The organism is Mycobacterium bourgelatii, assembly GCF_010723575.1.
GTDB classification, from domain to species: domain Bacteria; phylum Actinomycetota; class Actinomycetes; order Mycobacteriales; family Mycobacteriaceae; genus Mycobacterium; species Mycobacterium bourgelatii.
In genome coordinates this window covers 575407-806092 of record NZ_BLKZ01000002.1, presented here as the reverse complement: position 1 = coordinate 806092, position 230686 = coordinate 575407, and the positions used below count along the sequence as shown (strand labels likewise).

Here is a 230686-nt window from a genome sequence, read left to right as displayed (position 1 = left end):
CCGACGACCAGCAGCACCACCAGCTGCGGCCGGTCCCCGACGACGGCGGTCCGGAACACTTCCAACTTCGCGATGAATCCGCCGGCCGGAGGCACGCCGGCGACGCTGAATGCCCCGATCGCAAATGCCGCCGCCACCAAGGGCCCCCGCAGCCCCGCAGCCAGGAACAGCAGCCCCTTGTTCACGGCGTTGATAATGCTGTAGACGACGGCCGCCGCCAGTCCGATCGAGCCGCCGATGCCTAACGCGATGAGCATGTAGCCGACCTGGCCGATGGCCGAGTAGGCAAGTGTCTCGCCGATGTCACCGCGTGACACCGCCACGACGCCGCCGTAGAGCATCGATACGACGCCCAGCGCGATGATCGCCGTCGCGGCAAATCGCAGCTCGTCGGGGAACAGGCCGGCGCCAAAGCGCAGCAGGCCGTAGCTGCCGATGTTGGACACGGCGCCGCTGAGGATGGCGGCGACGGCCGGGCGTGTGCCGGTGTAGACCGTCGGCAGCCAGAAGTGGAAAGGGAAGAGGCCGAGCTTGACGCTGAAGGCAACGAAGAATCCGACCGCCACGAGCAGCGTGGCATTCGGGCCGGCGTCGTGGATCCGCTGCGCGACGTCGGCCATGGCCAGCGCGCCCGTGATGTGGTACGTCCCCGCGACCGAGATCAAGAAGACGAACGAACCGAGCAGGTTCACTGCGGCAAAGATCAGCGCCGCGCGCAACTGACGGGCCAGCCCGCCATAGGTGGTCAGCGCGTACGACGCGATCATCGATATCTCGAAGAAGACGTAGAAATTGAACACGTCAGCGGTAAGGAACAGACCGGTCAAGCCCGCGGCGAGCAGCACCACCAGCCCGGGAAACGTCCGGGCGTGCACGCCGACGATCGCCTCGTTGGCAACCGCAAAGATCAGCACCAAAACCGAGACCAGCGCGAACAGCATCCCCAGCGCATCGGCATTCAGCACGATGCCCACACCGGCCTGCCAGCCACCCGTCGTCACCTGATCGGGTCCGGGTGAGAGCACGTCGAAGGTGAGAAAGACGATGGCAATGAACGTGGCGACCAACGCTGCGACGGCGGCCCAGGCGACATAGCGGCGACGGCCGTCCAGCGCGATGAGTACCGTGCCCGCCGTCCAGGGCACAAGCAGAACCAACGACAGCGCCATCAGGGCATCACGTCATCTCACTGGTATCCCGCTGCCGGTCACGCTGCAGCCGCTCTTCGTGCCTGCTCTCCTGAGCAGCGAGTTCGTCGCTCTGCGCGGTCCGGAACACCACCACGGCGCGGTGCACCAGCGCGAGCAGCAACGCCAGGGTGGCGAGCCCGATGACGAGCGCGGTCAGCATCAGCGCCTGCGGCAAAGGGTCACTCACCGGGTCCCCGGCTTCAGGGGAAATGGGCGCCTGTCCACGGGTCAGGCTGGCACCGATCAGCGCCACCACGGCGGCCTGCGACACGAGGGCGACGCCCACGACCATGCGCACCAGGTCACGTTGCAGCAGCAGGTAGGCCCCACCGCCGAAAAGCACGGCGGCCGTCATCGCGAACGCGAACATCATCGGATGCCGCCCTCCCCGTCTTCGCCGTCTGCGTCGTCGATGGTTTCCGTGACAAGGCGTTCGGGGCCAGAGAACTGGTGCAGCAGCATCGCCATCACCCCGAAGACGAGCAGGAAGACCCCGATGTCGAAGAGCAGCGGGGTGAACAATTCCAGCGAGCCGATCGTCACAACCCGCTGACCGCGTGCGGGGAAATGGCTGAACAAGGGCTTGTCAAAAAGCAACGGAAGGAAACCCACGAGCAACGAGAGCAGCAGACCCGCGACGGCCACTTGCGGCGCGAAGCGCAGCAGCGGCAACATCCTCTCCGCCGTCGGCGCCCCGAGCGCTACGTAACACAACGCCACAGCCAGGGCGACGACCATGCCGGCGGCGAACCCGTCCCCCACATCGACGTACCCCTTGACGATGAGGGCCGCCGCCACCATGAGACTCGGGCCCAACAGCACTTGCGCCACGACCCGCAGCACCACGTCCTTGCGCCTCACCAGAGCTTGCCCTCTTTGAGCAGCGTTGCCACACCGACGACGGCGACGAGCAGCACCGTGATCTCGGCCAGGGTGTCCAGGCCGCGGAAGTCGGTGATGATGACGGTGACGACGTCCTTCCCGTGGGCGCTCGGCGTGCTACGGATGTACTCGTCGGCCACACTCGGTGCGCTGGTCGGCGACGAGAGGAAGCCCCACACGGTGGCGAAGGCGGTTACCCCCGCGAGGATCCCGGCCGACACGCTGCGCCAGCGCCGACGGGGGCGCCCGCTGCGCGGCAGCACCAACGTCCCAGCGAGTCCACCGTGTTCGCGGGTGGGTTCGTCCTTCGGTAGGTGCGCGAACGCGGCGATGAAGATGAGGGTGATCATCGTCTCGACGAGAACCGCCACCAATGCGATGTCGGGGGCCGCCAGCAGCGCGTACACGGCTGCCAGAGCGAAGCCGACCACCGCCAGCGCCAACACCATTCCCACCCGGGCGCGGGCCCACGCGGTGGCCAGGGTCGCGATGATGACCAGGCCCAGCAATGGCAAGACCACCCAGTCGACACCGCGCACGCGCCCCACCACGTACTCGCCGGCCGTCGGCGTGACGGCAAAGGCCAATGTGGTCAACACACCGGCGGGAACCAGCACCGCGGCGACACTGCTACGCAGGTCGCGCACCTCGAAGTCGTGAATCGCCGCGGAGAGCCGCGCCAGCGCCCGCAGACTTCGGGTGTAAATCCGCAGCGGCCCGACCCGTTCGCCCACCCGCGCCAGGGCGAGCGAGATCGCGTCCCGGAGGCGCGGCACGGCCAGCAGCGAAAACCCCAACGCCCACGCACTCAGCGCCATCAGGTTCGCCGGACGCGCGTCCAGGTGGTAGGCGGGCGACAACTGGATGGGCGCGCCGTTGGTGACGGCTCCGGCATCCGTGGCCAAACCGCTGAGCAATTGCGGCACCAATCCGCCGAGCACCCCGACCGCCGCCAAGACGACGACGGGGGCCGTCAGCAGGCGTGGTGTCGGCTCGGGTTCGGTGCGCGTCGGGCCCAGGAACAGCAACACCCAGAACCGTCCTATGTAGGCCAACGTCAGACCCGCGGCGAGAACGGCGAGGCCGGCCAGCACCGGCCCGGCGCCGGCCTCCGCCTCGAAGAACAACTCGTCCTTGAAGAACCCCGCGGTCAGGGGCAACCCAGCCAGGTTGGCCGCCGCGATGAGGGCCGCTGCCGCCAGCAGCGGTCTGTGGCGTGCCATGCCGCCGAGGCGAGACAGGCGTTGTTCCCCGGTCGACATCGTCACCGCACCCGCCGTCATGAACAGGGCGCTCTTGGCCAGGCCGTGGGCAAGCACGTAGAAGGCCGCCGCACCGGCCGCAGTGTCGCCGTCGATGCCGTACAGCATCACCACGTAGCCGTACTGCGAGATCGTCGAGTAAGCCAGCACTTGCTTGAGCACATCCTGGCCGAGCGCGAGGACGCCGCCGACCACGATGGATGCCACGCCGACCACCAATAGGCCGGTCAGCACGACCTTGCTGTGCGCGAGCAACGGATGCACCCGGCCCAGAACGAGCACCCCCGCGGCGACCATGGCCGCCGAGTGCAGGTAGGCCGAGACCGGTGTCGGCGCTGCCATCGCCTTGGGCAGCCAGAAATGCAGAGGCACCTGCGCACTCTTGGCCAGCGCCGCCACCGCGAGCAGCGCCCCGGCGACGGTGGCCGTCGTCCCGGGCTCGATGCGGTCGAGCAGGTCAGGTATCGAAAAGGTCCCGTAATGCGCGTACAGCAGCACGGCGGCGATCAGCATGGCGACGGCGCTGGCCACGGTCACCAGCAGCGCCATCAGGGCCGCCCGGCGGGCGTGTGGCTCGTCCCGGTCGAAGCCGATCAGAAAGTACGAGCAGATCGCGGTCACATCGAAGAACAAGAACAGCAGCACCAGGTCCTGCGCCGTCGCCAAGCCCACCATCGCCACCGCGAACAGGGCCATCCACGGCCAGAATTGCCACCGGTCCCGCGCCGGGCGCTCTTTGTGCTTCAGGTGCAGAGACAGATAGGCCGTGCCGTAGCAGAAAACCAGGGCACCGATGCCGCAGGCCAACATCGAATACAGTGCCGCCAGTCCGTCGAACGCGAAGCTCAGGTGCAGGCCCAGCGACGGCACCCATGGCAACGTGACCGTTCCACCACCGGTGCGCCAGGCCCACAGACACACGACGAACCCGATGAGCGCGAGCGCGGCGGAAGTCCAACCTTGCCAGTCTGTCGGCATCCGCTGACGGTCGTCCGTCTCGCGCGTTTCCGCTGTGCTGGAAGCAGTGGTCACAAAGCTCCTCGTCGACAGACGGACACACTCTCGAGCGGGTGATTGCACTGCACAGCCGCGTCCCAGCAGTACCCGCGCAAGGAAAAAGTAAGCCTAGTCGCTTCCGTGGCGTCGCTCACCATGGCCAATGTGCGGGTGAAGCGGCGCCGAAGGCTTAACGTTGTGCCTTGTGGAGTTTGCGGGCGTCACCGACATCGGCCGTCATCGACGCAACAATCAGGACCGGTGGGCCGCGGATGCCGATCAGTCGCTGTTCATCGTCGCCGATGGAGTGGCGGGCAGCACCGACGGTGAACTGGCCGCTGCCCTGGTAACCGAACTGCTGCCGACGTACGTCGCCCGCCATCTCAAACCCGACGTCGAGGGCGAAGTCGTCGAAATCGAGCCAGAAGCGCTCGGCCGCGCGATTGAGGATTTCTGTGCCGACTTCCGCGGATATGCAAGCACCGATCCCCGGGCCGCCGGTGCCACCAGCACCGTGGTGGCGGCGGTGGTCACGGGGTCTCGACTTCTGGTGGCCCATCTGGGCGACAGCCGCGCATACCTGCTCCGCGACCAGGAGCTGCAGTGCCTGACCCGCGATCACAATCTGCTGCGGGAGCTCATAGACGCGGGCAAGGTCGATGTCGCAGACGCCGACCGGCACCCGGCACGCAACACGCTGACCCGGCATGTGGCGATGCTGCCGCGGGCGCTTCCCGATAGCTCTGCGGTGGGTCTGGAGCCCGGCGATCGGATCCTGCTGTGCAGCGACGGCCTCTACAGCGTGGTCGACAAACCGTCCCTGGAGCGAATACTGGCGTCGCATCCCGTACCCGAGGATGCTTGCACCGCTCTGGTCGCGGCCGCCAACGAGGCCGGCGGACCGGACAACATCACCGCCATCGTCATCAACGTCTAGCGCGCGGCCTGACTTTTCGGTGTGACGGGCGCCTCACGACCGCATCCGTGACATGGCGCCTGTACATAACCTATATTCGTATCCGATACACAAGTGAATCTGACGCCGTTGACGCGCCGTGGGAGAACCTCTTCACCGAGGTGCCGTAGGAGCAAGATCCTCCCCGGGAATCTCTCAGGCCCAAGTACCGCAGCGCCGAGGCGACTCTGGAGACAAGGCCGGCTTTGGCCGGGCTTACCGAAGGTGTACGGCTGTGCCGCCAAGCACGGCCCCAGACTCTCAGGTTTCAGGACAGAGCGGGGAGGGCGCACCCAGCCCGGTCATCGGGCCCACTGAAACCGGAGTTGCCCCCGTGTCCGACATGCATGCCCACGTTCCCAACGGCCTTGCCGGGACCGCCGAACTGACCTGCAAAGCAAGTTCCACCCAAACCTATTTCACCGCAAACGTTTCCAGAGACAAGGCGCTGACATGACCGTGACAATGAGTCCATGTATGGGGGCATCATCGCCCCTCCTCGACGTGCACCGCGTACTCGGGGCCCGCTTCACCGACTTCGCCGGTTGGCAGATGCCGGTGCGGTACGGCAGCGAGCTCACCGAGCATCACGCCGTCCGCTCGGCCGCCGGGTTGTTCGACCTGTCCCACATGGGCGAGATCGAGATCGTCGGACCCGACGCGGCGGCCGTGCTCGACTACGCGCTCGTCGGCGCGTTCGGACCCGTCAAGGTCGGCAAAGCCAAGTACTCGCTGCTGTGCGCTGAGAACGGCGGCGTGCTCGACGATCTGGTGGCCTACCGACTCGCCGCAGACCGCTTCCTGGTGGTCGCCAACGCGGCCAACACGGCGGTCGTGCACGCCGCACTCACCCGGCGAGCGGCCGGGTTCGACGCCACGATCACCGACCGCTCCGCGGAGATGGCGCTCATCGCGCTGCAAGGACCCGTCGCGGAGCGGGTGCTCTGCAAGACCGTCGACCCGACTGACGTGGGGACGGTGACCGGACTCAAGTACTACGCGGCAACCGAGTTGCGCATCGGCACCATGCCGATCCTGTTGGCCCGCACCGGATACACCGGAGAAGACGGCTTCGAGCTGTACGTTGCCAACGACCGCGCCATCGATCTGTGGTGGCTGCTGCTGGACGCCGGTGCTGACCATGGGGTGGCCCCGGCGGGCCTGGCTTGCCGCGACACTTTGCGGCTGGAGGCGGGCATGCCGCTCTACGGTAACGAATTGTCCCCGGAGACAACCCCTTACGACGCCGGCCTGGGCAAGGCCGTGCGACTCGACAAAGACTTCGTGGGTCGGGACGCGCTCGCGCAGTATGCCAAATGGGGACCGCTGCGCAATCTCGTCGGGTTGCAGGGCATCGGGCGGCGGGCCGCGCGCCAGGGATACGGCGTGTACACGAAGGACGGTGCGCACCGAATCGGAACTGTCACCTCTGGCGCGCTGTCGCCCACGCTGGGCCACCCGGTCGCGCTGTGTTACGTCGCCACCGGCTCGGTTGGACTCGGTTCCGTTGTCTCCGTGGATATTCGGGGCGGCGACGAGCGCTTTCGTGTCGTCGAGACCCCCTTCTACTCACGGAGCCGATCCTGATGAACACGCTGAATCAACCGCTCGCCACGTTCGACCCCGACATCGCCGCCCTGATCGACAGCGAGCTCGGCCGTCAGGAAGACGGTCTCGAGATGATCGCTTCGGAGAACTACGCTCCGCTGGCGGTGCTGCAGGCCCAGGGGTCGGTGCTGACCAACAAGTACGCCGAAGGCTACCCCGGCCGCCGCTATTACGGCGGCTGCCAGTTCATCGACGGCATCGAGCAGCTGGCCATCGACCGCGTCAAGGACCTCTTCGGCGCCGAATACGCCAATGTGCAACCACATTCGGGTGCCACCGCCAATGCCGCCACCATGCACGCGCTGCTCAGCCCTGGCGACACCATCCTCGGATTGTCACTGGCGCACGGCGGCCATCTCACCCACGGGATGCGCATCAACTTCTCCGGCAAGTTGTACAACGTCGCCGCTTACGAAGTGTCCGAAGAGGACTACCTCATCGACATGGATGCGGTCGCGGAGGCCGCCCGTACGCAACGGCCCAAGCTGATCATCGCGGGCTGGTCGGCCTACCCCCGCCGGCTGGACTTTGCCCGGTTCCGCGCAATCGCCGACGAGGTTGATGCGCTGTTGATGGTCGATATGGCGCACTTCGCCGGTCTGGTGGCAGCCGGACTGCATCCCAGCCCAGTACCGCACGCCCACGTCGTCACCTCGACCACCCACAAAACGCTGGGCGGGCCTCGCGGCGGCATCATCTTGTCCAACGACCCCGCCATCGCCAAGAAAATCAATTCCGCGGTGTTCCCCGGACAGCAGGGTGGACCACTCGAGCACGTCATCGCCGCCAAGGCCACCGCATTCAAGATGGCAGCACAACCCGAATTCGTTGAACGCCAACGACGTTGCTTGGAAGGTGCGCGCATCCTCGCGGACCGACTGACCCAGCCCGATGTGGCCGAGCAGGGCATCACCGTGTTGACCGGCGGAACCGACGTACACCTGGTTCTGGTCGACCTCCGGCACGCCCAACTTGACGGGCAGCAAGCCGAGGACCGGCTGGCCGCGGTCGACATCACGGTCAACCGCAATGCCGTGCCATTCGACCCCCGGCCGCCGATGGTGACCTCGGGGTTGCGAATCGGCACCCCGGCGTTGGCCGCACGAGGCTTCTCGGCCGACGACTTCCGCGCCGTGGCTGATGTCATCGCTTCGGCACTGACAGCCACCAGTGACGACGAATTGGGTCCGCTCCGCACCCGAGTCCAAGAGTTGGCCGCGCGCCACCCGCTCTACCCTGCCCTGAAACAGCCGTGACAATCAGCGTTTTCGATCTATTCACCGTAGGCATCGGACCGTCCAGTTCCCACACGGTCGGTCCGATGCGCGCTGCGAACGAGTTCGTCACCACCCTGCGCAACCTCGGGCTGGTTCATTCCGTCACCACGCTACGGGTGGATCTGTTCGGATCACTGGCGGCCACCGGCGCGGGCCACGGCACCATGCCGGCCATCCTGCTCGGCTTGGAAGGCGCTCGGCCAGAAACGATTACCACCGAGGAAAAGGAACGCCGACTTGCCGAGATCGCCGCTTCCGGAAAGACATGGATTTACGGGGTCATGCCGATTCCGTTGACCGAGCAGGATATCGGCCGTCATCCCGATGTGGTGTTGCCCACCCACCCCAACGGTATGACGTTCACCGCCAGCGATTCTCACGGCGGCGTCCTGCACACCGAGACGTACTACTCGGTCGGCGGCGGCTTCATCGTCACCGGCGAGGCCGGCTATTGCGGGGACGAATCGTCGCCCTTCGTGTTGCCCTATTCGTCCGGCAAGGAGCTGCTCGACATCTGCGAGCGGCTCGACATGTCGATCAGCGAGGTCGCTCTCCGCAATGAATCATGTTGCCGGACCGAGGAAGATGTCCGCCGCGGCCTCCTTCACCTGCGTGACGTCATGGTCGAGTGCGAACGCCAAAGCATCTCGCGCGACGGTCTGCTTCCCGGCCGCCTGCAGGTACGCCGTCGGGCCAAGAGTTGGTACGAGCGCCTGAGTGCCGAAGACCCCGATCGTAAGCCCGAATTCGCCCTCGACTGGGTCAATTTGGTGGCGCTGGCGGTCAACGAGGAGAACGCCTCGGGCGGGCGCATCGTCACGGCCCCGACCAACGGTGCCGCCGGAATCATTCCGGCCGTGCTGCGTTACGCCACGCACTACACACCCGCCGGAGCCGCGGACCCCGACGACGTGGCGGCACGATTCCTGCTCACCGCCGGTGCCATCGGATCCCTGTTCAAGGAGAGGGCCTCGATTTCGGGAGCCGAGGTCGGCTGCCAAGGCGAGGTTGGTTCCGCCGCGGCCATGGCAGCGGCCGGATTGGCGGAGATCCTTGGCGGTACACCGCGGCAGGTGGAGAACGCCGCCGAGATCGCCATGGAACACAGCCTGGGGCTTACGTGTGACCCCATCGCCGGCTTGGTGCAGATCCCCTGCATCGAGCGCAATGCGATCTCGGCCGGCAAGGCCATCAATGCCGCCCGAATGGCATTGCGTGGGGACGGATTTCATCGCGTCACCCTAGACGAGGTCATCGACACGATGCGCGCCACCGGTGCGGACATGCACACCAAGTACAAGGAAACATCTGCCGGCGGGCTGGCGATCAACGTGGCGGTCAACATCGTCGAGTGTTGACCTCGGTCAGGCTCGACCTCGCCGCTTATGCCGGTGTCAGCTGCGGGTACACCACCCCGGTCAGTTCTTCGGACACCGCCCACAGGCGCCGCTGCAGAGCGACGTCGTGCGATTGCGCACTCGACGCCACGAGCGTCGGGTAGCCGCGCATCTCGGCAAACCCGTCCGGCCCGTAGTACTGACCGCCTAAGACGCCCGGGTCGGTCGCGGCGCGCAACACCGGCAGCGCGCCCATGTCGGCATCCTGGAACAACGGCGCGAACAGTGCGGTGGCTGCGGCCATCGGTCGCGGCATGTTCCGAGGTCGAGTTGCTGCAGTTCCACCTCGGCGCCCGGGGTGGCCGCGATGATGCGGGACTGCGCTTCCTTCCCTTTCTCGAGATTGCGCACCGCCAGCACCACCCGCGCGCCGTGGGCAGCCAGCGCGGCGGCGGTCTCAAAGCCCAGGCCGGTGTTCGCGCCCGTGATGACGGCGGTGCGCCCGGTCTGGGCGGGAATGTCGGTGGTGGTCCACTTGGTCATTGGGATTTCCTCGCTATGATCGCCAAAACGGGGCGAGCGCTCCGCTTGGTTGGAACTATACGGAACGCACGCCCCGTTTTGTCAATGCTCGATTTGCGTGGAGGTGTGACTTGGCTCAGCGGCCAGTGCGCGCTGACGCGGCCCGCAACCGCGCCCGCGTCCTGGAGGTTGCCTACGAGACCTTCGCCTCTGACGGGTTGTCGGTGCCGATCGATGAAATCGCCAAACGGGCCGGAGTCGGCGCGGGCACGGTGTACCGGCACTTCCCGACCAAAGAGGCCCTGTTCCAGGCGGTGATCGCGGACCGGATGCGGCACATCATCGATGACGGGTACGCCTTGGCGCAGGCCGAGCAGCCCGGTGAGGCGCTCTTCGCGTTCATCCGGTCGATGGTGTTGCAGTGGGGCGCTGCCGACCGTGGCTTGGTGGAGGCGCTGGCCGGCGTTGGGATCGACGTCAACAGCGCCGTCCCCGGGGTCGAGGAGGAGTTCCTGGGTTTGCTCGGGGACCTGTTGACGGCGGCTCAGCGGAGCGGCACCGCGCGCCAGGACATCACCGTTCCCGAGGTCAAGACCCTGTTGGTCGGTTGCCAGGCCATGCAGGGTTACAACGCCGAGTTGGCTGAGCGCGTCACCGAGGTGGCACTCGACGGGCTGCGAACCAGGTGAACACCACACCCCGACCATCACCTGCGGTTGTCCAGCCGCGATACTGGTAGCCGCGGTTACCACGCAGGGCCCTTCAAGAAATCTGACCGACAATGCCGCCGGGAGAAAATCACATGAGCGCCGAGCAGCCGACCATCATCTACACGCTGACCGACGAGGCGCCAATGCTGGCGACCTACGCCTTCTTGCCAGTGGTGCGCGCCTTTGCCGAACCTGCAGGGATCAAGATCAAGCCGAGTGACATCTCGCTGGCGGCCCGCATTCTCGCCGAGTTTCCGGACGAACTGACCGAAGAGCAGCGCGTGCCGGACAACCTTGCCGAACTTGGCAAGCTCACGCAGGAGCCGGACACCAACATCATCAAGCTGCCCAACATCAGCGCCTCGGTGCCGCAGTTGGTGTCCGCCATCAAGGAGCTGCAGAAAAAGGGCTACAAGATCCCGGACTTCCCGGAGGACCCGAAGTCCGACAAGGAGCGGGAACTCCGCAAGCGTTACGCCAATTGCTTGGGTAGCGCGGTCAATCCCGTGCTGCGCCAGGGCAATTCGGATCGTCGGGCGCCCAAGGCGGTCAAGGAGTATGCGCGCAAGCACCCGCACAGCATGGGCAAGTGGTCGATGGCATCGCGGACACACGTCGCGACGATGAAGCACGGCGACTTCTATCACGGCGAGAAGTCGATGACCCTGGACCAGGCACGCAACGTGAAGATGGTGTTGAAGACCAAGAGCGGCGAGGAGCTGGTGCTCAAGCCGAAGGTGGAGCTCCTGGAGGGCGACATCATCGACAGCATGTTCATGAGCAAGAAGGCCCTGATCGACTTCTACGAAGAGCAGATGCAGGACGCCTACGAGACCGGCGTGATGTTCTCGCTGCACGTCAAGGCGACGATGATGAAGGTTTCGCACCCCATCGTCTTCGGTCACGCGGTACGCACCTTCTACAAGGACGCGTTCGCAAAGCACCAGAAGCTGTTCGACGAACTGGGCGTCAACGTCAACAACGGCTTGGTCGATCTCTACAACAAGATCGAGTCGCTGCCCGCGTCGCTACACGACGAGATCATCCGCGACCTGCACGCCTGCCATGAGCACCGCCCCGAGTTGGCGATGGTCGACTCGGCCAAGGGCATCTCCAACTTCCACTCACCCAGTGACGTGATCGTGGACGCTTCGATGCCGGCGATGATCCGGGCGGGCGGCAAGATGTACGGCGCCGACGGGCGGCAGAAGGACACCAAGGCCGTCAACCCCGAATCCACGTTCTCCCGCATCTACCAGGAGATCATCAACTTCTGTAAGACCAACGGGCAGTTCGACCCGACGACGATGGGCACCGTCCCCAACGTGGGCCTCATGGCGCAGCAGGCCGAGGAGTACGGCTCGCACGACAAGACCTTCGAGATCCCCGAGGACGGCGTCGCCGACATCGTCGACATCGACACCGGTGAAGTGCTGCTCACCCAGAACGTCGAAGAGGGCGACATCTGGCGCATGCCCATCGTCAGGGACGAACCCATCCGCGACTGGGTGAAACTGGCCGTCACGCGGGCCCGCGCCTCCGGAATGCCGGTGCTGTTCTGGCTGGACCCCTACCGTCCGCACGAGAACGAGCTCATCAAGAAGGTTCAGACTTACCTGCAGGACCACGACACCGAGGGTCTGGACATTCAGATCATGTCGCAGGTGCGTTCCATGCGGTACACCCTGGAACGCCTGGTCCGCGGGCTCGACACCATCGCCGCCACGGGAAACATCCTGCGCGACTACCTCACCGACCTCTTCCCGATCTTGGAACTGGGCACCAGCGCCAAGATGCTGTCCATCGTGCCGTTGATGGCCGGCGGCGGCATGTACGAGACCGGGGCCGGCGGTTCGGCGCCCAAGCATGTGCACCAGCTGTTGGAGGAGAACCACCTGCGCTGGGATTCGCTCGGCGAATATTTGGCCCTGGGCGCCTGTTTCGAGGACATCGGCATGAAGACCGGCAACAAGAAGGCCGAGATCCTCGGCAAGACACTGGATTCCGCGATCGGCAAGTTGCTGGACAACGACAAGAGCCCGTCTCGCAAGACCGGCGAGCTGGACAACCGCGGCAGCCAGTTCTACCTCGCCATGTATTGGGCGCAGGAGCTGGCAGCGCAGACCGACGACAAGGAACTGAGCGAACACTTCGCCAAGCTCGCCGACACGTTGGCCAAGAACGAAGAGAAGATCGTCGCCGAGCTCAACGAGGTCCAAGGCAAAGAGGTCAACATCGGCGGCTACTACTACCCGGACGAGGACAAGGCCGCGGCGGTGATGCGCCCGAGCGAGACTTTCAACGAGGCCCTGGCGAAGTCGCGTGAATGAGCCCGTACCGTCGGCGGGGTTGATGGGGTGATATGGCGGCTGACGTCGACATCGAGGCGTCGGGCCTGCTTGACGGCCTCGAGGGCGACGCACGCCGCGACCGGGCTGAACTGATCGCCTGGTTGCTGGACCGGGGGTTCAGCCTCGAGCACATCCGCTCGTCGACCGCACCGGTGATGCTGCCCGCCTATCGGGTTCTTGGGGATGACGGGACCCTCGTCTCGGCGCGGGAGATCTGCGCGTCCACCGGGATCGACCTGGCCTTGCTGCAGCGCATGCATCGTGCGATCGGCCTGCCCAGGACCGACGATCCGGACGCGGCCGTGTTGCCGCGCGCCGACGCCGAGGCGGTCAAACACGCGAAAGCCATTCTCGACCTTGGCTACGACCCCGAAGATGCGGTGGCCGTCATGCGGGTGCTGGTGCAGAGCCTCGGTCAGGCCGCAGCGATGATGCGCGAGGCGGCGCTCAAAAACCTGCTGCGGCCGGGATATTCGGAGATCGACCTGGCCAGAGCGTCCGAGCAACTCGCCGAAGTGGCGGCGCCGCTGCTGGCGCCGATGATGGACGACCTGGTGCGAATGGAGCTGCGGCGCACCGTCGAGCTGGAGGCCGTCAATGCGGCCGAACGGGCGGCCGGAATCTTGCCGGGAGCGCGGCCGGTCAGCGTGGCGTTCGCCGATATGGCCGGATTCACCGGGCTGGGCGAGGCGCTCCCGGCGGAAGATCTCGAACGCGTGGCCAGCCGGCTCGCTGAGTTGGCCCACGACGCGGCAGCCCCACCGGTGAAGTTCGTGAAGTCGATTGGCGACGCGGTGATGTTCGTGTCTTCGGACGCCACGCCGCTGGTGCAAACCGTCCTGGACTTGGCGGATGCGGCGGCAGACGACCTGCCGGCCTTGCGGATTGGCGTCGCATCGGGTTTGGCCGTGACGCGCGCGGGCGACTGGTACGGCAGCGCGGTCAACCTGGCCAGTCGGGTCACCGCGAGCGCCCGTCCGGGAACGGTACTGCTCACCGCGACCACACGCGAGGAGGTGGGCAGCGCCGGGGACTTCGAATGGTTCCCCATGGGAGCACGTCGGCTCAGGGGGATGAGCACCGAGGTCAAACTCTATCGGGTCGAACGGGCGACTCGGAAAGACAGCCAGGCCAATATCAATGAACGATGACGCCTCGAATGATCTTGCCGTCCCGCAGATCCTGGTAGCCCTGGTTGATGTCTTCGAGGCGGTACCTCGTCGTGACGAGTTCGTCGAGCTTTAACTGTCCCGAGTCGTAGAGCCGCAACAGTCTCACGATGTCGTATTGCGGGTTGGCGGAGCCGAATAGCGAACCCCGAATTGTCTTTTCGGTGAGGGCCAGCATGGCACCGGAAATGTGGACCGTCGCCTTCTCCGGATTGGCGAGACCGACGACCACAACCGAACCGCCCTTTCCGACGATGTCGAACGCCGCCGAGATCACCTCTTCGGTGACGGTGCCGACGGTGACGATGGCCTGATCCGCCATCTGGCCCCAGGACAGTTCGACCACCTTCTCCGCAGCCGCGGCTGCGTCCGCAAAGGCATGTGTGGCACCGAATTTGAGCGCGGCGTCACGCTTGAATGCGACGGGGTCTACCACGATGACGTACTTGGCGCCCGCATGTACCGCGCCTTGCACGGCATTGATCCCGACGCCGCCGATGCCATAGATGACGGTGATGTCCCCGGCGCGGACGTTCCCGGCATAGATCGCACTGCCCCACCCGGTCGGCACTCCACAACCGACCAGGACCGCGGTGTCCAACGGCAGCCACTCGTCGACTTTGACTACCGAGTGCTGAGAGATCGTCGCCTTCTGGGCGAACGTGCCGAGCATGCACATGGCGCCGTAATCGATTCCGTCGCGGTGGAACTTGAACGAGCCGTCCGGCATGCAGCCCTCCAGGATCGTCGCGCCCATGTCGCAAAGGCTCTGCCTGCCGGTCGAGCAGTAGCGACAATGTCCACAGCTGGGAATGAAGGCGCAAACGACGTGGTCTCCCGGCTTCACCTTCGTCACCCCGGGGCCCACGTCCTCGATGACGCCGGCACCCTCGTGGCCGCCGACGATCGGAAACCGGCAGGGCAGATCGCCGTCGGTGAGATGCAGGTCCGAGTGGCACAGTCCAGCCGCCGTGTAGTTGATCAGGACTTCCCCCGGGCCGGGCCCCTCGAGCTCGAGTTCGGTGATCTCGAATGGTTGGCCGACCTCGAACAGGACCGCGGCTGTCGTCTTCATGCTTCTTTTCTTACGCCGACTGGATGTGGTTCGGAAGCCGCAAACGGGTCGGTGTAGGAAAGGAGCTAGGCCGACTCAACGTCGTCGGCCGTCCTCACGAGATTCAGAGGTTCTGATGTCCTTGTTCGATGTGTCCGAGCGCGCCGCGCAATACCAGTCAGATCTCCTGGCGTTCATGGATTCGCACGTCTACCCGGCCGAGACCGTCTACGACGAGCAGATGCGGGCGGCCGGTGACCCGCACTTCCATCCGCCGATCTTGGAGGAGCTCAAGGCGGAAGCGCGAAAGCGGGGGCTGTGGAACCTCTTTCACCCGCATCCCGAATGGGGCCCGGGACTGACGAACCTCGAATATGCGCCATTGGCCGAGATCATGGGTCGCAGCCATCTGGCGTCCGAAGCGTGCAATTGCAGCGCCCCGGATACCGGGAACATGGAGGTGCTCACCCTCTTCGGTACCGACGAGCACAAAGAGAAATACCTCAAGCCGTTGCTCAACGGCGAGATCAGGTCGGCGTTCGCGATGACCGAACCCCGAGTGGCCAGCTCCGACGCGACCAACGTCGAGATGTCGATGGTCCGGGACGGTGACGACTACATTCTGAACGGCCGAAAGTGGTTCGCCTCCAACGCAATGCACCGCAACTGCAAGGTGTTGATCGTGATGGGCAAGACGGATCCGACGGCCGCCCCGCATCGCCAGCAATCGATGATGGTGGTGCCCATCGACGCACCCGGCATCACCGTCATGCGCAACTTGTCGGTCTTCGGCTATCAGGACCGCGAAGGCCATGCCGAAATCGACTTCCACGATGTGCGGGTGCCGGCCAAGGATGTGCTCAAGGGCGAGGGCGAGGGATTCGCGATAAGCCAGGCCCGACTGGGGCCCGGCCGCATCCATCACTGCATGCGCGCTATCGGCATGGCCGAGCGGGCCCTGGAACTCATGTGCAGACGGGCCCAGTCGCGGGTCACCTTCGGCAAGCCGATCAGCGAAAACGCCAACGTGCGGGACTGGATCGCCGAAGCCCGCATCGAAATCGAGATGATCCGACTGCTGACCCTCAAGACCGCCCATCTGATGGACACGGTCGGCAACAAGGAAGCCCGAACGGAGATCGCGGCGATCAAGGTCGCGGCCCCCAACATCGCCCTCAAGATCGTCGACCGGGCCATCCAGGTGCACGGCGGCGGCGGGGTGACCGATGACTTCCCCCTGGCGACGGCGTGGGCCCACCTGCGCACGTTACGACTGGCCGACGGGCCCGACGAAGTACACAAACGAACGATTGCCAGCCAAGAGCTACGCAAGTACCGGGACGGCGCGGCCCATGGCTCCCATGCCTGACGCGAAGCACATCCCGGGCGTTGACGTCGATGCGGTCTCGCGCTGGCTGGCCGCGCTGGAAATCGACGTCACGCCACCGCTGCAGTTCCTGCGTGTGGGGCTCGGCCAGTCCAACCTGACCTATCGTGTGAGCGACACCGCCGGGCGCGCTTGGGTGCTGCGGCGACCACCGTTGGGTCACCTGCTGGCGTCGGCCCATGACGTGGTGCGTGAAGCGAGGATCATCGCCGCCTTGGCCGACACCGACGTGCCGGTCCCGCAAATCCTCGGTGTCACAACGGATCCAGAGTTCTCCGAGGTTCCCATGGTGCTGATGGAGTTCGTCGATGGCCTGGTGATCGACACCATGGAGGTCGCCGAATCGTTGACCCCGGAACGGCGTCGCCAGACCGCTGTGTCAATGCCGCACACCCTGGCCAAAATTCACGCCGTCGACCTCGCGGAGGTCGGCCTGCAAGATCTGTCCAGCCACAAGCCCTACGTGCAGCGCCAGCTCAAACGTTGGGCGGGCCAGTGGGAGCTGTCCAAGACGCGCGAGCTGCCGGAACTTGACGACCTGACGCGTCGGCTCGTCGCCGCCGCTCCCGAGCAACGCGAACTCGCCTTGGTGCATGGGGATTTTCATCTCCGCAACCTGATCACCTCACGGGAGAACGGTGAAATTGTCGCGACCTTGGACTGGGAGTTGTCCACCCTCGGCGATCCACTGGCGGATATGGGCACCCTGCTCACCTTCTGGGTGGAACCGGGTGAGACGACCGGCGGTGACTTTGCGCCGTCGACGTTGGAGGGCTTTCCGAATCGCGCCGAGATGACGCGGCTCTACTTGGAGGAGACCGGCCGAGATCCGGCCGCCCTGCAGTACTACCACGTGCTCGGGCTATGGCGGCTGGCGATCATCGCCGAGGGCGTCATGCGCCGCGCGATGGACGAGCCGCTCAACAAGGCGGCGTCCGGAACGCCCACCACCGAACGGATCGATGCCCTCGTCCACAAGGGCATCGAAATAGCCGACGCCGCAGGGATTTAGCGATAGCTAGTCGATCAGCCCGCGGAGTTCCTCGATCAGCTTCACCCGTTCGGCCGTCGTGCCCGCGATGGGTGCGACGGTCAACGTGGTGACCCCGGCCTCGCGGAACGCCGCCACCCGTTCCTTGACGAATCCGGGCGAGCCGATCAAGTTGACGTCGCGCACGAGTTCGTCGGGCACCACCTTCGCGGCACCTTCCTTGTCTCCCGAGAGGTACAGCTCCTGGATCCGGTCGGCCTGCGGTCCGTATCCGTACTTGGTGGCCAAGGCGTGGTAGAAGTTCTTGCCTTTGGCGCCCATGCCGCCGATGTACAGCGCCAGGTGTGGTTTGACGAATTCGCGTAGCGGCTCGACGTTTTCACCGATGGCCAGTACCGGCCCGGCATACACTTCGAGGTCGCCGAGCGCGGGGTCGCGCTTGGCCCGCCCGGCCGCCAGCGCCTCACCCCACACGTCCCCGGCCTTCTCCGGCAGGTAGAAGATCGGCTGCCAGCCCTCGGCGATCTCGGCGGCCAACTCCACATTTTTCGGCCCGAGCGCCGCGATCAGCACCGGAATCCGTTCCCGCACCGGCTTGTTGATGAGCTTCAGCGGCTTGCCCAAGCCGGTTCCCTGCTCGGGCGGCAGCGGGACGGTGTAGTACTTGCCCTGGTACTGCACCCGCTCCCGGCGCCACACCTGACGGCAGATTTCGATGGCCTCGCGGGTGCGGCCGATCGGCGCGTCGTAGGGCACCCCGTGGAAGCCCTCGATGACCTGCGGACCCGAAGCGCCCAGGCCCAGGATGAACCGGCCGTCGGAGACGTAGTCCAGACCGGCCGCCGTCATCGCGGTCAGCGTCGGCGTCCGCGTGTACAGCTGCAGGATGCCCGACGCCAGTTCGACGCGTTCGGTGCTTGCCGCCAGGTAGCCGAGCGCGCTCACCGCGTCGAACGAATACGCCTCCGGGACGAACACCACATCCAGGCCGGCGCGCTCCAGGTCGGCCACTTCGGCGGCGACGTCCTTGAAGCCCCCGGCGTAGTTGATGGCAAGGCCGATTCGCATGGTCAGGCCCCCTGCGCGCTGGCGAACTCGACAGCCTCCTGCTGGATCCGGTCGAACTGCGCGCCCATCAATTCGGCCAGCGCCTTCGCGCCGGACAGCGGGCGCACCATGACCATGAACTGGTCGATCAAGCCGTCATCATTGAAGTGCAGGAAGTCGCAGCCGGTGATCTTCATTCCCGGCACGCCCGCGAGTCCGGTCTCGAACACCAGCGCGTGGTCGCGGCCCTTGTCGTCGCCAATTTCCCGGATGTAGCGGAAGTCCTCGAAGATTCGCAGCACGCCGCGCAGAATCGCGGCGGTGATCGGCTTGCCGACGTAGGGCTTGAACGCAACCGGGCTGGTGAACACCACGTCGTCGGCCAGCAGAGCAAGCATGGCGGACTCGTCGCGCTCCTCGACCGCCTTACGGAACGGATTTTGAGAGCTCACGAAACCTCGCATAGTCAACTTGTTGAGTAGGTCTGCTTGACGTTAGAGCCTGTCGCCGCAGGTGTCCATGCGTTATTAGTCACTTTGTTGATTATTGCTTGTTGTACGATCGCCCGATGTCGCTCCGCGATGCAGTGATGGCCGCACTCCTCGAGGGCGAGGCGTCCGGATACGACCTGGCCAAGCGGTTCAATGCCTCCGTTGCCGACTTCTGGACGGCCACCCCGCAGCAGTTGTACCGCGAGCTGGAACAACTCGCCCAGCGCGGCTTGATCCAGGCGCGTGTTGTTCATCAGGAGCGTCGACCCAACAAGCGGATGTACTCACTCACCGAGGCTGGCCGCCAAGCCATTCACGACTTCACCGCCAGGGCACCGAAACCTTCGGTGTTCCGCGATGAGCTGCTGGTCAAGGTCGCGGCCGTCGACGCCGGTAATGCCGAGGCCGTCCGAGACTTCATCCTCGAGCGATTGCAGTGGGACAGAGCGAAATTGGAACGTTACGAACGATTCCGCGCCCGATTGTTGGACGGCCGCACCGAGCAGGAGTACTTCGCGCAGGCGGAACGAGTCGGCCCCTACCTCACGCTGTTGCGTGGAATAGCGTTCGAACAAGAGAACATTCGGTGGGCTGAGCAGGCGTTGGCCGTTATCGAAAGCCGGCTGCACGTGCAAGCATGATCTCCAGGGTCGATCAAAGGAGATATCCGTGGCGCGAACCTCAGACCACAATCGGGACCGGAATTGGGACCCGAATTGGGATAAGGCCTTCACGGTGGTGCAGGAAGTCCAACCGCCTTTTATCTCCCAGGACGCCCACGCCATGACGGTCGTCGTTGAATACGGGCCCGGCAGCCGGGGCGCTCCCCCGCATCGGCACCCGAGCGGTCCGGCCTTCGGTTACGTGCTCGAGGGCGAAATGCTGTTCGAGCTCGAGGGTGAGCCGCCGCGGGCGATCCGCGCTGGAGAGGCGTTTTGGGAACCGGGTGGTGACGTCATCCACTACCAGGACGGCAACAACCGAGACGACGTCAGAGTGCGTTTCGTCGTCACGATGCTGTGCGTACCGGGCCAACCCATGCTTGTTCTCGTCGACGATGACGAACTCGCGGCACGCCAGCACCTGCGGGCGTCTAATCCCTGACGCATGAGTCCGCGGATCGTCGTCATCGGCGCGGGACTCGCCGGCATCACCGCGCTTTACGTTTTCACCCAGCGGGGTTTCAGGGACGTGACCGTGCTGGAGAAGGGCTCGGACGTGGGCGGGGTCTGGCACTGGAATCGCTATCCGGGACTGACCTGTGACGTGCCCTCTCAGCTCTATCAATTCGGGTTTGCACCCAAGGCCGATTGGTCGCACCTCTTCGCCGAGGGTGCCGACATCCAGCGTTACCACCGCGATGTCGTGGCTTCCCTGGGGCTGCGCGAACACATCCGGTTGAACACCGAAGTCGTTGCGGCACAATGGTTCGAAGACACGGCGAGTTGGAGGCTGTGCACCGCCACGGGCGAGGAGCTAGAGGCCGATGTCGTCGTGTGCGCAACGGGAGTGCTCCATCATCCGGCCATTCCCGATATCCCCGGCCTGGAAGAATTCGATGGACCGGTTGTGCACACCGCACGCTGGGACGACGAAATCGACCTGACCGCAAAGGATGTCGCCGTCATCGGCACCGGATCCACGGGCGTGCAGGTCGTGTCCGCGTTGCAACCGCAAGCCGCTTCGATTGCGCACTATGTCCGTTCACCCCAATGGATCTTGTGGGCGCCAATGTCGTTGCGCCAGAGTGCGCGTGTCAGCTCGCTACTCACGCGCTTTCCGGCCGCGCACGGGCAGTTGTATCGAACCCTGCTTCGAGTGTCCGGGATCCTGGCCGACGTGGCCACCCACCCCTCGTGGCGACGTCGCGCGGTCCAAAACTATGCCCGGCTGTGCCTGCGTCTGCAGGTGCGCGATGACGCACTACGAAAGCAATTGACACCCGACTACCAACCTCTGTGCAAACGGCAGGTCGTCTCCGACAACTATTACCGGGCAATTCAATCCGCCAACGCCGAGTTGGTCACCAATCCGATCGAGGAGGTTACACCCGCCGGGATACGGACGGCGGACGGTCGCATCCGGTCGACGGACGTCATCGTCTTGGCCACCGGGTTCCAGGCGCACAATTACATGCGGCCCATGGAGATCACCGGGCGTGACGGACTCAGCCTCGACAAGGCCTGGTCCGGCGGGCCGCGTGCCTATCGAATGACCGCGATTCCCGGTTTTCCCAACCTGTTTACCGTGTTGGGGCCCAACTCCCCGACCGGATCCATCTCGCTGCAGTACTCGGCCGAACGAACGGCCAACTACATCGTCCACTTCCTGAACATGCTCCGCGACGGCAAGGCCACCTCCATCGAGGTGACCGAGGAAGCGACCGACGAATTCAACGCGGAGGTGGCCGAGGCCATGGGACCCACGGTGTGGAACACCGGATGCAATTCCTGGTACCTCACCGAGAACAACACCGTCGATCTGTGGCCCTATGACCGCGCGAGGTTGACCGCGATGCTGGCCGCTCCAGAGCTGGGCCACTTCGACATTCGCTAGGCGGGTTGGGGCGCGGGTCCTACCAGGTAGCGAGCGAGCACCGGTCGCAGCCATTCGATGAGCTCGGCGTCATCCATCTGCACCAGTGCCGGGATACACAGGATGTAGCGCGCCGTCGCGAGACCGAGCACCTGGGATCCCACCAGGGCCGCGCGCTCGGCGGCGCGATCGGGGACCACCGCGGACAGGGCGGGGGCGACCCGTTCGACGAACACCCCAAGCAGCGCATCCGTGGCCGCAGGGTTGGTAGCGGCCGCACGCAACAACGGCAGAAACGGCCCGTCGGGACCCCAGACCGCCACGAACAACGGCAACAACACGTCCGCGATCCGGTCGGGCGGCACGCCGGACAGATCGGGGAAGGTGATATCGAACCGGGAGGCCGCGGCAAACAGTTCCGCCTTGCTGCCGAAGTAGTGCATCACGAGCGCCGGATCGACGCCGGCCGCCGATGCGACCGATCGGATGGTCGTCCGTTCGAAGCCTTGGTTGCCGAATTGCGACCGTGCGGTCGCCAGAATCGTCGCGCGGGTGGCCTCGCCGTCACGCACTCTTGGGGGCATACCCAGCAGTGTATTCAACAACTGTTGACACAACCAGAGGCGGGGTCTAGCGTTGATTTCAACAGTTGTTGAACTCAACTTCTGGGGAGGCCGAAACCATGACCATCACCGCCATCCAAATCGGACTCGACCCCGACGTGATCGACTACTCCTCGCCCGACTTCGCCCAGTTCCCGGGCCTGACCAGGGAGAGACTTCGCGCCGCCAACGACGACAACGTCGCGGCGTTGCGGACGGCCGGCTATCTCGTCGACAACTGCCTCATCGACTTCGGCCAAGCGGGCGCCGACAAGGCCCGACAGTGGCTTGAGGCCAAGCGCTACGACGCGGTACTCATCGGCGCGGGGGTACGCCTGGTCGCGAACAACACGCTGCTGTTCGAGTCGATCGTCAACGCCGCGCACGCCACTCAGCCCGGGTGTCGCTTCGTCTTCAACCGTGCGGCCGTCGCAACGCCCGACGACATCCGTCGTTGGTACCCACAACCGGAGGAGGTGGCACGATGACCACTCACACCGTCGACGTCCTCGTCGTTGGCGCCGGGCCCACCGGACTGAGCGCCGCGGGAGACCTTGCGCGCGCCGGCCGATCGGTCACCGTCCTGGAGCGCCGCCCGACCCCCCACCCGGCAAGCCGTGCCTTTGCCACCATGGCCCGCACGCTCGAGGTGCTCGATGCCCGCGGGGTCGCGGAGGGCTTGTTGGCGCACTCGCACACGGCGCCGGGGGTCACCGTATTCGCCGGTGGCCGTGTCGATCTCAGCCACCTCGACTCGCCGTACCGATTCGTGATGGTCACCCCGCAATCCAATGTGGACCGGGCGCTGGCCGGCTACGCCGTCGAGCAAGGGGCCGACATCCGGCGCGGCGTCGAGGTCATCGGACTCAGCCAGGATGCGGGCGGGGTGACCGTGACGACGGAGCACGACAGCTGGCGGGCGAAGTACGTTATCGGCGCCGACGGCGCGCACAGCACCGTGCGCAAGTTGGTCGGTGCTGACTTTCCCGGTAAGACGATCCTGTCGTCCATCGTGCTTGCCGACGTGAAGCTCGCCCATGGGCCCGCGGACGGCGGCCTGCGGGTCGGCAGCACCCGTGACGTGTTCGCGTTGCTGGCCCCGTATCACCGCCACGATGCGGACGGCTCGTGGTACCGGACGATGGTCTGGGACCGCCACCACCAAGTACCGGACAGCGAGCCGGTAGATCGGGACGAGGTCGTCGGAATCCTGGCCCGGGCCATGGGAGCCGACCTGGGCGTGCTCGAGGTGGAGTGGAAGTCCCGATTCCATTGCGATGAAAGACAAGTCACGCGGTACCGGCATGGCCGGGTGTTCCTGGCCGGCGACGCTGCACACGTCCATTCCCCGATGGGCGGGCAGGGCATGAACACCGGTATCCAGGACGCGGCCAACCTCGCCTGGAAGATCGACGCGGTGCTCAGCGGCGCCGACGACGCCGTGCTGGACACCTACCACGACGAGCGTCATCCGATCGGTAAGCGGGTGCTGCTGCAATCCGGCATGTTGGCGCGCGGCATCACCCTTCACCCGCGGTTGGCGCGCGGCCTTCGAAACCTGCTGGTGCCTCGGCTACTTCGGATAGCCCGGGTTCGCGACACGATCGCGGGCAGCCTGGCCGGCACGACCTTGCGGTATGCCCGCAACCGCGGCGATCATCCGTTGGTCGGCACCCGTGGAACGCAGATTCCACTGACCCACAACCGGATCGGCGTGCTGCTGCGGGTTGCGCCTGGCTTCCTGTTCGTCCGTGAGCACGGCACCGACGAGATCGATGTCGCCGGGCTGATGCAGGCGGAACGCGCGGATGATGGTCCGGCAGTGCTGATTCGACCAGACGGGTACCTCGCCTGGGCGGGCCGTTCCGCCGACCGATGCGGATGGATGGCGGCCCTTGCCCGGTGGACGGGTCCGGAAGTGCAGCACCCGCATGCACAGTTCATGACGGCACCCGGTGGACATCCGCGTCGGCCTGTCGGGGCGCGCCGCTGACGCGCCGGTACACAACGGCACGGCCACCTTTGGCGGGAGCGGTCGCGACACCGCGCAAGTGGGTGCGCTCGCCGGGAGCGTCAGTAGGGGCGAATTCGAACTCGCGCAACAAAGTTCGCAATGTCACGTTCATCTCCATGTTGGCGAACGCGGCACCGATGCAGCGCCGGACTCCACCGCCGAACGGGATCCACGTGTAGTTGTCAGGTGGGTGGTCCAGGAAGCGATCGGGGTCAAACCTCGTAGCGTCGGCGAAGTTCGCCTCCGCGTCATGCACCAGCGTTGCGCTGGCGACAATCGCGTACCCCGGCGGAATCACCCACGGGCCCAGGCGTATCCGGGATTTCGTCACCCGGGTGGTGCCTTCGATCACCGGACGGGTGCGCTGGACCTCCCAGATCGTGGCCTGACGTAGCCGCGAACCACCGGCGCCGGCCTCTTCAGCCAACCGGGCCAGCAACCGTGGGTGACGCCGGATCCGCTCCACCGTCCACGCCAGGGTCGTCGCCGTCGTCTCGTGGCCGGCGGCCAGCAAGGTCAACAGCTCGTCGGCCACATGCTCGTCGGAGATGGGCGAGCCGTTCTCATAGCGAGCGGCAAGAAGCAGCGACAGCACATCACCGCGTTCCTCGGCGTCGGTTCGTGCTTGATGGATCAGCAACGCGATGATGTCGTCGTACCGTTGCCGGTATCGCACCGCGCGGCCCCAGGGACTTCGCGGCCCAAGGTCGCGCCGTAGCGCGCGAGGCAGCGCCGCCATCCGTGAGGTCAAGGTCACCCACCGCGGCAGGATTTCCCGAAGTTGGTCAAACTCTGCTCCCTGCGCCCCAAAAACGGTGCGCAAGATGGTATTTAGCGTGATACGCATCATCGGCTGCAGAGTCTCGAACTCCCGACCTTCGGGCCAGTTGGCCGTCTCCCGCAACACTTCTTCTTCGACGATGGACTCGTAACCGGTCATCCTGCGGCCATGAAAAGGCGGGACCAGAAGTTTGCGCCGCCGCAGGTGTTCCGCGCCGTCGAGACTGAAGGTCGACCCCGGCCCCAGGATGTCGCCAAGGTTGCCGGGCCGGCCGAGTAGCTCACTGCCGCCGGTGAACAGGTCCTTGATCAACGCCGGATCGCTGATGACCACCGCCGGCCCGATGGTCGGCAGGTTCAGGGTGAAGGCGTCGCCCCACCGCCGCTGCAGGGTCGCGAGCCCTCGCTGCCGCGACACCAGGAAGCCGACGGCCTGCACGAATTTCGGCAGGGCCGGACCGGGCGGCAGCCGGACCGGGTCCGTCGTCGCTTCGGGCACCGTCACCTCCGTCCTGACGTGCCAAGGCGTGCCAATCCCGGATTACTGGGGTGCCGGGGCGGGCCTACCCATCAGATCGCGTTCCAGGAACTCCCGGAAGACCCGCGCAAGGCTTCTCGCGACGGCGTCGTGGCAATCACCGAGCCGGTTGCCGAGTTGGAAGGCCTCATTGATGACGGCCCGCCGCGGCACTTCGGCACGGACCTCGTCGCCGAACTCCCGGTACACCTGCTCCCGGATCGACTGCTCGATGCCGATCCGAGAGTCGAAAGCGGACAGCACAACCCCACACCACTTGAGCGGATGGGTTTGTTGGATGCGTTCCACCCTGTTGCGTGCCTCGATGGCTTTGCGGACCGCGTCGCGAGTGGGGGTGATCGGCGCGTACGCCACGTCACCCAGATGCATTGCCAGGGCTTCCAGCGAACCGGTGCGGCCGCCGGTGTCGATCAGGACAAGTTCATAGCGATCGTAAATACCGCCGACGGTGAAGATCGCGCGCAGCAGCCCGGTGTCCGACACCCCAATGTTGGCGACGCGGCCTAGCGAAGCGCCGGCGGGCAGCAACTCGACGTTGGGCCACTTGGTGTCGATGATTTCCTCGTCGATTCGCTTTGCACCCTGTTCGGGTTTCCCCCAGAAGCTGATGCCGGCCTCTTCCAGCACCGAACCCAGGCCGGTCGAGTGCTGTGACACCCCGAAATGGTTGGACAGATTGCGCTCCGGATCTGCGTCGACCAGCAGGGTGGAGATGCCGGCCCGCGAGGCCTCCCCTGCCAGCATCATCTGCCAGAGCGTTTTCGCTGTCCCGCCTTTACCCGAGAGCACCAGCACCGACACGGCTACCACTGCGTGCCTCCACCAAATGCCGGTCTCACTTGGGCAGCGTCCCTCCATCACGTTCGCGGCATGTCAGACACCGCAGCGGTGACAGCCTATAAGTTGCTCGGCAACGCGGTAAGAACCTGGGGAAGGCTCCGTCGGGAATGAAGCCGGTCAGCCCGGGGTTCGTCTAGTTCGACACCCCGATTAGGCACCAGATGAAGTTTCTGCTGATAACACTGATCACCCACCTTCCGGACCCGGTCACGGGTGCGAAGAAGAGTGCCGCCGACCGGCTGCGCGACGTCCTCGAAAAGGCCGTCCTCGCCGAGGAATTGGGTTTCGACGGCTTCGCCGTCGGCGAGCGTCACGAAGATCCTTTCATCTCGTCCTCCCCGCCGGTGGTGCTGAGCAACATCGCGGCGCGCACCTCGCGGATTGGACTGTTCACCGCGGTAACCACGCTGAGCCTGCTCGACCCGGTCCGCGCCTTCGAGGACTACTCGACGCTGGACAACCTGTCCGGCGGGCGGCTGGAGCTGATCATCGGCAAAGGCAACGGGACGGCGCAGGCCGAGTTGTTCCACGTGACCACGGCGGACCAGTGGGACCGCAACCGCGAAGGCTACGAGCTGTTTCGCTTGCTCTGGGAAAACGAGGACGTGACCTGGTCCGGCCGATTTCGCCCGCCACTGGTCCACGCCAAGACACTTCCCCGGCCTTTTCAGGACCGAATTCGCATCTGGCACGGCAGTGCGACCAGCAGGGATTCCGTCGACCTTGCCGCGCGCCACGGTGACCCGATCTTCTCCGCCAACGTCAGCCACCCCGTCGAGCCCTACGCCGAACTGGTTCGTCACTACCGGGAGAGGTGGGAGTTCTACGGCCGACGGCCCGAGGACGCACTGGTCGGCGCCGGGACGGCCGGCTTCTACGTCACCAAGAAGTCTCAGGACGCCGTGGCCGCCTACCGGCCCGCGTTCGAGGCCCGCTTGGCGGCGCAGCGCCGCGGCGGGCTCCCCGCGGTCTTCGAGTCGATCGAGGACTTCATCGAACGCAGCTCTGCTTTGGTGGGCAGTCCCGAGCAGGTGATCGACAAGGTCGGCCGCTATCACGAGCAACTAGGCCACGAGGTGATGCACCTCAGCGCTGACAACGACGGCGTGACGCCCAACCAACAGCGTCGTAGCCTCGAACTGTTCCAATCCGACGTGGCACCCGTTCTGCGTCAGCGCATCAAAAGCCGCCCTCTCGTCGCACAGGAAGGTGTCGTAAGCAATGACAACCACAGCAGACACGGCAACGGAGACATTCGAAACAGCTTGGCACCGCTGGCACGCGGATCGTGAGCGCTACTTCGCCGACCCCCTCGGCTGGGTGAGCCTGACCGGGTTGTATTGGCTCACCGAGGAATTCGAGGTCGTCGCGGACCTTCCCGGGCAGTGGCGCGCGGATGCCGACGCTGTCTACGTGCAGGGGCTCGACGGAACCGAAAAGCTCGAACCCGTCGAGGGTGCGCCAGGATTGCTCGTCGACATCGGGGAACGCAGGATCGAGGTGATCCGGCGAACCGGATCGGCCGCCTTGCGGGTGCATGACCCGAACTCTCCCCATCTCCGGACGTACCAGGGCATTCCCACCTACCAACCGAATGAAAAGTGGCGTGTCGCAGGACGATTCACCCGGTACGACGAACCGAGAACGGTCACGACGGGTGCCGTCGTAGAAGGACTCGAACATCACCTCAATGCGGTTGGGGTCATCGATTTCGAACTGGCCGGTGAGCGCCAGCAGCTCATCGCGTTCGGTGGAGCCGACGGGGCGCTGCAGGTACTGTTCACCGACGCAACCAGTGGCGTGACGACCTATCCCGGTGCCCGCTCACTGTCGATCGGCGAGCGCGGCGACGACGGGTCCGTGATCCTTGATTTCAACCGTGCGTCGAACTTGCCGTGCTCGTTTACCGACTATGCGACGTGTCCGGTGGCGCCGGCCGAGAACAGGCTGTCCGTGGCGGTGGAAGCGGGTGAAAAGAACCCCCGTTGAATGATGGTCCTATGACCACGCAGATCCTGGTTCTGGATAAGGCGGATGACCTCGTCACCGCGCTCAAGGTGTTTCGCGCCGCGATGGTTGGGTTGCCACCGCTGTCGAACACCTCGCCTGATGTCGTCACTTCGCTGCTCGAACCGGGCCGCACCATCGGGGCTTTCGTGGACGGGCAACTCGTGGGCACCGCCGACGCCCAGACCAGCCGACTGACACTTCCCGGCGGGGCGCTGGTTAACCACGCGGCCGTGACCCACATCGGGGTGCTGCCGTCGTTCACCCGACGCGGTATCGCCACCGACCTGGTGCGCCATCAGCTGCGCGACATGAGCGCGCGGGGTGAGGTCGTGGCGACGCTGCGGGCGTCGGAGGCGACGATCTATGGCCGGTACGGCTACGGGGTGGCCAGCTCGGCGCAGACCGTCGAGGTTCGGACGGCGCGCGCGGCGCTGCGTCCGGGCGTGGGGACCGGCGGGCCGGTGCGGCTCATCGAGCCCGACGAAGCATGGGACCTGCTGCCACGGATCTGTGCCGAGCATCGGTCATCGCGGCCGGGAACCATTGACCGCCCGCAGGTTTGGTGGCAGAGCCTGCGGTTGCGCACCGAATCTTCGCCCGGCCCTTCGTATATCGCGGTACACGGCGAGCCGGGAGCCGAGTCGGGCTTCGCCCGTTACCGGCCCATCGACACCGAGACCTGGTTCGTCAGCGATCAGCGCACGATCGCCGTCGAGGATTTCTACGCACCCAACACCGAGGCCTACCTCGGCCTGCTGCGCTTCCTGCTCGGCCTCGACCTCATCGATCGTGTGACGTTCTGGATGCTGCCGGTCGACGATCCGCTGCCCTATCTGCTGGCCGACCGCCGAGCCGCGAAACTTGTCGCGGTGCATGACGAAACGTGGCTGCGAGTCATCGACGCCCGTGCGGCACTGGCCGCCCGCAGCTACGCCGACGGTGGGTCTGTCACGATCGCGGTGAATGACCCTCTCCTGCCTGCTAATTCGGCCACCTTCGCGGTCAGCGGCGACGGCGCCACGCCGGCGGACGGGCCAGCCCAGATCGACGTCGACATCGAAGGGCTTGGCGCCGTGCTGCTCGGCGGCGCGTCCTGGCGGAGTTTGATCCTTTCCGGATTGGCCCGCTCTGACGACCCGGGGTCGGTCGTCGTGGCCGAGCGGTTGTTCGCCGTCCCCGACGCCCCGTTCGCCGGCTTCTTCTTCTAGGGGGCTGTGCGGGGTCGGCGCTGGGGCGTCCCGGCTCCGGGGCTGGCCGCGAGCCTGAAATTTGGCAGGTCACCACTCGAACCTTTCCTGCACCGTTACAGGCTCGATGAAGCGAGCGGCGAGGGCGGCGTCGCTGGGGCGGCGATGCGGCGTCGCTGCGGCGTGGCCTGGCCCCGGGGCTGGCCGCGAGCCTGAAATTTGGCAGGTCACCACTCGAACTTTTCCTGCACCGTTACAGGCTCGATGAAGCGGGCGGCGGCGCGGGGTCGCTGCGGCGTGGCCTGGCCCCGGGGCTGGCCGCGAGCCTGAAATTTGGCAGGTCACCACTCGAACTTTTCCTGCACCGTTACAGGCTCGGTGAAGTGGGCGGCGAGGGCGGCGTCGCTGGGGCGTGGCCTGGCCCCGGGGCTGGCCGCGAGCCTGAAATTTGGCAGGTCACCACTCGAACTTTTCCTGCACCGTTACAGGCTCGGTGAAGCGTGCGGCGATGCGGCGTCGCTGCCGCGTGGCCTGGCCCCTGGGCTGGCCGCGAGCCTGAAATTTGGCAGGTCATCACTCGAACTTTTCCTGCACCGTTACAGGCTCGGTGAACAAGGTGGCGGTGAAGCGGGCGTCGCTGCGGCGGCGTTGCGCGCTCGCGGTGGCTGGTCCGAGCTGCAATCTGCAACAGCCCGACACGCCGATCCAGCGTCAGATAGTTCACACTCGGCAGCCCGTGGCCCAGGTCCCCGCGGCCCGGCCCCCCGCGGCCCGGCCAACCCTGCGGATTTGGTCGCCACCGTGGTGAGTGAGTACTCTCTCACCATGCAGGTGTCGGGGCGTGACCGGCTGCTCGCCGAGGCGTTGAAGCTGTTTGCCGCCAAGGGGTACGCAGCGACATCGGTCGCTGATATCCAGCGGGCTTCCGGCCTGGCACCAGGTTCCGGCGCGCTGTACAAGCACTTCGCCTCGAAGCGGGAGCTGCTGGAAGCGGCGGTTGCCTACCGGATCGACAGCATCGTGTCCGCACGCGAGCAATTCGACGCCGGCCGACCCGGCAACGTGGAACAGGCGGTGCGCACCGCGGGTCAGCTGATCTGGAGCAATCTCAAGCAGGGCGAGGACCTGCTCAAGGTCATGCTGCGCGAACCCGACGAACTCGGCGACCTCGACCAAAAGACCTGGCAAGTCATCACGGACAACGCCTATCAACGGTTCGCCGACGAGTTGAAAGCGTCGAACGAGCGGGGCCGCACCAACATCCCGGATCCCGAAGCCGCCGCGGCAGTCGCGATCGGGGCACTGTCCTACGCCGCCACGCTCAAAGCGCTGACCGGCCGGCTGCCGGGAAACATCGACGAAGACCGCTATCTCGAAGCATGGGTGCACCAGACGGTCAGCCTGCTGACCAACCGATCAGATTCAGGAGAAGAGCAATGACGTTCTCGTTGCAGCTGAGCGACGACGTAATCGAAGTCCGGGACTGGGTACACAAGTTCGCGGCCGAGGTGATCCGCCCGGCGGCGGCCGAATGGGATGAACGCGAAGAAACCCCCTGGCCGATCATCCAAGAGGCGGCGAAGGTGGGTCTGTATTCGCCCGACTTCTTCGCGCAGCAGGCGGCCGAGGAGTCGGGGCTGGGCATGCTCACGGCGTTCGAGGAGATGTTCTGGGGCGACGCCGGCATTGCGCTGTCCATCATGGGCACCGGTCTGGCCGCCGCAGCCCTGGCCGGCAACGGAACACCCGAACAGCTCGGACGCTGGCTGCCTGAGATGTTCGGTACCCCGGACGATCCCAAGCTCGGTGCCTTCTGCTCCTCGGAGCCCGACGCGGGTTCCGACGTCGGCGCCATCCGCACTCGTGCCCGCTACGACGAGGCCACGAAAGAGTGGGTGCTCAACGGCACCAAGACGTGGGCGACCAACGGGGGTATCGCCAACGTGCACATCGTGGTGGCGTCGGTCTATCCCGAGCTCGGCACCCGCGGTCAGGCCACATTCGTCATTCCGTCAGACATCGAAGGCCTGTCGCAAGGGCAGAAGTTCAAGAAGCACGGCATTCGCGCTTCGCACACCGCCGAGGTGGTGCTCGACAACGTGCGGCTGTCCGAGGACATGATTCTGGGCGGGCGCGAGAAGTTCGAGGCCCGCATCGCCCGGGTCAAATCCGGCGCTTCGGCCCGTGGGCAGGCGGCGCTCAAGACCTTCGAACGTACCCGGCCCACCGTCGGCGCGATGGCCGTCGGGGTGGCGCGAGCCGCCTACGAGTACGCCCTCGAATATGCTTGCCAGCGTGAGCAATTCGGCCGCAAGATCGGCGAATTCCAGGCAGTGGCGTTCAAGCTTGCCGACATGAAGTGTCGTATCGACGCGGCCCGGCTGCTGGTGTGGCGGGCCGGCTGGATGGCGCGCAACAACCAGAGCTTCGACGCGGCCGAAGGTTCGATGGCCAAGCTGGTGGCGAGTGAGACCGCGGTGTATGTCACCGACGAAGCCATCCAGATCTTGGGCGGCAACGGGTACACCCGCGACTACCCAGTGGAGCGGATGCACCGCGACGCGAAGATCTTCACGATCTTCGAGGGAACCAGCGAAATCCAACGCCTGGTGATTTCGCGAGCGCTGACCGGGCTGCCAATTCGCTAGCGGCCATGCCACGATGAGGCATGGCCGGTCCGGAGGGTGACGCCTCAAGCGTGAACAAGCTCACGCGACCGACCAATGCCGATGTGGCCCGCCTCGTGGGCGTATCGACGGCCACGGTCAGTTACGTCCTGAACGAGGCGGAGGGCAAGAAGATCTCGCCGCGCACCCGGGAGGCGGTCTACCGGGCCGCCGAACAACTCGGCTACCGGCCCAATCTCGCTGCCCGCAACCTGGCTCGGGGCAAGAGCGGAGTGGTGCTGTACATCGTTCCGCGGGTGGCGGTCGGCGAAATGCCGATGCAGGCCGGAAGCCGGATGACCACGGAATTGGCGGGCCGTGGGTTGCTGCAGGTGCAGATCTTCGAGACCGAAGACGATCAGCACGTCATCGACGCGATCAAGAACATTGACCCCGTCGCGATCGCCAGCCTGTTTCCGCTCAGCGCCAAGGTCCTCGACATGGTGCGGTCGGCTGCCATCCCGCATATCGAGATCGGGACGTTGCAGGCACTCGGCGATCCGCATCTGTCAGTCGGCGAACTGCGGGTCGAGCACCTAGTGTCTCGGGGCCACCAGCGAATTGGGTTCGCCTACACCGGAATTAAGCGGTGGCGGCCCCTGGGGGACTACTGGTTGCAGGGTGTCACCGGAGCGGCCCAGGCGCGTGGCCTCCCGCCCGTCCAGGTAGCCGATGTCACCCAGGACAACGCCGCGCGGGTGGTCACCGACTGGGTGCGCGACGGTGTCACCGCGGTGTGCGCGCAGAGCGACGAGATCGCTTGCCTGGTGCTGTACGGGATCCGCGAAGCGGGTTTGCGTTGTCCCGACGACCTTGCCGTGATGGGCGTCGACGCCACCCCGATGGCAGCCCTGAGCTCACCTCCGTTGACGACGGTGGAGTTCAATCCCATCGCCGTGGCGGACGCTGCGATCGCCGCGCTGCTCAGCGAGCTGGGCTATCCCGCGCCACCACCGCCGGAACCGGCCGATATCGCCCGGTTGATCGTCCGGGCCTCGACCTGACGACCAGCGTGTCGCAGTACTGAGCGTTGGACACGACGAGGTTAAGCGCGTAACTTCCTCGGAAAGTCGCAACGCCGCGAGGAGGGGATCAGTCATGTCGGTGCAGGCTGTGCTGGAGGAAATTCGTGAACGGCCCGGCACGGGTGAGGTCATTCCCATCATCGACCCGTCCACCGAGGAGCAGATCACCGAGTTCACCGACTGCGGACCCGAGGCGATCGACGCCGCGGTCGCGCGCGCAAAGGCGTCCGCCGAGGCCGGGGTCTGGTCCGGCCTGCCCGACTACGAGCGCGCCAAGGTGCTGTGGCGGGTCGCCGACCTGATCGACGAGAACGCGAACATTCTCGCCGAGCTCGAATCGCTCAACGCCGGAATTCCGCCCGCCCAAGCGCAGATCATCACCAAGGTCGGTTCCGAATGGTTTCGCTACTACGCCGGATGGTGCACCAAGATCGACGGGATAGCGCGTGACGTCAACACCGGCGGACTCACCGGCGTCGACTCACACATGCACACCTACACGCTGCGCGAGCCGTACGGCGTGGTGGGGCTGATCTTCCCGTGGAACGGCCCGGTCTTCAACTTCTGCGCCAAGCTCGCGCCCGCACTGGCCGCGGGTTGCAGCAGCGTGGTGAAACCCGCTGAGGAGACTCCCCTTTCGGCCCTGGTTCTCGATCGGATCCTCGCCGAAGCCGGGGTGCCGGAAGGTGTGGTCAATCTGGTCAACGGCTACGGCCACACCGCTGGGGCGGCGATCACCGCGCACCCCGACGTGGAGAAAGTTGCCTTCACCGGTTCGACCGAGGTCGGCCGCGCGATCGTGCACGCCTCGGCGGACAGCAACCTCAACAAGATCACCCTCGAGCTCGGCGGCAAGTCGCCGGTGGTGATGTTCGACGACGCCAACCTCGACCTCGCCATCCCGATGGCGTCGTTCGGTACGTTCATCCACTCCGGCCAGGCGTGTGTCTGCGGATCGCGCATCTTCGCCCAGCGCGGCATCTACGAACAGGTGGTGGAGGGCATCGCCAACATGGCGAATCTCATGCAGTTGGGTGGCCCCCAGGACGAGGGCGCCATGGTCGGGCCGCTGATCAGCCAGAAGCAGCTCAATCGCGTCCTGGGTTACATCGATCAGGGCAAATCCGACGGAGTCGAAATCGTCACCGGCGGAAGTCGATTGGACCGCAAGGGCTACTTCGTGCACCCGACCGTCGTCACCAACGTCGATCCCGACAACAGCAGGTTGTTCCAGGAGGAGATCTTCGGTCCGGTCGTGACCATCCTGCCGTTCGATGACGAGGACGAGGCGGTCGCCTTGGCCAACAACAGCACCTACGGCCTGGCCGCCACCACCTGGACGAATGACCTCGGCCGCGCCCACCGGATCGCCAAGCGACTCAAGGCCGGCACCGTCGGGCTGAACTGCCAGATGCAGTTCGACCACTCCATGCCGTTCGGCGGGTACAAGCAATCCGGCTGGGGCTACGAATCCGGCAAGGCCGGCATCGAGACCTACCTGCAGACCAAGATCGTCTGGGCGCAGATGTAGCCGGTTGCGTTAAGCCGCAACACCTTTGCGCTTCGGATCGCCGACGACGCTCAAACCGGCGAGACGACGCCACGATCGGATGGCATTGCGGGTGACACCCACGATCTGGGCGGCGCCGCCATCCAAGTGGGCCAGTCGGTGCGCGCGCAGCGCATTGCCGGTGACGGCGTCCAGGGTGCCCCAATCATCGGTGTGAATGAGCGAGGTCGACTGGTAGGCCGCCCGGACCGCATACCGCTGGGCGCACGGCTCCATCGCGGCGCTGATCTCACGTGCGGCGCGAGCTGCACTGTCCCATAAGGCAATCGGCGGCGTGGCACCGGGGACAAACCTGCGATGCAGCTCGGCGATGTCAGAAACCACTTGCGCGGCGGCGCTTTCCGCGTAGCGAACGACACCCCATGGCGGACTGACGAGCAGCTTCGACACCCAGGCGTGAATCACGGTGTCGCCAACGCTGTCCGTCGGTGAGGCGGTACCTACCGTCAGCCAAGCCAGGTCCAGGACGAGCAGGCTGTCCTCGGGCGACAGGTAGCCGTCCGGTCCGGCCAGCTGGTCGTTGCACAGCTGCACGAAGGATGCCAACGGCCGCGCCGTCGTCGCCGGGAAGTCGGTGATCTGCTCGTCGCCGTTGATGTAGGAGATGACGTTCATCGCGCACCCTTTGCCCGACCCTGGCTGGTGGGATCCGCGGGCCAGTCGCAGCGGGTGGGTGATGCGGTCAAGGTCCATTGTCGTGGACACTACGCCGTGTGACGGTGGGATGCTGAGAAGGTCATTCCGTGTTGCCACATCCAGCCTATAACGGCGACCGGGGCTTGCGGCAAGGCCGGGGTCATGCCGCACAATCGCTGGCCTAGGCCAAAAGCAGGCCGCGAGGGGGACCAAGAGGGAGACGTGTCAACTCATAACTACGAGGACGAATTACGTTCCGAACAAAGCTACGTGGCCAACCTTTACGCGCGGCTCGACGCCGAGCGCGCACGGCTGAAGAACAGCTACCAAGAGGCGCTGCGGAGCCCCATCGACCAAATGGATGGCGGGACCTTGGTGCAGCGCGACAGCGAGGTGCGCGCCCTGGCCAGGTCCGTGCGACGGCTTGATGTGGCAGACAACGGATTGTGCTTCGGCCGGCTCGACGCCCGGACGGGCGAACGGCTGTACATCGGCCGCATCGGCCTTCTCGACGAAGACAACGACTACCAGCCCCTTTTGCTGGATTGGCGGGCGCCGGCGGCGCAAGCGTTCTACATCGCCACGGCGGCCAGCCCGGAAAACATGCGGCGGCGTCGCCAGTTCCACACCCGGGGGCGGCGCGTGCTCGAATTCACCGACGAGGTGTTCGGCCGTCCCGGGGACGGTGAGCGCGGCGACGCGGCACTCCTCGCCGCGGTCAACGCGCCGCGCGGCGACGGCATGCGCGACATCGTGGCGACGATTCAGGCCGAACAGGACCGGATCATCCGACTCGATCACGCAGGGGTGCTGGTCATCGAGGGTGGGCCGGGCACCGGCAAGACGGTGGTTGCGCTGCACCGCGTCGCGTACCTGCTGTACACGCAGCGGGACCGGTTCGAACGGCAAGGGGTGCTGGTGGTTGGCCCCAACCAGGCGTTCCTGAAGTACATCGACCGGGTGCTGCCGTCATTGGGCGAGTCCGAGGTGGTGTTCATGACCATTGGTGACCTCGTGCCCGGACTGCACATCACCGCCGAGGACACCCCGCAAGTGGCGCGCCTCAAAGGCTCGCTACAGATGTTGGACGTCCTCAAGGCGGCGATCACCGACCGACAGCGGCTACCCGAGGACCCGCTGCCGATCGAGTTATCGGACGTCACGGTGCAGATCGATGCCGAGACCGCGGAGTGGGCCAGGCAGGAGGCGCGGGACAGCGGCCTGCCGCACAACGATGCGCGCTCGGTGTTTCGGGAGATCGTCACGTACGTGCTCACCGAACGGGCCATCGCCCGGATCGGACGTGGTTGGCTGAGCCGCAAGGACACCCAGGCGTGGGAACAGTTGCGGGAGGACCTGACTGAGGAGCTCGCCGGCAACCGCCAATTCAAGGCCGCGCTCGCCGAACTCTGGCCGATACTGACGCCGGAGAACCTGCTTTCGACGTTGTACGAATCACCCGAGCGGCTGCGGGCGGCCGGAGCCGACCCCGCGCTCGAACGTGCCGATGGCCTGGCCTGGACGGTGTCCGACGTACCGCTACTCGACGAACTCGTCGATCTATTGGGCGGCGACAGGGCGGCAGACGAAGCGGCCGAACAGGAACGGCAAGCCCAAGCCGAATACGCCGCCGGCGTGCTGGACCTCATGCTCAGCCGCGAGGACCTGATGGACGACGAAGACCGCCTGCTCGCCACCGACCTGATCTACGGCGAGGACCTGGCGGAACGATTCGCCGAGCGGGATACCCGTGATCTCGTCGAACGTGCTGCGGCGGACCGGAATTGGACGTATGGGCACGTGGTGGTCGACGAGGCACAGGAGTTGTCGGAGATGGACTGGCGGGTGCTGATGCGACGCTGCCCGGCTCGATCCTTCACTGTGGTAGGCGATCTCGCGCAGCGCCGGTCGGAGGCCGGGGCGAGGTCGTGGGAAGCGATGCTGCAACCGTATGCGGCGGATCGGTGGGTTTACCGGTCGCTGTCGGTCAACTACCGCACCCCTACAGAAATCATGGCCGTCGCCACCGCGCTGCTCGCCGAGTTCGCGCCGGGAGTTCGGCCACCCGAATCCGTTCGTGCATGTGGCGTCGCGCCGTGGTCCAAGCGGGTCACTGAGCACGAACTACCCGCTGCCATCGAGGAATTCGTCCGCGACGAAGCCGGCCGGGAAGGCACCAGCGTTGTGATAGGTCCGGCCGGGGTGCCCGGTGCGATCCTCCCGTCGGAAACAAAGGGGCTGGAGTTCGACGCGGTCCTGGTGGTGGAGCCGGAACGGATCCTGTCCGAAGGCCCGCGGGGTGCCGCCGAGTTGTATGTCGCGTTGACGCGTGCGACGCAGCGCCTCGGCGTGCTGCATGTTGGGCCATTGCCGACAGCGCTGTCCGGACTCGTCGACGTCACGCCTGCCGTGAGTCGCTAGGCAGTCGGCGCCGAGGAAGCGAACGCCTCGACGGTGGCGAGGTCGTAGCGTCCGGCGCCCGTGCCGATGCCCTGCGCGACGTGCGCCGCCACCGCACAGCCGAGTTGCGCCGCGGCGCGAAAGTCACGGCCGAGGGATCGTCCCACCAGGAACCCGGCGGAGAAGGCGTCGCCACACCCGGTGGTGTCCACAACGTTGATGGCGTACGCGGGGACCTCGACGACCTCGTCGGCGGTGACGACGATTGCCCCGTCGCCGCCGCAGGTGAGGGCGACGCAGCCGACACCCCGGTCGATGAGGGCGCGTGCGCCGTCGACGAGTGACTCGGACCCGGTGAACCCGCGCACCTGTTCGTCGTTGGGCAGCAGATAGTCGGTGTGGGGCAACGCATCTGCGATCCACTCGAGGGTGCCGGGATCGCCGGCGGCCAGGATGTCGACAGACGTGGTGAGGCCCTTTGAGCGCGCCGGCGCCAGAAGCTCACCGGCGGCCACACCGCCCAGGAACTCGGGCCCGCCGAGATGGAGGTGCGTGAATTGGCCCAGTGCGTCCGGCTTGAAATCGTCCACGCTGTATTGGCCATTCGCGCCGACGCAGTGCCACGCGGGTCGGTCACCGTTCGGCCGCACGGGTATCACCGATGACGACGTTTGGCTGCCGGGCTTGACGACCAGACCGCTGGTATCGACCCCCTCGGCGGCAAGCAGGTTGACCAGGCTCTGGCCGATGGCGTCGCCGCCGATGGCACCGAAGGTATGCACCTCGGCGCCGAGTCGGCTGAGGACGACGGCGGTGCCACCGGCGGTGCCGGCCGCCGAGAAGGCGATGGTTTCTACCAGGGCACCCGTGGATCCGTCCGGAATGGACTCGATGCCGATGACGTGAACGTCGAGAATGTGGACGCCGACGGTCGCGATTCTCACCGCCAGATTGTCGCACTGCGGCCCAACGCTGCGGCGGACCCTACTTCCAGGCGAAGGTTGGTTGCTCCAGGTGATCGACCGGGTCATGACGGCCTTCCAGACCCAGCCACCGCATCTGCAGCAGCACGGCTCCCGTCGGCGCGTGAATCAGGTCATTACCCAGCGGGATCTGTACCACCGGACGAGGGCTTTCCGGAATGCTGATGTACCTCGGTGAATCGTCGCGTTGCAGCTGATGCAATCCGACGCGGTACACCGCAACGACCTCGTCGGGCGCGGGCCGCAGATCGAGCCGGCCACCACCCCAAATCACCACCGGGGTGATCACGTATCCGGAGCGGGTCGGGTAGTCGTCGAGGACGCCGAGCACGGTCGAGTCGGGGAGCCTGACGCCGACCTCTTCGTCGAGTTCACGCAACGCGGCGTCGATCACCGTTTCCCCGGGGTCGAGGCGGCCACCGGGCAGCGCCCACTGTGCCGGATGCGAGTTGAGGCGAGAGGTTCTGCGACACAGGAGGAATGCGGCACCGCCTGACACGTCGACCATCCGGCCGTCCAGACCCCATGCCGGCATGGGCCATCCGTCATTCCAGTCGTCAACGTTCGCCGGGTCCACTCTGTCCTCGCCGAGTTCGGAGTCGACGAGCACCACCGCGACCGCGGCATGCCGCTTGGTCGGGTCGCTCACTGCGCGCCGTTCGTGGCCCGTCAAATGGACCCGGATCCGTTCGCGCAGTGCCTCGTCATAGGCGATCGTCACCATTCGACTGTAAGTGCCCCCAATAGGTGTGCGCGCAAGGTGTGACGAGGCTGACATAGTTAGCGCACTAACTAATTGGATACGATGTAAGCATGGCAGCGGATCGTCCCAACCTGTGGCAATACATCACTTACTCGTATGGAAAGTGCTTGCCTCCCTCGATGCGTGAGTGGGTGGCCAATGACCTCGCGGGTCACGGAGCCGTACGCCGTCACATGATCCGGTGGGCGATACCGCCAATCTTCATCCTCGCGCCGTTCTGGTTGTTGCCCGCGTCGCTTTATGTGCACACGGAGATGACCGCGCCCCTCTACATCTGGGCGTTGTTGATGGCGATGGCGTTGAACAAGGTGTGGCGGCGTCACCGCCTCCTGCAGCACGGTCTGGACCCGAACCTCGTCGATGTGATCAAGCGGCAGAAGGAAGCTCACATTCACGAGGACTACGCGCGCCGCTATGGGCCGCGCCCTGAATCGGCCGAGTGGCAAGCGAACAGCAGCCCGTTCTGACGCCGGTACACGACATGTCGAATTCCTCGACTAGTACCGACCTTGACCCGCTGTCACTGGAGCTTCAGGTTTGCTTCGCGTTGGCGGTCACGAATCGCGCGGTGCTCGCGGTCTACCGGCCATTGTTGGAACCATTGGGGTTGACCCATGCGCAGTACCTGGTGATGCTGGCGCTTTGGGACAACGCGAAGTCGGGTGGAGATCCGTTGTCGGTCAAGGATATTGCGAAGGCCTTGCAGCTGGATTCGGCGACCTTGTCGCCTATGCTCAAGCGCTTGCAGGCGCAAGGCTTGATCAAGCGCACGCGTAGCGCGGCCGACGAACGCACCACACACGTGGAGCTTACGAATAAGGGTCGCGCGTTGCGTCGGCAGGCGATCAAGGTTCCACCCGCGGTGGTCGAACGGCTCGGGGTGGACCTTGCCGAGTTGGACCACCTGCGCGAGGTGCTGACCAAGATCAACGCGGCCGCGCTGGCGGCCGGGGCGCTCGACTGACCGGCTCTCTTTCGGTTTCGCGTTTCGTCGGCGTCCGGCCCGGGTAGCTGACGGGCACGCTCTAACGAACGGGGAGATCGTGACTACGTCGGAACAACCGTCGCCGAGCGGCGACGAACAACCGCCTCAAGACCCGGGCGAAAAGCTCGATGACAGCGCCGAAGCGCAGAATCCCGACGCCGGTCTAGAAGGCAAGGGCAAGTAGGCCGGCGTCGATCCGCGAGCCTGAAGATTTGCAGGAAAAGACCGAGAAGGCACCTGCACAGTTACAGGCTCGCCAGCGCCGCCGCAGCCCAATTCGGGCCGAAACCGACGGAGACGCCAAGCTCACCCAGCTGCTCGCGAACCAGCGCCTCAAGTTCGTCGCGCTCCGCGCTGGCCACCTCGAACAGCAACTCGTTTCCCGCCTGCAGGACCAGGCGTGACGTCAATCCCGCGGCTGTGAGCGACTGGTCGAGGTCGATGATCGCCGTCTTGACGGCATCGGCCGCATAATCGCGATAGCGGGCCGCCATCAGGTCGGTGAAGCCGTCACCCGCCACGAACGCCTCTCGGATCGGCCCGCTCGACAAATCGAATTGCGATGTGGCGTGGATCCGCCCGTCCGCGGCAATGGCATCGAGCAATTCGTCGACGGCGGCCCGTCCGCGTGCTGCAATCAGCGCGGCGCGATTTACCGCAACGCCCGTGATCTCCAACTCGGTCTGTAGACGTTGCAGCGGCAGCTCGACTCGGCTCAGCAGCACGAAGGCGTTACTGCGCGCCAATTCCTCGTCCAACACGTCGGCCAAGTCGAGCACGGCACATGCCCGCAAAATAAGCGCCTGCACCGGGCTGTCCTGCGACACCGGCAGCGCGCAACGCATGTGACGTATCAGCAGGTCATTCAAACCCACGCCCGGTTTCGTCGGCTGCAGCAGGTGAGCCGCCAACGCGGTATCAGAGGTGACGCCACGCAGGATCCAGCCGCGGCCGGCCAGCGCGTGCATCGCCGACTTTGCCTCGTGAATGGCTTTGGGCGGGCCCGGGTCGGCGAGCCACGACGCCAACGCTGCCTCGTCGTCGGGTGTCAGGCGGTCGACGTCGATGTAGCGGCCCTCTCCGTCGGCGGCGACGATCGCCAGGGCGGTGGCTTTGGCGCCTTGGGTTGCGCCGGTTCCGACGACGGCCAGGCCGAATCGGTTACCCAAGCTGTGTTCGGCCAGCCAGGCCGCTAGCTCCCCGTCATGTATGGCTCGTCCGCGTACGTCGAGACCGTTCGTCATATCCATAGGCGATGGCGAGTCAGAACGTCCAGTTGCCGCCGGGCTGCAGGACGAATCCATGTACGCCGTAACGGCTGTTCTGCGGATTGCTCGTATCGATGCCCCGATTGGGCCCGGTGCGACATGCCACCGAATCGGGAGCGGTTACCGCGCAGGCGATTCCGTTGCCGTTGTCGAGCTTGGTGCCGACCGGCAACACCGTCGCGTCGGGGTTCCAGTTGGGGTCACGCGGACTGTATCGGCCCGCATGCATCGAGGTGGCGTTGACCTCGGACTGCGTGGGCGGACCGACCGCGTCACCCCAGCACGTGGCACCGATGTCATCGAGCAAACTGACGGCGCACGTCACACCGTTGGGCGTCTTGAAGAGCCAACCCGAGCCACTGGGATGACTGCCGAAGTGGGCGTAGTCATTGAGGTTGACGGCCGGATAGGCGTCGATATCCGGGAACTGAGGCGGCGGTTGCAGCGGGTCCGCGCCCGCCGTTGGCCACGGCACGAGGACGGCCCAGGCCACCGCCGCCATAGCCGGCCAGACTCGCGAGACACCCCCAAGACTCATACTTCGCAGTATTGCACTGTCGATCAGGGCTGCCCGCCAGCACGTTTGGCCGCATTGTGTCGCACCTGGTTAAACGGCACACCGCGGTCCGCGGCGTACTCCCGCGGCAATCCGAGGACACGTTCGCCGATCACGTTGCGCGCCATCTCGTCGCTGCCGCCCCCCAGCGCGACCGTCTGCCGGGAAAGGTACCGCTGGCCTGCTTTCCGCAACTGTTCGACGCCGTCGACGACGCCGAGCGGACCGGCGATCTCCATCGCGGTATCGACCTGCAGGAACGTCACATCGGAGTGGAACAGCCGGATGAGCGAACCCGCGGCCGGCGGCAGGCTGCCCGTACGCATGGCCTCGGAGACATGATCGACCAGGCAGTCGCGCACCATCCGGCGGGCCAAGACCCGGCCGACCTTGTCCTGCGTCAACGGATCGTCGGCCAGGCCGGCCGCGTCCGCCAGGGCGAAGAAGTCGGCGTAGGAATCCTCGGCGCGTTCGCGCCCCCGGCCGCTGGCGAACTCCGAGCCCTGCCCTACGGCGCGCCGCTCATGGAACAACAGTCGCCCGGCGACGTCCCAACCCTTGTTGACCTCGCCCACCACCGCAGAGTCGTCGACGCGCAGACCGTCGAAGAACTCTTCACAGAATTCGTTGGAGCCGTCGACCTGCTCGATGCGCCGCAACGTCACTCCGGGCGCATGCACGGGCACCAAAAACATCGTCAGCCCATCGTGTTTCGGCACGGTGGGGTCAGTGCGAGCCAGTAGCAGTCCGTAGTCGGCGGCGAAGGCGCTGGTGCTCCACGTCTTGGCGCCGTTGATAACCCAATGCTGTCCGTCACGCTCGGCACGGGTGATCAGCCCGGCGAGATCCGATCCGCCACCGGGTTCGGAGAGCAACTGCACGAGCACTTCCTCGCCGCGCAGGGCCGCCGAAATGTGTTGCCGCTTCTGCGCTTCGGTGCCGGCGTCGAGCAGGGTCGCACAGCAGATGGTGAAGGTGGGGACGTTGAGGATCAGGGGCATCTCGTAGTCGACGGCTTCGGCGTCGAACGCCTTCTGGTAGGCGACATCGAGGCCCAGGCCCCCGTACTCGCGCGGAAAGCAGATTCCGGCGAATCCGCCGGCGTACAGGCGCTGCTGCAGTTCGCGGGCGCGCTGCCAGGCGCCTTCGTCGTCGCGGCCGGCTCTGGGCACAACATTTGGATCGAGGCGAGGCATGTTGTCGGCCAGCCATACCCGCGCCCGGGCGGCGAATTCCGCTACCGATTCGCTCATGCGGCCGGACCGCCCGGTCTGGCCTGCCGATAGATGGCTTGATGGTGCTCGGATGGGGTGCCGAACATGTTGCGGTACAGGGTGATCCTTCTCAAGAACAGGTGCAGGTCATGTTCCCAGGTAACGCCGATGCCGCCGTGCAGCTGCACACAGTCCTGAACCAGCGGCCCGGCATGCTCGCCGAGGTAGGACTTCGTTGCGCTGACCCACAGTCCGGCGTCCGCGGCTCGTGCGGCCACCCGGTCGACCGCGCCGGCGGTTACGGCCCTGCACGCGTGCAACCACATGGTCTTATCGGCCAGCCGGTGTTTGATCGCCTGGTAGGACGCCAGGGGGCGGCCGAAGCTGTAGCGGTCGCGTGCCCAGTCAAGGGTCATCGAGATCACGGTGTCGAGGATGCCGACGGTCTCGGCGCACTGCAGCAGCATCGCGACATGGCTTTGCCGTTCGATCAGCGCGGGCGTCTGTGCGGCGGAGCCTACGGCCGCGTTGTTGTCGACCGTGACGGCGTCGAATTCGACTCGGGCGTAACGCTTTACCAGGTCAATGTTGCCTTGCGGGTGCCGGGACAGGCCGGAAGCGTCGGCGGGGACCAGGAATTGGCGCAGACCGTCATCGGCTTGCGCCGTGACCAGCAGTAGGTCGGCCTGTTCGCCGGCCTCCACTCGATCTTTGACACCGTCGAGGCGATATCCGTTCGCGGTCGCGGTCGCGGTCAAGCTGGGCCGCTGCGGACTGAATTGCCGACCGGGTTCGTAGACCGCCCACGCCGCCACTGCCTGACCGGAAGTGAGCGCGTGGATAGTGTCCGCGTGCTCGCTGCGGTTGTCCGCGTCGACGAGCCCCGCCAGCACCGTGCTCACCGGGTACAAAGGTCCGGGCGCCACCGTGTGACCGAGCTGTTCGGCGACTGCTGCCAAATCATGCAGGCCGCTGCCCGAGACGTTGCCGCCGCCGAGTTCCTCGGGCACCAGCAGTCCCGCCCAGCCGAGCTCAGCGGCTTGCCGCCACCACTGCGCGTCGACGCCGCGGCCTTCGGCGTGCAACGCCCGTTGGTGTCCTACCGTCGCGTGACGGTCGAGAAAGGCACGCGTTGTCGAGATGAACAGCGCTACTTCGTCAGTGGACTTCACGTCGGACTATTGGATCGGTTCATCACCGAGCACGGTAGTGCGCAGCATTTCCCGGGGCGAGTCGGGGTCGTACGGTGCCGCTCGATGCAGCACCCCGCGGTTGTCCCAGATCACCGTGTCCCCGACCGACCAGGAATGGCTGTACACCTTGTCGCGCTCCGTGGCTCGCTTCAGCAGCTCGTCGAGCAGGGCTCGACCTTCGTCGAGGTCCATGCCAACGATGTAGTCGGCGGAGGCACCCAACACCAGGGACTTGCGGCCGCTGCGATGGGTCCACACCAACGGGTGTGCGTGGGTACGGCGAGAGCGCCAGCGCGCCAACAGTTCCGGGGTGGGGTTCGGCGTGACTCGCCGTTGGGACGCTTCCAGGGAGTGGACGACGCGCAGCGTGGCGAATCGTTCCTTCTCTTCGTCGGTCAGTGCATCGTAGGCGGCGTAGGAGTTGGCGAATTCGGTTTCGCCGCCCTTTTCGGCGACGTGAACCGCCGAAAGGACGGTGGCCTTCTGCGGATAGTCGTCCCCAATGGGCGTGCACCCGTCGATGTGCCAGTCGAACGTCGCCTTCAGGTAGTCCGCCGAGGCGTTCTTCGACTTGTCCAGCGTGATCGGATAGATGCCGGCGACGGGGTGGTGGCCATCGGAGCTGTGATCGATCTCGCCGAGCCGACGGCAGAACACGACCTGGTCTTCGGGCGAGAGATTGAGCCCGCGGAAGACCAGGACTCCGTTGTCTTCCAACGCTTCCAGGATTGCGTCCCCGATCGCGTCGTTGTCCGCCAGGTGGGTGGGGTCCAGGCCGGTGACCTCAGCGCCGACGGACTCGCTGAGCTTGGTGATGGTCAGCAGACTCATCGTCTGTCCTTTCTGAGCGAATATCAGGGCACCGGCTCGTCGGTGCGGATCATGACCGCGTCCGCGGCATCGGTGGGGAGCGGCTGGTGCATGATCTCCACCGCCATGGCGACCATGATCAGCGAATAGATCAGGTGCAGCAGGTTGAGCGCGTCGTCGGGCAGGTCGTCGAGGGGGAATTTGTCGCAGTACTCGATGGCTTCCTCGAGCCGGGGGAAGAACGCGTCGTAGAACTCGCGCATGTCGACCATGCTGCTGTTCACCCGCTTGTTCCAGCGCTCGGTCTCGGTGGCCAGACACCAGACCCGGGCGTACTCTTCCAGTTCAGCAAAGGCGCTGGGCAACAGGGATTCTGACATTTTCAGACTCCTGCCGGGGCCGCGGTGGTTGCGCGTTGGGTTTCGTGTTGGTACGCCTCGACCCAGTCGACGACGACCTTGTGCAGGTGCCGCACCAGGATCTCCTGGTCGTTGAGGGGGAAGTCCTCGACGATGCCGTACTCCAGGGCGGCTTGCGTGCCGCCCAGCATGCCGGCGTCCTGCAGTGCGAACTCCTTGAGCACCACCGACGCCACTTCGTGTTCGATTCGCTCGCGCACCGTGCGAGCCGGGTGGAAGTAGGTGTAGGCCTCGAACCGATGGGTGTTGTACGAGGTTGGCCAGTACCGGTAGAGCAGGTACCAACCGCCATAGATGAGGATTTCGGTGTTGGGGAAGATTTGAAAGTTGCTGATACCCCACGGTTCTATGCCGCCGGGATTGAGCCCCGCCGGTAGCTCACCGATGTCGGGGGTGCGCCACGGCCCGACCAAGCCACTGCGAGTGGCCCGTTCGATGGGGTACATGTATTCGGGCGGTAGCAACCAGCGTCGTCGCCCGGCAGTCGACACCAGCCGGTGCGGACCGTCGAGTTGGAAATGGCCGCAGGTGAATCCGGCGTTCGGGACACGCACCTCGGGCGGCACCTGCTGTGGGTGCAGCGAGGGCACGTGGTAGTACTCCTGGAACGCGTCGGCGAAGATCTTCCAGTTGCTGTTGTTATGAGCGACCCAGCCGTAACGCTCGGTCAACTTGTCGAATGGGTAGTCGTCCAAGCCGGTGATCATCGGACCGAGGAACTCGCGTAGGGTTTGTCGCGGTTCGGGGTCAAAGTTGATGAAAACAAACCCCTTCCACACATCGCAGTGCACCGGACTCAGGCCGTAGTCGGCGGGGTCGAGGTCGAAGAACTCCGACTGCTGTTGCACAAAGGTGAGCGCACCGTCCAGGCTGTAGCGCCACCCGTGGTACTTGCAGGTGAACTGGCGGCACGTCCCGCGCGTTTCGCGATCGGGAAAGTCGTTCCACACCAGTTTGTTTCCGCGGTGGCGGCAGACGTTGTAGAACGCGCGGATCTTCTCGTCGCGGCCCTTGACGAGCAGGACCGAGGCGCGCGCGACTTCGATTTCCTTGGTCACATAGCTTCCGACGCGCGGAAGTTCCTCCACCCGGGCCACATTGAGCCAAGCTCGTTTGAACACGGCCTCGCGTTCCAGTTCGAAGAACTCCGGTGAGGTGGAGTCCTTGAATGAGACTGGACCGGTTCCGAGTTCGGGGTAATGCTCGGTCCAAGATCCTTCGGCGGGTCTACCCTCTCTGGCCACGCTGCACCTCCTGCCTCACATCACCGCGCCGCCGTTAACGCCGAGCACCTGACCGGTGATGAAGCCGGCCTCCTCCGAGCACAGAAACCCGACCGCGGCGGCGATGTCGGCGCCGGTGCCCAGGTGTCGCATCGGGATGTTGGCGGCGATCTCTTCATTGGATTTCAGGTATCCCGCCGCTTGCGCCGCGTGCTGCATGGGTGTCTCGATGCCCGAGGGCGGGATGTTGTTGACCGTGATGCCATGCGGTGCGTATTCGCGGGCCAGCGACTTGGTCAGGGTGATGACGGCCCCTTTGGACGCCGCGTAGTGGGCGGCGAACGGTGAGCCGCGCTGCGCGCTCGACGACGAGATCATGACGATCCGACCCCATTTCGCGGCCACCATGTCCGGCAATGCCACCTGGCAGCAATGGAACGTCCCCGTCAGGTTGACATCGATGATTCTGGCCCAGGATTCGGCGGTGATATCGGCAAACGGGGAAAAACCGAACACTCCCGCACTGGTCACCAGGATCGACACCGGGCCGAATTCGCTGCGCACCTTGTCGAAGGCCTGCTCGACGCCGGGGCGATCGGTGACGTCGACGCCGACGCCGACGGCTTGGACGCCATCTGCCCGCAGGTCTTCGGCAACACGTTGCGCGGCTTGCTCATTGATGTCGAGCACCGCGACCTTGTGCCCGCGCCGGCCGAGCTCGTGGCAGGTGTCCTCACCCATGCCAGAGGCACCCCCGGTCACGACCGCCACCCGGCTCACAGTCTGCTTACTCATAGATCACCCGAATCGTGCGGCTGGTCGGCAACGACTGGCAGGTCAGGATCCAGCCCTCCGCAACCTCGTCGGCCTCAAGCGCGTCGTTGTTCAGCATCTGGACGCAGCCCTCGGTCAAGCGGGCCATACATGTTCCGCAGGAACCGATTTCGCACGATGACGGGGGTTGCAGGCCGGCCATGCGGGCTGTCTGCAGCACGGTTTCGCCGTCGTTGTAAGCGACCGTGATCGAGCGACGATTCAACTCGATGGTTACCGCTTCTGTGACGACACTGTCGGCAACGGCCGGCGCGGGATCATGCATCGCAGTCCACAGTATCAAGTACTTGTGATTGGTATCAAGCTGCAGCATTTGTCCCGTCCGCGCCGGGCTGGAGGTCTCGATTTGAGGGGCGGGACTAGGACGAGTCGTGCTGTGCCAGCTCAGCCTCGAGTTGGTCTTCGTACGCACCCTCATCGCGGGCGAGCGCGATCGTCGCCGCGGCCATCGCAACGACCACGATCGGCAGGACCACCGCCCGGACGCCGGACAGCGTCAAATGTTCCCCGAAGACCAGCGAACTCAGCAGCACAGCAACCACGGGTTCCAGCACGAGCATGGTCGGGACCGACACCTTCAGCGCGCCAGCGTGGAAGGCGGACTGCTGTAGCAACGTCGCCAGCAGACCTACCGCGACGAGCACGTAGAACCCCGGTAGGCCTACGAGCGCGGCCGGCCCGTTGGAGGCCGCCACGTGCATGACCACCTTGGTCAACGTCGCCACCACCCCGAACAACACTCCGACTGCGACCGAGAGCAACACTGCGCGCCGCTGGCCGGCTGATCGGGCTCCTACGAGCACGCATCCGATGATGAGTGGCGTCAGCACGGCCGCCACCACCGCCCACGCCACCCAGTTGCCGACGTAATCGCCGTGCTTCGGCCGCGCCAGCGCCACAAAAGCCGCCAACGCTGCCGTGAGCAGCAGCGCCCACAACCATTCGGTCCGCGTTACCCGCCGACCTGCCAGCCGGGCGCTCAACGGCAACGCGAACAGCAACGACGACACCATCAACGGCTGCACCAGCAAGATGGAACCCTTGGTCAAGGCGAGAGCTTGAAAGCCGTAACCCGCCACCGCCACCCCGCTGCCCAGCCACCAGAGTCGCTTGCGCAGCAGGGTCGTCAGCATATGAGCGCTGACACCGTACTCGTGCGGAACGTCGATGGTGGCGCGCTGGCGGACCACGATCCCGATCGCCATGCACACCGCGGCGAGCAACGCCAGCAACACCACCAGACCCTGGGTCATCGATTCCTCTCACTCGTCGCGTGCGCGCAATCGCGTAACCGAGTAGCCGGGTTCCTACAGCAGGCAAACATTAACCCAATTCGGCTGTCGGCCGTCGAGTCTGCGGTGATGATTTCCTCCACCGGCGCCAGCGTGTATCCGTTGCAATGGAAGAACTCCTAGTCGGCCCAGACGGCGTGGTGCGACCAATGGCTAGTGGTTGCGTTGCCCCAGGCCTTATTTGCGGGGCGTGGGCCTCCAATGCGCCCAGAGATAACGCCAAATAGCGGAATTGACGTGATCGTAAGATTTCGAACTCTTCCGACTTTGGCACTTTGTAATGTGACTTCGGCATATTCGTCAACGTTCAACGGTCGTACACTTTGACCGGCTGGGCAACGCAATCAGCTGGGTTTGGCGGGTATCACTACAGAGGCGGTCAGATGGGCTGGTGGATCCTCGGATTGGTGGCGGTTGCACTGACCGCCGGAATCATCTACGCCATCTGGGTTGCACGTACTAATGGGAAGATACCTGAGGACACAAGGGTTGCTATCAGGGAGGCTAAGCGGTTGCGGTCGGAGTGGCGACGTGCCCGCAAGCAACACGCCAGAGATGTCGAGCAGGCGCGCTTGCACCTGCAGAATCTGCAGGATGTGAAGGGGCGGAGGCTAGGTGCTGCAGGTGGAATAACGCTTTACGAACGCTGGATCTCCACACCGCAAAGCTCTGGATCCCTGATCGGCGTAAAGGCGACTGCAGCGGATGAATCCTCGGTTACGGTGTCCCAACGACTCACTGCCACGCGCATGGTGACCTTGGGGGTCTTCTCGCTTGCTGCGCCAAAGAAGACGGAAAAGGTTCACGGCAGCGCCTACATTGTGATTGAAGGACCCGAGGTTTCCGGCGTCGGCGTTATCGAAGCTACCTCCTACAACAGCACCCCTGGTCCAGCCGCGTTCTCGTTTGCGGCACAAGTTAACAATGCCGCCCGCGCCGCTGCTGCCAATGCCCCTCTGTTGCCCCGGTTGATAGCCAAGGCCAAGCAAGATTTTGCCGCCGCCGAAAATGACCCGAAAGTCATCGACGCCGAGATTGCGTATACCAAAGCCGTCGCAGCATTGCCGCGGGAGTATCGCCAGAAATTCGGCGACGTTCGTCTAGACGCTGCAGCTAGCGCTCCACCTCGGCAGCAGGTCAGTGATAAACAACGGCGCATCGTTACCCTCGGCAAAGAAAATGCCGCACGCATGGAATCCGTGCTGAGTGCCGTTAAAGCCGTGACGCAATCCGAAGCGGCGCGCGAAGGTTGGCTGGGCGATGTCGACTTCAGTGCTGACATCCAACAGATCGCCGACTCGTTCGAGAAGGCGCATTCACTACACGAGTTGGCCAAAACGCTGTCCTCACTTGAAAAACCCAGTGCCGAAGACCACAGAATCCTCGCCGAGGCCACCACCACCGCCGCTGACTTAGAGCGCGCCGCTATAGAGCGGGTTGACCTCATCAAGAAATGCGCCATTGAAGCACAACAGATTGATAAATCATTTCAGACTGACCGCGAGGACGCTCGGGTCGCCGAACAGCGCGCCGAGTTGCATGCGAAGTTGGCCGCCATGCTCTACGGGATCGAGGCCACACCAGACCCCACGCCCACCTCCTCGGCGGTAGACGCGGTGATGGCCCGTGTGCAGGCATACCGGGAAATCAAGAGCCAAATCCAACAAGCCCGCGAGAAAACGACGAAAGTCAGGTGCGCCAAGTGCAAACACACTCAGCAGGTGCCCATAAGCGCAAATACCTTCCAATGCACGAACTGCAACGCTAAGCTCAAACGCGCGAAAAGCTCTTGACGACTGCATAATTCAACTAATTCAGGCCCGCTTCGCTGTGACCGCGGCGACTAGTGTTTCCCTACCCGGCGAGCGGCATCCTGCTGGGTTCCGGCGATACCCCTGAACTAGGTGGCATTCGGCTGCAATGCAAGCGGAAGCCAGCCCCTCAGAATCCTAGTGTTGATTCGGCACCGCCGGACAATGTGTTGGATGCGGTCGCCTGGTACATACCAATTTACTATTTCGCCCCTCGGTTCGGCCATACATTCAGGGATCCACCGTATTCGACTCGTCGCTCTCTCCCCGCTAACACATCGTCAAGCGACGACCATGAGATAAACGCCCGCCCCGCGCCCTACACGTGGTCCTTGAAAAGCTCATGACCAGTACCCTTTTCGACCACCCTCCCCAGCAGGTCACGCAGCGTCTGCTGTTCCTCGGCGCTCAGCACGCCGAACACCTTCTCGTGGGCGGCCACGGCGTCGCTGATCACCGTCGTGACCACGCTTCGGCCTTCGTCGGTGAGATAGGTCCGCAGAATCCGCTTGTGCTGCGGGTCCTGCCTGCGTTCCACCAGGCCGCGCCGCTCCAGCGCCGTTACGGCCAGCTGTACGCCTTGCGGCGAGATCAACAATCGACGGGCAAGTTCGGCGCCGGACAGCCCGGGGTAATTCAAAAGCTGCCGCAGCACACCGATTTGGGCGGTGCTGACACCGTGCCCACTGACCGCGTCGTTAACGGTGGTCAGCGAGAAATAGAACGCCTGCTTGAGCAACCACAGAAGGTTCTCGGTGAGTTCCATTGCCGGATCCAACTCTTGATCACTCATGCCGGCGCCTTAGAGATCTGTCCGTCCTTCATGACGAACGTGACGTTCTGGGTTGCGGTGATGTCCTGGGATGGATCACCGGGAACGGCAATGATATCGGCGAGGTACCCGGGTGCGAGGCGGCCCAATTCGTGGTCGGCTTCGACGAGTTCGGCGGCCACCACCGTGGCGGCCCGGATCGCTTGCATCGGCGTCATGCCGCGAGATACCAAGGCCTCGAGTTCCTTGGCGTTCTGGCCATGCGGAATTGCCGGCGCGTCGGAGCCACATGCGATACGCACGCCAGCGGCAATAGCCTTGGGCAGCATCGCCTTTGCCTTTGGGAAGACGTCCTCGGCCTTCTTGCGGAGTTCGGGCGCGATGCGGTCGATGGCCATCGCATCGGTCAGATAGGTGGTGGAGACCAGGAAGGTGCCGTGGTCGACCATCATCTGGATCGTCTCGTCGCTGGCCAGGAAACCGTGTTCGATGCAGTCGATTCCAGCCCTGATGCACGCCTGGATGGCGGCGTCGCCGACGGCGTGGGCGGCGACGCGCACCCCCGCCCGATGCGCCTCGTCGGCGATCGCGGCGAATTCGGCGTCGGAGTACTGCTGAGCACCCGGCGACGTGCTGTGCGACATCACCCCGCCCGACGCCGACACCTTGATCAGTTTGGCGCCGTGACGGATTTGGTAACGGACACAGGCGATTACATCCGGCACCCCGTTGGCGATGCCCTCGGCAATCGATAGCGGCATGATCCCCGGCGCCAACCGCTGGAAGACCGTCGGATCCAGGTGCCCTCCGTAGGGGGTGACGGCGTGGCCCGCGGGGTAGATGCGGGGTCCGACGTGCCAGCCTTGGTCGATGGCGCGCTGCAACGCGACGTCGAGCAGGTAGCCGCCCGTCTTCACCATCAGTCCGAGGTTGCGCACGGTGGTGAACCCGGCTTCCAGCGTGGTGCGCGCGTTGACCGCACCGCGCAGGGTGCGATATGCCGGATCGTCCTGAACGCCGTGCATCGGCGCCGGCAGACCTTCGGGACCGCCAGGGCCACCGATGAGCAGGTTGATTTCCATGTCCATCAAGCCCGGCAACAATGTGGCATCGCCGAGATCGATGACTGGCGCCGAATCCGGCAGGGGCTCTTCCGGATTGATTGCCGCGATGCGCTGTCCTTCGACGAGGACGACTCCCGGGGACCGAACCTGGCCGGTGTCGACGTCAGCCCAGCGGGCGGCCCGCAGGACGGTCGCATCCGTCATGGATAAGGCTCTACGACACAGTCGAGCGTCGAAGCGCCGGAATCGGGGATGCGCGGCTGCTTCCAGCACTCGACGGGAAAAGACACCATGATCATCGAGTACAACAGATGCATGAGGTTGAGGACGTCCTCTGGAAGGTCGTCCAGCGGAAACTTGTCGCAGTAGGCCAGTGCTTCCTCGGCGCGCGGCGTGATCGCGTCGTAGAACGCCTTCATCTCCGTCATCGAACTCGCCAGCCGCTTCGCGTAGCGCTGCGGTTCGGTCGGCAGACACCAGGCGGTGAACGGCTCTAGGTCAGCGAATTCGGTTGGCAACATGGGCGATTTCTGCGTCATCGTGGTCCTCACACCCCAGCCGCCGTCTTCCGCTGGTACTCGTCGATCCATGCGGCGGTCTCCTTATGCAGGTGGCGCAACAGGATCTCCTGATCGTTGAGGAGGAACTTGTCGACCACCCGCGACTCAACCATGCTCTGAGTCGCCTCCAGGGTGTTGGCGTCCTGCAAGCCGTATTCCTTGAAGGTCACCGCGGCCAGTTCCTGGGCGACGCGCTCGCGCGGAGTGCGCGGCTGCGGGAAGTACAGATTGCCCTCGAAAATGTGCGAGTTATACGAGATCGGCCAGTAGTGGTAGGTCAGATACCACCCCTGCCCCCAGAAGAGCATGACGAAGTTAGGGAACAGCTGGAACGAATCCAGGCCCCACGGATCGCATTTCGCCGGATTCAGGCCCTTGGGCATCTCGCCCAGGTCGGGCTTATCCCAGGGGCCGAACAGCCCGCTACGGCAGATGTCATCCACCGGCTTGCGCATCTCGTCCGGCATCTCCCACGCGCGCACGCCCGACGTGCTGACCAGACGGTGGGGGCCGTCCAGCCGGTAGTGCGGAGCCTCGAAACCGGCCTCCGCCGCGGCTTTCGAATAGCTCGTCGGCGATTGGTTCGCGTGCAGTACCGGTGCGTGGTAGAACTCCTGGAAGGCGTCCATGTACAGCTTCCAGTTCGCCTTCACCTCGGAGCGGTAGTACCAGCGAGATGTCAACTTGCCGAACGGATAACCTTCCAGGTCCGTAACCATCGGTCCCAGGAATTCGCGCAACGACTGTTCGGGCTTCTTGGCGAAGTTGACGAAAATGAAGCCCTCCCACACGTCGCAGTGGACGGGCACCAATCCGTAGCGACTCTTGTCGAGGTCGAAGAATTCCTCTTCCTGCTGCACGAACGTGAGGTTGCCGTCCAGGTCGTAACGCCACGCGTGGTACTTGCAGGTGAACTGGCGGCAGACACCGCTGGTCTCTTCCAGCGGCATGTCGTTCCATACCAGCTTGTTGCCGCGGTGGCGGCAGATGTTGTGGTACGCCTTGATCTCGCCAGATGTGGTTCGCACCAAGATGATCGAGGTGTTGACGACCTTGAGCTCTTTGGTGAAGTAGCTGCCCTTGCGGGGAAGTTGTTCGGTGCGACCGACGTTGAGCCAGGCGCGTTTGAAGATTGCGGCGCGTTCCAGTTCGTAGATCTCGGGGCTGATCGAGTCCTCGTACGAGACCGGGCCGGTGCCCAGTTCGGGATAGTGCTGGGTCCAGCTGCCCTCCGCCGGCTTGGGGAACCGAGCCATCGACGCTCCTGTCCGTTTCGTTGCTCATACGGAGCTGATGCGGACCCGTCCAGCCGTCCGCAGGACTCCCTGCGGCCGACCGTATCGGTTCAAAAGTCCAATCGCAAGTAGTTGATACTTCCGTCGACCAAGGGCGTTATGCAGTGGAAACGGAAACGCCTCCCGATTTATGCGAGAGACGTAACAGAACCGTAATGACGAACGAACGGACCCCGACGCGCTGCGGCCTCGGCCCGCGGTCAGCTGATGCCGCGACGCTTGCGGTTCTCGAAGTATTCCGACCAGGAGGCCACGTCGGGGTGCTGCTTGTGCAATGCGCGGCGCTGACGTTCGGTCAAGCCGCCCCACACGCCGTACTCGACCTTGTTGTCCAGTGCGTCGGCCGCGCACTCCTGCAGGACGGGGCATTGCCGGCAGATCGCCGTGGCCTTGCGCTGCGCCGCTCCGCGCACGAAAAGCAGGTCAGGATCGACATCCTTGCAAAGACCCTGCTGGACCCAGGCACGATCCTCCGCCGTCGCGGCACTGGGCGCGGTGGTCAGCGAGACAAGCCGCACTCGCCGTCCGGCCGGTCGTGATTCTGACACGAACTGTTTCCCTTCATCCCGGCCGCGTATGCGACCGCCCTCCCGGTTATGAAGACGAACCGTGCCAAACCATGCCCACCGGTGTGACTCAGATCTCCCCTCCGAACAAAGTAGCGGTTCGGTCACGATCGCGCAATGGTTTTCTGGCACGCGCGTACCTTTTATTTTTCGCGGCTCACCGCCACGAGGCGGACCGGGCAACTGTGAGCTGCTGAAATCAGCCGATGACCGGGTCCAGAGGGCGTGTGCTCGTTGGCGTCTCCTGGGTCGGCCCCGCAAACGAGTTGTTCAGTCTGACGGTCCTTTCGGCCTTCGGGTACCAGCCCTGTGCGGCGTACTGGCTGGTATGCAGATAGCACTGGATGCGCACGTCGGGACTGCCCGGAGTGAACGTCAGCAGTCTGCTGACCGGCAGCGTCGTGATCGGCATGTGGTAGCGACTCAGCGACGCGGCATTGAGAAACCACGTTCCCCAGCGTTGCTCGATATGCGTCTTCCCGCCGTAGTTGTCGTCGGGGTGGGTGTGGGTGTGGCCGGCGATCCATAACGCCACGCGGCCGGGATGTTCGGACAGGAACCGTTCGAATGCGCCCGAATCGGGTTGACTGTCGACCCAGTAGAGATACGACGCCCCTTGCGGTGTGCCGAGCTCGAACGGACGGTGATAGTGCTCCTGCCATCGCCCGTCCGGACCCTTGCGCACCCCTTCCCACTCACCGGAGGCCACAGTCGTGTTCTTGAGGACGTAGTGGTGGACGGTGACGATGATGGCCTCGGGATTGCTCAAGACCATGTGTTTCCACCAGCGGAAGGTCTCGCCGGTGACGACGCCGCCCGGGTTGCCGCCGAGGGTGCCACGTCCGACGGTTTGAGTTGGTTCGTTGCGGTCGCTGAGCATGAGGAACAGCAGGTTTCCCACCCTGAACGAATAGTGCTGCCAAGCTCCGCTAACCGGGTAGCGCCGTGCCGCGCTATCGACACCGGAGAAGGCGGTGTGCTGCCCGAGCGGATCCACCCACTTCTGCCACCACCAGGCCTCGGGTTCGTCGAGGCCACTGCGGTCGTGATTGCCGCACACGCTGTAGATGTCCTCGCGGCGGTGGTCGCGCAGGCTGTCGAACTGACGACGCAATTCTCTGCCCTCGTCGTCGTCGGGCAAGCCATGGTGCGCCCCGGACATGTCGCCGACGTCGATCGCGATGTCCCATTCGAACGGCGGTCCGCCTTCGCTGCCGCCACGTTCCGACTGCGAGATCGCTTCGGCGAGGCTTTCTCTGCCGTGCGCCTTATCCGTTCCGACGTGCGCGTCTCCGAACGCCCAGAGGCGGAACGGGTCACTCACCGTCGGACTCCAACAGGCCCCAGCGTCGGCGGACCTGCCGGTCGGCGGCGGCGAAGGCGGCGTCCATGGCGATGCCGATCAACAAGATGACGATCATGATCGAGATTGCCGCGGGCATGTCGCTCATGTTCTGCGCGTTTTCGAGCAGGACCCCGATCGACGCGGTGTTGCTGACGAGCACCACCAGTTCGCCGGCCATGAGGCTGCGCCACGCGAACGCCCAGCCTTGTCGCAGTCCGCTGACGAACATCGGCAGCGACGCGGGCAGAATCACGTGCCGGTACAACGCGACGCCTTGCAGGTTCATGGTTTTGGCCGCCCGCAACAGCAGGGGTGGTATGTGGTCGGCCCCCGCAATGACCCCGATCGCTACAGACGGCGCGGCACCGATGACGACGACGAACAGGATCGCTGAGGTGTGCAAGCCGAAGAAGATGATGGCAAACGGGAACCACGCGATGGCGGGCATGGTCTGCAGACCGGTGATGATCGGCCCGAACGCCTTGCGCAGCAGGGCGTTTCGCGAGATCAGTGCGCCAGCAACAGTTCCGAGGAGCAAAGCGAGCCCGAAGCCGACTAGGGCCCGGTTCATCGTTGTCCAGACGGCGTCCCAGAGCAAAGGTTCCCGCGCCTGCTGCCAGAGGGTCGCCGCCACGGTGCCGGGGCTGGGCAGCACGTAGGACGGCTTCCAACCACTGGCGTACACGACCTGCCACACGGCGAGGATCACGGCGACGGCCACGATTTTCGCCTGCAGCGAGGCCAGCCCATCCCGAATCCAGTTGCCGCGCCGGGACGCTGCGGTCACTCGGTAGTTCTGCGTAGCGATCCCACCCCTATCCCCCATCACCGTTCCCCTCGTCGTGCAAGCGCGCGGTGATGCGGGCGGCCAGCTCGGCCACCTCGGCGGTGTTGGCGTCGCGCGGCCGCGGCATCGGGACGTCGAACTCCTCGACGACACGGGCGGGACGCGGGCTGAGCACTAGGACCCGGTCGGCCAGTCGCGCCGCCTCGCGCACGTTATGAGTCACAAACACGACCGTCAAACCCTGCTCCGCAACAATGCGTTCGAGTTCGGCATGCAGGCGATCGCGGGTCAACGCGTCCAGCGCGCCGAATGGTTCGTCCATCAGCAGCACATCGGCGTCCTGAGCGAGCGCGCGCGCCAGCGCCACCCGTTGCCGCATGCCGCCGGACAGTTGGTGTGGGCGTTTCGCGGCGAAGTCGCCTAGCCCCACGGTCGACAGCAACCGGGCGACCCGCTCCTTACGTTGCGGACGCGGCACACCGCGTGCCCGCAGTGCCAGGTCGACGTTGGCGGCAGCCGTGAGCCACGGGAACAGTGCCGGCTCCTGGAACATCAGCGCCACGCGCCGTCCCCGGGTATCGATCGTGCCGTTCGACGGCTTTTCCAAACCGGCGATCAGCGACAGCAGGGTGCTCTTGCCGCAGCCGGATACGCCTACGACACAAACGAACTCACCGGTTGCGACGCGCAGGGAGACATTGTCGACGGCCTTGATCGCCGATGGGCCGTCCCCGAAGTCTTTGGAGACACGGTCCAGTTGCACAGCCGACGGCACTTGAGCCTCAGGCAAGACGTCGGGGCAGACGAAGCGGGTCACGTTGCGACCTGAGGTTTGCCCGACGCCGCGAGCACGGCGTTGAGCGGACCATTGTCGACCAAGCCGTTAATGTCGAGGGGCTTGAGCAGCCCGATTGCCACCGCCTTGTTCACCTCGTCACGCAGCGAGTCCATCCCAGGGTCGTTGGTGAACGTCGTCTCTTCGAATGACGCGGTCAGCACGTCGGGATCCAGACCTTTACCGAGGGTCTTGGCCAATGCGGCGTTGGCGGACTGCGCGGCATGGGCCCGGTCGTGCGCGATCATGTCGTTCGCTTCGACCTGAGCGCGCAGCAACCCCGCAACCACGTCCGGGTGAGCGGCAAGAAAGTCCTGCCGCACCACCAGCACTGTGATCGTGTTGGGATCCGACCACAACCGCACGCCGCCGGCCTTGATCATCTGCACATCGAAGGGCACCGAATTGACGGCACCCGCGATCTGGTTGGAGACAAACTGCTGCACGATGGCCGATTCGGGAGTGGTCGGCTTGATCGAAACATCGCCTCCGCCTTGGGTATTGGTGTGCAAGCCGTTCCTGGCCAACCAGTCGCGGAGGCTGACGTCGTGAGTGCCGCCCAGGGCTGGGTCGGCCACCGTCTTGCCGCGCAGGTCCTGAGCGGAGGTGATGCCGGGCTTGACCACCAACGATGTTCCGCCACTGGCCGCCCCGGAGATGATCCTGATGGCCGTTCCGTTCGACTTCTGCCACGCATTGAAGGCCGGGTTGGGGCCAACGTAGGCGGCGTCGAGTTGACCGGAAAGCAGTGCGGTCACTTCTTCGGTGCCCTGGCTGAACGGCTGAGTCGTGAGATTGACGTTGGGCCCAAGCTGTTTGGTGAACAGACCGTCTGTGATTCCGACAAGGGCGGATGCGTGGGTGATGCGCGTCAGGTAGCCCAACCGCAGTGACACGGGCGCGGACGCTGTGGGGTTGTTCGAGTGGGAGCAGCCCACCAGGGCTGCCGCAGCCACGGCGGCCAGCGCCGCGGCGATGAATCGGTGACGCGACATGCGTTTCCTTAACGGGTGAGTCGAACAGGGATTCAGGCGGAAATGATCGACGCCGTACACGACGTGCGCGTGACGCGGTGCAGGTCGATGTGCAGCCGCCGAGTCAGGCGGCTGCGACGGCCGCCCATCACCGCTCCCCGGTGTCGCGGCAAACGAACAACGGGCTGGTCCACACCTGGTGACCATCGAATTGCCTGGCGCGCAAATACATTGCGCTTTCAGACAGCGGCAGGTGCAATCTCAGGTCTCCCTTGACGGTGCTGGGTAGCGCCGCGGGTTCAGCGATGCGTTCCAGGCGAATCCTCAAATTCAGGCCGCCGACGTCGACGTCGCGGTGGCCGTCGGCGATCAGGTCCGCCCCGGTCAGCCTGACGCCGGTGGTCAAGTCGTCCTCCAGCACCCTAGCTTCGATTTCAAATCGCGCTCGGCTAAGGTCGGCGAGCCTAACCACCAAACCGATGTCGGAACCATAGGTGGTCGTTCGCCATTCGGCCTCAGCACCGTGCAGCTCCAGGCACTGTTCGGGATGCGCTGCCGCCCAAGGCGTCATATCTTCCACCCCGGTGCCGGCTATGCTCAGCCGCCCCACCCAGGTAGCCCAGCGGTAACGGTCCCGGTGTCGTGCGCCGCCCCAGCGAATCCGGACCAGCTGCCGCGAGAGCCCCGCCTCGGCGTGCAGGTCGCGTCGCCACACCGGTCCCGTTGTGTCGTAGGCCGTAACCTCTTCCCAACCCGCAGTGCCGTACAGAGCGTAGCTTGCCGTCAAATCCTCTGCGTTGCTGAGAATCTCGTCGCCCATCCAGTGGTCACCACTGCGCAACAGGGCAACCGCCCGCGCCCCCGTGGTGGCCCAGGTGTGGCGCGCCCGTAACCCGCGGCCAACCTCAGCGGACGTGAGCGCCGGCGCCAGGACCCCGGTGAGCCCGCCGTATCCGCCGAAGATGTTGGCTCCGGGGGACCCGCCACCGGGCCTGCCGCGGTGCTCGTCGCTGGCCGCACTGGCGCCGAACCGAAGCCCCCGAGCCAGCGCGTCCTCGAGAAACCACGGGCTACTACCCCACGCGGAATGCACCTCGATGAGCCGTTCCAAATCAGGGTGATGCCAATCCAGGATCGCGCGCCGGCCACCGACGTGCGGGATCAACAGATAAGACTCCGGATCCTTCTCGTAGGCGGCGTACAACTGGGTGATCGGCCAGTTTTGCGGCGTCGGCGACGTGCTCGCCATGCCTTGGCGCCATTCCAGCGAGCGAGCCAGGGTGGTGTCCTCGCCGAGGAACACGACATTGTGGTCGCCACCGACGCCGGCGTTTCCGCACCATTCGACGCCGGGGAAGCATACGAAGGCTCCGTCTTGCGATATTTCCCGGCATGCTGTGACGACATCGACCCACGCCTCGTCAGTGATCTGAAAGTCGTTGGCGGTGTAGCCCAGAACGTCCAGCGCCCCGATGTCTCGGCCATAGCGCAGGTTCCAGTCGGTGTTCTGGGTACCGACGGTGTCATTGGAATGCACATGCAGATCACCGAAATAAGCCCGAGGACTTGGCAATTCGTCCAACACATCGATAAGGGTCGACCCTCTTCCGATGACCGTGGCGTCGGTCTTGGCGATCACGTCGACGCGACCCGCGCCAGCCGGCACCGTCAGTTCCGCTTGGGCCCACCCCGCGGCCGGCGTGGTCGTGCTGGCCACCGGTACGCCGTCGGTGTGCGCGCTCATCGTGGCGGCGACGTCGGTGCAGACGTTGCCCCACTGGTCTTGGAGGTGGGTCCGCAACCGAACGGTCGACGCGTCACCGCGCACGACCCGTGGGCCGTGCACGACGACGCGTTGTGGTTGACCCGGCACGATCGCAATCTTGTTGACGGCCGCGTGCGCCATCCGCGAGGTGCCCAGAGGGTCGACGAACAGGTGGACTTCAAACTCGTCCTCGACGAAGGTCTGCACGCGGGTGCCCGGACCGCCGAACCTGCGGTCACCAAGCCGGATTTCGAGCACATCGCCGGGCCGCAGATAACCGTCCACCACGTGAACCAGCAACGACTTCTGAAACGGCCGTTCGCCGCCTTTGACGTCGTAGCGGACGGCAAGCTTCTGTACGGTCGCGGCCCCGGCCTCCGATGCACCGCCTACGAGCGAGCGCTGCAGCACACGGGCCGTCGCGTAGTCGCGCCCACCGGGTTCAAAGGTCTGCAGGTCCCAGTCGGAGTAGTAGCGGAAACACAGCTTCAGCCAGCCGCTATCGGCGATACCTGAGCTGCCGACGGTGTAGGTGAACACCACCTCGGCGAGGGAACCGGCCACCAACTCCGCATGCGAGCACGCCAGGCTGCCGAGAAACGGCAGCGCGTCTAATTCCGCGGTGATCTTGTCACGCACTTCGGCCACCGAGCAGTCATTGCTGGCCGGGGGACGCGGCAGGCTCAGCGGGCGCAGCGTGACCTCAGCGGACATGGCCCCATCCTGGTGGCTTTGCCACCTAGGAGTCCAACGAATAGATCTGATCAAATTCATCAGTAATATTGATCAGTGTGAACCTGCAGCAGCTCCGCTACGCGGTGGCTCTCGCCGAGACCAAGAGCTTTACCAAGGCAGCCGAGGGACAGTTCGTCGTCCAGTCGGCGCTGAGTCAGCAGGTGCGCCGACTGGAAGAGGAACTCGGTGTACGGCTGTTCGAACGAACCACCCGGACGGTGACACTGACGCCCGCCGGGGAGTCGCTGATGCCGTTGTTGCACCAGGTGGTGGCGGGCGTGGAGCGCATCAAGTTCGATGCGCAGGCCCTGAGCGGCAGGGTCACCGGCCGGCTCACGGTCGGGATGATGGAGATCCCGTCGGAAAGCCTCGACGTCGCGGCATTGATGGCGAACTTTCACCTTCGCTACCCTGATGTCAGCGTGACACTGCGCAGCGGCGGAAGCGATGTACTGGTGAAGGCCGCGGCTGAGCGCAAACTCGACGCGGCGATCGTGGGTTCCAATGTGTCCCGGAGCCACAACAATCTGATCTTCACCCACCTGTTCAGCGAGCCACTTGTTGCCGTCATGCCCGCCGAACACCCGCTGACCAAACATTCGTCGGTATCGGTGACCGAATTGGCGGAGCTCTCGTTCATCGATTTCCCACCCGGATACGGGTTGCGCCACGAGACGGACCGAGGGTTCGCGGACGTGCCCCGCCGGGTGGCGTTCGAAGTCACCCGCGTCGACGAGGTCGTCCACTTTGTCCGGAAAGACCTGGGCGTTGCCTTGCTGCCGGAATCCGTTGCACGCACCCGCGCGGATGCCGACCCGACCCTCGCGTTACGGCCGGTCCGCGGCGCTGACATGCACCGCCGGGTTCATCTCGTGACACCCCGGCCGGATCTGCGCTCGGCAGCGTGCCAGGCGTTCATCGGGTGCGTCGACGAGCACCTAGGAAGAGCACCGGCCTGACCTGACATCCTCGCTGTTGATGGACGAAACCGAATCGGTACGCGAACTCTGGCAGTCACTGGGGCTACCGGGCATCGTCGACGTGCACACGCACTTCATGCCGAAGCGGGTGATGGACAAGGTCTGGCGCTACTTCGACGACGCCGGTCCGCTGGTGGGACGCCCGTGGCCGGTCGCCTACCGCACCGACGAGCAGCATCGACTGGAGACGCTGCGCGGGTTCGGGGGTCCGTGCCTTCACGTCGCTGGTCTACCCACACAAACCGCACATGGCGGCCTGGCTGAACGAATGGGCCGCGGCGTTCGCCGCGGCGACACCCGATTGCCTACACACGGCGACCCTCTACCCCGAACCCGAAGCCGAGTCCTACGTCCGAAAGGCCGTCGAGGCCGGCGCGCGCGTGTTCAAGGCCCACGTTCAGGTCGGCCGGTATGACCCCACCGACCCATTGCTTGACGACGCGTGGGGGGTGATCGAAGACGCGGCCGTCCCGGTGATCATCCATTGCGGATCAGGTCCCGCTCCCGGTGAACACACCGGCCCCGAACCCGTCGCCGCGCTGCTGCGGTGCCACCCTCGATTGCGCCTGGTCGTCGCGCACATGGGCATGCCCGAATACTCCGAGTTTCTCGACCTGGCCGACCAATACGACGAGGTACGACTAGACACCACGATGGCTTTCACCCCGTTCGTGGAGGAACTCATGCCTTTCCCTCGCTCGCAATACCCACGGCTGCGCGACCACGCCGACCGCATCTTGTTCGGCAGTGACTTTCCGAACATCCCGTACGGATTCCTCGACGCGATGCGCGTCCTGACCCGGCTACCCGGCATCGATGATGACTGGCTGCGGAAAGTGTTCCACCACAACGCCGCTCGTCTTTTCAGCCTGTCGGACGGCTGAACAAGGCCGCGATCTCGGCGACCCGCGGGTCGTTGCGCAACTCCTCCAACGTCGTCGGCAGCGGCAATCGCCAATTCGGATACTCGTCGATCGTGCCGGGTAGGTTCGGTTGCCGAGGCTCGGCGATCACGTCGTAGGGCGCGATCAGCTTCAAGCGGCTCGGGGTCGACGCCAAGAAGCGGTGCATGGCAACGATGATCGCCGGCTCGTCGGGCTCGGATCCGTCGTCAGGCAGCAGCCCTTCCGAGCGAAGCAGCGTCAGCCACTCGGCGCGCTCCTTGTCGGCCGTGGCCCACTCGGCCGGCACGTCGTCGAGCAGGTCGAGATCGGCGCGTACCCGCACGTGTTCACCACGCAAAAAGCCCGCCGCAGTGGGTAGATCGTGCGTCGACAGCCTGGCGGCCGCCCGCGCCGGCCATTTCGCCGACGGGAGCAACGGCTCGTCCGGGGCGGACTGGTCGCGAGTGAACCAGGAGACCGCGCAGCCCAGCATTCCGCGCTCGGCGAGTCCGTCGGTGACTTCCGGTTCGACCGTTCCCAGATCCTCGCCGACCACCGTGGCCTTGGCGCGGTGGGCTTCCAATGCCAGTACGGCCAGTAGGACCTCGGTGTCGTAGTAGACGTAGGTGCCCCGATCCGGACCCTCGCCGGGCGGAATCCACCACAACCGCCACAGGCCCGCGACGTGGTCGATGCGCAACCCGTCGGCGTGGGTGAGGACCGCGCGCAGCATGTCCCGCAAAGCGGCGTATCCGGTGGCGGCAAGGCGGTCCGGCCGCCACGGCGGCAGCCCCCAGTCCTGCCCGCGCGGAGTGAAGTTGTCCGGCGGCGCCCCCACGCTCACCCCGGTGGCGAGCACGTCGGCGAGTGCCCACGCGTCGGCCCCTTCCGGGTCGACTCCCACCGCCAGGTCGTGCACCACGCCGAGTGCCATGCCGGCATCCCGGGCGGCGTCCCGTACCGCGGCCAACTGCTCGGCACACCGTTGCTGCACCCAGGCATGGAACGCCAACCGGGGTGCCAGTTCCCGGCGCGCCGCGGCCACAGCGGGACCGGCGACATCGCGCAGCGGGCCGGGCCACCGGGTCCAGCGGCCGCCGTGCCGCTCGGCCAGCGCACAGTACGTCGCCCAGTCGCGCAGGCCGTCCGAATGATCCAGCGGGGCGGGCCGGCCCTCGGCGCGCCAGAGCAGTTCTAATGCGGCCCGTTTGGCCGCCCACACCAGGTCGTGATCGATGCGCGGAGTGCAGGCCGACACGCGCAGGGCATCCACCTCCGCTCGGGTGTCCGGGTCGGCTCGACGGTAGGCGTCGAGATCCTCGATCCGCAGAGCGAGCGGGTTGGCGAACCGCCGGCTGGACGGGGTGTACGGCGACGGCTGCACCGGATGCGTTGGGCCGGGGGCATGCAGCGGGTTGAGCAGGACGGCGCCGGCGCCGTGGTCCGCAGCCGTCCACTGCAGGAACTCCCGCAGGTCACCCAGATCACCGATGCCCCACGAGCGCGCCGACCTCAGCGCATAGAGCTGCAGCATCCAGCCCCAGGTATCCGGCGGCGCCGGAACCTGCGGCGGAGCCGCCACCAGGGTGACCTCTTGGTCGTTGCGCGTGTACAAGCGGTACCAGCCGGGAGGCAGTCCTGCCGGAAACTCGTCACGTACCTGGGTGCGGGTGCCGTCCTCGTGGACCAGCAGATTCACCCCTGGCAGCGGCCGCGGCCGTCCGTCCACGCGCACCGCTACGGTCGGCGGCAGCACGCCGGCGCTGTCGCGTTCGGACAGCCGGGCCAATTCGCGGCGTCGATCCTGTTCCGTGCTCGCGTCGACATCCAGCAGTCCAAGCACCCGGATCACCACATCGGCGTCGACCTCGACCGGCTCGCGTCGCTCGTTTCGGTAAGACGTTGCAACCCGGTGTGCCGCCGCCAGTCGGCGCAGGTCATCAGGTATCGGTTTGGGGTGCGCCATCTAGTTGGACCGCCGATGAGAAAGCATCAGCCTCATATACCCGAGCGACGAAATCTCACACCGAACGTTGGACGCCAAGCGAATTCGTCACGGCCGCTGATGCGGACGGACGGCATACTGCAAGTCATGGCCACCGTAGTCGCGTTCCACGCTCACCCCGACGACGAGGCGATCCTCACCGGCGGCACGCTCGCGAAGGCGGCGGCTGCGGGGCATCGTGTCGTCCTGGTCACCGCGACCGACGGCCGCATGGACAGCGTGCCCGACGACACGCGGATAAACGAATTGCGCTCGAGTGCAACGATTCTCGGTGTTCACCGACTTGAGTGCCTCGGTTATGCAGACAGCGGCTACGGGCCCGACTTCTACCCGGATCCGCCTGGGCGGGTCCGGTTCGCGCGGGCCGATGTGGACGAGGCCGCCCAGCGGCTCGCCTCGATACTCCGCGAAGAAGATGCGCAGCTGCTACTCAGCTATGAGCGCAACGGCGGGTACGGACACCGGGATCACATGCACGTGCACCGGGTCGGCAAGCGCGCCGCTGAATTGGCTGGGACTCAACGGGTTCTGGAAGCGACGATGCCGCGCGAGACGCTCATCCGCGTCGGTGACGTCGCCCGCTTGTTACGGTTGCCCGCACCGTACGAACCCGACGTGGCACGTGCGGCGTATGCACCGCGAGCGACCATCACCCACCGCATCGACGTGCGTCAGTTCGTCCGCCAGAAGGGCCACGCGCTTTCCGCCCATAAATCCCAAGCGGGAGATGGGCTGGGTGCTCGGCTGCTGCGCCTGTCGCTGCGCTTGCCACCCCGCGTGCTAGGTGCGTTTCTCCGCTACGAATGGTTCGTCGACCCTGCCGCGCCCGCCGGCACGGCGCGATCCGACATTTTTGCTTAGCGAGTGGCTATTGCCGCTGGCCAGCCGGCTGGGGCGCGGTCGAATAGTCCAACCGCACGGTGGTTCCGTCGGGACGCGCCTGGATAGCGCAATGATCGGCCAGGGCGCGCATCAGAAGGATGCCGCGCGAAGCGTGCGGGTCTTCCGGAGGCCGCGGAGAAGACCAGTGCCAACTGCCCCGGTCGCTCACGCAGACAGTGAGCGATTCAGCGGCGGCGTCGTAGCGCGCCTGAAGCCGCATCGTGCCGACGCATTGGTGGCCGCGGTAGGCGTGTTCGACGCAGTTGGCCAGGGCTTCGTTGACGCCCAGGATGATGTCGTCGCGAAGTTCACCAACCCCCCGCACCTTTGCCTGCAGCCAGCGGTCCAGCGCACGGCGGCACTCGGCCGCCGTGACGGCGTCGGCGGCACCGGCGCACGTCAGCTGCATTGGGTGATCGGAAAGTGCTGAACTCACAATAGAACGCATACCCAGGTCTGGCCCGGACCCTAACCTTGTCTTCGTTTCGATTCGGCCACAGGCCGATTGATGCTCAAAATCCGAAATCCATTGGCTGTGCGCCGCCGTGCGCGAGGTGTCGCGCGGCCACGGCCGTCGCCGTCGCGGTGCCGTTTTGCATGGTTCCGACGATTGTCACCTCGTCATTGACGGTGAAATGCGAAGCAGCGGTAGCCGGTTGGTTACCGCCGGCAATCCAGGTGGTGTCGGGCGTCAGCAGATAGGTTTGGGTGGATCCATCGGCGCTGCGTGCGGTCAATGAGTCCGCCGATACCGCGATAAGCGTGCCCTCTTGACTCACCGGCCGCGCGTGCGACGGCGCGTCGACCGTCACTGCGGCAGCCTCCGTCGTCCGTTTGGTCTCTTGCGCATCGAGGATCAGCCCGGCCAAGCTCGCGGCGCACAGCAGCGACGCGGACCCGACTCCGAACGCCCACCCAGCCCGCTGCGGCCTCGGCTGGGTTCGCTGCGTCGACTTGGTCATGCGGTGCTTGGCGGTCATGGCGATCCCTCTTGCTGCGGTTACACGCCAGAGGTCATCGACGCTCACCGGATCAGGTAGTTGCCGGCAGTGTTCCCAAACCACCGCGTCAATAAACGATGGCGCTGTCGCCGGCGCCTGGTCAGCTGGGCATCGCTGCGGGGATGTCCGTGCTCCCGGTCAACCCCGCTCGTTCGTACAACTCGATGAACGCGGCGACGAACGCATCGGTCACCTCGTGGGTGTCTTGCAGCGTCGCGTCGTCGGAGAGCACCGAGACGCTCAGCTGATCGACGTAGCTCCACACGGTGATGTTCAGCGCAGACCCCGCGGCCAGGGGTCCCACGGAGTAGAACTCGGTCACCACGGCTCCGGCGATGTTGCCGCGTTGCCGCGGCCCCGGCACGTTGGAAATGATCACGTTGAATAGCTGGTTGGGCGCCTCTCGCCGCGACATCCACCGGAACGTCGTGCGTGTGACGCTCGGCGGCACGAACTCCAACCACTGACTGACCAGGGTGGGGCCCAGAAGTTGGTGGTCTTCCTTCGCTATCCGGGTTGAGGTGCGGATCAGGCCCAGCCGCTGCAGCGGATCGGCTGCCTGAACGGGCAGCGAAACCAGCATGGTTGACAGGGCGTTCCCGCTGATCCGGTCCGGCGAGGTGTCGGTGGCGGTAGGGATCGAGGCGACCAGGGGCCGGTCGGCGGGTTCGCCGTGGTTCTGCAGCACCTGCCGCAGCGCACCGGTGGCGATGGTCAACACCAGGTCGTTGATGGTCACGCCGAACTTCTTGCTGATCGCCTTGATGTCGGCAAGGGGCACGGCAGCGCTGGCGAACGTTCGCCCGGGCGTGAGTTTGTGGTTGAGGAATGTCGGCGCCGGATCGAACTTGGCGGCAAGTTCCGGATGCCGGTAACGCTCCCGCGCTCGACGCTGCAGCCGGTAAGCGCCGACCACTCCGTCCCGCACCGCCGCCGGCAGGCTCCGGATCCGCGCGGCATGATCACTCGCCGCGAAGCGGAGCACTTCTCTGGTCTTGAGACGCGTGTTGCGGGTGCTTCTAGCGGGGGGCGAAGTCGCCCGCGATGACGCTTCGGCGCCGGGCCACGCCATGACCCTCGCCATGAGATTCGCCGAGGCCACCCCGTCGGCCAGGACGTGGTGCACCTTGCCGATCACCGCCACGCGCTGGTCGGCCAGCCCCTCGGCGTAATAGAACTGCCACAGCGGGTAGCGGCGGTCGAGTGGTGTGCTCGCGATCGCGCCGATCACCGCGTCGAGTTCGCGCCGGCCTCCGGGAGCGGGCACCCGTACGTGTTGGAGGTGGTAATCGAGGTCGAGTTCGGCGTCCTCGCGCCAGACCGGGCGATGTATTCGCCCGGGTGTCTTCAGTAACTGGAAACGCATCGGTTCGAGGATCGGGAGGGTGGACCGGAACACCTCGCGGAACGCCTCGAACGTCGGCGTGCCTTCGAATCCGGTGGTGTCGACGATCGCCACCTTGAGGGTGTGCTGGTGGACGTTGGGCGTCTCGCTGGCGAGCATCAGCACATCCCACCCACTGAGTCGCTTCACCGCCGTTCCTCCCAGCGCACCGACCGTGTTGACTATCTGACTGCCTGGGTGGCGCCGTGCGCCGCCGGAAGCCGGCGATGGACCGATTCGACGGCTCGGGCCAGTCCGGGTACGAACGCCGCGGGCTGCAGGGTGCAACCCGCGTGGCCGGCCTCGACCGGCACCGCCTCGGCCCCCGGGATGTGATCGGCCAGCCATTGCTGCCGCTTGACGCCGAATGCCCGGTCTTTCATGGTCACCACAAGCGCCGTGGGCACATCGATGTCCCCGACCCACGTCGTCGAGTCGAACCGGACAACCTCGGCGATCGCGCGGGTGATGCCCCCCGGCGACGTGGCGCGGGCCTGGTTCAGCACCCACTGATAGTCGGCCAAGAAGCTATTGGTTACCTCGCCCGCGGGCGGGTACAGCCGCGGCGCGGGGGTCAGCGATTCGACGAGCGCCGCAAACAGCCCGGTGGCCACGCGCTCGTAGCGGGCGCGGCTCACCGCCGCCGTGGCCGCGCACAGCACGAGCCCGTCGACCCTGTCTCGGTGGCGGCGCCACACCAGTTGGGCAATGAGCGACCCCATGGAATAGCCGACCGGGACGAAGGTGGGGATGTCGAGAACGTCGGCCAAGGCGGCGACGTCGTCGGCGCAGTCCTCGAACAGCAACCGCGGGGGTGAGATGCCTTGCCCGTGGCAGCGCTGGTCGAAGATCACCACGCGACCGAACCGCCGCACCGCGTCCAGCGCGGGATACCACGTCATCAGTCCGGTGCAGGCCAGCGAGTGCAACAGGATGTAGGTGGGCCCGTCGCACGGTCCCGAGTCGTACACATAGGTGCTGCCCCGACCGGGCAGCTCGACGATGTGCCCGGTCGGCATCTGCGCGACCGAGGCCAACGCGGGCACCTTCAGTAACCGCGGCAAACTGATCCCTCGTGCAGGCGAGACGGTGTCGGTCTGGCTGATCTGGCCATTAGAACACGGCCACGGCTTCCCGGACGCTCAGGACCACCACAAGGTGGGTGTGGGCGTGGGAACTTCGAGGCGAACTGGGCCGGCGTCGCTTAACGGTTGTGTGCGCGAAGTTGATAGAGCCCTCGGGTGGTGGCGACGACCGTGCCGTTAGCGTCGCTGACGACGGCCTCAAGGGTGTAATTGGCCTTGCCGCGTTCTGCCGCCTCGGCCGCGACGCGGGCAATCGTTTCGTCGTCCAGCGACGCCTCGGCGCGTAACGGAGTCGTGGCCATACTGACGAAGGTGATGTCGACGTTCTTCACCAACGGAAAGAACTTGCTCGTATCGAAGGTGGAGAGCGCGATGATGCCGCCCAGAATTTCGGCGACGGTGAACTGCACACCGGCGTAGATGACGCCGAAATGGTTTCCGTTGCCCTCGACCGGGACACTGGCGGCGGCAAAGCCGCGCCGTGCCTCGACGATCTTCAGCCCCATCTTGTCGGCAATCGGAATGGTCGATGCCAGATTGGCATTCATCATCTCGACGATCTGGTCAGTCACGTCCTCGATATTCGCACAGCGTCCAGTGCCCGGCTCACCCGCCTGGCGTGCCCGCCGTGAGGGGCGTTACCGCCCCGGTTGCCCGGCCTGCAACCTGCGTGGATCCGGCTCGTATCAACCTGTTGGTGCGGGCCTCGATCACGCTGTCCAGCAAGCGATCCGGCATGAGCCGGCGTGCGACGGTGCTGCTCCACGACTCCGCGCCGACGCGGTAGCGGATCCTGGGATGCCTGGCCGTGACCGCATGGGCGACGGCATCGGCGTATTCCGCGGCCGTCGCCTTGGACGCGTAGGCGCGACTCTCGTTGGCGGTCAGAAATGCGGTGAATCGACGTCGGTAGACCTCGACAATCTCGGTAGGCGTTGCGGCGACAATCGAGTTCGCGCTGTCCCGCAGCTTGCCCCAGATCGGGGTGGCCACGGTGACGGGTTGTATCACCGAGACGCTGACCCCCTGTGGCCGCAATTCACGGCGCAGCGCATCGCTCATGCCCTCCTTGCCGAATTGAGCGGCTGCGTACGCACCGAGATACGGCGGCGCCACATTGCCAAGGCCGGAGCTTACGTTGACGATCCGCCCGCCCGACGTCCGCAAACAGCGGCAAGAACCGCTGGATAACCGCAAGGGCCCCAACAAAGTTTGTTTCCAATTGCAGCCGCAAAACCTCCGGCGGAACGCATTCCAGGGGCGCGCATACTGCAATGCCCGCGTTGTTCACCAATGCCCAGAGCCCGGTGTCGCCACACGCTCCTTTCACCACGGTGCCGGCTCGGTCGATCGACGCCGCTTCGGTAACGTCGAGCAGCAGGGGGATGATCTCGCCGATCAACGGATCCGCAACTGGCACTTGGGAAAGCTCGGCGGCGCTGGATTCGCTACGCACGCCGGCGAAAACCCGAAAGCCGAGGCTGCGGAGGTGTAGGGCGGCGGCTCTGCCGAGTCCGGTCGATGCGCCGGTGATCAGTACGTTCTTCGACCGCGGATCTAGCTTCCTGAATTCCACTGGCCACCTCCGCTTTCCGTGGTTTCGTCGAACGTGCCCAACAAGATTTGAACGCAGGCGTCCGCGTAACGCCGCGCGGAGAGTTCGGAGATGACGCCGTCTGCATAGGCGAAGTTCCAGCAGAGCTGGTCGTGGCTGAGCTCGTGCTGTTCGACCTGGCGGATCCACTCCCCAGCGTCGCCGCTCACCCTGCGGATGGGGATGGGTCCCGCCGACGGCACGAACGTCGGGTTCCTGCCGCCGGGGTCCGCGGCGATCGACACTCGCAGCAATGGATACTCCGCGGCCAATGCGGCGGCCGCACGCTCCAGCACCTCGACCGTGAGGCGCCCCCGCAGATGGACGCGAGCCAGTGCGTTGACAGGCGAAAACCTGATCGGCGAGCCAATACGGCTTTGACGGCCTACATGGTTCACGGATGAAAGTCAGTACGGCGCGGAGGAGGCGACTGGACCGGCCAGTGGGTCCTTGACCGCGAAAGCCGCGAGGTGTGGCGGGCCGGGTGCGGCGCGACCCTGTAGTCCTGCAGGTGCTTACTCGCGCTTCTCCTGCATATCTTCAGGCTCGTGAGGGGGCCGTGCTTGCGCGGCGGCCGGCGTGGGCTACCCCCGCCGTCAGAGGTACATACCCGACGGAACCGCCGCGCGGTACCGCCCGCTCCCCACTTCGGCCAGCAGCGTCGCCGTGCTGAGCGCGCCACCGTCGCCTGCCAGCACGGCTCGGCGAACGACTTCACGAATGTCGCTGCCGCTGGTTCGTTCCGGCAGCGCCGCTACCACTGCAGCCGTGTCGACGCTTTCGCCACCGGGGATGTGGTCGATCAGTGTCGCGAGAATGCGCGCGGCGTCGGCGCGGCTGGGGTAGCCAACCTCGACGACCGAGTCGAACCGGCCCGTCCGGATGGCCGCCTTGTCCAGGGTCGCGGCGTCGTTGGTAGACGCCAGCGTCAGGATGCGGGCTTCCGCCTTGACGTCCATGGCCTGCAACAGCTCCGACAGTCCGCTCTCGCCCGCGGCGCGGTCCTGACACCACAGGTCGACGTCCTCCAGCACGATCAGCACCGGACCGCCCAGGCGCTGCGCCTCTTCCACGACGACCGTCAGCAGGTGAGCCCCAGCCTTGGCTTCGACGTAGATGACGGTGAACTCTCCCAAGACCTCTCGGGCGACGACCGCACTCACCGCGGACTTGCCCGTGCCCGGCGGGCCGCACAGCAGTACGCCGCGGCGGACGCCAAGGCCATGTGCGTTGAGGATGTCGTGGCGGTCGCGCACGGCGGTGACGCCGAGGTCGACCTCGGTCCACACCTCGTCGGGCACGATGACGGTGTCTCGGGTCACCGTCGACGGCAGGTCGATGACGGTCAAGTTCAGCCCGTGCGCGTAGGTGGCACGCACCGCCCGCCCCCGGTACGGGTTCAGCTCGTTGGCTCGCTCGGCGAGCCGGTCCAGCACACAACGAGCGAGGGCCTGGTTGTCCGGCGTTACGAAGGCCGAAACCTCGGGCGAGCACATGACCGTGTCGCGGGCCTCAAGGTTGATGACACATCCCGAGTCGTCCAGCAGCGTCCCGGCCGGGAAGTGCACGCGCAAGCACAACGGGTGCCGGTAACGCTCGCCGCCGACCTCGGTCTGCGTCCACTTCGGCGGGTACGAATCTTCGCCCGGGCCGATCTCGCAGTCGAGCGCGTGCTCGTCCATCCACTCGGCCAAGGCCAGTGCCACGGTCAGGCGAGACACCGGATTGAGTTGACGTTCCTCATCAACCAGGTGACCGCAGTCCGGCACGCCGAGGCAGCGGGCCGTGAATCGATCGGCGGTTTCGGCACTTTCACGCTCGGCGACACCCACCAACAACTCGCCGAGGGCGCGCAGCGCCGGACGTACACCGTAGTCCAGGCCGTCAAGCCAGGCGCCGATGTCAGTGATCGGCTGGCGGTGCGCGTCATCGCCGCCGGTGAGTCCGGCGGTCAAATCGGCGAGTTCGTCGTTGGTCAGGGTCATCGTTCTAGTGTTGGTAGGGGTCAAAGCGACCGTTCACGATGACATCCGACCAGCGGTCGGTCAATTGATTTTTCGAAGCGCCGGTTAGAAATTCAAGCTGGAGAACATGATTCGGCCCGGATCATACTTCTGCCGGACAGCCGCCAGCCGGGGGAGATTGGAGCCGAAGTAGCGTGCGGCCGGCTGACCGGCTTCCAGGTAGTTCACATAGCCGCCGACCGAATATGGTTGCACCGCTTTGTGTGCCGCGTTGAGCCAGTTGGTGGCTGCGGCCGGAGAGCCGGCCGGTTCGATGTACCACTGCACCAGCGCGGACTGCGTCCGCCACGGAAACGCCGTGGCTCCCGGTGCCACCGTGGCCATTGCGCCGTCAAGCGCATGCATGATCGCCAACATCCGACCGGCCCCGCGCGGGAAGGCGTCGACGGCCGCGGCGATCCCTTGAGCGGCGGCCGGCGTGATCGTCGTGAACACATCGGACCCGCCGACATAGCTGAGCGGCGACGGATTGAGATTCCCGACCGCCAGATAGTTCACCAAGTCCAAGTAGTTGAAGGTGTGTTGTTCGGTGCCGGACGGCTGACTGCCAACGGCCGCGACGATGGCACTCGCCACGCTGTTGCCGGATCCGGCGGGGCAGGTCGCCATGATGCGGCAGTGCGAGCCCATCGCGTCGGTTGTGCTGTCGGCCAGCGCCCAACTGTTGCGGTCCGCGGTGCGCAGCCAGTTCTGCCAACCGACGAGAACCTGCGCAAACGACTGCTGCGGGTAGTTGAGGTTGACGACGTCGTACTCGGTGGTGGGAAAGGTGGCAAAGGTCAACGAGGTCGTCACCCCGAAGTTGCCGCCACCGCCGCCGCGTAGCGCCCAGAACAGGTCGGGTTGGCTGGCGGACGACGCAGTCACCGCTTGGCCGCCGGGCAGCACCACCTGCGCCGACACCAGTGCGTCGCTCAACAGGCCCGCATGCCGGGAGTGCGCACCCAGGCCGCCGCCCAGTGCATGCCCGCCGGCACCGACGGTCGGGCAGGTCCCGGTTGGGATGCCGCGGCCCACCCCGGCCAACGTCTGGTGCAACGCATACAAGGTGGTCGCCGGCGTCACGGTGACGTGTCCGGTGGCCGCGTCGTAGTTGATATCGCCCGTCAGCTGGCGGAGGTCGAAGACCAAGGCGCCGTTGGCCGTGGACGCACCTACGTAAGAGTGCCCACCGCTACGCGGAGCGACTTTGAGGTTGTGCGCGGCGGCGAACGCCATCGCTTTCTGTACGTCCGCCGACGATGTCGGGGTGACGATCGCTGTCGGAGTCGAGTCGTTGTAGTTGGTATTGAAAACTTGTTTGGCAGCGCCGAATTCGGGACTACCGGGTAACAACACCGGCCTACTGAGTGCGGCGGAAAGGGTTTCCAACCCGACGGGGTTCGGATCGGCGGTGGCCAGCACCGAGCCGAGTCGGCCCGACCCGAAGACGGCGCCGGCGGCTATCGCTCCAGCGGCGCCCCGCAGAAACGTCTGGCGTGAAATCTCACGCGCCAACGCCGGGCTTCCGCGATTGCATCATGTCTCGGATTCTCGGGGCCGGACCCATGCAGAACCGGGACGGCGCGGTGGCCGACACCGGAACGTGGCCAAACCTTTAGCGCCCAGCGACTAACCCGGCCGCCGGAGTTGCTGGTGCCGGAAGTAATCCGTCCAGGAAATGACCTCGGGATGTCGCTTGAGCAGTTGCCGGCGCTGGCGCTCGGTCATCCCGCCCCAGACACCGAACTCAACCCGGTTGTCCAGGGCGTCTGCTGCGCACTCCTGCATCACCGGGCAGTGCCGACAGATCGCCGCCGCTTGGTGTTGCGCGGCGCCCCGTACGAAGAGTTCGTCGGGATCCGTTTCGCGGCAGAGGGCTTGAGACACCCAGGCAATGCGTCCCGGCTCGTCACCAGTGGGCGCCGAGTCCTGGACGGCGAGCAGGTTGGCGCTTCTGGCGGCCCGGCGGGTTCCCACTGGTCGGCCTAGCGTCACACGATTCTCGTCGGGCCTGGGCTTCATGACGCTGACCTCCCGTCGATTCGTCCCCGGCCGCGGCGCCGACTCCCCTCCTGCGGCGCCTGCGACCTAGGTATGAAACTATCACGTCAGATATGATTGACTTGTTTCATTTTATAAACTGTGATCGGGATCACGACGGCAGGGGCCGAATATGCTCCCGTCGGTCGCGCGCGCCCGGGTGCGTCAACCGACCGGACGCGGCCTGACGAAAGGCACCAGCACCTCGTCGACGAGCTTCACGCACAGCTCGTCGTCAATCGGGTCGCCCGTCACCAGCAGGCGGTGCCAGAGCACGCTCTGCCCCAACTCGCGAGCGATCTCGATGGGTACGTCCGGACGCACATCGCCGCGGGCGATTCCCCGAGCGAGCAACTCTGACATCTCCTTCTTGCGCCAGCCGATGACCTCGGTACGGAAAGACTCGGCGAGCTCGTAATCGTGTGCGGCCGTTGCGATTACGGCACGGATGGCAGCGGCTTGCGGGCCGGTGAACAAGTCCGCCCAACCGCGCAGGATCGCCAGCATATCCTCGCGATAACTGCCGGTGTCCTCGTGCGGAATCGCCCCGACGGCGATGCCCAACAAGGTGTCGCGAAGTAGCGCCCGACCGTCGGGCCACCTCCGATACAACACCGCCTTGCTGGTGCCCGCGGCACTGGCGACGGCCTCCATCGTGACGCCGGCGGCGCCGTGCTCGCCCACGAGACGCAGTACCGCATCCTTGATCGCCGCATCTAATTCCGCACCATGCCGCCGCCGCATCAAAGTTCCTTCCGAGAAACGGTTGCGTTTCTTAGAGCCACATCGTAACGTGCTCTGGAGAAACGGTACCGTATCTTGGAGGTCGCCATGTCCGGCTTGCCCGTCTTGTATCCGCTGCGTTCCGTCGACACCGCGACGGTGCGTTTCACGAAGGCTCCGCATCACCGCCGTCGGGTAACGATCGACCACCGGATGCTGCCCGGCGTCACACCGGAGATGCTGCTCGATTGGTTCACCCACATCGGCGGAACGATGTCGTACGGCGGTGAGATCGTTCCCCGCTACCTCGCGTGGCATCCGCTCGATCACATTCACTGGGACCTGGCCAGCGAGGCGCCGGGCGGCGGTGCGGGCGAGGGCGCACGCTTCCACATCGTCGAAGCTTTTGGCGCCCGACCCGAATACAAGGTAGACATCGTGGACCGAGTGGAGAAGCTGGACGAGACGGGCATCCGTCTTGTCGAACGGGTCGCCGGGGTCATCGTCTTCCAGCTCGAGCACACCTGGTCGGCATGCTCGGACGGCACGCACTACGTCACGGTGCTCGACGTCGGGGCGCGCACACCGCTCTACGCGCCGGTCAACCGAATCGCCTGCCGCCGCTTGCCCGACGACATGTTGCGGGCCTGGGTCAAACACAACATCGAGGAAGTCGGCCAGCTGGAGTATCTACTGCCACAGCTGAAGTCGGGTGAGCAAAGCACTTGCGCCACGGCCGTGGCGAGCCCTGGCATCCGTTCGGCAAGATAGCTGCGTTCCGCGGCTTCGACGGTTAGGCTGCTTCCCGGCAGGCGCGAGAACCGCAGTGCGCCGACCATGGCGCGAAAGGTTCAGATGTCTGACGACGACGAGAACGTCCCCGCATCGTCGGCGGTTCCGCCGGGAAATTACCCGCTGCCTCCGCAATACACGCCACCTCCGCAATACGCCCCTCCCCCGCCGGCACCGGCGCCCAAGAAGAGCGCGGTGGGCAAGAAAGTCCTTGCGGCGCTAGCCGTGATCGTGCTGGCGGTTGCGGTGAAGGTGGGCGCGCGTCTGGTGCTGAACAAGCCCAGCCACCACGGGTCGCACAGCCACGGCTTCGACTACGCCGTCGGCACCTGCCTGAATCTCTCCAAGACCGGCATCGTCGTCACGCCCGACGAAGTGAAGGTCGAACCGTGCTCGTCACCGACCGCGCTGTCGAAAGTCGCGAAGAAGTACACCGGCACCAAGAACTGCCCCAACGCCAACTACGGGACCCTGGAAGGTGGCGGCAGCGGTCTCTGCTTGGAGGACAACCTGACCGTCAGCAGCTGCTACACCCAGGACCTCGTCTCGCATATGTTCAAGGCGACCGAATGCAAACCCTCGGTTCTGAGCACCGAACCGACCTTCAGGGTCGCACTCCGGCAAGACGGCGTCGACGACCCCAGTCTGTGCAGCGAGGAGCAACAGACGGTCGACTTCCCCGAACCGCCCCTTACCTATTGCATGGACGTTCTCGTCGCCGACGAGTAGCACCCGGCTCAGCCCGCACCTTTGCCGTTGTCGACCCGGTACACGGCGCCATGTATCGCCGCGGCTTCGTCGCCGGCCAGAAACGCGATGACATTGGCGACGTCGTGGGGCCGCATCATGCCGCGCGGTGCGGCCGAGCGCATGATCAGGTCGTAGTTCGGGTTCTCCGGGGCGCTGAAATTCTCGATCTGTGGCGTCAGCATGCCCCCGGGACATATTGCGTTGACGCGCAACCGATCTGCGGTGTATTCAACGGCCAAGGCCCGGGTCAGCCCGATCAGCCCGTGTTTGGCGGAACAGTAGCCGGCCGAATACGCCTGGCCCTCCACACCGGCGATGGAGGCGACGTTGACGATGTTGCCGCCGCGGGCCAGCAGATGCGGCAGCGCGGCTCGGCACAGATAGAACGGTCCGCTCAGGTTGACCGCCAGGTCTTCCTCCCAGTCCTCGTCGTTCATCGACTCGGTCCGGCGCATCTGGTGCCGCCCAGCGATATTGACCAGCACATCGAGTCCGCCGAACCGTTCGACACACGTCGCGACGGCGGCGCGGCAGGCCCCCGAGGACTTCACGTCGACCGAGACGTATGCACCGCCGTCGACGTCCGCGAAGACCTCGGCCAGCCGATCGGCGTCTCGTGCTATTCCGAAAACGGTTGCGCCCCTTTGAGAAAACAAGCGGGCGGTTTCCGCGCCCAAGCCCGACGAAGCGCCGGTGACCAACGCGATCTTGCCCTGCAAGTCAGCCCCACCAGAACGCCGTCGCGATGATCCCGTACAGCACAACGAGAGTGGCGCCTTCGAGCCAATTCGACTCACCGTCGAAGTAGATGAATGCGGCGAGCACCACCGACAACATCAGGGCGGCCACCAGCATCGGACTGAAGACCAGCGTCAACGTGGTCAGGCCGGCGATCTGCGAAATGAGCACGAGCAGCGGGGCCAGCACCAGTGAGATCTGAATCGGCGAGTTGAGTACCACCGCGAAGGCGTAGGCCGACCTGCCACTGGCGGCGAGTTGGACACCGACCACGTTCTCGACGGCGTTGCCGGCGATCGCGACCACGACCAGACCTGCAAAGGCCTGGGAGATGTGCATTGAGTCCATCGCCGGTTGAAGCGCATCGACGAACCACTCCGACACGAAGGCGGCGAGGAGACTGGCGACGGCCAGCATGCCAATGGCCAACCAGATCGGCCACCTTGGGTGTGCGCCCTCTTCGGGCTCGGTGGTCCCGTTGCCGGGATCGGCCTCGTCGGCCGGGCCGGCCTCGTCGGTATCCCGGCGCAGCGAGGCCGGCAGGTTCAGGGCGAACAGGACGAGCAACAGCACCGACACAATCAGCGAGAAGGCGTCCTCATGTTCGGAGGCCGGAGTGTGGATCCAGTGCGCCACGGACGGGATCGACATCGCCGTGACCGACAACAGCATCAGCACGGTGATGGAGCGGGCGCGGGCCGAACCGAGTTGCTGGGTGCCGTGGCGTAGGCCGCCGGCCACGAAGGCAAGCCCAAGCACGAGCAGGAGGTTGGCCAGTATCGACCCGACCAGCGCAGCGCGAACCACGTCGACAAGTCCGGCCTTGAGACTGAATATGCAGATGAAGAGCTCCGGAAGATTACCGAGGGCCGACTGCAGAACGCCGGTGGCACCCGGCCCGAAGCGGTCGCCGAGTTGATCCACGCTGTGGCCCACCACCGACGCGAGTACACCGACCGCCGCGGCTGCGAGAAGGAACCTCAGCACCGAGTTCCACTCGCCGTAATGAGCGAACCCCGCACCCAACGTCAACGCCACCGAGAGGATCAGCAAGATCCGATCGGACCGGACAAGGACGGGCGAAGCGACCTCGGTCGACATGGTCAAACATCATGCCAGCAACGTGGGCGAGGTAACCGTCCTCGCCAAGGAAATATCAAGCATCCGTCGAGCAGCGTTGGCGAATCTAAGCGTGTCCACCGCTGCCAAGGGAGAAATGATGAAGAAGTTGGTCACTGTCGCGAGTTGGGTCGCGGGTTTGGCCGCCGGTTTGTTCGCGGCTTCTGCCGGTATCGCTCACGCGGATGCCGCGGCGCCGGTTGGCTTCTGGGTCAACCAAACTGGATCCGAGCAACTGCTGGTGAGCGCGAACGGCTGTTCCCTGGCGGATGGGGCAGGTATGCCAACCACCTCCGGTCCCTGCTCGTGGAACCCGTCGTCCCGCGGCGGCATCCTCACGATCCTCAGCAGCCAGACTCGGACGCCGTCGCCCGTCTACTTCAACGTGCTGTGGATAAATCAGACGACGATTTCCGTCTACGGCGACGTGTTCTACCGGCAGGCCTGACCGTCCACGACCTCAATGGTCGTGACCATCGTGACCGAGGCCGATAGCAATGTCCCTCAAGTCCCATGCGTCACAGCGAAGAAGACGGGCGGTTGCGGTGCGCGGGCCGGGGTTACGTCTTGGTCAGCTCGGCGTATCGAGCGATGTGATGGTCGGTGGTTCCGAACTCGTACTGGATGGCGGTGAGCCGCTTGAAGTAGTGGCCGATGGCCAACTCCTCGGTCATCCCCATCCCGCCGTGCAGTTGCACGGCTTGCTGGCCGATGAACCGCGCCGCACGGCCGACGGTCGCCTTACCGGCCGACACCGCGCGGGCGCGGGTCGCCTCGTCGGCGTCGAGCTTCAGGATCGCGAGATAGACAGCGGCGACGGACTGCTCGAGCTCCATGTACATGTCGACCATGCGGTGCTGCAGCACCTGGAAACGGCCGATGGGCTGTCCGAACTGCTGGCGCTGCTTACAGTATTCGACGGTGTCCGCCAACACTTTTCGCATGCACCCGACCGCTTCGGAGCAGACCGCCGCAGCGCCTTCGTCACGCGCTCGACTCAGCGACGGCCACGCCTGGCCCTGCTCGCCGAGCAATGCGTCGGCCGGAAGCCGTACGTCGTTGAACTCGATGTCGGCAGCGCGCCGGTCGTCGATGGTGCGATACGAGTGCATCTCGATGCCGGCTGCGTCGACATCAACAAGAAAGAGTGAGATTCCGTCGACGTCTGGGGTGCGGGCGGTGACCAGCAGGTGTTCCGCCAGTGGCGCCGCCACTGCCATTATCTTGCGGCCGTTCAGCACCCAACCGTCACCCTCACGTCCGGCCCGCGTGGAGATGTCCTGCCACCGATCACCGGATTCGGGTTCGGCGGCAGCCAACGCCACAACGGCACTGCCCGAGATGATCTGTTCCAGCAGCGATGTAGCCCTCGAACCGCCGGCACGGCGCAACAGCCCACCGGCTACGACCACCGTTTCGACGTAAGGTTCGACCACCAGCGCGTGACCGAGCGCCTCGGTGATAACCATGAGTTCTTCTGGGCCGCCACCGATTCCGCCCAAATCCTCGGGCAGCGTGGCGCCCAGGATGCCCAATTCGCCAGCGAACCCGCGCCAGATGTCGGGCTGCCAGCCGATGCCCGTCTTGGCCGCCCTGCGGCTTTTCTCGAGGTCATAGCGGACGGCGAGGAATTTCGTCAGCCCGTCACGCAGCAGTTCTTGTTCGTCGGTCAGATTGAAGTCCATTTACAGCCCCAATGCTGCCTTGGCGAGAATGTTTCGCTGAATTTCGTTGCTGCCGGCGTAGATTGAGCCGGCCCGGTCATTGAAGTAGCGCAGCGGCGCCACGGCCTGCCACGGCTCCCCCGAGGCGTAGCCATCAGCGGGCGGCTCGAAATCGGCGATGGGCCCGCCCGGGGCCGTGGCGTGCGGCTGGTAGGCGCGGCCCCACGGCCCGGCCGCCTCCAGCGCGAGTTCGGTGAGCGCCTGGCTGAGTTCGGTACTCAGAATCTTGAGCATCGACGACGCCGCACCCGGATTGCGGCCTTGCGCCACCGCGGCGAGCACTCGGTACTCAAGGATCTCCAACACCTCGGCGCGGATCCGTGCATCGGCCAACTTGCGCACGAAGGCCCGGTCGTCGGCGAGCTTTCCCCCGTTGGGTCCGGGTTGGCTCTTTGCCGCTTCGCCGATTTCCTCTGCGGCCACTTGCAGACCCGGCGCGACCGCACCGCCGCCCAAGAGATACTTCGCGACCGTCCAGCCGTCGTCGATTTCACCGAGCACGTTGGCTTTCGGTACCCGTACCTCGTCGAAGAAGATCTGGTTTTGAACCTGTTCGCCCGATGTCATCACCAGCGGGCGAATCGTGATTCCGGGCGAGGTCATGTCGATGAGCACGAAGGTGATGCCCTGCTGCTTCTTCTGCGTCCGGGAGGTGCGCACCAGCGCGAATATCCAATTCGCTTCAGCGGCATGGGTTGTCCAGATCTTGCTGCCCGTACACACCAAGTGGTCGCCGTCGGAGACGGCGGACATGGACAGGTTGGCCAGGTCCGACCCTGCTTCGGGTTCGGAGTACCCCTGGCAGAAGAACACCTCGCCGGTCAGAATCCGCGGCAGGAAGAAGTCCTTCTGGGCGTCGGTTCCGTACCTGATGATCGCGTGCGCGACCATCCGAATCCCCATCGGCGACAGGGATGGCGCACCAGCCAAGGTCGACTCACGGGTGAAGATGTAGTGCTGGGTCAGGGTCCAGTCGCAACCGCCGTATTCGACGGGCCAGGCCGGCGCCGCCCATCCCCGCTCATGCAGAATCGCCTGCCAGGCCATGCTGGCCTCGTGGTCGGCGTAGACGCTGGTCATCAACCGTCCCGCGCGTCGAAGTTCGGGGGTGAGCTTCTGTTCCAGGAACTCCCGGACCTCGGTCTGGAAGTCCAGCTCTTCCTGCGTCCATTGCAGATCCATGAATTTCCCGGTCTAAGCGTCGTATTGGGAGCGTCGGCGCGAGCTTAGCCCACTCGGTTCTGGGGGATGGTCGTCAGCCAAGGAGCGGCCCGAGAGGTAAGTGCCGACAGCCGAAATCGTCGCCGCGATCGCGTCGGCGCTGTCGCCGCCCAACGGGGCGAGGCTGGCAAAACCGTGCGGAAGCGAATCGAACTGCCGGTGGTGCACGGTTATGCCCGCCCGACGCAACGCGGCGGCATATTCGTTTCCTTCGTCCCGAAGCGGGTCGAACCCGCCGGTGAACACCAACGCGGGCGGTAGGCCGGCCAGGTCGGCTTGCAACGGCGATACCAGCGGGTCGTCGGTTGCTATGTCGGTCCCGCCAAGGAACGAGTCGGTGAACCAGTCGATTTCCTGCTTGGAGATGAAGAATCCGTCGGAGAACAGTTCGCGTGATCGGGTCTGACCGGAGAGATCGACGGCCGGATACCACAGCACCTGCAGCGCGGGTTGCGGCAACCCTTCGTCACGGCTGCGCAGTGCGACGAGGACCGTCAGGGTTCCGCCCGCACTGTCGCCGCCGATCGCGATCCGCGACGCGCCCAAATCGGCGGCGTGGCCGAGCGCCCACCGATAGGCGGCGACGCAGTCGTCGACCGCGGCCGGGGCCTTGTGCTCGGGCGCCAGCCGGTATTCCACCGACAACACGTGGATGGCGGCGTCACGGCAGATCATTCGGCACAGCCCGTCGTGAGATTCGATGTCACCCACGACAAAACCGCCGCCGTGGAAAAAGACAAGCAGCGGCGCCTCAGCCTTGACCGGCGGCCGGTAGTGCCTCGTCCGCAATTCACCGGCCGGGCCAGGAATCGAAAAGTCGGTCGTGGGGACGGCAATCCGGGGCGCCATGGCCACATGCGAATCACGCATCAGGGCACGGGCGACGGCTGGATCGCCGGATGCGCCCAGCCCGCCGGTACGCGTGAGCCGCTGGGCCGTCAGTACGAGTTGGGCCGTGGCATCGAGGGTGTTCCCATCGATCGTGATCGGCTTGCCGCCGGCAAGGACTCGTTTCACCCGATCCGGAAGCCGCGGCAGGACGAAGACGCCCATGCGCAGTGCCGCGTTGGTGGCCGCAATGGGGCGAGTCTTCGATCGGGCCATAGGGCACCCTAGACCGGAACATAAATTTGGTTCAACGTCGGTAAGTGCGAGCCTTGGTGAACTCCGCCACTGACCGCCGCTATGGCGACCGCACCGGGCGTACAGTCGGGGATAAGTTAAATGAGCTAAGTATCGCTCGTTGCCCGCCGAGAGGAGACGGACCAATGGCCCGCACCGACAACGACAGTTGGGACCTCGCGTCCAGCGTGGGAGCCACCGCGACGGCCGTCGCCGCATCGCGAGCGATAGCTTCGAACGGTCCCGACGCATTGTTGAACGATCCCTGGGCTGACCCACTCGTCCGTGCGGTAGGCATCGACACCTTCATCAAGCTGATCGACGGCGAGATCGGCGATCCTGACGATCCGCTGCTGAACCGTCGGACGATGAAGGAGCAGATCACCGTACGCACACGGTTCTTCGACGACTTCTTCATCAAGGCGACCGACGCCGGCATCCGCCAAGCCGTCATCCTGGCCTCCGGGCTCGACACCCGGGCGTACCGATTGCCGTGGCCGGTCGGCACCGTCGTCTACGAGGTCGACCAACCCGACGTCATCGCTTTCAAGACGCGCACGTTGGCCGACCTCGGCGCCGAACCCGCCGCACAACGCAACACCGTGGCAATCGACTTGCGTGACAATTGGCCGCTGGCATTGCACGGTGCAGGATTCGATCCCGGCCAACCGACCGCCTGGATCGCCGAAGGCCTTCTGGTCTACTTGCCGCCCGAGGCGCAGGATCGCTTGTTCGACAACATCGTCGCCTTGTCGGCGCCGGGCAGTCGAATTGCCACCGAACACATGGATCTACGCAGCGTCCCGGCGGACTGGGCGCAGAAGCTCACCGAGCGGTCCCGGCGCATCGGTTCCAACATCAACCTGGCCGAGCTGTTCTACACCGGTGATCGCAACACGGCCGGCGAGTACCTCGCCGGCCACGGCTGGCAGGTCGACGTGCTGACTACCGAACACGCTTTTGCCGCAAACGGATTCGCATTGCCCGACGACGAGCTCGCGTCATTCGGCAACGGCTCTGGTTACCTGACGGCGGTCTTGGCCTGAGCATTTTCTTCCACCTGATCGCAACGGGTCCGAGTCGCAACCGCAGCCGCGTGTCCCGGATAAGCGCTGGTAGAGCTGCGCGTTTTGCCGGCTTAAGCACGCCACCCTTGGGGTCGGCCGCGGTCGCAGCGCGGACCAGACATTGCACTGGTGTAGTCATCTGTATACGGTCGATTGCGGCCGCATGTACACAGTCGACTACATGCGGGAGATCTGAAAGGCATACGCCATGAGCAGCGAAATCCGCGTAGTGAAATTGGGCGAGAACATCGGTGCACGCATCGACGGTGTGCAACTCGGTGCGCTCGACGCCGACACCGCCGCCGCCGTCAATCGGGCGCTAGTAGAGCACAAGGTGGTGTTCTTTCGCGGCCAGCACCATCTGGACGACGACTCGCAGTACGCATTCGCCGAGAGCCTGGGCGTGCCCACGACTCCGCACCCCACCCTGAAGTTCGACGGAAGCAAGGTGATGCGACTCGAGGCGATCGGGGGCAGCGGTGCGAATCAATGGCACACCGACGTCACCTTCGTCGACCGTCCACCCAAAGCGTCCATCCTGCGTGCCGTGGAGTTGCCCAGCTACGGCGGCACCACCACCTGGGCGTCCACCGTGGCTGCGTATCAACAACTGCCGCAGCCGTTGAAGGTGCTAGCGGAGAACCTCTGGGCCGTCCACAACAACGCATTCGACTACGCCCAAGTAGATCCCGCGCAGCTGGCGGCCGCCCAGGTCGCACCAGAAGCGCTGCTGAAGTACGCTTCCGAATTTCACTCCACGCACTTCGAAACACACCACCCCGTGGTGCGGGTGCACCCGGAGTCGGGCGAAAAGTCCTTGCTCCTAGGGTCATTCGTCAAGTCGTTCCTCGAGGTCAACGTCGCCGAGTCCCAGGCGTTGTTCCGCATCTTTCAGGACCGAATCACCCGGCTGGAGAACACGATTCGGTGGAACTGGGAACTCGGCGACGTCGCAGTGTGGGACAACCGCTCCACCCAGCACTATGCGGTCTCGGACTTCGGCGACCAACCCCGCCGGATGCACCGGATCACGCTTGCCGGCGACATCCCGGTGAACGTACACGGTGAGCGCAGCCGGGCGATCCAGGGCGACGCGAGTGAGTACTCGGTGGTAGACACCCCGAAATCGCTTGTGGCGTAACGTTACGCGGTGCCTTAGGAGGCGACCGCGACGAAGTCGTCGATCTGGTTGATCGCCGCGGTGGCGCCCTCGATCACGCCCATGTTCAGCACCTGCTGCAGCGCTTCGGCGGACGGGAAGGTACCCACAAAGATCGCGCGGGTGCCGCCATTGTGCTCGGTGAAAGTGTAGACGTTCTGGGAGACCGGTAGATCCGGGTTCGGGTTGAAGTCCTCATCGGCGAAGCCGTCCTCGAAGGAGAAGCTCCTCGGCTCGTCGACGGCGGTGATCCGCCAGAAGCCGGCGTACTTCTCGCCGTTGGGACCGGTCATGAAGTAGTTCGCGCGGCCGCCGGGCCTAAGGTCATGGTCGACGAAGGTCGCCGGGCAGTCCGGCGGACCCCACACCTTCTCTAGTTGACGCGGGTCGGCGTAGATCTGCCAGATCCGCTCCACCGGTGCGGCGAAGTCGGCGGTGATGGTCAGGGTCAGGTTGTCGAGATCCTGTTGAACGTCGGTCACGGGCACGGTTCAGTTCTCCTTTGTTGAGTCGGCTGCGATGAGTTCGTCGATGCGCGCGACGCGACCGCGCCAAATCTGTTCCAACTCGGCCAACATTGCTGCCACCGAACGCACTGCCTCCACGTCGCCGCTGGCCAGTTGCTCGCGACCACTGCGTCGCTTGGTGAGCAATCCGGCCTTCTCCAGGACGACGACGTGCTTTTGCACCGCCGCGAAGCTCATCTCGTATTTCATGGCGAGCGCGGAAACCGAGTGTTCGCCGGTCAACACCCGGCGCATGATGTCGCGCCGGGTCCGGTCGGCAAGCGCCTGGAACAGAGCGTCCGCCCGGTCTTCGAGATCCACCGCCACAATCCCAAACATACAACCATTTGGTTGTATGTTGTCAACTGATCTTTGGATCTTGGCCCTGATCTTTCGTCCGGCCCACTCGTAACGTGGAGGCATGACCGTTTCTGTGCCTGTTCCGGGTTCTGTTGGGAAAGCAGTGGGTGCGGTGCGGCGCGACCTGGGCAGCAGGCTGTTCTCGATGGTGGCTGGGCCCGAGGGACCCGCTAACCGTCAGCGCATCCACCACGCACCCGGCGACCGGTGGTTCGCCGAAGACCGTCCCATCCGGCAGGTGCACGCGGACGCGTCGATGTTTGTGGGTGGCCTGCGCGCGCTGCTGCTGCAGTCGCTGCACCCGCTGGCCATGGCCGGAGTCGCCGAGCACTCCGACTATCGCGGCGACCCGTGGGGACGGCTACAGCGCACCAGCACCTTCCTGGCCGAGACCACCTTCGGTTGCGCTGCCGATGCCCAACGGGCCGTGGACAACGTCAAGCGCATTCACACCTACGTGCATGGCGTGGCGCCGGACGGCCGGTGGTACGACGCGTCGGATCCGCATCTGCTGGAGTGGGTTCACATCGCCGAAGTGGACAGCTTCTTGCTCGCCTACCAGTTGTACGGTGCGGCACCCCTCGACAAGGCCGGACGTGACGGCTACGTGGCGGACATGGCCGTGGTGGCTACGGCGCTCGGCGTGCCCGAACCGCCGCGCACGGAGCACGAACTTCGAGAGCGCATTCGCGCCTACCGCCCGGAACTGCGTGGAACCGCGGCCGCCCGGGACGCTGCGCGATTCTTGCTGCTGACTCCCCCGTTGCCGCTGCCGGCCAGGCCCGTTTACGGCGTGCTGGCCGCTACGGCGGTTGCGATGCTGCCCAGATGGGCGCGCCTGCCGCTATTGCTTCCCTACGCTCCCCCGCTGGAGGCGACGGTGACGCGGATGGCCGGCAGGGTGCTCGTGGGCAGTATTCGCTGGGTCATGACCCCGCCCGAGCACCACAGCGAGCAGGAGTTGGAGCCAGGTCGGACCGCGTGAGCGAGCGCGCGGGCGGTCGGGATGGACGGCAGAGGTTAGTGTTGCTCATCGTGCTCGGCGAAAGTCCCGTGATACCCCCTGCGGCGATGTCATGACCATCAACGACAGGCTGTATCGGCTGTTGCGCCTGCCCTTGCCGGTGGTATCCCTGCGCAACATCGTGATCGTGGCCGCGCTGTCGGTCATCGTGCTGGTGATCGCGCTGGGCGCGTGGGTCTGGATCGGCGTCACCAATGACCAGTACAGCCAGCTGGACCGCCGGCTGGACTCGGTCAGCAGTCTGGGCGACGTGCGGACGTTGCTGCTCAGCGCGCCCCGCTCGGCGACCGACCAAACCGTTCCCGCCGACGACAGCCTGGTCCGCACCGTGCGGGTGGGTAACTCGACCGTGTCCGTGCCCAGCGACATCGTCCTGCCGGCGCTGCCGATCGGCTATGCGACCACCACGATCAACGGTGCCCCCTATCGAGTGCGCACGTTCACCGCCGGTCCGGCGACCGTCGCGCTCGGCGCTCCGCTGGCCGGAGCCGAACGCCGGATAGACCAGCTGCACCTACGGGTGCTGCTCATCTGCGGCAGCGTCATCGTCGGAACGTTCATCGTGGGCAGCGCCATGTGGTTGATCATGATCAATCCCTTCCGGCTGCTGGCGCAGCAGGCACGCGCGATCAACGCGCAATCCAACCCCGGCGAGGTCAAGGTTCGCGGGGTATGGGAAGCGGTGGAGATCGCCGAGGCGGTGGAGGGGATGTTGAACCGCATCGGGGACGAACAGCAGCGCACGAAAGCCGCACTGGAAACGGCGCGCGATTTCGCCTCCGTGGCCTCCCATGAACTTCGCACGCCACTGACCGCGATGCGCACCAACCTCGAGGTGCTTTCCACGCTCGAACTGCCCGCCAAGCAGCGCGATGAGGTGTTGGCCGACGTGATGCGCACCCAGAACCGCATCGAAGCCACCCTGTCGGCGCTGGAACGGCTGGCGCAGAACCAGACCATCACCACCGACGACTTCGTCCCCGTCGACATCGTCGAGTTGCTGGACCGCGCCGCGCACGACGCCGTGCGGATATACCCCGACCTGTCGGTCTCGCTCCTCCCGTCACCCACGGTGTTGATGCTGGGCCTACCCGCCGGTCTGCGGCTAGCGGTGGACAACGCGATCGCCAACGCGGTCAAGCACGGGCACGCCACGCGAGTGCAACTGTCCGCCAACAGCTCTCGGGACGGAGTAGAGATCGCCATCGATGACGACGGCACCGGCGTTCCCGAAGCTGAACGCAGCACCGTCTTCGACCGGTTCTCCCGCGGTTCCACCGCATCACAGTCCGGCTCCGGCCTCGGACTGGCGCTGGTAGCCCAGCAGGCCGAACTGCACGGCGGCACCGCGTCCCTGCACGCCAGTCCCCTTGGTGGGGCGAGGCTGCTGCTGCAGCTCCCAGGTCCACGGCCGCGCAATGAGGATGGGTACGTCTAACCGCCTAACTAATCCGCCACTGGATGCCCGGGAAATAGCGAAAAGAACTGGTAGGACGGGTCATTCGCGTCCATAGCGCCTCGTGGCGTCCCTTCGACGATTGGATGTGAGAAGTCCAGGACCGACGGGTCGCTGACCCGTGCCCAGTCGGTGACGATCATCCGCTCGGTGAAACCCCATGTGCCATCCCGCTTCTCGTACTTGTCCAAGTACCGCCCACCGATCAGGACATCGACGTCTCGTCCGCGCGCTCGGAACGTGTGCATGGCGATGCTGTAGACCTCACCCTCAGCGAGGTGTCCACTGATGACGAAATTTGCCGTGGTGATGTTGTGCTGCATCGCCCGAAGGTATGGACGGGCGGCGTCGAGGTTGGCGAAGAAATCGTCGGTGCCACCCGCGGAGAAGCGGCCGTGGTTGTCTGCCGCGTCGGGGTGGTACAGGCTGCGCAGTTGGACGGTGTCACCGCGGTCGACGGCACGGCAGTACGCATGGACCAGCCTGCGCAACTGGTACTCGTCGAGCATTTCCGTGAGGAGGCTGTCCGATGGCGTCATCGCTTCACGCTAAGCGACGCGCCCGGACCTCATGCCCGGGCTTACCGCCCGGGGTTACCGACGGTGCTTACTGGCCGTGCCCGGAGAACTCGTCCATGGAGTTGTAGACACCGACGCGCCGGAGGTAGAAGTCGCGCAGCCCGATAGGCAGCACCGCGGACAGCACTTTGTTCATCTTCGAGGTCCACGGCATGATGACGAACGGTTGGCCCTTCAACATGGCCGCCCAGGTCCGCTGGACAACCTCTTCCTGCTCGAGCATCGGCGTGAACAAGATGCCCTTGGCGCCCTCGAACATGCCCGTGTTGATGTAGGTGGGGCAGACCGTCGTCACCTTCACCTTGTCGTGCCCGGCCTGCTCCAGCTCCAGTCGCACCGAGTCCGAGAAGCCGATCGCCGCCCACTTGGAGGCGGCATATGCGGCCATGCGGGGAATGGCGTTGAGCCCGGCCGACGAGGCGATGTTGACGACGCGACATTGCGCCCCGGACTCGATCATCGCCGGCAGGAACTCCCGGGCCACCAGCATGGGCCCAATGGAGTTGACCTCCATGGTCAGCGTGAAGTCGCGCGTCGAGTTCTCCCAGAAGTAGCCGTTACCGCGCACGATCCCGGCGTTGTTGAACAGCACGTGGATCGTGCCGACGTCGTTACGCACCCGCTCGGCCGCCTCGGCAACCGCGGACTGGGAGGTGACGTCGACGGTCGCGTAGTGGACGGTCCCACCGGCCTTTTCCAACTCCGCCGCGGTCTCCTTCAGGGCGACCTCGTTGGCGTCCCAGAGGACCACGGCAGCGGCGCCCTCCTTGACGGCCTGGGTGGCGAACAGCTTGCCAAGGCCCATAGCGGCACCGGTGACTAGGACGTTGGTCCCCTTGACGGACTCCATTGGTGGGCTCCTTTGGCTATCGATTTGGCGGTCTGATAGCTCTTATACCCGTTCGATCGCGCCAGGTGTGACAGCTTGTCACGATCACTTGCCTCGTTTTGGAACCAAACGCCCAAATGATGCCCGCCGTGTGCTGCCCGCTGCACCCGCCGTTAGTGTGCTTGGGTCGGCGGCAGAGAACACGCCGATAGAAAAGTTGGACACATTCATGACGACAGCAGAGACTTCGGCGCTCGAATCACGGGTCGGCCACTACTACCAGATGAACACCACGTACCTGGTGGGCCGTGAAAAGCTGCGCGAGTACGCCCGCGCGGTGCAGGACTACAACCCCGCGCACTGGGACGTCGCGGCCGCCGCGGAACTCGGCTATTCCGACGTGGTGGCGCCACTGACGTTCACGTCGGTCCCAGGCATGGCGTGCAATCGCCGCATGTTCGAAGAGGTTGTCGTCGGTTACGACACCTACGTACAGACCGAAGAAGTCTTCGAGCAGCACCGCCCGATCGTCGCGGGGGACGAACTGCTGGTCGATGTCGAACTGACATCGGTGCGTAGGGCCGCCGGCCGGGATCTGATCACCGTGACGAACACCTTCACCGACCAGGCGGGTGAGCGGGTACACACGCTGCACACCACCGTCATCGGCGTCACCAGCGAGGAAATTGATCCCGCGGTCAAGACCGCCGTGCAGAGCGCGATGATGCACGACGTCCGGTTCCTCGAACCCCACGCAGCCGACGCCGCCTACGAAAAGACGGTGCGGCCCGACGACGAGGCACCTATCGCCGAGCAAGGCACTACCCGCACGCCGGGGACGCCGTCCTTTGACGCCGTTGCGGTCGGCGACGAGCTGCCGGTCCGGCACGCACACCTGTCGCGCGGCGACGTGGTGAACTACTCCGGCGTAGCCGGCGACGCGAACCCGATTCACTGGGACGAAAATCTCGCCAAAGTGGCCGGGCTCCCCGACGTTATCGCGCACGGAATGCTCACCATGGGGTTGGGTGCCGGGTTCGTTTCCGCGTGGTCGGGCGACCCCGGTGCGGTCACCCGTTATGCGGTGCGGCTGTCAGCTCCCGCCGTCGTGCCGGCCATCGAGGGCGCAGACATCGAGTTCAGCGGCCGGATCAAGTCATTGGATCCGGAAACGCGCACCGGAGTCGTCATCCTCGGCGCGAAGTCGGCGGGGCGGAAGATTTTCGGTCTCGCGACCTTGAACGTCCGCTTCAGCTAGGCAGCGTGCACGCGATCGACGGCTAGAGCCGGTCGACGATGTCCTTGGCTTGCTTGAGACCCATCCCGGTCTCCTGCACCAGAGCCTTGATGGCTGCGAGCTTGTTCCCCTGTGACACCAGCTGTCGCACCGCGGAACTCACCACAGTCTCGGTGGACGAGCCTTCATGTGCGACGGGGATTGGAATCCCGTAACCGCGAACCGCCCGCTCCAACAACTCCACGCGCCTTTCGAGCTGTGCGAGTCGCTCGCTCTGGTCGTCGTCACCACCCGATCCCCTGAACATCGCCATGGCAACAGTGTGCGGCATGGTGCGCCGTCGATCGATCTGGATCCCCGGCGACACGAAAGTCAGTCCGCAAACGCACTGCATTGTTTCGATCGGGCCTAGCCGGGAAACGCTCGAATTAATGCCCTACAGCGGGTTCGTCGCAACTTCGGGACCACAGCTGTCGACCCGCTGCGGGCGGTGTGAGGCCAGTTGAGGAGGACACGATGGCGGCCAACGTAACTCATAAGTTGATCGAGTCGCATCTCGTGTCGGGGGAGTTGAAACCGGGTGACGAAATTGCCATCCGGATCGACCAGACGTTGACCCAGGACGCCACCGGCACATTGGTAATGCAGGAACTGGAGGCGCTCGGCCTGGATCGCGCCCAGACTGAAGTGAGCGTGCAGTACGTCGACCACAACTTGCTGCAGACCGACGAAAAGAACGCCGAGGATCACGAGTATCTGCGTACCGCCGCGCAACACTTCGGGCTGTGGTTTTCCAAGCCCGGTAACGGTGTTTCGCATCCGACGCACATGCAGCGCTTCGGCATTCCCGGCAAGACCATGGTCGGCTCCGACTCGCACACCCCCGCGGCGGGTTCACTCGGCATGCTCGCGATCGGGGTCGGCGGCTTGGAAGTGGCGGTCGCCATCGCCGGCAAGCCGTTGCACCTTCGCATGCCCGAGGTGTGGGGGGTTCGGCTGGAAGGTGAACTGCCGCAGTGGTGTTCGGCCAAGGACGTGATCCTGGAAATGCTGCGGCGCCACGATGTCAAGGGTGGGGTTAACCGGATCATCGAGTACTACGGGCCCGGCCTGGCGACTTTGACCGCGATGGACCGGCACGTCATCGCCAACATGGGCGCCGAACTGGGCGCCACCACATCGGTGTTCCCCAGCGACGACGCCGTGCGGGAATTCCTGCGCGCCGAGGGACGCGAGGACGACTGGGTCGAGCTGTTGCCTGACGACGGGGCGGATTACGACATCGACGAAACCATCGACCTTTCCGAGCTGGAGCCTTTGATCGCCAAGCCGTCGTCGCCGGGCAACGTGGTGCCGGTGCGGGAAGTCGTGGGCGAGCCGATAGCTCAGGTGGTCATCGGATCGAGCGCCAACCCCGGTCTGCGTGACTTCGCGATCGCTGCGGCGATGGTCGACGGTCGCCAAACGTCACCGGCCGTCAGCTTCGACATCAACCCCACCTCGCGGCAGATCCTCGCCGACCTGATGTCGATGGGCGCGACGACATCGCTGGTGATGGCTGGCGCCCGGATCCATCAGGCGGGCTGCATGGGCTGCATTGGCATGGGCCAGGCCCCGGCCACGGGACACAACTCGCTACGCACGATGCCGCGCAATTTCCCGGGGCGCTCGGGCACCAAAGAGGACAAGGTGTGGCTGTGTTCGCCCGAGACCGCGGCCGCATCTGCACTGACGGGGGTGATCACCGACCCGCGCGAGTGGGCCAAGACCGAAGGCGTCGACTATCCGACGTTGCGCATTCCCGAGAAGAACAGCATCAACACCGCGATGCTGGTGCCCCCGCTGGAACCGGACGAGGCCAAAGACGTCGAACCGGTGAAGGGTCCCAACATTTCTGGACTACCCGACCTGGAACCGCTGCCCGACGAGTTCGAGGCGCCCGTGCTGTTGAAGGTCGGCGACAACATCTCGACCGACGAGATCTCCCCCGCCGGTGCTCGCGCGTTGCCGTTCCGGTCGAACATTCCGAAGCTCGCGGCGTTCAGCTTCACCCAGATCGACGAGTCCTATCCCGACCGCGCCCAGGAAGCGGACGAGACCGGCCACGTCATCGTCGGTGGCGACAACTACGGCCAGGGCTCCTCGCGCGAGCACGCGGCGATCGCGTTGCGCCAGTTGGGATTGCGGGTGGTGATCGCGAAGTCGTTTGCCCGCATCCATTGGCAGAACCTGGCGAACTTCGGAGTGCTGGCGCTGGAGTTCGTCGATGCGGACGACTACGACAGCATCGAGCAAGACGACACTCTCGCGTTCACGAACCTGCAGAAGGCCCTGGCGGAAAATGAACCCATCACCATCAAGAACGTCACCAAGGACACGACTTTCAAAGTTTGTCAGCGGCTTTCGCCCCGACAGGTCGACTACATCCTGGCCGGTGGACTCATACCTCAATTGACGCGCGAAGCCGATGACGGGTGAGCGTCGTCAGCAGTGCAACTAGACGCGACGCGGCACGGTGCCCAACTCACGCAGCCAGCCTTTGCGCGCTGCCACATGCCATTTCAGCGACGCCGGCACGGCCGGCCAGGTGTTACGGATGACGGCGCGGATTGCCCGGTAGCTTCTCTCATTGGCCTTGGTCCACCGAATCGAAAAGCGTTCCCGCACAATCGGCGGCAGGCCACCGAAGATCACCAGCTGCATTGGGGGTGCCAGCGCGGCCCGGACCGGCAACGTGGGCAACAGCCAATTTGCCAGCGGCCGAAGGCGCGGGTGGCTGGGAAAGTCGCGCGAGGCGCTCATATCGGGAATCGCCGGGCGCTTGATGAACTCGATCAGGTAGTCAGATGCGGCGTTGGGCTGCAACACCTCTGCGCAGTAGCGCTCATATTCGCGATTGAATTCCGCCAGCGTCGGCGGCAACACCGAGTCTGACATGCCATAGCGGCGGTACCACTCGCACCCTTCGCGGTAGAGCTGCTCGCGTTCACCATCGGTGAGCCGGTGATTGTCCCAATACTCAGCAAGCCGATGAACCATGACCTGGAAGGTCGCGTGCGCCCACCAGTAGGTGTCGGGACTCAGCGCGTGGTAGCGCTGCCCGTCGGGCAGGACACCCTTGATGTCACGGTGAAAGTCACGCACCTCAATCCCGATGGCGTCAGCGGTGGGACCGGCATAGACAGCTCCGAGAATCCCCGGCAGGGAACGGAATACCCGATCCACCGGGTCGTCGAAGAAGTTCGAGTGGTCTATCAGTCCCTGGCCGATCGCCGGGTGCATGGTTTGCATCAGTCCCGCGGTTCCGCCTTCGAAACCGATCCGCATGTCACCGGCCCATCGCCACAACAGCGACTGCGGGCCGAGGTCGATACGGGTGTTCACGGTGGCAGCCTAATCGAGGCCCCAACTCAGAATTGTCAACGCACCAGGCGCAGCCGCTGTTGGGCCAGCCTCAGCGAGAGCCGTTGTCCCCACGAGACCGCCAAAGCGTCGCTTTCGATGCCGTCGCCGAACACCACCAGGCGGTCCGACTCCACGTCGACGGTCAGCGTCGCCGCGGCCAACTCCCCTTCCACCAGGGACGTACCGGTGGCGGGCGACGGCCAGGCCTCACGAACGAACCACGCGAGCCGGGACTCGGTCGGGCCCGGTAACGCGATACTGCTATGGCGTTCTTCCCAGACCGACCGACACCAGCCGGTCGCGCCGGTGCCGGTTGAGACGATCAGTCCCGACGATGCTTGCCGCTCGGCCCGTCCGTCGGCCAATTTGATTGTGTAGCGCGCGGTTTGATGGCTGACATGACCGACGAAGATCTCGTTGACGGCCAGTAGCTGCTGCCCGTCGTCGGTGTCCGCCGCGACCATGGTGCGCGGCTCAACGTCGGCGGCACCTTCCGCCGCGGGCCGGATCAGCGCAACGGCGTTGTCGGGCGTGTGTGGCACCAGCACGCCGGCGTTGCGATCCCGTTCGGGGTTGACGCCGATCACCGGCTGGCCGTCGAGATATTTCGCAACATTGGCCACCAGCCCGTCCTGGCCGACCACGACGACGACGTCGTTGGGCTCGAACAGAAATCGGGACAGGTCTTGGCGTTCGACGCGGCCGCGACGCCAGTCGGTCGGAATCGCCGCGGCGACGGTGGCAAGGGCCGCTTGAGTGCGCCGGTGCCGCGCTTCGAGCTCATCGATGCTGCGCCCCCGGCTGGACAGAAAGAACGCGGCCTGCCCATGGGTGCCGTGTCGGGCCAGCGCATCGTCGAGCTCGGTACGTCGGTGCACCAGGATCGCTCTCGGGGGCAATGTCATTGGGCAGCTCCCCCAAGGCGGGCCAGCACCGGCGCCAGCAGGTCCGGCGTCAACACCAAGTGCTCGATCTTGGGCAGGCTCGCGGCGAGCTCCTTGACCGCCAGGCCCAATAGGGTGGCCTCGGACAAGTCACGGTAGGCGGCCAGTCGCGCGGATTCGGCCGCGGCCTTCGCGTCGCCGACCAGCCGAATGGCTTGGGCCTTCACCTCGGCCAGTTGTACGTCTCGGCGGGCACGAGCTTCGGTGGCGATCGCTTCGGCCGCCCAGACTTCCTGGGTTTTCAGGCGGTCGTTGATGCCGTCCTGCGCAACCAATTCCTCCCTGCGACGGGCCAATTCGATCTTGGTCTGCATTTCATTCTCACCGATGGCCCGTTCGCGCTCCACGGCCAGCGCGCGGCGTTCGAACGTCGCGCGGTCCGCCTCCTGCTGCACCTGTTCCCGGGTCGGGGTCTGCAGCGCGCGTTCCACCTCTGCCTCGGGGCGTATCGCCACCACCCGAACACCCAACACCGCGATGCCCGTCTCGGCGAGCCGGGTGTCGCCGGCCAGGCCGTTCGTCACTCGATCTCGTACCGCGCTGATCCCGTCCGCCAGAACCGCAGTCAACGTGGTGCGTGCCAGCAAGTCCAGGCCGTGCTGCTGAGCGGATTCGGTAAGTATCCCGCCAACCTGTTCCAGGGGCGCCGACCGCCAGTTGCCGGTTTCGGTGTCGATGGAAAAGTCGATACGCTGCGCGGCCAGCGTCGGATCGACGATGCGATACGTCACGGTGGCCTGGATGGTCACTTCCTGGAAATCGCTTGTCCTGCCGCGAAATAACAGCGGCAGTTCTCGGTCGTCGAGCGGAATCTCGGACATCGCCGCGGTCAGTGGCAGAAACCAGAATGCCAACCCCGGCCCGTCGTGCGCGAGCTTGCCTCTGCGCACCGCCCGGACGTGGGCCGTCTGCTCGGCCCGTAGGTGACGTAGCAGTGGGTAGCGGGTGATGACGGCCATTGGGGCCACCTCCTTAGTTATCGTCGATATGACGATAAGCGCGGGAGTGGCTTTTCGTCAATACGACGATTAGTCTGACCGCGTGCCTTACGATCCGAAGGACTATCCGCCGGTCGCGGTGTCCGTCGACCTCGTGGCGTTGACGATCCGGGACGACGAGTTGTGCGCCTTGGTCGTCCAGCGCGGAGAGGAGCCCTACGCGGGCTGGTGGGCGCTGCCCGGCGGATTCGTCCGCCCTGACGAGGATCTCGACGAGGCTGCCGCGCGTGAACTGCAGGAGGAGACCGGGGTGTCCGCTGCCCGCCTGCATCTGGAACAGCTAGCCAGTTACGGTGCGCCGCAACGTGATCCTCGGATGCGGGTGATCACCGTCGCGTACCTGGGCCTGGCGCCCGACCTGCCGCGGCCGGCCGCAGGCGGCGATGCTGCCGGCGCACGCTGGGCACCGGTATCCGAACTGTTGACCAGCCGGCTCGCCTTCGATCACCGACAGATCCTGACCGACGGTGTCGAGCGCGCACGGGCCAAGCTCGAGTACACCCCCCTCGCGACCACCTTCTGCCCAGCTGAGTTCACCGTGGCCGACTTGCGGCGGATCTACGAGATCGTCTGGAACACCAAGCTGGACAGTCGAAACTTCCACCGCAAGGTCACCGGTACCGCGGGGTTCCTCGAACCCACCGGGCGGACGACCACCCGCGATGGTGGTCGCCCGGCGCAGCTTTACCGACCGGGCAACCTGCGTCTGCTGCACCCGCCGATGACGCGTGCGTCTAACTTGCCTTGAGTGTCCTGGTGAAGACGAGAGCTGGTCTGCCGGCGCCGGTTTCGCGACGACGACTGTGGTCCGGGTGATACATGCCGCAGCGGCGGAGGCGTGACCCGATGGTGCTCTCACTCGCGTCGGGGTCGCAGGCCCTGGCCAGTGCCATGGCCTCCGCCATGGTGGTGCTTTCGCCGAGCAGCGCGTAGGTCAACGTTGGATCGGTAAACAGCCCGGTGCGGATCTTGGCCAGGGCGGCGCGAACCATCGGTGAATGCCCGAACGGCATGTCGTCAGGGACGTCATCGATTCGAAGCGCGCCCGGTGTGCCGGCGGGAATCCGAACTCCGACCACGATGGAGACGGTGTGCCCGCGTTCGTCGCGGCCCGGATCACTGACCACGTCCAGAATCGCTACGCCACCGACAATCTCGGCGCCCACCTTCTCCCGGGCAATCCGGCGCGCGGCCTGTTCCACCGTCTCTTGATTCCAGGCCGCCAACAGGCCTCCGGGCAGGGTCGTCGCGCCTCGGTGCGGCTCGCCCGCGCGGGTGATCAGCGCGATGCGGACAACGTCGACATCCTGGGTCAGGGCCACCAAATCGACCGAAAGCCAGGTGCCGTGGAGGGGGTGGTTCCCGCCCTTGTAGACCAGGTTTGTTTCTCGTAGCGAACTCATCACAACTCCCTGTTCGCGCTCGGTCAGCTGGTGCGGCTGCGGTAAAGCTTTGTCTCGCGCTGCAGTTCGTCCCGCACCTCGGCAAATGACAACTGCCGCAGCAGATTCCCGTTTTCGTAGACCAGCTGTAGTTCTTGATTTGCTTCCTCGTCGGCGTTTGCGTGCTCGATCAAGTACGGAAGGCCGTCCGGGGATCGCCGGACCGCCAAGCGGCCGGTGGCGGACTTCTTCGTCCCGTCGTCGGTGACGGGGTCCTTTTGGATGTCTCGGCCTTCCCCGTTGATCTGCACCCACGTCGCCTTCATCGCCATCTTGAATGTGTCGCGCGTCTGGTATTGGTAGGTGAAGCTGCCGTATCCGAATACGACTGCGGTGGAGGCGAATCCCTGTCGGATCAGGTTGGCCGTGATCGCATCGGCGCGCTCGAAGTTGATCGAGTCGCCGTAGATCGCGCCAACCTGCGGGGCGAGGTCCCGAAATCCTTTGTCGTTGACGACGGTGCCGAACTCGTCGGCCAGCAGGTTCACCACGCCCCGACGTGCCGGGCTGCCCTCCGGCGCATTGGGGTCACCGCACAGGATCAGCTCGGGATCGCCGCTGTCGGGCCGGATGACGACCTTTCCGTCCCGTGCCGCGATCTTCTCCTTCAGTCGGGGCAGAAAATCGGTGCACACCTGCCAAAGGTCGTAGGTGTCGGACACGATGGACACGATGCCGCTGGGGTAGAGATCCAAAAGCCTTTCGAATGTGCCGAATTCGGTGTCACGGCCGCCCGCGCACATGACGCTGTGCTCGGTGGCCGGGCAGGAATTGGCGACGATGCCGTTGTCGCCCGGGTAGAAGCGCTCGACGTATCGGATCGCGGACAGGGTATCGGTGCCGCGGAAGCTCAGCAGATGTCCGGCACTGCTAGCGGCGGCGGCGTACATGCCCGCCATTCCCCTGCAGGAGAAGTCGTGACCTTGGAAGTCGACGGCGTCGGGATCACCGGAGGCTTCGGCACGCTCGTCGAGCAGGGTGCGGTTTCGCCAGGCGATGGTTGCGCTGGTGATCGGCTGCCACAGCTCTGCGGAGAGTTCGGTCTCCAGGTAGTTCGTCAGCCAGAACGCCCGCGGGTCGGTGTTCTCGATCGTGAAGTACGGGACCCGCAACGGGACCAGGGCGCCCTCACGGAAGGCTTTGACCCGTAGGGGAAGGTGCCCGATTTCGTGTAGCGTTCGGAAGTGTTCCGTGCCAACGTCATTGCTGCCCAGCAGTCCTGTGACGATGCTGTCGTACTTTGCCAGCACCGCATCCAAGGCCTTGGCGTCGAGGCTGAAGAATTCGTTCCACCGCTCGGTGATCTGGGTGAGCAGAGCCTGTAGCCCGAAGAAGACAGTCACATCGACGCCCGGAATTCGGGTGCCACGCGCCGTGAGGTTGGAGAACACCACTTCGGTGCCGTCCGGGTACTGCCGCCGGTGATCCAGTTTGTACGCATCGGTCGCCAGCAGTGTGTCCACAACGCGGTTGACGGCGTCGTTCATGTCGGAATCCTGTCTGCGTAGTTGTGTGGTCATCGGTCGGTTGAGGTCAGCTGCTGCGCGCCGTTGAGGCGGCTCACAGCCGCGGCGATCCAGGGTTGGAGTGTGATCACGTGAATCTGGTTGTCCCGCAGGCTGGCTGCCACCGCGGTGCCCAGCGAATCGGTGGTATAGATGCGGCGGTATGGCGCGCGGGCTTCGGCGGAGAAATTCGGCTTGGTGAATCCGCCGTGAGTGACCCACAGATCCAGCACCACACCCTCCGGCGCTGCGCCAGCCAGCAGTGCGAAAGTCCCTCCGCCATCGAAGATATCGTCGACGACCAGGTAATTGCCGGGCGCAAGGTCGGCGTCGAGTGAGTAGCGGGTGAGGTGTCCCGTTTCTGGGTCGCGGTTCTTGCTCGCTGTGTAGACCGGCAGGTTCAGCGCCGTGGCCACGCCCGTGGCTCGTGCGACCGCGCCCTTGTCGGGGCTGATGACACCCAGGTATTGCGACGCACCCCCGTTCGCGGCGAGCGCGCTCTTGACGATGTCGCCGAGTGGGAGGACGTGCTCACGGATCTCCGGTCCGTGGGCTCGCATGGCCGCCAGCCAGACGGGGCTGTGCGGGTCGACGGTGACGATGTCGGTGATGCCGGCGCCCGCGGCCAGTGTTGCGTTGACGACGGCCGGGCTGGGTATGTCTTTGTCACCGCGCGCACTGGGCAGGTATCCGAGCGCCAGCACCCGCGGTTGCTCGGGGAACAAGCTCTCGACCAGTACAGACCACGCCTTGACGAGCGCCCAGTCCGCGGTGCTGCGCCGGATCTGCAGGATCTGCACGGTCCCCGGGATCGCTTCGGTATCCCGTATCGGGCGAACGGTGAGGTCTCCCATCGGGTAGGAGAACACCTCGAACGCCTGTGCCTCGATCAGTCCCGCGCCGTTGAGTACTTGGAACTGGTAGCCGTCGTCGCTCATGCGGACACGATAACCGGAATTTCTCGCAAATCCAAATTAATTGTCGTCGCAGTGCGGCCGGGCGGCTGGCGCTAGTTGTCGTCAGTTCCCAAAACCAGCTTGCCGCAACGCTTCTGCCATTGATCCCATGGGTTGGCTCGGCGCGCCCCGGCCGGCATTCTTGCCACGGCCCGGGTTCGGTCGCGTCCCTTGGCCCCTGTTGCCGGTCGCGCGTGCGGCACCTTTGCGGTCGGTGCGGTCGGAACGCGCCGCTCGATCCTGCTGGGGGGTGTCATTGAGCCGCAAACTCAGCCCGATCCGCTGACGTTCCACGTCGACGGAGATCACCTTCACCCGTACCACCTGGCCGGACTTCACGACCTCGTGTGGGTCAGACACGTAGCGGTCGGACATCGCCGAGACGTGAACCAGGCCGTCCTGATGAACACCGACATCGACGAACGCACCGAAGGCCGCGACGTTGGTCACCACCCCCTCCAGGACCATGCCCACCTTCAGGTCGGCCACCTTCTCCACCCCGGCGGCGAAGGTGGCGGTCGAGAACGCGGGCCGCGGATCGCGGCCGGGCTTTTCGAGCTCGGCGAGAATGTCGGTCACGGTGGGTACGCCGAACCTGTCGTCGGCAAAGTCCGCGGGCCGAAGGGATCTCAACGTCCGCTCGTTGCCAATGATCTCGGCGAGGGTAATGCCCAAGCGATCCAGGATCTTTCGGACCACCGGGTACGCCTCGGGGTGAACACCGGACGCATCCAGGGGATCCTCGCCATCACGGATCCGCAGGAAGCCCGCACATTGCTCGAAGGCCTTGGGGCCCAGGCGCGGAACGTTCAGCAGTGCACTGCGGCTACGGAACGGCCCCGTCTTGTCGCGGTAGGCGACGATCGCTTCGGCCAACGACTCCGAGACTCCGGACGTACGCGCCAGAAGCGGGACTGAAGCGGTGTTCAGGTCAACACCGACCGCGTTGACAGCATCCTCCACAACCGCGTCCAGACTGCGGGCGAGCATCCCCGGCGTCACATCGTGCTGATACTGACCGACGCCGATCGACTTCGGGTCGATCTTCACCAGTTCGGCCAGCGGATCTTGCAGGCGGCGCGCAATCGACACCGCCCCACGCAGTGTCACGTCGAGAGTGGGCAACTCGTAGGCCGCATACGAAGAGGCGGAATACACCGACGCGCCGGCCTCACTGACTAGAGCCTTCGTTGGGGCATCACCGCCGGCAGCGCGGATATCGGCGATCAACTCGGCGACCAGGGCGTCGGTTTCGCGCGATGCGGTCCCGTTGCCGATCGCGACCAGCTCCACGCGGTGCCGCTGGATCAGCGCCGCGAGAATCCCCTTGGCCAAATCCCATTGCTTTTGTGGCGCATGCGGGTAAATCGCGCAGGTCTCCACCACCTTGCCGGTGCCGTCCACGACAGCCACCTTCACGCCGGTTCGGTAGCCGGGATCCAGGCCCAGCGTCGTGCGCGCGCCCGCGGGCGCCGCGAGCAGGAGGTCCTTGAGGTTGGTCGCGAACACCGCTACCGCCTGTTCCTCGGCCCGCTGCCGCAGTCTGAGTCGCGCGTCGACCTTGGCAGAGACCGTCAGCCTGGTACGCCACGCCCAATCCACGGTGGCGGCCAGCCACGGCGTCGCGGCCGCCGATGAGCTCATGTCGATGCCCAGGGACTGGGCGATCATGGCCAGGTACGCCTCGTCGTCACCCCCGTCGAAGTTCAGCGACAAGATCCCTTCCTTCTCACCGCGCAGGACGGCGAGCACGCGGTGTGACGGCATCTTCTCGAGCGGCTCGTTGTACTCGAAATAGTCGCGGAACTTCTGCGCCGCATCGCTTTTCGCCACGTCGTCCGACGTCGGGGTGGTCCGAAGCGAACCCGACGCCCAGAATTTCTCGCGGACGACGCCGACAAGCTCTGCGTCTTCGGCCGCACGCTCGGCGAGAATGTGGCGCGCCCCCTCGAGCGCGGCACCCGCGTCGGCTACTTCGGTGGAGAGAAATTCCCCCGCTACCTGCTCCGGGACGAGCGTGGGGTCCGCTAACAGCCGGTCGGCCAGGGGCTCGAGTCCAGCCTCGCGAGCTATCTGCGCCTTGGTCCGCCGCTTGGGCTTGTAGGGCAGGTAGATGTCCTCCACGCGCGATTTGGTTTCCGCCGCCATCAGGGCGGCCTTCAACTCGTCGGTGAGTTTTCCCTGTTCCTCGATCGAGGCCAGCACCGCATCGCGCCGGTTGTCGAGCTCTCTCAGGTATTGCAACCGCTCCTGCAGGGTCCGCAGCTGACCGTCGTCGAGACTCCCGGTTGCCTCCTTGCGGTAGCGGGCGATGAACGGAACGGTCGCGCCCTCATCGAGCAGTCGCACAGCAGCGGCTACCCGGACCTCCTCGACAGCCAGTTCCTCAGCGAGACGGGCGTTTACAGATTTGACGGTTGGGTTCTGAAGCACCCGACGACTGTACCGGTCGGACTTCCGACACGCTTGGCTCCCTCCACACATCACACCGCCAGCCTTGCCGTCCAATCGCGTCACCGTTGGGGATCGGTCCGAGTTTCGGAATGTGTTTGCGCTCATCAGCATTGGCTTTGCGGGCCCGGCGGTGGCGACCTCACTCGCCACGCGACCCGGGGGGTTACCCGGGTCCAAAAGCTCGCCGTCGTTGCTCTACTTGTCCCAGGTCGACCCGGCGGCGGACGACGAACGGAGAGACGACATGAGCCGACTGAACCCTGCTGAGACGATCATTAATCTCCCCGAGGACATTCGCTGGGAATCACCGCCGGACGTGCCGGCCCGATCGGTGCAGAGGACAATGCTGGCGGGCGATGAGAACCTGGACGGTCAATACCTGGTGCTGATGAAGTGGTACCCCGGCTACATGAGCGCACCCCACTTCTATCGCACCGACCGGCTGTGCGTGGTGGTCTCAGGCGTCTGGTGGTGCAACAGCGGGGCCGACTTCGATCCGCACGCCGCAGTCCCTGCCGGACCGGGCTCCTTCGTCAAACGCGTCGCAGGAACGCCGCACTACGACGGCGCGCACCCCGCTGCCGACGAACCGGCCGTCATCGCCGTCACTGGGATCGGGCCCGTCGACCAAGTATGGGTCGACCCGTCGCAACCTTGGCTGCGTCGCTTCTGATGTCGGGTGCCATAGCGCCCGGGTGTTTCATTACCGCGCCTGCGGGTACGCGGCGATCACGAACCCTGCCGAGGGGCCGACCGCCTCGTACGCGGCAATGGCCCCGACTGCCTCGATAACCCAGGAGCAACATGACTGACGTGTCCTCAATCCCGCCCGATCCCGACGACACTCGCGACATCCTCACCGACCGGCAGGGCCACCCGATCTACGACAACCAGAATCAACGCACGATCGGTGCGCGGGGGCCCGCGACGCTGGAGAACTACCACTACCTGGAAAAGATCAGCCATTTCGACCGGGAACGGATTCCGGAGCGGGTTGTGCACGCCCGCGGCTTCGTGGCCTACGGCTATTTCGAGGCCACCGGCAAGTGGGGCGACGAACCGATTGCGAAGTACACCCGGGCCAAGTTGTTCGCCGAACCGGGCAAGCGCACCGATTTGGCCATCAGATTCTCCACCGTCATCGGTGGGCGCGACTCCTCCGAGGCCGCGCGGGACCCCCGCGGATTCGCGGTGAAGCTCTATACCGAGGACGGCAACTGGGATCTGGTGGGCAACAACCTCGGCGTTTTCTTCATCCGCGATGCGGTGAAGTTCCCCGACGTCATTCACGCGCTGAAGCCGGACCCGGTCACCTTCCGGCAGGAGCCGGCCCGCATTTTCGACTTCATGTCTCAGACCCCCGAGTCGATGCACATGCTGGTAAACCTGTTCTCCCCGCGCGGGATCCCGGCCAACTACCGCACGATGCAGGGCTTTGGCGTCAACACCTATCGATGGGTCAACGCCGACGGGGAGACCCACCTGGTCAAGTACCACTGGATGCCGAAGATCGGAGTGAAGAGCCTGACCGAGGCTGACGCCGCCGCGATCCAGGCCGAAGACGTCGGGCACGCCAGTAAGGACCTGTACGAGGCCATCGAGGCGGGCGACTACCCCGAATGGCAGTTGTTGGTCCAGATCATGACCGACGAAGACCACCCCGAGTTGGACTTCGACCCACTCGACGACACCAAGGTGTGGCCGGAGAACGAGTTCCCGCCGAAACTGGTCGGCAAGATGGTGCTCAATCGCAACGTCGAGAATCACTTCAACGAGAACGAACAGAGCGCCTTCGGGACGGGCGTGTTGGTGGACGGCCTTGAGTTCTCCGACGACAAGATGCTGGTCGGGCGGACGTTCTCCTACTCCGACACGCAGCGCTACCGGGTCGGGCCCAACTACCTGCAGCTCCCGGTGAATCAACCCAAGAACGCGAAGGTGTCGACCAACCAGCAAGGTGGGCCGATGCAGTATCGGGTGGACAACAACGGCGCCAACCCGCACGTGAACTACGAGCCCTCCATCACCGGCGGCCTACGCGAAGCGAGCAGTCGGCGGACGGACGAAGTGGGGCCCGAGATTTCCGGGCGCTTGACCAGCAAGCGGATTCCGCTGACCAACGACTACACCCAGGCCGGTCAGCGTTATCAGCTGCTGGAGCAATGGGAGAAGGACGACCTGGTGCTCAACTTGGTCAACGGCATCTCCGAGGCCGTGCGCGAGGTACAGGAGCGCATGGTGTGGCACTTCCTGATGTGCGACGACGAGCTGGGGATCCGAGTCGGCGAGGGGCTGGGCATCACGCCCGACGACGTCCGTCACCTGGAGCCGCTGAAATCCCAGACCCTCACCGAGGAGGAAGAGCAGCGTCGCGCCAACCTTGGCAAGAACGGCCCGCGCGACGTCGAGGGGCTGACCATGACGCACTGTGTTCCCAACGAACACGTGTCGGTCGCCCGTACGTAGGGAACCTGACCGTGTTGCTTTTCTTCAGCTTCGGCAAGAAGCAGAAGTACCTGGGCCCGGGCGAAACGCGGACCTGTCCGAACTGCAACAACACCACGCAGTGGACGCGGATGCGCGAATTCAACCAACTCTCGGTGTTCTTCATCCCGGTCGCGCGCTGGAAGCGCCGGCAGTTCGAGGTGTGCGGCATTTGCGGTACCGCCGCGGCCGTGTGAGCGCTCACCCTTTGCGGCGCCCGCTTGGCATCATCACGTAGCGTGTCTCACGACCTAAGCGAATCTTCCTCGGTTGCGCCGTCTTTCGTGAGATTTTGGGCACGTCGGACAGACCTGCATGCAGCCAGAACTGGGGCAGCGCTGCCCTGTCCGTGGCTTCTCGAGCGACGTGTCCGTAGCGGCTCACGATCCTCGGACTAAGCCGCGTCGATGGGGCCCGATGTCAGTGGCGCGAGGCAGAATCGGTACACCGCTTACTCGGGCGTCGGCGCGGCGGGAGCCATCCCGTCGCGCGGCGCGCGACACTCCAACGGGATCCGATCGCTGCGGCGGCGGCCTTCGGGGAGGCCTCAGGGAAAGGACCGACAGTGAGTTACAACGCCGCGGACATCACCGAACTCGACGATGTGCAGCACACGCGCCTGCGGCCGGCGGTGAACCTGGGTCTCGACGTGCTCAATACCGCATTGCGCGAGCTGGTAGACAACGCGATCGAAGAGGTCGCTGATCCCAGCCACGGTGGTTCCACCGTGACCATCACCCTGCACGCCGACGGATCGGTCAGTGTCGCCGACGACGGCCGCGGCTTGCCTGTCGATTCCGACCCGGTCACGGGTAAGAACGGCATCGTCAAGACACTGGGCACGGCGCGGGCAGGCGGCAAGTTCTCCGCACACAAGGATGCGACGAGCACAGGGGCCGGCCTGAATGGGATCGGCGCTGCCGCAGCGGTGTTCATCTCCGCGCGGACCGACGTGACGGTGCGCCGGGGCGGAAAGACCTTTCTGCAGAGTTTCGGCGGCGGCTACCCCGGCGTGTTCGACGGCAAGGAGTTCGATCCGAACGCCGAATTCACCCGCGCCGATACCCAGAAACTGCGCGGCTCTGCTAATCGGAAGCCGGAGGCGCACGGCACCACGGTGCGCATTCTGTTCGATCCGGCCGTGGTGCCCGATTCGACCGTCGATATCGGCGAGGTATTGCTGCGGGCACACGCTGCCGCACGGATGTCGCCGGGGGTGCACCTGCACGTCATCGACGAGGGCTGGCCCGGCGAGGACGTCGCACCCGCATTGATCGAACCGTTCAGCGGCCCATGGGGTACCGACGCGCTGTTGGACCTCATGTGCACCGCCGCCGGCACTCCACTACCGGAGGTGCGCGCAGTCGTAGAAGGCCGCGGCGAATACACCACCGGACGCGGCGCCACCCCGTTCCGCTGGTCGTTGACGGCCGGTCCTGCCGAACCCGCCACCGTGGCTGCGTTCTGCAACACCGTGCGCACCCCCGGTGGCGGATCTCATCTGACCGCTGCCGTCAAGGGTCTGTCCGAAGCTCTGGCCGATCGCGCCTCGCGCATCCGTGACCTGGGTCTGGCGAAAGGTGAGGACGGCCCGGAGGCACAGGATTTCGCGGCGGTCACTGCGCTGGCCGTCGACACCCGCGCCCCCGATGTGGGATGGGACTCGCAAGCCAAGACCGCAGTGTCGTCGCGGTCGCTGAACCTAGCGATGGCGCCGGACGTCGCACGCAGCGTCACCATCTGGGCGGCCAACCCCGCCAACGGCGACACAGTGTCGCTGTGGACCAAGCTGGCGCTGGAGTCGGCGCGGGCCCGGCGCAGTGCCGAGGGCGCCAAGGCCCGGTCGCGCGCGGCGTCGAAAGCCAAGGGGCTGGGCACGAATTTGTCGCTGCCACCGAAGCTGCTGCCCAGCCGGGAGACCGGCCGCGGGTCGGGTGCCGAATTGTTCCTGTGCGAGGGTGATTCCGCGCTGGGCACGATCAAAGCGGCGCGCGACGCCACATTCCAGGCGGCGTTCCCGCTGAAAGGCAAGCCGCCCAATGTCTATGGGTTCGCCCTGAGTAAGGCGCGGCTCAAAGACGAATTCGATTCGATCGAACGCATCTTGGGCTGCGGAGTGCGAGACCACTGTGACCCGGAACTGTGCCGCTATGACCGGATCCTGTTCGCCTCCGACGCCGACCCCGACGGCGGCAACATCAACTCGAGCCTCATTTCAATGTTCCTGGACTTCTACCGGCCCCTCGTCGAAGCCGGAATGGTCTACGTGACGTTGCCACCTTTGTTCGTGGTCAAAGACGGCACGCAGCGCATCTACTGTCAGGACGAGTCCGAGCGCGACGCCGCGGTGGCCCAGCTACGCGCTACGTCCAAACGCAAAGTGGAGGTACAACGCAACAAGGGTCTCGGCGAGATGGACGCCGACGACTTCTGGAACACCGTGCTGGATCCGCAGCGGCGCACCGTCATTCGGGTGCATATCGACGAAAGCAAGTCCAACTTGCACCACTCTCTGTTCGGCGGGCCGCCGGAAGGGCGGCGTACGTGGATGGCCGATGTCGCTTCCCGCGTGGACACCTCAGCGCTGGACTTGACTTAAAAGACGTAGGAGAAGCACCGTGACCGCGACCCTGGAAGTTCCCGAACAGAACCCGGACCTGGTGCTCGACCAGAGCGCCGACGACTACTGGAACCACTACCAGCTGACCTTCGCGCTCTACAGCGTCAGCGACCGCGCCATCCCTTCGGCGTTCGACGGCCTCAAGCCCGGCCAGCGACGTCTGCTCTACCAGATGCACGATTCGAGGCTGCTGCCCGGCAACAAACCGCAGAAGTCGTCCAAGGTGTGTTCGGCGGTCACCGGCAACCTGCACCCCCATGGTGGCGCGTCGATGTACGGGGCCGCGGCGCTCATGGCCGCGGAGTTCCAGCGCGTGAAAGTCATTGACGGACAAGGCGCATTCCCCCGTATCCAAGGAGACATTCCCGCCGCCGACCGCTACACCGAAATGCGACTGTCCGCCCCCGGCGCAGCGCTGACCGCCGAACTCGACGATCACGCCGTGCCCATGGTGCAAACCTTCGACGGTGAATGGATGGAACCGACGGTGCTGCCGGCACGGTGGCCGGTGCTGCTCTGCAATGGTGCCGTCGGCATCGCCGAAGGTTGGGCCACCAAGGTGCCGGCACACAATCCCCGCGAGATCATGGCCGCCTGCCGGATGCTCTTGGCCAAGCCGAACCTGTCCGATGACGCCTTGTGCGAACTGATTCCCGGCCCAGATTGGGGATGTGGATCCACGGTGGTCGGCACTACCGGGCTGCGTGACTACCTGACCACGGGCCGCGGTTCGTTCACGGTGCGCGGCACGATCTCGGTCGACGGGAAGAACTGCATCATTACCGAACTACCTCCCGGTGTGGCCAGTGGGACTGTGCAGGAAAGGATCCGGGCCCTCGTCGAATCTGGCGAAATGTCCGGCGTGGCCGACATGTCCGATCTGACCGACCGCCGCAACGGGTTGCGCATCGTGGTCACCGCCAAACGCGGCCACAGCGCCGAAGCGATCCGTGAGCAACTGCTCGCGCTGACACCGCTGGAGTCGACGTTCGCTGCCAGCCTCGTCGCCCTGGACGAGGACCGAGTCCCACGCTGGTGGTCGGTACGCGAACTGATCGCCGCGTTCCTGTCGCTGCGGGACTCAGTGGTGGTGCGGCGCAGCGAATATCGGCTGGAAAAGGTCACCGCGCGGCGCCATTTGGTGGCCGGCTTGATGATCATCCACTTGGACATCGATGCCGCGGTGGCGGTGATCCGCGGCTCCGACACGGTCGATGAAGCCCGGCTGGGCTTGCAGGCCCGGTTCGGGATCGACGCGGAGCAGGCCGATTACGTGCTGGGGCTGCAGCTACGCCGTCTGACCAAACTTGACGTGATCGAGCTGAAGGCCGAGGCGGAGAAGCTGGAGGCCGAGTTCGCGGTGTTGACCGATCTGGTGTCGAATCCGAGCGCGCGCCGCAAAGTGATCAACAACGAGCTGAAGGAAACGGCAAAGCTGTTCGACGGTCCCGAGTTCGACCGCCGCACGGTGCTGGATTCCTCGGCCACGCCGACGGCATCGGGTTCCGATGACGACGGGCCGCGCGAGCGGAAGGTCAATGCCGGCTGGCGCCTGGACGACCGTGGTGTCTTCTCCGACAGCCATGGCGACCTGCTGACGTCAGGCCTGGGTTGGGCGGTGTGGACCGACGGGCGCGTCAAGTTCACCACCGGTGCCGGTCTGCCGTTCAAGATCCGCGATATCCCGGTGGCACCGGACATCACGGGACTTCTGCGGTCGGGTGTGCTCGCAGCCGGGTCACATCTGGCGCTGGTGACCCGGCGCGGGAAGGTGCTGCGTATCGACCCCGCGGCGGTGAATCCGCAGGGCGCGGCCGGTAACGGCGTGGCCGGAGTGAGATTGACGGCCGGTGATCCTGGTGACGAGGTCATTGCCGCGTTGCCGGTCTCCTGTGCAAACGGGGAGGCTATCCTGTCGACTTCCGAAAAGGGCTGGAAGGTAACAGAAGTCGCCGATATCCCCGTGAAGGGCCGCGGCGGTGCCGGCGTTGGATTCCACCCGTTCGTCAGCGGCGAGGATGCGCTGCTGTCGGCGTCGATTTCCGTGGCTGGGTTCCTGCGCCGCGGGAAGCCGGTGCGTGCGGAGAAGCGCGCGAAGGCTTCAATCAAGGGGGCTAGCACCGACGTGACGCCCGCGACTACGGAGTAACGCTTCTGCCGCTCGCGTCGCCGCATAGCCACCGCGATCCGAGCGTCATCGAGGGTCAGGTCCTCTACGAGTGAATAGCATGCCAGGCGGTGCCCGCCTACACTTCCGCGGATGACGGAATGGGGTGAGTTGCGGATATCTGTTGACGAGCTACGAATAGTGGCCAGTCGATGGGAAGGACTTAGCGCTGAACGCAACATGTGGGCACAACCGGCGTTGGGTCCGTCATGTCAGCCCACCACCGCCGCGGTCGATGCAATTAACACGGCAATCGGCACCGCCGGCGCGGCGCTTACAGCCCGGACACATGACACCGCAGTCGCGGTGGCGACGTCCGAGTTCAGCTACAGCGACAACGACGACGCTGCTGCGACGGCGTTCGCCGTTCTGCGGCAAACGGTCTCGGTGTGATGCTGCCAACCCTTGCACAACTGCGCGCCTGGGACACCGACCATTTGATCAACGCGGCCAACTATTGGACCGATACCGCCGATCAATGGGAAGAAGTGTTCATACAGCTGCGCAACGAAGCCCACTCCGTTGCCTGGAGTGGAGCCGGCGGCGACGCGATACGAGAACGGACTACAGCTGACCTGTCGATCGTTGACGGCAAGGTAACCCAATTGCGTAACGCAGCAGCGCTCGCACGCGCGGGCGCCGGGGACATCAGCACAGCACTGCGAAGAGTCATATACGCCGTCGAAGATGCCCAGAATGCCGGCTTCGACGTGGGCGATGACTTGTCAGTGATCGACACCCACGAAAGCAGGACTGCGACAGGGCAAATCGCCCGGCAAGCACAGGCCCAAGCGTTCGCCGGAGGCATCGGCTCGCACGCCAGGCACCTAGTCGGCATAGAGCAAGCCATCGCCGAAAGGCTCACCGCGGCTGCTGGTGATGTGGACAACATCAACTTCTCGTCGGCCGCTAACGCCAAGCGCAAGAGCAACTTCCGTCAAGTCGACTGGACACAGGACGGCAGCGGCGGACCCCCACCCCCGTTTGCCCCGTGGGACATCCCTGATGGAACACCACCGGCGTTCACCGGCGATACGAACAGAGTTCCGCTCGCGCCGCTCACAGCAGTGCCGAAGCCGCTGGAAGACTTCACCAGATACCAACTAAATGGTCATCCGATCCCCAATCCGCCGGCGCCAAACGTCACGGCCACCGAACTGCGCCTGGCTCTTCTGCGGCAGCGGATTGACTACGACAAGTTTGTGGAATGGTTCAACACGACCTACGGGGGCAATGTCAGCCAAGCCGAGCTACTTCAACGTATCGCAGCCTTTGACGCCGCCGCGATAGGAGTCGCTACCAGCCTTCCGATTCGAGGAATTGTCAATAGTTGTGGATCCGCGTGTTTCAGGCGACCTCCGATCCGGCTGATGCGGCCTCGACGGCGGATGGTTCTGGCGGGGTGATGTCGGTTGGTCGTTCGAGGAGTTTGCCTTTGTGGAAGACGGCTCCGGCGCGGACCAGAGCCACCAGATGGGGTGCATTGACGGCCCGCCAGCGGGCCTGTGCGGCGTCGATCAGCTTGTAGGCCATGGCGATTCCGGCGGCGCGCGATCCGGGTCCTTTGGTGACTTTGGTCCTCAAACGCACTGTGGCAAAAGTGCTTTCGATCGGGTTAGTCCGTAGTTCCCCCTGGTTTGGTGATGAGTGTGCCGTGACCTGGGGTTTTGTGTTGTCTGCATGACTACTTGTAGCCCAGGCGGTGGGTGAGGCCGAGTAGTTCGAAGGCGTGGTGTTGTAGTGCGGTGGGGGTGGTGAATTTGGTGAACGTGGGCATGTCGTCGGCGGGCTGGATGTGGCTGGCGCAGATGGTGGCTAGGTCGGCGAGCAGGCTGGTGAAGCTGTGCACCGGGGTGTCGTCGGTGGTGCGTTTGCGGGAGGCTTTGGCTAGGGCGGCATCGGAACGTTGAGCGGGGGCAACGGGGTTGGTGCGTTTGGCGGCGGCTGCGGGTTTGTCGTGGTCGCGAAACAGCAGGGGGGGCCAGGGCTTGTTTCATGTGCCAGCTGATGTAGTAGGACAGCATGCGTAGGAACATGTGGGCGCGGACCCGGTCGGCGAGGTGGTGGCGGATGGGTCGCACGTCAAGTTCACTGTTGAGGGTCCGGAAGAAGCGTTCGACGTCTTCGAGTCCCTTGTAGCGCAACACCACATCGTCACGGCCCAGGGCGGATTTGGGCAGGTTGGTACGCAGCACGTAGATGCCGTCGAGGGCGGCTTCGGCGGCGATGGCGTCTTCGTTGCGGGTGAAGGTGAATGAGTTGTCGGTGATGGTGATGTGGAAGTGTTTGGCCATCTTGTAGTGGTTGATCACCTTGCCTACCCGTAGCGCGATATCGTCTTTGCCGCGCAAGGGTCGGCGGGTTCGGGTGGTGGCGTCGGTAATGGCGGTGAGTTGTTTTCGGTGGCGGCCAACAGGTCTTGGCGTTTTGGGTGCGCTTTTGAGCTAGAGCGGGTTGTGGCAGCAGACCAGGCGTTCGCCGGGATAGTCCGGGGAGTTGATCTCAGCGAGGTCGTGTTCGTCGAACAAGCTCAGCTGCAGGGCGTCGGCTTGCACAAGGGCCTTGATCTGCGGGCGCGCAGCGCGGTGATCCAGTCCAGACCGGCAGGGCGTAGTTCCTCGGTGATGCGCGCGCTGGTGATCATGCCGCGATCGCCGACAAGGGCCACCCGCGACAGTCCGAACCGGTTTTTCAGCTTATTGATTTGGGCGGTCAACGTTTTCGGTCAGCGGTGTTGCCGTCGAACACTTCGATGGCAACCGGTATCCCGGCGGTGGTGGCCAGCAGCCCGTAGACGATCTGCAAACGTCCTTTGACCCCGTCACGGGCGTGTCCGATCTTGCCCAGGGGGCAGGTGCGGCCCTCAAAGGCCGCCGAGGACACGTCGTAGAGCACTAGGGTGCCATCGTTCAGATGCCGGGCGGCCAGCGCGGTTTCGATGGCATCTTTGCGGGCCAGCGCCCAGTCCATCGCCGCGTACAGGTCGTCCTCATCGGCCCCACTGACCCCCAGCACCTCGCCCAGTGAGCTGGTGGCGGTCTGGGTGCGCAAACCGCGTGCGGTGGCCAGCTTGGATTCCGGGGCGATGACCTGGGCTACCAGCATCGCGGTGACCAGGTCGCGCCGCCGCGATGGTGTCGCGTCGATGAGATCTTCGACGCCCAGGGTCCGGGCGGTGCCCAGCACTGCGGCCACGTGCCCATGGGGCAGGCTGCGGGAGACCTCAAACGACTCGGCCAGATCCCGCGTGGCCGGCAGGCCTTTGAGGGCACGCTGTAGCTTTTCCACCTTGCGCTCGGGCCAGTGTGACAAGTTGGCCAGGGTGCGTGTTTTGACTTTGCCGTTGTCGCGGTAGGACTCCCGCAACAGCACCGCTGGCGGTGACCCACGGTTGGGAACCCGAGTCACGTACATGATTACTTTATATCAACTTATCCGCGCTATATCTACGATATGCCAAGTTAACACGCCGAGCAATGCCATGATAATACATGACTACATTAGTACGCCCGCATGAACGCCAAACACCTGCTCACGAACAACATCGGGGATTCAGAACCCACTCAGCGGGGGGAACTACGGGTTAGTAGTGCGCAGGTGGATCCAGTGCTCGGCGGGGTACTTGTAGAACTCCAGGAGTACATCGGCGTCGTCGACGATCTTGGCGACCGCTTTGGGGTACTTGGCACCGTAGCCGACCTCGAAGGCCTTGATCGCGACCTGAGCCTTATCGATATCCTCGGCGTTGTAGATGTCTTTGATTGCAGCCAACGCGCCCGGGTGCGCCGACTTCGGCAGTGCGGCAAGAACATTCGATTGCTTGTGAAACCAGCATCGCTGTTCTCTGGTAGCCGGAAACACCTCGCGCACCGCCTTCCAGAAGCCCAGTGCCCCATCACCGACGGCCAACACTGGGCGGTCATCCCGCGGCGACGGCAATCGCGCAGCAGATCAGCCCACGACTCAGTGGACTCCCGGTACCCATCGGCCAAAGCGACGAGTTCCTTGCGGCCGTCAGCGCGCACGCCCAACATCACCAGCAAGCAGAGCTTCTCCTGCTCCAGGCGAACCTTGAGGTGGATGCCATCGACCCACAGGTAGACGTAGTCAGTCCCCGACAAATCGCGTTGCCCGAAAGCCTTGGCTTCGTCCTGCCACTGACCGGTAAGCCGGGTGATCGTGGTGGCCGACAAACCGGCACCTGAGCCCAGGAACTGCTCCAACGCCGGAACGAAATCACCGCTGGACAGCCCATGCAGGTACAGCAACGGCAACACCTCGCTCATCTGCGGTGACTTCCGCGCCCACGCCGGCAGGATCGCCGAGGAAAACCGTTGCCGCTGACCCGAATCAACGTCAATACGCTTGTCATTGACCCGCGGCGCAGTTACAGTCACCGCGCCCGCCGCGGTCAGCACCTCGCGCTCGTGGTGATAGCCATTGCGCACCACCAGTCGGCGCCCGTTCTCATCAACCTCACCGACATGGGCGTCGATGTAGGCGGCAACCTCGGCCCGCAACGCCGCCGCCAGCATCTGCCGAGCACCATCGCGGACGATCTCATCCAACAACGAGCGCCGGCCGGCCTCGCTGCCGTTGGCCTCATCGGCATCGTGAACTACCGTGAGCATGGGCGTACCTTCCCAACCAGCGCGCCAACGCCGGTCTTGATCAGAGCTACTGGACTTTCAGATCATCCTCGGGAAGGTGCGCCCTTTCCTACGCCGCCTCGCCGAGGCTCATCCACAAGTTCTGATCATTGCTCTTCCGATTCTTCCGGAGGGCGCTCCCGTGACGGCTGCGGCGGCTATTAATCTGCTGATATCCGGGTACCGGCTCGCCGTCGCCGACCCTGGATACGCGCAAATTCCGGTTCCCGGGCAGCCTTGAGATGACCCTATTGGCATTCGTGTTAGCGCTGACGGTGTGCGCTGGACCGTTTCTGGCGGTCATGCAGCGGGTCGCAGCGCAACTCGACGCACGCGACGCACGCGACGCAGAGGCCGACTTACATTGTGGCGCAGAGCAGTACAGACAAGTAGTTCTGCGGGTCCAACTCGGATGCGGGCTCGTATTGCTCGTTCTCGGATGGCTGCAATGGCGAAGCTACTCGGACATCGCGCCGCTAATCCTGATGTTTGCCGGCGCGATGATGACGGGTAGTAGCGCCTACCTTGTTGTACACAACCGCCGCCGACGACGTTAGGCCGTTCTAATCGGTTGACTGCGCAGGGCGGCGACACCTGGACAGACACGCGCAGACGGATGGGCTTGGCCTTCTGACCGACACCACAACATCGCACCTGCCGCGGCTGAGCCCGATCCAGCTCGCCATTTCCGCCGGCGCCCAAGAGGTGCTGGCCCGATTCTTCGCCGAGGGATTCGAAGCCGCCGCCGTCACCGCCTTCCTCGCGGTAGCGGGCAGTGCACCACCCGAAGCGCGCTACGACGTCACCTACGCCAGCGTCGACTTCGACCGCCCTTTCGGCTTCCTCGCCGTGCACCGGCCCAGCCGCCTCGCCGTCGTCGCGGGCTGGGTCAAAAGCCCCTTCCAGCCGGACTGAGCCGACCGGCGACGTCTGCCACTCCCAGCGCCTTTGCTGCCTAGATCTGCCTCAAACGGCGTCCCTTAGTTAACGGCCTGAAAATTCTGCGAGGTCTATCGTGGCCGGATGGGTTTGTTCAGTCATGAGGAGTTCCGGCACCCGGCCGACGGCGAAGGCTGCGCTAGTGGTGGGGTTGTTGAACGGGCTCGACGTGCTGAGGTGGGCGAATACGGGGTAGATGAACCTGTGGTGGTGGGTCCAGGGTTGCCGCCTGAGGATGGTTCGTGCGGTCAGTTCGCTGTGCAGTTCCACGTGTCCACGTCAATGCTGGTCGGGCTGAAACGTATTGCTGATATGCGTGGGGTGAGCGTGCCGGAGGTGTGCCGGCAGGTGATCGGAGTGTTCGTTGCCCAGCAGGAGGGCGAGCTGGGTGCACTGCTTGCTGCTGAGGCCGAGGCGGCTGAACACCGGCCGAGTTTGGGTCAGTCCTAGTCGCGCCCGCCCGAGGATCGCCGCATCAGCAGCGGAACTTTGCCAACGAAAAACGGAACCTACAGCTGGCGTGTAGGTTCTCGGGCTGCGTGTCATATCCCACCGTTCAGACCTGCGGTTACACAGGCCGTCTCACGTCATGTCATCAGATTGCCGTCTCACGTTCGTGTCATTTCCCTGGTTTCAGCCCGACGCACGGTCAATCGACAGAGCTATCGCCCCACGGGGATTTTCAGCCAGTTACCGTATTAGCGTGACAGTCATCGCTTTCCATCTAGAGGACTAGCCACGCGCGGAAACGCCCAATAAGCACCGATGTCCGTGCCCGACCGTTAGCCTGCCGCCTGAGTTAGGACATTTTGCTTAGTGCCCCGGTTCGGGGATGTTGAGGCTGGTCAGGATTTGTCGTTGGGGTTCGGGGACTGCTGGGGGGAAGGTTTCGGTGGTGCCGTTGATGGCGATGGTGGCTGAGCGCAGTGGCCGTAGTTGCTTGACGACTTTGGCAATGGCGAGGCCGGTGCGTTCTTGAATGTTGTGGGCTACGGCCAGGGCGGTGACGACGATGGTCAGGTGGGCTTCGATGGCGTCGCGGGTGCGGTGGAACATCGGTCGGGCGCGAAGGTCGCTTTTGGACATGCGAAATGAGCGTTCGACTCGCCAGAGTTCGTGGTAGTGGGCGATGACTTCGTCGGCGGGCATGACGGTGGCAGGCACGTTGGTGACGTAGCCCTTGAGACCGACCAGCGATTGTGCGCGCGCCAAGGACGCCTCGTCCAGGACGCGGTTCCCGGCCCGGGTTTTGACGAACCGGGTGGATTTGGCGGCGCGGTCGCCGTTGACCACCGCCCGCGCGCGGGCTTCCTGGGCGTAGAGCGTTTTCTGGTCGCGGCGTGCCCGTTTGGCTGAGTACGCCCAGATCGCCCGCCATGCGTTGGTGTGATCGTCGGGATTCCAGACCGGCTCGGCCCGCTGCGCCATATCGTTGACGGTGCTGTTGGCGTGCCGTGCAGTGACGGTGTCGATGATCTGCCCGTCTGTGAAAACATCGCCATGCCAGTGGAAATGTGATTCGAGATCGCCGGGGGCTTTCGTCATCCGCGATCCGACGATGAACCCCAACCCGGCCTCATCCAAGGCAGTCAGGTTCGATGCGGAGAGCATGCCCGCATCGGCGGCGATCACCATCGGCGTATCACCGAGATCATGGCGGGCCACCAAGCCGTTGATGATCGGCACCAGCGTGGTGGTCTCAGCGGTGTTGCCTTCGAAACAGCCCACCTCCAAGGGGAATCCGCTACGGTCGACCAGCAGGCCGACCACGATTTGAGGGTCGATGCGACGCTCTTTGGAGTACCCCACCTTGCGCAGGTCATCTTCGTTCTCAGCCTCGAAATACAACGTGGTGACGTCATAGAGCAGCAAGCTCAACCCACCCCGATCCGCGGCATGGGTAAAGCACTTGGCAGCGATCTTGTCCCGGTAGTTGGCGGTGTTGATCTTGGCGAGGTGACGTTGAATAGTCCTGTAGGACACAGGGTCTGCGCCCAGATCGGCCAGCACGCGGGCGGCATCGGCCTTGCTCGTGGGCTCGACGATGCGCGCAATCACCAAATCCCGGAACACCGCATCGGCCACAATGTCGAACCCCAGCCAGTCATAGACCGCGCCGAGGACGTCGTAGAGCAGACGCGAATGCGTCGCCGCGGTACGCCCTGCCGGCGCCGGCGCACCTTTGGCCGCACCCGGCGACACCGGCAAGGTGCCGGTTCGCCAGTCGGCGATGGCGTCGATGGACTGGGTCCGTGCGGGCGCCTCGATGTCCAACACGCCTTGGTCCTGTGCGGCGATCCGACGGGCCTGTTCCAGCAGGATCCCGAGCTGGGCATCGGTATGTGCCGACCCCACGTGCGCCAAGATCGTGCGCTGACCTCGATGTTTGCGAACCACCTGCACAGCCACCGCGCCCGAGGCCGTGCGTACTTTCCGCACGTACGCCACCGCCCGAAACTACCGCCTTAGTGCCCCAAACGGGGCACTAAGCGAGCGAAAGCGCAGGTCAGCGAACTAGAAATCCAAAATTCGACCGATAGTGTCCGAAGTCAGGTCTCACGTTCGTGTCATTTCCCTGGTTTCAGGGCTCTTCGCAGTTGAGGGTGTAGGACGGTCAACTGTTTTCGGCCGGTGATTGGGGTGTCTGGTTGACTGGGGGCGTGCCGGAGAAGAAGCGGAAGCTTAAGAGGAAGAGCGGGGTGCCGGGGGGCATTGTGGACCTGTCGATGCTGCAGAAGCTGATTGCCGGTGCTGGCCGGGATGTGTTCGCGGGAGTGTTCGATGAGCCAACGCCCGAGGTGCGGGCTGTGCCGGAGCGTGTGCGGGGTTTCCGGGTCCGGGTGGACCTGATGTACGCCAAGCCGCCGATTTGGCGTCGTCTGGTCCTGCCGGGCGATCTCATGCTCGATGAGCTGCATGTCGTGCTGCAGGCGGCGATGGGTTGGCAGGACGGTCATCTGCATAAGTTCGGTGTCGGGGGGGGGACCGGCGTAGGCGTGCCTACTTCGTCACTGGGTTTGATCTCAGCGAAGGCGACGACGGTGTCGTCGAGGACAGCGTGCGGCTCGATCAGGTGGTCTCCGATAAGGGTGAGCGGTTGTTCTATGACTACGACTTCGGCGATGGATGGGAGCACGTGCTGGTGGTCGAAGACGTTCTCGATGATCCACCTTCGGCTCCTGTGTGCCTGACGGGCAGGATGGCCTGCCCGCCGGAGGATTGTGGTGGGCTGGGCGGCTATGAGGAATTGGCTGCGTGGGTTCGTGGCGGGTACGACCCGCGGGCAACGCCGATGGGGCTGGGTGCGCAGGAGATGCGGGACTGGCTGCCCCGAGACTGGCACCCCGATCGTTTCTCGGTGGCCGAGACCAATGACGCTCTGGCCGTGTTGAATACGCGTTGAGGACTCTTCACTGCCGAGGTCCAAGGAGCTGGGGTCTGAATCCGCCGGTCTCGAGCAGGGATCGGGCGATGTAGTGGGACAGGTTGCGAAAGCCCAGGGCGGAGCCGCGCAGGTGTTCGAGGCGACCGTTGATGGCTTCGGTTGGGCCGTTGCTGGTGCCGGGCCGGTCGAAGTAGGCCAGCACGTCGGCGGCGCGCTTGGTCAGGGTGCGCCCGAGGGTGATCAGTTCCTGCAGAGGCCTGGGAACGCCGGTGCTCAGCGTGGTGATCAGCGCTGCCATCATGGTGCGGCCTTTCTTACGATCGGGCTCTCGGTAGGCGGCTACGGTGCGCTGATACATCTGCCAGGTGGCTTCGACCTCGGCGTGGGTGTCGACGGCGAACAACGCCGCCAGTCGGGCTTTCTGGCGGTCGGTGAGCAGATCGGCACCGGTGTGCAGGGTGCGTCGGCAGGCATACAGCGGGTCGGTCTTGCGGCCGCGGTGCCCACAGGTGTCCAACTGCACGCGACGCCGGCATTCGTCGAGGGCGTTACCGGCCAGGCGCACCACATGGAAGGGATCCATCACCGTGGCTGCCTCAGGTAGCTCTTCAGCGGTGGCGGTCTTGAACCCGGAGAAGCCATCCATGGCAACGACGTCCACGCCATCACGCCAGTCCTGTGGCCGCTGGGCCAGCCAGTCGGCGAACGACTTCTTGGAGCGCCCTCGATCATATCGAGCAGCCGGGCCGGACCAGTCCCATCCCGTACTGGGGTGAGGTCGATGATGACGGTGACGTACTTGTCGCCGCGGCGGGTGTGGCGCCAGACATGCTCATCGACGCCGATCACCGCCACGCCGTCGAAGCGGGTCGGGTCGGCGATCAGCACCCGCTGGCCTTCGGCGAGCACGGCGTTGTTGGCGGTGTTCCACGACACCGCCAGGGCTTCGGCGAGCCGGGCCACCGTCAGGTGCTGGCAGACAAGGGCTTCCAGTGCCCACCGCAGCGCTCGCCGGGACAGCTTGGCGCGTGGTTCGGCGGCCTTGCTGGTGTCTTGGCGCCACACATGAGCGCATCCGGCGCACCGGTAGCGGCGGACCGTCACCAGCAGCGTGGTCGGCCGCCACCCGAACGGCTCGTGGGCAAGCCGACGGGTGATGCTGTCACGCGGACTGCCTTCCTCGCCGCAGCGCCGGCACCACCGATCCTCTTCGACGAGCCTGCACGCCAGCACCGCGCGATCATCAGCGAGGTGCTGGCCGGTCACCTCCAACCCGAGCTCATCGAGGCGGCAGAAAGTCGTGAGGTCAGCGCAGGCGAAGCCCGCCCCACCGGTAGCGTTGGGCACGTCGAGGTCTTTCGGATGGGTGGCGTGAGAACCTCCATCTTCGAGAGACCTCGACCCCTATCCCGGCAACGACGCGCCGACAACCCCTACACCCTCATCTGCGAAGAGCCGGTTTCAGCCCGACGCACGGTCAATCGACAGAGCTATCGCCCCACGGGGATTTTCAGCCAGTTACCGTATTAGCGTGACAGTCATCGCTTTCCATCTAGAGGACTAGCCACGCGCGGAAACGCCCAATAAGCACCGATGTCCGTGCCCGACCGTTAGCCTGCCGCGCAGGCAAATCTCGAAGGACCGCTTCGTTACCACGCAGGCATCTTGAACAGGCGACCATCATCGCCCTCGTCATGGAGAAGTGCAACGATTTCGCCCTTTTCTAGAGTGCCTGGCGACTCGCCGAGGGGAGCTGGCAGATCTGTGTTAAGCACAGAGATGATCGGCTGAATACCGAGTTGCGCGTAGCTCCGGAACACTCCGATCAATTTCTCGCGTTTTCGGGGTTCAAGTTGCTCTAAAGCGCCGTCGTGATACACGAATCTAGGAAAGGCAACATCGAGGTTCGAACGAAGCAATGCCAGGTCGAAAGCAATGCAGAGAAGTTTCTTATATGAGGTCCCGTGGTCACCGCTTGTTGCAATTCCAGAATTGCCGATGAATTCTGCGGTGAAGTCCAGTCCGCCTGCCGTGTTCATGCGGACTGCCAGAATGGCGTCTTGGCCTAGTACCTCGTGGACGATCTCGGTGAAGAAGCGGCGAAGTTCAGCGAACCGACTTGACTCGTCCTTGCTCACGGCCTCGATGTCGGCCTCTACAGCAGTCATTAGCTGGCCATACTCCTCTGATAATGTTCGCTTATCCCGCCTCAGTTCCATCAGCCTGGTGGCTGCGCTTCGGCGCGCGTCGAGCGTGGCCAGCTCCGCTTGGTCACGGGCAACCTCTCGTGAAAGCTCCCGAAATTTCGCCAGTGAGTCAGACTCGCGGAGAAACTCGAGTGACTCTGTGCGTGATTGGTTGAGTTCGTCGAGTTGCGAGGTCATTTCCTCGACACGGGTCGCCGCTTGCTGTTGCTGCTCTAAGAGAGCCGCGCGGCGTTCTGCCGTGATTGCGTGATTGAATGCGATGAGTTGTTCGTAGTCGCGTTTGATTTGGTCTCCCAGGACAATACCGGCTTCTGCGAACAGGCGTTCCGCCTCGGCAGGCCGAAATAGGATCTGTTGCTCCCCAAGGGACTCCTCGATTCTGGAGATCAGCTGGGTGAGTCTGTAAAACTCTTCGTTAAGGGAGGCGATCTGACTCTCAACGTGTTCGACAACCGCAGTCGCCCGGCGGCGGTCTTCCTCGCCGAACTGGAAGCTCTCCAGTGCAGCTGATTTCGCATCGACTTCGCGTCGCTTGACCGCTATAAGTCCGTCGATCAGAGAGACGTCGACTTCGTCGCCGCCCCACTCCCGCGTCAGCTCACTCAACCTGACCTCGGCGGCAGTCAGTTCCTCGCGCTTCTCGTAAAGCTCGATGACTGGCTGGGCCGTCAGCCCGAGCAGGTGCGCCACGAAAGGCTTCCAGTCCTGGTGCTTACCGGAGAACTTGCCCAACTGGAATACGTCAAGGTAGTCCTTTTGGGCTCGAATGAGGTAACCAACGACTTTGCGGTACGGCCATGGTTGAAGGCGTTCAAAATCGAGTATTCCGTTCAAAAGAGTCTTGGCTCGCCCGAAGGGAAGGCCCACATGATCCCAGTGAGACATTTTGAGGACGGACGCGTCGTCGATCGGAGCATCGGAGCGGAGAAAATCTACCTTCGAGCCGGGATCGACCGGCCGGGCTATTGTGAGGAATTTTCCGTCTCCGAGCTCAACTTCCAGATAGAACGTGAACAGAGCAAACCTATCAAAATGCTTGAACAGGAAAAATGAATTTGACTTCCCCTTAAGAAGACAAAAGTCGATTAGTTCCCCTACGGTGGTCTTCCCTAAGTTATGGGTATCGAGCATTTGGTTTTCCGGAACACGGATCTCGGCCAGTACTGTGGAGAGGCCGGGGTTGAACGCGATTGCAGAGAATACATTCGGCTGATTCGAATACAGGCGTCGTAACTTCATCACTGCCCCGTGTACTCGAATACGTCTGCAGTCGGTCGATACTCGACGAGGCCCAAGAGGTAGAGAAGGCTCACGGCAGGGGCGAACAAATAATCCGCGCCAATTGCCCGCTTATCGATGGCCTTTTTGAGATCGTCAAACTTGACGGCGCGGTTACGGCGGAGTTCCCGTAAAAGCACGGTTGCGGCCGCCAACGTGGTTTGATCTGGGTGTGAGTGCTTACTGGGCCGCAGCATCGGGCGTATCTCCGATGTCACAGTGCCAATACATGTAAAAGACAAGTGCCCGAGTCAACCGCTTATGGCGAGCGAGAACCCCATCGCGCTTAAACAACAGGTCAACCAGGTAGTTATACACGTGATCGAAAGACTGATACTTCTGTCTATGGCGATAATCTTTAACTGAAAGTCGTCCACCGCAGACTCATAGAGCATTCTAATTTCATTGTTCCCAGGATCAGCTAGGAAGGATTCAATTTGGCGAGTCTCGATCAAATAGCGCTTGGAAAGCGCCTCCGCGAACTCCAAGGTCATCTGGTTGAGTCGGTTTTTCTCCGCATACGACACCCGCTCGACAGGCACCTGAGTGCCAACAGGTGGCGGTGTCGAGAGCACCGCGGAGATAGCGAGGATCACCTCGGCGCAATCCTGGCTGGATGCGATCAGCGGCCCATCGGCTGGGATGATTCGCGCTAGCGTGATCAGGTCGCGATGCTCGTGAAGCATTTGATCCAAATACTCAAGACCGGCGAGAAAGACACGCTCCTCGGCGATTCCGACCTCGGTCGCGATCCGCTTCGTAAGTTCTGATGCTGTGATGGCCCCGAGCCGACGGTTGCTGAAGAGGATATAATTATCCAGGTCTCCGGCTTGGACGAGGTTCTTGATCCGTACGAGCTCCTTTGTGAGGACGGAACTCTCCGCCGAGCCACTGAAGTCGGGATCGCTGTAGTGAGCATTTAGGGCATTTGTGTGCTTCGCCTGGCCGACTGTCTTTCCCGTCCACGGTTTCGTGGAGCTGGGGAAACGCTCGGCGGTCCCGTTGAATAGGGCGTCGCGTCCACCGTCGCGGCCCGCTGCGAAGTCCTGAACCCCGGCGCCGAACAACTTCCGCATTACCTGAACCACGAGTCTCTCGAACTGGCTGTCGTCCAGATCTTCATACTCGTAGCCCATTCGCACATGCTATCGCCGCGCAAGTCTCATACAGGGCGTGGGGACGGTAGCGCCGCGATTACTATCCAGCCATTTGACGCGCGGGGCGCGGAAGGGCGTGTCTCGGTGTGGCACGACGTTCTTGCGACACAACGCCACTCGCAGGGACCGGAGGAGTAGCAGTATGTCTTGTTCCCATCGGCGTCCGCCGTGACAAGTTCGTGCGACATATGACAACCACATGACAACTCCGCCGGGAATATGACACGCAGGTTGAGAACCTACAGCCACCGAAGCAGCCCAATCACGGCTCCAAGCACTCAGCGAATCACCATGATCTTCCACCCACGCAGCCACTCAAGGCATTCGACACGCCGCAGCAATGAAAGTCGAATCTCACCGCTCAGTTATATATGACATCCACATGTCATCACGGATGAGAATATGACACTGGGAATGAGAACCCACACGGTGGCGAACTCACCTCGCCATATTGGTAAACCGCGACAAATGCAGTTGGTGCGCGACGGTCACCGTCTTGGTCGGGCCGTTACGGTGTTTGGCCAGAATGAAATCCGCTTCTCCCCCACGCGGATCGTCGCGATCAAATGCGTCGGGCCTATTCAAAAGAATGACCATGTCCGCATCTTGTTCTAGCGAGTTATGTAGGCTAACTAAGTTTGCGACGAAATTGTGGGTGCCGTCGACGGTCCCGTCGTAAACGTCGTGTTCCCCGATGCTGGTGATCTCGACGATCGCGTCCCAATAGACATCGCTAGTTGCCAATGCGTGGATGTCGCGATCTTCTAGGACCGAGGCCGCACGGTGCAGCCTGGATCGACTGGGCGCGTGTTTCCACATGGCTGATCCGCAGAACTGACTGCTCATCGCGGCGGCAAACTGTCGGTGGGTCATCTTCTTGTCGGACAGGACTTTCCGGACTTGCGCCCAAACTTCTTGCGGCACGGTGTCGAGATTTGGGTTGCGAACCACCATCTCGAGGTGAGACAAAACCTCTTGAGCCGCTATCGCTTTGACACCATGCATGCCAACGTGGCGAAGGAACCTCACCTGATTCTCCGCACCGTAGATATGCAGATGCCATGCGTCACGGTAGCCGGATTTTCGCGCGAGCTTGATCCTCGCGTAGATACCCACGCGAAGTAGCAGATGCGCCACGTCGTCGATCAGCCGTCGACTGGTCGACCCGTAATAGATCCGCCCTTGGCCGAGCTTCGCGTCCCACCGCACCGAACCGTCGGTAGCCCACAAATGTTTCAGGAACAGCGCCACCTGGTCATTGGGAGCACGGAAAACCGCTTCCGGAACAAACTTTTCGTAACTGCGCTTGCCGAACAGTCCCATTCCGTCGAGCCACTCGGCGATCGGGTTCCGCTTCCCGTGCGTCAACCGGTACGGCGCCGGCAACCGCAGCGTGGTCACGCGCGCCGCCGGGTACTCGTCCCGAATTGCGGTAACACCGAAGTGCGCCGCCGCAGCGGTCACAGCCAGCAGGTTGGCCTCGTCCACCGATGCATACCGAATGGGTTGACGCTTCACGCATGACCCGTCACCGATCATGTGGGCGAGCAGTATGACCTCGGAGTCGTGCATCTCCTTCGTGTCCACCGGCTCGGGTACCCGCCGCGGTGCCGCGACGCGGTCGCCGATCTTCAACTCCTCCAACGGAGTCCAACCCTCGAGCTTCATGAACGGGTGGTTGCCGGTGGCTTCGACTTCACGCCCCGAGGCCAGGCGCACCCGGAAAACCTCCTTGCGCCCGCTGGGGAACACGTTGGTCATCGGTCGCGCGACCATCCGCAGCTTCTCGTCCAGGGACCACACCAGCGGTCGTTCCCCGGTCCGCATCAGTTCACCGAAGGTGACTTCGGCGCCGGTGTCCGCCCGCAGGATTCGCGTCGCCGCGGTCAGGCAACCCGATTCGCGAAGATCCGACAGCATCGGCTTCTTATCAGTCCGCTGTTCAGGACCACGGTTCAGCTGACTGATCGCCACCACCGGAACCTCAAGTTCCTTTGCCAGCAACTTGAGGTGCCGCGAGAATTCGGAGACTTCCACCTGTCGCGACTCGTGCTTTTTGCCCGAGGTCATCAGTTGCAGGTAGTCGACGACTACGAGTTTCAGGTTGGACTTCTGCCGAAGCCGACGCGCCTTGGCTCGAATCTCCATCATGGTCAGATTCGGCGAGTCGTCGATATACAGTGGCGCCTCGCTGATTTCACTCATGCGTCGTGCGAGCCGGGTCCAGTCGTCGTCGGTCATCCGTCCCGAACGCATATCGGCCAGCTTGATTTTCGCCTCGGCCGACAACAACCGCATCACGATCTCGGACTTGCTCATTTCCAGCGAGAAGATGACGCTGGCCATCCGGTGCTTGATCGAGCACGACCGCAGGAAGTCCAATCCGAGAGTGGAATTGTGGGTCGGCACCATCCCCCGGCCGGCGAGATACAGGCGCTCGGGGTTGTCCACCTGCACGCAGCGCACGGCGACACTCGGCACTCGTCGCACCGACTCGATCTGCAGCACCGGGGTCAGGACGGCGGTCTGTCCGCGGCTTTCGTGCGAGCCGGCCGGCGCGATGGCGTCCAAGCCGCCACGCAACCGGGCCGAGGTGCGAACTCCGTCGCACGTCGGCCATTGGTGCTCGGCGTCAGCGACGATCGTTGTGCCGTCGGAGAATCGGATCTCGTAGCACGGGTGGCCCAGCATGACCTCGGTGGCGGCCACCACTCGCGTTGGCTGGCCGGCGGCGTCCAGCAACTCGTCACCCACCGCGACGTCACCCATGGTTGTCCAACCGGTCGGGGTGGGTAGCGGCGTGTCCAGCGCCAGCGCCTTCCCCACGCCGGGGCGGGCGGCGACGATGATCATCTGGCCGGGGTGCAACCCGTTGGTCAACTCGTCAAGTTCGGTGAAGCCGGTCGGCACGCCACGTGCAATCCCGCCGTTGGACGCGATCGCGTCGATCTCGTCCATCGTCGGTTGCAGCAGATCTTCAAGCGGCACAAAGTCTTCGGACAGCCGGCGGTCCGCCACATCGTAGATTTCGGCCTGCGCACGGTCGACCACTTCGGCCACGTCCGCGCCCTCGGCGCCCGCATACCCGTACTGCACTACCCGCGTGCCGGCTTCCACCAGCCGCCGCAGCAGCGCCTTCTCGGCGACGATGCCCGCGTAGTAGCCCGCGTTGGCCGCGGTCGGCACCGTTGAAATCAGGGTGTGTAAATAGGGGGCTCCGCCGATGCGCCGCAGCATGCCACGCCGATCCAGCTCGGCGGCCACCGTGACCGCGTCGGCCGGCTCCCCGCGCCCGTACAGATCCAGGATTGCGTCGTAGACGCTCTGATGTGCTGGGCGGTAGAAGTCGCCGGGCCGCAGCCGTTCCAGGACGTCGGCGATGGCGTCCTTGCTCAGCAGCATCCCGCCGAGGACCGACTGCTCCGCGGCAATGTCCTGCGGGGGTTGACGGCCGAACTCCTCACTGGGCGGCGGGTTGTCCATGCCGGGGTGAGAAAGATCGTCAACGAGCGCCATCGGTTGCCACCTCCTCTGCCAAGAGCCCTGCTATCAGCTTACGAACATACGTTCGATAGTCCAGAGCATAAGCCACGGATCCGACAACCCCCACCCGTCCATTCACGCGCCACTTGCGCCGCGAGAACGTTAAACGTTGCTGGCGGGTAGTCCAAGGGGGTCTTGTTCATGAAGCTGTGCATCGTGTGTGCATATCCATCGACAGCCGTGTTAAGGCGGGTGTGGAGAACTTGTGGATTAGTGCGCAACGTTGCGACATCACCCCTGCTAGTCGCCATATAACGCCAGGTGTTTGGTGTGGACAAGAATCTCTTCGGCGTGTCGCCGCAGGTTACCGAGTCGGGCGTGTTGGTTTTCGACCAGATTTTGCTTGCGTTACGCATCGGTAAAGGACGGTGTGCGAAAGAGTGCGCAAAATAGTTCGCCAGCAAGAGGTTCGCTAGCCCCGATCGCAGCCGGCCTCGCGGCAGTTACGCGGCAGCCCAAAAACCCGGTGGTGCCTATTGGGCAACCACCGGGTGTTCGGTAAGTGCGGAGTTAGCTCTCGGCGACGACGTCGACAGAAACCTCGACGTCGATTTCGGAGTGCAGCTGCGCGACTACGGTATGCGTGCCGATGGACTTGATGTGCGCCTTGGGCAGCCGCAGGATCCGCTTGTCGAGGTTGGGCCCGCCGGCCTTCTTGATGGCGCCGACAACGTCGGCGGCGGTGACCGAGCCGAAGAGCTTGCCGGAGTCTCCCGCGGTCTTCACCGGCAGTTGCACGGGCCCGAGGGCCTCGAGCGCCGTCTTGATTTCGTTGGCGTGCTCACGGTCGCGCACGGCCTTGGTTTCGCGGGCCCGGCGGATGGCGTCAGCCTGCTTCTGGGCACCACGCGAGGCCACGATCGCCAGCCCGCGCGGCAACAGGAAGTTACGGCCGTACCCGTCCTTGACCTCAACCGTGTCGCCGACCGAACCCAGGTGGTCGACGTCGGACGTCAAAATCAGCTTCATCGTTTACGTACTTTCTTTGGGCGGCCCGGCAATTACCGCGTCGCAGAGGTGAACGGCAGGAGCGCGACCTCGCGGGCATTCTTCACCGCGATGGCGATGTCACGCTGATGCTGCACGCAGTTGCCGGTAACCCGACGCGCCCGGATCTTGCCGCGCTCGCTGATGTAGGTCCGCAGCAACGCGGTGTCCTTGTAGTCGATTGCTTGGTCCTTCTTCGCGCAGAAGACGCATTTGCGCGCCTTGACCGGCTTCTCCGGAGCCGGGCGCCGCTTGCTGGACTTGGCCATTTGTGTCTTTCTTTCCGTTCTTTACTGGTCTGAAGTTCTGTTGGGTCAGAAGGGCGGTTCGTCGTCGGCCCCGCCGAAGGAACCGGACGCCGGGGCGCTGCCCCACGGGTCCTCACCCGATCCGCCGCTTGGCTGCGCCGGTGCCTGGCGCGAACCGCCGCCTCCTCCGTAGCCGCCCCCGCCGCCGCTGCGGCTGGCCTTGTTGACCTTGGCGGTGGCGTACCGAAGCGAAGGTCCGATCTCGTCGACCTCGACCTCGACGACGGTGCGCTTTTCGCCCTCGCGGGTCTCGAAGGAACGCTGCTTGAGCCGGCCGGTGACAATCACCCGGGCTCCCCTGGTCAGGCTTTCGGCCACATTCTCCGCCGCCTCGCGCCAGATGTTGCAGCGCAAGAAGAGTGCCTCGCCGTCCTTCCACTCACCGCTCTGGCGGTCGTAGATCCGCGGCGTGGAGGCCACGGTGAAGTTGGCGACGGCAGCACCCGACGGCGTGAACCGCAATTCGGGATCAGCGGTCAGGTTTCCGACGACGGTGATGGTCGTGTCACCAGCCATAATTGCCCTCCTTGTTCGGCCTGACCTCGCCTGTTGGGATAGTCATGAGCGACTGTACGCAGCCGCGCTGACAGCGCGACCGCTAGTGCTTATCCGTCCGCATCACCTTGGTGCGCAACACCGACTCGTTCAGGCTCAGCTGCCGGTCGAGTTCGGACACCGTCGCCGGCTCGGCCTTCAGGTCGATGACCACGTAAATGCCTTCGGCGTGCTTGGCGATCTCGTACGCCAACCGCCGCCTGCCCCAAATGTCGACCTTTTCGACCGTTCCACCGTCTTTCCGGACGACGTTAAGGAACGTCTCCAGGGACGGGGCGACAGTGCGTTCGTCAAGCGTGGGGTCGAGAATGACCATGATTTCGTATGGACGCATTAGAACCTCATCACCTCCTCTGGTCTCAGCGGCCACGGCGGATTCCGTGGCAGGAGGGTCGCCTGCGTCGGCAACCGCACCAGGTTACCGGATGGTGCGTGCAGTGCAGAAATCAGCTTATTTGCGCGATTGCAGAAACTTCGCGACCCGAGCCTTGGTCGCCTCGTCGGCCTTCTCGAGTGCCCCCGAGTCGAACGGGGGTTGTGGGTCGTACTCGATGAGCAGCTGGGCGGCCTGGGCCGCCTCGCGATCGACCAACAGCTCGACGAGCCGCAAAGCCATGTCGATGCCGCTGGACACCCCGGCGGCGGTGATGATCCGCTGCGGCAGGTGCTCGACGACGCGGTCTGGCACATAACGCGCCCCCAACGCGTTGAGGCGGTCCGCGGAGCCCCAGTGCGTCGTGGCGGTGAGTCCGTCGAGCAGGCCGGCGGCGGCCAGCAGCAGCGCACCGGTGCACACCGACGTGGTGAACCTCGTGTTCGGGTGCACCGACCGGAGCCAGCCGAGCAGAACCTCGTCGTCGAGCAGGACCCGAGTGCCGATGCCGCCGGGCACCACCACCACCTCCGGTGCCGCAACTTCGGCGAAGGTCGCGTCGCACGTGACGCCGAGCATGCCGTTTTCGGTGCGGAGTTCACCGCGCTGGTGCCCGACGAACACCACGTCCACCGACGGAATGCGCTGCAGGACTTCGTATGGGCCTATCGCGTCCAGCGCCGTGAACCGAGGAAACAGCGGGATCGCGACTTGCATCATGCCTCCTTGGCGACCAGCTCTGGCTCCGCGGCAACCGCAACCGCAACCGGACGGCGCTGGGGCCTCGGACGCAGCCAGCCCGGCAGCCAACCGGGCTGCGCGTCGGGCGCACGGTCGAACACTCCCCCGCTGGGGTCGTCGATGCGTCCCATCCAACGCACGAGATCCTCGCTGGGCCGGTAGATCTGCCGAACGACCAACGCACAGAGCGCCATCACCGCGATGTCACGCAGCAGCACCGTGGTGGTGAACCACTGTTCAGGTAGCGACCGACTCTGGTTGCCGTACAGGTAATACATCCGCGGCACCCACACCAACGCGTCAATCGTCATCCACGCCAGCAAGATTCGCCGATGCGGCAGCGCGAGGACCGCCAGGGGCACCAACCACAGTGAAAACTGGGGACTCCACACCTTATTGGTCAGCAGGAACGCGGCGACCACCAAGAACGTCAGCTGCGCCAGCCGGGGCCGCTGCGGAGCGGTCAACGCGACGTAAGCGATGGCCGCACACGACGTCAGGAACAACACCGCAACGACGGTGTTCAGTACCGTCGGCGGCTCCCAGAAACCTAGCGACGGGTCGAAGCCGCGCCAGCCGGTGTAGGACTTCACGACGTTGAACAGCGAATCCATGTCGTCGCCGCGACGGGCGTTGAGCCGGAAGAACTCTGACCAGCCGCGCGGAAAGAACACCAGCACCGGCAGATTCACCAACAGCCAGGTCCCTACCGTCGCCGCGGCGGTTCGCGCGACGGCGGCGTAGCGCCCGCTGCGGATCGCAAGGACCAGCATCGGGCCCAGGAATAGCAGCGGGTAGAGCTTGGCCGCGACGCCCAGTCCGATCAGCACACCCGCAAGCACGGGCTTTCGTCGCGCCCACGCCAGCAGCCCGCCCATCGCGAAAGCCGTTGCCAGCGCGTCGAAGTTGGTGAAGATCTGAAAGATCACCAGCGGTGAGGCGGCGACCAGCGCCGCGTCCCAGATGCGGCGACCGGCCAGGCGCGCGGTCGCCGCGATGGTGGCCAACCAGGCCAGCGCCAATCCCATTGCGGCGAAATTGAAGAACATCACCACCTCGGCCACCACCGGGATCGAGATGATCTTGGTCAACGCGCTGTAGGTCTTCGCCAGGGCCATCGACACGTACTGATACATCCCGGTCAGCACCGGATACTCCATGTAGCGCACCGCAATCTGGCCGTCGTAGCGGACCTGCGGGGTGCCGGTGCTGTCCTTCTCGACCCAACTCGACTTGTACGGCAGCTCACCCCTGTTCAGCAGTTCCGCGCCGTAGAGCGGGACCGTGTCGGAGTAACACAACTGGTAGTAGGCGCGCTGGTTTGCCCAATTGGCCACCCGCTGTTCGGCCGGGCCGGTGTCGGAGCTTTGCAGGCAAGGCGCCTTCGTCGACCACCCGAGCGCGAGGAACACCAACGCGATGAGGAACATCACCCGCAGCGGCGTCATCACCCGAGTCCGCCCAATCAGGGCGTGCCGGCCCACCGGCCCGCCGATGACGTCGGCCAAAGCGGCGCCGAGAAAGTCCGTCCGACTGGGGCAGTCGCGGTTGTCCGCGCTGCGCAGGTCAGCGGCTAACGGTTGGGGCGAGATGATGGAACGTTGTTTGCGGGCACCGGTCACGGCGGCGGCGGAGGCTCGAAGGGCGGCGGCGCGCCCGGCGGTACTACCGGCGGCACCGTCGGCGGCACCGTCTGTGGTTCTGTTGGCGGCAGTCCCGGCGGTGGCGGCCCTACGGTGATCGTGGTGGGAGGTCCGACGGGAATCGTGATTCCCGGTGCCACTTCCACCGTCGGCTGAATGACGGTTTCCGACGGCGGCGGCGGTGGCGGGGGCGGAGCGGCGGGCACACCGGCGTACCCGCCGATCTCGGTGGGCTTGGGGAAGCTCTCGTTGTCGGTGCCCTTCAGGGCGCCGTCCATGGTCGCCTTCCAGATGTCCGAGGGCAGGCCAGAGCCGTAAACCGCGCCCCCCGAAGCCGTTTCCAACGGTTTGTCGCCTTTGACCGTGCCCACCCAAACGGCCGTCGCCAACGATGGCGTGTAACCGACCATCCAGGCGTCCTTGTTGTCGCTGGTGTCACCCAACTGCGTGGTACCTGTCTTGGCTGCCGCCGGCCGTCCGCCCGCGAGGTTGTGGCCTCGTGAGTAACCCGGAATGGGCACCATGGCGGCGGTCACGTTGTCGGCGACCGCCTTGGGGATTCGTTGCTCACCGGAGTCGTCCCGGGTGGAGGCATCGAACAGGACCTGCCCTTCGGAGTTGACCACCTTCTGCACAAAGTGCGGTTGATGGTAGATACCCGAGGCGGCCAAGGTGGCGTACGCGCTCGCCATATCGATCACTCGGGTCTGGTACTGCCCCAACACGATCCCGTTGTTCGGCGGTCCGCCCTGGCCGTCCTCGGAGAGCGTGTGCGCGACACCCGGGAAGCTCTCCGCGACACCGGCTCGGTGCGCGGCATCAGCCACGGCCTGCGGTCCGCCCTTCAGCTTGAGCATCAGCCGGTAGTACGACGTGTTCAGCGACATCTTGAGCGCCTGGGCGAGGTTGCAGGTGCCGCAGCCCTCCCCCTCGACGTTGGTGATCTTGATGCCGTCGACGGTCAATGGGGAGCTGTCGATCTGATAGCCCAAACCGATCCCCTGCTCGAGGGCGGCCACCAGTGCGAACACCTTGAACGACGACCCGGTCTGCAGGCCAGCCTGGGCGAAATCGAAGCCCTGCGCGTTGGATCCGCCGTAATACGCCCGCACACCTCCGTTGCGCGGGTCGATGGAAACCACCGCCGCGCGCATATCGGGGTCTTGGCCGTCGAGGTATTTGGCGACCGCCTTCTCCGCAGCTTGCTGCGCCTGCGGATCGATGGTGGTGGTGACCTGCAACCCCTGCGTATTCAGGGTCTGCTCGTCGATGTTGAACAGTTCCAGCAGTTCCTTGGTCACCTGCCGCTCGATCAGACCGTTGGGTCCGCTGGTCTGGTTCTGGGCGCGGGCGAGTTCAGGCGGAACCGTGTTGGGAAACACCTGCGCCGCACGGTCCTTTTCGGACAGCGCCTTGGTCTCGACCATGCCGTCAAGCACCCAATTCCAGCGGGTGAGCGCGCCCTCGGGGTCGACCGCCGGGTCCAGGGTGGAGGGCCGCCGGATCAGCGCGGCCAACAGCGCACCTTCGGAGACGGTCAACTGCTCGACCGGCTTGTCGAAATAGGCCTTGGCCGCCGCCGAGATTCCGTAGGCGCCGCGGCCAAAGTAGATGATGTTCAGGTAGGCCTGCAGCACATCGTCTTTGGACCACTCCCCCGCCATCTTGGTGGCGATCACCAGTTCTTTGGCCTTGCGCACCACACCGCGCAATCCGTGCTGCGCGGAACCGACCAGCGCGTTCTTGACGTATTGCTGGGTGATCGTCGACCCGCCCTGCAGGTCACCGCCGAGCAGGTTGTTTTTCGCCGCCCGGGCGAAGCCGCTGAACGAGAAGCCCGGATTGGTGTAGAAGCCGCGGTCCTCGGCCGCGATCACCGCCTGGCGCACGTGGACCGGCACCTGGCTGAGGTTGACGTCGACACGATTGCCTTCGGGCGGAACGATTCTGGCGATCTCCGAGCCGTCACTGGCCAGGATGGTGGAGACCTGATTGGTGCGAATGTCACCGGGCCGGGGCACGTCGACGATCAGATAGGCCATACCGAAGGTGACGATGGGCAACAAGATCGCCAGCGCCGCAATGATGTACGCCGAGCGTCGCACCCACTGCCAGTTGATCTGTTGAGACCACGTGGGCTTCGCTCTGGCCGTCGGACCACCTGGCCGCCGGGGCGCGGGCCCCGATGGACGGGCCCCGTCCGGGGCATCCGGAGGCCGACGCCGGCCGGCGGGCGCATCCAGGGCCGCCTTGACCTCCGCGAGCGCGTCGGGTTCCGGCGACACGTCCGCGGGCTTGTTGAGCGCGGCCTTGACCTCGTCGATCTGGTCGACGTCCGGCCCCGCGTCATCCGGGACCGCCGGGAGGATCGTGGTGTGCCTGTCGTCGGGCGGAACGTGACGACGCACTCCGGGCGGCGGACGCGTGCCCTCTTCTCCGCCAGCGCCCTCCGGGGGCGACTGGTGATGGCGCCCTTCGCTATTCACTGGCTGTGCGGGCTCCGTCCCCCGCCGCTTGGCTTCCCCGGGTCCGCCCGGTCCCGGTGGGCCTCTTAGGGGGTTGCGCTGGACGGGGTGCGCCCAGCACGTAGGACTTGACCAGGTGGTTCCAACTGCAGGTGCGGCACACCTCCACCACGTGCACCGCGAACTCCGAGAAGCGGGCCGCCAACATGACCAACTCTTCGGCGGTGCGTGCCGAGCCGGATACCGCGCCCAAGTGCTCACCGAACACCCAGGACACCAGGGTGAGCTGCTCCTTCCGGCAGATTGGGCACATCACCTGGCTTGGTTTCCCGTGAAACTTTGCTGCGCGCAGCAAATACGGATTCGCGTCACACACCTCGGTCACCCCGGTGCGTCCCGAATACACCTCCGCCAGCAAAGAGCGCCGCCGAAGCGCGTACTCCACTACCTGTCGCTGCAGTCGCACGTTGACCAGACTACGTCGCGATCCTGACCACCGATACGCGCCGACGCCGTTGTTGCGCTAGTTCGGGGGTGTTCGTTGAGCACTGTGGACAACGGACTCCTACGATCTTCCCGTGGCGAGATGGCCAGGGACGACGTCAACGCGCGCTAAGGACCGTGACCGGGAAGATGCGTGCCGAATTCTCGACAACGCCTTCAACGACGGCGAGATATCCACGGAGGAGCATCGCGAACGCGTGAGCGCGGCCACCAGGGCCGTGACGCTTGGCGAGCTGCACGACCTGGTGTCCGATCTGCAGGCCGCTCGCGAGCAGCGGCCACCAACGCCAACGCCGACCATGACGCCGGTCAGTACACGGCGGCCGAAACACACCGGGCGCGGCCTGCTGATCGCCTCGTACGCCGTGTCGGTGCTGCTGGGCGTGGGAATCGGCTGGGGCCTCTACGGCAACACCACTTCCCCGCTGGACTTCACCTCTGACCCGGGCGCCAAGCGCGACGGCATTGCGGCGGTGGTGGTGACCGCGCCCAAGCAGTTGCAATCCCTGGGCGGGCTCACCGGGCTCCTCGAACAGATGCGCAAGCGGTTCGGCGACACGATGGGCTACCGGCTGGTCGTGTATCCGGATTACGCGTCGCTGGATCGGCCCGACCCCAATGAAGATCGCAGATATCTGAGCTACACCTACCGAGGCGGCTGGGGCGATCCCAACAGCTCGGCCAAGAGCAGCTCCGAATACACCGAGGTCGACCTGAGCAAGTTCGACGTGAAGGCCGTGGTCGGAATCATGCGCGGGGCGCCGGAGACGCTGGGCATCAAGCCAGCCGACGTCAAGTCGAGCTATTTGATCATCGAGCCCGCCAGGGATTTGACCAAGCCGGGCACACTGTCGCTGACCACCTACGTCTCTACCGATTACGGCAGCGGCTACGTCGAATTCGCCGGTGACGGCACCATCAAGCAAATCAACTACCCGTAGTCGCGTTTCAGCCGAGTAGCCGCTGGTAAGCCCCGGCGAATGTGTGACAAACGGCGCATTAACAGCCGGTGGTGTTGTCCCTAATATATCGAGGCGATACGATGACGCGAGGCGTCGACGCATCGTAACGGCCCTAACTAGTTCAAGTAGCAAGCGTGCAAAGGGAGGTGAGTCGATGCTTGAGCTCGCCATCCTCGGGCTTCTCATCGAGTCCCCCATGCACGGCTATGAGCTGCGCAAACGGCTCACCGGATTGCTCGGAGCCTTCCGCGCCTTCTCCTACGGATCCCTTTATCCGGCCCTGCGCCGCATGCAGGCTGAGGGATTGATCGCCGAGAACGCGGCACCCGCCGGGACGCCGGTGCGCCGCGCCCGTCGCGTTTACCAGCTGACCGACAAAGGCAGGCGGCGCTTCAGCGAGTTGGTGGCCGACACCGGCCCGCACAACTACACCGATGACGGGTTCGGGGTACACCTGGCGTTCTTCAACCGCACGCCGGCCGAAGCGCGGATGCGCATCTTGGAGGGTCGGCGTCGTCAGGTCGAAGAGCGCCGTGAAGGTCTCCGGGAAGCGATCGCGCGAGCCAGCAGCTCCCTGGACCGCTACACCCGGCAGCTGCACCAACTTGGGCTCGAGTCCAGCGAACGTGAGGTCAAGTGGCTCAACGAGCTCATCGCCGCGGAACGGGCAGCGCCCAATCACGTCGAACAGACGTGAACCCCCTCACCAAACAGCACACGTAAAGCACGCAAGAAGTCATGAGGTTAGGAGAAACGCCGTAATGAGTGAGCAGAACGCGCCGCAGGCGTCAACCGAGGTACGAGTCGCCATCGTTGGCGTCGGCAACTGCGCGTCCTCGCTGGTCCAGGGCGTCGAGTACTACCAGAATGCCGACGACACCTCGACGGTGCCCGGCCTCATGCACGTGCGGTTCGGCCAGTACCACGTCCGCGACGTCAAGTTCGTCGCCGCGTTCGACGTGGACGCCAAGAAGGTCGGCTTCGACCTGTCGGACGCCATCTACGCCTCGGAGAACAACACCATCAAGATCGCCGACGTGCCGCCCACCAACGTGGTGGTGCAGCGCGGCCCGACGCTCGACGGGATCGGCAAGTACTACGCCGACACCATCGAGTTGTCCGACGACGAGCCGGTCGACGTGGTGAAGGTCCTCAAGGACAACAAGGTCGACGTGCTCGTCTCCTACCTGCCGGTGGGCTCCGAGGAGGCCGACAAGTTCTACGCCCAGTGCGCCATCGACGCCGGCGTGGCCTTCGTCAACGCGCTGCCGGTGTTCATCGCCTCCGACCCGGTCTGGGCCAAGAAGTTCAAGGACGCCGGCGTGCCGATCATCGGCGACGACATCAAGAGCCAGGTCGGCGCGACGATCACCCACCGCGTGATGGCCAAGCTGTTCGAAGACCGCGGCGTGACGCTGGACCGCACTTACCAGCTCAACGTCGGCGGCAACATGGACTTCAAGAACATGCTCGAACGCGAGCGCCTCGAGTCCAAGAAGGTCTCCAAGACCCAGGCCGTGACGTCCAACCTGACCGGCTCGCTGGCCGGAAAGGTGGAGGACAAGAACGTCCACATCGGCCCGTCCGACCACGTCGCCTGGCTCGACGACCGCAAATGGGCGTACGTGCGCCTGGAAGGCCGTGCCTTCGGTGACGTGCCGCTGAACCTGGAGTACAAGCTCGAGGTGTGGGACTCGCCGAACTCGGCCGGCATCATCATCGACGCGGTCCGCGCGGCCAAGATCGCCAAGGACCGCGGTATCGGCGGCCCGGTGATCCCGGCGTCGGCGTACCTGATGAAGAGCCCGCCGGAGCAGCTGCCCGACGACGTCGCGCGCACCCAGCTCGAAGAGTTCATCGCGGGCGCCTAGCCACGGGCGCCTAGCGGCGGGCGGCCGGCGGACGCTACCGCCGAGCGTCACGCCAGAGCGACGGCCGACGCGCAGCGTCACCCCAACGTGACGTTCGGCGCGGCTGCTGACGGCTCATGACGGGCACGGCTCGTAAAGTCGATGCCGTGACCGAGATTTCCGACGACGAACTGACCGGCCTCACTGAATTCGCGCTGCTGGCCGAGAACGCCGAGCAGGCGGGTGTCACGGGTCCCCTCCCCCACGTTGAGCGGGTCGAGGTGGGATCGGGTGACGCCAAGATCAGCGCGCTGCGCTGGGGCACCGCCGAGCCGCGAATCGTCTTCCTGCACGGTGGCGGTCAGAACGCCCACACCTGGGACACCGTGATCGTCGGCCTCGGCGAACCGGCGCTCGCGGTGGATCTACCCGGCCACGGCCACTCGGCCTGGCGCGAGGACGGAGACTACTCACCGCAGCTCAATGCCGAAGCACTGGCGCCTGCGCTACGCGAACTGGCGCCCACCGCCGAATTCGTCGTCGGCATGTCGCTGGGCGGGCTGACCGCAGTACGGCTGGGCGCCCACGCGGCAGAACTCGTCAACGAACTCATGCTCATCGATGTCACCCCGTCGGCCCTGCAGCGGCACTCGGAGATGACCAAGGAGCAGCAAGGCACGGTGGCGCTGATGCACGGGGAGCGCGAATTCCCCAGCTTCCAAGCCATGCTCGACCTGACCATCGCCGCGGCCCCACATCGCGAGGTGAAGGCGTTGCGTCGCGGCGTTTTCCACAACTCTCGTCGACTCGACAACGGGAACTGGACGTGGCGCTACGACGCGATCCGCAAGTTTCCCGACTTCGCGAGTCTGTGGGACGACGTCGACGCTTTGTCCGCACCCATCACACTGGTCCGCGGCGGCTGGTCGGGTTTCGTCACCGAACAGGACATCGCCGAATTGAGCCAGCGCGCAAGGCATTTCCGTGGCGCGCACGTTGTCGAGAACTCCGGCCACTCGGTGCAAAGCGACCAGCCTCAGGCCTTGACCGCCCTCGTCCGGAAGGTGCTTGACGCGCGCTGAGCTTACGGTGGACTCATGACTTCTGAGCTGCCCATCCGCATCGGCGTGCAACTACAACCGCAACACGCTCCCCAGTACGACCAGATCCGCGACGCCGTTCGACGCTGCGAAGACATCGGCGTAGACATCGCCTTCAATTGGGACCACTTCTTTCCGCTGTACGGCGACCCCGACGGCGCACACTTCGAATGCTGGACCATGCTGGGCGCCTGGGCCGAGCAGACATCACGCATCCAGATCGGCGCCCTGGTCACCTGCAACTCCTACCGCAACCCGGAGCTGCTCGCCGACATGGCCCGCACCGTCGATCACATTTCCGACGGCCGACTCATCCTTGGCATCGGGTCGGGCTGGAAAGACAAGGACTATTACGAGTACGGCTACGAGTTCGGCACCGCTGGTAGCCGACTGGACGATCTAGCCGCCGCCCTACCCCGAATCAAGTCTCGACTGGCCAAGCTGAATCCCCCGCCCACCCGTGACATCCCGGTGCTGATCGGCGGCGGCGGTGAGCGCAAGACCCTGCGGCTGGTCGCTCAGTACGCAGACATGTGGCACAGCTTCACTTCAGCGGACGAGTTCCCGGCGAAGTCAGAAGTGCTGGCGCGGCACTGCGCCGACGTCGGGCGGGACCCGGCCACCATCGCGCGATCGGCCGGCGTCCAGAACAACAGCGAGTTGATTGCCGACGCCGAGGCACTTGTCGGGCTGGGCGTCACGCTGCTGACGGTGGGTTGCGACGGCCCCGACTACGACCTCAGCGCCGCCGAAAAGCTGGTTAAGTGGCGCGACGCCCGGTAACCGCCGGTCTTCCGTGAGCCTCCCGGCGGGGATCTGCGGGCCGTTGGTTTGCGTTTGCCTGCCCTTCATCTGCTAAACATCTCAAACGACACGGCGACTCGTGAGAAACTGCGAGCGCTGAGCAGAAACGGGTGAAAGAGGGCTTCAACGCGCCGATGCCGAAAAAATACGGGGTTAAAGAAAAAGACCAGGTTGTGAATCACATTCTCAACCTGGTGCTGACGGGGAGGCTCCGTACCGGAGACCGAGTCGATCGCAACGAGATCGCGCAGGGACTTGGGGTGAGCCGCGTGCCCATCCAAGAGGCGTTGGTCCAGCTCGAACACGATGGGATCGTCTCCACGCGTTATCACCGAGGCGCATTCGTCGAGCGTTTCGACGAAGCCACCGTCCGTGAGCACCACGAGCTGGACGGGCTGCTCAACGGCATCGCCTCGGCCCGGGCGGCGGCGAACCCCACCCCACGCATCCTCGGGGAGCTCGACGCGCTGCTGCGCTCGATGCGCACCGCCAAAGATTCGCGGAACTTCGCCGAACTCTGCTGCGAGTACCGACGCACGGTCAACGACGAGTACGCGGGGCCACGGCTGCACGCCACCATCCGCGCGTCATACAACCTCATCCCCCGAGTGTTCTGGATGACCTACCAGAACAGCCGCGATGACGTGCTGCCCTTCTATGAAGACGAGAACGCCGCCATCCACCGGGGCGACCCGGAAGCCGCGCGGGCGGCATGCGTCGGCCGCTCGGAGCTGATGGCGCAAACGATGCTCGCCGAGCTGTGCCGGCGGGGGGTATTCGCTCCACAGGACGTTGCGTGCCCCACTCCCATACGCCTGCACCCGGCGGGAAACCACCTCGAACCGTCATCGATCGTGGTGTGAACGCGTCTACTAGCAAATACCCGGAGCAATCAGGTTAGACTGCCGAATTATGGCGGAGAGCGAACCCACCGCGCCCGAGGTAACGGAGCTTGCGGAAGGGTTGCACCGCGCGCTATCCAAGCTGTTCTCGATCTTGCGCCGGGGCGATCCCAACAATGTGGTCGCCGGAGAATTGACGCTGGCGCAACTTTCCATCTTGATAACCCTGCTCGATCTGGGTCCCATCCGGATGACCGATTTGGCGGCGCACGAACGGGTCCGGACCCCAACCACCACGGTGGCCATTCGCCGCTTGGAGAAGATCGGTCTGGTCAAGCGTTCGCGCGACCCATCCGACCTGCGGGCCGTCCTGGTCGACATCACTCCGCAGGGGCGGGCTGTGCACGCAGAGTCGCTGGCCAACCGCCATGCGGCCCTGGCGGCGATGCTCAGCCAACTCCCCCGCGACGACCTCGACGCCCTGATGCATGCGCTGGCGCCGCTGCAGCGCCTGGCCGCGGGGGAACCGATCGCCAACGCGGCCGGCGACACCGACCGCAAGCAGCGTGAAAGCGTTTGAGCAGCAAGTAACTTGGTAACCGCATAAAGCATGCCCACCGCACTTATCACCGGAGCCAGTGGCGGTATCGGCTCCGCAATCGCGACGGCGCTGGCGCCAACGCACACCTTGTTGTTGGCCGGCCGACCCTCGGCGCGGCTCGACGCCGTCGCGGAGCGGCTTGGCGCCACCACCTTCCCACTGGACCTGACCGACAGCGAATCGATCGAGGCCAGTTGCGAAGTGGTCGACACGCTCGACGTGCTGGTGCACAACGCGGGCGTGTCCTTGCCGGGTACCGTCTCCGAGTCCTCCGTTGAGCAGTGGCGCGCCACCTTCGAGGTGAATGTCATTGGGGCCGTTGCTCTTACGCTCGCGCTGTTGCCGGCGTTGCGGCAGGCCCGCGGGCAGGTGGTGTTCATCAACTCCGGGTCGGGACGCAAAGCGTCGCGAATCAACGCGTCGTATTCGGCCAGCAAGTTCGCCCTGCGGGCGTTCGCCGATTCGTTGCGCGCCGACGAGCCCGACCTTCAGGTGACCACCATCTACCCCGGCCGCACCGATACCGACATGCAGCACGACCTCGTCGCCTACGAGGGTGGCGAATACGACGCGGCCAAATTTCTTCGGCCCGAGACGGTCGCCGAGGCGGTCGCCTACGCCGTTGCCGCACCGGCGGATGCGCATGTCCACGAGGTGGTGATTCGGCCCTCCGGTGAGGCCCGCGGGTAGCGCCAGGGTAGGCCGCGAAGCCGAAAGAACTAGACGACGAGGTTGACCAGCCGCCCGGGCACGACGATCACCTTGCGTGGCTCCGCCCCCGCCAGGAACGCCTGCACCTTCTCGTCGCCCAACGCCGCGGCCTTGAGCGCGTCTTGGTCCGCGTCGGCCGCGACGACGATTCGGCTGCGGACCTTGCCGTTTACCTGGACCGGGTATTCGACGGTGTCGTCGACGAGGTAGGCGGGGTCCGCCTCCGGGAAGGGGCCGTGCGCCAGCGTCGTGTCGTGCCCCAGGCGGTGCCACAACTCCTCGGCCATGTGCGGAGCCAACGGTGCCAGCATCAGCACCAAGGGCTCCACCGCCGCCCTGGGCACCGTGTCGAGGTTCAGCTTGGTGAGGTGGTTGGTGTACTCGATCAGCTTGGCCGTCGCCGTGTTGTTGCGCAGTGCCGCATAGTCTTCCGAGACCCCGGCGATGGTGCGGTGTAAGGCTCGCAGCGTCTCGGTGCTCAGCTGCCCGTCGGAAGCTCGGGATTCGCCGGTGTTCTCGTCGACGACGAGGCGCCAAACCCGCTGCAGGAAACGATGTGCCCCGATGACGTCCTTGGTGGCCCAGGGGCGCGACGCCTCCAGCGGTCCCATCGACATCTCGTACACGCGCAGCGTGTCCGCACCGTACTCGTCACAGATCTCGTCGGGCGAGATCGAATTCTTCAGGCTCTTACCGATTTTGCCGAATTCCTGGAAGACCTCGACCTCGCCGTCGGGACCCGGGTAGACGAAGCCGCCGTCACGTTCGATCACCTCAGCGGCCGGCACGTAGGACCCGCGTTTGTCGGTGTAGGCGAAGGCCTGGATGTAGCCCTGGTTGACCAGTCGGCGGAACGGTTCGGATGAGCTGACGTGACCGAGGTCGAAGAGAACCTTGTGCCAGAACCGCGAATACAGCAGGTGCAGCACCGCGTGCTCGGCGCCACCGACATACAGGTCGACACCACCTGGGTCGTTCGGACCGTGCACGTCCGGGCGCGGCCCCATCCAGTACTCTTCGTTTTCCTTGGCGCAGAACCGATCTGAATTGTGCGGATCGGTGTAGCGCAGCTCGTACCAGGAGCTCGCGGCCCATTGCGGCATGACGTTGGTGTCACGGCTGTACGTCTTGAGCCCGTCGCCCAGATCCAACTCCACGTGCACCCATTCGGTCGCCTTGGCCAGTGGCGGCGACGGCTCACTGTCGGCGTCGTCCGGATCGAACGACACCGGCGAATAGTCCGCTACGTCCGGCAATTCGACGGGTAGGGCCGCCTCGTCGAGCGCGTGTGCGCGGCCGTCGCTGTCGTAGACGATCGGGAATGGCTCGCCCCAGTAACGTTGCCGCGCGAAAAGCCAGTCCCGCAGCTTGTATTCGATGCGGGCCCAGCCTTTGCCGTCGCGTTCCAGGTGCTCGGTGATGGCTTGCTTGGCCTCTGCGACGTTCATGCCGTTGAGATAGTCGGAATTCACCAGGACGCCGTCGCCGGTGTATGCGGCCTCCGAAATGTCGCCGCCGGCAATGACTTCGAGGATCGGCAGACCGAAGGCGTGGGCGAAATCCCAGTCCCGTTGGTCGTGGCCCGGGACGGCCATGATGGCTCCGGTGCCGTAGCCGGCCAGCACGTAGTCGGCGATGAAGATGGGCACCGCCGCGCCGTTGGCCGGATTGGTGGCATAGCTACCCAGGAAGACGCCGGTCTTTTCCCGGCTCTCCTGTCGCTCGAGGTCGGACTTCGCGGCGATCGCGCGACGGTAGGCGGCCACCGCCTCTGCTGGCGTGGACCCCCCGTAGGTCCACGATGGCTCGACGCCGTCCGGCCACGCCTCGGTGACCAGTTCGTCGACCAGGTCGTGTTCGGGCGCCAGCACCAGGTAAGTAGCACCGAACAAGGTGTCGGGCCGGGTGGTGAACACCTCGAGGTCGACGTTGGTACCGGCCCGTTCACCGGAAGCGAGAGTGGCCGAGAACAGCGCCGCCGCGCCGGTGGATCGCCCGATCCAGTTGCGCTGCATCGTCTTGATCTTCTCGGGCCAGTCCAGCAGGTCGAGGTCTTCGAGCAGTCGGTCGGCGTAGGCGGTGATCCGCATCATCCACTGCCGCAACCGCTTCCGGAACACGGGGAAATTGCCGCGGTCGCTGCGCCCGTCGGACGTGACCTCCTCGTTGGCCAGCACCGTGCCCAGCCCCGGGCACCAGTTCACCAGCGAGTCGGCCCGGTAGACCAACCGGTGACTGTCGACGATGTCGGCCCGCTCCCCCGCCGTCAGGTCCTGCCATGACCGGCCGTCGTCCAGACTTCTTGCGCCGGATTCGAACTCGCTGATCAGCTCCGAGATGGGGCGGGCTTTGTTGGCGGTGGTGTCGAACCAGGCGTTGTAGATCTGCAGGAAGATCCACTGCGTCCATTTGTAGAAGTCGACGTCGGTGGTCGAGAAGGTACGGCGGCTGTCGTGTGCCAGCCCCAGTCGGCCCAACTGGCGCCGGAAGTTGACGATGTTCGCCTCGGTCCGGGTCCGCGGATGGGTGCCGGTCTGCACGGCGTACTGCTCCGCTGGTAGCCCGAACGAGTCGAACCCCAGCGCGTGCAGCACGTTACGGCCATGCATCCGGTAGTAGCGCGCGTAGACGTCGGTGGCGATGTAACCCAGCGGGTGTCCGACGTGCAAACCGTCCCCGGAGGGGTAGGGGAACATGTCCAGGACGAACAGCTTGTCCTCGGGCACCGCGCCGCCGTCGGCCGGAGCGAGCGAACCGACCGGGTTGGGCACGTTGAACGTTCCGAGCCGCGCCCAGTTCTCCTGCCACGCCCGTTCCACGGTGGCGGCGAGTCCGGCCGTGTAGCGGTACGGCGGCGTGCTGGAAGCCACCTCTTGAGCGGCGTCGGCGCTACCGGTGCTGCTGGTCGGCGATTCGGTCACGCCAAACAGGGTATAAGGGCGGCTCTCGCGGCCTCGGATCGCTGGGCTGGGCACGGGTTGATCTCGGTTGGGTTGCACGCCGATCAGAGGTTCATCCCAGCTCTGTTTCAAGCCTGGTCGACGCCGTCGAGCGGTAGTTACATTCAGCCTCAATGAGGGCATTGGCGCCCAGTTATTGGAGGGACCGACGCACATGATCACGAACGCGCGTACCTGGCGAGTCTTCGTCGGGGGCATGGCAGCCGGCTTCGTCGGCGTCCTGCTGCTTGCGGGCGGAAAAGCATCGGCAGATCCAGCATTCCCGGCGCCTCCCATCCCCGCCCCCGGCCCGGCGCAGCTGAGCGCCCCGCCCGTCCAGAACCTCACCGCGCTGCCCGGCGGCGTTGCCAACAACAGGCTCGCCCCGGCTCCCGCGCAGGCACCGGCCCTGGCGCCAGTCCCGGTGCAGGCGCCCGTAGCGGCACCGATTGCGCCCGCGGCACCAGCCCCCGCGGCGGCGCCCGTCCCCGTCCCTGCCGCACCGGCGCCGGGCGCGGTAGCGCCGGCCCCAGCTCCTGCCGCAGCGGCGCCCGCCGGGATAGCGCCGATGCCGCCGAGTAACACTCCGGCCATCGCGGGCACGCTGCGCGATTACTTCCACAGCAAAGGCGTCAGGCTGGAGCCGCAGCGGCCCGAGGGCTTCAACGCACTCGAGATCACCCTTCCGGTGCCCCCGCGCTGGATGCACATCCCCGACCCCAACGTGCCCGATGCGTTCGTCGTCATCGCTGACCGATTGGGCAACAGCATCTACACCTCGAACGCGCAGGTAGTGGTGTACAAACTGATCGGCGACTTCGACCCGGCCGAGGCCATCGCGCACGGCTATGTGGACAGTCAGAAACTCCTCGCCTGGCAAACCACCAATGCCTCGCTGGAGAACATGGGGACCTTCCCTTCGTCGAAAATCGAGGGCACATACCGCGAAAATGACATGACGCTCAACACCTCGCGGCGCCACGTCATCGCGACGTCCGGAACCGACAAGTACTGGGTCTCGCTGTCGGTGACCACCGCCGCCACCCAGGCGGTCAGCGATGCCCCGGCCACGGACGCCATCGTCAACGGCTTCCGCGTTGCGCCGCCGGGAACCGCCGCCGCCACCGCGCCGGCACCGGCGTCGGCGCCGGTCGCTCCTCCCGCCGCACCTTCTCGGCAGCTACCGGTTCCCGGAACGGCACCGGTGCAGCAGCCGCTCACCGGCGTGGCACCCGGTGCCGCCGCACCCGGCACCGGCCCTGCGGCCCAGCCGCCACTGGTTACCTTGGCGCCGGTACCCGGTCGCTGACGGTCGGGCCCGACGAGCGGAACGGTCGGCCAGCTCGTATTGTGAGCGCATGCTCGTCGTCGGTGTGCTGTGCATATGTGCGGCGCTAGCGGCCGCCACATTCGGAACTTGGTCCCTGTCACAACCCCGACCCGCCGACCCCACCCAGCTGGCGCTGCGCGCGATGGCGCCCACACAGCTGGCCGCGGGGGTGATGCTGGCCGCCGGGGGAGTGGTCGCGTTTGCGGCGCCCGCGCAGGCCGCCCTGGTCGTCGTGATCATCTGCATCGTGGGCGCGGTCGGCACGCTGGCTACTGGGTCGTTTCAGAGCGCGCGCTACGCGCTGAGCCGCACTGCGGCCGCCGAGCCCGAACAGGGCCCGTGCGGCGGCGTGTGCGCGGCCTGCACCCTGTCGTGCCACTAGACGGGCGGGTGCGCCGCTAGTTGCGGCTGAGGTCGATCGGGTGGGTGGCCAACAATGACAGGGGGAGCGGCTGGCGGCGCAATACCTGACCCCACAGGTCTTCTCTGGGCCCGACCAGAACGTCAGATGGCAGCCCGGACAAGACAATCCAATCGTCGCGCTCGATCTCGCCTTCGAGCTGGCCGATGGTCCATCCGGAGTATCCGGCGAAGATCCGCACGCCTTCCACCAGCGGTGCGATGGCTTCGGGGTCGGCGTCCAGGTCAACCATGACCATGCGTCCCGCGACGTGTCGCAGGCCCACCGCGTCGTCCGCTTCCGCACCGATCTTCAGCACGCCCAGACACAGGGCCGCGTCGCGCTTCACGGGGCCGCCGAGGAACATCGTCTTCGGCTTCGCCGCGATTTTGGCCCACTGCGGCAACACGTTGTAAACAGCGGTTTCGCTGGGGCGGTTGAGCACTACGCCCAAGGTGCCGCCGTCGTTGTGTTCGACGATGTAGATCACGCTGCGGCGAAACGTCGGTTCGAGGAGGTCGGTGTTGGCCAGCAGCAGGGTGCCCGCCCGTACCCGTTGGGCGGCAGGTGCGATGTAGTCCTCGGGGTCTTCCTGCGGTGCCACCAGAACATCATCGCACCATCGGCGAGAACGCCCGAGCCCATCATGCAGTCGAGAAGTATTTGTAATGTGGGTGGGGCGCCGCGGGCGTCGACGAGCCTTGCCTGCGCCCGACATTAGAAATGGGTTCTGTGATTCGCAGCCGGACGCACGCCATCGCACCCGTCGACCTGTGGCGATCGGTGCGCAGCCTGCCGGACTTCTGGCGTCTGCTGCTGGTTCGGATAACCAGTCAGTTCGGTGACGGGCTCTTCCAGGCGGGTCTAGCGGGAGCCCTGCTGTTCAATCCGGACCGCGCGACAGATCCGGTGTCGATCGCGCGAGCCTTCGCGGTGTTGTTTCTGCCGTACTCGTTGTTGGGGCCGTTCGCCGGGGCACTGATGGACCGTTGGGATCGGCGGCTGGTACTCGTCGGTGCCAACGTCGGTCGGCTGGCCTTCATCGCCGCGGTGGGCTCGATTCTGGCGTTGGGCGCCGGCGACGTGTTGCTGTTGTGCGGAGCTCTGCTGGCCAACGGTTTGGCCCGGTTCGTCAACTCGGGGCTGTCGGCTTCGTTGCCGCACGTGGTGCCACGCGAGCAGGTGGTCACGATGAATTCGGTGGCCATCGCGTCGGGAGCGATCTCGGCCTTCCTCGGCGCCAACTTCATGTTCGTACTTCGCCTCATCGTGGGCGAACGCGACAGCGGGGCATCGGTGGTGATCTTTACCGCCGCCGTTCCGGTGTTGATCGCGTTGGCGTTGTCGCTGAGGTTCGCTCCACGGGCACTGGGCCCGGACGACACCAAGCGGGCCATTCACGGGTCGGTGGTCTACGCGGTGATCACCGGTTGGGTGCACGGCGTGCGGACCGTCGTCCAGTTGCCGTCGGTGGGTGCGGCGCTGTCCGGTTTGGCCGCACACCGGATGGTCGTCGGGATCAATTCGCTGATCATCTTGTTGCTGGTGCACCACCTGGGAGGCGGGGAAACCGAAGGGTTGGGCACCGCGGTGATGTTCTTCGCAGCCACCGGCCTGGGCGCCTTCCTGGCGAATGTGTTGACGCCTGGGCTGATCCGACGTTGGGGACGGTATGCAACGGCCAATTGGGCGCTGACTGCGGCTGCGGCCATCCAGCTTGCGGCCGTCGGGTTGCAACTCCCGGTGATGGTGGTGTGCGGCTTCCTGCTTGGTTTGGCTGGTCAAGTGGTCAAACTCTGCGCCGACTCGGCCATGCAGATCGATGTCGACGACGCGCTGCGAGGACACGTGTTCGCCGTACAAGACGCTCTGTTCTGGGTCGCCTTCATCGCCGCAGTGGCCGTCGCCGCCATAGCGATACCCGATGACGGGCGCGCGCCGTGGTTCGTATTCTTCGGGTCGGTGGTCTACGCGGCCGGACTCGTCGTGCACACTCTGGTCGGCCGACGGAGCAACTCGACTGCAACAGGCCTTTCGGGAGGTAATGATGGCGGGTCCGGGTCCAATAGTCGCTGACTTGGCGGCAGAGAGCGACGAGCTCGATGATCTGGTGGCGGCGCTGCCCCCAGAGGGGTGGGCGAAAGCCACGCCGGCGCCAGGGTGGACCATCGCACACCAGATCGCTCACCTGTTGTGGACCGATCGGGTGGCGCTGCTCTCGGTCACCGATGAGGACGGATTCGCAAAGGTGTTGACCGAGGCCGCGGCCGATCCCAGCGGTTTCGTCGACGCCGCCGCCGAGGAACTGGCGAAGCTTCCACCGGAAGAGCTGCTCAATGACTGGCGGGTTACCCGGCGAAGCCTGCACGACGAGTTGCAGAAGGTTACCGACGGCCGCAAGTTGCCGTGGTTCGGTCCGCCGATGAGCGCCGCGTCGATGGCCACCGCTCGGTTGATGGAGACCTGGGCGCACGGTCTCGACGTCGCCGACGCGCTCGGTGTCACACGACCCGCGACTGCGCGGCTTCGGTCTATCGCGCACCTCGGGGTCCGGACTCGCGACTACTCCTATGTGGTCAACAATCTGACTCCGCCCAGCGAACCCTTCTTGGTCGAGTTGCGCGGGCCCGACGGCGACATCTGGTCGTGGGGGCCGTCCGATGCGGCCCAGCGGGTGACCGGATCCGCCGAGGACTTCTGCTACCTGGTGACGCAGCGGCGTGCGCTGAAGACGCTCGATCTGACGGCCGAGGGGGAGGACGCGCAGCGGTGGTTGTCGATCGCGCAAGCCTTCGCGGGCCCGCCCGGCCCGGGGCGATGAGCGCGCGTAGCGCGCGAAGAGAGCTTGGGCCGTAAGGCTTGAGCCTGGGGCGATGAGCGCGCGCAGCGCGCGAAGAGAGACCGGGCCGTAACAGCTGAGCGCTGGGCGATGAGCGCGCGCAGCGCGCGAAGAGAGACCGGGCCGTAACAGCTTGAGCCCGGGGCGATGAGCGCGAGGCGGAGCCCTTAGCCCTGCCTCGCCGCCTGTGCATTTTGCCCAATAACCCGGGTTTGCAGCGCTCCGACGCTGGCGCTCTGCACATACCGCAGGAAGAAGCGGGACCTTATCGTCCGACAAAACATCGCCTAGCGGCGCTGGTGATCGTCCTTGTCCCTGCCAATGTGTTCGTACTTGAGGGGTTCTAAATGTCGTTCGTGAATGTGCTTCCAGACTGGGTCGCTACAGCTGCGGCAGACGCGGCTTCGATCGGTTCGACTCTGAACGCCGTCAACGCCGCAGTTGCCGAGCCCACCACGGCGCTGGCGGTCGCCGCCGCTGATGAGGTGTCAGCGGCCGTCGCCGCGTTGTTCAGCAACCATGCGCTCGAGTACCAGGCTGCGAGCGCTCAGGCGTCCGCATTCCACGAGCAGTTCGTCCAAGCCTTAACGGCAAGTGCTGGCGCGTATGGCAGCGCCGAGACTGCCAACATCCAGCAGCTGGTGCTGGACACGGTCAACGCTCCGACGATGGCGCTGTTCGGCCGTCCGTTGATCGGCGACGGCGCCAACGGGGGGACCACGTCCGAGGGAGTTGGCCTGCCGGGTGGGGCAGGCGGTTTGTTGTACGGCAACGGGGGCGCCGGTGGCAACAGCACCGCCCCCGGGGTGGCCGGGGGTGCCGGGGGGTCCGCTGGATTGATCGGTCATGGCGGGGCCGGGGTGCCGGTGGGGCCGGTGACTTCTTCGGCAATGGCGGTGCCGGTGGGGCCGGCGGCAATGGCGGTTGGTTGTACGGCAACGGCGGTGCCGGGGGCGCCGGTGGCATCGGTGGCCTTCCCGGCGGGTCTGGCGGTGCCGGCGGAGCCGGTGGACGCGCCTGGCTGATCGGGGCCGGCGGGGCCGGCGGGGCTGGCGCCGCCGGTGCTGAAGGCGAGTTCGGAGCCGGCGGGAACGGCGGTCACGGCGGCAACGGTGGCCAGGGCGGATGGCTGTATGGCTCCGGCGGTGCCGGTGCGGATGGCGGCGCCGCCGGATCCGAATCCGGGGCCGCGGGGGGCCATGGCGGATCTGGGGGCGCCGGCGGCGCCACTGGATTAATCGGTGATGGCGGTGCAGGCGGTCATGCCGGCAGCGGAGGTGCAGGCGGCAACGGCCAGAACGCCGCCAACGGCGGCGACGGCGGCAGCGGGGGCAACGGTGGCGCGGGCGCCGCTGGCGGATGGCTGTTCGGCAGCGGCGGCCAGGGCGGCAACGCCGGAAACGGTGGCGACGCTGGCCACGGCGGACTCGGACTTCAGATAGCCAGCGGTGCCGGTGGTCACGGCGGAGCCGGCGGCGCCGGCGGAGTCGGCGGCAGCGCGCGCCTGCTCGGCGGAGGCGGGACGGGCGGACACGCCGGGTCGGGCGGCAACGGCGGCAACGGGGGCGCTCAGCTCCCCAGCCCCGGTGACCCCGGCTCCGCCGGGAACGGCGGTGCGGGCGGTGCTGGGGGAGCCGGCGGAAACGGTGGCTGGCTGTACGGCAACGCGGGTAACGGCGGCAACGCCGGCGCCGGTGGTAACGGCGGGGACGGGCCCGAAATCTATGAAAGCGGTGGCGGCGAGCACGGCGGTGCGGGCGGATTCGGTGGAGCCGGCGGTGCGGGGGGAGCTGGCGGCAACGCCGGACTGATCGGGGCCGGCGGCAACGGCGGCGACGCAGGCGCGGGCGGCAACGGCGGTTGGGGAGGCGGTGGGGGTGACACGTCCACCTTCATCAACGAGGCGGGCGGGGCCGGCGGGACGGGAGGCGCCGGAGGCATCGGCGGTTCAGGCGGCAGCGGCGGCAGCGGCGGTTGGCTGTATGGCAGCGGCGGAGCCGGCGGGGCGGGCGGAACAGGTGGCTGGGGCGGCGGAGGCGGCTACGGCGGCAGGGTACAGGCCGACTTCGACGGCTTCGGGGGGATCGGCGGCGCCGGCGCGATCGGCGGCGCCGGTGGGGCCGGCGGCTCGGGCGGAGCCGGCGGAGCTGGCGGGTGGCTCTTCGGCAACGGCGGCGCAGGCGGCTCCGCCGGTGCCGGCGGCAATGGTGGCTGGGGTGGCGACGGCGGCTTCCGCGTCGGCAACATGGGCTCGACGGGCGGCGCAGGCGGTAGCGGCGGTGCCGGCGGCGCCGGCGGCAACGCCGGGGTCGGCGGCACAGGTGGCAGCGGCGGACGGATTCTGGGCCACGGTGGGGCCGGCGGAGCGGCCGCAGACGGCGGTTTCGGTGGGTATGGCGGTGGCGGCGGCTGGCGCTTTGGCGGAGACGGCGGGGTCGGCGGGACCGGCGGGGTCGGCGGCGTCGGTGGGCGCGGCGGGATCGGCGGCACCGGCGGATCGGCCGGGTTCGTCTACGGCAATGGCGGCGCCGGGGGAGCCGCTGGCCACGGTGGTGACGGCGGATATGGCGGCCAAGGCGGGTTGGGTACCTCTGGCGGTGCTGGCGGGGCCGGGGGCACGGGCGGATCCGGTGGGAACGGCGGCGACGGCGGTCGTGGCGCTCAGCAGTTCGGCAACGGAGGCTCCGGCGGCAGTGCTGGAACCGGCGGATTCGGCGGTATCGGCGGCGACGGCGGAGGCAGCGAAGCAGGCCACGGCGGATCCGGCGGCACCGGCGGGACCGGGGGAATCGGCGGGCACGGCGGCGTCGGCGCCACCGGCGGCATGCTGATCGGTCACACTGGCGCCAGCCCTGCCAGCGGGTACAACGGCGACAGCGGCGCGTCCGGCAAGGGCGGTCAGTGACGGCGGAGCTAACGGCGGGGGTCCGTAAGGTCTCCCGCAACGACAACCCGTGCACGCGTCACCGCGTCCTTGTCGGATTCGGTGCCGTTACCTCGGGCCAGCATGCCGGCCGGCGTCATCGGCATGGGGGCACCGCCTAGCCCGGTCGATACCGTAGGGCCGCGCAACTCCGCGGCGTTGAGAACACCGGCGCGCAAGCTGGTTGGCCTGCCGCCCGGCTCGAAGCTGCTGGTGGGTCGGGTGTAACTGGTCAATCCGGCACCGGGAAGACCGGGACCGCCGCCCGCACCGCCACCTCCCGAGGCACCGCCCGCACCGGCGACGGGCGCGATCCCGGCCCCGGCCACGCTCGGCGTCCCCGTCCCCGCGGGAAACATCCCGCCCATACCGATCGCCCGCATCATGCCCTGGGGCAGGCCGGTGAACCCCTGCGCGGCCTGCATCGGCGCTTGGCCCAGTTGTTTGAACGGTTCGGCGACACCCGACACCATCTGCAGCGGTTCCTGCATCAACGAGCCGAGCTGCCGGGCGCCCGTGTCGGCCGGACCAGTGGTCTGGCCCGCGAGCTGCGCCGCCTGGGTCGACGCTTGCGCCGCGTTGTGCATCCCGGCCTGGCCCGCACTCTGGGCCACTGCTTGTGCCGCCGCCGCCGGCGCGGCCGGCGATGCGCCCACTGGGGCCGGCGGCGGGGGAACGGCCAGTGCCGCGGTCAACGCGCTCAGCGCGGCTGAGTAGGTCCAACCCACACTCGAGTTGTGCGGCCAGTGCTCGCCGAAATACTCCGTATCGCGCTCAACTATCGCCGGGGTGTTTTGGCCGAAGAAGTTGGTGCCATTCAGTACCGCCCACTCGTCGCGGTTGGTCTGCGAGATCACTGACGGAATCACCGAGGACCGCGCCAGCGCGAAGGCTTCGACCGCGGCCTGGGTGACGCTAATTTTCTCGGCGGTCCAACCGACCAGCGTCTGCAACCCGGCGTTGAGTCCGGTCGCGGTCAGCATGGAGCAGACTGCGCCGACGCCTTGCCACTGCGCAGCTGTCGCCAAGGCGTTGACTTCGGACAGCCCCTCCGCGAGCTCTTCGTTGGCGGTCTCGGTGACCCATACGACGTTGTTGGCGATCACCGAGGCCGGAGAACCCGCCTCAAATATCGCCGCGACAACCTCGGGGGGACCTGTCCACCTGGGATCGGGCATGTCAGAACCGCTCCTACAGCGCGGTAGCCGCTGCGCGGACCGCCTCCGCGGCTACATTGGCCGCCGACGCCAAGCCTTGCGCACCCGAGAAGGCCACGCGTTGGCCGATGTGCTCGCCGGCCGTTGCGATGTATGCGGCTCCCGCGGCGTTCAAGGCCGCTGCGAACTCAATCGAGTCGACATCCGTCGCCATCGGCACAACGCCGGTGAGCGCAGCAGCCCCGGCGGCGGTGGTCGCCGCCATCTCCTCGCTGATCCCGGCCTCCACGGCTGCGGACAAATCGACGGCACCCGGAACCATGCCGAACACGCCACTCATATTCATTGCCTCCCAACTGATTTGCTCCGCTGCCCGAGGGCGAAGGCGTCTGAGTCTAGAACCGGGCACGCCACCTGTCGATTCAGGTTTGTGGCTCTCCGACCAGCACTCCCTCCATCACGCCGTCGGTCGTGACGAGGAGGCCACGTCCCGGCGGGAATTGTTGCGCGCTAGTCCTTCCGAACACCTTCACCGCCGCCGGATCGTTGTCCATGAACAAGGTCGGCGCCCGCGAACCCGTCATCCTCTGCAAGAACGGGTTGGTCACCGAAACGCCCGCCCAGTTCCCAGGCAACCGAGAAGCGAACACGTGCAGGCCAATCTCGCGGCCACGTTCGATCAACCCCCACAGCGGGGCGGTCGCAGCGCCCTTACCCACCACACCGTGCGGCCGAAGTTCCTGCTCATCGTCGATCAGGATGAAATGGTGCGGTCCCTCCCAGTCGCCTCGGGTGAGCAGCTGTTGTTGACTTAAGCCTGACGGCGGCAGGCGATCGCGCAGGACCTGCGCGAGTTCTGCGATCACGGTGTCGATGTCATCGGCGGTATAGGCGTATGCCCGCACATGGTCGCCCTGGACCCTGCCGATGAGCGACGTCTTGGGGTCGATGATGGTGATTTGGGCCTGCTCTGGCGTCAGGCGTTCGACGATCGTCTTGCCAAGAGCGGCCAAAGCCGTTGTCTTGCCGCATGATTGCCGACCAACAATCAGCAGGTTCGGCACGACTCTGGTGGGCAATGCGACTGGGCGCAAAGCGGTTTCGCCAATCGCGAACGGGATGTTCAACGGGTCTACCGAGGCCGGGTTCGTCGCAAAAGCTGCGGCCACTTCGTCGAGCGAGACTCGGCCGGGCAACCGAGCCAGTCTCTCGACGCGGCCGGCGCCGGTCAACCCGGCAACTAACGCACCGATATCGCGGGTCGCCACACGTTCGCCATCGGGCCCGACGATCTCGGGTACCCCGACCAGCAGTTCGTGGCCGTCCCGGGTCAAACCGAAGCCGGGCCGATCCAACGTGTTGCGTGCGGCCTTCTTCCGCTCGAAGCCCTGGCCCATCTGGGTTTCGTCTGGATTGCTGAGCCGCAACTGAATTCGCGCGTTGGACACATTCACCAGTTGCTGCTTCTGGCCGACCAACCATGCCGTGGCGCTGGTCATGACGTGGACGCCGTACGACAGCCCCTGGCGGGCGATGGCGATCGCGCGGTCGCCCATGGCGGCGTTCTTGTCGTAGAAGTCGGCAAAGTTGTCGATGACGAGGAAAACATCGCCGAACTTGTCGTCGGGATCGGTGCTACCGGCACTGTCGAGGGCGGTGCCGAACCGTCTTTCCCGAAACTCGGCAATGTCGATTTGGTACTTCTTGAACGACGCTTCGCGGGCCAGGACGAGCCCCTCGATCGAAGCGATGGTGCGCGACACCCCTTCGGCATCGGTCTGGCTGACCACCGATGCCACATGCGGCAGTTCTTCGACGGCATGCAGCGAGGCGCCGATGCAGAAGAATGTTACTCGTTCGGGCCGATACATCAACGCCGCAGACGTCATCAACGTCATTAGGGTGGTGGACTTTCCGCGTTGCGCCGTCGCGACCACCATGATGTTGTCCATCTCGGCATCGACGGCATGCACACGCTGGGCGTGCTCCTCGGGAATGTCCACAATCCCCAACGGAAACACCAGGCCGTGGTTGTCGCCGTAGTCGGCGTTCCACGGCTTGCCTCTCCAGCGCGCTACCAATGCATCGATCGGTTCGCTGACTTCCAAAGGCGGCAACCAGATCTGGTGCGGTGGCCGCACGGGATGCGATACCAGTGACTCTCGGATCACGTCCACGAGTTTCATCTTGCGGAACCCGTCGGAATGGAAAAGGAATTCGTCGGGTTCCTCGGGCTGCTCGGCCGTCGCCAACGCTGCACTGTCGGCATCACTAAGCGGTTGGTATTCCCAGGTATAGGAACGTGGTTGGGAGAAGTTCACGGAAATCGGCGTGCTCACGTTGGTCACCGGCTTCGGCACCACAAATGGGGCCGATACGTAGAAGCACCGGAACTGTTCGAGGTCGCGCGGGCCCACCTTGAGCAGCGCGTAACCGTTCTCCTTCGACGGCAGGTGAAGAGCAGCGTCGCTACCAATCACATCGCGAGAGTCTTCGGCGGTTTCCGCGCGCAGGGCCACCCGGAATGCGATGTTGCTCTTGGCCTTGCTCAGTGACGACAAATCTAGTCGCTGTCCGCCGAGCGTGAAGAACACGTTGCAGCCGCGGCCTTCCTGTCCGATGTGGATGACCAGATCGATCCACTCGGGATGGTGTATGAACAGCTCGAGGTACTCGTCGATGATCACCAGCAGAATCGGAACTGGCTCTAGATCCCGTCCGGCGAGTCGCATCTCCTCATACTCATTCGCGTCGCGGGCGCCAGCATCCTTGAAAAGCCGGTAACGTCTCGCGATCTCGCCGTTGATGGCCTTGCGCATGCGTTCCGCCAGATGGCGGTCATCTTTGCCGAGATTCGACAACGAGCCCGCGACGTGCGGAAACCCCTGCAGGTCCTGAGCCGCCGACTCGAACTTCATGTCGACGAAGATCACGATGAACGTCTCCGGCGAGTGAGTCAGCGCGATCCCGCTGCACAACGACAAGAAGTATTCCGACTTACCTGATCCGGAGGTGCCGATTACCACCGAGTGGAAGCCATAGCCACCAAAGTCTTTGGCGCGCAGTATCACGTATTGCAGCTCTCCGCTTTGCTTCACCCCCACGGGCACCATGGCCCACTTCGAGTCGCCCCGACCTCGGCTCTCGGCCCAGAGCCGGTCGACGTCGAGGTCTCGCGGATCGGCTATCCCCAATGCCCGCAGCAATTCCCCAGCTTGACTGTCGGTTTCGGCGAGCTCCCCAGCACTCATCGGCGCCCACCTCGCCAGCGCCCGCGCATACCGGTTGGCGGTGCTGTCGGCCAGAGTGTCCGCCACGGCGTAGAAGGTGCCGCGATGCGTGAGCCTGCCTTCGCGCACTACGAACCGTTGCGACTCGTCGGCGAATCCGACACCGGTGCCAACCCGGGTTGCCAACCGCAGCACCGTGATTCCGGCCATACCCTTCTGTCCGGTCACACCTTCCCATTGTTCGGGTGTGCCCACGTTGTCGTCCACGATCACCCAGTGCGGACCCAACGACATGCCCGCCTCGATGGGAGAGGGCATCGAGGTTGGACTCGACCCGACCGGCGGCGCCCAAGGGCCGCGCCCCTTACGGTGCAGCTCCGCATCGAGCGACTCTTCCAGCTCGGTGGGCGACGCGAATACCAAGCGGCGCAACCCGCATGCGTCGAACATCTCGTCGTGCTGGTTGTGCGGCAGCCACACCAACCAAGACCACAGTTCGGGATGACGGGTGACCACCATGATCTTGAGGTCGTCAGGGCTGTGGTAGACCGCCAGCGAACACAGGATCGAGCGCGCCAGGCTGTGCAGTTCGTTCGGGTCATCGGCGATCACGCTGAATCCGGGTTTGGATCGCAGACTCAGCACTTTGCCGATCCCGCGAATCTTGCTCTGTTCGAGGATGAAATCCCGGAGCGCACCGCCGGTCACGGGTTCGAGTTCTTCGCCGATGGGCACGTCCGGCCACTGCAGGGTCACCGCGGACTCGCTGGCCTGCTGCACCCCAATCCCCAGCCGCACGTCCAGGAAGTCGGTGTCGTTCGGGCGCCGCTCCCACATCCGCGGACTTCCGATGACCGTTTCCAGCTTCTGTGGGTCGCAGTGCACGAAAAGCTGTGCCCGCCGTTGGTTTTGGCCAGCCCGCTGCACCTCTTCCCGGTCGTCGTCGAGTTGGCGCAGGTAGCTGCGGCGCAGTTTCTCCTGTTCACCCCAGGTGATTCGACGTCCGCGGCCGAACCGCCCACCGAACATGAGTGCGCCGAAGCCGACCAACCCCATCATCGGGAAGACACCCGACTGCAATGAGCGGACACCCGACGCATACATCACCACCAGCGTCCCGACGATCCCTATCAGCAGCGCCGGTAGCGCGATCATCAGCAAGATGTTTCGCGGTTCACGTTCGGGCAACGCCAGCGGCGCTCCGACCGCCACGCGTACCGGCGCCACACTCGGAACGGGAGCCCGCGTCGAGCGGATGAAGCCTCGCTTCGACATCGGCTACCTTTCAGCTTCGTTCGAGTCGGGAAGGGGCCCCACCGCACCGCCGGCCGAAATTGCATCGCGGGCAACCAGTGCCGCGTCGCGGCTGATCGCCGGCCCCGATGCAAAGGTGCGCACTATCGGCCATGGCGCCTGTGCGGCTATCCGGGCGCCTAGTCCCAGGGCTTGCAGGGTTCGCGGTTCGGATTGAATCCCGTACCGAACACCCTGTGGTGAAAGCCAATACAGGCTCTCTCTGCTGTCGGCGGTGACGACTCCGCTCGTCGTCGCAATCAGGTTCGTCGCACCGGGCAGGACCAGGGTCTGGTGCGCTTCGGTCGAGTCGGGATTGCGGTCGTCACGCACTAGTCGCACCACGTGGGTGTCCATGCCGACGGGGACGGGTAAACCCCGTCCGGAAATGATGGTGATCCTGGCCTGGGGGTCTCTGGATTGTTTTTCCCATCCCACACAGGTGACCGGGTTGGCCCTTGTGTCAATGAATTCCAGCCGTCCCGACGGGAAGTAGTCGACATCGAGCACATCGACGACCGGGATGTGGATCAGCTTGTCCGGTGCAACCAGAGTGGGCGCCGCCGATCCCTGCGAGTCGCGGGTCCGCAGCAAATCCGCCACGAAGCCGGTGATCTTCTGCACTCCACCCGGCAACAGGGCGTAGAAGGCGTTGATCTCGCCGCTAGCATCGCGTGACTGCAGGACAGTGCCCACCGTTGCGCCCGGCAACCAACGAGAAGGTGTCCCTGCTTCCGGAATTGGCGGCAGCGTGAGGGGTTCGGTTGACGGCATCGCGTCGAAGAGCGCGTTGGAGACGTCGATGGGGTGCGTCACCCCGAGATCGAGGCCGAGGTTGAAGATGACCGATCGGTCAGTTAGGTCGATCCGCGACCGCTGGCCGCCCCAGATCACATGAGTAGCACCGTCGTGCGTCACCAGGATTGCCTGCTTCGGGCTCATCGCAGCGGCCCGGTCCCGCGTGGTAAGTCGACCGGCGATGGCTGTCACGACCGGACCAGTGCCGGCTGCACGAGACGCGGTGTCGCACACCGACCATGCCGAAACGGCGCCGTTGGTGACAGTCAGGCTGTCGGGCACGCCGGGAATGCCGATCATCGGACCGGTTGGGTACTTGGCGATTTCGCTCGCGGTTACCCAGGTCGGCGGGGCAGCGTTGCCGACCGCGAGTCGCGCCGAAGTCAGGTTCAGGGCCGGGTAGAGGCGACCATCGAGCCGCGCGTATACCGCCCCCGTGTCACGGTTGCCGATGATGGCCGCCTGACCGATCAGGCCGGCCGGCTTCATGACGTGTAGCAAGGCCATCCACCCGACACCGAGCAACACCAACACGACCGAAAGCGCCACCGCCGCTTGTTGTTTACGGTCGTCATGTTTCATTCGCACGGAGAACCTCGTGATCGCCGCACGCAGTCGCCGGTTATAGAACAGGTGCCCCGAATTCTGGTCGCGGTTGGACAGATTAAGTGGCACAGTCGTTCTCCTTCCGGTGTCGCATGCCTCGTTGGGAGGAACCCGCCCACGATGGGGGCGGCCGCACCGACACCGGCATCACTGCGGGTGAGTGCCGTACCGTGCCCTATTCTCGGCCTCTGCCTCGTCGCGCAACGCTGCGAACGCGAGGTTCAATCTTTCGGCCAGCTCGCCATGGGCATAGCCGGTCATCACGCTCGGATGCAACGTCAACTCGAGCAATCGACCGTCGGCATTTGCGACAGCGTGTATATCGCCTAGGTCCACGCTGTACGTGACGGTTTCCGCCTGCGCGACAAGTGCTTCCCACCTGTCAGCGGCTTCGCTCAGTTCACGAAGAACCGATTCGACGAGGTCCCGGTCCCTCAGGTCGCCTTGCTCGCTGTGACCGTCCGACCCCGACACCATGACAGTATGTCCACGAGGCCCAGCCGAGTCAATTCACAAATGTATCGGATTTCCGAAAGCATGCGGAGCCGCCAACAGCATGCAGCTGATCAGCAGTGTCTAATCGACCTACGGATACCGACCTAAGACCTGGTTAATCGCGGTATTTAGCTGCGCTTGCAATAGGTCGGGTTTCGCCCCGGGGAGGCCGGTACGGGCCTTGCGGCGCGGCCACACCGAGGACTTGGTGGTGCCTCTGCCCGACGAACTCAACGAGTCACGGGGGATTACGGACGCGGCGCTGGATGGTTGCTTTGGCGCAGCTGACGCAACGTCGATTCGATCCGTCGGGCAGCCAGCCCGCGGGCGGCTTCGATAGCTTTGGCTTCTGCCTCCCGTCGGACCAAGTGATCCAATCCCGCGCGTCGGATTCCTAGCAACTCGTCGTTTGACAGCACTGGCTATTCGTTCCAGGTCGGCCTTGAGAGATTCGGCGTGCGCGGTGGTTTCGTGATTAGGAGTCGACAGCTCGCCGGGCCAGAGCCCACTTAACACCCACGCAATGCAGTCAACCGGAGGGCTGGACGTCGGAATGGTGAGGAATTCCCGGGTAGCTCGGCAGAGGCGCTGCCGCGCCTTCCGCCGACCGAAAATCACCACCGGATCAAGGTACCGTCGCCCTTTGCTGGTGAATTGTGTGGTCGATGGTGTCTGAGTAGCGTGAGTGCCATGGTCGACTCTGCGCTGCAGCAGCAACTCGACGAGGTGCGTGCTCTGCTGGGTCGCGCGCGAGAGTTGTTCGGCGCCAATCCGATCGAGCCGCCGACCGATATCGTCCCCAATCCCGACTCCGCCCGACGCTGGCTGCACTAGGGTTTTTCAGGCCCCGCGCCGGGGCATACGATGCGCCTGCAGCTTTTCGATTGCTGCGTCGAGATCGCTGGGAGTCGGAACCGCCGCCGACGGGGTATGGCCGGCGGCCACGATCTCGTCGCGCACTTCCAGCAATGCCTTCAGGCAGGACACGTCGGCGGTCAGCTGGATGGCTTCCGAGAGGGCCTCTGCATCGGTGTCCATCGCCCCATCGCTCAACGCAACGCTATGCAGGTATCCGCCCCGGCAGGAGCGAATAAGGATGTGCCCGCTTGGATGCACCGTGTCGAAGGCCGGGTTCGGTTCAGTCATCGGCCCGGCTCACCCACGTCGCGCAGGTTCTGTGACGCTTGTTGCTCATGTTGCTCCCACAGGGTTGCCGACGCCAGTAGGTTTTCGGCGAGGTCGGCGTGGTCGTCCGCTTGGCGCTGGTAACACTGGCGCCGGAGTTCGAGCAGCTCCCGTCCAGCCTCACGCAGACCGCTGAAGATCGGTCCGAGCGAGTCCAGGCTCTCCTGGATCGACGGGTGCGACGACGGAACCGTGCGAAGGTATTCGGAGGTCTGCTGATGACCTGCCGCAGCTTCGCGCAATTGCGCCGGCACCACTTGGATTCGGTCTGACATCGGCTGTCTCCCCTTCAGGTGGCCGACGGCAAAGCCGCCGGACGAGTCGGTGTCGGTATCTCGGTCTGAGCCGGCGCGGTCGCGGTCGCCGGTGCCGGTGGGTGCACCCAGCCTAGAAAGCTCGGGCCCGCTATGGCCGAAATGTGTTGAATCTGACCGTCTAGGAGGGCCTTGTTGCGGCCGAGTCCAAGCGCATGCCGATCGGTAAAGATACCGATGTCACCCGGTGCAACGCTCGACGGCTCGATTGGGTCGGTAACGGGCGTCCCCGGCGGAGGAATGGCAATTCCTTGCTGTTGGAACGCATCCGCGATCGGCGTTCCGCCGGCGGCCGCCTTGATCGCGGCGGCCAACTGGGGACTTGCCGCGGTCACCGTTTCACCATTGGGCAGAGTAACGGTCGTCGGATCCGTCGGTGTGGGATCGGACTCGGGCTCGCCAGAGTTCTGCTCTCCCGTTGCGTCCTCGTGCCGGTCCTCGGTGTCCTCGTCGGAGTCATCGTTGAACTTGTGGTGGCCTAGATCTTTGGGGTGAACATCGCGGTGCCCATCGAGGCCGCCGAGAAGCCCTCCCTGGGAACCCAACCCAGGCAGGGAACCCGAGGACAGGCCGCCGATCGGCGGGATGGTCCCGCCCAGGCTAGGAGTGCTCGGCAGCGCCGGGGCAATCGGCGCCGACGTCGGCGCGGCGGTGGCCAGCATCTGCGGGTCCCCGCCCAGCTGTCCCGGGTCGCCGAGCAGCAGCGAATCCAGCAGGGGATCGCCACCCGCATCCGGCGGTGCCGACGGAGCGCCACCGACAGGCGCCGCAACCGGTGCAGCGGCGGGTGCCGTCGCTGTCGGTTTAGGGTCGCTCGGCGCGCTCGGGTCATTTTTCGAAGCGTTGTACAGCGACATCCATGCGGCCATCAGGGCCGACTTCGACGTGTCGTCAAGACTGGCATCCGCGACGACCTGGCGGATATCTCTGAGCTTGCCGATCAAGAACCGCTGAAAGTCCCTCGCGCCGGCGGGAGTGTCGAGATCCGATCGCGTCCTTAACGCCGCTTCGATGTCCCGCTGAAGTTTGTTCAGTGCTTCTCTACCTGCGGTCGTCTTCAGATGCGCATTGAGGATCGCCGAGACCACCTGCAGATCGAGCTGTGCGGTCGCTGAATTCTGATGTGCCAGTGAAGCTTCGGCATCCGCAATGGCTGCGGCAGCGTCACCTTGTTGGTGTGAATGCGCCTGGCGGATCTTTCCGAGGATGGTGCCGAGTTGATCCGGGGGTGTGGTCGGGGTGACCACTGCGAGCACTTCGCTTGGCGTGAGCCCAATCTCCCAGGCGTTAGGGTCACCAGTGCTGTCCCGGATTTCTTTGATCGTGGCGGCAAGGTCGTCATAGATGGACATGCCGCGACCCCTCCATGCGGCGTGACAGTACTGCGCCGGCCGGGCGGCGACAATTCACCTAGATGGCGGCATGTCCGTACGCGTCCCGCAACCGTTGCAACTCGGCGCTTTTCGTGCGATCAAGGTCGCGGGCGGCCGCGACGACGGCGGCCATCTCGCCCTGTTTGGTAGCCAGAAAGCGCTGTAACTCCCTTGCTCCCAGGGATGTATCGAGAGCTAAAGCAGTCTGGTCGGTGACCGCGCGGTCGATCTCGGCGGAGATGGCGTCTAGCCGACGAACACTCTCGCGCATTGCGGCATGAGCGCCGACGAGGGTCTCGGCCAGTATGCGGTCGGCTTCGGCAAGCTCGCCGCGTTGCTTCACCAGTGCCTCCTGACGCGCCCGAATTGCAGCCACCGAATGCCCCGCTGGGTCCGTCATAGCTTCACTCCCTCGTCCGCGAGGCGCTCACACTGGCCGCCGGATTTGCACGTTGCTGCCCAGCCGACTAATCCGGACCGACGCACCCGAATAGGGCGCCTCCACAACAAGATTGTTGCCGAGGGCCAACTGCACGTGGCCCGCGTGGGGAAACACGAGATCGCCGGGACGTACCTGGGCGCGAGGTATCGGGATGCCGTCGTTGATCTGTTGGTAGGTGGTGCGATCCAGGTGTACGCCCGCTTGGGCGTAAGCCCACTGAACCAGCCCCGAGCAGTCGAATTGGTCGGGTCCCGTTGCACCCCACACGTAGGGCCGGCCCAGCCGCGATAGCGCCGCGCGCACCGCGACCGCCGCACGGCCGGAGGGAGTGCCGCCACTGCGGCGGTGATGCGACATTCGGTAACGCAACGCACGCAACGCCTCCCGGTGTCGCCGTGCCTGCGACTGCGCGGCCAATACGTGCGCGCGCTGAGCACGCAATCGCGCCACTCGCCTCCGCAGCGCCTCCCGGTGCGCCAGCGGCGTCGCGGCAGAGACGGCGTCCACGCGCGCCTGGTGCACCACGCCGGCGGTCAGGTCATGGGCGTGCGCATGGTCGCCGCGGGCGGCATTGATAATGGCTGAAAGCTCGGCGTCGGTGCGTGCCGCAGAGTGCATCGCAGCCCGACCCTGTTGCGCCGCAGCCTGATAGCGACCCCCACCCACGCTGATCCCCGCTGTGTGCCCGAACAAGTCGTGGTAGGGCGCGATGCCCGCATCCAACTTTAGGCTCGGACCAACTCCGGTGAAGAGTTGATGCGCACGGCTCAACGCCTCGATTTCAACCTGACTCACCAAACTCCTCGTCGGACTCGTTGGCATCCATCGCTTCGATGAAGGCGCGCACCCGGGGGAGCGCCCCCGGTGGAATGACACCTCGGTTCCGCATATCCCACAATTCGTCTACGGCGACCCCGACCAGCGCCGCGACGACGGTCTCGGGCAGCGGTGACCGAGCGCAGGCGCGATCGAACCGAGCGCCCAGGCTGGTGGGCATTCGCTCCAGCAGCGAGCTGCGTATCGCTTCGAGTGCCTGCAAGTGCTCCATGAGCCGAGCGCTCGAGGCGGCGCCGGCGTTGACGGCAACCCTCCACGAACTGGCGGCAAGCATCTCCGCTTTTACGCACTGCGCGATCACGGAGAGAATATACGTCTCATATTCGTTTGATGTTTTCGGTGGCAGCCGATCGATGACAGACCGCAAGGTCTCAAGCTGGGCTTCGGCGTACTTTTCGAACATTTCAGTGTCGTCGTGGCGCTCGACAACGACGGTGCCGGGACGACGGTCCGGCAACTCGACGGACGGCTGAGCTGCGAGCAGGCGAGCCAGCTCGACGTCCGGATCGGCGGCAACCAGCAGGCGGGAGTAGGTCCCCGGCGGTAGGCCCAGCCCATTTTCAACCCTTTGAACAGTGCTTTTGTGAGGCTTTCGGATACCACGTTCGAGATAGCTCAGTCCCATGATGCTGACACCGGTTGCCGCCGCAAAGTCGGCCAAGGACCAGTCGCGCGATTCACGGAGGGCGCGGATGGCTGCGCCGGCCGATTCACGGCTCACCGCAAGCTCCGGCCATAAACGCGGATAGTACACAGCCGCCCCGACAGTGCCGCGTATATACGTTTTTGTCACGTTTCGCTTGCACGGGTTCTGCTCTGTGTATACGATTCTGCCTACGTTTCGGCCCGAGAAGGAGATACCGCTATGTCCCTCCCCTGCGCATCCAACCCGGAACTGTGGTTCGGCTACCCCGATGACGACAACGCTGACGGGGCGGCCAAGGCACGTGCGTACGAGCGGTCCGCCACCGAAGCCCGGATCCAATGCCTACGGCGGTGCCCGCTGGCGCAGCAGCGTCTATGCGCACAACGAGCGCTTAGCCACCGGGAGGAATACGGGGTGTGGGCCGCCATCAAGCTGCCCGGCGGCCAGTACCGCAAACGCGAGCAGCTGGCCCGCGCCCACGACGTATTGAGGCGAATTGCGGCAGGCGAGATCAATCCGCGGCAACTGCCCGAGAACGCGGCCCTACTGTCCCGCTGCGAAAGTGCCGCGACCGCGACACCGGCGGTGGTGTTGCATCTGCCCACCTCTCAACTGGACCCGCGATCGGCGGCGTGAAAGAGCGCCGGTGGGTCGCGCAGTTTGTTGCGCCAAAGCACGGGGTAGACCCCGATTATCCGTCGACCCCAGAAGGCGCATCCCATGACGTTCGATCTCACACCCACGGCAGCACAACATGATCTGGCCCGGCGCACGCACGAATTCGCCGAGGAGTGCATCCGTCCGGTCGCCCTTCACTACGACCAACAGCAAGAGTTCCCCTGGCCCGTGCTGGAGGAGGCGGCCCAACGCGGCTTCTACAGTCCGCTGTTCTACCGCGATTTGATCGGCGACCCGACCGGCCTGTCCCTGCCCATGTTCATGGAGGAGTTGTTCTGGGGCTGCGCCGGAATCGGGCTGGCAATCGTCATGCCGGCCCTGGCGCTGTCGGCGATCGGTCAGGCCGCCTCTCCTGAGCAGATGCTGGATTGGGCACCCGAATGCTTCGGAACGCCGGGCGATCTCAAGCTGGCGGCGCTGGCGATCTCCGAGCCCGAGGGCGGCAGCGACGTCCGCAATCTGCGCACGGTCGCCCATCGTGACGGTGATGACTGGATCATCAACGGCCACAAGATGTGGATCGGCAACGGCGGCATCGCCAACGTGCACGTGGTCAATGCGGTCGTCGACGAGGAGCTGGGCCACAAAGGCCAGGCGTTGTTCGTGGTACCCGGCGGCACGCCCGGTTTGGAACTGGTCCGCAAGCTCGACAAGCTCGGCTGCCGCGCTTCCCACACCGCCGAGTTGAAGTTCAACGACGTCCGGGTGCCGGCAGAGAATCTGCTTGGGGGACAGGACAAGCTGGAACACAAACTGGCAAAGGCGCGTGAGGCCGTCGCGGGCGGCAAGCGTTCCGGATCGGCGACGCTCGGCACCTTCGAGCAGACCCGCCCGATGGTGGCCGCCCAGGCGATCGGGATCGCACGGGCCGCGCTGGAGTACGCCACCGCCTACGCCACCGAACGGGAAGCCTTCGGCGGCCCCATCATCGACAATCAGGGCATTTCGTTTCCCTTGGCGGAGTTGGCGACTCAAATCGACGCCGCTCGACTGCTGACCTGGCGGGCGTCCTGGATGGCGGCCAACCAGATCCCCTTCGACCGGGGAGAAGGCTCGATGTCGAAGCTTGCCGCCAGCGAGGTGGCCGTCAAGGTCACCGAGCGTGCCATTCAGACCATGGGCGGCTGGGGTTACATCACCGAGCATCCGGTGGAGAAGTGGTATCGAGATGCCAAGCTGTACACCATCTTTGAAGGAACCAGCGAGATCCAGCGAATGGTCATCGCCAATGCGCTGGGCGCCGCGGTGGACAAGCCCCCGCTGCACGTGACCCTCGAACCGACCGGCGGGCCGCTGAACCGGGTGTTCGGCCGCGGCACACCACTGCGGTCCCGCGCTGCCGACACAGCTTTGGGCCTCAAGGACCGGGTACCCGAACCGATCATGCGGGTGGCCATGCGGGCCCTGCGACCGCCGGGCCGGTAACCGCCGCGGGTAGGGTCGCGTTATCGGCCGAATAGCGCAACCGGGCGGCCCGAAAGGGCCCGAAAAGGGTCCGGAAAGGGCCCGGAAAGGCGGGACCATGAGCAACCTCGACGTCGCGCCGACCGAGATTGCTTGCCGCACCGCGCACCGTGCCGATGCCGGACCAATAGTGGAAGTGCTATCGCCGCGGGAAGTCCCGCTGGGCGGCCCCAGGGCCATCCACGTACAGCGCACCCTTCCCCAGCGGCAGCGCTCCCTGATCGGCGCGTGGTGCTTCGTCGACCACTACGGGCCGGTCAGCGGACCGGGCGTGCTCATGGACGTCCCGCCCCATCCGCACACCGGACTGCAAACGGTGAGTTGGCTGTTCAGCGGGGAAGTGGAGCACCGCGACAGCGGTGACGTTCATGCCCTGATCCGACCGGGCGAGCTGAATCTGATGACGGCGGGCGCGGGTATCTGTCACTCCGAAGTGTCAAAGCCGGGCGTCGTACTGCACGGTGCGCAGTTGTGGGTGGCACTGCCCGACTCCGCGCGCAATACCGGTCGCGGCTTCGCCCACTACGCGCCCCCAACCGTTGAGTTACCCGGTGCGCGGGCCAAGGTGTTTCTCGGTGAGCTGGCCGGAAGTCGCTCACCGGTCCACACCTTCACCCCGCTGCTGGGTGCCCAACTCGACCTGGACCCCGAGACCGTGTTCGAGGTTGACGTCGACCCCACCTTCGAACACGGGGTGCTATGCGACACGGGCACTGTCGAGCTCTGCGATACCGCCCTCTCGCCAGGCGATTTGGGGTACCAAGGTCCGGGCAGTGCCGTGCTGCGACTGCGCAATGTTGGGAAAGAACCCGCGCGGGTACTGCTACTGGGTGGCAGCCCATTCACCGAACAGCTGGTGATGTGGTGGAACTTCGTGGGGCGCAGCCACGACGACATCGTCACCTACCGCCGATTGTGGCAAGAGGCCGACGAACGTTTCGGTGCCGTCCGCGGCTACCAGGGGCCGGTCACGCGACTGCCGGCACCGCCACTGCCGACCGTACGGTTGCGGCCCCGAACGTAAGTGCTTAGTAGAGAAAGGATTCCGATGACTGCAGACAAGACCGGCGCGGAAACAACGGTTACCGCCGAGAAGGGCCGGTACACCATCGCTGTCGAGGGCAAGATCGTCGGCCTGGCGACCTATAAGGATCGGGGCAACAACCGCGTCTTCGACCACACCGAGGTCGATCCCGCCTACGGAGGCCGTGGCCTGGCAACGATTTTGGTTGAGCACGCCCTCAACGACACCCGCGCCGCGGGTAAGCGAATTGTCCCGGTGTGCTCGATGGTGGCCACCGTCGTCAAGAATCATCCCGAGTACGCCGACATCACCGACGACGCCTAAGTCCGCTGCGGCACTGGCAAATTCGTGGGCTACGCCCGGTTACGAATGCGTGGCGGCTTCCAGTTCGTCGAGCGCCTCGCCGGTGTAGACGGCGATCCGCTGCAGGTGCGGCAGCGTGTCACGGCAACCGATGAACCCGAAGTTGATTGTGTCCGCGTAGCTCTGCAGGGTGATGTTGAGCGCCTGGCTGTGCGTGACGAGCGAAACCGGGAACGACGCCTCCATCCGGCTACCCCGGAGGTAGAGGCGCTCCCGGGGCCCGGGCACGTTACTGACGCAGACATTGAAGGTGTACGGCAAGGGCGTCTTGACGCCGCTGAGCGTGCTGGCCAACTGCATGCCGAACGGCGCCATCAACGCCGCGCTGTAGGCCAGGATCGTCTCCTTGTCCATGGTCGCCAGTTGGGCTTTCGCCATGCGCGTTGTGGCCGTCACTGCATGCAACCGTTCGACGGGATCGGCGATGTCGGTGCCCAGGGACCCCAGGATGGTGGCAACGGCGTTTCCGCCGCCCTCGTCATCCTTGGGCCGCACATTGACCGGCAGCATCGCGATCAACGCCCGGTCGGGCAGCTCACCGAGTTCGTCTAGGAACCGCCGCAAACTGCCGCCGACGATCGCCAGTGCGACATCGTTGAGCGTCGCATCATGTGCTGCCCCAATGCTTTTCAGTCGGTCCAGTTGATACTGCTGGGTGGCGAAGCGGCGGTTGCGGCTGATCCGCGTGTTGAGGATGGAACGCGGCGCCTGCACCGAACCGATGAGGTTGCGGTATTCGTTGTCGCTGCGCAGCTGCGTGTTGACGATCGCTCGGGTGAGATCCAACGAGGATCGTCCCGCGCCCGCGAGGGAACCGAGCACGCTGCCCACCCCGCTGAGCACGCCGCCGAGGTTGGTGACGGCACCACTGACGCCGCTGAGCACATTGCCTGCGATACCCCCGCCGTTAGCCTCCTTGGCGACGGCCCGTCCGGGAGTTGGGATGTTGAAGAACAGCGGATGGCTGGTGTCATTCGGGTCAGTGGACAGGCTGCGGGCCAGCATCTTCTGTCCCGTGTAACCGTCCACCAACGCGTGGTGCATCTTGACGTAGATCGCGAACCGACCGTCCTCGAGGCCTTCGATGAAGTGCATCTCCCACGGCGGCCGGCGCAGATCCAAGGCGTGACTGTGCAAGCGGGACACCAGGATTCCGAGTTCACGTTCATCGCCCGGGCTGGCGAGCGCCGAGCGGCGGACGTGGTAGTCGAGGTCGAAATTGTCGTCGTACACCCACGACTGCAGCGGGCTGAAGAGCAGGTCCGGGTGGCTGAGCTTCAGGTTCCACGGCTCGACGACGTCGTTTTCCTTGCTCTCCTCGACGAGTTGGCGCAGGAAATCCTTGGGCGCGTCGGGAGGCGGAGTGAACGGCATCAGCCCACCCACGTGCATCATCGTGCTCGGCGACTCGGAGTAGAGGAAGAGCATGTCTTGCGGGCCCAGCCGCCGGGCGGTCTTGCTCACGGTCCACTCCTTCGTTCGGTGGTGCGAGCCGGATCGTAACGCGACCGCGCGGGGAACGACGACTTACCTGGTAACGGGGTTGAACGGGCTTATGCTGCGCCGTATGGAACGCGGCGTCGGCGCCTCCCATGAGCGCCTCGCATGAGTAGCGTCACCGTCACTCACATCGGCGGCCCCACCTTATTGATCGAGTTCGGCGGCTGGCGGTTGCTCACCGATCCGACCTTCGATCCGCCAGGTGAACGCTGGCACTTCGGTTGGGGCGCGTTCTCTAAGAAGCTCACCGGACCGGCGATTCCCGCCGGCGACCTCGGGCCCATCGACGCTGTGCTGTTGAGTCACGACCACCACGGGGACAACCTCGACCACGCCGGCCGCGCGCTACTTCCGCAACTCGGCACCACAGTGACAACCGTGCCAGGGGCGAAGCGCCTGGGCGGCCAGACGGTGGGCCTCAAGCCCTGGGACACAACGACTCTCACCGCGCCGGACCGGACCCCGATCGAGATCACCGCGACGCCGGCGCGCCACGGCCCACCCGGGAGCCGGGTGATCGTGGGAGCGGTAATCGGCTTCGCCCTGCGCTGGGACGGCCAGGAGCACGGCGTGCTGTGGATCTCCGGTGACACCGTGCTCTTCGACGGCGTCCGCGAGGTCGCGAACCGATTCGACGTAGGGACGGCCGTGGTCCATCTGGGCGGTGTCCGATTTCCGGTCAGCGGGCCACTGCTCTACACCATGACCGCGGAAAAGGCGGTGCAAGCGTGCCAGCTGCTGCACCCCCGGACGGTGATCCCGGTGCACTACGAGGGCTGGAAGCATTTCCGCCAGCCACGCGATGCGGCGCATCGGATCTTGTACGCCTCGCCGGTCGCGGGCTCCGTGACCTGGCTGCAGCACGGCTCGCCGACCACCGTCGCGGTGTGAGCCGCTCCTGAGCTGCCCGGCGGTTACTCGTCGTCTTCGGTACGCAACGGCCGCCGCACCTGCTGGACCCCGGCGACGCCTTCGGTGTACGCCGTCTCGGCGTGCTGGGTGAGGTCGACGCCGGTGACCTCGTCCTCAGCTGCGACCCGGAACCCGATGAACCGGTCGATCAGTTTGGCCACGGCGTAGCTGACCCCGAAGGCGTACAGGGCAACCACCACCATCGCGAACGACTGCTTGCCGAGTTGGCCCAGCCCGCCGGCGTAGAACAGTCCCCTCGATCCCTGCGCCCCGGTCATCACCGCGGTGGCGAGCAATCCGATCAGGATGACGCCGACCACTCCGCCGACGAAGTGGACGCCGACGACGTCCAGCGAGTCGTCGTAGTTGAGTTTGAATTTCACCGCGACGGCGAACGAGCACACGATTCCCGCCGCCAGTCCGACGACCGCGGCGCCCAGGGTGTTCACGTAGCCACACGACGGCGTGATCGCCACCAAGCCCGCGACCACCCCGGACGCGGCACCGAAGGTGGTCGGGTTGCCGTCGCGAACCTGTTCCACCGTCAGCCAGCCCAGCATGCCGAGGCACCCGGCGACCAGCGTGTTGAGGAAGATCGCGGCCGCCATGCCGTCGGCGGCCAAGGCCGAGCCGGCGTTGAAGCCGAACCAGCCGAACCACAGCAGCCCCACCCCGAGGAGCACGAACGGCAGGTTGTGCGGGCGCATGGCTTCGGTCTTGAAGCCGATCCGGGGACCGAGCACCAGAGCCAGCGCGAGCGCCGAGGCGCCCGACACGACCTCGACGCACAACCCACCCGCGTAGTCCAGCACGCCCATCTTGGACAGCCAACCGTTTGGCGACCAAACCCAGTGCGCCACAACCGAGTACACCGCGACCGCCCACACCGGTACGAACAGCATCCAGGCCACGAACTTGGCGCGGTCAGCGATTGCGCCACTGACCAGGGCCGCGGTAATGATCGCGAAGGTCAACTGGAAGGTGGCGAACAGCAGTTCGGGGACCGTTCCGTGCACAGTGCCCGGGCCGATTCCTCGCATCCCGACATGCGACAGTCCGCCGATGAAGCCGCCACCGTCGGAGAATGCCAGCGTGTAGCCCACCAGCAGCCACGCCACCGTGACGAGCGGTATCGAGATGAAGCTCATCATGATCATGTTGAGCACGCCGGTGGTGCGCACCATGCCGCCGTAGAAAATGGCCAGCCCGGGCGTCATCAGCAACACGAGCGCAGTGCTGGCCAGCAGCCACGCGGTAGCGGCGGGATCGATATTCACGCTATGGCTCCTTTGATAGATGTCGGATGAGAATGTAGGCGCGGACGATCTGCACCCGTACGCGAGGGAGGTCTGCGCCGATGAATGCGGTCGACATTGCGCCCTGGCCTTTCTGCGAGCCCTTCTGCGACGGGATCGCCTACGGCGAGGGGCCGCGCTGGCACGGCGGGCGGTTGTGGTTCACCGATGGCCTGGCCGGCCGGGTCTATTCGGCGGATGAAAACGGCCTGCTTGCGGTCGAGGCCGAAGTCGAGCGGGCCTCGGGGCTGGGTTGGTTGGGCGACGGGACGCTGGTGGTGTCCGCACTGTTCGCCGCGAAGATCTACCGCGTCGATGTTCCGACGGCCGCACGTTGTACCTGGTGGTCGACGACACCACCGAGGAAGCCCTGCTACGAGGTGAATCAACCGGGTGGATCATGCAGGCCCGGGTCGACGTGCCCGGTGCGGGATCGCCCTAATTCCAAAAGGAAAACCCCGGCCTGAAAGGCCGGGGTTCACACGTGGGCGAAGGGGGACTTGAACCCCCACGTCCCGAAGGACACTGGCACCTGAAGCCAGCGCGTCTGCCATTCCGCCACTCGCCCGAAACAACCGGAGGACCATATCACTCTAGTGGTTGTCTGGTGGCGCCGCGCCCCGACCCATCCCTACCAGGGCGCCCTTACCGGCGTCTGGGAGCAATTCTCAGGATTCTCACGGTGACGCTGCTCGACGATGTCCCGATAGCATGGCTGTTGACACGACACGCGGTCGGGTCGTTTGCCTAGCGGGGCGGAAATATTCAGGACAAGTGGGGCGAGCGCTGAAGAATGGGTAGCCAGAAAGGGCTCGTTCAGCGCATCGAGCGCAAACTCGAGGCGACCGTGGGGGATGCGTTTGCCCGGATGTTCGGCGGATCGATCGTGCCGCAGGAAGTCGAAGCCCTGCTGCGGCGCGAAGCGTCCGATGGTGTCCAGTCGCTGCAGGGAAATCGCCTTTTGGCGCCCAACGAATACATCATTACCCTCAGTAGGCACGACTTTGAGAAGTTGGGAGCCGACCCGGACCTCACGTCAAGCGCTTTTGCTCGGTACTTGGCGGACTATATCTACGAACAGGGGTGGCAAACGTATGGTGATGTGGTCGTCCGGTTCGAGCAGTCCACGAACCTGCGCACCGGCCAGCTCCGCGCCCGCGGGGCTGTCAACCCCGACGTCGAGCCCCGCCCGACGCCCAGCGATTCCGCCCAGCCACAATCAAATCACGCGTTCGGCGCAGAACCAGGAGTACGACCAATGACTGACAATCCCAGCTACCGCGGTCAGGGGCAGGGGCGGCCCGACGAATACTACGACGACCGCTACAGCCGCCCGCAGGACGATCCGCGCGGCCAGCAGGGTGGTCCCGGCGGGTATCCGCCGGAGCAGGGCGGTTATCCGCCTCAGCAGAGCTACCAGCCGCAGCGGCCCGACCAGGGCGGCTACCCGGGGCAGCAGGGCGGCTACCAAGACCAAGGTGGATACGGTCAGCCGGGCGGCGGTTACGGCCAGCAAGGCGGCTACCAAGACCAGGGCGGTTGGGGCCAGCAAGGCGGCTACGGCCCTCCCGGAGGCCAGCAAGGCGGCTACCAGGAGGGTGGCTGGGGCCAGCAAGGCGGCTATCCGCAGCAGTCCTATGAGCAGCGCCCGCCCGCCGCGCCGGCCGGTCCGCCCGGCGGCTACGGCCAGAACTACGACCAGGGCTACCAGCAGGGCGGGGGCTACGGTCAACCCGGCGGCGGTGGCCAGCCCGGTTACGGCGGTTATGGCGATTACGGTCGCGAACCCGCGCGCCAGGACGAAGGCGGTTACCCGCCTCCAGCGCCTCCCGCCGAGCCACAGCGGCAGTCCTACCCCGACCAAGGCGGCGGGTACGACCAAGGCGGCGGCTACGAGCAGGGGGGCTACGACCAGGGCGGCGGCTACGAGCAAGGCGGGTACGACCAAGGCGGCGGCTACGAGCAGGGGGGCTACGACCAGGGCTACCAGCAGGGCGGCGCAGGCTACGGCCGGCAGGACTACGGCGGCGGCGCGGGTGACTACACCCAGTACGCCGACGCGTCGAACGCGGGTTACGCCCCGCCGGCCGGCGGCTACGGCGACGCGGGTGGGCGCGCCGAGTACGACTACGGTCAGCAGACCCCGGACTACAGCCAGCCGCCTCCCGACTACGGCCAGCCGCCCACCGAATACGCGCCGAGCGGCGGGTACGGCGGTTACGGTCCGGGTGGCTACGGGTCGCCGACCAAGACGGTCACGCTGCAACTCGACGACGGCAGTGGCCGGACCTACCAGCTGCGCGACGGCTCCAACATCATCGGGCGCGGCCAGGACGCGCAGTTCCGGTTGCCCGACACCGGTGTGTCACGCCGTCACCTAGAGATCCGTTGGGACGGGCAGGTCGCCCTTCTGTCGGACCTGAACTCCACCAACGGCACCACGGTCAACAACGCACCGGTGCAAGAGTGGGATCTGGCTGACGGAGATGTCATCCGGCTGGGTCATTCCGAGATCATCGTCCGCATCCACTGAACCGGTGCGCTCAAAGCTGCCGAGCCTCGATCCGCTTCGGCTGTCGCCCAAGTATCGTGACTTTGCTGGGGTGAGCAGGTTCAGGACGGAAAGGACGCCAGATGCAGGGATTGGTACTGCAACTGTCGCGTGCCGGATTTCTAATGTTGTTGTGGCTTTTCATCTGGTCGGTGCTGCGCATCCTGCGGACCGATATCTATGCCCCGACCGGTGCGGTGATGGTCCGCCGCGGACTGACGTTGCGCGGCGGGCATCTGCTGTCGCGTCAACGTCGCGACGTGGCGCGCTATCTGGTCGTGACGGAGGGGGCGCTGACAGGCGCTCGCATCACATTGAGTGGGCAGCCGGTGCTGATCGGACGAGCTGACGACTCCACCCTGGTGTTGACCGACGACTACGCGTCGACTCGACATGCCCGACTTTCGCAGCGCGGTTCGGAATGGTATGTCGAAGATCTAGGATCGACCAACGGCACTTACCTTGACAGGGCGAAGGTGACCACTGCGGTACGAGTTCCACTGGGAACGCCGGTTCGAATCGGCAAGACAGCAATCGAGTTGCGCCCGTGACACTGGTTCTGCGGTATGCGGCCCGCAGCGATCGCGGCCTGGTTCGTGCCAACAACGAAGACTCCGTGTACGCCGGCGGTCGGTTGTTGGCCCTAGCCGACGGCATGGGTGGCCACGCCGCCGGTGAGGTCGCGTCCCAACTGGTCATCGCGGCGCTGGCTCCGCTGGACTACGACGACCCCGGCGGCGACCTGCTGGGCAAGCTCGAAGCGGCGGTACGTGCCGGGAATTCGGCGATCGCCGCGCAGGTCGAGCAGGAGCCCGACCTCGAGGGCATGGGGACCACGCTCACCGCGATCTTGTTCGCGGGAACGCAGCTGGGACTCGCGCACATCGGTGACTCGCGCGGTTACCTCTTCCGCGATGGTGAGCTCACTCAAATCACCAAGGACGACACCTTCGTTCAGACCCTGGTAGACGAGGGCCGGATCACCGCGGAGGAAGCCCACAGCCATCCGCAGCGGTCATTGATCATGCGCGCGCTGACCGGGCACGAGGTCGAGCCCACGCTGACCATCCGCGAAGCGCGGGTCGGTGACCGGTACCTGTTGTGCTCCGACGGACTGTCCGACCCCGTCAGCAACGAAACCATCGCCGAAGCGCTGCAGATCCCCGACGTAGCCGAAAGTGCTTACCGGCTAATCGAATTGGCTCTCCGCGGCGGCGGCCCGGACAACGTCACCGTGGTGGTGGCCGACGTCGTCGACGACGAGTACGGTCAGACGCAGCCCATCCTGGCCGGCGCCGTGAGCGGCGACGAGGAAGAACTGACCCTGCCGAACACTGCCGCCGGCCGCGCTTCTGCCATCAGCCCGCGCAAGGAATCGCCGAAGCGTGCTCCGCCAGCCGAGGTCGAAACGATCGGCCGCTCCCACTGGTCCCGCCGGCGGATAGCGCTGGTCTCCACACTCGTGGTGCTCGCGATACTGGTGGGCTTGTTCATCGCTCAACTGGTGATCCAGAGCAACTACTACGTCGCCGAGCGCAACGGCAAAGTGGCCGTCATTCAGGGGATACAGGGCTTGCCCCTGCAAAAGGCGGTGCTGGTCGGCTGCCTCAACGACCAGAACCAGTTCTCTGACGTTCCTTTCGACCAGCTCGGGGACCATCCCGAGTGTCGTCCGCTGACACCGAATGATCTTCGCGGCTCAGATCGCGAACAGCTCAGGAACGGGATTCCGGCCGCCGACCTGGAAGCCGCGAAGAACACGCTGCGCGAGCTGGCCAACAAGGCCCTGCCGCTGTGCCCGGGGCATGCCACAGCGCCGCCCGACCAGGCCCCGTCCACCCACAGCCGGGGAACGCCGGAGCCCACCCAGACGCTTCCGCCGCTGACGGGCGCAACCACCACTGAGCCACCCCCTGCCACCACGACCCCGAATACGGCTCCGACCACTACCCCCACGGCCCCAGGCGCCACCACCACACCGCCCACCGGTACCACCGAGGAGTCGCCTTCCGAGACGACAGCACCGAGTGTGTCTACCGAGGTCGCACCGACAACAGTTCCACCGCAGCCGGGCATTGATTGCCGGGCGGCGGCATGACGACACAGCTCCCCGCGCCGGTAGCGGTGACGCCGCCGCTACCGACGCGGCGGAACGCCGAACTGATGTTGTTGTGCTTCGCTGCCGTCATCACCGTCGCCGCGCTGCTGATCGTGGAGGTCAACCAGGAGCGAGGTGTGCACTGGGACCTGGCCAGCTACGGTTTGGGCTTCCTGACGCTGTTCGGCTTCGCGCATCTGGCTGTCCGGCGGTTCGCCCCGTTCACCGATCCGCTGCTGCTGCCGGTGATCGCGCTGCTCAACGGGCTTGGCCTGGTGATGATCCACCGCTTGGATCTCACCGACCACCAGGGCGGCCAGCACGACCACCCCAGCGCCGACCAACAGATGCTGTGGACCCTGGTCGGAGTCACGGCGTTCGCGCTGGTGGTGATCCTGCTGAAGGACCACCGCCAGCTGGCGCGCTACGGCTATATCGCCGGCCTCACCGGTCTTGTGCTCCTGGCGATACCAGGCCTGCTGCCGTCAAGCTTGTCTGAGCAGAACGGCGCCAAAATCTGGATCCGGCTGCCTGGCTTCTCGATCCAGCCCGCCGAGTTCGCCAAGATTCTGCTGCTGATCTTTTTCTGTGCCGTGTTGGTGGCCAAACGGGGGCTGTTCACCAGCGTTGGCAAGCACGTGATGGGCATGACTCTGCCCCGCCCGCGGGATCTGGCGCCGTTGCTGACGGCCTGGGTGGTCTCGGTGGGGGTGATGGTCTTCGAGAAGGACCTTGGCACTTCGCTGCTGTTCTACGCGTCGTTTCTGGTGGTCGTCTACCTGGCCACGCAACGCTTCAGCTGGGTTGTGATCGGGCTGCTGTTGTTCGCCGGCGGAAGCGTGATCGCCTACTTTCTGTTCGGCCATGTCCGGGTCCGCGTGCAGAACTGGCTGGACCCGTTCGCCGATCCCGAAGGCAGCGGATTCCAGATGGTGCAGGCGCTGTTCAGCTTCGCCACCGGTGGGATCTTCGGCACCGGGCTGGGTAACGGTCAGCCCGATACCGTTCCGGCCGCGTCGACCGACTTCATCATCGCCGCCTTCGGCGAGGAACTTGGGCTGGTGGGCCTGGCGGCCATTCTCATGCTCTACACCATCGTGATCGTCCGGGGTCTGCGCACCGCGATCGCCACCCGCGACACCTTCGGCAAGCTGCTGGCCGCGGGTCTGGCGTCCACCCTGGCCATCCAGCTGTTCATCGTGGTCGGCGGTGTGACTCAGCTGATCCCGCTGACCGGATTGACGACCCCGTGGATGTCCTACGGCGGCTCGTCGCTGCTGGCCAACTACGTGCTGCTGGCAATCCTGGCGCGCATCTCGCACGCCGCCCGCCAGCCGATACGTACGCGCCCCCGTAAGAAGTCGCCCATTGCGGCGGCGCGCACCGAGGTAATCGAGAAGGTATGAACGCCTCCTTGCGCCGGATCTCGGTGGCCGTAATGGCGTTGATCGTCCTGCTGCTGCTCAACGCCACGATGACGCAGGTCTTCACCGCCGACGGATTGCGCGCAGACCCACGCAACCAGCGGGTGCTGCTCGACGAGTACTCCCGCCAGCGGGGTCAGATCACCGCGGCCGGACAGTTGCTGGCCTACTCCGTGTCGACCGACAGCCGGTTCCGGTTCCTGCGGGTTTATCCCAACCCCGCGGCGTTCGCGCCGGTGACGGGCTTTTATTCGTTGCGGTATTCCAGCGCCGGCCTCGAACGCGCCGAGGACCTGGTGTTGAACGGCTCCGATCAACGCCTGTTCGGCCGTCGCCTGGCCGACTTCTTCACCGGCCGGGACCCACGCGGCGGCAATGTCGACACCACGATTAATCCGCGCCTTCAGCAAGTCGCGTGGGACGCCTTGCAGCAGGGGTGCGGCGGTCCGTGCAAGGGATCGGTCGTCGCGCTGGAACCGTCGACCGGCAAGATCCTGACACTGGTGTCGGCGCCGTCCTACGATCCCAACCTGCTGGCGTCGCACAACGCGGAGGTTCAGGCACAGGCGTGGCAGGAGCTGCGCGACAACCCCGACTCGCCGCTGACCAACCGCGCGATCTCCGAGACCTATCCGCCTGGTTCCACGTTCAAGGTGATCACCACCGCAGCCGCGCTGGCTGCCGGTCTCACCGAGAACGACCAGTTGACCGCCGCGGCCACGATTCGGCTGCCAAACAGCACCGCAACGTTGGAGAACTACGGTGGCCAACCCTGCGGTTCGGGACAGACGGTGACACTGACCGAAGCTTTCAGCAGGTCGTGCAACACCTCTTTTGTCCAGCTCGGCATGCGCATCGGCACGGACGCTTTGCGCAGCATGGCGCAGGCTTTCGGGTTCGACACCAATCCCAACTCGATCCCGCTGCAGGTCGCCGAATCGACCGTCGGGCCTATCCCGGACGCGGCCGCATTGGGAATGTCCAGCATCGGGCAGAAGGATGTCGCCGTGACGCCGCTGCAGAACGCGCAAGTGGCAGCGACGATCGCCAACGGCGGGATTGTGATGCGGCCTTATCTTGTTGACAGCCTCAAAGGGCCCGACCTGTCCAATATCAGCACAACAGCCCCCACTCAGCAGCGCCGCGCAGTGTCGCCGCAGGTCGCCAGTAAGCTAACAGAGCTGATGATCGGCGCCGAGAAATCCGCACAGCAGAAAGGGGCCATCCCCGGCGTGCAGATCGCATCCAAGACTGGTACCGCAGAGCACGGCACCGACCCCCGTCACACGCCACCGCACGCGTGGTACATCGCCTTCGCACCGGCGCATGCACCGAAGGTGGCCGTCGCGGTGCTGGTGGAGAACGGGGGCGACCGCCTCTCCGCGACCGGGGGTGCGCTCGCCGCGCCGATAGGGCGGGCCGTGATCGAAGCCGCTTTGCAGGGGGGACCATGAGCCCGAGAGTTGGGGTGACGCTGTCCGGCAGATACCGCCTCCAGCGCCTCATCGCCACCGGTGGCATGGGCCAGGTGTGGGAGGCGGTGGACAGCCGGCTGGGGCGGCGCGTCGCGGTCAAAGTACTCAAGCAGGAGTTTTCCCAAGACCCTGAGTTCATCGAGCGGTTCCGTGCTGAAGCGCGCACCACCGCCATGCTGAATCACCCGGGCATCGCTCAGGTGCACGACTACGGCGAAAGCGCAATGGACGGGGAGGGCCGAACGGCCTACCTGGTGATGGAGCTGGTCAACGGCGAGCCGTTGAACTCGGTGCTCAAACGCACCGGCCGGCTTTCGCTGCGGCACGCGCTCGACATGCTGGAACAGACCGGCCGCGCGCTGCAACTGGCACACGCCAACGGCCTGGTGCACCGCGACGTCAAGCCCGGCAACATCTTGATCACCCCGACCGGCCAGGTGAAGATCACCGACTTCGGTATCGCCAAGGCCGTCGACGCGGCACCGGTGACCCAGACCGGCATGGTCATGGGCACCGCCCAGTACATCGCGCCCGAGCAGGCCCTCGGTCACGACGCCACCCCGGCTAGTGACGTATACGCCCTGGGTGTCGTCGGCTACGAGGCGCTTTCGGGCAAGCGGCCGTTCAGCGGCGACGGCGCCTTGACCGTCGCGATGAAGCACATCAAGGAACCTCCGCCACCGTTGCCGGCGGACCTGCCTGCCAACGTGCGGGAGCTCATCGAGATAACCCTGGCCAAGAATCCCAGCATGCGTTACCGCAGCGGCGCCCCGTTCGCCGACGCGGTCGCCGCGGTGCGGGCCGGCCGTCGCCCCCCGAGGCCAAGCCAATCGCCGCCAGCGGGCCGTGCTGCGCCGGCCGCCATTCCGTCGGCAACGCCTGCCCGGGTTGCGGCCGCTCCCAGCACCACTCGGACCACGGGGCCGCGCCGGGCGTCCACGGGGCACCGTCCCCCACCGGCCCGCCGCACGTTCTCGTCGGGTCAGCGCGCGCTGTTGTGGGCTGCGGGGGTGCTCGGGGCGCTGGCGATCATCATCGCGGTGCTCATCGTCATCAACTCCAACGCGGAAACCAACGAGCCGGCGACCACCGTCACCCAGACGGAGCCGGCGCCGCCCACCAACACCCCGGTCGGTTCCGGCCCGGGACCCGGTCTAGGGCTCAATTGGACGGATGACCAACAAACGGGTAATCCTGGGATAAACAGCAATGAGCCCGGCTTTCGCCCTGCCTCCGGGACGGCTGGAGCCGACCTGGTGAGGGTTGATCACCCATTCCGTCTATCGGGGTCGCCGGCCCGATACGAGACAGCGCAATGACCACCCCTCGGCACCTGTCCGACCGCTACGAACTCGGTGACATCCTTGGGTTCGGTGGCATGTCGGAGGTTCACCTAGCCACCGACCTGCGGTTGCACCGCGAGGTCGCGGTCAAGGTGCTGCGCGCGGATCTAGCCCGCGATCCCAGCTTTTATTTGCGCTTCCGGCGTGAGGCGCAGAACGCCGCGGCGCTGAATCATCCGGCGATCGTCGCGGTCTACGACACCGGCGAGGCCGAGACACCCGCCGGACCGCTGCCGTACATCGTCATGGAGTACGTCGACGGCGTCACGTTGCGCGACATCATCCATACCGAAGGCCCGATGGCCCCCAAACGGGCGATCGAGGTGATCGCCGACGCCTGTCAGGCGCTGAACTTCAGCCATCAGAACGGCATCATCCACCGCGACGTGAAGCCCGCGAACATCATGATCAGCTCCACCAACGCGGTGAAGGTGATGGACTTCGGCATCGCCCGCGCGATCGCCGACGGCGGCAACAGCGTCACCCAGACCGCCGCGGTGATCGGAACCGCGCAGTACCTGTCACCCGAGCAGGCCCGTGGTGACTCGGTTGATGCACGTTCCGATGTCTACTCGCTGGGCTGCGTTCTCTACGAATTGCTCACCGGCGAACCGCCTTTCACCGGTGACTCGCCGGTGGCGGTGGCCTACCAGCATGTCCGCGAGGACCCCATCCCGCCGTCGGAACGGCACGAAGGCATCTCGGCCGACCTCGACGCCGTGGTGCTCAAGGCGCTGGCCAAGAACCCGGAAAACCGGTACCAGACCGCGGCCGAGATGCGGGCCGACCTGGTTCGGGTGCACAACGGCGAGCCGCCCGAGGCGCCCAAGGTACTGACGGGAGCGGAGCGCCGTTCCCTCATGTCGTCACCGCCTGCCGGCGGCCCGCGCACCGATCCGTTGCCTCGTCAGGTCTTCGCCGACAGCGACCGCGATCGCCCCATGGGCTCGGTGGGTCGCTGGGCGGCGGCGGTAGCCATCCTGGCGGTGCTGACCATCGTGGTGTTCATCGCCATCAACACCTTCGGCGGCAAGACCCGCAGTGTTCAGGTGCCCGATGTACGAGGCCAAGCGTCGGCCGACGCCATTGCCGCGCTGCAGAATCGCGGGTTCAAGATCCGTACCCAGCAGAAGCCGGACTCGACGATCCCGCCCGACCACGTCATCGGTACCGACCCCGGCGCCAACGTGTCGGTGGACGCCGGCGACGAGGTCACCATCAACGTCTCCACCGGACCCGAACAACGCGAACTTCCCGACGTTTCCTCGCTGAGCTACAACGAGGCCGTCAAGAAGCTGCAGGCGGCCGGATTCACCAAGTTCAAGCAGGCGAACTCCCCGTCGTCCCCGGAAATGGCCGGCAAGGTGATCGGGACGAACCCGCCGGCCAATCAGACGTCGGCGATCACCAACGTGATCACCATCATCGTGGGCTCAGGGCCCGAGACGAAGCAGATCCCCGACGTCGGCGGGCAGACGGTCGAGCTGGCTCAGCAGAACCTCACCGTCTACGGCTTCACGAAGTTCAGTCAGTCACAGGTGGACAGTACGAAGCCGGCCGGTGACGTCATCGGCACCAATCCACCCGCCGGCACGGTCGTCCCGGTGGATTCGGTGATCGAGTTGCAGGTGTCCAAGGGCAACCAGTTCGTGATGCCCGACCTGTCCGGAATGTTCTGGACGGACGCCGAGCCAAGGCTGCGCGCGCTCGGGTGGACCGGGGTGCTCGACAAGGGGCCGGACGTGGACGCCGGCGGCGCCCAGCACAACCGGGTCGTCTACCAGAGCCCTGCCGCCGGGACCGGCTGCAACCGCGACGGCGTCATCACGCTGAAGTTCGGTCAGTAACTTCGCGCTCGGTCGGCAGTTGCGGCCGAATCGCGGTCAGGACCTCGTTCTCCAGCCGACGGACCAGGGTGTCGTCGCGTCCCCACCCGCAGTAGGTGAGCCAGTTGGCCAGCATCCGGTGTCCGCCCTCGGTGAGGATCGACTCCGGGTGGAACTGCACCCCGTGGATCGGCAGTTCGCGGTGCCGGACGGCCATGATGACGCCGCTACGGGTGTGAGCGGTGGCCTCCAACTCTGCCGGCAGCGACTCCGGCAGGATGGTCAGGGAGTGGTAGCGGGTCGCCGTGAAGGGATCCGGAAGTCCTTGCAGCACACCAATATTCGTGTGGAAGACACTGCTGGTCTTGCCGTGCAGCAGCTCGGGCGCGCGATCGACGGTGGCGCCGAACGCGACGCCGATGGCCTGGTGCCCCAGGCACACCCCGAGCAGCGGGGTGCGGGCGGCGGCGCAGGCGCGGACCAAGGCGATCGAGGCGCCGGCGCGTTCCGGGGTGCCCGGGCCGGGGCTGAGCAGAACGCCGTCGAACTGTGCCGCGACGGTGTCCGGGCCGTCGGGACCGGAGAGCCGGTCGTCGTCATTGCGCCACACGTCGGCTTCGACGCCAAGCTGGCCGAGGTACTGCACCAGGTTGAACACGAAGCTGTCGTAGTTGTCGACGACCAGAATCCGCATCGTGACAGGTTACCTCCGTAGTTTGGAGGCGGCTCAGATACAGGTCAGTAGCCGATCGGCCCCGAGGGTTTGGCGTAGTGCAACTGAACTGGGCCCGGGTAGCCGGCGACCTGCACGTCGGGCTTGACCTCTTCGCGGTACCCGAGGCCGAATCGGACGACGTACTGCTTGTAGAGGGTCACCAGGGGAGCGTCGGCCAGCGCCGCCTGCATCGCCGTGGCATTGCCGATCGCCGTGATCGTGTAGGGCGGGCTGTAGGTGCGGCCGTTGAGCAAAACGGTGTTTCCGACGCAGCGAACCACCGAGGTGGCAATGATGCGCTGGTCCTGCACCTGGATGGCCTCGGCGCCGGCACTCCACAGCGCGTTGAGGACGCCGTCGATGTCCTGCTGATGCACGACCAGGTCGTCGGGCGAGGCATCGCGCGGGAATCGCCCGTAGGCGTCGCGTTGCGCGTCGTCGAGCCGGACCACCATGCCCGGTCCATGCACGGGTTCCATGTCCGCCTCACCGGCCAACTCGGCGGCCCGGCGCAACATGGCTTGCAGTGCCGCGTCGGTCGACTTCCCGTGCGACGTGTCGATCTTGGTGGTCAGCGCTTCCCGGCGGGCGGTGAGCAGGCTCACCGACGCCTGCGCTTCGCGGACCATGTCCACCAGGCGCGGCGCGTCGCTGCGGCGAATCTCGGCTCCGCCCGATACCCCGTGCGTAGCAGCCAGGAGTAGGCCGGCCATCAGGCACACCAGCGGGACACCGAAGCGCCACGGCGATCGACGCTTGTCCTCCCGCTTCGTCGCCAACGTGTCTCCACTTCCGGGTCCGGGTGAGCTGGTCACAGGGTCAGGTGAGTTAGTCTCGTACCCGAGCAATACCTGCAACAACCGTAACTCCGAGGGATCAGATGCCGAAGTCCAAGGTCCGTAAGAAGAACGACTTCACCGTCAGCGCGGTAAGCCGCACGCCGGTGAAGGTGAAGGTCGGGCCGTCGAGTGTGTGGTTCGTCTGCCTCTTCATCGGGCTAATGCTGATCGGCCTGGTCTGGCTAATGGTGTTCCAGTTGGCCGCCCTCGGTGCGAACGCTCCACAGGCCCTGCATTGGATGGCAGAGCTGGGTCCGTGGAACTACGCGATCGCCTTCGCTTTCATGATCACCGGGTTGTTGCTGACGATGCGCTGGCATTAAGAGCCGGTTGACCAGGCTGGCCAGGATTGACACAGACGTAATGAATTCATCTCGCGGTCGTTTTGTTAATGAGCTAGCAACCTTCCCGTCACTCAATCACACGCGTGTGATTCATCCCCACTGTTGATAGCGTCTGTGGATAACTGCATCCGCAGTGGTGAGAGGGTCTAGCTAACGCATGCAGCAAACTGAATGGCAGCCTCACACCGCTGGAATCGCTGGTTGCGGGGTCGCGGGTGTAATCATGGCTACCGCCTGTGTGACCGTGGTCACAGACCCGCCAGGCCGCTTCATGACCGGGATTGCCGCACTGGGTTTGATCTTGTTTGCGGGCGTGTCGTGGCGGGCCCGTCCGAAACTGGCAATCACCCCCGACGGTCTGGCCATTGCCGGGTGGTTCCGAACGCAGTTATTGCAACGCCCGGAAATCAAGATCATCCGGATCACCGAGTTCCGCCGCTTCGGCCGCAAAGTCCGGCTGTTGGAGATCGAAGGCGTCGCCGGCGGCATGTGGATCCTGTCCCGCTGGGACCTCGGCACCGACCCACTCGACGTGCTCGACGCCCTCACCGACGCCGGCTACGCCCGCTGAGTTCTTTGCGGCTTTCAGTTCTGGCGAGCGTGCGTGTTTGCACGCCGCCACGCCGCGAGGCCTGGCATTCTGCGCACCCTCGCGGCGGGCTGTCGCGCGATCTGAGGTCGGCGCCCTCGGGCGGCCTGGGGAACTAGGAGACGGTGATCGACTCGATGACGACCGGGTCGGTGGGGCGGTCGTTGGCGTCGGTCGGCGTCTTCGAGATTGCGTCGACGACTCGCTGCGACTCGGGGTCGGTCACCTCACCAAAGATGGTGTGGCGCCGGTTGAGGTGCGGCGTTTTGCCCACCGTGATGAAGAACTGTGAGCCGTTGGTGCCCGGACCGGCGTTGGCCATGGCGAGCAGGTAGGGCCGGTCGAACTGCAGCTCGGGGTGGAACTCGTCGGCGAACTTGTAGCCGGGGCCACCACGACCCGTTCCGGTCGGGTCGCCGCCCTGGATCATGAAGCCCTGGATCACCCGGTGAAAGACCGCGCCATCGTAGAACGGCCCAGAGGGGCCACCCGATGCATTCTGGGTCGAGTACTCCTTGGTGCCTTGTGCCAGGCCCACGAAATTGGCGACAGTCTTGGGCGCGTGGTTGCCGAACAGGGCGACCTTGATGTCTCCGCGATTGGTGTGCAGCGTGGCGGTTGCGGTCTGGATAGTCACGAAATCACAGTCTGCCATCACGGGTGGGCCGGTCCGCAGCCGGTGTACCCGCCGGCAGCCGCAAAACGACACTCCCGCACAGGTCCTCGAGATGGCAGTCTGTGGTGGTACTCCTTGGCCCTGGCCAACGATCCCGGCCAATGATTCAGCCAGAACCGGCAACGCCGGGCAAGACGATGAAAGGCGGCAGATGAGCACGAAGGCGGAAACTCGGTTGACCCCACGGGAGCGACTGACCCGCGGCCTCACCTACACGGCGGTGGGCCCGGTGGATGTCACCCGAGGCGTCGTCGGACTCGGGTTGAACTCCGCGCAATCGGCCGCATCGGAGCTGCGTCGCCGCTACCGGGAGGGTCGGCTGTCTAAAGACATCGCCGCGGCACAGGAGACGTTTGCTCAGGAGTTGGCCGCCGCGCAGGAAGTGGTTGCCAGCCTGCCCCAGGTGTACCAAGAAGCGCGTCAATCCCAACGGCGCCATGGCAAGCGGCCGTGGATCGTCGGAGGAGCCGCGGTCGCAATTGTGGCGACCGGCGCCATCGCGTTCAGCATCGTGCGCCGTTCCACGCGCCCCGATCCGTCACCGCTGCCCCCCAGCGTCGACGTACAGCCGCGGCCGTAAGGACATCCGTTGATGTGCAACGTCATTCGCGACTTGCCCGAGTTTCGCTCGCAACCGCAGCGGGAATAGAACCCACGATTTGGAGAGGTGCCGAACGTGGTTGACTCCGCTCGGGCCGGTTAGGTCGAAGCGTTTCGGATGATCCTGGAAGGCCGGGAGACATGGAGCCGTCTCGACCACGGCATGCCGCAGAGGCTGCCATTCCTGATGACGTCCGCGCGCGGGTGATGCCCGCCGTACTCGATGAGCTGGCCTGCTGGGGTGTTGAGCGGTTCAGCGTAGAAGCGATGGCGGAGCGCCACAATTTCGATCCTGCGATCATCTACCGCTACTGGGGTGATCGCCATCGGCTGATCGTCGATTTCGCCCTGGGGGACAACGAGGTGCTGCGTGCGGAGACCGACACCGGCTCGCTGCGCGGGGACCTGATGGCACTTGCCCGGCACATCGCCAACCGGATCAACACCGACATCGGTCGCACGTTCGTGCGGGCCTTGGTCATGGACCTTCGGGGCCGGCATGACCAAGAGACGCGGATGGCGATTTGGCGGGAGCAGTTCGGCGCCGCGCGCACGATCTTGGAGCGGGCAAGGGACCGCGGGGAGCTGCGTCCTGACGTACACGCGCTGGCCGCCGTACAGATCGTCATTGCACCGCTGAACGTGTACGCGCTGTACTCCGAGGAGATGATCACCGACGAGTACTGCGCGGCCATCGCGGACACGGCGTGGCATGCGCTGGCTGCCCGATAAGGCACGGTGTGTACCGGATGCCCGCGTCGGGACCGCTTTGATTTCGGGCCGTCAAGCATCAACCGACGTCATACAGAAATTTTGTGGAGCCTAGGGGAATCGAACCCCTGACACCCGCCTTGCAAAGGCGGTGCTCTACCAACTGAGCTAAGGCCCCTCGTAGCCAGGTTCGTGATCGGCAGCGGGATCTGCCGCCATGTGCCAGACTTCGACATCGCGCCGCGAGCGGACTACCGCCGCTACGGCAGCCGCCATCAACAGCGGCAATGCCACCTTCACCCAACGTCTGGACGGGCACATGATCGTGGGCCTGGGAGGACTCGAACCTCCGACCTCTTCGTTATCAGCGAAGCGCTCTAACCGCCTGAGCTACAGGCCCGCACTCGCGTACGGCCGAGCGACGAGATTACCGCAATCGACGCCGTACTCCCAAAACGGGTGTATGTGCGCAGTTCACGGACAGCGCGTCAGTCCCGGTCGGCCAGGGTGACTTCGATGCCGCCGATCAAATCCGTCGTCAGGTTGTAGACGAACGCGGCGATCGTGGCCATCGCCGTCATCAGGACGATGTTGACCAACCCAATCAGGACCGCGCCGCCGAATATGGTGCCGCTGGATACGAGTTCGCCGCTGCTCCCGCTGGTGTTGTTCAGCAGGTCGCCGACATTGCTGTTCAGCTTGGCCCACACGCCCATGCCGCCCAGCACGAGGTAAAGGAATGCCACCGCGATCATCCAGACGAAGAACAGCGCCACAGACAGGAGCAGCGACACCTTCAGCGTGCTCCACGGATCGATCCGCCGGATCTGCATGCTGGCCCGAACCGGGCCGCGGGCGGCTCGCCGTGGCGACACCTGAACCCGGCTCTCCCGGCTCTCGCCGCGGGCCTCGGCCGCTGCGGCGCGGGCTGCCCCGGGACGCGCCCCTGGCGCTTTCTCCGCCGCGCGTTCCGGCGCGGACTTGCGGGCCGGCCCGGGGACCGGGCCGGATAGATCGGGCAGTTCGCTGGCATAAGCCTCGGCCGGTGGGTTCTCACTGCGCGGCGACGGCGCATCGGGCTCCGGCGGCGAGCTCGTGCCCTTACCCGATGTTCCGGACGTCGGCGTTGCCGAACCGGTGATAAAGCGATTCAGGCGGGCATCTGCGGCCGTGGATGCGGCCGTGGATGCGGATGATGGCCGCACGTCAGTGGGTGGATCCGCTGACGCTCGTTGCGTCGTCGAGGACGCCCGGGTCGCGCCCCGCTGCCACGGCGGCGAGTCTCCGGAATCCGGCAACCGGCCGGGTCCGGTCGTCGCCCGGTGTGAACCAGCGCGATCGGCCACCGCATCCCCATTCGGGTTGTCGCCCTGATTGGGGGCGCCCTGCTCGTTCGGTGAGGTCACCCCAACTCCTAACGTGTCCTATTCAGGCGCCGAGTCTAGTTCCCGGGGCTTACCTGGAGTTGATCCACCGTCCGAATCGTTGCCGGTTAGGTACCCGACCCCTCGTCGTCGACGCCCTCCTCGGCGTTTTCTTCGGCGTTGCGCGCGATAGCCAACAGGGAGTCGCCCTCACCGAGGTTCATCAGGCGCACACCCTTGGTCTGCCGGCCGGCCTTGCGGACCTGCCGCGCGGTAGTACGGATGACGCCGCCGCCTGAGGTGATCGCGTAGAGCTCGCTCTCGTCGTCGACGATCAACGCGCCAACCAACCGGCCGCGCCTGCGGTCGTACATGATGGTGAGCACGCCCTTGCCGCCGCGGCCCTGCACCGGGTACTCCTCGATCGCGGTGCGCTTCGCGTAGCCACCGGAGGTAGCGACCAGCAGGTAAGTGCCTTCGCGAACCACGTTCAGCGACAGCAGCCTGTCATCGGCGTTAAACCTCATACCCTGCACGCCCGAGGTCGCGCGGCCCATCGGTCGCAGCGCCTCGTCGGTGGCCGAGAAGCGGATCGACTGGCCGTTGGCCGACACCAGCAACAGGTCGTCCTCCGCGGAGCACAACACCGCACCCACGAGCTCGTCCTCGTCGCGCAGGTTGATGGCGACGATGCCGCCGGACCGGTTGGAGTCGAAGTCGGTCAACTTCGACTTCTTCACCAGACCGTTCTTGGTGGCCAGCACCAGATAGGGAGCGTCCTCGTAACTCCGGATCTGGATTACCTGGGCGATGCGCTCCTCTGGCTGGAACGCCAAGAGGTTGGCGACGTGCTGGCCGCGCGCCGTACGAGAGGCCTCCGGCAGCTCGTAGGCCTTGGCCCGATAGACCCGACCCTGGGTGGTGAAGAACAGGATCCAGTCGTGGGTTGAGCAGACGAAGAAGTGCCGGACAATGTCGTCCTGCTTCAGCCCGGCGCCCTGAACGCCCTTTCCGCCCCGCTTCTGGCTGCGGTACAGATCGGTCTTGGTGCGCTTGGCGTATCCGGTTTCGGTGATGGTGACGACGACATCCTCGCGAGCGATCAGGTCCTCGTCGCTGACGTCGCCGTCGGCGGCGATGATCCGGGTGCGTCGGTCGTCCCCGTGCTTCTCGACGATCTCGGCGAGCTCGTCGTGCACGATGGCCCGCTGCCGTTCCGGCTTGGCCAGGATGTCCTCGAGGTCGGCGATCTCGGCCTCGATCTTGGCCAGGTCGTCGACGATGCGCTGACGTTCCAACGCCGCCAGGCGCCGCAGTTGCATGTCCAGGATCGCCTGGGCCTGGATCTCGTCGATGTCGAGCAGTTCGATCAAACCGGCCCGGGCGATGTCGACGGTTTGTGACGCCCGAATCAACGCGATCACTTCGTCCAGCGCGTCGAGCGCCTTGACCAAGCCACGCAGAATGTGGGCCCGCTCGTTGGCCTTTCGCAGCCGGTAGGTGGTCCGGCGGACGATCACGTCGAGTTGGTGCTCGACGTAGTAGCGGATCATCTGGTCCAGGCGCAGTGTGCGCGGCACGCCGTCGACGATCGACAGCATGTTGGCGCCGAAGCTGGTCTGCAACTGGGTGTGCTTGTACAGGTTGTTCAGCACAACCTTGGCGACGGCATCGCGCTTGATTTCGATGACGATGCGCAGACCGACCCGGTCGCTGGATTGGTCTTCGATGTTGGAAATGCCGCTCAGTCTGCCGTCGCGGACCTGCTCCGCGATCGAGGTGATGAAGTTGTCGTGGTTGACCTGGTACGGCAGCTCGGTGATGACCAGCGACGTACGGCCGCGTGAATCCTCTTCCACCTCAACGACTCCGCGCATCCGGATGGACCCGCGGCCAGTCTTGTAGGCATCCGCGATGCCCTGCGAGCCGACGATCAATCCGGACGTGGGGAAGTCGGGGCCCTTGACCCGTTCCATGACGGCGGCGAGCGTCGCCTCTTCGTCGGCGTCGTAATTGTCCAGGCACCAGAACACCGCTTCGGCGAGCTCGCGCAGGTTGTGCGGCGGGATGTTTGTGGCCATGCCGACTGCGATGCCACCGGACCCGTTCGCTAACAGGTTGGGGAATCTGCTGGGGAGTACCGTCGGCTCTTGTACCCGGCCGTCGTAGTTCGGTATGAAATCGACTGTCTCCTCGTCGATTTCACGCAGCATCTCCATGGCCAGCGGGGTGAGCCGGGCCTCGGTGTTGTGACTGACGAAACCGTTGGTGAGGAAGGCGTGGTCTTCGGTGTCGACCCGCAGGCTGTACACGGGTTGGACGCCGGCATCCGTGACAGAGGCGACTCGCGCGTAGTAGAAGCGGCCGTCGGTGAGGTCCGCGGCGATGGCCCGCACGTCGGGATCGGCGATGCGCGCGAGGATTTCGTCACCGCCGGTGCGCCAGCGCTGAATGTTGTCGATGTTGTGGCGGTTGAGCCAGTCCTTGTCGACCCACCGGCTACCGCAGTGCCGCCGGATGAACCTCGCCAGACCGGGAACGTGATCGGTGTCGCGTCCCTTGCAGGGCGGCATGGACGCCAGGATGCCGAGCAGCTTTTCCTGCTTGGCGCCGCCGAAACCGATTTGGCTCGCGAACAATTCGGCCTGGGCACCGTTGGTGATGACGACCTTGTATTCACCGACCGCGTGCAGGTATCGGCGGGACACGACGCCGAATTCCAGCAGCATCTGCTGAACGTCTTTGGCCAGTTGCTTGCTGCGGGTCGAGTAGGAAACCTGAATCGTGTTGCGCGGCAGCGCGGAGCACGACCCGTCACCCTCGAAGAGCGCTTGCAGGAACGCGCGCTTGACGGCAGCGGGGGAGTGCCACAGCCACTCCGGTGCGAGCTTGTCGGCAGACCGCTGTCCGCGCAGATCTCCGAGCCGCGTCTTGTTGAGTTCGGTGAGGTTTTGGACATCAAGCTCGTACAAAATCGAGCCAGAAGCGATGGCGCGTGAGCTCACGTAACGCTGGCCGCCGACCACCGCGTCGTACGCGGCGACGACCATGTTGAAGTAGGTTTCGTCGAGGTTGTTGAACCCCGCGCGTGTCTCGGAGACAAACCCTTCACTGATGAACGCGCCCAGCAGCAGCGCTTCCATCGTGTTGTGCCATTCCGCCGGCCCGAACTCCGTTGGAGGAGTGCGCTGTAGGACGACATAGTCGTCGGGTCGAATTTCTTCGATCAGCTTCCACAGCAACGTGGGGACACCCGCGACATCTACCAGGCACAGCAACGGGTGGTTGGCGGTACCGGTGACTTCATAGCCTTCGGCGGTGCGCACCGTGTACGCCTGGTGCTCACCCGAATGGAATAAACGGTCAACCGCAACGGGGTTGCCATGCCGATCCAGGACCTTCAGATCGACCTCGTTGTCCGTGTTGGGCCGGGCACCGGGAACGACATCGGCGATGCGCACTGATTGTCCAAATGGCAAGCGCACCAACGCATCCTGAGAAACGCAATATCTCATGGCGGCTGGTGGGTCATTGCCCGGCGAACCGAAGTTGCCTTGACCGTCGACTAGCGGGTAGCGCAACGACCACGGCTGCGCCATGCGCACCAAGGTGTCGTAGATCGACGCGTCGCCGTGCGGGTGGTAGTTACCCATCGTCTCGGCAACCGAGCGCGCGGACTTGGCGTGGCTGCGATCCGGGCGAAAACCGGAGTCGTACATGGCATACAGCACACGCCGGTGCACCGGCTTGAGGCCGTCGCGAACTTCCGGCAGGGCGCGGCCGACGATCACGCTCATCGCGTAATCGATGTAGCTGCGCTGCATCTCCTGTTGAATGTCAACCGGTTCGATGCGGTCAACCGAGTCGTCACCCGGCGGCAGCGTCGTGTCTGTCATCTATCCCTCGTCGTTTGTTGGTTAGCGAATCGACCGCGGACAATTACACGTCTAGGAAGCGAACATCCTTGGCATTGCGGGTGATAAAGCTGCGGCGCGCTTCCACGTCCTCACCCATCAGGATGGAGAACAACTCGTCGGCGGCCGCGGCGTCGTCGAGCGTCACCTGGCGCAACACCCGCACCGCGGGATCCATGGTGGTTTCCCACAGCTCCTTGGCATCCATTTCGCCAAGACCCTTGTAGCGCTGGATACCGTCTTCCTTGTTGATCTTCTTGCCGGCTTTGAGCCCCGCCTCGAGCAGGCCGTCGCGCTCACGGTCGGAGTAGGCGAACTCCGGATCGCTGCGCTGCCACTTGAGCTTGTACAGCGGCGGTTGCGCCAAGAACACGTGGCCGTTCTCGATCAGCGGCCGCATGAACCGGAACAACAAGGTCAACAGCAAGGTCGAAATGTGTTGGCCGTCAACGTCGGCGTCGGCCATCAGCACGATCTTGTGGTAGCGCAACTTGGAGATGTCGAACTCGTCGTGAATGCCGGTGCCCAGCGCGGTGATGATCGCCTGGACTTCGGTGTTCTTCAGGACGCGGTCGATGCGGGCCTTCTCGACGTTGATGATCTTGCCGCGCAACGGAAGGATCGCCTGGAACATGGAGTCACGGCCGCTCTTGGCCGAGCCGCCGGCGGAGTCACCCTCCACCACATAGAGTTCCGATTTCCGCGGGTCGGTAGAGCGGCAATCGGCCAACTTGCCGGGCAAGCCACCCAGGTCGGTTGCGCTCTTGCGGCGCACCAATTCGCGCGCCTTGCGCGCGGCGATCCGCGCCTGCGCCGAGGACACCGCTTTGTTGACAACGGTTTTCGCCTCGGACGGGTTCGCCTCGAACCAGTGCGTCAGCTGTTCGTTGCAGACCTTCTGCACGAACGACTTCACCTCGGTGTTGCCGAGCTTGGTCTTGGTCTGGCCTTCGAACTGCGGCTCGGCGACCTTGACCGAGATGACCGCGGCCAGCCCCTCCCGGATGTCATCGCCGGTGAGGTTCGGGTCCTTCTCCTTCAGCAGCTTCTTGTCCTTGGCGTACTTGTTCACCACGGATGTCAGCGCGCTACGGAAGCCTTCTTCGTGGGTCCCACCCTCGTGCGTATTGATGGTGTTGGCGAAGGTGTGCACGGATTCGGAATAGCCACCGTTCCACTGCATGGCGATCTCGACCTCGTGGCCGGGACCCTTGCCATCGAAGTCGATGATGCTCTGCTGGATCGGGTTCTTCGTGCGGTTGATGTGCTTGACGAAGTCGACCAGCCCGCCCGGGTAGTGGAAGACGCGGTGCTTGACCTTGTGCGGCGCCTTGGATTCGGCCTCTTTCTCCTCGGCGGATTTGGGCGCGTCGGCGGTGTCGCTGACGATCTCGTCGACAACCTCGGCCTGCTGCACGCGCTCGTCGGTGAGGGTGATGGTCAGACCCTTGTTCAGGAACGCCATTTCCTGCAGGCGGCGCGCCACCGTCTCGAAGTCGTATTCGGTGGTTTCGAAGATCTCCGGGTCCGCCCAGAACCTGATCGTGGTCCCCGTCTTCTTGGTCGCCTCGCCCTGCTTCAACGTGCCTGGCGCGGCGCGCTCGTAGTACTGCGACCACTCGTACCCGTCACGCCTGATGTCCACCTCCAGCCGCGTGGACAGCGCGTTGACGACGGACACACCGACGCCATGCAGGCCGCCGCTGACGTTGTAGCCGCTGTTCTCCCCGCCGAATTTGCCGCCGGCGTGGAGTTGGGTCATGACGACGTCGACGGTCGGGGCACCGGTGGCGTGCATCGCCACGGGAATGCCACGCCCGTTGTCGATGACCTCCACGCCGCCGTCCTCGAGCAGCCGAACATCAACCTGGGTGGCGTAACCGGCCATCGCCTCGTCTACGGAGTTGTCGACGACCTCCCAGATGAGATGGTGCAGACCGCGCTCACCGGTTGACCCGATATACATGCCTGGACGTTTGCGGACGGCCTCGAGGCCTTCCAGAACGGTGATCTGTTCTGCGCCGTATCCGGACGGGTTTTTCTTCTTCTGGGCAGCCACGGTCCGAGTGCTCTCCTTGGGGTTGCATGCGAGCGGTCCAGTCACCGCAGCGGTCGCACTAGACCACTCTACCGTTCCCGGCCGACAGGACCGACTCTGCGGCGGCGTTTCTACCTATCTGATTGCGCCGTGCGCTCGATTTCTTCATTCCGGGCGCGTCCCGACGGTTGACATGAGGTTCCCTCTCGTCCTAGCGGCTCTGAGACGTTCAGTGCGAAGGCCCTGCCGTGCGCCCACCGCGGGGTCCTCCCCGCTGCTAGCCGTAGGTGTCCCGCGGCCCTCTGCCGCCGACATGTCGCGGCCCTTTCCGCCACGATGGCTTCGCCGGCCCGGTGATCTTGAGCGACGTCACCACACCGTTGCCGACGGCGGCGGCAATCTTGGCCAGCAGCTGGCTCTGAATGATGCGCAACTGGGTGGCCCACGCCGTCGATTCGGCCGTCACGCTGAGCACCCCGTCTTTCAACGCGGTCGGGGTGGCGTGATCGGCGATCTGGTGCCCCACCACAGAGGTCCACTGCCCGAATACCGTGCCCTCCGCCACGTGCGCGGACCAGCCGCGCTTCTTGGCCAGATCACGAGCCAACTTGCCCAGCGGTTGCGGGTCCCGGACGTCAGGACCCGGCCCCGACCAACTTCGCCGCTGCCCGGCGACACGGCGGGGCACCGGCGGCCCCGCATATCCTCGGCCGGCGTCATGCCCCCGGGCGCGAGCCGCCGACCGCGCTTCCTCGAGCGTCCGCCGGACCAGATCGATGCCGGCGAGGCGGTTCACATCGAGGCTCTCGCCGTCGCCCGCAACTTGGTCGTTTTCGTCCGTCACGACGTCACCACCGAAAACCGTCCGCTGTCACCGTCTCGCAGATCGATAGGGACCAGGCGGGCATCCCATCCCTGCGGAATGTCATCCAGCACCGCGGCCGTCACCAGCACCTGCTCGGCCGATTCGGCTACCGACGCCAAGGCCTCGCGCCGCGCGGAATCCAACTCGGCGAAAACATCGTCGAGCAACAACACCGGTTCACTCCCTTCCGCACGCAACAGTTCATAGGCCGCCAGCCGCAATGCCACCGCGAATGACCACGATTCACCATGGCTGGCAAAGCCTTTGGCGGGTTGATCGCCGAGTCGTAATTCCAAGTCGTCTCGGTGCGGGCCAACCAGACACACGCCGCGCTCCAACTCGGCGTCCCGCCGAGCGGCTAGTGCCGCCAGCAGAGCCGCTTCCAGCAATTCGCGATCGGCCCCCGCGCCGGGACCGCCGGGACCGGCCGGGGAACCGCCCGTCACCGCGTCCGTACTGGCGCGGTAACCGATTGCCGCCGAACGTGATTCCGGTGCCAACAGCTGGTAGGCCTTCTCGACTTCGGGTGCCAACTCGTTGACCAGATTGATTCGTGCGGCCATCAATTCGGCGCCGAACTCGGCGAGCCGGCTGTCCCATACGTCCAACGTGTCAAAGGCGCTGTTGTCGCCGCGATACCGCGCGCCGGACAAGGACTTCAGCAGCGCGGTGCGCTGGCGCACCACCTTGTCGTAATCGGCGCGCAGCGCAGCAACCGCCGGGCGGCGCACCGTGGCCAGGTCGTCAAGGTAGCGGCGGCGATCCGCCGGATCGCCGCGCACCAGCGTCAAGTCTTCGGGGGCAAACAACACGGCGCGAAGTACACCGACCACCTCGCGCGTGCTGCGCACCGGTGAGCGGTTCAACCGAGCCTTGTTAGCCCGCCCGGCGGCAATCTCCAGATCGATCGCGCATTCCCTGCCCTCGTTGACGACGATGGTCGAAATCACCGCACGATCGGCGCCCGCCCGGACAAGCGGGGCGTCTGTCCCGACCCGATGTGAGCCGAGGGTGCTCGAATACCAAATCGCCTCAATGAGATTCGTTTTGCCGAAGCCGTTGCGACCAACGAACACCGTCCGGCCCGGGTGCAATTCGAGGTCGGCGTTGGCCCAGGACCGGAAATCACGCAGTCCCAACTGCCGGATATACACCTATCCGGGCAACCGAACCGGCATCAGCAAGTACACGTAGTCCGTCGGCACCGCCTGGAACGGCCCGGGTCCGCTCGCCACCTCGTCGTCAGCCGTCGCCGGCCGCAGCAGCGCCGGCTTGCCCGGGGTGGTGAAGCCGAACGACACCTTCTCCGAGTGCAACGACTGCAATCCGTCGGTCAGGTAATTCGGGTTGAAGGCGATGGTCAGCGGGTCGCCGGCGAAATCCACCGCGAGGTCTTCTTCCGCACGTCCGCCGTCGTCAGAACCAGCCGAAAGCCGCAACGAGCCCTCGCTGAACTCCATCCGGACTTGAGCGCCCCGGTCGGCGACCAGCGCAACCAGCTTGATCGCCTCGGTCAACTCCGCCACGTCGATGGTGGCGACCGCGGTGTGTTGCGCCGGCAGCAGCTGGCGGAACTTGGGGAACTCCGCATCGAGTAGCCGGGTTGTGCTGCGTTTGCCGTTGCCGGTGATACCGAGCAGCCCCTCTTTGCCGACGGCGCCGCCGGCACCTAACGACAACCGAACCTCCGAACCGTCGGTGCCCGTCTTCGCGGCCTCGGCCAACGTTTTGGCCGGCACCAGCACCGCCGCCTCGACGTCGGGCGACAACGCCGTCCAGGTCAGCTCTCGGACTGCCAGCCGGAACCTGTCGGTCGCCGCCAAAACCACCGTCTCGCCGGAGATCTCGACGCGGATGCCGGTGAGCATGGGCAGCGTGTCGTCACGGCCGGCCGCGATCGCCACCTGGCTGATCGCCTCGGCGAACAACTCCGACGGCAGAGTGCCGGTATCTTCCGGCAGGGTCGGCAGCGTCGGGTAGTCCTCGACCGCCATCGTCGGCAACGAGAATCTGGCATTGCCGCACGTCAGGGCGACACGGTTGCCGTCGACGTAAAAGTCGACCGGCTTGTTGGGCAACGCCCGGGTGATGTCGGACAACAACCGCCCGGACACCAAAACACTTCCCGGAGAAGCGATTTCGGCGGCAATCTGCACCTCGGCCGAAACCTCGTAGTCGAACCCGGAGATGGTCAAACCGTCGTCAGAACCGGTCAACAACACTCCGGAGAGCACGGGCACCGTCGGCCGGGTGGGCAGATTCTTGGCCACCCATGACACCGCTTCGGCGAACGACTCGCGTACCACACGGAATTTCAAATCGGTGAGGCCAGCTCGTGTCGTAGCCGCGTCCATTGCGTCCCTTCACCTCACGATGGGTACCAATCCAGGGGCTAGCTTCCCCACGCTAGCTCGGGACTCCCGGTGCAGAGCGCCGATGACACCTTGCGTCGCGACGCCGACACTGCAGTCGAAGAACAACCGTAAAGCTTCTAGCCCGAACTTGAAAGCTACCCGTTAGGGGTGACACGCAGGTCAACTGGTCCCGAGAAGGGCGCCTGTTGAGCAGGTGTCCCCAGCGCTGTTCTTCAACGAAGGAATAACGGAGAGATCTCAATATCAGTATTAAGGGGTGTGAATCCTGGGGACACGTTGGTCTTGTCGCTGCTAGGCGGCGGGCGGGGCTGTGGATAGCGGCGTGGAAAGCTGTGTGGTTCAGCTGCCCGCGCTGGGGAACACCGGGCGCTGTGGACGAGGGGCCGGATTCTTCACCCGAGTATTGAGTGGTTTTCCACAGGATGCCCACAGCCCGAGGCTGTGACTGATGTGACTAGCGATGGAGAAGTTTTTTGAAAAAATTACCGTCAAAGCGCGCGGATGTGGGGGATTCAGCGCTTGGCGCGTTGCCGGATGCGGGTCGTGAGCTCTTTGACGTGATCGAAGACCTCACGGCGCTCGGCCATTTCGGACAGGATCTTGCGTTGCGCGTACATCACGGTGGTGTGGTCGCGGCCGAACGCCTGGCCGATCTTGGGCAGCGACAGATCGGTGAGTTCTCGACAGAGGTACATCGCGATCTGTCGCGACTGCGCCAACGCACGTGTCTTGCCCGGCCCGCGTAACTCCTCGACCGTGGTGTCGAAGTACTCGGCGGTCGCGGCCATGATGGCCGCCGCGCTGATCTGCATCGTGCTGGCGTCGGCGATCAGATCACGCAACACGATCTCGGCCAGAGCCTTGTCGATCGGGGTCTTGTTCAGCGAGGCGAACGCAGTGACCCGGATGAGAGCTCCCTCGAGCTCACGGATGTTGCGCTCGATGCTGCTGGCGATGAGTTCCAGCACGTCGTCGGGAACGGCGAGCCGCTCCATTTGTGCTTTCTTACGCAGGATCGCGATGCGGGTTTCCAGCTCTGGCGGCTGGACGTCGGTGATCAACCCCCATTCGAACCGGGTCCGAAGCCGGTCTTCGAGCGTCGCCAGCTGTTTGGGGGGCCGGTCGGAGGAGATGACAATCTGCTTGTTCGCGTTGTGCAGCGTGTTGAAGGTGTGGAAGAACTCCTCTTGGATGCCTTCCTTGCCTTCGATGAATTGGATGTCATCGACGAGCAGCACGTCGACGTCGCGATAACTGCGCTTGAACGCAACCTTGCGGTCGTCACGAAGCGAGTTGATGAAGTCGTTGGTGAACTCTTCGGTGGAAACGTATTTGACCCGCATGCCGGGGAAGAGGCGCTGGGCGTAGTTGCCGGCCGCGTGCAGCAGGTGGGTCTTGCCGAGGCCGGACTCGCCCCAGATAAACAGCGGGTTGTAAGCACGGGCCGGTGCTTCGGCGATCGCGAGCGTAGCGGCGTGGGCGAACCGGTTGGAGGCACCGATCACGAAGGTATCGAACGTGTAGCGGCGGTTCAGGCTGGTGCCGCTGGCGGTACTGGTGTCCGTGCTGCGGGGACGTTCGGTGAAGTACGAGGGCCAGTCCTGCTGAGTGCCGCCCAGGGACTCGCCGCGCTCAGTCGGGTCGTTGTTGGCATCGGCGTCCGGCTCGGGTGCGGCCGATTTCTCGTCGTCGGTCTGCGGCGGCGGCGCGATACGCACGCCGAGTTGGATCTGCTGTCCCAGCCGGCGGCTGAGTGCATCGGTGATCGGTGTCCGCAGGTGGCGTTCGATCTCGTTTTGAACGAAGCTGCTCGGCACCGACAGCAGAGCAAAGCCCTCGACGATGGTGAGCGGTTGTACGAGGTTCAACCACGCTCTTTGCTGAGGAGTCAGTGGAGCGGTGAGCGTGGTCCCGTTGGTGGAATCACCGTTGAGCTCGGAGACGACCGCGTTCCACACCGTGGCGAATCCGGAACCAGGGTCATCGGTCAACGACGCATCTCCCTGATTCTCGCTTAACTCCCGGCCGGCCAACGACGCTAATCGAGGTGCCGTTGACAATGATGCAACTGTCCACAGTGTTATCCACAGATGTGGAAAGGGACAAAGATAGCGCGCCGTACCTTACCGGCACCGGCTCGCGATCTCCGCGCTGGACGACAACCGTTCGGTTGCCAGGGCAGCTAGTCGATCTGCCATCCTCGCTTCGTTGTCAACCGGTGTTTCAAGTCTGGAGAGGCTTGAAACCGCACCGACCGAAGCTAACAGTTTTCGGTGCGGCTGCCAACCGTTGGTTGTCATTCGAGGCCAGTTTTTCGCCTGCGGGACTGTCTGCGGGATCACTGCGTTATCGGTTGGGACGGATGTGTTTTGGGCCGGACCGGCGTTGACCAGGTTTGACCTGCCGAAGGCTGGTCAGTACCCTCAAACAGTCGCCCGAAAGTCGGCGATACGGCTGCGACCCAGAGATCCACTCCGGGGACCGCGCCGGCCAGCAGCGAGACACCTTCGACCGACGAGCCAAGCTGGCGGTCGGACGGTGATGCCAGAGACACCAAGGAGAACCCCGTGGCCAAGGGCAAGCGGACCTTCCAGCCGAACAACCGGCGCCGAGCCCGCGTTCACGGATTCCGGCTGCGGATGCGCACTCGTGCCGGACGGGCGATCGTGTCCAGCCGGCGCCGCAAGGGCCGCCGCTCTTTAACTGCCTGATTGCACCGTCGGGTTTTTAGCGGTGTTATCCGCGCGCAACCGCATGAGGCGGTCCACTGAGTTTGACGCGACGGTGAAACACGGCGTGCGTGCCGTTCAGCGTGACATTGTCGTGCATGTTCGTCGCGGCGGCGACGACGAACCGGGGGAGCACCCGCGCGTTGGGCTGATCATCTCCAAGCGGGTCGGTACCGCGGTCGAGCGGCATCGAGTGGCTCGTCGGCTCCGTCACGTTGCACGTCAGATGGTGGACGATTTGCACCCGCGCGATCAGGTGGTGATCCGGGCGCTACCGAGCAGTCGGCACGTGTCGTCGGCGCGGTTCGAGCAACAGTTGCGCGGCGGTTTGCGACGGGCGTTCGAGTCGGCGGGTACCGACCGGTGACGTTGTCGACGGCCAGCCCTACGCGTGCGGTGCGGTCCGCCGGTGCCGTAGTAGTGCGGGGGCTGATTTTTCTTATCCAGCTGTACCGCCATATGGTGTCGCCATTGCGACCGGCGTCGTGTCGCTTTGTGCCTACCTGCAGTCAGTACGCGGTCGACGCGCTCACGGAGTACGGACTACTTCGCGGGGGCTGGTTGGCCGCGGTCCGGCTGGCCAAGTGCGGGCCTTGGCACCGGGGAGGATGGGACCCGATACCGGAGCGTCACGAGTTAGCAGATGCCCGCTGGGCTGATCCAGCGGCGCGAGGGGAGAACGAGTCTTTTGTCGTTTGATTTCTTCAGCTTGGACTTCATCTACTACCCGGTGTCATGGATCATGTGGGCTTGGTACAGGCTGTTCAGCTTTGTGCTGGGGCCGTCGAACTTCTTCGCCTGGGCGCTGTCGGTGATGTTCCTCGTGTTCACGTTGCGGGCGCTGCTGTACAAGCCGTTCGTGCGCCAGATCCGCACCACTCGCCAGATGCAGGAACTGCAGCCCCAGATCAAGGCACTGCAAAAGAAGTACGGCAAGGACCGTCAGCGCATGGCGCTCGAGATGCAGAAGTTGCAGCGCGAGCACGGGTTCAACCCGATCCTGGGCTGCCTGCCGATGCTGGCTCAGATCCCGGTGTTCCTGGGCCTGTATCACGTGCTGCGGTCGTTCAACCGGACGACCGGTGGAATCGGACTGCAGCAACTGACGGTCGAACAGAATGCTCGCCTGGGCAACTATGTGTTCACCGCGACGGACGTCCAGAACTTCCTGAAGGCCAACTTGTTCGGCGCTCCGATCGGGGCGTCCATGACACAGAAGGGCGGGCTGGACGCGTTCGAGCATTACAGCCAGCTGGCTGTGATTGCGGTCGGCGTTCCGGTGATGATCCTGGCCGGCGTTGCGACGTACTTCAACAGTCGGGCATCGGTGGCCCGGCAGAGCCCGGAGGCTGCGGCCAACCCGCAGACGGCGTTGATGAACAAGATGGCGTTGTACGTTTTCCCGCTCGGCGTGATTGTCGGGGGACCGTTCCTGCCGCTGGCCATCATCCTGTACTGGTTCGCCAACAACATCTGGACGTTCGGTCAGCAGCACTATGTGTTCGGCATGATCGAAAAGGAAGAAGAGGCCAAGAAGCAGGAGGCCTTGGAACGTCGCGCGGCGAATGCTCCGGCACCCGGCGCGAAGCCCAAGCGGAATGCCAAAGCGGCTCGGACGAGTGAAGGCGACGAGCCGGCGGGGGAGACCGAGGGCGACACGGACTCCGCATCCGCGGGGGATGTCGACGAGCAACCGACCGAAGTGCGGGCGAAATCCAAAGCGGAAAGGCCGACGGGACGCAGTACCGGTCCGACTAACCGAACCCCCCGACCCGGGGCCCGGCCGAACAAGAAACGCAAACGCTGACCCCGAGGCGGCGACTTACCCGCGCCGCCCAAGAAGTGTCGGACCACCGCCAGAAGAAGGCTTGAGAAAAGCATCGCGACAACGCGAATACCTGTGGAGAGGGAGAAAGAATGACTGAAGCCGACACCACTGAACTCGACGCCGACTTGACGGCGACCACACCCGAGGAAGACACCGCGGCCCCGGCGGCCGGCGCGGTCGAGGATTCCGATCTCGAAGAGCGGTTGGTGGCCGAAGGCGAAATCGCCGGCGACTACCTCGAAGAGCTGTTGGACCTACTGGACTTCGACGGCGACATCGACCTCGACGTCGAGGGCAACCGCGCGGTGGTGAGCATCGACGGCAGCAACGACCTGAACAAGTTGGTGGGCCGCGGGGGCGAGGTGCTGGACGCATTGCAGGAACTGACCCGGCTGGCGGTGCATCAGAAGACGGGTGTGCGCAGCCGCCTGATGCTGGACATCGCGAGTTGGCGACGCCGGCGCCGCGAAGAATTGGCCGCCTTGGGTGACAAGGTCGCGCGGCGGGTGGCAGAGACCGGAAAGCGCGAGGAGCTCTCGCCGATGACGCCCTTCGAGCGGAAGATAGTTCACGATGCGGTCGCGGCGGTGCCCGGCGTCCACAGCGAGAGCGAGGGCGTCGAGCCATCGCGGCGCGTGGTCATCCTGCGTGACTGAGGCGTGACTGAGGCGCGCCGCAATCGAGATCGATCCGTAACGACGAGCAACAGACTTACATCCGTGTAGTTCCCAGGGCAGCAGAGCGGAGATGTTTCACGTGAAACATGGCTCGGCCGGAGGGCCGCCGGCGACTCCCGCTCCGCCGACGGGAGAAGCGGTGCCAGATGTCATTCCGGACGCAGCGGAGGTTTTTGGTGACCGATTGGACCTTGCCGAACGCTATGCCGGCTGGCTGCGGACCGCGGGGGTGGAGCGAGGCCTGCTCGGTCCGCGTGAAGCCGAACGGCTGTGGGACAGACATCTGCTGAACTCAGTCGCCATCGCCGAACTCCTCGATGAAGGCGCGCGGGTGGTGGATATCGGTAGCGGGGCCGGACTACCGGGGATCCCGCTGGCGATCGCCCGCCCCGATCTCCGGGTGGTGCTCCTCGAGCCGCTGTTGCGGCGGAGTGAGTTCCTCGGTGAGGTAGTGGCGGATCTTGGACTCGAGGTTGCTGTCGTACGGGGGCGCGCCGAGGACGCGGCCGTTCGGAAGCAACTGGGGAAGTTCGATGCGGCCGTATCCCGGGCGGTGGCCGCGCTCGACAAGCTGACGAAGTGGAGTATGCCGCTGCTGAAGGAGGACGGCCGGATGCTGGCGATCAAGGGGGAGCGTGCGCACGAGGAAGTGCAAGAGTACCGGCGTGTGATGGAAGCAATGGGAGCCGTCGATGTCAGGGTGGTCACATGTGGCGCGAATTATTTGGATCCACCCGCAACCGTGGTGGTAGCGCGACATGGCAGGCCGACGCGACGGACACCCAACCGAGTCGCGAAGGGGACGACAGCATGAGTGGCGCAAAGGTCAGGGTGGCGGTAGCCGCCGAAGCGACGCACAATTCCCCGGTGAATGTTTCACGTGAAACATCGACCGAGGTCGATACCCCTATCGCCGCTGCGGCAGAGCGCGCCATGCGCGTCATCCATACGGCGCATGACCCCTTGCCCCGACCTTCACGCCGCCGACTCTTCACGGTCGCGAACCAGAAGGGCGGCGTGGGCAAGACGACTACCGCGGTGAACCTGGCCGCGGCACTGGCCGTGCAGGGACTCAAGACACTCGTCATCGATCTCGACCCGCAGGGCAATGCCAGCACGGCGCTGGGCATCGCCGACCGCAAGTCGGGCACGCCGTCGTCATACGAGGTGCTTCTCGGCGAGGTCTCGCTGGGGGAGGCCCTGCGTCGTAGCCCGCACAGCGAGCGCCTATTCTGCGTGCCGGCCACCATCGACCTCGCGGGCGCCGAGATCGAATTGGTCAGCATGGTGGCGCGCGAAAACCGCCTGCGCACAGCACTAGCCGAGCTGGACAGCTTCGACTTCGACTACGTCTTCATCGACTGCCCGCCTTCGCTGGGCCTGTTGACCATCAACGCGCTCGTCGCCGCGCCGGAAGTGATGATCCCGATCCAGTGCGAGTACTACGCGCTCGAGGGTGTGTCGCAGCTGATGCGCAACATCGAGATGGTGAAGGCGCATCTGAACCCTCAACTCGACGTCACGACCGTGATCCTCACGATGTATGACGGCCGTACCAAGCTCGCCGACCAGGTGGCCGAAGAGGTGCGCCGCTACTTCGGCAGCAAGGTCTTGCGCACCGTGATCCCGCGCAGCGTGAAGGTGTCCGAAGCGCCGGGCTACAGCATGACGATCATCGACTACGATCCCGGTTCGCGGGGGGCGATGAGCTATCTCGACGCCAGCCGCGAACTCGCCCAACGTGATCGACCACCAGCCGGGAGGGTATGAGCATGAGCCAGATGTCACGTCGCAAAGGCGGTTTGGGCCGGGGTCTGGCTTCGCTGATTCCGACCGGGCCGGCGGAGGGCGAGGAAGGCCCCGCCGCGTACGGCCCCCGGATGGGGTCGGCGGCGGCTGACGTCGTCATCGGCGGCCCGCTCCCGGATGCCGACTCGATCGGTGCCGTATATCGCGAGATCTCACCGGCCGACATCGAGCCGAACCCACGCCAGCCGAGGCAGGTGTTCGACGAAGAGGCGCTGGCGGAACTGGTGCACTCCATTCGCGAGTTCGGCCTCTTGCAGCCCATCGTCGTGCGGGCGGCGCAAGACTCCGCGAGCGGCGCGCGCTACCAGATAGTGATGGGGGAGCGGCGGTGGCGTGCCGCGCAGGAAGCGGGCCTGGCCACCATCCCCGCCATCGTGCGCGAGACGGGCGACGACAACCTGCTCCGCGACGCCCTGCTGGAGAACATCCACCGGGTGCAGCTGAACCCGTTGGAAGAGGCGGCCGCCTACCAACAGTTGCTCGACGAGTTCGGGGTCACCCACGATGAACTGGCCTCGCGCATCGGCCGCTCACGTCCGCTGATCACCAACATGATCCGACTGCTGAAGCTGCCCATCCCGGTCCAGCGCCGGGTGGCTGCGGGCGTGTTGTCGGCGGGACATGCCCGCGCCCTACTGTCGTTGGAGGCGGGTCCGGACGCGCAAGAAGAGTTGGCCAGCAGGATCGTCGCGGAGGGCCTCTCGGTGCGAGCCACCGAGGAAGCGGTGACGATCGCCAATCACGAATCCAGAAATTCGAGCACCCCGTCGGCGCCGCGGCGCAAGCCGATCCACATGCCCGGGTTGCAGGACGTTGCTGAGAAGCTGTCCAACGCCTTCGACACCCGTGTGTCGGTGAGTCTCGGCAAACGCAAGGGGAAGATCGTGGTGGAGTTCGGGTCGGTCGACGACCTGCAGCGGATCGTCGGCCTGATGACTTCCGAACGGGCCTGATAACGCCTGAACGGGCATGACCGGACATACGCTGTGATTACGTCACTGTGACAGTGCGGAGACGCGCGGTGCCGAATCGCCCGGTTCCGATGCCGCGACTTAACGGAGAACTGCTGTGCGCCAGGCTGTTTCGAGATCTGTAACGATCTTGGGCCGGGCGCCGGCCGGAGGGACGGCACAGTGACGTACTCAACGCAGGGGGTGGCGGGCCAATACTGGCCCGATCGCAAAGAATTCTCCTATCCTAGAGGGGTTGCCGGTGCATATCAGGACGGGCAGAGCGGGGCCAGCGCAACAGCCTCGCAATGGGGGTGCGTGAGCGCACGGAGGCCAGGAGACTAGTGTCGGCTCGGATCACAGCGCTGCGGCTCGAAGCCTTCGAGCAGCTTCCCAAGCACGCACGGCGCTGCGTTTTTTGGGAAGTCGATCCCGGGGTGCTCGGTAGCGACGACCACTTGGCCGACCCCGAATTCGAAAAAGAAGCTTGGCTGTCGATGGTGATGCTGGAATGGGGCTCGTGCGGCCAGGTCGCCACCGCCATTCCCGACGAGCGCAGCCAGGCGGAACCGCCGGTGCTCGGATATGTGCTCTACGCTCCGCCGCGGGCGGTGCCCCGCGCCCATCGCTTCCCGACCGGCCCGGTGTCGGCCGACGCGGTGCTGCTGACATCGATGGGTACCGAGCGCGGGCAAGCCTCCGACGACTTACCGGCAAGCATGATCGCACGGGTGATAGACGAGTTGGTTCGTCGTGGTGTCCGTGCGCTGGAGGCGTTCGGCCGCACATCCGAGGCCACCGAATTGCATCCCGCGACGGCGGATCCGGACGTTCGGCCGGTGCTGGAAGGGCTCAACGATTGTTCGGTGGAGCATTGCGTCATCGATGCGGACTTTTTGATCGACATGGGATTCGTTGTGGTAGCGCCACATCGGTACTTTCCGCGGCTGCGACTCGAGCTCGAGCAGGGACTGGGTTGGAAGGCGGAGGTCGAGGCCGCGTTGGAGCGTCTCCTCGAATCTGCGCAATTGCAGCAGCCGGTGGGCGCCGCCCCCACGGCGGCAAATACCTTGCAGGCAAATACCTTGCAGGCAAATACGTTGCAGGCAGATACCTTGCAAGCGAAGGCCTTACGGGCCGTCAGGAAACGCTGAACTAGGAAACTAGGAACCGCTGAGCCGGCTCGCCCGCTCGACCGACAATTCGTGGGCCAGCAATTCGGCGAACGTGAAAGTTCCGGTGGGCCGGTCGTTCTTGCCCAGCAGGTAGAGCCGCTTGACCGCGGCGAGAATGCCTTCGGCAATCGCGTCGCGGGTTTGGGTGGAGATCAGCTTGGCCCGGTCGTCCGGGTTGGTGATGTAGCCGACGTCGACCTGCACGGTGGGCATCCTGGTCAGCCGCAGCAGATCCCACGTCCGGCCGTGCACCCGGCAATCACGTAAGCCGGTGCGGGCCACCACTTCTCGTTGAATGAAGTCGGCGAGGTTGCGACCGATGGTCGACACCGAGCCGTGCGAGTTCCCGAAGTGGAATGAAGCGACACCATTGGCCGAGGGGCTGGTCTGGCTTTCACAGCGCAGGCTGATCATCAGGTCTGCACCAACGGCATTGGCGGTCGCGGCGCGTTCGGCGTCCGACGGGCTGCGGTTCGTCGGACGGGACAAGAACGTCTCCATGCCGATGGCGGTCATCCGCCCTTCGAGCCGACTTGCCAAGTCCCACAGGATGTCTGCTTCACTGATCGGCCCCGCCGGGGTCTGGATGATCATCCCGTGGTCGGAACCGCCACGGCCGGGATCGATGATGATCCGCTTGCCAGACAGCTTCGGACCGGAGCGGCGGACCAGCTCCTCTTCCCGAATCGCGTGGGGCGAGCCGCCGCTGACGCGAGAACTCAGAAAGTACAAGGAGCGCAACGTTTCTGGACCGCAGATGCCGTCAGCGGACAGACCGTACTCACGCTGGTAGGACATCAGGGCGTTGTGGGTCTGCAACCCGAAATGCCCGTCTACCAAACCCGTGTAGAAGCCGAGGTCCTGCAGGCGGGCCTGCAGCGTGGCCACGTCGTCGCCGTAGAGCGGCGCGCCGAATTGGTGATACAGCGTGCGGGCGCCGAGCCGGTAGGAGGCCTCCTTCAACGCGCGATAGGTGGCCTCGCCGACAACACCGTCCACCAACAGCCCACGATGCTGCTGAAAGGCACGAACGGCGCGGTCAAGTTCTTCGTCGAAGACGTCGAGTACGACGTGTCGGCCGGTGCTCAGATCCTCGTCGGGGTTGTCGAGCATGCCCAATGCGGCCAGCGCTGCCCGTATCTCGGTGACAGCGGCGCTGCGGTCGCCACAGCGCAGCACGTCGCCGTCTTCGCGGCGCGGACTCGGCATACCAAGGGCCCTCCGGCAACTCACACTCACTGCACTGACTGCATTGGCTGCACCAACCGGAGATGACAAGGTCGACGACAGCCAACCGGTATTGTCGCAGATCCTCAGCGAATAACCGAAAACGCCAGGCTAGAGACGAGCCTGATTAGCCTGATCGTGACCCTGGCCGTAACCGAGATCGCGGCCAGATCGCAGCTAGGCGAGACCCGGAACGACGTCGGAAAGCTCTCGCAACAACGCGGCTTTGCCCTTGGCGCCCACGATCCGCTTCACCGGCTCCCCACCCTTGAACAGGATCAGGGTCGGAATCGAAACGACCTGAAACATCTGCGCTGTCGTCGGGTTTGCGTCCACGTCGATCTTGGCGACGGTCAGGTTGTCGGCCCGTTCCGCGGCGATCTCTTCGAGAACGGGTGCCACCATCTTGCAAGGGCCGCACCAGGTGGCCCAAAAGTCAACCAGCACAGGCTTATTGCTGGCGATCACATCGGTGGCGAAGGACGCGTCGGAAACTTCTACGGTGGCGGTCTTCTGGGAATCGGTCATCGCTGCGCTCCAATCAAATCGGTACTGTCGGCGTCTCCGGATGCTTCGTGCTCGGCGAGCCAGCGCTCGGCGTCGATCGCCGCGGCACAGCCGCTGCCGGCCGCGGTCACGGCCTGCCGGTAAGTGCGGTCCACCAGGTCACCCGCGGCGAACACACCTTCGATCGAGGTGCTGGTGGTGCGTCCCTGCACCAGCACGTAGCCGTCGGGGTCGACGTCGACGGCGTCGCGGACCAGCTCGGAGCGCGGGTCATGCCCGATGGCGACGAAGACGCCGGTGACCGCGAGGGTGCTTTCCGCGCCGGTGACGGTGTCACGCAACCGCAGCCCGGTCACCGTGGTGTCGCCCTCCACGGCGACGACCGCCTTGTTGGTGAGGAAGCGGATCTTTTCGTTGGCCTTGGCCCGGTTGAGCATGATCTTCGAGGCGCGGAACTCCTCGCGGCGGTGCACCAGCGTGACGCTGCGGGCGAAGCGGGTCAGGAAGGTGGCTTCTTCCATGGCCGAGTCGCCGCCGCCGATCACGGCGATGTCCTGATCGCGGAAGAAAAAGCCGTCGCAGGTGGCGCACGAGCTCACCCCGCGGCCGAGCAAGTCCTGTTCACCGGGTACGTGCAGATAGCGCGCGGCGGCGCCCATGGCCAGGATGATCGCCCGGGCCCGGTAGGTCTCGCCTTCGGCGGTGGTGACGGACTTGATCGGCCCGTCCAGCGACACGGCTTCGACGTCTTCCATCCGCAGGTCGGCGCCGAAGCGCAGGGCCTGCTCGCGCATCTGGTCCATCAGTTCCGGACCGGTGATGCCGTCGCGGAATCCGGGGTAGTTCTCCACCTCGGTCGTCGTCATCAGCGCGCCGCCAAACGAGGTGCCCTCGAAAACCAGGGGCGCCAACTGCGCGCGGGCGGTGTACAGGGCCGCGGTGTACCCGGCGGGCCCGGAGCCGATGATGATGACCTCGTGGACGGTGTCGTTCGCAGACGGTGCGGTCATGCCTGCCTTCCAGGTACTTTTTCTGCTCTTAGATCCCTTGGAACGCAAGCCTAGGCCGTGCTGTTCCCGCTGGTGTTCCGCACCACATTACGGGCGGAGGACCCGGGGTATCGAGGTGCTGGCCAACAATCCGGTGTCGGCGGCGCTGCAGTTCGTTGCCACGGCGAACACCGCCAGTTCGTGGGGCGAGTCGCCCGCCAGCACCAGCACGACGCCCGGCCGTGCGTTCACTTCGACCAGTTGCGCACCCAGTACCTGGGTCGATGACGGGTAGCCCAAGCCGCTCAGACACGATGCGCGCCGTGCCGGTTCGCCGAGTGGGCCATAGTCCGGAGGTTGGTTGAGCAGGTCGAGAATCTGCTCCTGCGTCAGCGGGACCGTCGGGGGCGGGCTGGACACCGTGATGAGTTGCGCGGATTTGGGTGTGCTGGGCTCGGGCGCGGGCGCATTGAGCAGCGCCGCGGTGCCCAGGCCCACCGCGGCCAACACGGCGGCCAGGCCGACGAGGCCGGCGACGACGCGGGCCGGGCGGGCGGGTGGCCGAGCGGAGTGGGCCGGACCGTCGGCGCGCAGAGCTGCCGAGACACGAGCGGCAAGGCCGGGGGGAGGGTCCGGAGCCGAGGCGGGGTCAGTGCCGGCGTCCGAGATGTCGCTGCGGACCTGCTGCAAGGCATGCAGAGTGGCTTGCGCCTGCGGGTCGGTGCGGAGCCGGCGGCGCACGCGAGCGGCGGTGTCGTCGTCCAGCAGGCCCGCCTGCAGGTCGGCGAGCAGTTCAACCGTCAGCGGATCCGCGTCGTCGTTCTCGGCTGCACACATCGGCCCCAGTGTCCGACATGCCAGACCGGACTGCCACACCGGTCACCCCGGCGTTCCTCGAGTCGCCTAGGGGCTCCTCGAGGCGAGGTAGCCAAGCGACTGTGCCAGGCGGGCCCGCGCCCGCGCGCACCGACTCTTCACGGTCCCCTCGGCCACATCCAGCAGGCGAGCGGTGTCGGCGATCGAATAGCCCTGCATGTCCACCGCGACGACCGTGGCCCGCTGCTCGACGGGCAGGCGCATCAGTGCACGCTGCACCATGATCGCCGTCTCGACCTGTGCGGTGCGGTCGGCGACGAGGGTATCGGCGTGCCAAGGGTCGGAAAGATCCAGCGGGACGGTGGGGTGCGCTTTGGCGCGCCGCAGCCGGTCCAGACACGCATTGACCACGATGCGGTGTAGCCAACTACCTACCGCGGCATCGTGCCGGAAGGAGGCGGCACTGCGGTGCGCCGACAGCATCGCCTCTTGCAGCGCGTCCTCGGCATCTTGGGCGGTGTGGCTGGTGAGTTTCGCGAGCCGGAACAGCTGCCGGTGGTGGCGGCGGAAAAGCTGTTCGAAGGCCAGCCGGTCGCCGGTGACGTGGGCCGCGAGGAGCTCGGCGTCGCTGCGTTCGCTCCCGGGTGGCATGGCGGGACAGTAGCCAATCGGCCACCGCCCGGCACTTCACTCGGTACTGCAGGCTGTTAGGACGCCGCCTGGACGGTGATCTCGGAGATGGCGGCCTGGCTCTTGCCGTCAGTGGTGCCCAACGTTGTGATCCAGACCAGCAGGTTCGAGGTCTCGGTCGTCGACTTCACCGGGATGGTGTTGTGGCCGGGCTTGAGCGGTGTGGCCGGCGTCAGCACGCTGGTGTCGCTCAGCTTGGTCGGCGACGCCGTCGGCGACGAGCGGATCTCCACCTTGGTTCCGGTGCTGGAAATGTCGATGGTGACCGCGCCGACCACCGTGGGCTGGGGAAGCTGCAGCAGGAGTCCGAGCCCATTCTTGAAGTTCGGGAACGGGACCGCGTCGGTGTAGGGGTCGGTTTGCCAGGCGGTGGACGGGTCGCCGTCTATCACCAAGCCGGCGTCCGCCGGGGCGTCGGGTTCGCCGTCGGGGGAGAAGACCGTGACTTTGGTGGGTTTGACGCGGTTGCCGGGAATGGTGGGCGTCTCGGGTTCGCCCGCGGCCGACGAAGTCTCGGTATTGAGCCCGAGCCGATCGCCGTTGAGGCCGCCGCCGAAATCGAACATCTTGTTCAACACCGACGCCAGGAGTAGCAGCGCCACCAGGATGATGGCGGCGGCGGCAGTGGCGCCGACGATCAGATTGCGACGGCGGCTACCGAACAAGCCCACCGGTCGCGGAGTCGACTCCCGGGAGCTGGCGGTGGCGGGCGAGTCGTCGACGGGACCCAGGATCTCGGTGCGGTCGGCGACTGCCGTGGCCTGTTGCAGCAGGTTCAAAAGTGTTGACGCACTGCGTATTCCGCCATCTTCCTGAACCGAGCGAACGGCGACAGCGGAGATCTGGAAGGGGATGTCAGGGTCGACGATGGTCGGTTCCACGGGATTGCCCAGGGAGTCCCGGTCGGCGGGCGCGAGTCCGCTGCGCGCCCCGGTCTCGGGTAGCGGCCACCGGTTGACCAGAAGGGCGTACAGCGCGGCGCCGATCCCGCGGATGTCGTCCTGCGGGTTCGCGTCGGGCATCGTGGCGGGGAAGGCCAGCACGACGTGGCCTTCGCTGCTGACCCGGATGCGGCTGGGGTGGTCGATCGACAGGGCTACCCCCGCGCGGTGGGCGGCGTCGGCGGCGGCCGCGAGCGAGTGCATCGCGCGGATGGCGCCGACGGGCGAAGGGGCCGTGTCGGCGACTTCCTTCAACGACCCGCCTCGGATCCACTCCGCGACCACCAGGCCACCGCTGCTCGTCTGCACGACGTCGAGGACCCGCGCCACCCCGGGCTTGTCGATGCGGCTCAGCCGCAGGGTGCGGGCCAGAATCTCGTTCAGGACGTCATCGGGAAGCGCGCCTTCGGGGTCGACGAAGGTCAGCGCCACCCGCCGTTCCAGCGCGGTGTCCATCGCCTGCCAGAAGTGCAGCGGTGGGACGCCGCCGTGTGAGACCAGCAAGCGGTAGCGGCCGTTAGCCACGCGGGCGCCGGGAACCAGGTTGAGACCTTCCCCCGGCGGCGGGGGTTCGGGGCCACGGTCCCGCGGAACGCCGGACGAGCTGGGCCTGCCCGCGCCGCCATTGCGCGACTCAGGTGGCGCGGACGGGGGCGGGCCTGGGTCGTGGTCGGCCGGGATGTCGGGCTGGAAGTCGTCGGCGACCGGGCGTGACGCGTCAGCGCCAGGGCTCGATGCGCTGTTCAACGGGCGGTCGGTCACCTCCGGTCCTTTCGCTATACCGGCTCCGGCTACCGGAGGACTCCGCCGGACCGGTTCGTGGACCGTGTTTCCCCCCGGCAGGGACGAATTTCTTTGCTCAGGGTACGTGACAGGGTGTCGGTTAGAAGATTTGACCTGGACAATCGGCTTGCGGGGGGCCGGCACGACGGGCTTACTGCTCCGGCTCAAGCGGCCCAGTCGGCTTTGCACAGCGGCCAATGCGGCCCGCGCCTCGGGGACCCGCGCGCCCAGCATCACCGCGGCCACGATCGGCACCATGATCACCGTCAACACGAGCAGCCTGAGCAGCGAACCCGCGCCGCCACCGTGGTCCGTCAACCCGCGCAGCCCGAACAGCCGGTCCACCAGGTAGGCGATCAGACCGGCCAGGAGGGAGGCGGTGGTCGTCACCAGGATGGTGCGCACCTCGTTGGCGCCGATGAGCTGCCCGCCGCCCGGCCGCAGCCTGCGCCGCAGCAGGTAGTAGCCGATCAACGCGCCCGCCAGGAAACCCAAACCGTTAGCCAGACCCAGGTAGCCGGCAACCAGCTCGCGGTCGTCCGTCAGGTATGGCGCCAGTACCGAGCCGACGATCTTGACGGCGGTGATCACCAGGATGATGACGATCGGTGTCCATGGCTGTTCGCGGGCGTAGAACACGCGCAGTTGCAGCAGCACCAATGCGTAGGGGATCAGCGTGAATGCCGACAACGCAATCGCGGCTCCCAGGTAGCCGGCGTCGACCTGACCGAAGTTGCCGTAGGCGAACAGCGCGGTGCCGATCGCCGAGCCGCCGACGGTCATGATCGCCACGATCGGGATGAGGGTGATCATGGTCAGTCGGGTGGCCAGCGACAGGTCCGCCAGCACCGCCGGGATGTCGTCGGCGGCGGCGTTGCGGCTCAGCCGAGGCATCACCACCGTCAGCACCGTCACGCCGATCATGCCGAACGGCAGCATCAGCACCAGCCACGTGTAGTTGTAGATCGCCGGTCCGGACGCCGCCGCTTTACTGGCGATCTGGTTGCCGACCACCAGACCGAGCTGGCTGATCAGCACATAGAGCACCATCGCGGCGGCCATCGTGCCGAACCGCTTGAGCCGCTCGTCGATCCCCCACAGCGGGCGCAGGCTGATGCGCTCGCGCCCGATCGCGACCAGCAGCACCGCCGTCTGGGCGAACACGCCCAAGGTGGTGCCGATCCCGAGCACCAGCAGTTTGGCGTTGCCCATCTCGACCGGGTCGATGGACAGCTCGCCGGGCACGGCCAGGTAGAGCCCGAGCGTCGCGATCGCGACGACGTTGTTGACCACCGGCGCCCAGGCCGGCGGCCCGAAGACGTTGCGGGTGTTCAGGATCGCCATGAACACCGACGACAGGCCGTAGAACAGCACTTGGGGCAGCAGCAGATAGGCGAATGCGGTGGTCAGCGGCTCGTTGACCTGCGGGTCGCGGCCCAGCATCAGCCGCACCAGCAGCGGCGCCGCCAGCACCGACGCCGTGGTGGCCACGATGAGCAAGGTGGTCGCCAGCGTGACGAGCCGACGGACGAAGGCGGCACCGCCATCGGGGTCGTCCTGTTCGGCGCGGGCCAGCACCGGGACGAAGATCGCGGTGAACGTCGCCTCCAACACCAGCGCGGCGACCAGGTTCGGCAGCTGGTTGGCCACCGAGAACGAACTGGCCAGCGCGGCGCCCAGGATCGCGGCCAGCAGCACGATGCGGGCGAAGCCGGTGAGGCGGCTGATCAGGGTGGCGAATGCCATGCCCCAGGACCGCTGGACGAGCGCGGCGTCGGATAGTTCGGCGCGGCGCTGCTGTTCGCGTCGGGGCCCTTCCTGGGGCGGCCGGGGGCTGGGCCGCGACGCGTGTCGCGGTGGCGGCGGTGCTGGTGGTACCCGCCGCGGTGCGGGTCTCATACGCGATGCTCTTCGTCCACCCGGCGGGCCGCGACCGGTCGCGTCTCCGGGGGTCGTGCGGACGTCGGGAGCCGCGCGGGCCGCGGGGGGTCCTCGGCCGCTCCGGCCCCCAACGCTTTCGGCCGCCGTGCCGGCGGCGGGTCGCGATCCAAGTCGGCCCGGTCGGGCTGGCCACGGAACCGGTGCCAGAGCCGTCGACCCGCCAGGAACACCAAGAACGCCGCCGCGGTCAGCGTGATTGCGAACAGCACCTTGCCGTAGGCGTTGGAGTGCACCGACAGGCGCACCGGCGCGCCCAGCGGCATCCCGTCGGGTGTCTTCAGCGTCACGTCCACGGCCACCCGCTGGGTGAAGTTCACTTCGACCGGCACCCGCAGCGGCAGATATCCCGGCGGTAACTCGATCACCCCGAGGTCGGTGACCGTCATGCCCGGCGGTGCGTCGACCTGCAGCTTGACCCGGATCGGCACGGACAGCCCGTTGTGCAGCGCCAACGGCAGGGGGCTGTGCTCGGTGGCCAGCGTGTACGAGCCACCCGGGTTGACGATCGTCACCGCACCGAACAGGTCGTTGATGGTGTTGCCGACCACCGAGGTCCGCTGTTGCGCCAGCCCGTTGCGGGTGTCGGGCGGCACCGATTGGCTCAGCGCGCGCAGCATGTCTTCACGCAGCGGCGCGGTGTACTGGGCTCCGGTCAGGCCGGTGCGGTGATCGGTGGTCATCGCCGCGGTCAGCTTGCCCAGTCGGCTCATCTGACTGGAGATGACGGCGGTGATGTCGTCGCTGAACCGTCCCCGCACGTTGGGGTAGCGGCCCGGCGGCCGCGGCGGATCGGTGCGGGCGGCCGCATCGGCGACCAACGCGGGTAGCGGCCGCGGCACCGCCAGCCCGGAATGGATGGTGGTGGCCAGTGCGGTCAGGATCAGCTGAGCGTCGTCTCCCTGCAGATTCCACGTCGCCGGCGGCACCAGAATCTGGGTGCGCGGCGCCGCGGCGGGAGCCAGGCTGCGCCACAGGATCGCACCGAGTGCATCCTGCCGACGGGCGGTGGACGAGTCATGCATGATCCGCACATTCAGCGAGGAGTCGAGATACGTCGGGACGACGGGGTTGCTGCCCGCCGCGGAAAGGGCCGCCCCGATGGCCGGGTCGAACGGCGCGAGCGCAACCTGCGGAGAAACCCGCCGCGGCGTGATGTCGGCGCTGATCTGCTCGTCGCCCGAGGTGTCTTCGGGCATCGATTCCGCGGCCGCGACGGCCACCATGGCGCCGTCGGCGCTGAGCAGGTCGACCGCGCGGTTGGTCAGCGGGCCGTCCGGCAGCAGGGCGACGCCGCGGGTGGAGTTGATCTCCAGGATGCGGTCGATGATGTCGTTGGGGCTGACGGTCGCCGCGTCGCGCAATTCGGGATTGTTCACCCGCTGGAGCGCGTCCAGGTCGGCCTGCGCATATGGCAGCGGTGCCACGCAGGTGCGGTGGGCCAGCGTGCGGAGCCGGTTCAGCCAGGTGGCCGCGGCGGCTTGGCCGGTGCCGGGGTGCGTCGGGGTGCCCGGCAGCTGGCCTGCGGGATCGGCGGAATCGGACACCACATATCCCGCGGACATCGCGTTTGCGGTGACCAGCAGATCCGGGTCTACGGCGAGGCACAGCGCGCGGGTGACGGTGCCATCGGGATCGACCTCGCGGCTGGTCGCGAGTTCGGCGGCGCTGAGTAAAACGTCGAGCCGACCGCCGCTAGCGAATGAGCTGGCCAGCTCGTCGTCGACGAGCCGGACCGGAATGCTGCCGCCGGGAACGCCGGGCGCCAGCCGCGGCCGATCCGCCAGCGGCCACAGCATGGTCATCCACACGGGCTTCTGCGTGTCCGGCGGGACCGCGTCCAAGGCCTCCGACTCGGCCGCCTTGTCGGGCGGAACGCCGACCACCGGCAGCAGGAACCGGCCGTTGTCCAGCCGGGCGGGTGCGCCGTAGTCGGGGGTGCCGTTGACGTTGACCAAGAGCGGATAGATGCCGGGCTTCTCGACGTCCAGGGACGGTTTGGTGGACGAGCGCAGCGGCGCGGACAGGGTGAAGCCGGCTTGTTGTCCCCGCTGCAGTTCGGGGGAAACGGTGAGGAAGTCCGCGACTGCCTCGTACTGGTCGGTGCCGCCGTCAAGCGAGGTCCGGAGCTCGTCGGATGCGGTGAGGGCGGGGGCGTGCTCGAGCCGAACCATGACATCGCGCACCGGTCGGTCGCCGATGTTGATCACAATTCCGCTGACGGTCACGACGGGCTCGCTGGTGGTGGTGACCATTTCCGGGGTCACCCGGTCGATCCGGATCTGGACGAACGGTGTGGAGCTGGGCTCGCCGGCCTTGGCCCTCGGGGTGGCGGGCAGGGTGAGCACCATCGAGAGACCGGCGATGATGCCGATCACTGCGGCCAGCCGCAATAACCGAGCGCAGCGCAGTCGCAACCCGCTCACGGGCCCGGCCTGTGACCGTTTTTCTGACCCGGGGTGGCTTCGGGTCCTTTGGCATGACGGGTGCGGGAATGCGTCTGCGGGCGTCGCCGCGGCGTACTGGGAGGGAGCGGCGGAAGCGCGGCCGGACCGTCGGTTTGCAGCTTTTCGATCAGCTCGTCGGCGACTTCGGCCAGGCGGCGTTCGTCGGCGTAGGCCAGTCGGGACGGGAGCTCGCAGATCGGTACCCACGCCACCTCGGCCACCTCAAGATCTTCGTCGGAGAGTTCTCCGCCCAAGAACCGCATCAAATAGTGGTGCACGGTCTTGTGCACCCGCCTGCCGTCGGTGACGAACCAGTAGTCGATCCGCCCGAGCGCGGCCAGCACGCTGCCGCGGATACCCGTTTCTTCGGCAACTTCACGGATCGCGGTCTGTTCCGCGGTCTCGCCCTGCTCGATGTGCCCCTTGGGCAGCGACCACAGCATTCGGCCGCGCCGGTCCACCCGACCGATCAGAGCCGCTACCTGCTCGTCTTTGGGGCCGTCGATGCCGTCGATGACCAGCCCTCCGGCTGATGTCTCGTGGACCGTCCGCATCCGGTCCGTTCCGCGGCGCGTCGCGCGAGTCCGCCGGTGCTTCACGTTGGCCGGGCTGGGCTTCGCCTCGCTGGCCGGCGGGTTGGCGGGTTTGATGTCCGGCTTGTTCTCGGGCCTGGTGTCGGGCCTGGTGTCGGGCTGGGTGTCGGGCTGAGCTTCGGTACGCTCGTCGGCAGAACGTGCCGCGCCACGACCGCGACGCCGGCCACGGCCCCTGCGCCTGGGACGTGGTTTGGCCCGTTCGCCGTCTGACACCCAAGCGATATTAGCTGGCACGGGCGGGTCTTCCCGACGTACTCGCCGGTTGTGGGGCCTATGAGAGGGAAGGGACTGGCTGTCGCCTTCCGGTCGCCGGCTGAGCCCCGGGTGAGCGCCTGCGGCTGGCCAGTGTGAATCCGACGACAAGACACGCCGGTTTTGCGTCGTGTAGTTCACACTCGACGGGGCCATCTGTGCTGGATTGATCCGACTAGGCTGATCGAACGTGCCCGACGCTGACCAGGACGTCCAACTGCTGACCGCGGCCGCGGTCGCCCTGAATAAGCACGTCGGCCTACTAAGTGAGCTCGGGAGCGCGTTCGCCGCCGCCGGCCACGAGTTGTACCTGGTCGGCGGTTCGGTGCGCGATGCCCTGTTGGGCCGGCTGAGCCCCGACCTGGATTTCACCACCGACGCGCGCCCCGAGCAGGTGCAGAAGATCGTGCGGTCCTGGGCCGACGCGATCTGGGAAACGGGCATCGAGTTCGGCACCGTCGGTGTCGGTAAGGGCGAAAACCGACTGGAGATCACCACTTTTCGCGCCGACACCTATGACCAGGTGTCGCGCAATCCGGAGGTGCAGTTCGGCGACCGCCTCGAGGACGATCTGGTGCGCCGGGACTTCACCGTGAACGCGATGGCGGTGCGGATCACCGCGACGGGGCCCGGCGAGTTTCTCGACCCGCTGGGCGGTCTGGGTGCGCTGCGGGCCAAAGTGCTCGACACCCCGTCGTCACCGGAGGTGTCGTTCGGCGACGATCCGCTGCGGATGCTGCGGGCGGCGCGGTTCGTCTCGCAACTGGGTTTCACGGTGGCGCCGCGGGTAAGGGCGGCGATCGAGGACATGGCACCGCAGCTGGCCCGCATCAGCGCGGAACGGGTGGCCGCCGAACTGGACAAGATGATGCTCGGTGCCGACCCGGTTGCCGGCATCGACCTGCTGGTGCAGACCGGAATGGGTGAGGTGGTGCTGCCCGAGATCGGCGGCATGCAGATGGCCATCGACGAACACCACCAGCATAAGGACGTCTACCAGCACTCGCTGACCGTGCTGCGGCAGGCGATAGCGCTGGAAGACGACGGTCCTGACTTGGTGCTGCGGTGGGCCGCGCTGCTGCACGACATCGGCAAGCCCGCTACGCGGCGGCACGAGGCCAACGGCGGCGTGAGCTTTCACCACCACGAGGTGGTCGGCGCCAAGATGGTCCGCAAGCGGATGCGGGCGCTGAAGTACTCCAAGCAGATGGTCGACGACGTCTCCCAGCTGGTGTATCTGCACCTGCGGTTCCACGGCTACGGCGAGGGGAAGTGGACGGACTCGGCGGTGCGTCGCTACGTCACCGACGCTGGGCCGCTGTTGCCGCGGCTGCACAAGCTGGTCCGCGCCGACTGCACCACCCGCAACAAGCGCCGCGCCGCCCGCCTGCAGGCCAGCTATGACCGGCTGGAGGAGCGGATCGCCGAACTGGCGGCCAAGGAGGATCTGGCCCGGGTGCGTCCCGACCTGGACGGCAACGAGATCATGCAGCTGCTCGACATCCCGGCGGGCCCGGTGGTCGGCGAGGCGTGGAAGTTCCTCAAGGAACTGCGGTTGGACCGCGGGCCGCTGAGCAGAGAAGAAGCCACCCAGGAACTCCTGGCTTGGTGGGAAGAACGGAAAGCACGGAACCCGTAAGCCCGCCGCCCCGTCGGATCAGTCGTGGAGTACTGCCTTGGCGGCGATGACGGCGCGGCCGTCTGGAGTCGTCCGCCGGATCTTGATCTGAACGGTGACGGTCAGTTCGACGCGATCAGCCTGGACCTCGACGGTGACGGGATTCGCGACGACGCGCTAGCCGATCTGGACGGCGACGGTCTGGCCGACCATGCGGTGCTTGACCTCGACAACGACGGGATACCGGAGAGCTACTTCACCGACGACGGATCGGGGACGTGGACGGTCGCCGTCGACCATCGCGGCCAGCTGCGTTGGTTCGGCCTCGACGGTGTTGAGCACACCGGTGGTCCGCTGGTCGACTTCGACGGGCATGGTCGTCTTGACGACCACCTGTTCGACACCGACGGCGACGGACTGGCCGACCGCGTGTTGTGCGCCGGGGATGAAGGCGTCACCGGATACGCCGACACCGATGGGGACGGCCGTTGGGATGTGCGGCTTTCGGATACGGACGGCGACGGCAAAGCTGACGGCGCCACCAATTTGTAAAGCCCAGCTAACTATTGGTGACTAGCGCCATACGGCGCGAGTAAGAAATTTCGACCCGAGCCAGCTCATCATGTGGGTAAAGGCACTGATGAGGCGATTGATGTCGTCCAGTGGACGAGTGAAGTGACAGCTCCGGCTAGCTGCTTTAGCTTTACCGAGGTCCCGGATCGGGAAACGTGAAAAATTGAGGGAGACGTGAACATGGCAAACGCGACTGTCGTCACACCGGAGTTATTGCGGGGCACCCAACAGCGAATTGAAACGCGATTGCAGGAAGCCGCGGCAATTGCAAATCAGTACTTGAGCGGCCACGAGAACATCATCAGCGCCACCGGGTGGGCGGGGGATGCCGGCACCACATCGTTGAACACCGCCGGCCAGATTCACCACGACCTGCAACAGATCATGAGCGGCGGGCAGCGCCTGGCACACGGCCTTGGTCAGGCCGCGGTCCTGATGGAAAACCACGAGGCGGACGCCGCCACCAATCTCAACGGCGTGTTCGGCGGTGGAACACAAGCCGTCTAAATCGACCCCGCCACGTCCCCAAAAAACCAGACTTATCCAGAAGGAACGAACGTCATGGCAGATCAGATTGTCTACAACCACGGCGCCGTCATCGGGTTCGCCGGTGAAGTTGGCTCGCAAGCGGCGCAGCTCATGGAGATCCACAGCGATGTCCTCAACCTCACGCAGGCACTCGCCGACTTCTTTCAAGGTCACGGAGCGACCGCCTTTTTCGATGCGCAGCAGCAGATGCTGCGTGGCCTCGAAGACCTGATTCAGACCGTCAGCCGGCACGCCCACACGGTGCACAACGTGGACGAGATGGCACAGGCCACGGACGCCCAGATCGGAAGCTTCTTTCTGTAGGCGCCACGCCACCGAAGCGCTGTGTACGAGGTACCGAGGCGCACGTGCTGGCGTGCGCTTTGGGACTTGCGCGAAAGACTGAAAACCCTTGTTGACCACGACCATTGACGGCCTATGGGCCCTCCAAGTACTGACGGGCATCGAAACCGTAGCCCCCGAGTTGGGGTTGCGTCCCCACTTGCCCAGCGTTGAGCCGAAGCACCTCGCGTTGGCTCATCCGATCATGGACGACCTGCGCGCCGCCGGTGTCGTGGATGAGTCGGATCACGTCGACCCCACCGTGGTCGAGTGGCTGACCGTGCTTTCGCGGCGGGACGTCGCGCTCTTCGTACAGATCTCTACGGCAGGTGCCGACGATCCGGCGCGAGCCCTGCTCGCCAGGTTCGCGCAGTGGTGGGTGGCCATGGAACGTTCGGCGGATCTCGTCCGCATCAGCGCGGCCGGCACCGCCGGCGCCGAGACATCGGCAAGCGCAGTGCTCAATACCCAGGTAGAGAGGTTGTGCGGAGAACTCGAGCCCGCGCAGCTACGCCCCGTCACCTTGGACGCCGAAGCTCTGCGGGCGGCCGCCACCAGCCGGAAGGCTTTGGCCACATTCCTGGAAGACCAACGGCTCGAACCCGACCAGTTGCGTACTTTGCTCCTCGCCGCCGACCCGAACAGATCGGCCCGGGCCTCGATCGTCGCAATCCAGTGCGGGGTTTCGACGGGCAAGTTTCACCGGTCACACGTGGACGAGAGCGCGGTGACGGTGATCGACACCCCGGAGGGACGGCTCGTGGCTGAGGATGTCCATTCCGCAGGGGGGAAATGGATGATCATCGCCCCCGGAACAAAAAGCAACATCGGCGTTGCGATCAACCATATGGTGCGGCGTCTGCCTGCCGAGCAGGAATGGTTTTCGTACCGCAAAGTTGTTTAGCTTGAGAGGCCCAGCAGCATGACGAATTCGTGGAGTGTGGCGACAAACCCAGCCGAACACAATTCCGTATCCGAAACCTTGCGGATATCAGATATGGTCGCGCCGCGAAAAATTCCGCCCGACTCGGGCTGGCGCAGGTTCCTCTACAGTGCCTCTTGCCGGAAGCTGAACCTCGGTGAATCGCCGGCTGAAAGGCATTACCGGGAATTGCAGGAGCGAATTCGGCGGCACATCCGTAAGCAATACGTGATCGGTGTGGTCTCCGGAAAGGGCGGCGTCGGCAAGACCACAATGACGGCGTGCATAGGTGCGGCGTTCCGAGAGTGCCGGCCCGACAACGTCGTCGCCGTCGACGCGGCGCCCGGATTCGGAACGCTGGCCGGGCGAATCGACGAGTCGCCGCCGGGTGACTACTCGGCCGTTCTGAACGACACCGACGTTCAGGGTTATGCGGACATCCGGGAACACCTGGGGCAGAACAACATCGGGCTCGATGTGCTGGCCGGCAACCGCGCATCGGATCAACCCCGGACGCTGGTGCCCTCGATGTTCACCGGCGTACTGGCACGACTGCGGCGCACCCACACGGTGATAGTGGTGGACACCTCCGACGATCTCGAGCACCCGGTGATGAAGGCCGTGCTCGACTCCTGCGACACGCTGGTATTCGTGTCCGGGTTGACCGCGGACACCTCCCTGCCCGTCACCCGGGCGATCGATCTGCTGCGGTCGATGGGCTACCACGAATTGGTCTCCCGCAGCATGGTGGTCTTGAACGACAGCCGCAACAAATACGAGGCGGACGCTCGCACCTACCTGACCGAGAGGTTCGGTCAATGCGGGGCGACCGTCGAATTCATGCCCTTCGATCCCTACCTCGCCAAAGGCGGGATCATCGACACCCAACACGAGCTGACGAAGAAGACGCGGCTACGGCTCTTCGAGATCACCGCGACGCTGGCCGACAAGTACATTCCCGATGCTGACAGGCCGCGGCAATGACTCGGTCGGCGTCTACGGTTTCCTTTCCGGCGCGCTGCGCCGTGGCCGTGGTGTGCGGCGAACACCTGGTATCGCAGGTGTATCCGGCGTCCGTGCCGATCGAAGCATTCATCGACAACGTCGTCGAACTGTTGAACGACGAACTCAAGCGTCGCGGTTGCCATGGACTCGAAGCAGGTGTGGGATACGAACTGCACAAAACCAACGGCGTGCGACTGGACATCACCAAGACCCTGGATGAACTTGGCGTCGAAGACGGCGCCACGCTGACCCTGGTGCCGGCGGTCGAAGGCGAATCGTTCGAGCCGCAGTACGAATCGTTGTCCACCGGCTTGGCGCGGATCGGCAAGAAGATGTTCGAGCCGGTCACAGCGCAGACGGCGGCGCACACGGCGGTGGCCATGCTGGTCATGGGTGCCCTCACCATTCTGGGATTAGCGCTGCGGCAGCGTATTTCGAGTGAGTCGCTGTTGCCCAGCATCGTCACGGGTATTGCGGGTCTGCTGGCCGCGGGCGCAGCGGTGGCGGTGTGGCGTCGGTGGCCCCATCGCGCTGACATGCTCGACGGGTTCGGGTGGCTTGCGGTACTGCCGCTGGCGGTCAGTCTGGGTGCAGTGCCGCCGGGAAACCTCGGAGCTCCGCACCAGTTCATCGCGGCGCTGGCGGCCGCTGTGCTCACGTGCGTACTCGCAGCGACGACGAAGCGCCACGTCAAGGTGGCTGCGGCAGTGGTGACCCTGTGTGCACTCGCCGGGACGATTGCCGGCGCTCGGATGTGGTGGTCGATCCCGGCCCAGTGGCTAGGCATGTGCGCCCTGGTCGCATTGCTGTTCGTCTTGACGTTGGCGCCGACGGTCGCATTGTGGGTGGCGCAGATTCGGCCGCCGTACTTCGGATCCATCACCGGGCGAGATCTGTTCCGACGCAGCGCAGGCCTTCCCGTCGATGCGGTCACGCCGGTCAGCGATGGTGATGCCGCCGCGGACGACGACGCAAATCCGGACACCACCCCCCGCGGAGCACAGATCGCCGCGGCCGCGATCCGCGCCAACGATGTGCTCACCGGCATCTGCGTGGGGGCCGCGCTGGCCCTGCCTGCGGCCGTCTGGGCAACCCTCATGCCGGGACGTGATCGCAGCACCGCCACAACGGTGCTCGCCGGGCTGTTCGTCACCATCTTCATAAGCCGCGGACGGGTCTTCGCGGACAAGCGCCAGGCGGTGGCGCTGGTGTGCGGGGCCGCCGCAGCGACATGCGCCGGGGTAGTCAAGTACGCTGTGCAGGAACCGGTTTCGTCGCCGTACTCGCTGGCCTGGGGTGCGCTCGTAGTGGGTGCCTTCGGAGGCGCGGGCTTGCTAGCTGCGCTGCTTGTTCCGGTCACCCGATTCACCCCACTGGTACGCATGACCGCCGAATGGCTTGAAATCGCTGCGATTATCGTCGCCTTTCCGCTAGCGGCCTGGATCGGCGGCCTGTTCACCTGGGTGCGCATGCGATGACAGCGAGATGGAGCCGCCGGATCACCGCTTTGACTACCGCCACCGTGATCGCGGCCATGCTGCCGAGTCTTACGGCGGCACAGGCAATACCACCACCGAGCATCGACCCCGCTCGGGTACCGGTGGACGGCAAACCGGCACCGGACCAACCCATGCGGCAAAGCAACATGTGCGCGCAAACGATCACCGTCGCAGACCCGAATGCCGGCAACACCGCACCGGGTTTCACGATGCTGAACGTCAGCAAGGCTTGGCAGTACTCGACCGGCAACGGTGTGCCGGTGGCGATCATCGATACCGGGATCAACCCCAGTTCGCGGCTGCGAGTGATACCGGGCGGAGACTACATCATGGGCGGCGACGGTTTGTTGGACTGCGACGCGCACGGCACCATCGTGGCGTCGGTGATTGGTGCTGCCCCGCAGGGCATTCCGATGCCGGCCGCGATGCCGAGCGACCCGGCGTTTCCGGCACCGGTGGGCCCGCCCCCGACGGACTCGGCGCCGGCGCCGCCGGGCGGCAAGCCGCCGCCGCCGGCGCCACCTCCGCCACCGACCCCGGTGACCGTCACCGAGACCAGGCCGGCACCGCCACCGCCGCCGTCGGACGAACCCGCCAATGGGCCAGGGGATTCCGGTGTCGGCCCACCTGACAACCCTGAGGTGGCGCCGCCATCACCCGGCGCACCCGACGGCGTCATCGGCGTCGCACCGCATGCGGTGATCATCTCCATTCGTCAGTCGTCGCGGGCCTACGAGCCGGTCAACCCGGGACCCGGCGACATGGAGGTCCGCAAGAAGGCCGGCTCGATATCAACCTTGGCGAGCGCCATCGTGCACGCCGCCAACCTGGGCGCCAAGGTGATCAACATCAGCGTGACATCGTGCGTTCCGGCCGCCGATCCGCTGGATCAGGCCACCATCGGGGCCGCCGTGTGGTACGCGGCAACCGTGAAAGACGCGGTAATCGTTGCCGCAGCGGGCAATGACAGCGAAGACGGGTGTGCCCAGAACCCGTCGTTCGATCCGCTCGATCCCACCGATCCTCGCGATTGGCATCAGGTCAAGACGGTGTCATCACCATCGTGGTTCGCCGACTACGTGTTGTCGGTGGGCGCCGTGGACAACACGGGCGCTCCCATCGGCAAGAGTCTTGCCGGCCCTTGGGTGGCGGCAGCGGCACCCGGCGTCGGAATCCTGGGCCTGTCGCCGACGAACGGCCAGCCGGTGAATGCTTACCCGCCGATCCGGCCCGGCGACAAACCAATGCCGATCTGGGGCACCAGCTTCTCCGCTGCCTATGTCAGTGGGGTGGCCGCGCTGGTGCGCGCAAAATTTCCAATGCTGTCTGCGCATCAGATCATCAACCGAATTCTCCGGACGGCACACAATCCGCCCCGTGGGGTCGACAATCAGGTCGGCTACGGGGTCGTGGATCCGGTGGCCGCGCTGACGTTCGACGTTCCGGCGGGAGACCGACTTCCGGCCGTGCCGCATAACCGAATTGTCGTGCCGGCCGCCCCGCCAGCGCCGCCGGATCATCGCGCCCGCGACATCGCGGTCGCCTTCGCCGGTGTGGTTGCGGCAGCGATCGCGGTGACAGCACTGGTCGCTCGGGCTCGGCGGCAACGATGACCGCCCCGACCAGGCTGGCGGTCGTAGCCAGCACTTTCGTAGCCCTCATACTCGGATGGTCGGTCGGCGGCTACCTCGGTGCCGCAACGGGTTCGGCTATCGGGCTCGCGGTAGGGGTGATCCCGTGGCGCGGACAGCCGGCGTGGTCGTGGCTGCTCTTGGCGTGGCAGCACAAGCAACCCATCGATTGGTCCGAGCCGCTGACCGTGGCCAACGACCGCGCCGGAGGCGGCGTCCGATTCCAGGACGGCGTTGCGGTGGCCGCAGTGCAACTACTCGGGAAGGCCCATACACCAACGGTGTTCACCGGCTCTGCCGGCGCACGTACCGAGAATGCCGTCGACATCACCGAATTACGAGAGCTGTTAAGGCAAAGCCTCGGATTGCGGCTGGACTCACTGAGTGTCGTCGGGACGGGATCTCGCCGGCGTAGCACCGGGGACTACCCACGGGTGTACGACACATTGATCGGCACACCGCCCTACGCCGGACGGCGCGAAACGTGGCTCATCATCCGCGTCAAAGCGGCGGACAACGCCGAGGCGCTGCGGTGGCGTAGTTCGGTGGCCACCGCCACCGTGGCGGCGGCACAACGGATCAGCGCCGCCATGCGTCAGCGCGGCTTGCGGGCGAGGGTGGCCACAGCCACCGACATCCTCGAGCTGGAACGCAGATTGGGGCGCTCCGCGTTGCAGGTCATGAACCGCCGATGGCGCTCGGTGCGTGGCGACGGCGGTTGGCTGACGACATATTGGTATCGACCGGACGTCATCACCACGGAGAAGTTGGCCCAGGCTTGGTCACTTCGAACCGACGGGATCACGCACAACGTAAGCCTTTTCGCAGACGGCTCCGTCACCGCCAGCGTGACGGTGCGCAGCGCTCAGCCGCCCACGGCGCCCCCGAGTTTGCTGATGCGGACGCTGCCTGGCGAGCAGGCGCAGGCGATCGCGGCCAACATGTGCGGACCGATGCCGGCGTTGCGCGGCGTCCGTCGGGGTTTGCTCACGGGTCCACTCGTCATCCCCATCGGCCCGTCGGGCGTGCTGCTCGGCAAGGTCGAAGGCGGTAACCGGCTGATGCTGCCGCTAGACGACCCGGGGGATTTCAGCCGCGTACACATCGCCGCGGAGGACGCCGTGGCCCAGCGCATCGTGGTCCGGTTGGCCGGGGCCGGCGAACGGATCACCGTTCACACGCGAAACCCACAGCGATGGAGCGGCGTTCGCATGCCCGATGTGGTGGTCAGCGATCGGAGCAAGCCGGCGGCCGGGACCACCGTCAGCGTGGTGGACGGCACCGTCACACCCTCGCCCCGCCCGAATACCTTGATCTCCGTGGGGAACCCCGATGTTCCGTATCGAGGAATGGCCGATGTGCTTATTGCCCAGACTGATCCGGCAACGCTGGACGTACGTGCCGCCGGTCGACGGCACACGGTCGAGGTTGAGTTCTTTCGGGCCGAAAACCGCTATGTCTCTGCTGACCCGAGCATGTCGCCAAGCTTGGAGCGCGAGCCCGTGGACATCTACCAATGAGGACGAGCAGCACCACCACGGCCGCCGCGCGTAAGTGCTTCGACCAGGCGATGGCGTTGCTAGACAACGATCCCGGGGCGGCCCGCGCACGCTTTCGTGATGCTACCGACATCGACCCGTCGATGGCCGACGCGTGGCTGGGCCGAGTCGGCACCGGGGACGACGCGCTGACAACGTTGCAGCAGCTTTACGCGTACGGAAGCCGGCTGCACCGCGAGACCAATCGACTCGGTGTGCGGTTGTCCGCGCCGATCAAAGCGGGCCCGTACCTGTCGATCTCGGTGACGGAGGCCTCACATGCCGGGCTGGCGCTGGCGAGTGCACTCGTCGATGATCGGCAATACGCGAAAGCCGAAGCGCTGTTGGCGGATTCAGCCTTGCTCGATACTTGGGAGAATCACCAGTGGAAGCAGTACATCGAGGTCTACTTGATGTACGCGGCGCAACGCTGGTCGGACGTTGTTGCGGTTGCCGCCGCGACCCTGCCGCCACGGGCCATCATCATGTCGGCGGTGACGGCGGCGACCTGTGCGTTGGCGGCGCACGCGGCGGCTCACCTTGGCCAGGCGCGCGTCGCACTCGACTGGACCAACCGGGTCGAGGTGCGTTCCGGCCGCGCGCCATCGGATCGCCAACGCAACGAGTCCGCCATCACTGCCATCGATTCCAACGAGTTCCCGCTGATCGCGGCCGACCTCGCCTACATCCGCGGGATGGCGCACCGCCAACTCGGTGAGGAGCAAGCGGCGCAGGTCTGGTTGTCCAAGGCGACGATCAACGGGGCGCTCGTCGAATCCGCCAAACGGGCGCTGGCCGATCCCGGACTGCAGCTGGTGGTCACCGACGAGGAAGCCATCCGTAGCCGGACCGACAAGTGGGACGTGAGCACGCAGCGCTCGGCGCAGCAGCGAAGCGAAGCCGAACGCGAAGAGCGGCGTAACGAACTCCTGCGGGAAGGTCGTGCGCTGCTGGACAACCAGGTGGGCTTGGCCGAGGTCAAGCGCGCCGTCGCCGAACTCGAGGACCAGATCGAGGTGCGGGCGCTACGCCTGGCGGCGGGCCTGCCGGTGACCAATCAGACCAACCACATGCTGTTGGTGGGCCCGCCCGGCACCGGAAAGACGACCACCGCCGAGGCCTTGGGCAAGATCTACGCCGGACTCGGAATCGTCCGCCATCCCGAGATCATCGAGGTCAAGCGAGCCGACTTCTGCGGCGAACACATCGGGGCATCGGGCCCCAAGACCAACGAACTGATCGATCGATCGCTGGGCCGGATCCTGTTCATGGACGAGTTTTATTCACTGGTCGAACGTCACCAGGATGGTCGCCCGGACATGATCGGCATGGAGGCGGTCAACCAACTGCTCGTTGCCTTGGAGGTGCACCGGTTCGACTTCTGCTTCATCGGCGCGGGGTATGAGAAAGAGATCGACGAATTCCTCACCGTCAACCCAGGTTTGGCGGGCCGCTTCAACCGCAAGCTGCGGTTCGAGTCCTACACACCCAACGAGTTGGTGGAAATCGCGGTACGGTACGGCCGGCCGCGCGCCACCACCGTAGAGCCGGCGGCCGCCGAGGCGCTGAACGAGGCGTGTACGGCGCTGCGTGCGTACACCGCGGCGGACGGCACGCACGGCATCGACGTCATGCAGAACGGGCGCTTCGCCCGCAACGTCGTCGAGCGGGCAGAGCGGCTACGGGACTCGCGGGTGGCCGCCCAGCACCGCAGCGCGAAGGGCTCGGTGACAGTCGATGATCTGCAACAGGTACGCGCCGAGGACGTGATTGCCGCCGTCGCCGACGCGTGCGCGGAAAAGCATGTGCCGGTGCAGCTTTGAACGTTAGGTTAGGTGATCACTGACACGTTGTTGGTGCTTCCGTTCGTGACGTAGATGGTGCCGAAGCCAGATCCGGTGGGGCTGACCGCCACCCCGGATGGGAAGCTGCCGACGGGGATGGTGGCCGTGACCATGTT

204 protein-coding genes, 3 tRNA genes, 11 pseudogenes and 1 riboswitch (2 of these 219 running past the window's edge) are annotated in these 230686 nt (G+C 65.3%); of the genes and pseudogenes, 100 read left to right on the top strand and 118 right to left on the bottom strand.

Going from position 1 to position 230686, the window contains the following annotated elements:
- The 4 genes in view from G6N68_RS28675 to mbhE are tightly spaced (at most 7 nt apart) and all read right to left on the bottom strand, a layout consistent with a single transcriptional unit that may run on beyond the window.
- Positions 1-1169 carry the 5' portion of a complex I subunit 5 family protein gene (locus G6N68_RS28675; protein ID WP_163719513.1) on the bottom strand. 214 nt of this gene lie to the left of the window's left edge, so only the first 1169 of its 1383 coding nucleotides appear in the window; its start codon is at positions 1167-1169; its stop codon lies off the left edge, out of view.
- 7 nt (positions 1170-1176) lie between these two features.
- Complete coding sequence (locus G6N68_RS28670; protein WP_163719512.1) at positions 1177-1563, bottom strand: sodium:proton antiporter; 387 nt, start codon at positions 1561-1563, stop codon at positions 1177-1179.
- Entirely contained in the window at positions 1560-2051 is a 492-nt protein-coding gene (locus G6N68_RS28665; protein WP_163719511.1) for an MnhB domain-containing protein, read from the bottom strand. Before G6N68_RS28665 ends, G6N68_RS28670 begins: the two co-directional genes overlap by 4 nt.
- On the bottom strand, positions 2048-4366 hold the full coding sequence (mbhE, locus tag G6N68_RS28660) for a hydrogen gas-evolving membrane-bound hydrogenase subunit E (RefSeq protein WP_205351547.1): 2319 nt from the start codon (positions 4364-4366) through the stop codon (positions 2048-2050). Before mbhE ends, G6N68_RS28665 begins: the two co-directional genes overlap by 4 nt.
- Before the next feature lie 169 nt (positions 4367-4535).
- Here mbhE and G6N68_RS28655 point away from each other — a divergent pair, with 169 nt between their 5' ends.
- The 4 genes from G6N68_RS28655 (at position 4536) to G6N68_RS28640 (ending at position 9528) form a co-directional block, all read left to right on the top strand.
- The gene (locus tag G6N68_RS28655) at positions 4536-5267 is read left to right on the top strand and encodes a PP2C family protein-serine/threonine phosphatase (RefSeq protein WP_163719510.1); all 732 of its coding nucleotides are present in this window, start codon (positions 4536-4538) and stop codon (positions 5265-5267) included.
- Positions 5268-5376: 109 nt separating this feature from the next.
- A riboswitch (glycine riboswitch) is annotated at positions 5377-5467 on the top strand.
- A gap of 295 nt (positions 5468-5762) precedes the next feature.
- The gene (gcvT, locus tag G6N68_RS28650) at positions 5763-6872 is read left to right on the top strand and encodes a glycine cleavage system aminomethyltransferase GcvT (protein WP_240355968.1); all 1110 of its coding nucleotides are present in this window, start codon (positions 5763-5765) and stop codon (positions 6870-6872) included.
- Positions 6872-8149 carry a serine hydroxymethyltransferase gene (gene glyA / locus G6N68_RS28645; protein ID WP_163719508.1) on the top strand — a complete coding sequence of 426 codons (1278 nt, stop codon included), beginning with the start codon at positions 6872-6874 and terminating at the stop codon, positions 8147-8149. The genes gcvT and glyA overlap by 1 nt, the downstream gene beginning before the upstream one ends.
- Positions 8146-9528 (top strand): L-serine ammonia-lyase, encoded by a 1383-nt coding sequence (locus G6N68_RS28640; protein WP_163719507.1) that lies wholly within the window; start codon positions 8146-8148, stop codon positions 9526-9528. Before glyA ends, G6N68_RS28640 begins: the two co-directional genes overlap by 4 nt.
- Positions 9529-9553: 25 nt before the next feature.
- Here the strand turns inward: G6N68_RS28640 and G6N68_RS28635 are convergent.
- Positions 9554-10050: pseudogene (locus G6N68_RS28635) on the bottom strand (SDR family NAD(P)-dependent oxidoreductase).
- 110 nt (positions 10051-10160) lie between these two features.
- Between G6N68_RS28635 and G6N68_RS28630 the strand changes: the two are divergent.
- The 3 genes from G6N68_RS28630 to G6N68_RS28620 all read left to right on the top strand — a co-directional run bounded on the left by G6N68_RS28630 (position 10161) and on the right by G6N68_RS28620 (position 14241).
- Complete coding sequence (locus G6N68_RS28630; protein ID WP_240355967.1) at positions 10161-10718, top strand: TetR/AcrR family transcriptional regulator; 558 nt, start codon at positions 10161-10163, stop codon at positions 10716-10718.
- Positions 10719-10831: 113 nt separating this feature from the next.
- Positions 10832-13069: an NADP-dependent isocitrate dehydrogenase gene (locus G6N68_RS28625; protein ID WP_163719506.1), complete on the top strand. Its 2238-nt coding sequence runs from the start codon at positions 10832-10834 to the stop codon at positions 13067-13069.
- Between the two features lie 32 nt (positions 13070-13101).
- Entirely contained in the window at positions 13102-14241 is a 1140-nt protein-coding gene (locus G6N68_RS28620) for an adenylate/guanylate cyclase domain-containing protein (protein ID WP_163719505.1), read from the top strand.
- Here the strand turns inward: G6N68_RS28620 and G6N68_RS28615 are convergent.
- A complete protein-coding gene (locus G6N68_RS28615) occupies positions 14228-15334 on the bottom strand; it encodes an NDMA-dependent alcohol dehydrogenase (protein WP_163719504.1) in 1107 nt (368 codons plus the stop codon). The genes G6N68_RS28620 and G6N68_RS28615 overlap by 14 nt on opposite strands.
- Before the next feature lie 115 nt (positions 15335-15449).
- On the opposite strand from G6N68_RS28615, the gene G6N68_RS28610 reads away from it, so the two are divergent.
- Positions 15450-16682, top strand: coding sequence for an acyl-CoA dehydrogenase family protein (locus G6N68_RS28610; RefSeq protein WP_163719503.1), 1233 nt, complete (start codon positions 15450-15452; stop codon positions 16680-16682).
- On the top strand, positions 16675-17712 hold the full coding sequence (locus G6N68_RS28605) for a phosphotransferase family protein (protein ID WP_163719502.1): 1038 nt from the start codon (positions 16675-16677) through the stop codon (positions 17710-17712). Before G6N68_RS28610 ends, G6N68_RS28605 begins: the two co-directional genes overlap by 8 nt.
- A 6-nt stretch (positions 17713-17718) precedes the next feature.
- Here G6N68_RS28605 and G6N68_RS28600 read toward each other — a convergent pair whose 3' ends face one another.
- Together G6N68_RS28600 and G6N68_RS28595 are read right to left on the bottom strand one after the other, a co-directional pair.
- Complete coding sequence (locus tag G6N68_RS28600) at positions 17719-18759, bottom strand: LLM class F420-dependent oxidoreductase (protein ID WP_163719501.1); 1041 nt, start codon at positions 18757-18759, stop codon at positions 17719-17721.
- A 2-nt stretch (positions 18760-18761) separates the two neighbouring features.
- Positions 18762-19202: a nuclear transport factor 2 family protein gene (locus G6N68_RS28595; protein WP_163719500.1), complete on the bottom strand. Its 441-nt coding sequence runs from the start codon at positions 19200-19202 to the stop codon at positions 18762-18764.
- Positions 19203-19306: 104 nt separating this feature from the next.
- Here G6N68_RS28595 and G6N68_RS28590 point away from each other — a divergent pair, with 104 nt between their 5' ends.
- From G6N68_RS28590 to G6N68_RS28580, 3 genes are read left to right on the top strand one after another with little or no spacing between them, the layout of a single operon-like run.
- Positions 19307-19870, top strand: a complete 564-nt coding sequence (locus tag G6N68_RS28590) for a PadR family transcriptional regulator (protein ID WP_163719499.1) — start codon at positions 19307-19309, stop codon at positions 19868-19870.
- A gap of 28 nt (positions 19871-19898) precedes the next feature.
- A complete protein-coding gene (locus G6N68_RS28585) occupies positions 19899-20333 on the top strand; it encodes a cupin domain-containing protein (protein ID WP_240355966.1) in 435 nt (144 codons plus the stop codon).
- A gap of 3 nt (positions 20334-20336) precedes the next feature.
- A complete protein-coding gene (locus G6N68_RS28580) occupies positions 20337-21785 on the top strand; it encodes a flavin-containing monooxygenase (protein WP_163719498.1) in 1449 nt (482 codons plus the stop codon).
- Here G6N68_RS28580 and G6N68_RS28575 read toward each other — a convergent pair.
- Positions 21782-22348 (bottom strand): TetR/AcrR family transcriptional regulator, encoded by a 567-nt coding sequence (locus G6N68_RS28575; RefSeq protein WP_163719497.1) that lies wholly within the window; start codon positions 22346-22348, stop codon positions 21782-21784. The genes G6N68_RS28580 and G6N68_RS28575 overlap by 4 nt on opposite strands.
- A gap of 98 nt (positions 22349-22446) precedes the next feature.
- Between G6N68_RS28575 and G6N68_RS28570 the strand changes: the two genes are divergently transcribed.
- Positions 22447-22854 (top strand): hypothetical protein, encoded by a 408-nt coding sequence (locus G6N68_RS28570; RefSeq protein WP_163719496.1) that lies wholly within the window; start codon positions 22447-22449, stop codon positions 22852-22854.
- Positions 22851-24359 carry an FAD-dependent oxidoreductase gene (locus tag G6N68_RS28565; protein ID WP_163719495.1) on the top strand — a complete coding sequence of 503 codons (1509 nt, stop codon included), beginning with the start codon at positions 22851-22853 and terminating at the stop codon, positions 24357-24359. Before G6N68_RS28570 ends, G6N68_RS28565 begins: the two co-directional genes overlap by 4 nt.
- Here the strand turns inward: G6N68_RS28565 and G6N68_RS28560 are convergent.
- Both G6N68_RS28560 and G6N68_RS28555 read right to left on the bottom strand, forming a co-directional pair.
- On the bottom strand, positions 24307-25659 hold the full coding sequence (locus tag G6N68_RS28560; protein ID WP_163719494.1) for a cytochrome P450: 1353 nt from the start codon (positions 25657-25659) through the stop codon (positions 24307-24309). The genes G6N68_RS28565 and G6N68_RS28560 overlap by 53 nt on opposite strands.
- 42 nt (positions 25660-25701) lie before the next feature.
- Positions 25702-26508 (bottom strand): ParA family protein, encoded by an 807-nt coding sequence (locus tag G6N68_RS28555; protein WP_163719493.1) that lies wholly within the window; start codon positions 26506-26508, stop codon positions 25702-25704.
- A 191-nt stretch (positions 26509-26699) separates the two neighbouring features.
- Between G6N68_RS28555 and G6N68_RS28550 the strand changes: the two genes are divergently transcribed.
- The 7 genes from G6N68_RS28550 (at position 26700) to G6N68_RS28520 (ending at position 34957) form a co-directional block, all read left to right on the top strand.
- Positions 26700-27830 (top strand): LLM class flavin-dependent oxidoreductase, encoded by a 1131-nt coding sequence (locus G6N68_RS28550; RefSeq protein ID WP_163719492.1) that lies wholly within the window; start codon positions 26700-26702, stop codon positions 27828-27830.
- Complete coding sequence (locus tag G6N68_RS28545) at positions 27760-28527, top strand: DUF1684 domain-containing protein (protein WP_163719491.1); 768 nt, start codon at positions 27760-27762, stop codon at positions 28525-28527. Before G6N68_RS28550 ends, G6N68_RS28545 begins: the two co-directional genes overlap by 71 nt.
- 11 nt (positions 28528-28538) lie before the next feature.
- The gene (locus G6N68_RS28540; RefSeq protein ID WP_163719490.1) at positions 28539-29756 is read left to right on the top strand and encodes a GNAT family N-acetyltransferase; all 1218 of its coding nucleotides are present in this window, start codon (positions 28539-28541) and stop codon (positions 29754-29756) included.
- 804 nt (positions 29757-30560) lie between these two features.
- Positions 30561-31175: a TetR/AcrR family transcriptional regulator gene (locus G6N68_RS28535; protein WP_163719489.1), complete on the top strand. Its 615-nt coding sequence runs from the start codon at positions 30561-30563 to the stop codon at positions 31173-31175.
- Positions 31172-32383, top strand: coding sequence for an acyl-CoA dehydrogenase family protein (locus tag G6N68_RS28530; RefSeq protein ID WP_163719488.1), 1212 nt, complete (start codon positions 31172-31174; stop codon positions 32381-32383). Before G6N68_RS28535 ends, G6N68_RS28530 begins: the two co-directional genes overlap by 4 nt.
- Before the next feature lie 20 nt (positions 32384-32403).
- On the top strand, positions 32404-33405 hold the full coding sequence (locus G6N68_RS28525; RefSeq protein ID WP_163719487.1) for a LacI family DNA-binding transcriptional regulator: 1002 nt from the start codon (positions 32404-32406) through the stop codon (positions 33403-33405).
- A gap of 94 nt (positions 33406-33499) precedes the next feature.
- On the top strand, positions 33500-34957 hold the full coding sequence (locus tag G6N68_RS28520; RefSeq protein WP_163719486.1) for an aldehyde dehydrogenase family protein: 1458 nt from the start codon (positions 33500-33502) through the stop codon (positions 34955-34957).
- A gap of 9 nt (positions 34958-34966) precedes the next feature.
- On the opposite strand, the gene G6N68_RS28515 is transcribed toward G6N68_RS28520, so the two are convergent.
- Complete coding sequence (locus tag G6N68_RS28515; RefSeq protein ID WP_163719485.1) at positions 34967-35689, bottom strand: hypothetical protein; 723 nt, start codon at positions 35687-35689, stop codon at positions 34967-34969.
- A gap of 165 nt (positions 35690-35854) precedes the next feature.
- Here G6N68_RS28515 and helR point away from each other — a divergent pair, with 165 nt between their 5' ends.
- A complete protein-coding gene (gene helR, locus G6N68_RS28510; RefSeq protein ID WP_240355963.1) occupies positions 35855-38053 on the top strand; it encodes an RNA polymerase recycling motor ATPase HelR in 2199 nt (732 codons plus the stop codon).
- Here the strand turns inward: helR and G6N68_RS28505 are convergent.
- Entirely contained in the window at positions 38050-38976 is a 927-nt protein-coding gene (locus G6N68_RS28505) for a carbohydrate kinase family protein (protein WP_240355962.1), read from the bottom strand. The two genes, helR and G6N68_RS28505, sit on opposite strands and share 4 nt — an antisense overlap.
- A 40-nt stretch (positions 38977-39016) precedes the next feature.
- Entirely contained in the window at positions 39017-39736 is a 720-nt protein-coding gene (locus G6N68_RS28500; protein WP_163719483.1) for an NUDIX hydrolase, read from the bottom strand.
- 92 nt (positions 39737-39828) lie between these two features.
- On the opposite strand from G6N68_RS28500, the gene G6N68_RS28495 reads away from it, so the two are divergent.
- The 3 genes from G6N68_RS28495 (at position 39829) to G6N68_RS31730 (ending at position 40947) form a co-directional block, all read left to right on the top strand.
- Positions 39829-40245 carry a DUF5313 domain-containing protein gene (locus G6N68_RS28495; RefSeq protein WP_163719482.1) on the top strand — a complete coding sequence of 139 codons (417 nt, stop codon included), beginning with the start codon at positions 39829-39831 and terminating at the stop codon, positions 40243-40245.
- A gap of 14 nt (positions 40246-40259) precedes the next feature.
- Positions 40260-40742: a MarR family winged helix-turn-helix transcriptional regulator gene (locus G6N68_RS28490; protein ID WP_163720018.1), complete on the top strand. Its 483-nt coding sequence runs from the start codon at positions 40260-40262 to the stop codon at positions 40740-40742.
- 79 nt (positions 40743-40821) lie between these two features.
- Positions 40822-40947 (top strand): hypothetical protein, encoded by a 126-nt coding sequence (locus G6N68_RS31730; protein ID WP_263992026.1) that lies wholly within the window; start codon positions 40822-40824, stop codon positions 40945-40947.
- A gap of 466 nt (positions 40948-41413) precedes the next feature.
- On the opposite strand, the pseudogene G6N68_RS32440 reads toward G6N68_RS31730, so the two are convergent.
- The 10 genes and pseudogenes from G6N68_RS32440 to G6N68_RS28440 all read right to left on the bottom strand — a co-directional run.
- Positions 41414-42010 (bottom strand): annotated as a pseudogene (locus G6N68_RS32440) (DNA polymerase I); the annotation flags it as partial.
- A gap of 16 nt (positions 42011-42026) precedes the next feature.
- Complete coding sequence (locus tag G6N68_RS28480; RefSeq protein WP_163719480.1) at positions 42027-42569, bottom strand: hypothetical protein; 543 nt, start codon at positions 42567-42569, stop codon at positions 42027-42029.
- 23 nt (positions 42570-42592) lie between these two features.
- On the bottom strand, positions 42593-43840 hold the full coding sequence (locus G6N68_RS28475; RefSeq protein WP_163719479.1) for an acyl-CoA dehydrogenase family protein: 1248 nt from the start codon (positions 43838-43840) through the stop codon (positions 42593-42595).
- A complete protein-coding gene (locus G6N68_RS28470; RefSeq protein ID WP_163719478.1) occupies positions 43837-44973 on the bottom strand; it encodes an acyl-CoA dehydrogenase family protein in 1137 nt (378 codons plus the stop codon). The genes G6N68_RS28475 and G6N68_RS28470 overlap by 4 nt, the downstream gene beginning before the upstream one ends.
- Before the next feature lie 6 nt (positions 44974-44979).
- Positions 44980-45825 carry a TauD/TfdA dioxygenase family protein gene (locus tag G6N68_RS28465; RefSeq protein ID WP_163719477.1) on the bottom strand — a complete coding sequence of 282 codons (846 nt, stop codon included), beginning with the start codon at positions 45823-45825 and terminating at the stop codon, positions 44980-44982.
- 23 nt (positions 45826-45848) lie between these two features.
- A complete protein-coding gene (locus G6N68_RS28460; RefSeq protein ID WP_163719476.1) occupies positions 45849-46184 on the bottom strand; it encodes a hypothetical protein in 336 nt (111 codons plus the stop codon).
- Positions 46185-46186: 2 nt separating this feature from the next.
- Positions 46187-47467, bottom strand: coding sequence for an aromatic ring-hydroxylating oxygenase subunit alpha (locus G6N68_RS28455; protein WP_163719475.1), 1281 nt, complete (start codon positions 47465-47467; stop codon positions 46187-46189).
- Positions 47468-47482: 15 nt separating this feature from the next.
- Positions 47483-48241, bottom strand: coding sequence for an SDR family NAD(P)-dependent oxidoreductase (locus tag G6N68_RS28450; RefSeq protein ID WP_205351545.1), 759 nt, complete (start codon positions 48239-48241; stop codon positions 47483-47485).
- Positions 48234-48545, bottom strand: a complete 312-nt coding sequence (locus tag G6N68_RS31300; protein WP_371871748.1) for a 2Fe-2S iron-sulfur cluster-binding protein — start codon at positions 48543-48545, stop codon at positions 48234-48236. Before G6N68_RS31300 ends, G6N68_RS28450 begins: the two co-directional genes overlap by 8 nt.
- 94 nt (positions 48546-48639) lie before the next feature.
- The gene (locus tag G6N68_RS28440) at positions 48640-49533 is read right to left on the bottom strand and encodes a DMT family transporter (RefSeq protein WP_163719473.1); all 894 of its coding nucleotides are present in this window, start codon (positions 49531-49533) and stop codon (positions 48640-48642) included.
- A 422-nt stretch (positions 49534-49955) separates the two neighbouring features.
- Between G6N68_RS28440 and G6N68_RS31295 the strand changes: the two genes are divergently transcribed.
- The gene (locus G6N68_RS31295) at positions 49956-51365 is read left to right on the top strand and encodes a hypothetical protein (protein ID WP_240355960.1); all 1410 of its coding nucleotides are present in this window, start codon (positions 49956-49958) and stop codon (positions 51363-51365) included.
- 337 nt (positions 51366-51702) lie between these two features.
- Here the strand turns inward: G6N68_RS31295 and G6N68_RS28430 are convergent, their stop codons facing one another.
- The 10 genes from G6N68_RS28430 to G6N68_RS28385 form a co-directional block, all read right to left on the bottom strand.
- A complete protein-coding gene (locus tag G6N68_RS28430) occupies positions 51703-52149 on the bottom strand; it encodes a MarR family winged helix-turn-helix transcriptional regulator (RefSeq protein ID WP_163720016.1) in 447 nt (148 codons plus the stop codon).
- A gap of 23 nt (positions 52150-52172) precedes the next feature.
- On the bottom strand, positions 52173-53423 hold the full coding sequence (locus tag G6N68_RS28425; protein WP_163719472.1) for a metal-dependent hydrolase family protein: 1251 nt from the start codon (positions 53421-53423) through the stop codon (positions 52173-52175).
- Positions 53420-53758, bottom strand: a complete 339-nt coding sequence (locus tag G6N68_RS28420) for a hypothetical protein (protein ID WP_163719471.1) — start codon at positions 53756-53758, stop codon at positions 53420-53422. Before G6N68_RS28420 ends, G6N68_RS28425 begins: the two co-directional genes overlap by 4 nt.
- An 8-nt stretch (positions 53759-53766) precedes the next feature.
- Entirely contained in the window at positions 53767-55035 is a 1269-nt protein-coding gene (locus G6N68_RS28415; RefSeq protein WP_163719470.1) for an aromatic ring-hydroxylating oxygenase subunit alpha, read from the bottom strand.
- A 239-nt stretch (positions 55036-55274) separates the two neighbouring features.
- Positions 55275-55622, bottom strand: coding sequence for a WhiB family transcriptional regulator (locus tag G6N68_RS28410; RefSeq protein ID WP_163719469.1), 348 nt, complete (start codon positions 55620-55622; stop codon positions 55275-55277).
- A 217-nt stretch (positions 55623-55839) separates the two neighbouring features.
- The gene (locus G6N68_RS28405) at positions 55840-56964 is read right to left on the bottom strand and encodes a metallophosphoesterase (protein ID WP_163719468.1); all 1125 of its coding nucleotides are present in this window, start codon (positions 56962-56964) and stop codon (positions 55840-55842) included.
- Positions 56957-57772, bottom strand: a complete 816-nt coding sequence (locus G6N68_RS28400; protein ID WP_240355958.1) for an ABC transporter permease — start codon at positions 57770-57772, stop codon at positions 56957-56959. Before G6N68_RS28400 ends, G6N68_RS28405 begins: the two co-directional genes overlap by 8 nt.
- A gap of 28 nt (positions 57773-57800) precedes the next feature.
- Complete coding sequence (locus tag G6N68_RS28395; protein ID WP_163720015.1) at positions 57801-58535, bottom strand: ABC transporter ATP-binding protein; 735 nt, start codon at positions 58533-58535, stop codon at positions 57801-57803.
- A 50-nt stretch (positions 58536-58585) separates the two neighbouring features.
- Positions 58586-59602, bottom strand: coding sequence for an ABC transporter substrate-binding protein (locus tag G6N68_RS28390; RefSeq protein ID WP_163719466.1), 1017 nt, complete (start codon positions 59600-59602; stop codon positions 58586-58588).
- A 127-nt stretch (positions 59603-59729) separates the two neighbouring features.
- Positions 59730-62060: a CehA/McbA family metallohydrolase domain-containing protein gene (locus tag G6N68_RS28385; protein ID WP_163719465.1), complete on the bottom strand. Its 2331-nt coding sequence runs from the start codon at positions 62058-62060 to the stop codon at positions 59730-59732.
- Positions 62061-62137: 77 nt separating this feature from the next.
- Between G6N68_RS28385 and G6N68_RS28380 the strand changes: the two genes are divergently transcribed.
- Together G6N68_RS28380 and G6N68_RS28375 are read left to right on the top strand one after the other, a co-directional pair.
- On the top strand, positions 62138-63040 hold the full coding sequence (locus G6N68_RS28380; RefSeq protein ID WP_163719464.1) for a LysR family transcriptional regulator: 903 nt from the start codon (positions 62138-62140) through the stop codon (positions 63038-63040).
- Between the two features lie 19 nt (positions 63041-63059).
- A pseudogene (locus G6N68_RS28375) lies at positions 63060-63945 on the top strand (amidohydrolase family protein).
- Here the strand turns inward: G6N68_RS28375 and malQ are convergent.
- Entirely contained in the window at positions 63926-65911 is a 1986-nt protein-coding gene (gene malQ / locus G6N68_RS28370) for a 4-alpha-glucanotransferase (protein ID WP_163719463.1), read from the bottom strand. The pseudogene G6N68_RS28375 and the gene malQ sit on opposite strands and share 20 nt — an antisense overlap.
- A 126-nt stretch (positions 65912-66037) precedes the next feature.
- Here malQ and G6N68_RS28365 point away from each other — a divergent pair, with 126 nt between their 5' ends.
- The gene (locus G6N68_RS28365) at positions 66038-66811 is read left to right on the top strand and encodes a PIG-L deacetylase family protein (protein WP_163719462.1); all 774 of its coding nucleotides are present in this window, start codon (positions 66038-66040) and stop codon (positions 66809-66811) included.
- A gap of 7 nt (positions 66812-66818) precedes the next feature.
- Here G6N68_RS28365 and G6N68_RS28360 read toward each other — a convergent pair whose 3' ends face one another.
- The 12 genes from G6N68_RS28360 to G6N68_RS28310 all read right to left on the bottom strand — a co-directional run bounded on the left by G6N68_RS28360 (position 66819) and on the right by G6N68_RS28310 (position 76686).
- Positions 66819-67241 carry an ATP-binding protein gene (locus tag G6N68_RS28360; protein ID WP_163719461.1) on the bottom strand — a complete coding sequence of 141 codons (423 nt, stop codon included), beginning with the start codon at positions 67239-67241 and terminating at the stop codon, positions 66819-66821.
- A 103-nt stretch (positions 67242-67344) separates the two neighbouring features.
- Positions 67345-67812 (bottom strand): hypothetical protein, encoded by a 468-nt coding sequence (locus G6N68_RS28355; protein ID WP_163719460.1) that lies wholly within the window; start codon positions 67810-67812, stop codon positions 67345-67347.
- A gap of 121 nt (positions 67813-67933) precedes the next feature.
- Complete coding sequence (locus G6N68_RS28350) at positions 67934-69367, bottom strand: WS/DGAT/MGAT family O-acyltransferase (RefSeq protein WP_163719459.1); 1434 nt, start codon at positions 69365-69367, stop codon at positions 67934-67936.
- A 32-nt stretch (positions 69368-69399) separates the two neighbouring features.
- Positions 69400-70263, bottom strand: coding sequence for an alpha/beta fold hydrolase (locus G6N68_RS28345; RefSeq protein ID WP_240356029.1), 864 nt, complete (start codon positions 70261-70263; stop codon positions 69400-69402).
- Positions 70264-70421: 158 nt separating this feature from the next.
- Positions 70422-70874 (bottom strand): PaaI family thioesterase, encoded by a 453-nt coding sequence (locus G6N68_RS28340; RefSeq protein WP_308205892.1) that lies wholly within the window; start codon positions 70872-70874, stop codon positions 70422-70424.
- 34 nt (positions 70875-70908) lie between these two features.
- Entirely contained in the window at positions 70909-71448 is a 540-nt protein-coding gene (locus G6N68_RS31725) for an SDR family NAD(P)-dependent oxidoreductase (protein WP_263992038.1), read from the bottom strand.
- Positions 71342-71878, bottom strand: a complete 537-nt coding sequence (locus tag G6N68_RS31720) for an SDR family NAD(P)-dependent oxidoreductase (protein WP_263992024.1) — start codon at positions 71876-71878, stop codon at positions 71342-71344. The genes G6N68_RS31725 and G6N68_RS31720 overlap by 107 nt, the downstream gene beginning before the upstream one ends.
- A complete protein-coding gene (locus G6N68_RS28330) occupies positions 71860-72294 on the bottom strand; it encodes a hypothetical protein (RefSeq protein WP_163719457.1) in 435 nt (144 codons plus the stop codon). The genes G6N68_RS31720 and G6N68_RS28330 overlap by 19 nt, the downstream gene beginning before the upstream one ends.
- A gap of 198 nt (positions 72295-72492) precedes the next feature.
- The gene (locus tag G6N68_RS28325; RefSeq protein WP_163719456.1) at positions 72493-73881 is read right to left on the bottom strand and encodes an AAA family ATPase; all 1389 of its coding nucleotides are present in this window, start codon (positions 73879-73881) and stop codon (positions 72493-72495) included.
- A gap of 84 nt (positions 73882-73965) precedes the next feature.
- Positions 73966-75417 (bottom strand): FAD-dependent oxidoreductase, encoded by a 1452-nt coding sequence (locus G6N68_RS28320; RefSeq protein ID WP_163719455.1) that lies wholly within the window; start codon positions 75415-75417, stop codon positions 73966-73968.
- Between the two features lie 114 nt (positions 75418-75531).
- A complete protein-coding gene (locus tag G6N68_RS28315) occupies positions 75532-75879 on the bottom strand; it encodes a WhiB family transcriptional regulator (RefSeq protein ID WP_371871747.1) in 348 nt (115 codons plus the stop codon).
- A 228-nt stretch (positions 75880-76107) separates the two neighbouring features.
- The gene (locus tag G6N68_RS28310; protein WP_163719453.1) at positions 76108-76686 is read right to left on the bottom strand and encodes a TetR/AcrR family transcriptional regulator; all 579 of its coding nucleotides are present in this window, start codon (positions 76684-76686) and stop codon (positions 76108-76110) included.
- 87 nt (positions 76687-76773) lie between these two features.
- Between G6N68_RS28310 and G6N68_RS28305 the strand changes: the two genes are divergently transcribed.
- Complete coding sequence (locus G6N68_RS28305; RefSeq protein WP_163719452.1) at positions 76774-77436, top strand: hypothetical protein; 663 nt, start codon at positions 76774-76776, stop codon at positions 77434-77436.
- A gap of 84 nt (positions 77437-77520) precedes the next feature.
- The gene (locus G6N68_RS28300; protein ID WP_163719451.1) at positions 77521-78186 is read left to right on the top strand and encodes an LppU/SCO3897 family protein; all 666 of its coding nucleotides are present in this window, start codon (positions 77521-77523) and stop codon (positions 78184-78186) included.
- Between the two features lie 8 nt (positions 78187-78194).
- Here the strand turns inward: G6N68_RS28300 and G6N68_RS28295 are convergent, their stop codons facing one another.
- Entirely contained in the window at positions 78195-78926 is a 732-nt protein-coding gene (locus G6N68_RS28295; protein ID WP_163719450.1) for an SDR family NAD(P)-dependent oxidoreductase, read from the bottom strand.
- 1 nt (position 78927) lies between these two features.
- Positions 78928-80046, bottom strand: coding sequence for a calcium/proton exchanger (gene cax / locus G6N68_RS28290; RefSeq protein WP_163719449.1), 1119 nt, complete (start codon positions 80044-80046; stop codon positions 78928-78930).
- 118 nt (positions 80047-80164) lie between these two features.
- Between cax and G6N68_RS28285 the strand changes: the two genes are divergently transcribed.
- Positions 80165-80512, top strand: coding sequence for a hypothetical protein (locus G6N68_RS28285; RefSeq protein ID WP_163719448.1), 348 nt, complete (start codon positions 80165-80167; stop codon positions 80510-80512).
- 112 nt (positions 80513-80624) lie between these two features.
- Here G6N68_RS28285 and G6N68_RS28280 read toward each other — a convergent pair whose 3' ends face one another.
- The 3 genes from G6N68_RS28280 to G6N68_RS28270 are packed head-to-tail and all read right to left on the bottom strand — an operon-like array spanning position 80625 to position 84113.
- Positions 80625-81749, bottom strand: a complete 1125-nt coding sequence (locus tag G6N68_RS28280; protein WP_163719447.1) for an acyl-CoA dehydrogenase family protein — start codon at positions 81747-81749, stop codon at positions 80625-80627.
- Entirely contained in the window at positions 81750-82970 is a 1221-nt protein-coding gene (locus G6N68_RS28275; protein WP_163719446.1) for an acyl-CoA dehydrogenase family protein, read from the bottom strand.
- A gap of 12 nt (positions 82971-82982) precedes the next feature.
- The gene (locus G6N68_RS28270) at positions 82983-84113 is read right to left on the bottom strand and encodes an alpha/beta hydrolase (RefSeq protein ID WP_205351544.1); all 1131 of its coding nucleotides are present in this window, start codon (positions 84111-84113) and stop codon (positions 82983-82985) included.
- A 164-nt stretch (positions 84114-84277) separates the two neighbouring features.
- Here G6N68_RS28270 and G6N68_RS28265 point away from each other — a divergent pair, with 164 nt between their 5' ends.
- Together G6N68_RS28265 and G6N68_RS28260 are read left to right on the top strand one after the other, a co-directional pair.
- Positions 84278-85177, top strand: coding sequence for a class I SAM-dependent methyltransferase (locus tag G6N68_RS28265; RefSeq protein ID WP_163719445.1), 900 nt, complete (start codon positions 84278-84280; stop codon positions 85175-85177).
- Positions 85178-85406: 229 nt separating this feature from the next.
- Complete coding sequence (locus G6N68_RS28260) at positions 85407-86339, top strand: TauD/TfdA dioxygenase family protein (RefSeq protein WP_163719444.1); 933 nt, start codon at positions 85407-85409, stop codon at positions 86337-86339.
- A 14-nt stretch (positions 86340-86353) separates the two neighbouring features.
- Here the strand turns inward: G6N68_RS28260 and G6N68_RS28255 are convergent, their stop codons facing one another.
- Together G6N68_RS28255 and G6N68_RS28250 are read right to left on the bottom strand one after the other, a co-directional pair.
- Entirely contained in the window at positions 86354-86845 is a 492-nt protein-coding gene (locus tag G6N68_RS28255; protein ID WP_163719443.1) for an SRPBCC family protein, read from the bottom strand.
- Between the two features lie 3 nt (positions 86846-86848).
- A complete protein-coding gene (locus tag G6N68_RS28250; RefSeq protein ID WP_205351543.1) occupies positions 86849-87190 on the bottom strand; it encodes an ArsR/SmtB family transcription factor in 342 nt (113 codons plus the stop codon).
- Between the two features lie 94 nt (positions 87191-87284).
- Here G6N68_RS28250 and G6N68_RS28245 point away from each other — a divergent pair, with 94 nt between their 5' ends.
- Together G6N68_RS28245 and G6N68_RS28240 are read left to right on the top strand one after the other, a co-directional pair.
- Positions 87285-88208, top strand: a complete 924-nt coding sequence (locus G6N68_RS28245; RefSeq protein WP_163719441.1) for an oxygenase MpaB family protein — start codon at positions 87285-87287, stop codon at positions 88206-88208.
- A gap of 91 nt (positions 88209-88299) precedes the next feature.
- Positions 88300-89685, top strand: a complete 1386-nt coding sequence (locus tag G6N68_RS28240) for a sensor histidine kinase (RefSeq protein ID WP_163719440.1) — start codon at positions 88300-88302, stop codon at positions 89683-89685.
- Between the two features lie 8 nt (positions 89686-89693).
- Here the strand turns inward: G6N68_RS28240 and G6N68_RS28235 are convergent, their stop codons facing one another.
- Both G6N68_RS28235 and G6N68_RS28230 read right to left on the bottom strand, forming a co-directional pair.
- Positions 89694-90242 carry a nuclear transport factor 2 family protein gene (locus G6N68_RS28235; protein ID WP_163719439.1) on the bottom strand — a complete coding sequence of 183 codons (549 nt, stop codon included), beginning with the start codon at positions 90240-90242 and terminating at the stop codon, positions 89694-89696.
- Positions 90243-90309: 67 nt separating this feature from the next.
- Positions 90310-91131, bottom strand: a complete 822-nt coding sequence (locus G6N68_RS28230) for an SDR family NAD(P)-dependent oxidoreductase (RefSeq protein ID WP_163719438.1) — start codon at positions 91129-91131, stop codon at positions 90310-90312.
- A 208-nt stretch (positions 91132-91339) separates the two neighbouring features.
- On the opposite strand from G6N68_RS28230, the gene G6N68_RS28225 reads away from it, so the two are divergent.
- The gene (locus G6N68_RS28225) at positions 91340-92368 is read left to right on the top strand and encodes a fused (3R)-hydroxyacyl-ACP dehydratase subunits HadA/HadB (protein ID WP_163719437.1); all 1029 of its coding nucleotides are present in this window, start codon (positions 91340-91342) and stop codon (positions 92366-92368) included.
- Between the two features lie 22 nt (positions 92369-92390).
- Here G6N68_RS28225 and G6N68_RS28220 read toward each other — a convergent pair whose 3' ends face one another.
- The gene (locus G6N68_RS28220; protein ID WP_163719436.1) at positions 92391-92660 is read right to left on the bottom strand and encodes a 50S ribosomal protein L12; all 270 of its coding nucleotides are present in this window, start codon (positions 92658-92660) and stop codon (positions 92391-92393) included.
- Positions 92661-92863: 203 nt separating this feature from the next.
- On the opposite strand from G6N68_RS28220, the gene G6N68_RS28215 reads away from it, so the two are divergent.
- Complete coding sequence (locus G6N68_RS28215; protein WP_163719435.1) at positions 92864-94825, top strand: aconitate hydratase; 1962 nt, start codon at positions 92864-92866, stop codon at positions 94823-94825.
- Between the two features lie 18 nt (positions 94826-94843).
- Here the strand turns inward: G6N68_RS28215 and G6N68_RS28210 are convergent, their stop codons facing one another.
- Genes G6N68_RS28210 through G6N68_RS28200 form a run of 3 tightly spaced genes read right to left on the bottom strand, consistent with a single transcriptional unit; the run spans position 94844 to position 97655 of the window.
- Entirely contained in the window at positions 94844-95731 is an 888-nt protein-coding gene (locus tag G6N68_RS28210; protein ID WP_163719434.1) for an oxygenase MpaB family protein, read from the bottom strand.
- 35 nt (positions 95732-95766) lie between these two features.
- Entirely contained in the window at positions 95767-96657 is an 891-nt protein-coding gene (locus G6N68_RS28205; protein ID WP_163719433.1) for an NAD(+)/NADH kinase, read from the bottom strand.
- Entirely contained in the window at positions 96654-97655 is a 1002-nt protein-coding gene (locus tag G6N68_RS28200; protein WP_163719432.1) for an SPFH domain-containing protein, read from the bottom strand. The genes G6N68_RS28205 and G6N68_RS28200 overlap by 4 nt, the downstream gene beginning before the upstream one ends.
- An 82-nt stretch (positions 97656-97737) precedes the next feature.
- Here G6N68_RS28200 and G6N68_RS28195 point away from each other — a divergent pair, with 82 nt between their 5' ends.
- Entirely contained in the window at positions 97738-98442 is a 705-nt protein-coding gene (locus G6N68_RS28195) for an NUDIX hydrolase (protein WP_163719431.1), read from the top strand.
- Here G6N68_RS28195 and G6N68_RS28190 read toward each other — a convergent pair.
- The 4 genes from G6N68_RS28190 to G6N68_RS28175 form a co-directional block, all read right to left on the bottom strand.
- Entirely contained in the window at positions 98429-99097 is a 669-nt protein-coding gene (locus tag G6N68_RS28190; protein ID WP_163719430.1) for an NUDIX domain-containing protein, read from the bottom strand. The two genes, G6N68_RS28195 and G6N68_RS28190, sit on opposite strands and share 14 nt — an antisense overlap.
- Before the next feature lie 23 nt (positions 99098-99120).
- Complete coding sequence (locus G6N68_RS28185; RefSeq protein WP_371871746.1) at positions 99121-100656, bottom strand: nicotinate phosphoribosyltransferase; 1536 nt, start codon at positions 100654-100656, stop codon at positions 99121-99123.
- Positions 100653-101579, bottom strand: coding sequence for a phosphoribosyltransferase family protein (locus G6N68_RS28180; protein ID WP_163719428.1), 927 nt, complete (start codon positions 101577-101579; stop codon positions 100653-100655). Before G6N68_RS28180 ends, G6N68_RS28185 begins: the two co-directional genes overlap by 4 nt.
- A gap of 81 nt (positions 101580-101660) precedes the next feature.
- Positions 101661-104030 (bottom strand): Tex family protein, encoded by a 2370-nt coding sequence (locus G6N68_RS28175; protein ID WP_163719427.1) that lies wholly within the window; start codon positions 104028-104030, stop codon positions 101661-101663.
- 265 nt (positions 104031-104295) lie between these two features.
- On the opposite strand from G6N68_RS28175, the gene G6N68_RS28170 reads away from it, so the two are divergent.
- The 7 genes from G6N68_RS28170 to G6N68_RS28140 all read left to right on the top strand — a co-directional run bounded on the left by G6N68_RS28170 (position 104296) and on the right by G6N68_RS28140 (position 112728).
- Entirely contained in the window at positions 104296-104724 is a 429-nt protein-coding gene (locus G6N68_RS28170; protein ID WP_163719426.1) for a cupin domain-containing protein, read from the top strand.
- 131 nt (positions 104725-104855) lie between these two features.
- Positions 104856-106517, top strand: coding sequence for a catalase (locus tag G6N68_RS28165; protein ID WP_163719425.1), 1662 nt, complete (start codon positions 104856-104858; stop codon positions 106515-106517).
- 11 nt (positions 106518-106528) lie between these two features.
- Positions 106529-106732: a zinc-ribbon domain-containing protein gene (locus G6N68_RS28160; protein WP_163719424.1), complete on the top strand. Its 204-nt coding sequence runs from the start codon at positions 106529-106531 to the stop codon at positions 106730-106732.
- 368 nt (positions 106733-107100) lie between these two features.
- Complete coding sequence (locus G6N68_RS28155; protein ID WP_163719423.1) at positions 107101-109134, top strand: toprim domain-containing protein; 2034 nt, start codon at positions 107101-107103, stop codon at positions 109132-109134.
- Positions 109135-109153: 19 nt separating this feature from the next.
- Positions 109154-111304 (top strand): DNA gyrase subunit A, encoded by a 2151-nt coding sequence (locus G6N68_RS28150; protein WP_163719422.1) that lies wholly within the window; start codon positions 109154-109156, stop codon positions 111302-111304.
- A gap of 111 nt (positions 111305-111415) precedes the next feature.
- Positions 111416-111715: a hypothetical protein gene (locus G6N68_RS28145; protein WP_163719421.1), complete on the top strand. Its 300-nt coding sequence runs from the start codon at positions 111416-111418 to the stop codon at positions 111713-111715.
- Positions 111715-112728: a hypothetical protein gene (locus G6N68_RS28140; protein ID WP_240356025.1), complete on the top strand. Its 1014-nt coding sequence runs from the start codon at positions 111715-111717 to the stop codon at positions 112726-112728. The genes G6N68_RS28145 and G6N68_RS28140 overlap by 1 nt, the downstream gene beginning before the upstream one ends.
- Here the strand turns inward: G6N68_RS28140 and G6N68_RS28135 are convergent.
- The 3 pseudogenes from G6N68_RS28135 to G6N68_RS28125 form a co-directional block, all read right to left on the bottom strand.
- Positions 112670-112942 (bottom strand): annotated as a pseudogene (locus tag G6N68_RS28135) (IS256 family transposase); the annotation flags it as partial. The gene G6N68_RS28140 and the pseudogene G6N68_RS28135 overlap by 59 nt on opposite strands.
- Positions 112943-113006: 64 nt before the next feature.
- Positions 113007-114736 (bottom strand): annotated as a pseudogene (locus tag G6N68_RS28130) (IS1634 family transposase).
- 165 nt (positions 114737-114901) lie between these two features.
- Positions 114902-115953: pseudogene (locus G6N68_RS28125) on the bottom strand (IS256 family transposase); the annotation flags it as partial.
- Positions 115954-116676: 723 nt separating this feature from the next.
- On the opposite strand from G6N68_RS28125, the gene G6N68_RS28120 reads away from it, so the two are divergent.
- Together G6N68_RS28120 and G6N68_RS28115 are read left to right on the top strand one after the other, a co-directional pair.
- Positions 116677-116886: a hypothetical protein gene (locus G6N68_RS28120; RefSeq protein WP_163719419.1), complete on the top strand. Its 210-nt coding sequence runs from the start codon at positions 116677-116679 to the stop codon at positions 116884-116886.
- A 108-nt stretch (positions 116887-116994) separates the two neighbouring features.
- Positions 116995-117360, top strand: coding sequence for a hypothetical protein (locus G6N68_RS28115; RefSeq protein WP_163719418.1), 366 nt, complete (start codon positions 116995-116997; stop codon positions 117358-117360).
- A gap of 363 nt (positions 117361-117723) precedes the next feature.
- On the opposite strand, the gene G6N68_RS28110 is transcribed toward G6N68_RS28115, so the two are convergent.
- The gene (locus G6N68_RS28110; protein ID WP_163719417.1) at positions 117724-119358 is read right to left on the bottom strand and encodes an IS1634 family transposase; all 1635 of its coding nucleotides are present in this window, start codon (positions 119356-119358) and stop codon (positions 117724-117726) included.
- A gap of 278 nt (positions 119359-119636) precedes the next feature.
- Here G6N68_RS28110 and G6N68_RS31925 point away from each other — a divergent pair.
- Positions 119637-119831: pseudogene (locus G6N68_RS31925) on the top strand (IS1096 element passenger TnpR family protein); the annotation flags it as partial.
- A gap of 137 nt (positions 119832-119968) precedes the next feature.
- A complete protein-coding gene (locus G6N68_RS31710; RefSeq protein WP_275900028.1) occupies positions 119969-120313 on the top strand; it encodes a plasmid pRiA4b ORF-3 family protein in 345 nt (114 codons plus the stop codon).
- Positions 120314-120320: 7 nt separating this feature from the next.
- On the opposite strand, the pseudogene G6N68_RS28100 reads toward G6N68_RS31710, so the two are convergent.
- From G6N68_RS28100 to G6N68_RS28045, 13 genes and pseudogenes are all read right to left on the bottom strand, one after another.
- Positions 120321-121642 (bottom strand): annotated as a pseudogene (locus G6N68_RS28100) (ISL3 family transposase).
- Positions 121643-121944: 302 nt separating this feature from the next.
- Complete coding sequence (locus G6N68_RS28095) at positions 121945-123741, bottom strand: DUF2326 domain-containing protein (protein ID WP_163719416.1); 1797 nt, start codon at positions 123739-123741, stop codon at positions 121945-121947.
- On the bottom strand, positions 123741-123977 hold the full coding sequence (locus tag G6N68_RS32280; protein ID WP_371871745.1) for an ABC-three component system middle component 8: 237 nt from the start codon (positions 123975-123977) through the stop codon (positions 123741-123743). Before G6N68_RS32280 ends, G6N68_RS28095 begins: the two co-directional genes overlap by 1 nt.
- Positions 123961-124466 (bottom strand): annotated as a pseudogene (locus G6N68_RS32275) (ABC-three component system protein). Before G6N68_RS32275 ends, G6N68_RS32280 begins: the two are co-directional and overlap by 17 nt.
- Before the next feature lie 909 nt (positions 124467-125375).
- Entirely contained in the window at positions 125376-128453 is a 3078-nt protein-coding gene (locus G6N68_RS28085) for a replicative DNA helicase (protein ID WP_163719415.1), read from the bottom strand.
- A gap of 537 nt (positions 128454-128990) precedes the next feature.
- Positions 128991-129449: a 50S ribosomal protein L9 gene (gene rplI, locus G6N68_RS28080; RefSeq protein WP_163719414.1), complete on the bottom strand. Its 459-nt coding sequence runs from the start codon at positions 129447-129449 to the stop codon at positions 128991-128993.
- 32 nt (positions 129450-129481) lie between these two features.
- Positions 129482-129736: a 30S ribosomal protein S18 gene (gene rpsR, locus G6N68_RS28075; RefSeq protein WP_069420702.1), complete on the bottom strand. Its 255-nt coding sequence runs from the start codon at positions 129734-129736 to the stop codon at positions 129482-129484.
- A gap of 45 nt (positions 129737-129781) precedes the next feature.
- Positions 129782-130291: a single-stranded DNA-binding protein gene (locus tag G6N68_RS28070; RefSeq protein ID WP_163719413.1), complete on the bottom strand. Its 510-nt coding sequence runs from the start codon at positions 130289-130291 to the stop codon at positions 129782-129784.
- An 82-nt stretch (positions 130292-130373) separates the two neighbouring features.
- Positions 130374-130664: a 30S ribosomal protein S6 gene (rpsF, locus tag G6N68_RS28065; protein WP_069420700.1), complete on the bottom strand. Its 291-nt coding sequence runs from the start codon at positions 130662-130664 to the stop codon at positions 130374-130376.
- Between the two features lie 117 nt (positions 130665-130781).
- A complete protein-coding gene (locus tag G6N68_RS28060) occupies positions 130782-131423 on the bottom strand; it encodes a DJ-1/PfpI family protein (protein WP_205351541.1) in 642 nt (213 codons plus the stop codon).
- Positions 131420-133066, bottom strand: a complete 1647-nt coding sequence (locus G6N68_RS28055; RefSeq protein WP_163719411.1) for a glycosyltransferase family 87 protein — start codon at positions 133064-133066, stop codon at positions 131420-131422. The genes G6N68_RS28060 and G6N68_RS28055 overlap by 4 nt, the downstream gene beginning before the upstream one ends.
- A complete protein-coding gene (locus tag G6N68_RS28050; protein WP_163719410.1) occupies positions 133063-135573 on the bottom strand; it encodes a transglycosylase domain-containing protein in 2511 nt (836 codons plus the stop codon). The genes G6N68_RS28055 and G6N68_RS28050 overlap by 4 nt, the downstream gene beginning before the upstream one ends.
- Positions 135566-136018 carry a DUF5318 family protein gene (locus G6N68_RS28045; protein ID WP_163719409.1) on the bottom strand — a complete coding sequence of 151 codons (453 nt, stop codon included), beginning with the start codon at positions 136016-136018 and terminating at the stop codon, positions 135566-135568. The genes G6N68_RS28050 and G6N68_RS28045 overlap by 8 nt, the downstream gene beginning before the upstream one ends.
- Positions 136019-136130: 112 nt before the next feature.
- Between G6N68_RS28045 and G6N68_RS28040 the strand changes: the two genes are divergently transcribed.
- The 8 genes from G6N68_RS28040 (at position 136131) to G6N68_RS28005 (ending at position 142905) form a co-directional block, all read left to right on the top strand.
- A complete protein-coding gene (locus tag G6N68_RS28040; protein ID WP_163719408.1) occupies positions 136131-136997 on the top strand; it encodes a DUF1707 SHOCT-like domain-containing protein in 867 nt (288 codons plus the stop codon).
- A gap of 175 nt (positions 136998-137172) precedes the next feature.
- Entirely contained in the window at positions 137173-137715 is a 543-nt protein-coding gene (locus tag G6N68_RS28035; RefSeq protein WP_163719407.1) for a PadR family transcriptional regulator, read from the top strand.
- Positions 137716-137779: 64 nt separating this feature from the next.
- On the top strand, positions 137780-138889 hold the full coding sequence (locus tag G6N68_RS28030; RefSeq protein ID WP_163719406.1) for an inositol-3-phosphate synthase: 1110 nt from the start codon (positions 137780-137782) through the stop codon (positions 138887-138889).
- A gap of 146 nt (positions 138890-139035) precedes the next feature.
- Positions 139036-139950, top strand: coding sequence for an Rv0045c family esterase (locus G6N68_RS28025; protein ID WP_240355953.1), 915 nt, complete (start codon positions 139036-139038; stop codon positions 139948-139950).
- Between the two features lie 15 nt (positions 139951-139965).
- Positions 139966-140751, top strand: a complete 786-nt coding sequence (locus G6N68_RS28020; protein WP_163719404.1) for an LLM class F420-dependent oxidoreductase — start codon at positions 139966-139968, stop codon at positions 140749-140751.
- 155 nt (positions 140752-140906) lie between these two features.
- Positions 140907-141635 (top strand): GntR family transcriptional regulator, encoded by a 729-nt coding sequence (locus G6N68_RS28015; RefSeq protein WP_163720012.1) that lies wholly within the window; start codon positions 140907-140909, stop codon positions 141633-141635.
- Between the two features lie 49 nt (positions 141636-141684).
- On the top strand, positions 141685-142194 hold the full coding sequence (locus G6N68_RS28010; protein ID WP_163719403.1) for a MarR family winged helix-turn-helix transcriptional regulator: 510 nt from the start codon (positions 141685-141687) through the stop codon (positions 142192-142194).
- Between the two features lie 30 nt (positions 142195-142224).
- The gene (locus tag G6N68_RS28005) at positions 142225-142905 is read left to right on the top strand and encodes an SDR family oxidoreductase (RefSeq protein WP_163719402.1); all 681 of its coding nucleotides are present in this window, start codon (positions 142225-142227) and stop codon (positions 142903-142905) included.
- A gap of 29 nt (positions 142906-142934) precedes the next feature.
- Here G6N68_RS28005 and leuS read toward each other — a convergent pair whose 3' ends face one another.
- Complete coding sequence (gene leuS, locus G6N68_RS28000) at positions 142935-145847, bottom strand: leucine--tRNA ligase (protein WP_163719401.1); 2913 nt, start codon at positions 145845-145847, stop codon at positions 142935-142937.
- A 193-nt stretch (positions 145848-146040) separates the two neighbouring features.
- Here leuS and G6N68_RS27995 point away from each other — a divergent pair, with 193 nt between their 5' ends.
- Positions 146041-147174 carry an LpqN/LpqT family lipoprotein gene (locus G6N68_RS27995; RefSeq protein WP_163719400.1) on the top strand — a complete coding sequence of 378 codons (1134 nt, stop codon included), beginning with the start codon at positions 146041-146043 and terminating at the stop codon, positions 147172-147174.
- 49 nt (positions 147175-147223) lie between these two features.
- Positions 147224-147577, top strand: coding sequence for a hypothetical protein (locus G6N68_RS27990; RefSeq protein WP_163719399.1), 354 nt, complete (start codon positions 147224-147226; stop codon positions 147575-147577).
- Between the two features lie 16 nt (positions 147578-147593).
- Here the strand turns inward: G6N68_RS27990 and G6N68_RS27985 are convergent, their stop codons facing one another.
- Entirely contained in the window at positions 147594-148202 is a 609-nt protein-coding gene (locus G6N68_RS27985) for a YqgE/AlgH family protein (protein ID WP_163720010.1), read from the bottom strand.
- Between the two features lie 116 nt (positions 148203-148318).
- Here G6N68_RS27985 and G6N68_RS27980 point away from each other — a divergent pair, with 116 nt between their 5' ends.
- From G6N68_RS27980 to G6N68_RS27970, 3 genes and pseudogenes are all read left to right on the top strand, one after another.
- Complete coding sequence (locus G6N68_RS27980; RefSeq protein ID WP_163719398.1) at positions 148319-149671, top strand: MFS transporter; 1353 nt, start codon at positions 148319-148321, stop codon at positions 149669-149671.
- Positions 149643-150416 carry a TIGR03084 family metal-binding protein gene (locus G6N68_RS27975; protein ID WP_163719397.1) on the top strand — a complete coding sequence of 258 codons (774 nt, stop codon included), beginning with the start codon at positions 149643-149645 and terminating at the stop codon, positions 150414-150416. Before G6N68_RS27980 ends, G6N68_RS27975 begins: the two co-directional genes overlap by 29 nt.
- A 365-nt stretch (positions 150417-150781) precedes the next feature.
- Positions 150782-153339: pseudogene (locus G6N68_RS27970) on the top strand (PE family protein).
- An 8-nt stretch (positions 153340-153347) separates the two neighbouring features.
- Here G6N68_RS27970 and G6N68_RS27965 read toward each other — a convergent pair.
- The 5 genes from G6N68_RS27965 to G6N68_RS27945 all read right to left on the bottom strand — a co-directional run bounded on the left by G6N68_RS27965 (position 153348) and on the right by G6N68_RS27945 (position 160918).
- Positions 153348-154535: a PPE domain-containing protein gene (locus G6N68_RS27965; protein ID WP_163719396.1), complete on the bottom strand. Its 1188-nt coding sequence runs from the start codon at positions 154533-154535 to the stop codon at positions 153348-153350.
- Between the two features lie 13 nt (positions 154536-154548).
- On the bottom strand, positions 154549-154854 hold the full coding sequence (locus G6N68_RS27960) for a PE domain-containing protein (protein ID WP_205351540.1): 306 nt from the start codon (positions 154852-154854) through the stop codon (positions 154549-154551).
- Between the two features lie 82 nt (positions 154855-154936).
- Complete coding sequence (gene eccCa / locus G6N68_RS27955; RefSeq protein WP_163719395.1) at positions 154937-159019, bottom strand: type VII secretion protein EccCa; 4083 nt, start codon at positions 159017-159019, stop codon at positions 154937-154939.
- 3 nt (positions 159020-159022) lie between these two features.
- Complete coding sequence (gene eccB / locus G6N68_RS27950) at positions 159023-160510, bottom strand: type VII secretion protein EccB (protein ID WP_163719394.1); 1488 nt, start codon at positions 160508-160510, stop codon at positions 159023-159025.
- Between the two features lie 78 nt (positions 160511-160588).
- Complete coding sequence (locus G6N68_RS27945; protein WP_163719393.1) at positions 160589-160918, bottom strand: DUF2710 family protein; 330 nt, start codon at positions 160916-160918, stop codon at positions 160589-160591.
- 708 nt (positions 160919-161626) lie between these two features.
- On the opposite strand from G6N68_RS27945, the gene G6N68_RS30380 reads away from it, so the two are divergent.
- Entirely contained in the window at positions 161627-161770 is a 144-nt protein-coding gene (locus tag G6N68_RS30380) for a hypothetical protein (RefSeq protein ID WP_205351539.1), read from the top strand.
- Between the two features lie 6 nt (positions 161771-161776).
- Here the strand turns inward: G6N68_RS30380 and G6N68_RS27940 are convergent, their stop codons facing one another.
- Genes G6N68_RS27940 through G6N68_RS27915 form a run of 6 tightly spaced genes read right to left on the bottom strand, consistent with a single transcriptional unit; the run spans position 161777 to position 165808 of the window.
- Positions 161777-162082, bottom strand: coding sequence for a DUF2694 family protein (locus G6N68_RS27940; protein ID WP_163719392.1), 306 nt, complete (start codon positions 162080-162082; stop codon positions 161777-161779).
- On the bottom strand, positions 162079-162396 hold the full coding sequence (locus tag G6N68_RS27935) for an ESX-1 secretion-associated protein (RefSeq protein WP_163719391.1): 318 nt from the start codon (positions 162394-162396) through the stop codon (positions 162079-162081). The genes G6N68_RS27940 and G6N68_RS27935 overlap by 4 nt, the downstream gene beginning before the upstream one ends.
- 14 nt (positions 162397-162410) lie before the next feature.
- The gene (locus tag G6N68_RS27930) at positions 162411-163787 is read right to left on the bottom strand and encodes a DUF4226 domain-containing protein (RefSeq protein WP_163719390.1); all 1377 of its coding nucleotides are present in this window, start codon (positions 163785-163787) and stop codon (positions 162411-162413) included.
- Between the two features lie 58 nt (positions 163788-163845).
- Positions 163846-164208: a DUF4226 domain-containing protein gene (locus tag G6N68_RS27925; RefSeq protein ID WP_163719389.1), complete on the bottom strand. Its 363-nt coding sequence runs from the start codon at positions 164206-164208 to the stop codon at positions 163846-163848.
- Positions 164209-164235: 27 nt separating this feature from the next.
- Complete coding sequence (locus G6N68_RS27920; RefSeq protein WP_163719388.1) at positions 164236-165045, bottom strand: C40 family peptidase; 810 nt, start codon at positions 165043-165045, stop codon at positions 164236-164238.
- Positions 165032-165808 carry a helix-turn-helix domain-containing protein gene (locus tag G6N68_RS27915; RefSeq protein ID WP_163720007.1) on the bottom strand — a complete coding sequence of 259 codons (777 nt, stop codon included), beginning with the start codon at positions 165806-165808 and terminating at the stop codon, positions 165032-165034. The genes G6N68_RS27920 and G6N68_RS27915 overlap by 14 nt, the downstream gene beginning before the upstream one ends.
- 144 nt (positions 165809-165952) lie before the next feature.
- Between G6N68_RS27915 and G6N68_RS27910 the strand changes: the two genes are divergently transcribed.
- From G6N68_RS27910 to G6N68_RS27895, 4 genes are all read left to right on the top strand, one after another.
- Positions 165953-166369, top strand: a complete 417-nt coding sequence (locus G6N68_RS27910) for a WhiB family transcriptional regulator (protein ID WP_163719387.1) — start codon at positions 165953-165955, stop codon at positions 166367-166369.
- Between the two features lie 84 nt (positions 166370-166453).
- The gene (locus tag G6N68_RS27905; RefSeq protein ID WP_163719386.1) at positions 166454-167836 is read left to right on the top strand and encodes an acyl-CoA dehydrogenase family protein; all 1383 of its coding nucleotides are present in this window, start codon (positions 166454-166456) and stop codon (positions 167834-167836) included.
- A 97-nt stretch (positions 167837-167933) separates the two neighbouring features.
- Positions 167934-168899, top strand: coding sequence for a pirin family protein (locus G6N68_RS27900; RefSeq protein ID WP_163719385.1), 966 nt, complete (start codon positions 167934-167936; stop codon positions 168897-168899).
- Positions 168900-168923: 24 nt separating this feature from the next.
- Positions 168924-169223, top strand: a complete 300-nt coding sequence (locus tag G6N68_RS27895) for a GNAT family N-acetyltransferase (protein WP_163719384.1) — start codon at positions 168924-168926, stop codon at positions 169221-169223.
- Positions 169224-169262: 39 nt separating this feature from the next.
- On the opposite strand, the gene G6N68_RS27890 is transcribed toward G6N68_RS27895, so the two are convergent.
- Complete coding sequence (locus tag G6N68_RS27890; protein ID WP_163719383.1) at positions 169263-170726, bottom strand: WS/DGAT/MGAT family O-acyltransferase; 1464 nt, start codon at positions 170724-170726, stop codon at positions 169263-169265.
- Positions 170727-170867: 141 nt separating this feature from the next.
- On the opposite strand from G6N68_RS27890, the gene G6N68_RS27885 reads away from it, so the two are divergent.
- The gene (locus G6N68_RS27885; protein WP_163719382.1) at positions 170868-171653 is read left to right on the top strand and encodes an MBL fold metallo-hydrolase; all 786 of its coding nucleotides are present in this window, start codon (positions 170868-170870) and stop codon (positions 171651-171653) included.
- A gap of 23 nt (positions 171654-171676) precedes the next feature.
- Here G6N68_RS27885 and G6N68_RS27880 read toward each other — a convergent pair whose 3' ends face one another.
- Entirely contained in the window at positions 171677-172951 is a 1275-nt protein-coding gene (locus G6N68_RS27880) for an ammonium transporter (protein ID WP_163719381.1), read from the bottom strand.
- A gap of 80 nt (positions 172952-173031) precedes the next feature.
- Between G6N68_RS27880 and G6N68_RS31290 the strand changes: the two genes are divergently transcribed.
- Entirely contained in the window at positions 173032-173436 is a 405-nt protein-coding gene (locus tag G6N68_RS31290; protein ID WP_240355951.1) for an SMP-30/gluconolactonase/LRE family protein, read from the top strand.
- A gap of 18 nt (positions 173437-173454) precedes the next feature.
- On the opposite strand, the gene G6N68_RS27870 is transcribed toward G6N68_RS31290, so the two are convergent.
- Positions 173455-173537, bottom strand: a tRNA-Leu gene (locus G6N68_RS27870).
- Between the two features lie 225 nt (positions 173538-173762).
- On the opposite strand from G6N68_RS27870, the gene G6N68_RS27865 reads away from it, so the two are divergent.
- From G6N68_RS27865 to pknB, 7 genes are all read left to right on the top strand, one after another.
- On the top strand, positions 173763-175502 hold the full coding sequence (locus tag G6N68_RS27865; protein ID WP_163719380.1) for an FHA domain-containing protein: 1740 nt from the start codon (positions 173763-173765) through the stop codon (positions 175500-175502).
- A 101-nt stretch (positions 175503-175603) separates the two neighbouring features.
- Complete coding sequence (locus G6N68_RS27860) at positions 175604-176071, top strand: FHA domain-containing protein FhaB/FipA (RefSeq protein WP_069422164.1); 468 nt, start codon at positions 175604-175606, stop codon at positions 176069-176071.
- The gene (locus G6N68_RS27855) at positions 176068-177618 is read left to right on the top strand and encodes a PP2C family protein-serine/threonine phosphatase (protein WP_163719379.1); all 1551 of its coding nucleotides are present in this window, start codon (positions 176068-176070) and stop codon (positions 177616-177618) included. The genes G6N68_RS27860 and G6N68_RS27855 overlap by 4 nt, the downstream gene beginning before the upstream one ends.
- Positions 177615-179024, top strand: coding sequence for an FtsW/RodA/SpoVE family cell cycle protein (locus G6N68_RS27850; protein ID WP_163719378.1), 1410 nt, complete (start codon positions 177615-177617; stop codon positions 179022-179024). The genes G6N68_RS27855 and G6N68_RS27850 overlap by 4 nt, the downstream gene beginning before the upstream one ends.
- The gene (gene pbpA / locus G6N68_RS27845) at positions 179021-180496 is read left to right on the top strand and encodes a D,D-transpeptidase PbpA (RefSeq protein WP_163719377.1); all 1476 of its coding nucleotides are present in this window, start codon (positions 179021-179023) and stop codon (positions 180494-180496) included. Before G6N68_RS27850 ends, pbpA begins: the two co-directional genes overlap by 4 nt.
- Positions 180493-181836 (top strand): serine/threonine-protein kinase, encoded by a 1344-nt coding sequence (locus tag G6N68_RS27840; protein ID WP_163719376.1) that lies wholly within the window; start codon positions 180493-180495, stop codon positions 181834-181836. The genes pbpA and G6N68_RS27840 overlap by 4 nt, the downstream gene beginning before the upstream one ends.
- On the top strand, positions 181833-183707 hold the full coding sequence (pknB, locus tag G6N68_RS27835; protein ID WP_163719375.1) for a Stk1 family PASTA domain-containing Ser/Thr kinase: 1875 nt from the start codon (positions 181833-181835) through the stop codon (positions 183705-183707). The genes G6N68_RS27840 and pknB overlap by 4 nt, the downstream gene beginning before the upstream one ends.
- Here pknB and G6N68_RS27830 read toward each other — a convergent pair.
- Both G6N68_RS27830 and G6N68_RS27825 read right to left on the bottom strand, forming a co-directional pair.
- Positions 183685-184380: an aminodeoxychorismate/anthranilate synthase component II gene (locus G6N68_RS27830; RefSeq protein ID WP_163719374.1), complete on the bottom strand. Its 696-nt coding sequence runs from the start codon at positions 184378-184380 to the stop codon at positions 183685-183687. The genes pknB and G6N68_RS27830 overlap by 23 nt on opposite strands.
- A gap of 44 nt (positions 184381-184424) precedes the next feature.
- Positions 184425-185114 (bottom strand): DUF881 domain-containing protein, encoded by a 690-nt coding sequence (locus G6N68_RS27825; RefSeq protein ID WP_205351562.1) that lies wholly within the window; start codon positions 185112-185114, stop codon positions 184425-184427.
- Positions 185115-185281: 167 nt separating this feature from the next.
- On the opposite strand from G6N68_RS27825, the gene crgA reads away from it, so the two are divergent.
- Both crgA and G6N68_RS27815 read left to right on the top strand, forming a co-directional pair.
- Positions 185282-185563 (top strand): cell division protein CrgA, encoded by a 282-nt coding sequence (gene crgA / locus G6N68_RS27820; RefSeq protein ID WP_069422158.1) that lies wholly within the window; start codon positions 185282-185284, stop codon positions 185561-185563.
- A 178-nt stretch (positions 185564-185741) separates the two neighbouring features.
- Positions 185742-186155: a PH domain-containing protein gene (locus tag G6N68_RS27815; RefSeq protein WP_163719372.1), complete on the top strand. Its 414-nt coding sequence runs from the start codon at positions 185742-185744 to the stop codon at positions 186153-186155.
- Positions 186156-186288: 133 nt separating this feature from the next.
- Here G6N68_RS27815 and G6N68_RS27810 read toward each other — a convergent pair whose 3' ends face one another.
- Positions 186289-186828 (bottom strand): peptidylprolyl isomerase, encoded by a 540-nt coding sequence (locus tag G6N68_RS27810; RefSeq protein WP_163719371.1) that lies wholly within the window; start codon positions 186826-186828, stop codon positions 186289-186291.
- A gap of 172 nt (positions 186829-187000) precedes the next feature.
- On the opposite strand from G6N68_RS27810, the gene cwsA reads away from it, so the two are divergent.
- Together cwsA and G6N68_RS27800 are read left to right on the top strand one after the other, a co-directional pair.
- A complete protein-coding gene (gene cwsA, locus G6N68_RS27805) occupies positions 187001-187429 on the top strand; it encodes a cell wall synthesis protein CwsA (protein WP_163719370.1) in 429 nt (142 codons plus the stop codon).
- 161 nt (positions 187430-187590) lie between these two features.
- Complete coding sequence (locus G6N68_RS27800) at positions 187591-188181, top strand: TetR-like C-terminal domain-containing protein (protein WP_163719369.1); 591 nt, start codon at positions 187591-187593, stop codon at positions 188179-188181.
- A gap of 84 nt (positions 188182-188265) precedes the next feature.
- Here the strand turns inward: G6N68_RS27800 and G6N68_RS27795 are convergent.
- The 9 genes from G6N68_RS27795 to dnaA form a co-directional block, all read right to left on the bottom strand.
- Positions 188266-188338 (bottom strand) — tRNA-Ala (locus G6N68_RS27795).
- Positions 188339-188486: 148 nt separating this feature from the next.
- A tRNA-Ile gene (locus G6N68_RS27790) sits at positions 188487-188560 on the bottom strand.
- Between the two features lie 88 nt (positions 188561-188648).
- A complete protein-coding gene (locus G6N68_RS27785; protein ID WP_163719368.1) occupies positions 188649-189566 on the bottom strand; it encodes a DUF3566 domain-containing protein in 918 nt (305 codons plus the stop codon).
- 86 nt (positions 189567-189652) lie between these two features.
- Entirely contained in the window at positions 189653-193420 is a 3768-nt protein-coding gene (gene gyrA / locus G6N68_RS27780) for an intein-containing DNA gyrase subunit A (RefSeq protein WP_163719367.1), read from the bottom strand.
- Positions 193421-193463: 43 nt separating this feature from the next.
- On the bottom strand, positions 193464-195497 hold the full coding sequence (gene gyrB, locus G6N68_RS27775; protein WP_163719366.1) for a DNA topoisomerase (ATP-hydrolyzing) subunit B: 2034 nt from the start codon (positions 195495-195497) through the stop codon (positions 193464-193466).
- Positions 195498-195753: 256 nt separating this feature from the next.
- Positions 195754-196320, bottom strand: coding sequence for a DUF721 family protein (locus G6N68_RS27770; RefSeq protein WP_163719365.1), 567 nt, complete (start codon positions 196318-196320; stop codon positions 195754-195756).
- On the bottom strand, positions 196317-197495 hold the full coding sequence (gene recF / locus G6N68_RS27765; protein WP_163719364.1) for a DNA replication/repair protein RecF: 1179 nt from the start codon (positions 197493-197495) through the stop codon (positions 196317-196319). The genes G6N68_RS27770 and recF overlap by 4 nt, the downstream gene beginning before the upstream one ends.
- Positions 197496-198695, bottom strand: coding sequence for a DNA polymerase III subunit beta (gene dnaN, locus G6N68_RS27760; protein WP_163719363.1), 1200 nt, complete (start codon positions 198693-198695; stop codon positions 197496-197498). It abuts the gene before it with no gap.
- Positions 198696-199228: 533 nt separating this feature from the next.
- Complete coding sequence (dnaA, locus tag G6N68_RS27755; RefSeq protein ID WP_163719362.1) at positions 199229-200707, bottom strand: chromosomal replication initiator protein DnaA; 1479 nt, start codon at positions 200705-200707, stop codon at positions 199229-199231.
- Positions 200708-201283: 576 nt separating this feature from the next.
- On the opposite strand from dnaA, the gene rpmH reads away from it, so the two are divergent.
- The 9 genes from rpmH (at position 201284) to G6N68_RS27710 (ending at position 207863) form a co-directional block, all read left to right on the top strand.
- Complete coding sequence (gene rpmH / locus G6N68_RS27750) at positions 201284-201427, top strand: 50S ribosomal protein L34 (RefSeq protein ID WP_081968348.1); 144 nt, start codon at positions 201284-201286, stop codon at positions 201425-201427.
- Between the two features lie 22 nt (positions 201428-201449).
- Positions 201450-201812 (top strand): ribonuclease P protein component, encoded by a 363-nt coding sequence (rnpA, locus tag G6N68_RS27745; RefSeq protein WP_163719361.1) that lies wholly within the window; start codon positions 201450-201452, stop codon positions 201810-201812.
- Positions 201809-202144: a membrane protein insertion efficiency factor YidD gene (gene yidD, locus G6N68_RS27740; RefSeq protein WP_163719360.1), complete on the top strand. Its 336-nt coding sequence runs from the start codon at positions 201809-201811 to the stop codon at positions 202142-202144. Before rnpA ends, yidD begins: the two co-directional genes overlap by 4 nt.
- Entirely contained in the window at positions 202089-203252 is a 1164-nt protein-coding gene (yidC, locus tag G6N68_RS27735; protein ID WP_163719359.1) for a membrane protein insertase YidC, read from the top strand. The genes yidD and yidC overlap by 56 nt, the downstream gene beginning before the upstream one ends.
- A gap of 110 nt (positions 203253-203362) precedes the next feature.
- Positions 203363-203929: a Jag family protein gene (locus G6N68_RS27730; protein WP_163719358.1), complete on the top strand. Its 567-nt coding sequence runs from the start codon at positions 203363-203365 to the stop codon at positions 203927-203929.
- 91 nt (positions 203930-204020) lie between these two features.
- Positions 204021-204764 (top strand): 16S rRNA (guanine(527)-N(7))-methyltransferase RsmG, encoded by a 744-nt coding sequence (rsmG, locus tag G6N68_RS27725; RefSeq protein WP_163719357.1) that lies wholly within the window; start codon positions 204021-204023, stop codon positions 204762-204764.
- The gene (locus G6N68_RS27720) at positions 204761-205720 is read left to right on the top strand and encodes a ParA family protein (protein ID WP_163719356.1); all 960 of its coding nucleotides are present in this window, start codon (positions 204761-204763) and stop codon (positions 205718-205720) included. Before rsmG ends, G6N68_RS27720 begins: the two co-directional genes overlap by 4 nt.
- 2 nt (positions 205721-205722) lie before the next feature.
- Positions 205723-206712, top strand: a complete 990-nt coding sequence (locus tag G6N68_RS27715) for a ParB/RepB/Spo0J family partition protein (protein ID WP_163719355.1) — start codon at positions 205723-205725, stop codon at positions 206710-206712.
- Between the two features lie 341 nt (positions 206713-207053).
- Positions 207054-207863, top strand: coding sequence for an acetyltransferase (locus G6N68_RS27710; protein WP_240356021.1), 810 nt, complete (start codon positions 207054-207056; stop codon positions 207861-207863).
- Between the two features lie 9 nt (positions 207864-207872).
- Here the strand turns inward: G6N68_RS27710 and G6N68_RS27705 are convergent, their stop codons facing one another.
- From G6N68_RS27705 to G6N68_RS27670, 8 genes and pseudogenes are all read right to left on the bottom strand, one after another.
- Positions 207873-209093 (bottom strand): N-acetylmuramoyl-L-alanine amidase, encoded by a 1221-nt coding sequence (locus G6N68_RS27705; protein WP_163719354.1) that lies wholly within the window; start codon positions 209091-209093, stop codon positions 207873-207875.
- Between the two features lie 195 nt (positions 209094-209288).
- Positions 209289-209639 carry a thioredoxin gene (gene trxA, locus G6N68_RS27700; RefSeq protein WP_163719353.1) on the bottom strand — a complete coding sequence of 117 codons (351 nt, stop codon included), beginning with the start codon at positions 209637-209639 and terminating at the stop codon, positions 209289-209291.
- Positions 209636-210628 carry a thioredoxin-disulfide reductase gene (trxB, locus tag G6N68_RS27695; protein ID WP_163719352.1) on the bottom strand — a complete coding sequence of 331 codons (993 nt, stop codon included), beginning with the start codon at positions 210626-210628 and terminating at the stop codon, positions 209636-209638. Before trxB ends, trxA begins: the two co-directional genes overlap by 4 nt.
- An 87-nt stretch (positions 210629-210715) precedes the next feature.
- Positions 210716-211444 carry an RsmA family anti-sigma factor gene (locus G6N68_RS27690; protein WP_163719351.1) on the bottom strand — a complete coding sequence of 243 codons (729 nt, stop codon included), beginning with the start codon at positions 211442-211444 and terminating at the stop codon, positions 210716-210718.
- Positions 211445-211510: 66 nt separating this feature from the next.
- On the bottom strand, positions 211511-212074 hold the full coding sequence (sigM, locus tag G6N68_RS27685; protein ID WP_205351538.1) for an RNA polymerase sigma factor SigM: 564 nt from the start codon (positions 212072-212074) through the stop codon (positions 211511-211513).
- Positions 212075-212130: 56 nt separating this feature from the next.
- A pseudogene (gene murJ, locus G6N68_RS27680) lies at positions 212131-215662 on the bottom strand (murein biosynthesis integral membrane protein MurJ); the annotation flags it as partial.
- 70 nt (positions 215663-215732) lie between these two features.
- A complete protein-coding gene (locus G6N68_RS27675) occupies positions 215733-218201 on the bottom strand; it encodes a hypothetical protein (RefSeq protein WP_163719349.1) in 2469 nt (822 codons plus the stop codon).
- Positions 218198-219031 carry an NUDIX hydrolase gene (locus G6N68_RS27670; RefSeq protein WP_163719348.1) on the bottom strand — a complete coding sequence of 278 codons (834 nt, stop codon included), beginning with the start codon at positions 219029-219031 and terminating at the stop codon, positions 218198-218200. The genes G6N68_RS27675 and G6N68_RS27670 overlap by 4 nt, the downstream gene beginning before the upstream one ends.
- A gap of 229 nt (positions 219032-219260) precedes the next feature.
- Here G6N68_RS27670 and G6N68_RS27665 point away from each other — a divergent pair, with 229 nt between their 5' ends.
- The 10 genes from G6N68_RS27665 (at position 219261) to eccA (ending at position 230549) form a co-directional block, all read left to right on the top strand.
- The gene (locus G6N68_RS27665; protein ID WP_163719347.1) at positions 219261-220709 is read left to right on the top strand and encodes a CCA tRNA nucleotidyltransferase; all 1449 of its coding nucleotides are present in this window, start codon (positions 219261-219263) and stop codon (positions 220707-220709) included.
- Positions 220710-220733: 24 nt separating this feature from the next.
- Entirely contained in the window at positions 220734-221240 is a 507-nt protein-coding gene (locus G6N68_RS27660) for a pullulanase (protein WP_163719346.1), read from the top strand.
- A 201-nt stretch (positions 221241-221441) separates the two neighbouring features.
- Positions 221442-221768, top strand: coding sequence for a WXG100 family type VII secretion target (locus tag G6N68_RS27655; protein WP_163719345.1), 327 nt, complete (start codon positions 221442-221444; stop codon positions 221766-221768).
- Positions 221769-221822: 54 nt separating this feature from the next.
- Positions 221823-222113 (top strand): WXG100 family type VII secretion target, encoded by a 291-nt coding sequence (locus G6N68_RS27650; protein ID WP_069421171.1) that lies wholly within the window; start codon positions 221823-221825, stop codon positions 222111-222113.
- 88 nt (positions 222114-222201) lie between these two features.
- Positions 222202-223035, top strand: a complete 834-nt coding sequence (locus G6N68_RS27645; protein WP_163719344.1) for an ESX secretion-associated protein EspG — start codon at positions 222202-222204, stop codon at positions 223033-223035.
- Between the two features lie 18 nt (positions 223036-223053).
- Positions 223054-224037, top strand: a complete 984-nt coding sequence (locus tag G6N68_RS27640) for a MinD/ParA family ATP-binding protein (protein WP_205351537.1) — start codon at positions 223054-223056, stop codon at positions 224035-224037.
- Positions 224034-225536: a type VII secretion integral membrane protein EccD gene (gene eccD / locus G6N68_RS27635; protein ID WP_163719343.1), complete on the top strand. Its 1503-nt coding sequence runs from the start codon at positions 224034-224036 to the stop codon at positions 225534-225536. The genes G6N68_RS27640 and eccD overlap by 4 nt, the downstream gene beginning before the upstream one ends.
- On the top strand, positions 225533-227170 hold the full coding sequence (locus tag G6N68_RS27630) for a S8 family serine peptidase (protein WP_163719342.1): 1638 nt from the start codon (positions 225533-225535) through the stop codon (positions 227168-227170). The genes eccD and G6N68_RS27630 overlap by 4 nt, the downstream gene beginning before the upstream one ends.
- Positions 227167-228708 carry a type VII secretion protein EccE gene (eccE, locus tag G6N68_RS27625; protein WP_163719341.1) on the top strand — a complete coding sequence of 514 codons (1542 nt, stop codon included), beginning with the start codon at positions 227167-227169 and terminating at the stop codon, positions 228706-228708. Before G6N68_RS27630 ends, eccE begins: the two co-directional genes overlap by 4 nt.
- Positions 228705-230549: a type VII secretion AAA-ATPase EccA gene (gene eccA, locus G6N68_RS27620; RefSeq protein ID WP_163719340.1), complete on the top strand. Its 1845-nt coding sequence runs from the start codon at positions 228705-228707 to the stop codon at positions 230547-230549. The genes eccE and eccA overlap by 4 nt, the downstream gene beginning before the upstream one ends.
- An 8-nt stretch (positions 230550-230557) precedes the next feature.
- Here eccA and G6N68_RS31705 read toward each other — a convergent pair whose 3' ends face one another.
- Positions 230558-230686: the 3' portion of a PE-PGRS family protein gene (locus tag G6N68_RS31705; RefSeq protein ID WP_163719339.1), read on the bottom strand. It continues 2046 nt past the right edge of the window; the window shows 129 of its 2175 coding nt (coding positions 2047-2175); its start codon lies beyond the right edge, outside the window; its stop codon occupies positions 230558-230560.

Bases quoted from the DNA above. Each gene is read 5' to 3' on its own strand.
- G6N68_RS28030 (WP_163719406.1), top strand. From the start codon at position 137,780: ATGAGTGAGCAGAACGCGCCGCAGGCGTCAACCGAGGTACGAGTCGCC.
- G6N68_RS27800 (WP_163719369.1), top strand. From the start codon at position 187,591: ATGGAGCCGTCTCGACCACGGCATGCCGCAGAGGCTGCCATTCCTGAT.
- G6N68_RS28465 (WP_163719477.1), bottom strand. From the start codon at position 45,825: ATGAGTCTGCTGACCATCACCAAGCTCAGCGAGTCCGTCGGCGCTGAG.
- yidC (WP_163719359.1), top strand. From the start codon at position 202,089: ATGCCCGCTGGGCTGATCCAGCGGCGCGAGGGGAGAACGAGTCTTTTG.
- G6N68_RS28530 (WP_163719488.1), top strand. From the start codon at position 31,172: ATGACGTTCTCGTTGCAGCTGAGCGACGACGTAATCGAAGTCCGGGAC.
- G6N68_RS27980 (WP_163719398.1), top strand. From the start codon at position 148,319: ATGGGTTCTGTGATTCGCAGCCGGACGCACGCCATCGCACCCGTCGAC.
- G6N68_RS28425 (WP_163719472.1), bottom strand. From the start codon at position 53,423: ATGACGGATGCGACCGTCCTGCGGGCCGCCCGCTGGGCTGACGTCGAC.
- G6N68_RS27900 (WP_163719385.1), top strand. From the start codon at position 167,934: ATGAGCAACCTCGACGTCGCGCCGACCGAGATTGCTTGCCGCACCGCG.
- G6N68_RS28285 (WP_163719448.1), top strand. From the start codon at position 80,165: ATGAAGAAGTTGGTCACTGTCGCGAGTTGGGTCGCGGGTTTGGCCGCC.
- malQ (WP_163719463.1), bottom strand. From the start codon at position 65,911: ATGGCGCACCCCAAACCGATACCTGATGACCTGCGCCGACTGGCGGCG.
- G6N68_RS27715 (WP_163719355.1), top strand. From the start codon at position 205,723: ATGAGCCAGATGTCACGTCGCAAAGGCGGTTTGGGCCGGGGTCTGGCT.
- G6N68_RS27990 (WP_163719399.1), top strand. From the start codon at position 147,224: ATGCTCGTCGTCGGTGTGCTGTGCATATGTGCGGCGCTAGCGGCCGCC.
- G6N68_RS28205 (WP_163719433.1), bottom strand. From the start codon at position 96,657: ATGACATTGCCCCCGAGAGCGATCCTGGTGCACCGACGTACCGAGCTC.
- G6N68_RS27925 (WP_163719389.1), bottom strand. From the start codon at position 164,208: ATGACGGACCCAGCGGGGCATTCGGTGGCTGCAATTCGGGCGCGTCAG.
- G6N68_RS28220 (WP_163719436.1), bottom strand. From the start codon at position 92,660: ATGGCGATGTTCAGGGGATCGGGTGGTGACGACGACCAGAGCGAGCGA.
- G6N68_RS27655 (WP_163719345.1), top strand. From the start codon at position 221,442: ATGGCAAACGCGACTGTCGTCACACCGGAGTTATTGCGGGGCACCCAA.
- G6N68_RS28580 (WP_163719498.1), top strand. From the start codon at position 20,337: ATGAGTCCGCGGATCGTCGTCATCGGCGCGGGACTCGCCGGCATCACC.
- G6N68_RS28305 (WP_163719452.1), top strand. From the start codon at position 76,774: ATGTCCGGCTTGCCCGTCTTGTATCCGCTGCGTTCCGTCGACACCGCG.
- G6N68_RS27690 (WP_163719351.1), bottom strand. From the start codon at position 211,444: ATGTGTGCAGCCGAGAACGACGACGCGGATCCGCTGACGGTTGAACTG.
- gcvT (WP_240355968.1), top strand. From the start codon at position 5,763: ATGGGGGCATCATCGCCCCTCCTCGACGTGCACCGCGTACTCGGGGCC.
- sigM (WP_205351538.1), bottom strand. From the start codon at position 212,074: ATGCCACCCGGGAGCGAACGCAGCGACGCCGAGCTCCTCGCGGCCCAC.
- G6N68_RS31300 (WP_371871748.1), bottom strand. From the start codon at position 48,545: ATGCATGATCCCGCGCCGGCCGTTGCCGACAGTGTCGTCACAGAAGCG.
- G6N68_RS32280 (WP_371871745.1), bottom strand. From the start codon at position 123,977: ATGCTGCGGCCCAGTAAGCACTCACACCCAGATCAAACCACGTTGGCG.
- G6N68_RS27940 (WP_163719392.1), bottom strand. From the start codon at position 162,082: ATGACTGAACCGAACCCGGCCTTCGACACGGTGCATCCAAGCGGGCAC.
- rplI (WP_163719414.1), bottom strand. From the start codon at position 129,449: ATGAAGCTGATTTTGACGTCCGACGTCGACCACCTGGGTTCGGTCGGC.
- G6N68_RS28460 (WP_163719476.1), bottom strand. From the start codon at position 46,184: ATGTCAGAATCCCTGTTGCCCAGCGCCTTTGCTGAACTGGAAGAGTAC.
- rsmG (WP_163719357.1), top strand. From the start codon at position 204,021: ATGTTTCACGTGAAACATGGCTCGGCCGGAGGGCCGCCGGCGACTCCC.
- G6N68_RS31295 (WP_240355960.1), top strand. From the start codon at position 49,956: ATGGGCTGGTGGATCCTCGGATTGGTGGCGGTTGCACTGACCGCCGGA.
- G6N68_RS28625 (WP_163719506.1), top strand. From the start codon at position 10,832: ATGAGCGCCGAGCAGCCGACCATCATCTACACGCTGACCGACGAGGCG.
- G6N68_RS28060 (WP_205351541.1), bottom strand. From the start codon at position 131,423: ATGATGCAAGTCGCGATCCCGCTGTTTCCTCGGTTCACGGCGCTGGAC.
- G6N68_RS28325 (WP_163719456.1), bottom strand. From the start codon at position 73,881: ATGACCCTGACCAACGACGAACTCGCCGATTTGACCGCCGGACTCACC.
- G6N68_RS28475 (WP_163719479.1), bottom strand. From the start codon at position 43,840: ATGAGCGAATCGGTAGCGGAATTCGCCGCCCGGGCGCGGGTATGGCTG.
- G6N68_RS28365 (WP_163719462.1), top strand. From the start codon at position 66,038: ATGGCCACCGTAGTCGCGTTCCACGCTCACCCCGACGACGAGGCGATC.
- G6N68_RS28440 (WP_163719473.1), bottom strand. From the start codon at position 49,533: ATGACCCAGGGTCTGGTGGTGTTGCTGGCGTTGCTCGCCGCGGTGTGC.
- G6N68_RS28165 (WP_163719425.1), top strand. From the start codon at position 104,856: ATGACTGACGTGTCCTCAATCCCGCCCGATCCCGACGACACTCGCGAC.
- trxB (WP_163719352.1), bottom strand. From the start codon at position 210,628: ATGACCGCACCGTCTGCGAACGACACCGTCCACGAGGTCATCATCATC.
- G6N68_RS27860 (WP_069422164.1), top strand. From the start codon at position 175,604: ATGCAGGGATTGGTACTGCAACTGTCGCGTGCCGGATTTCTAATGTTG.
- G6N68_RS28545 (WP_163719491.1), top strand. From the start codon at position 27,760: ATGACAACCACAGCAGACACGGCAACGGAGACATTCGAAACAGCTTGG.
- G6N68_RS28415 (WP_163719470.1), bottom strand. From the start codon at position 55,035: ATGGCTCGGTTCCCCAAGCCGGCGGAGGGCAGCTGGACCCAGCACTAT.
- G6N68_RS28420 (WP_163719471.1), bottom strand. From the start codon at position 53,758: ATGACGCAGAAATCGCCCATGTTGCCAACCGAATTCGCTGACCTAGAG.
- G6N68_RS28385 (WP_163719465.1), bottom strand. From the start codon at position 62,060: ATGTCCGCTGAGGTCACGCTGCGCCCGCTGAGCCTGCCGCGTCCCCCG.
- G6N68_RS28355 (WP_163719460.1), bottom strand. From the start codon at position 67,812: ATGACCGCCAAGCACCGCATGACCAAGTCGACGCAGCGAACCCAGCCG.
- G6N68_RS28245 (WP_163719441.1), top strand. From the start codon at position 87,285: ATGACCGTTTCTGTGCCTGTTCCGGGTTCTGTTGGGAAAGCAGTGGGT.
- G6N68_RS28275 (WP_163719446.1), bottom strand. From the start codon at position 82,970: ATGGATCTGCAATGGACGCAGGAAGAGCTGGACTTCCAGACCGAGGTC.
- glyA (WP_163719508.1), top strand. From the start codon at position 6,872: ATGAACACGCTGAATCAACCGCTCGCCACGTTCGACCCCGACATCGCC.
- G6N68_RS28280 (WP_163719447.1), bottom strand. From the start codon at position 81,749: ATGGACTTCAATCTGACCGACGAACAAGAACTGCTGCGTGACGGGCTG.
- G6N68_RS28270 (WP_205351544.1), bottom strand. From the start codon at position 84,113: ATGGCCCGATCGAAGACTCGCCCCATTGCGGCCACCAACGCGGCACTG.
- G6N68_RS27995 (WP_163719400.1), top strand. From the start codon at position 146,041: ATGATCACGAACGCGCGTACCTGGCGAGTCTTCGTCGGGGGCATGGCA.
- G6N68_RS27650 (WP_069421171.1), top strand. From the start codon at position 221,823: ATGGCAGATCAGATTGTCTACAACCACGGCGCCGTCATCGGGTTCGCC.
- rpsR (WP_069420702.1), bottom strand. From the start codon at position 129,736: ATGGCCAAGTCCAGCAAGCGGCGCCCGGCTCCGGAGAAGCCGGTCAAG.
- eccCa (WP_163719395.1), bottom strand. From the start codon at position 159,019: ATGTCGAAGCGAGGCTTCATCCGCTCGACGCGGGCTCCCGTTCCGAGT.
- G6N68_RS27885 (WP_163719382.1), top strand. From the start codon at position 170,868: ATGAGTAGCGTCACCGTCACTCACATCGGCGGCCCCACCTTATTGATC.
- G6N68_RS28190 (WP_163719430.1), bottom strand. From the start codon at position 99,097: ATGAGTTCGCTACGAGAAACAAACCTGGTCTACAAGGGCGGGAACCAC.
- G6N68_RS28095 (WP_163719416.1), bottom strand. From the start codon at position 123,741: ATGAAGTTACGACGCCTGTATTCGAATCAGCCGAATGTATTCTCTGCA.
- G6N68_RS28550 (WP_163719492.1), top strand. From the start codon at position 26,700: ATGAAGTTTCTGCTGATAACACTGATCACCCACCTTCCGGACCCGGTC.
- G6N68_RS27825 (WP_205351562.1), bottom strand. From the start codon at position 185,114: ATGGCCGGCCTACTCCTGGCTGCTACGCACGGGGTATCGGGCGGAGCC.
- G6N68_RS28620 (WP_163719505.1), top strand. From the start codon at position 13,102: ATGGCGGCTGACGTCGACATCGAGGCGTCGGGCCTGCTTGACGGCCTC.
- G6N68_RS28515 (WP_163719485.1), bottom strand. From the start codon at position 35,689: ATGGACCTTGACCGCATCACCCACCCGCTGCGACTGGCCCGCGGATCC.
- G6N68_RS28200 (WP_163719432.1), bottom strand. From the start codon at position 97,655: ATGGCCGTCATCACCCGCTACCCACTGCTACGTCACCTACGGGCCGAG.
- G6N68_RS28575 (WP_163719497.1), bottom strand. From the start codon at position 22,348: ATGCCCCCAAGAGTGCGTGACGGCGAGGCCACCCGCGCGACGATTCTG.
- G6N68_RS28360 (WP_163719461.1), bottom strand. From the start codon at position 67,241: ATGCAGCTGACGTGCGCCGGTGCCGCCGACGCCGTCACGGCGGCCGAG.
- G6N68_RS28265 (WP_163719445.1), top strand. From the start codon at position 84,278: ATGGCCCGCACCGACAACGACAGTTGGGACCTCGCGTCCAGCGTGGGA.
- G6N68_RS27705 (WP_163719354.1), bottom strand. From the start codon at position 209,093: ATGCCGAGTCCGCGCCGCGAAGACGGCGACGTGCTGCGCTGTGGCGAC.
- G6N68_RS27810 (WP_163719371.1), bottom strand. From the start codon at position 186,828: ATGGCAGACTGTGATTTCGTGACTATCCAGACCGCAACCGCCACGCTG.
- G6N68_RS27945 (WP_163719393.1), bottom strand. From the start codon at position 160,918: ATGGTGTCGGGGTCGGACGGTCACAGCGAGCAAGGCGACCTGAGGGAC.
- G6N68_RS28590 (WP_163719499.1), top strand. From the start codon at position 19,307: ATGTCGCTCCGCGATGCAGTGATGGCCGCACTCCTCGAGGGCGAGGCG.
- G6N68_RS28615 (WP_163719504.1), bottom strand. From the start codon at position 15,334: ATGAAGACGACAGCCGCGGTCCTGTTCGAGGTCGGCCAACCATTCGAG.
- G6N68_RS28310 (WP_163719453.1), bottom strand. From the start codon at position 76,686: ATGCGGCGGCGGCATGGTGCGGAATTAGATGCGGCGATCAAGGATGCG.
- G6N68_RS28300 (WP_163719451.1), top strand. From the start codon at position 77,521: ATGTCTGACGACGACGAGAACGTCCCCGCATCGTCGGCGGTTCCGCCG.
- G6N68_RS28145 (WP_163719421.1), top strand. From the start codon at position 111,416: ATGACGGAATGGGGTGAGTTGCGGATATCTGTTGACGAGCTACGAATA.
- G6N68_RS28140 (WP_240356025.1), top strand. From the start codon at position 111,715: ATGCTGCCAACCCTTGCACAACTGCGCGCCTGGGACACCGACCATTTG.
- G6N68_RS28240 (WP_163719440.1), top strand. From the start codon at position 88,300: ATGACCATCAACGACAGGCTGTATCGGCTGTTGCGCCTGCCCTTGCCG.
- G6N68_RS27930 (WP_163719390.1), bottom strand. From the start codon at position 163,787: ATGTCCATCTATGACGACCTTGCCGCCACGATCAAAGAAATCCGGGAC.
- rpsF (WP_069420700.1), bottom strand. From the start codon at position 130,664: ATGCGTCCATACGAAATCATGGTCATTCTCGACCCCACGCTTGACGAA.
- G6N68_RS27865 (WP_163719380.1), top strand. From the start codon at position 173,763: ATGGGTAGCCAGAAAGGGCTCGTTCAGCGCATCGAGCGCAAACTCGAG.
- G6N68_RS27730 (WP_163719358.1), top strand. From the start codon at position 203,363: ATGACTGAAGCCGACACCACTGAACTCGACGCCGACTTGACGGCGACC.
- crgA (WP_069422158.1), top strand. From the start codon at position 185,282: ATGCCGAAGTCCAAGGTCCGTAAGAAGAACGACTTCACCGTCAGCGCG.
- G6N68_RS28115 (WP_163719418.1), top strand. From the start codon at position 116,995: ATGGGTTTGTTCAGTCATGAGGAGTTCCGGCACCCGGCCGACGGCGAA.
- G6N68_RS28670 (WP_163719512.1), bottom strand. From the start codon at position 1,563: ATGATGTTCGCGTTCGCGATGACGGCCGCCGTGCTTTTCGGCGGTGGG.
- G6N68_RS27935 (WP_163719391.1), bottom strand. From the start codon at position 162,396: ATGTCAGACCGAATCCAAGTGGTGCCGGCGCAATTGCGCGAAGCTGCG.
- G6N68_RS28230 (WP_163719438.1), bottom strand. From the start codon at position 91,131: ATGGAGTCCGTCAAGGGGACCAACGTCCTAGTCACCGGTGCCGCTATG.
- G6N68_RS28490 (WP_163720018.1), top strand. From the start codon at position 40,260: ATGTCGAATTCCTCGACTAGTACCGACCTTGACCCGCTGTCACTGGAG.
- G6N68_RS27960 (WP_205351540.1), bottom strand. From the start codon at position 154,854: ATGAGTGGCGTGTTCGGCATGGTTCCGGGTGCCGTCGATTTGTCCGCA.
- eccD (WP_163719343.1), top strand. From the start codon at position 224,034: ATGACTCGGTCGGCGTCTACGGTTTCCTTTCCGGCGCGCTGCGCCGTG.
- G6N68_RS28540 (WP_163719490.1), top strand. From the start codon at position 28,539: ATGACCACGCAGATCCTGGTTCTGGATAAGGCGGATGACCTCGTCACC.
- G6N68_RS28035 (WP_163719407.1), top strand. From the start codon at position 137,173: ATGCTTGAGCTCGCCATCCTCGGGCTTCTCATCGAGTCCCCCATGCAC.
- G6N68_RS28390 (WP_163719466.1), bottom strand. From the start codon at position 59,602: ATGTCGCGTCACCGATTCATCGCCGCGGCGCTGGCCGCCGTGGCTGCG.
- G6N68_RS28215 (WP_163719435.1), top strand. From the start codon at position 92,864: ATGGCGGCCAACGTAACTCATAAGTTGATCGAGTCGCATCTCGTGTCG.
- G6N68_RS27630 (WP_163719342.1), top strand. From the start codon at position 225,533: ATGACAGCGAGATGGAGCCGCCGGATCACCGCTTTGACTACCGCCACC.
- G6N68_RS27815 (WP_163719372.1), top strand. From the start codon at position 185,742: ATGCAGCAAACTGAATGGCAGCCTCACACCGCTGGAATCGCTGGTTGC.
- G6N68_RS28605 (WP_163719502.1), top strand. From the start codon at position 16,675: ATGCCTGACGCGAAGCACATCCCGGGCGTTGACGTCGATGCGGTCTCG.
- G6N68_RS28600 (WP_163719501.1), bottom strand. From the start codon at position 18,759: ATGCGAATCGGCCTTGCCATCAACTACGCCGGGGGCTTCAAGGACGTC.
- G6N68_RS28610 (WP_163719503.1), top strand. From the start codon at position 15,450: ATGTCCTTGTTCGATGTGTCCGAGCGCGCCGCGCAATACCAGTCAGAT.
- G6N68_RS28480 (WP_163719480.1), bottom strand. From the start codon at position 42,569: ATGAGTCTTGGGGGTGTCTCGCGAGTCTGGCCGGCTATGGCGGCGGTG.
- G6N68_RS28070 (WP_163719413.1), bottom strand. From the start codon at position 130,291: ATGGCTGGTGACACGACCATCACCGTCGTCGGAAACCTGACCGCTGAT.
- G6N68_RS27895 (WP_163719384.1), top strand. From the start codon at position 168,924: ATGACTGCAGACAAGACCGGCGCGGAAACAACGGTTACCGCCGAGAAG.
- cwsA (WP_163719370.1), top strand. From the start codon at position 187,001: ATGAGCACGAAGGCGGAAACTCGGTTGACCCCACGGGAGCGACTGACC.
- G6N68_RS28020 (WP_163719404.1), top strand. From the start codon at position 139,966: ATGACTTCTGAGCTGCCCATCCGCATCGGCGTGCAACTACAACCGCAA.
- G6N68_RS27905 (WP_163719386.1), top strand. From the start codon at position 166,454: ATGACGTTCGATCTCACACCCACGGCAGCACAACATGATCTGGCCCGG.
- G6N68_RS28520 (WP_163719486.1), top strand. From the start codon at position 33,500: ATGTCGGTGCAGGCTGTGCTGGAGGAAATTCGTGAACGGCCCGGCACG.
- G6N68_RS27965 (WP_163719396.1), bottom strand. From the start codon at position 154,535: ATGCCCGATCCCAGGTGGACAGGTCCCCCCGAGGTTGTCGCGGCGATA.
- G6N68_RS28595 (WP_163719500.1), bottom strand. From the start codon at position 19,202: ATGCGAGGTTTCGTGAGCTCTCAAAATCCGTTCCGTAAGGCGGTCGAG.
- cax (WP_163719449.1), bottom strand. From the start codon at position 80,046: ATGTCGACCGAGGTCGCTTCGCCCGTCCTTGTCCGGTCCGATCGGATC.
- G6N68_RS27850 (WP_163719378.1), top strand. From the start codon at position 177,615: ATGACGACACAGCTCCCCGCGCCGGTAGCGGTGACGCCGCCGCTACCG.
- G6N68_RS28015 (WP_163720012.1), top strand. From the start codon at position 140,907: ATGCCGAAAAAATACGGGGTTAAAGAAAAAGACCAGGTTGTGAATCAC.
- G6N68_RS28085 (WP_163719415.1), bottom strand. From the start codon at position 128,453: ATGGCGCTCGTTGACGATCTTTCTCACCCCGGCATGGACAACCCGCCG.
- G6N68_RS28430 (WP_163720016.1), bottom strand. From the start codon at position 52,149: ATGGAACTCACCGAGAACCTTCTGTGGTTGCTCAAGCAGGCGTTCTAT.
- eccE (WP_163719341.1), top strand. From the start codon at position 227,167: ATGACCGCCCCGACCAGGCTGGCGGTCGTAGCCAGCACTTTCGTAGCC.
- G6N68_RS27975 (WP_163719397.1), top strand. From the start codon at position 149,643: ATGGCGGGTCCGGGTCCAATAGTCGCTGACTTGGCGGCAGAGAGCGAC.
- G6N68_RS28005 (WP_163719402.1), top strand. From the start codon at position 142,225: ATGCCCACCGCACTTATCACCGGAGCCAGTGGCGGTATCGGCTCCGCA.
- G6N68_RS28010 (WP_163719403.1), top strand. From the start codon at position 141,685: ATGGCGGAGAGCGAACCCACCGCGCCCGAGGTAACGGAGCTTGCGGAA.
- G6N68_RS27640 (WP_205351537.1), top strand. From the start codon at position 223,054: ATGACGAATTCGTGGAGTGTGGCGACAAACCCAGCCGAACACAATTCC.
- gyrA (WP_163719367.1), bottom strand. From the start codon at position 193,420: ATGACAGACACGACGCTGCCGCCGGGTGACGACTCGGTTGACCGCATC.
- pknB (WP_163719375.1), top strand. From the start codon at position 181,833: ATGACCACCCCTCGGCACCTGTCCGACCGCTACGAACTCGGTGACATC.
- G6N68_RS28570 (WP_163719496.1), top strand. From the start codon at position 22,447: ATGACCATCACCGCCATCCAAATCGGACTCGACCCCGACGTGATCGAC.
- G6N68_RS28235 (WP_163719439.1), bottom strand. From the start codon at position 90,242: ATGACGCCATCGGACAGCCTCCTCACGGAAATGCTCGACGAGTACCAG.
- G6N68_RS28180 (WP_163719428.1), bottom strand. From the start codon at position 101,579: ATGAGCGACGACGGCTACCAGTTCCAAGTACTCAACGGCGCGGGACTG.
- G6N68_RS28450 (WP_205351545.1), bottom strand. From the start codon at position 48,241: ATGAGTAAGCAGACTGTGAGCCGGGTGGCGGTCGTGACCGGGGGTGCC.
- G6N68_RS28185 (WP_371871746.1), bottom strand. From the start codon at position 100,656: ATGACCACACAACTACGCAGACAGGATTCCGACATGAACGACGCCGTC.
- G6N68_RS28535 (WP_163719489.1), top strand. From the start codon at position 30,561: ATGCAGGTGTCGGGGCGTGACCGGCTGCTCGCCGAGGCGTTGAAGCTG.
- G6N68_RS28525 (WP_163719487.1), top strand. From the start codon at position 32,404: ATGGCCGGTCCGGAGGGTGACGCCTCAAGCGTGAACAAGCTCACGCGA.
- trxA (WP_163719353.1), bottom strand. From the start codon at position 209,639: ATGACCGATTCCCAGAAGACCGCCACCGTAGAAGTTTCCGACGCGTCC.
- G6N68_RS27720 (WP_163719356.1), top strand. From the start codon at position 204,761: ATGAGTGGCGCAAAGGTCAGGGTGGCGGTAGCCGCCGAAGCGACGCAC.
- eccA (WP_163719340.1), top strand. From the start codon at position 228,705: ATGAGGACGAGCAGCACCACCACGGCCGCCGCGCGTAAGTGCTTCGAC.
- G6N68_RS27830 (WP_163719374.1), bottom strand. From the start codon at position 184,380: ATGCGGATTCTGGTCGTCGACAACTACGACAGCTTCGTGTTCAACCTG.
- G6N68_RS31290 (WP_240355951.1), top strand. From the start codon at position 173,032: ATGAATGCGGTCGACATTGCGCCCTGGCCTTTCTGCGAGCCCTTCTGC.
- G6N68_RS28225 (WP_163719437.1), top strand. From the start codon at position 91,340: ATGACGACAGCAGAGACTTCGGCGCTCGAATCACGGGTCGGCCACTAC.
- G6N68_RS28260 (WP_163719444.1), top strand. From the start codon at position 85,407: ATGAGCAGCGAAATCCGCGTAGTGAAATTGGGCGAGAACATCGGTGCA.
- G6N68_RS27910 (WP_163719387.1), top strand. From the start codon at position 165,953: ATGTCCCTCCCCTGCGCATCCAACCCGGAACTGTGGTTCGGCTACCCC.
- G6N68_RS28495 (WP_163719482.1), top strand. From the start codon at position 39,829: ATGGCAGCGGATCGTCCCAACCTGTGGCAATACATCACTTACTCGTAT.
- pbpA (WP_163719377.1), top strand. From the start codon at position 179,021: ATGAACGCCTCCTTGCGCCGGATCTCGGTGGCCGTAATGGCGTTGATC.
- G6N68_RS28565 (WP_163719495.1), top strand. From the start codon at position 22,851: ATGACCACTCACACCGTCGACGTCCTCGTCGTTGGCGCCGGGCCCACC.
- G6N68_RS27840 (WP_163719376.1), top strand. From the start codon at position 180,493: ATGAGCCCGAGAGTTGGGGTGACGCTGTCCGGCAGATACCGCCTCCAG.
- dnaN (WP_163719363.1), bottom strand. From the start codon at position 198,695: ATGGACGCGGCTACGACACGAGCTGGCCTCACCGATTTGAAATTCCGT.
- G6N68_RS30380 (WP_205351539.1), top strand. From the start codon at position 161,627: ATGGTCGACTCTGCGCTGCAGCAGCAACTCGACGAGGTGCGTGCTCTG.
- G6N68_RS28170 (WP_163719426.1), top strand. From the start codon at position 104,296: ATGAGCCGACTGAACCCTGCTGAGACGATCATTAATCTCCCCGAGGAC.